Origin of the sequence: Nocardiopsis sp. LDBS1602 (assembly GCF_035818715.1) — a bacterium.
In the GTDB taxonomy this organism is placed as follows: Bacteria; Actinomycetota; Actinomycetes; order Streptosporangiales; family Streptosporangiaceae; genus Nocardiopsis; species Nocardiopsis alba.
Map to the genome: position 1 here is coordinate 57,672 of NZ_JAYLVW010000007.1, position 180,552 is coordinate 238,223.

Here is a 180,552-nt window from a genome sequence, read left to right on the forward strand (position 1 = left end):
GCGCGGGTCTCCTGCCGGAGGGGATCGAGAGGGCCAAGCTGCTCTACGGGACCTCCCGTTACGACACGGCCTCCCACGCTCGTCTGGTCACCGACCCGGAGGAGTGGACCCCGGAGGGGCCTTGTAAGTACTGAGGGTCCCAGGACGCCTCCGAACGGAGAACACGAACGCGGGGCCCGGCCGTGGAAGGCCGGGCCCCGCGTGTGTCGACGCGCGAGGGCGTGGACTAGTGGTCCAGGACGGCGATGCCGGAGTGGATGTCGTTGGAGATGACGTTGCAGCCCTCGGAGCTGAAGCCGGTGAAGGCGATCACGTCGGCGCAGATCGGCACGGTGATGTTCTGGATGTTGGCGTTGTTGTCGGCGGCGGCGGTGCCGGACATGGCGCCCAGGGCGAGACCGGTGGCGAGGATGAGGCCGGAGACGGAGGCGATGCGCTTCATGGTGATGTTCCTTTTCGGTTCGCTGTGTGCGGTCGGTGGTGGCGGCTGCGTCGGGACGACCCGTTCTTCCTAGTCGTGAACGGCGATGCCCGAGGTCGCGTCCCAGTCGACGACGTTGCAGCCGCTGGCGCTGACGCCGGAGGCCTTCAGAACGTCGATGCAGACCGGGATGGTGATGTTCTGGACCTTGGCGTTGTTGTCCGCGGCGGCGGTGCCGGTGAAGGCGCCGAGGGCGAGGCCGGTGGCCAGAACGAAGCCGGAAACCTTGGCGATACGGGACATGTAGGTCACCTTTCGGAAGTGCAGAAACGGGTTGGCTGCAGCCGCCGGAATTAACTTAGCGTAGCCGGAAGGGTGCTCGAAGTAGTTTCACGCAAGAATCCAGAGTTTCCCCAAAGTTTTCTCGGCTTACCGAGTGGCATGACGGACATATCGCGGCTTCTTGCCCTCGGGCGTTACACAACCGAAAGCGTGACTGAAACAGGTTTCTGGCGAATGCATCGGAACCCTCGAGTGTCCGACATGAGGGATCTGTGAAAGGCGGGGGCCGAACAAGAGAAAGGGCCCGCACGGCGATGCCGTGCGGGCCCCGAGAGGCGAGGGGTCACCAGCCTTGCTGGCCGTACCCCGGGTACTGCTGCCCGTAGCCGGGCTGTTGCTGCTGGCCGTAACCGGGCTGCTGTCCGTAGCCGGGGTACTGCTGCTGGTCGTAACCCGGGTACGGCTGCTGAGGCTGACCGTAACCCTGGCCGTAACCCGCGTACGGGTCCTGCTGCTGGGCGCCGGTGGGATGCTGCGGGTAGGCCTGCTGTTGCCCGGAGTGGTCATGAGGCTGCGGCTGCTGGGGCTTTCGGGCCTCGGCCTGTTCCGCCTTCGCGTCCTTCGCGTCCTCGTCCGGGCGGAAGATGAACAGACGCGCCGCCTTGGACTCGCCGTCCTCGCTCGGAGTGATCAGGTCCAGGCGCCAGCCGGCCTCCTCGATCCCCTCGAGGATGCGGGTCAGTCCGGGACGCAGTTTGCTGGAGGCGTCGTCGTACGCGTTGACCTCCAACTGGATGATGAACATCCGGCGCTTCTGCTGCGCGGCGACCTTCGCGTGTTCGACGACCGTGCTGTCCCTCACGACCTGTGTGACGCTCATGAATAACCGTACCCATCTGCTCTTCGGAGCTGGTCCACCCGTCGGGTTCGTTCCCGGTCGTCCGCGTCCACCATGACGGGGGTCCGCCGGGCTCCGCCTCCATCATGCCCCCTATAGGTGCATCTGGCCACAGAGACCGACAGAACCCCTCCGCTCGGGAAGCCCCCGGAAGCGACTCACTCGGCGATGGCGCGCACGGCCTCGACGACGGGTGTTCCACCGTTCACCAGATTGAGAACCCGGCCGACGGTACCTGGTTCGTCCAGAAGGGCGACGATCACGGCGGCCACGTCCGCACGGGAGACCGAGGAACGCTCCACCTCCTCGCCCAGATCGACCAGACCGGTGCCGGCCTCATCGGTCAACCTCCCTGGACGCAGGATCGTCCAGTCCAGGTCGAGGTCGCGTCCGCGCAGGTCGTCGTCGGCCGCCTTCTTCGCCGCGACGTAGGCCCTCCAGACCTCGTCGGCGTCCTCGGCCACCGGACGGTCCACGTCGATGGCCGAGATCTGGATCAGGCGGCGCACACCGGCCAGCGCTGCCGCGTCGGCGGTCAGGACCGCCGCCTTGTGGTCGACGGTCTCCTTACGGGCCGCGCCACTGCCCGGGCCGGCGCCGGCCGCGAACACCACGGCGTCGGCGCCCATGATCCGCTCGGTCAGCTCGGTGACGGTGGCCCGCTCCAGGTCGATCACGACCGGCTCGGCCCCGGCGTCGACGACGTCCTGGGAATGGTCGGGGTTACGGATGAGGGCGACGGGGGTGTCTCCGCGGTCGGCCAGGGCCCTGGCCAGACTCAGAGCGATCTTTCCGTGCCCTCCGGCGATGACGATACGCATGGGGGAAGCGTATTGCCTCACCCCGGGTGGAGCCCGGACGGCGACCCGGGCGGGCCTGTGAACTTCTCGACGCCGCCCGGGGGAATACCGCCTACTCCACGGTCCAGGTGTCCCCGCCCGCCAACAGGGCCTCCAGGTCACCGTCGCCGTGCTCGGCCCGCGCCTCCTCGATCTGCTCGTTCAGCAGCTCGTCGTAGACCGGTCGACGCACGTCCCGGAACACCCCGATCGGCACGTGTTCGAACGCCGGCCGGTCCAGTCGGGACAGCGCGAACGCGTACCCGGGGTCCTCACGGCGCGCGTCGTGTCTGATCAGCCGGTCCTCGCCGACCTCGGCCACGTCCGCCACCTCCAGGCCGCCGAAGTCCCCGGCCACCACGCCCCGGTCCGGGCCCAGCCGCAGCGGCTCCCCGTGCTCCATCCGCAGCAGTCGCAGATCACGGGAGGAGGGGTCCTTCAAGGGTTCGAACGCGTCGTCGTTGAAGATCGGGCAGTTCTGGTAGATCTCCACGAAGGACGCTCCGGGGTGATCGGCCGCCGCGCGCAGCACCGACGTCAGGTGCGCGCGATCGGAGTCCACGGTCCGCGCCACGAAACCGGCCTCGGCCCCCAGCGCCAGGGACACCGGGTTGAAGGGGTGGTCGAGCGACCCCGCCGGCGAGGACTTGGTGACCTTGCCCGTCTCGGAGGTGGGGGAGTACTGGCCCTTGGTCAACCCGTAGATCCGGTTGTTGAACAGCAGGATGTTGATGTTGACGTTGCGGCGCAGCGCGTGGATGAGGTGGTTGCCGCCGATGGACAGACCGTCGCCGTCACCGGTGATCACCCATACCGACAGGTCGGGCCGGCTCGCCGCCAACCCCGTCGCGATCGCCGGGGCGCGCCCGTGGATCGAGTGCATCCCGTAGGTGCTCAGGTAGTACGGGAACCGGGAGGAGCAGCCGATCCCGGACACCATCACGATGTTCTCGCGTGGAATCCCGAGACGAGGAAGGAAGGACTGGAAGGCGGCCAGGATCGCGTAGTCGCCACAGCCCGGACACCAGCGCACCTCCTGATCCGACTTGAAGTCCTTCATCTTGTAGACGGTGTCCGTCGTGGGCACCAGACGCAGTCCGGCCGACGCCGCCACGTGTCCCGAGTGCCCGTTCCGGGCCCCGTTCGGATTCTCAGTCACGGTCGATGACCTCCTGCACGACGGACGCGAGCTCTTCGGCCTTGAAGGGCAGGCCGCGGACCTTGTTGTAACCGATGACGTCGACCATGAAGCGGCCGCGCAACAGCAGCGCCAGCTGGCCCAGGTTGATCTCGGGGACCACGACCCGGTCGTAGCGGCGCAGGACCTCGCCGAGGTCGGCCGGGAACGGGTTGAGGTGACGCAGATGGGCCTGGGCCACCCGGCCGCCCGACCGGCGTACGCGCCGTACGGCCGCGGTGATCGACCCGTAGGTCCCGCCCCAGCCGAGGACGAGGACACGGGCGTCGCCGGTGGGGTCGGACACCTCCAGCGGTGGAAGGCTCCGGGCGATCGCGTCGATCTTGGCCTGCCGCGTGCGGACCATCAGGTCGTGGTTGGACGGGGTGTAGGAGATGTCCCCGGTCTCGGCGTGCTTCTCGATCCCGCCGATCCGGTGCTCCAGACCCGGCGTGCCCGGCACCGCCCAAGGGCGGGCCAGGGTCTCCTCGTCCCGCAGGTAGGGCAGGAAGGTCCCGTCCGGGCCGTTGGCCTCGGTGGCGAACCCCGGATCGATCGTCGGCAGTTCCGACACCCTCGGCAGCCGCCAGGGCTCGGAGCCGTTGGCCAGGTAGCCGTCGGAGAGCATGATCACCGGGGTCCGGTACTCGACGGCCAACCGGACCGCCTCCACCGCCGTGTCGAAACAGTCGGCGGGGGAGGAGGGCGCCACCACGGGTACCGGGGACTCGCCGTTGCGCCCGTACAGGGCCATCAACAGATCCGTCTGCTCGGTCTTGGTGGGCATCCCCGTGCTCGGTCCGGCCCGCTGCACGTCGACGACGACCAGCGGAAGCTCGGTCATCACCGCCAACCCGACGGCCTCCTGCTTGAGCACCATGCCCGGACCCGAGGTGGTCGTGACACCGAGCGAACCGCCGAACGAGGCGCCCAAGGCCGCGCCGACCCCGGCGATCTCGTCCTCGGCCTGGAAGGTCCGGACCCCGAACCGCTTGTGCCGGGACAGTTCGTGCAGGATGTCCGAGGCCGGAGTGATCGGGTACGAGCCCAGGAACAGGGGCAGCCCCGAACGCCGAGAGCCCGCGATCAGCCCATAGGCGGTGGCCAGGTTCCCGGTGATGTTGCGGTAGGTGCCCGAGGGGAGACGGGCCGGCTTGATCTCATAGGAGACCGCGAAGTCCTCGGTGGTCTCGCCGAAGTTCCATCCGGCCTTGAACGCGGCGAGGTTGGCCGCGAGGATCTCCGGTCTGCGCGCGAACTTCGACCTCAGGAACGAGACCGTCCCCTCCGTCGGCCGGTTGTACATCCAGGACAGCAGCCCCAACGCGAACATGTTCTTCGCGCGTTGGGCGTCCTTCTTCGAGATGTCGATGTCGGTCAGGGCGGCCACCGTCATCGACGTCAGCCCGGCGGCGCTGACCTTGAAACCGTCGAGGGTCCCATCGGTGAGCGGGTCGCTCTCGTAGCCGACCTTGGCCAGACTCCGGGTGGTGAACTCGTCGGTGTTGACGATGATCGTGGCGCCCTTGGGAAGGTCGCCGAGATTGGCCTTGAGGGCGGCGGGGTTCATCGCCACCAGGACGTCGGGGGCGTCCCCCGGGGTCACGATGTCGTGGTCGGCGAAGTGCAACTGGAAACTGGAGACCCCCGGAAGGGTGCCCGCCGGGGCGCGGATCTCCGCGGGGAAGTTCGGCAGGGTCGACAGGTCGTTGCCGAACGAAGCGGTCTCCTGGGTGAACCGGTCACCGGTCAACTGCATGCCGTCGCCGGAGTCGCCGGCGAAGCGGATGATGACGCGGTCGAGTTGTTCGATCTGTTTGGCCACTGAGATCGACGACCTCCTCGGTGAGCCGCCGGTCGTGAAGGCGGCGGCGCTCGGTGTGCGTCCCGACCCGGCCACACCGGCCGCGGGCCGATCGTCGTGGTCGGGGACGGAAGGGACATGCTGCCGTGACCCCGCGCACGCCGGATGCGCCAACCCGACATGGCGTCGTGCGGTACGGGACCGCGGCCGGGTCGTGGGAGGGCGACGGCCCATGACGACACGGCCCACGACACACCGGGGGGAGGGAGGGTCCCACCTCCGCGGTGCGTTCGGTGACGAGGGCCACGTTCGCACTATAGGTCGTCGAGTGCTCACGGGGTCGAGGCGGGTGGCGATTGTCACATCGACCCGTTCCCCCGTGCCGCCGGGCCGGCCGAGAGCGATGGACACCGGTCGGTCACATGGGGAACGTCAGACGTCGACCCGCACGTTTGTCACCATGTACGCAACAAAAGTCGGACAGCGGTGGACAGCGGAAGGAGGGCGCGTGCACGTCAACGCGGTTCGCGCGATCGGCCTGTTCGCCGGAGTATCGGCGCTCGTCATCGTGGCCGGATGGCTGTGCGGGGCCCAGAAGGGCGCCCAGCTCTCGATCGCGCTGGTGCTCTGCGCCGGGATCCTCGTCTACCTCTTCGGAGAGTCCCTGGCCCTGCGGGCGATGCGCGCGCGGCCGGTCAGCGAGATCGAACGACCCGAGCTCTACCGGATCGTCCGTGAACTCGCCACGGCGGCTCGGCAGCCCATGCCCAAGTTGTACCTGGCCCCGGTGCGTTCGCCCAACGCCTTCGCCACCGGAGGCAGCCCGAGGCGCGCCGCGCTGTGCTGCACCACGGGGCTGCTGCGCACCCTGGAGGAACGGGAACTGCGCGGGGTCATCGCGCACGAACTGGCCCACATCCGCGCGCACGACACACTGATCAGCTCGGTGGCCGCGACGCTCACCGCCCTGATCACCGCCCTGACGGCCGTCACCTTCCTCCTGCCGTTGGGGGAATCCGAGGAGACGGACATGCCCGACCTCCTGGGCGGACTGCTGCTGGCCCTGCTGGCGCCGCTCGCGGCGGCGGTCGTCTACTTCGGTGTCGGGCGGGCCCGCGAGTTCCGCGCGGACGAGAAGGCCGCCGAACTCACCGGGGACCCGCTGGGGCTGGCCTCGGCCCTGCGCAGGATGGAATCGGGCAACCGGGCCTACCCGCTGCCCCGTGAACGGGTGCTGTTGGCCTCGGCCCACCTGATGACCACCAACCCGTTCCCCGGCACGCTCGGACGGTTGTTCGCGGCGCACCCGCCGGTCTCCGAGCGGATCCGACGCCTTCAGGAACTGCACCGGGAATGGGACCTGGGCTGAGAGAGGCCCCCGCGTACGGCGACGGCCGCCGATCCCCGAAGGGACGGCGGCCGTCGTGTGTCCGAACCCCGAGGGGCGACCTCAGCGGTAGTTCACGAACTGGAGCGCCAGGTCGAAGTCCTTCTCCTTGATGAGCGTCATGACGCTCTGGAGGTCGTCCTTCTTCTTCGAGCTGACGCGCAGCTCCTCACCCTGGATCTGGGCCTTGACGCCCTTGGGGCCCTCGTCGCGGATCAGCTTGGAGATCTTCTTGGCGTCCTCGGTGGAGATGCCCTCCTTGAGGCTGATCGGGAGCCGGTACTCCTTGCCCGAGGGCTTGGGCTCCTCGGCGGCGTCCAGGACCTTCAGGGAGATCTTGCGCTTGATCAGCTTCTCCTTGAAGACCTCCAGAGCGGCGGTGGCGCGCTCCTCGGATCCGCTCTTGATCTCGACGCCGTTCTCACCCTGCCAGGCGATGGTGGTCCCGGTGCCCTTGAAGTCGAACCGCTGGGACAGCTCCTTGCCCGCCTGGTTCAGGGCGTTGTCGACCTCCTGCCGGTCGAGCTTGGACACCACGTCGAAACTGGATTCGGCGGCCACGTACTCTCACACCCCGCTACTTCTGATGGGTCACGGAGGCCCCGCGGGCACCCGTGCGTGTCTCGTCCGGCCCGGTACGGGCCGGGTTCAGAGCTTAGCCCCGCCCCGTCGAAGCGGCCGAAGCCACCGGACGAAGGCACGCCCGGCCCATCGATTTCAGGTTGAGGCCGATCATCCGCTATTGTCATTCATGCGCAGCGACGAGCCACTCGTCGCCGCATCCCAGGCGGGTTGCCCGAGCGGCCAATGGGAGCGGACTGTAAATCCGTCGGCTTTGCCTTCGAAGGTTCGAATCCTTCACCCGCCACCCTGGGGAGAGGCCCCGGTGACCATCGGTCACCGGGGCCTCTCGCGTTCCCGGACCTGGAACCCCCTCTCCCACCACCCGAGCGCCGGGTTCCGAGTGGCGTCCCGTCCGGTCCCCGTCGGCGATGTCGGGGTGGCTCTCGTCGGAGTGGTCCGGGTCACGTCGGAGGGGATTCGGGTCATTGCGGAAGCATCACGCTCAAGCCACGGAAATATTACCCTCGGTGTTCGCTTGAACTCGCTTGGTCATGGCTTCGTGCGGGGGTCTTCGGGGTGATTCGCCCCGTTCGTCACCGGGTCCTCTGGGGTGGAGCGGGTGGTTCCAGGGTGGTGTGTCCGTTTGGGTCGAAGGGCGGCTTTCCATGGGATCGGTCGCCTTATATGCGTGTCGTTTAAAAAGATCTCCAATGAGACCATTTCGTTTTCGGGGCATGCGGAATGCTGTCGACAATCCGGACAAAGTGTTTTCGGGGTTTCGGCGTTGACAAAAAACGGGGGCCGTGATGATGATTGCCTCAGTCCACCGCGACACAGGTGCAAGAAGCGCCTGCGTCTTTTTCTGTCGAAACCTCGCATGATTTCCCGGGGGAAACATGATCAAGAAGCTGACCGCTGCTGGCCTGGTCGCTGGTGCCGCGATGGGCGCGCTCCTCATGGGGGCTCCCGCTTACGCCTCGCACGGCGGTGACCAGCAGTTCAACCAGAACCTTCAGCTGGTTCCGATCCAGTCCTGCAACCTGACCGGCAGCGTCGGTCTGGTCGCGGTCACCGTGCCGATCCTGTCGCCGCAGACGACCGGTGACTGCGTGAACGGCCCCGTCGGCACCAACATCAGCTAGTTCCGGCAATCGTTTCTACCGAGACGATATCTCGAATTTCTTCGAAGGGTGATTTGAATGCTGCGTAAGCTCGGTGTTGCCGGCCTCGTCGCTGGTGCCGCTATCTCCGCCGTTCTGGCCGCCAGCCCGGCCTCCGCCGGTTCCCACGGTTCGCACGGTGGGGACCAGCAGTACAACCAGAACCTGCAGGCCATTCCGGTTCAGCTCTGCAACACCAGTGCCGCCGTCGGCCTGGTCGCCGTGAACGTTCCGGTCCTGTCGCCGCAGACCACGGGCGACTGCACCAACGGTCCCGTCAGCACCAACATCGACTAGGAGAACCCCGACATGCGTAAGTTCACCGCCGCCACCGCCATCGCCGGCATCGCCCTGGGCGCCATGCTCGCCGCGGCCCCCGCCTCCGCCGGTTCCCACGGTGGGGACCAGCAGTACAACCAGAACCTCCAGGCCGTGCCGGTTCAGCTGTGCAACACCGAGCTGGCCGTCGGGCTCATCGCCGGTGTCAACATCCCGGTCCTGTCGCCGCAGACCGCCGGTGACTGCACCAACGGTCCCGTCAGCACCAACATCGACTAGGAGCCCTGTAGATGCGCAAGTTCACCGCCGCCACCGCCATCGCGGGCATCGCCCTGGGCGCCATGCTCGCGGCCTCCCCGGCCTCCGCCGGTTCGCACGGTGGGGACCAGCAGTTCAACCAGAACCTGCAGCTGGTTCCGGTTCAGCTGTGCAACACCGAGCTGGCCGTCGGCCTCGTCGGTGCCAACGTGCCGATCCTGTCGCCGCAGACCACGGGCGACTGCGTCAACGGCCCGGTCAGCACCAACATCGACTAGGAGTCGTAGATGCTGCGTAAGTTCACCGCCGCCACCGCGATCGCCGGTGTCGCGCTCGGTGCGATGCTCGCGGCCGCTCCGGCGTCCGCCTCGCACGGTGGGGACCAGCAGTTCAACCAGAACCTCCAGTTGGTTCCGGTTCAGCTGTGCAACACCGAGCTGGCCGTCGGCCTCGTCGGTGCCAACGTGCCGATCCTGTCGCCGCAGACCACGGGCGACTGCGTCAACGGCCCGGTCGGCACCAACGTGGACCACGACCGTGGTGAGCACGGGCACGACCACGACAAGGGCAACGGCTACCACTAGTCGCCCCTTGCGAACGGGGTCCTTCGGATCCCGGTGACGGAACAGAGCGTTACCAAGGCCCCCCGGCGTGTCGCCGGGGGGCCTTGTCGTGTTCGCCGGAACATGATGAGTTCGATCGAGGAGGCGATATATGAGGCGTGCACTGTTGATGGGGGCGGCGTTGGCCCTGGCCCTCTCCGCCTGTGGACAGCAGAACACGGGGGGCGAGGAGAACGCTCCGGGGGAGGGCGACGGAGAGGACGACCGCTACGAGCGGGACGACGACGACAGGACGGCCGAGGGCGACGTCCAGGTCCTCAACTTCCACGGCGACGAGAACGGTTTCCCCGACCAGCGGCCCGAGGACTACGTGGCCACCGAGTTCACGACCTTCTCCGACATGGAGTGGGACGAGTGGCACGAGGACGGCGCCCGCGGTGAGGGGGAGGTGCTGGGCACCTGGTGCATGGACCAGGGGTGCCAGGACGACCCCTACGACGTCGATGTCGAACTCGCCGACCCGGTGGACGTCGACGGCACCCCGTACTTCTCCACCTACACGATCACCGATTACGGGGACATGCCCGAGGAACAGCGTCAGGCGTTGGACGACGCGGACGGCGGTCGGCTGGCCGTCCCCTCCCAGACGGACTGAGCGAATACGTGACGGGTGGAGTGAACTTCGACTCCACCCGTCCTTCGCCGAATCCTTACAAAGGTCGCAGGAATCACGAAACGCCTGTTCACATCGGGTGGGGGCGGATGCCTTCGGCGCATGGAGAAGAGCGATTCGGGCGTGGCGGGCCCCGGAGGTCTCTAGTCTGCTGAGTTGTGGGACTCAACCAGTGGGCGAACGATCGCGCGGACGAACGACAGGACACCGGCGACCGGCCGGTGCCACGGCACGGCCGCGCCGCTCTGCTGCGCCTGGCCGCGTGGTTCGAGGAGGCCGAGCCGGACCGGGCGGACGCCCTGGCGACGGCGGCCTTCGCGCTCCACCCCTCGCGCGACCTTCAAGGCCGGGTCGCCGACGGAGTGGCGGCCACCACCTCCTGGTGGCAGGCGGAACCCGATCGCAGCACCGTCACCGAACATCCCGGGGCGCGCTCGCCCGAGCCCGTCCGCGACCACCGCGCCCAACAGGCCCGGTTGCGCGACGCCGCCGAGTCCTCCGCCCACTGGAGGCGGGCCGGCGCCGAACAGGTGCGTTCCCTGCTCACCGAGCCCACGGCCGACCGGGCCCGGCTGGACCTGTCCGGTGCGGGGATGGAGGTCCTCATGGAACTCCTCACCACGGCCCTGGGGTCCGGTGACGCCTCCCGCGGTCCCGCATCCGCCGGCGACCTGGAGTTCGGGCTGCGTCTGCACGTCCACACCGCGCCCGGGGCGGAGGTCGTCGTCCGGGGAGAGGGCGGAGACCTCACTCTGGAGGGGCTGCGCCTGCACGTGACCTCCTACGACCAACACCACGGACAGACCGTTCCCCCCACGCCGGTCGAGCCCCTCGCCGAGCCGGAAGGGGAGATCGACGGGCCGGATGTCCCCGACCGGACCGAGACCCTCGACGTCCCCGAAGAGCCCGGATCCCCGGAGACGGACGAGACGCCCGAGCCCGAGGAGACCACCGAGAGCCCCGAGGCCCCGGAGACGACGGAGGGCTCCGAGGAGACCGAAACGGCCCTCGAACCCGAGACGGCCCTCGAGGACGACGAGGCCTCCTCACCGGAGGCCGGGGGCGAGGGACCCGAGCGGACCGATAGCCTCCCGGGACCGGACCCCGACGCCGAGACCACCGGTCCGATCGAGATCATCACGCACACGCCCCGGACCCGGAGGTGAGGGTGACGGTGCCGAACGTCCACATCGAAGACGCCGCCCTGCTCGGAGAGCGTCAGGCCGCCGCCCGCGCCCTCATGGCCAGGCCGCTGCTCACCCGCCGGGCCCACCCGACCGAGTTCTCGCTGGTGCGATCGCACACCGAGTGGCTCGTCCAGCGTTTCCAACGCGTGCTCGGCTACCGCCTCACCGTCGCCGACGACCATGCCCGCCTGGTCAAACGCGGTCTCGTCGACGAGGTGGTCCGCCCCCTGACCCGCGCCGACGGAACCCGTTTCACCCCCCGCGCCCTCGCCCACCTGGCCCTGAGCCTGGCCGTCCTCGTCGAGACCACCGAACCGGTGGGGATCCGGGCGCTGGCGCGCGGGGTGCGCGACGCCGCCGGAGAGGCCGGGGTGGACGCCGATCCGACCCGAGGGCTGGCGGAGCGTCGCGCCTTCTGCGCGGCCCTGCTCTACCTGACCGGCCTCGGAGCGCTCACCGAGACCTCCGGTACGATCCGCGCCCATCGCGACGACGCCGCCGTCGACGCCGTGCTGACCCCCGACGTCGACGCCCTGCGCGCGGTCGCCGCCCACCTGCCCAAGGCCGGGGACACCGCCGACACCTTCCTCGCCGGAGCCGTCGACCCCGACCCCGAGAGCGACCAGGCCGGAGAGACCACCTTGCGGCGGCTGCTCGCCGAGACCGCCGTGGTCCACCGTGAGGAGCTCCCCGCCCGTCAGCGGGACCGTCTCGCCGCCCACCAGTGGCGCGCCGCCGCGGCTCTGGGCAACCTCCTCGGAGGGGAGATCGAGATCCGGGCGGAGGGTGTGGCGCTCATCATGTCCGACGAGGCGGCCACCTCGCCCCGGCTCCCCTCCGACGACCCTGTCGGCCACACCGCGCTCGCGCTCGTCCGTCATCTCGCCGGTCGTCTGAACCCCGGCCGTCCCGCCACCTCGGTCCCCGTACCCGACCGAGAACTCCAGGTGGCGCTGGAGGCCCTCGGTGGAGCCGACGCCCCGGCACGTGCCGACTGGGCGCGCACCGCCGGGCCCGAGGTCCCCGACCCCGACCGGCTCCGCACCCTCGTCCTGGAACTCCTCGCCGACTCGGGGCTGCTCCTCGGAGGCCCCGGCGAGTGGCGCTTGACCGCCGCCGCGGCCCGATTCGGCGCGGAAGTGGACGATCGCGTCCCCCGGATCCAGGACAATGACGAAGACGACCGGACGGACCCCGCGCGACCGCGTGGAGCCGGTCACGACGCGTCCGAGCACGACGAGTCGAGGCTTCGAACCGACCCCCGTGAAGACCTCGACCGAGTGGCGTCCGTGCTGCGAACGGTGGCGAACGAGAAGGTGAGCGCGACCAGTGGTGACACAGGAGACGAGCGAGGCCCGGGAGACGGCTCCGGCTGACCCCACCCCCCGTTATCGCCTCGAACGCGCGGGCATCCGGAACGTCTGGCAGTACGACGACCACGTCCTGGACTTCGCCGAGGGGCGGCTGCTGCTGCGCGGGCGTAACGGCGCCGGAAAGTCCAAGGCCCTGGAGATGCTCCTCCCCTTCCTCCTGGACGGGGACGTCCGTCGTCTGGACACCACCGGGACCAACCGGACCAGCCTGCGCTGGCTCATGGCCGAGGAGCCCCGCGCCGGACGGGCCCCGGTGGAGGAGGCCGGCCCCGACCTGCTCGGCGAGCCCGAGGACGAGCCGGCAGAGGTGGACGACGCGACCGACGGGTCCGGAACGACCGCCGGCCCCGCCACCCGCCTGGGCTACCTGTGGGTGGAGTTCACGACCGCCCGCGGCGATCGGGGCCTGGACGCGGCGGCCCGGAACGACACCGGCCCCCGGTCCGCCGCCGCCCTGCTCGGTGAAGGCTCCGAGACCGACGGCGAAGGAGAAGGAGCCGGAGAGGGACCCGAGCCCCGCTACCTCACCTTGGGCGCCGCCGTCATGGCCGTGGGCGACTCCGACCCGCGCTGCGTCTACTTCGTCACCGAACGCAGGGTCGGCCACGACCTCGACCTGGTCACGGACGGCCGGCCCAAACCCGTCGACCGGCTGCGCTCGGAGATCGGCGCCGAGAACTGCTTCACCAGCGCCGTTCCCTACCGGGCGCGCGTCATGCGCAGCCTGTTCGGCATCGACGACTCCGTCCGCTACCGCAACCTCATCCACCTGCTCTACCGGCTGCGCCGCCCCACCATCGGCGACCGGCTGGAGGCGGGGGAGCTCGTCGGCGTGCTCTCCGAGGCACTGCCGCCCATGGACGAGTCCGTCCTGGACGAGGTCGCCCGCAACATCGCCGACCTGGAACAGGCCCGCGCGGAGAAGAACGCCCTCACCGACGCGGGGGCGGGGGTCGCCTCCTTCCTCACCGACTACCACGGCTACCTCGTGCACGCCCTGCGCTCCCGCGCCGCCGCCGTCCGCGAACAACTCGACGCCTTCACCCGACGCACCGAGGAGGCCGACCGACTCCGCGCCGAACTCGACGAGCTGATCGCCGCCGAGAGCCGGATCTCGGAGGAACGCGACCAGGCACGCCGCACCCGCGACACCGCCGAGGCCGACGACGGGACCCTGGCGGCCGCCCGCAACGGCGCCGCCACCGCCACCACCAACGAACGTCGCGCCTACGACGCCGCCGTGGGCGCCTACATCCGCGCGGCCGAGGCGGCCTGGGTCGCGGCCGAACACGCCGCCACCACCGAGGACCACGCGATCGAGCGGCTCGGCGAGGACTCCTCCTCCATCGAACGCGCCCTCGACGTCCTGCGCCAGAACCACGTGGAGGGCACCCGGGCGGCCACCGCCGCCGGTATGGACCCCCGGGACCTGGGCCGGGTCCCCGAGACCCGCGTCGCCGTCCACGCTCCTCGAGAGAGCACCACCCGGGTGGACCTCAAGGGGCTCGAACAGGCCGTGGAACGCGCCCCCGTCGAAGGCATCGACCTCGACGACCTGCGGACGAACCTCGGCGGGCTGCACGACACGCTCACCTCCGTGGCCGACACGGCGGTCGCCCGAGCCGACCTGGTCACCCGACTCACCGGCCTCACCACCGCCGAGGCCTCCGCCGACCGGCGTCTGATCGCCCTAGACAGCGAGGCCGAGAGCGCCCAGGCCACCCTCGAACACGCGCACGAGCGTGAGCGGGAGGCCATCGAGACGCTGAGGGAACGGAGCGCGACCTACGCGGAGGGCGTGCGCTCCTGGGCCGCCCGCCTGCGCGACTCCAGTCACGCCCACGCCCTCGGCGACTCCATCCACGAGCTGGAGGGCAGTGTCGAACTGCCCATCTCCGACTCCCTGCGCGTCCTGGACGCCGAGGTCCCGGCCACCGTCTCCCGACTGGCCCACACCGCCGTCGATCCGCTCCTGGAAGAGCTGCGCGCCCGTAGGGACGTCGCCGTCAACGAGGAGGGACAGCTCTCCGACGAGCTCGCCGAACTCGCCGAACGCAAGCTCAAGAGCGCCGACAGCGGCCCGGAACGTCCTTCCTGGGCCACCTACCCCCGTCCCGACTCCGAAGGCGTCCCCTTCCACCTCGCCATCGACTTCGTCGACGGGCTGAGCACCCGGGAACAGGCCGGTCTGGAGGCGGCGCTGGAGGCCAGTGGCCTGCTCGCCGGCTGGGTCAACGCGGACGGGACCCTCTACGACCCGACCACCCGCGACCTCATCATCACCCCGGCCCGCCCGGCCAAGGGCCGCACCCTCCTCGACGTCCTCGTTCCCGTCGCCGTCCCCGACCGCGGCGTCCACGACGAGGGTCTGCGCGCCCTGCTCGCCTCGATCGCCCTGCGCTCGGAGGCCCCCGGCACCGCCGAGGACACCGAGGCCAAGCACCGCCGGGACCACTCCCTGGCCACCGTCAGCTCCATGTCGCTCTCCGGCGGCTGGCGCCTGGGCGTGGCCTCCGGAGCCCACGACAAGAGCGAACCCGAGTACATCGGCGAGGCCGCGCGCAAACGCGCCCGCGACCGCCAGACCGCCAACACCGACCGCCGCATCGCCATGGCCGAGGCCCTCCTGGCCGAGGCGGGGGAGCGCCGCTGGGCGGTCGAACGCTCCTACACCGAACTCCTCGACGTCTCCCGGGACCTGCCGGACCCGGCCCCGCTCGTACGGGCCTGGGCCACCCTCGACGTCGCCAGGAACGACGTCGCCACCGCGCGCCGCGCCCACGACACCGCCGGGGCCGCCGCCGACGAGGCACGCGCCGAGCTCCTCGAGCTGCGCGCCCGCCTGGCCGACGCCGCCCGACCCGACGGCCTGCCCACCACCCGGGTCGAACTCGACAGCGCGCTTCGGGCCCTGGACCACCTGCGGGTCCTCATCGCCTCCTCCCTGCGCGACCTCGACGTACTGGCCTGGGAACTCGCCGACCACGAACACCACGTGGCCGCCTGGTCCCGAGCCCGCGCGGCCCGCCTGCTCGCGGAGGACGCCCGCGCGGCCGCGATCGACGACATGATCACGGTGCGCCGCCAGTTCGAACTCGGCGACCGGGCCCGCGGGGTCGGGGACGAGCGGATCGAGGCCGCCCGCGAGCAGGTCCGGGCCCGCGCCCGAGAGGCGACCGAACGCCTCCCCGAACTCGAACGCTCCGCCCAGCGGGCCAGGGACGAACGCGTCGGAGCCGAGGCCCGCCTCGACGCGGCCACCGACGAACGGGCCGAACAGGTCCGTCGGGCCCTCACGGTGGGGGAGGGGCTGATCGACTCGGTCACCATGACCGTCGAACCCACGGGGACCGATGAGGAGGCCTCGGAGAGCTTCCTCGCCGACGTCGTCCTGTTGCGCGCCGCCGGGCTCGAGGAACGCGCCTCCGAGGGGTCCCCCCTGCGTCGCTACCTGGCCTGCCTGGAGACCGAACCCGGCGCCGAGCCCACCGGGCCCGAGGAGCGCCTCGGCCTCCTGGCGGCCTTCGTCGCCGACCTGGAGAAGGGCCTGGCCGCCCAGGAGGACGCCGTCGAGATCGACGACAGCGCCGTCCTCGCCAGCCGGGAGGAGCTCCAGAGGCTCCTGACCTCCGTCGGCTGGTCCCAGACCCGCACCGAACTCACCGAACCCCGGGGGATCAAGCGGCTCACCGTCCACGACGAGGACGGCTCCCACGACGTCACGGTCTACGCCGAACGCGTCGCCGAGTCCGTCACCAGGGCCGAGGAGAGCGTCGCCATCGCCGAGGAGGAGGCCTTCGAACGCCACCTGCTCGGTGAACTCGCCGGCCACCTCTCCCACCAGATCGACGAGGCCCGTGCCCTCATCGCCACCATGAACGACGTCCTCAAGGACGTCACCACCTCGGCCGGGCTCGGAGTGCGCCTGGACTGGGACCTGGCCCCCGACGCCGGGGCCGACATCGAGGCGGTCGTGCCGCTCCTGGCCACCCCGGCCGAGAAACGCACCCGCGTCCAGACCACGAGGCTGCGCGACGCCCTGCGCCGCTGCATCGAGGCCATCCGACGCCTGGACCCGACCGCCACCGGTGGGGCCCAACTGCGCGCCGCCCTCGACTATCGATCCTGGTTCACGTTCACCGTCTACGTCACCGACGCCGCCGGAGACGAACGTCGCCTGGGCCACCGCACCGCCCTCAGCCAGGGCGAGCAGCGCGTGGTCGCCTATCTGGTGCTGTTCGCCGCGGCCGCCGCCCAGTTCGACGCCCTGGCGGCACGTGCCCCCTGGGCGCCCCGCCTGATCCTGCTCGACGACGCCTTCGCCAAGGTCGACGAACCCACACACGGACGTCTGCTCGGTCTCCTGGTCGAACTCGACCTCGACTTCGTCCTGACCTCCGAGCGGGTCTGGGGGTGCTTCGCCAGCGTGCCCAGCCTCAACATCTACGAGTGCCTGCGCGATCCCAACGTCCCGGGCATCGCGACGTTGCACTTCACCTGGGACGGTAGTCGTAGGAGGCTGGTCGGGGTATAGGTGCGGTCGCGGGGCCGGACGTTACGCGTATCACCAGGGCGCTTCCTCCCGTCCTGTCCTAGTCTTCTGGTGCAGGTTCGATAACGGAGCGGGGTGGCGAAGGTGACTCGGATGCCCGAGGCCGACACGAACGGAGGACGGAGCGGCAGGGAGACCTCCGGAGGAGGGGACGATCCCACCACGACGGCTCTCCTGGAGGCCCTCGCGCGCTCCGGGACCCCCTCGAGGGTCCGGGCCTGGATCAACGCGGCCCTCTGGGGAGAGGACGCCTTGGAGGCGCTCCTCCAAGGAGAGCGGATCCCCGAACCCGTCCTCGACGAACCGTCCCCACGTCCCGGACGCATGCGCCGCTCCTACCTCACCGGGATCCGGGTCGAGGGCTTCCGCGGCATCGGTCGTCCCGCCGAACTCACCTTCTCCCCGGGGCCGGGCCTCACCGTCATCGTGGGCCGCAACGGTTCCGGCAAGTCCAGCTTCGCCGAGGCCGCCGAGGCGGCGCTGACCGGCCGCAACCCCCGCTGGGACTCCATGCCCACCGGCTGGCGCGACGGTTGGCGCAACCTGCACTACGACGAGCGCACCGAGGCGACCGTCGATATCCACATCGCCGGAGACGACGGACCCACCCGGATCAGCCGCCGCTGGACCGGGGAGAGCGTCCGTTCCGCGCGAGGAGAGGTCGTCCACCCCGACGGTCGGGTCTCCCCGCTGCGTACCCTCGACTGGGGCGAGAACCTCGTCCGCTACCGGCCCTTCCTGTCCTACGACGAACTCGGCCGGACCGTCACCGGACGCGCCGCCGAGCTCTACGACACCCTCACAGCGCTGCTGGGGCTCACCGGACTCGCCGAGGCCGAACGTCGCCTCGCGAAGGTCTGCGACGGCCTCGTCCGGCGCCGTGAACGCCCCTCTCGTGCCCTGAAACAGCTCATGGAGGCCCTCTCGGCCTCCTCCGACCCCCGGGCCGCCCAGGCCGCGCAGATCCTCTCCTCGCCCTCGATGGACCTCGACGCCCTGCGTCGGATCGCCGCCGACGACGGCCCCAGCGACCCGGCCCTGCACGTGGTGCTGCGCCGCCTGCGTCGCCTCGCGGTCCCCGAGCGGGCCCTCATCGCCGACGTCGTCAACGAACTGCGCGGCGCCGCCATGGAACTGGCCATGGCCGCCGGCAGCAAAGGCGACCACGCGCACGGTGTGGTCCGCCTCCTCGAACAGGCCATCGAGCACCACAAGCGCCACCCCACCGAGACCACCTGCCCCACCTGTGACTCGGCCGGAGCCCTCGGCCCGGACTGGGTGCGCCGGGCCAACGCCCAACTCCGCGCCCTTCGTCCCCAGGCCGCCACCGCCTCGGCCGCCTACGAACGCGCCGACAACGCCCGCGACCAGGCCCGCTTCCTGCTCTCGCCCATGCCCGGCTGGCTGCCGCCCGAGAGCGAACTCGGGCAGGTCTGGGCCCTCTGGGAATCGGGCGACGACATAGAGGACCTCGCCGAACTCGCCGACCACATCGAAGTCGTGGGACGCAAACTCCGCGCCGCCGCCGTCAGCGCACGCCGTGACGCCACCGAGCGTCTGGAGGACCCCACCGACGGATGGGGCGAACTCGCCGAACGGCTCACCGAATGGCTCAACGACGCCCAAGAGGCGATCAAGGCGGGTGAGACCCTCGCCGACACCGAGGCCGCCCTCGAATGGCTCGCCGAATACGCCCACTCGGTCCGCTCCGAACGACTGGGACCGGTGGCGCATCAGGCCGAACAGGTGTGGTTCCGCCTCCGCCAGGAACGCCACATCGACCTCCAGGGCATGCGTCTGATCGGCCGGGGCGCCCGCCGCCGGGTCGAAGTGGACGTCGCCGTGGACGGGGTGGACGATCAGACCAGCGCCCCCGGGCTCCTCAGCCAGGGCGAGTTCCAGGCCCTGGCCCTGTCCATCTGCCTGCCCCGCACCCTGGTGGACGACAACCCCTTCGGCTTCCTCCTCCTGGACGATCCGGTCCAGGCCATGGACACCGAGACCGTCGAAGGGCTCGCCTCCGTCCTGGCCGACGTGGGGCGCCACCGCCAGCTGGTCGTGTTCACCCACGACACCCGCCTCTCGGACGCCCTACGCCGCCTGGGGCTCCCCGCGGACATCCGTACGATCAACCGGGACGCGATGTCCAACGTCTGGCTCGCCGACCCCGCCTGAGGGGTGTGGTTCGGGCGCCGGGAGTGTTCTGCAAGACGAGTCGAGCCGCCCGCGAGGAACGAGCGTAGGCGTGGACGAGGATGAAGAACGCTCCCTCCCTTGGCGCCCGAACACGCGCCGAAGCGAAGCGGAGGCGCAAAGCAAGCACTTTCGGGCCTCAGCCCCGGCAGGGTTTGACGGTCACGCGATCTCCCACCTCTACTCCAGCGGTCGGGGGGAGAGGGCGTGTGGCTCGTGCGCCGGGTCACATCGGGGTTCTTGTGGCGGGTGCTTCGAGGGGCCTTGAGGTCCTGAAACCCCTGCCCCGTAAGGGATCTCGCTCCCAGGGGAGGGGTGGCTCCGGGGGTGGCGGGCGTTCGATTTGGCAGACCACCCCTCAACCCCTGTATAGTCATCATCAACGCAAGGGGGCAACGCCCCCGGGGCGGACGAGAGAAAGCCCCACAGCGTGCCCCTTTAGCTCAGTCGGCAGAGCGTCTCCATGGTAAGGAGAAGGTCTACGGTTCGATTCCGTAAAGGGGCTCCACCACTTGATGAGGTTCCGGTCCACTCAGGTGGGTGGCCGGTGGATCCGCACCGGCCTAGACCGGGGCGGATCCCTTCGTGGTTCCGGTCCGTTCCAACCGGGGCGGGGTAGCTCAGTCGGTAGAGCAAGCGGCTCATAATCGCTGTGTCGTCGGTTCAAGTCCGGCCCCCGCTACCAACCCACTGACCCCTGAGGCCGAGTACTCAGGGGTTGTTGTGGGTCTCGAGCAGTGTTCGTACTGCGCCCAGGTAATGTCTCCAGCGAGAAAGGCACTCCGAAGTGGCTGCCACAGACGTGAGGCCGAAGATCACCCTGGCCTGCCAGGAGTGCAATCACCGGAACTACATCACGCGCAAGAACCGTCGGAACACCCCCGACCGTCTGACGATCAAGAAGTTCTGCCCGAACTGCCGCAAGCACAACGAGCACCGCGAGACGCGCTAGTCCCTCGGCGCCCGTAGCCCAGGCAGGGAGCGGTCAGCTTCTCGTAGACTCCAGCCCGGTGAGCCAACCGCTCACCGGGCTGTTCGCTGTGTACGGCCCCCGCCGTCACCGCGGACCCGACACCGTCGTTTCCACATCCGAGAGGCAGAGCGTGGCGATCAACCCTGACTACCTCGGCCGGGAGTATCCCGCCCCCGAGGTGTACGAGGTGACCCGCGGCAAGATCCGCGAGTTCGCCGAGGCCATCGACGATCTCAACCCGGTCTACCTGGACCGGGCCTCGGCCAAGGCCATGGGGCACCCCGACGTCATCGCCCCGCCGACCTTCCCGGTCATCCTCGGTATGGCCGGCTCCGCGCTGGCCATCGCCGACCCCGACCTGGGCGTCGACTTCTCCCGGGTCGTCCACGGCGACCAGGGCTTCCACTACAGCCGGCCGCTGTACGCGGGCGACGTCCTCAGCACGGTCACCCGCATCACCGGGATCAAGGCCCTGGGCGGCAACGAGCTGCTCACCCTGGAGACGGTCGCCGAGGCGGCCGACGGTGAGCACGTGGTGACGGCGAGCATGATGCTCGTCGTCCGGGGTTCCTAGGAGACGGGGAGAGACGATGAGCAGGCTCAAGTACGACGACGTCGAGACCGGCGCCACGATCCCCGAGCGGACCTTCCCGGTCCGCCGTCTGGACCTGGTCCGCTACGCGGGCGCCTCCGGCGACTTCAACCCCATCCACTGGAACGAGCGCTTCGCCAAGTCCGTCGGCCTGCCCGACGTGATCGCGCACGGCATGTTCACGATGGCCGAGGCCGGACGGCTCATCACCGACTGGACCGGGGACCCCGGCAGTGTCGTCGACTACTCGGTGCGCTTCTCGGCGCCCGTGGTGGTCCCCGACGACGATCAGGGAGCCGAGATCACCGTCGGCGGCAAGGTCAAGTCCAAGAACGACGACGGGACCGTCACCGTCATGCTGACCGCCCGTTCCGCGGGCGCCAAGGTCCTGGCCAAGGCCTCCGCCGTCGTGCGGCTGGCCTGACCCGCCCCCCACGCCCGTGTCCGCTTCTTTCGCAAGTCGAGGTAAGACCGTGTCCACGATGCTCGCCGACCACACCACGCTCGGACTGGGAGGCCCCGCCAAGGCCTTCCACACCGCCTCCTCCACGGACGAACTGATCCGACTGGTCACCGAGGCCGACCGCGCCGGAGAGCGTGTGCTCGTGCTCGGTGGCGGCAGCAACCTGGTGGTCGCCGACGACGGCTTCCCCGGGACCGTGATCCTGGTCGCGTCCCAGGGTGTGACCCTCACCGAGGACGGGACCGACCCGGAGACCGGTGAGGACGTCGTCCTGCTGCGGGCGGACGCGGGTGTGGAATGGGATCCGCTGGTGGAGCGGACCGTCGCCGAGGGGCTCAACGGCGTCGAGTTCCTCTCCGGTATCCCCGGTCGGGTCGGCTCCACGCCGATCCAGAACGTCGGGGCCTACGGCCAGGACGTCTCCCAGACCATCCGTGAGGTGCTGGTCCTGGACCGTGTCACGGGCGAGCGGATCACCATGTCCAACGCCGACTGTGGTTTCACCTACCGGGACAGCGTCTTCAAGGGGAGCGACCGTCACGTGGTGTGCGAGGTGGTCTTCGAGCTGCGTCGTGGACCGTCGAGCCGTCCGGTCCGTTACGCCGAGGTCGCCCGCACCATGGGTGTGGACGCGGGGGACCGGGTGCCCCTGGAGAAGGCGCGCGAGGTCGTCCTGGGGCTGCGTCGGGGCAAGGGCATGGTCCTGGACCCGGCCGACCCCGACACCCGGAGCGCCGGTTCGTTCTTCACCAACCCGGTGCTGTCGCCGGAGGAGTACTCGGCCTTCCGTGAGCGCGCCGCCGAGCGTCTGGGCGCCGAGACCGAGATCCCGGGACACCCGGACGAGGCGGGGAACGTGAAGCTCTCCGCCGCCTGGCTGATCGACCGGGCCGGCTTCACCAAGGGCTATGGGGACGGCCCGGCGAGGATCTCGGGCAAGCACACGCTCGCCCTGACGAACCCGGGCGGGGCGACCACGGCCGATCTGCTCGACCTGGCGCGCGAGGTACGCGCGGGGGTGGAGAAGGCCTTCGGGGTGCGCCTGGTCAACGAGCCGGTGATGGTCGGCGTCTCCCTCTGACCGTCACCCGGGCCGTGCGCCCAAGAAATGTGTTGGGCGCACCGAACTCGCTTTTTCGCCCTTCCTGATAAATTAATTCGCCGATGCGACGAATTGCCAGTGCAAAAAGTCCACTGGTAATGTTCTTTCCGTCGAAGGGGAGTAGTCCCCAATGCGTGCGGTCGACATGCTGGATGTACATCCCGGCCGCATGAGCCCGACTCCGACGGGCGGACGAGACCTTTGACCCGGTAGGAAACGACCGGGTTGAAGGGGCGTTATCCGCTTCCTTCCGCCCAATAAGGACAGCGGGAGCACGATGTCGGCCTTTATCCTCGGCCTCGGTCTGAGCGCCATCGCCATCTTCATCGCCGAAATGGGAGACAAGACCCAACTCGTCGCGATGTCCCTGGCGACCCGTTATCGGGTGCGCACCGTTCTTCTCGGCATCACCGCCGCCACCGCGCTGGTCCACCTCGGCAGCGTCTTCATCGCCGAGGTGCTCGGCGCGACCCTGCCCACCGATTGGCTCACCCTCGCGGCCGGGCTCGCCTTCCTCTTCTTCGGGGCGTGGACCCTGAGGGGCGACGAGATGACCGACAAGGACGAGGAGCGGGCCGCCTCCCGCCGTATCCGCTCCGGCTTCATGACCGTGTTCGTGGTCTTCCTCGTGGCCGAACTCGGAGACAAGACCATGCTGGCGACCATCACCGTCGGCACACAGCACCACTGGCTGCCGGTGTGGATCGGCTCCACCGTCGGGATGGTCGCCGCGGACGCCATCGCCATCGCCATCGGCGCGGTCCTGGGCAAGAAGCTCCCCGAACGCGCCATCCGGATCGGCGCGGCGGTGCTGTTCTTCGTGGCGGGCGTCGCGATGCTCGGCCAGGGCGCCTGGATGCTCCTGGCCTGAGCCGGCCGGGACCGCGGCCCCGGCCGATCACCCCTCGAGAGGCTCCGGAGGCGCGGCCAGCCAGGCGTCCACACCGGCCGAGAGTTCCTTCTTGAGGGCGTCGGGGGCCCCGGAGGCCCGAATGGACATACGGGCCAGCTCGGCCAGTTCGGGGTCGGTGAACCCGAAGACCTCGCGTGCGATCCGGTACTGCTCCACCAGGCGGGGGCCGAACAGCAGCGGGTCGTCGGTGCCCAGGGCGATGGGCACGCCCGAGTCGAAGAGCCGGCGCAACGGCAGGTGTTCCACCTGCTCCACCACGCCCAGACCCACGTTCGAGGTCGGGCAGACCTCCAAGGTGACCCCCTGGGTGGCGATCCGCTCCACCAGGTACGGATCCTCGATGGCCCGCACCCCGTGGCCGATCCGGTCGGCGTCCAGTTCGTCCAGGCACTCGCGCACGCTGCGCGGCCCGTTCAGCTCACCGCCGTGCGGCGCCGACAACAGTCCGGCGCGCTTGGCGATGCGAAAGGCCGACTCGAACTCGCGCGCACGGCCTCGGCGCTCGTCGTTGTTGAGGCCGAACGAGACCACGCCCCGTCCCACGTACTGGCGGGCGAGCCGGGCCAGGGCGCGAGCGTCCAGAGGGTGCCGGGTCCGGTTGGCGGCCACCATGATCCCCACACCGACGCCGGTCTCGCGTTCGGCGACCCGGGCGGCGTCCAGGATCAACTCCAACGTGGCGGTCAGTCCGTCGAACCTGGAGGCGTATCCGCTCGGGTCGACCTGGATCTCCAGCCAGCCCGAGCCCGCGGCCTTTTCGTCCTCGGCGGCCTCGAGCAGCAGGCGGTACATGTCCTCGGGCTCCTTGAGCACCGAGCGGGCGATGTCGTACAGGCGCTGGAAGCGGAACCAGCCGCGTTCGTCCGTGGCGCGCAATCGGGGCGGCCATTCCTCGACGAGGGCCTGGGGGAGGTGGACCCCCCGCAGCTCGGCCATCTCCACGAGGGTGTCGTGGCGCATCGAGCCGGTGAAGTGCAGGTGCAGATGGGCTTTGGGCAGCCGGTCCAACCGGCGGGCGCTGGTCGGTGTCTCCATGAAGTAAGACTGCCGCATGAACACCCCCGCTCGCACCGAGATCGACGACACCGTGGCCGGCGCCGCACACGAAGGGCCCCGGGCGGAACGTCGCCCGGGGCCCGGTGGAGCGTGGAGACTACTCGGCCTCGGCCAGCAGGTTCTGGACCCGGGTCACGCCCTCGACCAGGTCCTCGTCGCCGAGCGCGTACGACAGACGCAGGTAGCCGGGGGTGCCGAAGGCCTCGCCCGGGACCACCGCCACCTCGGCCTCCTCCAGGATGAGCTCGGCCAGCTCGGCCGAGGTCGCCGGGGTACGGCCGCGGATCTTCCGGCCGAGCACGCCCTTGACGGACGGGTAGACGTAGAACGCGCCCTCGGGCTCGGGGCAGACCACACCGTCGATCTCGTTGAGCATGCCCACGATGGTCCGACGCCGGCGGTCGAAGGCCTTCCGCATCTCGTCGACCGCGGTCAGGTCGCCCGAGACGGCGGCCAGGGCGGCGGCCTGAGACACGTTCGCGACGTTGGACGTGGCGTGCGACTGGAGGTTGGAGGCGGCCTTCACCACGTCCTTGGGGCCGATGATCCACCCCACGCGCCAGCCCGTCATCGCGTACGTCTTGGCGACGCCGTTGACGATGACCGTGCGGTCCGCGATCTCGGGGACCTCGACCGGCAGCGAGCTGAACTCGGCGTCGCCGTAGACGAGGTGCTCGTAGATCTCGTCGGTCAGCACCCACAGGCCGTGCTCGTCGGCCCAGCGGCCGATGGCGCGGACCTGCTCGCGCGGGTAGACGGCGCCGGTGGGGTTGGACGGCGAGACGAACACCAGGACCTTGGTGCGCTCGGTGCGCGCGGCCTCCAGCTGCTCGACGTCGGCGAGGTAGCCGGTGCTCTCGTCGGTGACGACGAAGACGGGAACACCGCCCGCGAGCTTGATCGACTCGGGGTAGGTGGTCCAGTAGGGGGCGATGACGATGACCTCGTCGCCCGGGTCGAGCATGGCGGCGAAGGCCTCGTAGATGGCCTGCTTGCCGCCGTTGGTCACCAGGACCTGGGAGGGGTCGACCTCGAGGCCGGAGTCGCGCAGCGTCTTCTCCGCGATGGCCTTCTTCAGCTCGGGAAGCCCGCCGGCCGGGGTGTAGCGGTGGAAGCGGGGGTTCCGGGCCGCGTCGACCGCGGCCTCCACGATGTAGTCGGGCGTCGGGAAGTCCGGCTCGCCGGCGCCGAAGCCGATGACGGGACGGCCCTCCGCCTTCATGGCCTTGGCCTTGGCGTCCACCGCGAGGGTGGCGGACTCGGAGATGGCGCTGATGCGCGCGGACACACGAGGTCGGTCAGTCATGTGCTCCATGGTGTCACGTGCCCTTCCTTCGCGTCGGGTGGAAGGTCACACACCGGATGGGGCGATCGACCGGTTTGGCCGAGAACAGGGGAGGGCGTACACTTGCTCGCGTCGGTCGGTTTCGTTACACAGCCGTCACATCACTCAAGGTTGTGCGACGGCTCTCGATACCGGCTATGGTGGGGAACGAAGTTTCCGCAAAGGGCAGTGGCTCAATTGGCAGAGCACCGGTCTCCAAAACCGGCGGTTGGGGGTTCGAGTCCCTCCTGCCCTGCAAGTCCGCGCGGTACGGGGTGGCGATCCGTCGCCACCCCGCCGTGAGGGGCGACGGAACTTACGGGGAATGAAGCAACCCGCGACCCTAAGGACCCCAGGTGACTCAGACTGACGCCGACGCCAAGCCCGACAAGGAGCCCAAGCGTCGTACCGGTCCGGTGACGTTCACCAAGCAGGTCGTCGGCGAACTCCGCAAGGTCCGCTGGCCCACGCGCAAGGAACTGGTCACCTACACGATCGTCGTCCTGGTCTTCGTCGTGATCGTCCTCGCCTACGTCTCTCTGCTCGACTTCGCCTTCGGTGAGGCCGTCACCTGGCTCTACAGCACCTTCGGCCGTCCCGCCGGGGTCTGATCGCACCTCTCGGGGGAGACCCCGTCCACGGGGTGGAGGCGTGTCGATTCCGCCTCTCCCCTTCCTTCCTCGTCCGCGCGTTGGTCCCGCGTCGCCCGGAGAGACCGTAAGCTGGCAGAACTGGGTTCGACGCACGGCCTGTTCGGCGTGCGTCGCACGCCCTAGCGAATCCGACGAGAGAAAGAGCAGCCGTGTCCGAGTCCCCACTGACCTCTGACGACTTCCCCGAAGAGGAGCCGGTTCAGTCGTCGGCGGAAGAGACCGGCCTGGCGGGCGAGCCGTCCGAGGACGCGGCGGTCGACGCCGAGAACCCGGAGCTCGCCGGGGAGGCCGGAGAGGCCGACGGGAGTGACGACGAGGCCGAGGCCGCGCCCGAGACGCCCCGTCTGGACCCCGTCGAGGAGTTCAAGAACGAGCTCATCCTTCTGCCCGGCGACTGGTACGTCGTGCACACCTACGCGGGTTACGAGAAGCGGGTCAAGGCCAACGTCGAGAGCCGGACCCAGTCCCTCAACATGGAGGAGTACATCTTCCAGGTCGAGGTGCCCGAACACGAGGTCACCGAGGTCAAGAGCGGCAAGCGCCAGCAGGTCACCGAGAAGGTGCTGCCGGGCTACGTGCTCGTCCGCATGGACCTGACCGACGAGTCCTGGGCCGCGATCCGCAACACCCCGGGCGTCACCGGATTCGTGGGCCTGTCCAACAAGCCCGCGCCGCTCAGCCTCATGGAGGTCGCCAAGCTGCTGGCCCCCGAGCCCGAGGAGGAGCCGGAGCAGACCCCGCAGGCCAAGGCCGCGGCCGGTGGCGAGGCGCGTTCCGACGTGGCCTACGAGATCGGCGAGTCCGTCACGGTGATGGAGGGTCCGTTCGCGACCCTGCCCGCCACGGTCAGCGAGATCAACGGCGACACCCAGAAGCTCAAGGTGCTCGTCTCGATCTTCGGTCGTGAGACCCCGGTCGAGCTCTCCTTCAACCAGGTCGCCAAGATCTGACGAGGTGGGGTTCTCCCCACACTCCGCCCGGACCACTGTCCGGGCGACGTAGACTTGGTGGGTCCACCCTCATCGGGGGTGGGCCCACCGTCGCGTGCGGCACCCGACTCTCGTCAGGGTGGGGCACGCGCCCGGCCCGTCCGGTCCCGACGGGCCGTCGCCCGCGCATGGACGTGGGAAAGCCTCCTTCGGCAGCGGCCCGACCGCGGTCCTCGTGACCCGGACGTGCCGTCAGGGAGGCAGGGGCCGGCACACAATGCAGATCAGGCAAAGGACCCGATATGCCTCCGAAGAAGAAACTCGCCGCACTCGTCAAGGTGCAGCTGCCCGCCGGTCAGGCGACCCCGGCGCCGCCCGTCGGTACCGCTCTCGGTCCGCACGGCGTCAACATCATGGACTTCTGCAAGCAGTACAACGCTGCTACAGAGGGCCAGCGCGGCAACGTCATCCCCGTAGAGATCTCCATCTACGAGGACCGTTCCTTCAGCTTCGTCACGAAGACGCCGCCGGCGCCCAAGCTGATCCTGAAGGCCGCCGGTCTGGACAAGGCCAGTGGCGAGCCCGGCCGCAGCAACAGCGGTTCGATCAGCGCCGACCAGGTCCGTGAGATCGCGCAGACCAAGCTGCCCGACCTCAACACCGACGACATCGAGGCCGCCACCAAGATCGTCGCCGGTACCGCCCGTTCCATGGGCATCGAGGTCAAGTAGCCCCCGCGAGGGATCGCTCGACGGCAAGAACCACCGTGGCAGGGCCAGGCGCTGGCCCAAAGACCACACGTTCCCGTAGGAGAACAGCGTGAAGCGCAGCAAGAACCACCGCAAAGCCAACAACCTGGTGGACCGGGACCGGCTCTACAGCCCCGCCGAGGCTCTGAAGCTGGCCAAGGAGACCACCAGTGTCAAGTTCGACGCGACCGTCGAGGTCGCCCTGCGTCTGGGCGTCGACCCGCGCAAGGCCGACCAGATGGTCCGCGGCACCGTGAACCTGCCGAACGGCACCGGTAAGACCGCTCGGGTCCTGGTCTTCGCGACCGGTGAGCGTGCCGAGCAGGCTCGCGCGGCCGGCGCCGACATCGTGGGCGACGACGACCTGGTCACCCAGGTCCAGAACGGCTTCCTCGACTTCGACGCCGTCGTGGCCACCCCGGACCTGATGGGCAAGGTCGGTCGTCTGGGCCGCGTGCTCGGTCCGCGTGGCCTCATGCCCAACCCCAAGACGGGCACCGTCACCCCGGACGTGGCCAAGGCCGTGACCGACATCAAGGGCGGCAAGATCGAGTTCCGCGTGGACCGCCACGGGAACCTGCACTTCATCGTCGGCAAGGTCTCCTTCGACGAGAGCAAGCTGCTGGAGAACTACCAGGCCGCGATCGACGAGGTGAACCGCCTCAAGCCGTCCGCCGCCAAGGGTCGTTACATCAAGAAGGCCGTGGTCACCACCACGATGGGCCCGAGCATCCCGCTCGAGGCCTAAGTCCTCTTCCGGCCCTCGGGTCGTGTACGACGCCTGAGACGGCCCCCGTCCCTCCCCGGGACGGGGGCCGTCCGCGTTCCGGGGAGGGGCACGCTCCTCCCCGGTGAGTCCCGGATCACCCGGCGTTCTCCATCGTCGTGGACGAGCACCCCGGAACGTCCGTTAGTATTGGGTTCTGCCGAAGACCGCTGGTCGTCACCCGCTCGGGTGACCTAAGGACCCGTTCCAGGATGGGCGCCCGCGCAGGTGTCACCAGAGCTTTCCCGTTCCGACCCACGCTCACGCGCGGGTTCAGAGAACGTGGTCGTGCCCCGTGCGCCTCGCGCTCGGGGCTTTTTCTCGTGCTGACGCCGATCGTGGAAGTCCTTGGGAATCACCAGCGTTCACTGTTGGAAGGAGTCCCATGGCGAGGCCGGACAAGGCAGCCGCGGTCGCCGAACTCGCGGACGAGCTCCGTGAGTCGAACGGCGCCGTGCTGACCGAATACCGGGGGCTCACTGTCGCGCAGGTCACTGAACTGCGCCGCAGCCTCGGTCAGAACGCGCGTTTTCGCATCGTCAAGAACACGCTGACCAAGATCGCGGTCAAGGAGGCCGGCGTCGACGAGCAGATCACCGATCTGCTCGAGGGCCCGTCCGCCATCGCCTTCGTCCACGGGGACGTCGTCGAGGCCGCCAAGGGTCTGCGTGACTTCGCGAAGGCGAACTCGCCTCTGGTGATCAAGGGCGGGATCATCGACGGCAAGTCGATGTCCGCCGAGCAGGTCACCAAGCTGGCCGATCTGGAGTCCCGAGAGGTTCTCCTCTCGAAGCTGGCCGGTGCGCTCAAGGCCAAGCAGGGCCAGGCCGCCGCCGTCTTCCAGGCGCTGCCCTCCAAGACTGTGCGTCTCGCGCAGGCTCTGGCGGACAAGCGTTCCGAGGAAGCCGCTTAAACCTTTTGAACCACGGCGGGTGCCGACGGCGCCCGGCCACCGGCTCGCACGCTGTGCCGTTGGCGCGCGTGTCATCAGAGAAAGAGAGATCGCATCATGGCGAAGCTCAGCAACGAGGAACTGCTCGAGGCGTTCGAGGGCATGACCCTCCTTGAGCTGTCCGACTTCGTGAAGCTGTTCGAGGAGAAGTTCGACGTCACCGCCGCCGCCCCGGCCGCCGTGGCCGTCGCCGCTCCGGGTGCCGCCGGCGGCGACGCCGGTGCCGCCGAGGAGAAGGACGAGTTCGACGTCGTCCTCGAGTCCGCCGGTGACAAGAAGATCCAGGTCATCAAGGAGGTCCGCGGCCTCACGAGCCTGGGCCTGAAGGAAGCCAAGGACCTGGTCGACAACGCTCCGAAGGCTCTCCTCGAGGGCGTCAACAAGGAGGCCGCTGACAAGGCCAAGGCCGCCCTCGAGGGCGCCGGCGCCACCGTCACCCTCAAGTAGTCCTCCGCGGGCCTCAGAAGCCCGCTGGTCTGCCTGAAGCGGCCGTTCCTCCCAGGGAGGGGCGGCCGCTTTCGTGTGCGCGGACATCGGGTCGCATATCGGTCGGACCGCTTTCCGGGGCGGGGGAGTGGCCGGAACACGCCTTTCCAAGTCGTTCGCGACGCCGTGTCCGTTCCGGTTCGAGGCGTGTGATGTGCGAAGCTGGGTCGGTCCCGGAGCCTTGGGCCCGTGGTCGTGGGGCTCGCGTGTGCGAACTGTCCCCGGGACGCGATAATCTCCCGTCCCGGGAATCCTGACGGGCCCCGGTGGAGAGTGTTTACCCGCTTTGGGCGGGGGAACCCTTTCCGGTGTCCGTTGGCTCACACCCCCATGGGGCCAGGGGCGGGCGCGCTGTTTCACCCTGACGGTCCAGGGTCCTCCCCCGGGGTGTGCGTGACGACGTTCCACGTTGTCGGGCTTGACGGATCGCCCTCGACGGGTGATCCTTCGGGTGTCGTGAGAGACGTTGTGGACCGTGAGTGGACAGCGGTGTAGTGTTCGGCTACACTGCTCTTTTGCGCTGCCCTTTGGTGATCCCTGTGCCGGTGTACGGCTTCCGTCATTCCGTTCAATACTCCGGATCCGGAAGGCCCGTTCCCGCTCGATGTGACCGTCTCAACCGTGTTGCGGCGGTCCTTCTCGTGACGGATCGTCTGGCGTGCGCGCTTCAACCGCCACAAGCCTTCGGAAGGACCCCTGTTGGCAGCCTCGCGCAACGCCTCCGCTGACGCCCTTGGTCCGCACCGCGTTTCCTTCGCCCGTATCCAGGAACCCCTCGCGGTTCCCAACCTTCTGGCTTTGCAGACCGAGTCGTTCGACTGGCTGCTGGGCAACGACACGTGGAAGACGCGGGTGGAGACGGCCCGCAACGCCGGCCGCAAGGACGTTCCGGAGCAGTCCGGTCTCGAAGAGATCTTCGAGGAGATCAGTCCGATCGAGGACTTCTCGGGCACGATGTCGCTGTCTTTCCGCGACCATCGGTTCGAGCCGCCCAAGTACTCCGAAGAGGAGTGCAAGGACAAGGACATGACCTTCTCCGCCCCGATGTTCGTCACGGCGGAGTTCATCAACAACGACACCGGTGAGATCAAGAGCCAGACGGTGTTCATGGGCGACTTCCCGCTCATGACCGCCAAGGGCACCTTCATCATCAACGGCACCGAGCGTGTCGTCGTTTCCCAGCTGGTCCGCTCTCCGGGCGTGTACTTCGACAAGTCCGTGGACAAGACCTCGGACAAGGACCTGTTCGGCTGCAAGGTCATCCCGTCCCGCGGCGCCTGGCTGGAGTTCGAGGTCGACAAGCGCGACTTCGTCGGCGTCCGCATCGACCGCAAGCGCAAGCAGGGCGTCACCGTCCTGCTCAAGGCGCTGGGGTGGACCACCGACCAGATCCTGGAGCGTTTCGGCCAGTACGAGTCGATCCGCAACACCCTGGAGAAGGACCCCACCGCGGGTACCGACGACGCGCTGCTGGACATCTACCGCAAGCTGCGCCCGGGGGAGCCGCCCACGAAGGAGTCGGCCCAGGCGCTGCTGGAGAACCTGTACTTCAACCCCAAGCGCTACGACCTGGCCAAGGTCGGTCGGTACAAGATCAACAAGAAGTTGGGTCTGGACACCGACTACACCCAGGGCACCCTCACCGAAGAGGACATCGTCGCCACGATCGACTACCTCGTCCGCCTGCACGCGGGTGAGGTCGAGAAGGAGACCGTCTTCGGCCTCCGTCCGATCGAGACCGACGACATCGACCACTTCGGCAACCGCCGTCTGCGCACCGTCGGCGAGCTCATCCAGAACCAGGTCCGTCTGGGTCTGGCCCGCATGGAGCGCGTCGTCCGGGAGCGGATGACCACTCAGGACGTCGAGGCGATCACGCCGCAGACCCTGATCAACATCCGTCCCGTCGTCGCCTCCATCAAGGAGTTCTTCGGCACCTCGCAGCTGTCCCAGTTCATGGACCAGACCAACCCGCTCGCGGGTCTGACCCACAAGCGTCGCCTCTCGGCGCTGGGTCCGGGCGGTCTGTCCCGTGAGCGCGCGGGCTTCGAGGTCCGAGACGTCCACCCGTCCCACTACGGCCGCATGTGCCCGATCGAGACCCCTGAAGGTCCGAACATCGGTCTGATCGGTTCGCTCGCCGCCTACGGCCGGGTGAACTCCTTCGGTTTCGTGGAGACCCCCTACCGCAAGGTCATCGACGGTCGCATCAGCGAGCAGATCGACTACCTGACCGCGGACGAGGAGGACCTCTACGTCATCGCGCAGGCGAACACGCCGCTGAACGCCGACGGGAGCTTCGCCGAGTCGGGTGTGCTCGTGCGCCGTAAGGGCGGGGAGTTCGAGCAGGTCGACACCTCCGAGGTCGACTACATGGACGTGTCGCCGCGCCAGATGGTGTCGGTCGCCACCGCCATGATCCCCTTCCTGGAGCACGACGACGCCAACCGCGCGCTCATGGGTTCCAACATGCAGCGCCAGGCCGTGCCGCTGCTGCGCGCCGAGGCGCCCTTCGTCGGCACCGGCATGGAGTACCGCGCCGCCACCGACGCCGGTGAGGTCATCCTCGCCGAGAAGGCCGGTGTGGTCGAGGACGTCACCGCCGACTACGTCACCGTGATGGCCGACGACGGCACGCGCAAGACGTACCGGATGGGCAAGTTCCAGCGCTCCAACCAGGGCACCTGCTTCAACCAGCGCCCCATCGTCCACGAGGGCCAGCGGGTCGAGGTCAAGCAGGTCCTGGCCGACGGTCCGTCCACGGACCAGGGCGAGATGTCGCTGGGCAAGAACCTCCTCGTGGCGTACATGTCCTGGGAGGGTCACAACTACGAGGACGCGATCATCCTCTCCCAGCGTCTGGTGCAGGACGACGTCCTCTCCTCGATCCACATCGAGGAGCACGAGGTCGACGCCCGTGACACCAAGCTGGGCCCGGAGGAGATCACCCGCGAGATCCCCAACGTCAGCGAGGAGGTCCTGGCCGACCTCGACGACCGGGGCATCATCCGCATCGGCGCCGAGGTCGTCGACGGCGACATCCTCGTCGGCAAGGTCACGCCCAAGGGTGAGACCGAGCTGACCCCGGAGGAGCGTCTTCTGCGCGCCATCTTCGGTGAGAAGGCCCGCGAGGTCCGCGACACCTCTCTGAAGGTCCCGCACGGCGAGACCGGCAAGGTCATCGGCGTCCGCGTCTTCAGCCGCGAGGAGGGCGACGAGCTCGCCCCCGGCGTCAACGAGATGGTCCGGGTCTACGTCGCCCAGAAGCGCAAGATCACCGACGGTGACAAGCTCGCCGGTCGTCACGGCAACAAGGGCGTCATCGCCAAGATCCTGCCCCAGGAGGACATGCCCTTCCTGGAGGACGGCACCCCGGTCGACATCATCCTCAACCCGCTCGGTGTTCCCGGTCGTATGAACGTCGGCCAGGTACTCGAGGTCCACCTGGGCTGGCTGGCCAAGAACGGCTGGGTGGTCGAGGGGGCCGAGGAGGAGTGGCAGAAGTCGCTGCACGCGATCGGCGCGTCCGACGTCGAGCCGAACTCCCGTGTGGCCACGCCGGTCTTCGACGGCCTGCACGGCGACGAGCTGAGCGGCCTCATCAAGTCGGTCCGCCCGAACAAGGACGGCAACCGTCTCATCAACGACGACGGCAAGGCCCGCCTGTTCGACGGTCGTACCGGTGAGCCCTTCGCCGAGCCGATCTCCGTCGGTTACAAGTACATCCTGAAGCTCCACCACCTCGTGGACGACAAGATCCACGCCCGCTCCACCGGTCCGTACTCCATGATCACGCAGCAGCCGCTGGGTGGTAAGGCGCAGTTCGGTGGTCAGCGCTTCGGTGAGATGGAGGTCTGGGCGCTGGAGGCCTACGGTGCCGCCTACGCGCTCCAGGAGCTGCTCACCATCAAGTCCGACGACGTGGTGGGTCGCGTCAAGGTCTACGAGGCCATCGTCAAGGGCGAGAACATCCCCGAGCCGGGCATCCCTGAGTCCTTCAAGGTGCTCATCAAGGAGATGCAGTCGCTCTGTCTGAACGTGGAGGTGCTGTCCAGTGACGGTATGTCCATCGAGATGCGGGACAGCGACGAGGACGTCTTCCGCGCCGCGGAAGAACTGGGAATCGACCTGGGTCGGCGTGAGCCGAGCAGTGTCGAAGAGGTCTAACTTCCGCATTCTTCGAGAGCAGGGGACGAATTAAGTGCTCGACGTCAACTTCTTCGACGAGCTGCGTATCGGTCTCGCCACGGCCGACGACATCCGCCAGTGGTCGCACGGCGAGGTCAAGAAGCCCGAGACCATCAACTACCGAACCCTCAAGCCCGAGAAGGACGGACTCTTCTGCGAGAAGATCTTCGGCCCGACCCGGGACTGGGAGTGCTACTGCGGTAAGTACAAGCGTGTCCGCTTCAAGGGCATCATCTGTGAGCGCTGCGGCGTCGAGGTGACCCGTGCCAAGGTGCGCCGTGAGCGGATGGGCCACATCGAGCTGGCCGCTCCCGTCACGCACATCTGGTACTTCAAGGGTGTGCCCTCCCGCCTGGGCTACCTGCTGGACCTGGCGCCCAAGGACCTCGAGAAGATCATCTACTTCGCGGCCTACATGGTCACGTGGGTGGACACCGAGGCCCGCGAGCGCGACCTCCAGTCGCTCGAGGCCCGGATCTCGGTCGAGAAGCAGCACCTGGAGCAGCGCCGCGACTCCACCATCGAGGAGCGCCACCGCAAGCTCGAGGCCGACCTGGCCGAGCTCGAGGAGCAGGGCGCCAAGGGCGACGCGCGCCGTAAGGTGCGCGAGGGCGCGGAGCGCGAGATGCGTCAGCTCCGCGACCGTGCCCAGCGCGAGATCGACCGTCTCGACGAGGTCTGGAGCCGTTTCAAGAACCTCAAGGTCCAGGACCTCGAGGGCGACGAGATGCTCTACCGCGAGATGCGGGACCGCTTCGGGAAGTACTTCCGCGGTGGCATGGGCGCTCAGGCGATCCAGGACCGCCTCTCCAACTTCGAGCTGGAGGAGGAGGCCGAGAAGCTCCGCGAGACCATTCGCACCGGCAAGGGCCAGAAGAAGGCCCGCGCCCTGAAGCGTCTCAAGGTCGTCTCGGCGTTCCTCAACACCACCAACAGCCCCATGGGCATGGTGCTGGACTGCATCCCGGTCATCCCGCCGGACCTGCGTCCGATGGTGCAGCTGGACGGTGGCCGCTTCGCGACCTCCGACCTCAACGACCTGTACCGTCGCGTCATCAACCGGAACAACCGCCTCAAGCGGCTTCTGGACCTGGGCGCGCCCGAGATCATCGTCAACAACGAGAAGCGGATGCTCCAGGAGGCCGTCGACGCGCTGTTCGACAACGGCCGCCGCGGTCGCCCGGTCACCGGTCCCGGTAACCGTCCGCTCAAGTCGCTGTCCGACATGCTCAAGGGCAAGCAGGGACGTTTCCGTCAGAACCTGCTCGGTAAGCGAGTCGACTACTCCGGCCGTTCGGTCATCGTCGTCGGCCCGCAGCTGAAGCTGCACCAGTGCGGTCTGCCCAAGCAGATGGCCCTGGAGCTGTTCAAGCCGTTCGTGATGAAGCGTCTGGTCGACCTGAACCACGCGCAGAACATCAAGAGCGCCAAGCGCATGGTCGAGCGGTCCCGCCCGGTCGTGTGGGACGTCCTCGAAGAGGTCATCACCGAGCACCCGGTTCTGCTCAACCGCGCCCCGACGCTGCACCGCCTGGGCATCCAGGCCTTCGAGCCGCAGCTGGTCGAGGGCAAGGCCATCCAGATCCACCCGCTCGTGTGCACCGCGTTCAACGCGGACTTCGACGGTGACCAGATGGCCGTGCACCTGCCGCTGTCCGCCGAGGCCCAGGCCGAGGCGCGGCTGCTGATGCTGGCCACCAACAACATCCTCAAGCCGTCCGACGGTAAGCCCGTGACCATGCCCACCCAGGACATGATCATCGGTCTGTACTACCTGACGACGGAGCGGGCCGGCGCCGCGGGCGAGGGTCGCGCGTTCCGCTCCCCGGCCGAGGCCATCATGGCCTACGACCTGGGAGACCTGGACCTGCAGGCGAAGATCCGTCTGCGGATCTCCGACGGCGCTCCGGCCCCCAAGGACTGGACCCCGCCGGAGGGTTGGCAGCAGGGCGACACCTACGTCCTGGAGACGACCCTGGGTCGGTACCTCTTCAACGAGGCCACCCCGGTCGACTACCCGTACGTCAACTTCCAGGTGGGCAAGAAGCAGGTCTCGGTCCTGGTCAACGACCTGGCCGAGAACTACCCGAAGGTCCAGGTCGCCACGACCCTGGACGCCCTCAAGGACGCCGGTTACCGCTGGGCCACCAGGTCCGGTCTGACCATCGGCATAGAGGACGTCGTCGCGCCTCCGCAGAAGGAGGAGATCCTCGGCAACTACGAGCGCAAGGCCGACAAGATCCAGCGCGAGTACGACCGTGGTCTGATCACCGACGACGAGCGCCGTCAGGAGCTCACCGAGGTGTGGACCCAGGCCACCGCCGAGGTCGCCAAGAACATGGAGGAGAACTTCCCCTCCGACAACCCGGTGTGGATGATGGTCCAGTCCGGTGCCCGTGGTAACCCGATGCAGGTGCGTCAGATCGCCGGTATCCGCGGTCTGGTCTCCAACACCAAGGGTGAGACGATCCCGCGCCCGATCAAGTCCTCCTACCGTGAGGGCCTGTCCGTGCTGGAGTACTTCATCTCCACGCACGGTCAGCGCAAGGGTCTGGCCGACACCGCCCTGCGTACCGCCGACTCGGGTTACCTGACCCGTCGTCTGGTGGACGTCGCGCAGGACGTCATCGTCCGCGAGATCGACTGTGGCACCGACCGTTCCCTCTGGCACGAGATCGGTGAGAAGAACGCCGCCGGTGTCGTGGTGCGCAAGCACAACGTCGAGAACACCGGTTTCGGCCGGACGATCTCCGAGGACGCGGTGGACGCCGACGGCAACGTCGTCCTGCCCGCCCTGTCCGACACCTCCGAGCAGAACATCGACAAGCTGGTCGCCGCCGGGATCACCCGCGTGCGCATCCGTTCGTCGCTGACCTGTGAGGCGAAGATCGGTGTCTGCACCACCTGCTACGGTCGCTCCATGGCGACCGGTAAGCCGGTGGACGTCGGTGAGGCGATCGGTATCATCGCGGCCCAGTCCATCGGTGAGCCCGGTACCCAGCTGACCATGCGTACCTTCCACATGGGTGGTTCGGCCGGTCAGGACATCACCCACGGTCTGCCCCGTGTCCAGGAGCTCTTCGAGGCCCGCATCCCCAAGGGTGTGGCCCCGATCTCCGAGATGGAGGGCCGGATCCGGATCGACGACACCGAGAAGAGCCGCAAGATCGTCGTCATCCCGGACGACGGCACCGACGAGATCGCCTACCCGGTCCCGATGCGTGCCCAGCTCCTGGTGAGCGACGGCGACCACGTCAAGGTCGGTCAGCAGCTCATCCAGGGCGCGATCAACCCGCACGAGGTTCTTCGCATCCAGGGCCCGCGCGCGGTGCAGCAGCACCTCGTGTCGGAGGTCCAGGAGGTGTACAAGTCGCAGGGTGTGTCCATCCACGACAAGCACATCGAGATCATCGTTCGCCAGATGCTCAAGCGAGTGAACATCCTGGAGTCCGGTGACACCGAGCTGCTGCCCGGTGAGATGGTCGAGCGGCCCAAGTTCGAGCGGATCAACCGACGCGTGGTGTCCGAGGGCGGCCAGCCCGCCGCCGGACGTCCGGTCCTGCTGGGTATCACCAAGGCCTCGCTGGCCACGGAGTCCTGGCTGTCGGCGGCCTCCTTCCAGGAGACCACCAGGGTCCTCACCGAGAACGCGATCCACGGCAAGAGCGATCCTCTGCTCGGCCTCAAGGAGAACGTCATCATCGGTAAGCTCATCCCGGCCGGTACGGGTATTCCTCAGTACCGCAACGTTCGGGTCGAGCCGACCGAGGAGGCCAAGGCCTCGATGTACTCGGTCTCCGGGTACGAGGAGCCGAGTGAGTACACCTTCGGTCAGGGTTCGGGCGAGGCCGTGCCGCTGGAGGAGTACGACTTCGGGCCGTACAACCGGTAAGCACCAGCCTGAACGTTGGCTGAGCTGACGGCGGCGGTCGGTCACCCCCATGACCAGGGGGTGGCTCCGCCGCCGTTTTCTGTTGTCGGTCGACACACCGCTGTGTTGACGGGGAGATGGCGCCAAGGCGCCGGCGGGAGAGCAGGAAAGTGACTGATAACGGGGGCGGAGAGCCGGGGAACCGGTCGCCCGGAGGGGACGCGGACTCGTGGTTCAAGCCCAGTGAGAACCGTTTCCGCAAGCAGTCCGAATACCAGGATCCGATGGACGAGCAGGGCGCGCCCGAGGGCGACGCCCCGGCCGATGGTGCCGCGGTCTTTCCGGACAGCGGTGGTTACGCGGGGCTGAGCGCCTCACGTCCCGCTCTGGCCGACCCGTATCCGGACGCTCTGGGCGTTCCGCCGTCGTCGCACCGCGTCGACCCCTCGCCCGCGCCCTCGGAACCGACGGCGGCGCCGGGCGCCCTCTCCTACCCGGGGGCGGGCACGAGCGCCTACCAGCCCCTGACCCGGGTGCCGGGCGAACCCCGGCCGGCCTGGGAGGCACCCGGTGCGCCGGAGCGGCCGTCCGAACCGAGGACGCCCTCCTTCGGTGCCGGGGGAGGGGAGGAGCCCTGGGGTTCCACGGAGCCCGCGTGGTCGAACGACCCCGGAACCGGGGGCACCGCCCTCTCCGGCCCCGAGACCGCGCCGATCCCGACGGAGGCCCCCGCGTGGGGGGCTCCCGAGCCCTCGCACGACCTTCCGGGCTCCGACGCCCATGAGCCCTCCGCGTGGGGTTCGGTCCCCTCGTCGTTCGGTTCGGTCGAACCGGGGACCGAACGTCCCTTCGAACCGGAGCCCTCCGGCGCTCCGGAGGCATGGGAGCCGAGGGCGGAACAGCCCAGGGAGGCACCGTCGTGGGGTTCCTCGGACACCTCTCACGGCTCTCTCGCGGCCGATCCGGTGGAGCCCTCCGCCTGGGACGCTCCCTCCGGTGGGGCGGCCGAGCCGTCCGCCTGGGACGCCCCCGAGACCTCACAGGACCGTGTCGAGCCCTCGGCCTGGGGAGCGTCCGAGCCCGAACGGCTCACGGAACGCGACCCCTCCGAGGCCCCGTTCGAGACCTTCGGGGGCCAGACCCCGGACCGACCCGGGCCGCCCGAGGCCTCGTGGACACCGGGCACCGGTTCCGAGGCCCCCGCGTGGGGCGGCCCGGAGTCCTCGCGCGACCTTCCCGGTTCCGAGCCCGAGGAGCCCTCCGCCTGGGGGGCCACGGCCGCGTCGTTCGGTTCGGTCGAACCGTCGTACGAGCACGCACCCGAAGCGGAGTCCTCCGAGAACCCGTTCAGGGACCCGCCGGCGGCGACCCGTGATCCCCTCGCGGCCGATCCGGTGGAGCCCTCCGCCTGGGACGCGCCCTCCGGTGGGGCGGCCGAGCCGTCCGCCTGGGACGCCCCCGAAACCTCCAGGGACCTCGGTGAGGACCAGTGGGATCGTCGCCCCGAGGCGGGGACGTTCGACGAGCCCGCGTCGGAATGGGACACGGATCCGGCCGAACCTTCCTGGGAGCCGCGGACCCCCGCTTCCGAGGGGACCCCCGAACCCTTCCCGACCGGTGGTTACCCGGGCATCGCGGCCAGTGCCGAGGTCCCGCTGCCCCCGGAGGGGGTGGAGGACGTCGAACGCGTGCCCGCGCCGGACTCCTGGGCCTCCACGAGCACCGACGCGTGGTCCGACGCCCCCTCGGGGCACGAGGATCCGCTCGGCGACGTTCGGGAGGACCGGTCCCCGGCGACGGAGCACTCCTCGCCCATGAACACCGACGCCTGGAACGATCCCCGGGCCTGGGGGGACGACGCGGATCCGCTGTCGGACCCCCCGCGCGAGTGGCGGGACACCGATGAGCGTTCGGAGGAGGGACGTCCCTTCGCTTCGGACGACGAGGACCGTCCGGCGTGGGGAGAGGGCGACCCGCTCTCCGATCCCGGCGCCTCCCGCTGGGACGACCCGACCCCCTCCTACGGAGGGGACGGGTACGACGACGAGCTCTCTCCGAGGTCGTCGCGGCCCTCCCACGACCGCTACGAGGAGCGTGCGGACGACCCCCTCGGCGGGGGATCGTCCTACGACGATCGTTACGAGGACGAGCTCTCCGCGAAACCCGCGGCCCCGGGGACCTTCCCCGACGACGGGGGCCTGGGCGCGGGCAGCGGCAACACCTGGGCCTTCGACCGCGACGACCTGCGCCTGCCCGACGTGGTGCGGGACGCGGAACGACGCCGTCGGGAGGCGGCCCCGGAGGGGCCGACCTACCGTGAGTGGGGCGAGGACCCCCTGTCGGACGAGCGGAGCGCGGCCCCCGACACCGGGGAGCTCTCCGCGGCCGTCCCGACCTCGGACGATCCGCTGGCGGCCATCGCCGATATGCAGTCGCGGGCCAGGGAGAAGGAGCCCTGGGGCGAGGACGAGGACGGTTACGCGGACGAGTACCGCGGTCCCGCCGAGCCGGAGGCCTCCTGGAACCGAGGGGCGGCGGGCGCCACTCAGATGTTCACCGCGCCCTCCTTCGAGGACGGGCCGTCGGATCGAGCCCCCTACGGGCCGGGCGACGACTCTCCGTTCGCCGACGACCGCGGCTACCCGGACCGGTCCCATGCCGACCGCGGGTACGGGGATCTGGACGATTTCGGTCCGGACGAGGACGATCGGTTCTATGACGAGCGGGGCGGTTTCGACGACCGCGGCGGCCCCGCTCCGGTGTCCGCCGGCATCCCCTCGGATCTGGGCGGCGAGCCCTCCTACGATCAGGGCGGATCGGCCGAGGCCTGGAACGGACCGACGGATCGACCGGCCTCGGCCGAGGACGACCCGAACGTTCCGGTCGATGACGAGGGTCGGGACGATCCGGAGTACGACGACGGGTTCACCCCCGCCGACTACGGGATGTCCGAGAGGCCTCGGCCGGCCAAGCGCCGCCGGGACCGGATCGCCGAGGACTTCCCGGGCTTCGAGGACCGGCCCCTCGGCGGGGAACCGGGCGACGCCTACCCCGGCTACGACAGTGTCGACTTCCTCGCCGACACCGAGCCCGGGGCGAATCTGACCCTCTGGTTGGGTGTGGCCTCGCTCATCCCGGGCCTGGGCGTCATCACCGCGATCATCGCGTTGTTCGTCACCGGCCCCAAGGCCAAGAGGGCGATCCGCGAGTCGAGGGGAGAACTCGACGGTCTCGGTCTGATCACCACTGGAACCGTGTTCGCGGTGATCGGGATCCTGGTCACGGTGATCTCCGTCGCGATCTGGCTGATCCTGTAGTCATACGGCCGCTTCCATGGGCACAATGGGTGCTCTGGGAGCGGCCGTTCGCCTGCGACGGCCCTTCATTCACCTTCTGGGGAAAACCTGGGGCGAAACGAGTCGGGGAGCACGTAGACTGAGGGAGACCCACGGCTACGTGAGGACCGGTTCCGTTTGTTCTCGCCATGTCGCACACCGTTTTGACCGCCTGGTCTGGTAGCGGTAGCCTGTGTGATTGTGCCCGTGAGTCGACGGGTCACGCGTGTGTGTGCAGCGCCCCAGTCCTCTACAGGACGGACACAAGGCGCGCGACGCATGTGAACCCCCTCCTGTGAATCGGCCTGACGGCCGGGTGAGTGTTCTCCGTTCTTTCCGTGCGTGAGAACGAGGGCGACACGCCCGACCCCGGGGGTCGGGGAGGTTCGGGAAATTCAGCAGGTCAATAGCGATATCGGCTACGAGAACCGGCGTAGGTCACGAGGAAGACGGAGACGCGGTGCCCACCATCCAGCAGCTGGTCCGTAAGGGCCGACAGGACAAGGTCGCAAAGAACAAGACCCCGGCGCTGAAGGGGAGTCCGCAGCGTCGTGGTGTGTGCACTCGTGTCTACACCACCACGCCCAAGAAGCCGAACTCCGCTCTGCGTAAGGTCGCTCGCGTCAAGCTGAGCAGCGGCATCGAGGTCACGGCCTACATCCCCGGCATCGGCCACAACCTCCAGGAGCACAGCATCGTGCTGGTTCGTGGCGGTCGTGTGAAGGACCTGCCGGGTGTCCGCTACCGAATTGTCCGCGGTTCGCTCGACACCCAGGGCGTCCGGGGCCGCAAGCAGGCCCGTAGCCACTACGGCGCCAAGAAGGAGAAGTAAGCATGCCGCGCAAGGGCCCGGCGCCGAAGCGCCAGCTCATCACCGACCCGGTCTACGGCTCGCCGCTCGTCACCGCACTGATCAACAAGGTGCTGCTCGACGGTAAGCGTTCCATCGCTCAGAACGTCGTGTACGGCGCTCTCGAGGGTGCTCGCGAGAAGACCGGACAGGACCCGCTCGTCGTTCTCAAGCGAGCCCTGGACAACGTCAAGCCCGCGCTCGAGGTCCGCAGCCGCCGTGTCGGTGGCGCGACCTACCAGGTGCCGGTCGAGGTTCGCGCCTCCCGGTCCACCACGCTGGCCCTGCGCTGGCTCGTCTCCTACTCGCGTCAGCGTCGTGAGAAGACGATGACCGAGCGTCTGATGAACGAGCTGGTCGACGCCAGCAACGGTCTGGGCGCGGCCGTCAAGAAGCGTGAGGACACGCACAAGATGGCCGAGTCGAACAAGGCCTTCGCCCACTACCGCTGGTAACCCCGCGGCGAATCGATTCCTTGAGACGACCTAGGGAAGACGAGCCTCATGGCTAAGACTTTGCTTGACCTGGCCAAAGTCCGCAATATCGGCATCATGGCCCACATCGACGCGGGCAAGACCACGACGACCGAGCGGATCCTCTACTACACCGGTGTGAACCACAAGCTCGGCGAGACGCACGACGGCGCCTCGACGATGGACTGGATGAAGGAGGAGCAGGAGCGGGGTATCACCATTACCTCGGCTGCTACCACCACGCACTGGGACGATCACACGATCAACATCATCGACACGCCCGGCCACGTCGACTTCACCATCGAGGTCGAGCGTTCGCTGCGTGTTCTCGATGGCGCGGTCGCCGTCTTCGACGCCAAGGAAGGCGTCGAGCCGCAGTCGGAGCAGGTCTGGCGTCAGGCCGACCGCTACAACGTTCCCCGTATCTGCTTCGTCAACAAGATGGACAAGATCGGGGCCGATTTCCAGCGTTGTGTCGACATGTTCCGTGAGCGCCTCGGCGCGAACGCCATGCCGATCCAGCTGAACATCGGTGCGGAGAGCGACTTCAAGGGCGTCATCGACCTCGTGAAGATGAAGGCCTACGTCTGGAACGACGAGGCCGCCCTCGGCGAGATGTACGACACCGTCGAGATCCCCGAGAGCCACGCCGACGTCGCCCGCGAGGCCCGCGACTCGTTCATCGAGACGCTGGCCGACGGTGACGACGAGATCATGGAGCTCTACCTCGAGGGCACGGAGCCCACCGAGGACCAGCTCGTGGCCGCGATCCGTCGCGCCACGATCGCCGGCACCGCGATCCCCGTGGTCTGCGGCACCGCCTTCAAGAACAAGGGCGTCCAGCCCTTGCTCGACGCGGTCACCGCCTACCTCCCCTCGCCCCTGGACGTCGAGGCCGTCGAAGGCCACGACCCCAAGGACGAGACCGAGGAGACCAAGCTCGAGCGCAAGCCGAGCGTCGACGAGCCGATGTCCGCCCTGGTCTTCAAGATCATGAGCGACCCGCACCTGGGCAAGCTGACCTACGTGCGCATCTACTCCGGCGTCATCAGCAGCGGTACCCAGGTTCTCAACAGCCTGAAGGGCCGCAAGGAGCGCATCGGCAAGATCTACCGCATGCACTCCAACAAGCGTGAGGAGATCGCCGAGGCCGGCGCCGGTGACATCGTCGCCGTCATGGGTCTGAAGGACACCACGACCGGTGAGACGCTGTGCGACCAGTCGTCCCCGATCGTCCTGGAGTCCATGACCTTCCCGGCTCCGGTCATCGAGGTGGCCATCGAGCCCAAGACCAAGAGCGACCAGGAGAAGCTGGGCATCGCGATCCAGCGTCTGGCCGACGAGGACCCCTCCTTCCAGGTGGCCTCGGACGAGCAGACCGGTCAGACCGTGATCTCGGGCATGGGCGAGCTGCACCTCGAGGTGCTGGTCAACCGCATGCGCGACGAGTTCAAGGTCGAGGCGAACATCGGTAAGCCCCAGGTGGCCTACCGCGAGACCATTCGCAAGAAGGTCGAAGGCCACGTCTACACCCACAAGAAGCAGACGGGTGGTTCGGGTCAGTTCGCCAAGGTCAAGATCGACCTTGAGCCGCTGGAGACCGAAGAGGGCGTCGCCTCGGGTTACGAGTTCGTCAACGCCGTCACCGGTGGCCGCATCCCGCGTGAGTACATCCCGTCGGTCGATGCCGGTTGCCAGGACGCCGCCGAGCTGGGTGTGCTCGCGCACTACCCGCTGGTCGGCATCAAGGTGACGCTCCAGGACGGCCAGTACCACGAGGTCGACTCCTCGGAGATGGCGTTCAAGACCGCCGGTTCGATGGCCTTCAAGGAGGCCGTCCGGCTGGCGAAGCCGACTCTTCTCGAGCCGGTCATGGCCGTCGAGGTCACCACGCCCGAGGAGTACATGGGCGACGTCGTGGGCGACCTGAACTCCCGCCGTGGACAGATCCAGTCCATGGACGAGCGTTCCGGCGTCCGGATCGTCAGGGCCCTGGTGCCCCTCTCGGAAATGTTCGGCTACGTGGGTGACCTGCGCAGCCGTACGCAGGGTCGAGCCAACTACTCGATGGTGTTCGACTCCTACGCGGAGGTTCCGTCCGCTGTCGCCCAAGAAATTGTGGCGAAGGTTCGCGGCGAGTAGTCGCGAATTCGTAACCCGGCTGTTCCCCGTACCCGCGGGGTTGGACCACAGTCAGATAGATCTGTACGTCTAGGAGACTTCCAGTGGCGAAGGAAAAGTTCGAGCGGACCAAGCCGCACGTCAACATCGGCACCATCGGTCACATTGACCACGGCAAGACCACGCTGACCGCCGCGATCAGCAAGGTGCTGCACGACGCGTTCCCCGACCTGAACCCGTTCACCCCGTTCGAGGACATCGACAACGCTCCCGAGGAGCGCGAGCGCGGCGTCACGATCTCGGTCTCGCACATCGAGTACCAGACCGAGGCGCGTCACTACGCCCACGTCGACTGCCCCGGTCACGCCGACTACGTGAAGAACATGATCACGGGTGCGGCGCAGATGGACGGCGCCATCCTGGTCGTGGCCGCCACCGACGGCCCGATGCCGCAGACCAAGGAGCACGTGCTCCTGGCCCGCCAGGTCGGCGTGCCCTACATCGTGGTGGCCCTGAACAAGGCCGACATGGTGGACGACGAGGAGATCTTCGAGCTCGTCGAGCTCGAGGTGCGTGAGCTCCTCAGCGAGTACGAGTTCCCCGGTGACGACATCCCCGTCACCAAGGTCTCCGCGCTCAAGGCCCTCGAGGGCGACGCCGAGTGGGGCAAGACCGTCCTGGAGCTCATGGGCACCGTGGACCAGTACATCCCCGAGCCCGAGCGTGACACCGACAAGCCGTTCCTGATGCCGATCGAGGACGTCTTCTCGATCACCGGTCGCGGCACCGTCGTCACCGGTCGTATCGAGCGCGGTATCGTCAACGTGAACGAGACCGTCGACATCGTCGGCATCAAGGAAGAGAAGCAGTCCACCACCGTCACCGGTGTTGAGATGTTCCGCAAGCTTCTCGACCAGGGCCAGGCCGGTGACAACGTCGGTCTGCTCCTGCGCGGCATCAAGCGCGAGGACGTCGAGCGCGGCCAGGTCGTCATCAAGCCCGGCACCACCACGCCGCACACCGAGTTCGAGGGCCAGGTCGTCATCCTGTCCAAGGACGAGGGTGGCCGCCACACGCCGTTCTTCAACAACTACCGCCCGCAGTTCTACTTCCGCACCACCGACGTCACCGGCGTCGTGACGCTGCCGGAGGGCACCGAGATGGTCATGCCCGGTGACAACACCGCGATGACCGTCCAGCTCATCCAGCCGGTCGCCATGGAAGAGGGCCTCAAGTTCGCCATCCGTGAGGGTGGCCGGACCGTGGGCGCGGGTCGCGTCACCAAGATCCTCAAGTAGTACGAACGTCGGGGCGGCCCCTGTCGGAGCCGCCCCGACGTGGTGGGTGGGCCGCCCTCTGCGGCCCACCCGCCCCACTGACAAGACGTCATCGGGCTCTGTGACGGTGACGCACCGCAGGGGCAAGCCCTGTTGCGGTTTCTCAAGGGAATAGAGGCTCAAGGCCGAAGCGGCGGACTCCGCCGGGCCTGGGTTTCTGTGACCGGGACTGCTCACCGTTACGGACACTGAAGCGAAGGACGAACAGGCCACATGGCGGGACAAAAGATCCGCATTCGGCTAAAGGCCTATGACCACGAGGTCATCGACAGCTCGGCGAAGAAGATCGTCGAGACCGTGACGCGAACTGGCGCACAGGTCGCGGGCCCGGTGCCGCTGCCGACGGAGAAGAACGTTTACTGCGTCATCCGATCGCCGCACAAGTACAAGGACTCGCGCGAGCACTTCGAGATGCGCACCCACAAGCGGCTGATCGACATCATCGACCCCACGCCGAAGACGGTCGACTCGCTCATGCGACTCGACCTCCCGGCCGGCGTTGACATCGAGATCAAGCTTTAAGGACGCACAGACATGGCCACCAAGCAGATCAAGGGAGTTCTGGGCGAAAAGCTCGGCATGACCCAGGTCTTCGACGACACGGGCAAGATCGTGCCCGTGACCGTCCTGAAGGCCGGTCCGTGCGTCGTGAGCCGCATCCGGACCCCTGACACCGATGGCTACTCCGCCATCCAGCTCGGCTACGGGCAGATCAACCCGCGCAAGGTGAACAAGCCCCTGGGCGACTACCTGCGCGCCAACGACCTGACCCCGCGCCGTCACTACGTCGAGGTCCGCACCTCCGACGCCTCCGAGTACACGCTCGGCCAGGAGGTCGACGCCGCCTCGTTCGAGATCGGCCAGAAGGTCGACGTCACGGGCAAGAGCAAGGGCAAGGGCTTCGCGGGTGTGATGAAGCGTCACGGTTTCCGTGGCCTCTCCGCCTCGCACGGTGCCCACCGTGTCCACCGCTCGCCCGGTTCCATCGGCGGCTGCGCCACGCCCGGCCGCGTTTTCAAGGGCATGAGGATGGCCGGTCGCATGGGCAACGTGCGCAAGACCATCCAGAACCTGACCGTTCACTCCGTGGACGCGGAGAAGGGCCTCATCCTGGTCAAGGGTGCTGTGCCCGGTCCCAACGGCGGTCTGGTGCTCGTCCGCACCGCTGTGAAGGGGGACAAGTAGTCATGGCCCAGATCGAGGTCAAGAACCCCGAGGGCGGCTCCAAGGGCAGCGTCGAGCTCCCCGAGAGCGTCTTCGCCCAGCAGGTCAGCATCCCGCTGATCCACCAGGTCGTGAACGGCCAGCTGGCCGCCGCCCGGCAGGGTACCCACGCCACCAAGACCCGCGGCGAGGTCCGCGGTGGTGGTAAGAAGCCCTACCGCCAGAAGGGCACCGGCCGCGCCCGTCAGGGTTCGATCCGCGCCCCGCAGTACACCGGCGGTGGCACGGTCCACGGGCCCCAGCCCCGCGACTACTCCCAGCGGACCCCGAAGAAGATGAAGGCCGCCGCCCTGCGTGGCGCCCTCTCCGACCGGGCCGCCCACGGTCGCATCCACGTCATCAGCCACTTCGTGGCCGAGGACGCGGACAGCAAGCTCACGCAGACCGCTCTGAAGTCGCTGCGTCAGGTCACCGAGTCCGACAAGGTCCTCGTCGTCCTGGCCCGCGAGGACGAGCACAACCGGCGCGCCCTGCGCAACCTCGAAGAGGTGCACATCCTCGACGCGGACCAGGTGAACACCTACGACGTCCTCTACTCGGACGACGTGGTCTTCACCGAGGCGGGTTACGCCGAGTTCCTGGCCCACGCGGCCGGTGCCTCGAAGGCCGCCGAGTCCGAGGAGGACGACCAGTGAGGATCGCCGACCACCGGGACATCATCGTCGAGCCGGTGATCTCCGAGAAGAGCTACGGGCTCATGGACGAGAACAAGTACACGTTCATCGTTCGCCCGGACGCCAACAAGACCCAGATCAAGATCGCGATCGAGAAGATCTTCGACGTGAAGGTCACGAGCGTGAACACGATCAACCGGAAGGGCAAGCGCAAGCGGACCCGTTTCGGTTTCGGGAAGCGTCCCGACACGAAGCGCGCGATCGTCGGCCTCGCCGAGGGCGACCGCATCGACATCTTCGGTCGGTGACCTTTCTCGGGTCTGACCGCTACACACCAAGCAACACGTAAAGGAATGCGCGAAGAAGATGGGCATTCGTAAGTACAAGCCGACGACGCCGGGTCGTCGCGGCTCCAGCGTGAGCGACTTCGTCGAGATCACGCGCTCGGAGCCGGAGAAGTCCCTCGTTCGTCCGCTCCACTCCAAGGGCGGTCGTAACGGCCACGGCCGGATCACCGCCCGTCACCAGGGCGGCGGTCACAAGCGGGCCTACCGCGTGATCGACTTCCGTCGTCACGACAAGGACGGCGTGCCGGCCAAGGTCGCTCACATCGAGTACGACCCGAACCGCACCGCTCGTATCGCTCTGCTCCACTACGTGGACGGTGAGAAGCGCTACATCCTGGCGCCCGCCGGCCTCAAGCAGGGCGACACGGTCGAGAACGGCCCCCAGTCGGACATCAAGCCGGGCAACTGCCTCCCGCTGCGCAACATCCCCACGGGTACGTTCGTGCACGCGGTCGAGCTGAAGCCGGGCGGCGGTGCCAAGCTGGGCCGTTCCGCGGGATCCCAGATCCAGCTTCTGGCCAAGGAAGGCCGCTACGCCACGCTGCGTATGCCCTCCGGCGAGATGCGCATGGTCGAGATCTCCTGCCGCGCCACGGTCGGACAGGTCGGCAACGCCGAGCAGTCCAACATCAACTGGGGCAAGGCCGGCCGCTCCCGCTGGAAGGGCAAGCGTCCGACCGTCCGCGGTGTGGTCATGAACCCGGTCGACCACCCGCACGGTGGTGGTGAGGGCAAGACCTCCGGTGGTCGTCACCCGGTCAGCCCCTGGGGCAAGAAGGAAGGCCGGACCCGGGCCAAGAACAAGGCCAGCGACAAGCTGATCGTGCGGCGTCGGCGTAGCGGTAAGAAGAAGCGGTAAGGAGCACGTCTGATGCCACGTAGCCTTAAGAAGGGTCCCTTCGTCGACGACCACCTCATCAAGAAGGTGGAGTCGCAGAACGAGAAGGGGACCAAGAACGTCATCAAGACGTGGTCCCGGCGGTCCATGATCGTCCCGGAGATGATCGGTCACACGATCGCCGTCCACGACGGCCGCAAGCACGTTCCGGTGTTCGTGTCGGAGTCGATGGTCGGCCACAAGCTCGGTGAGTTCGCTCCCACGCGTACTTTCCGTAGCCACGTCAAGGAAGACCGCCGTAGCCGCCGTTAGCGGTTGCAGCAGTTGTAAGAACAATTTTCTCCACGGTGAGTGGGGAAGAAATTTTCCGTGAGCGAGGGAAAAGCGATGGGAACGAGGGCACAGGCGCGGTTCGTCCGCGTTACGCCCCGCAAGGCTCGCCGGGTGGCGGACCTTATTCGCGGGTTGCCCGCTGACGAGGCACAGGCGGTGCTCCGGTTCGCTCCCCAGTCGGCGAGTGAGCCTGTTGGCAAGGTGCTGGCTAGCGCCATCGCCAACGCTGAGCACAACGACAAGCTGGACCGCGAGACCCTGGTGGTCGAGCGCGTGTGGGTGGACGAGGGTCCGACCCTGAAGCGCATTCGCCCCCGAGGCTTCGGCCGGGCTTTCCGGGTCACCAAGCGCACGAGCCACATCACCGTGGTCGTCGCGGACTCGGTCGCCTCGTCCAAGACGAAGGAAAGGACCCGATAGTGGGGCAGAAGGTTAACCCGCACGGGTTCCGCCTCGGCATCACCACCGACTTCAAGAGCCGTTGGTACGCCGACAAGTCCTACAAGGACTACGTCAAGGAAGACGTCGCGATCCGTCGGATGCTGACCCGTGGCATGGAGCGCGCGGGCATCTCCAAGGTCGAGATCGAGCGCACCCGTGACCGTGTCCGCGTGGACGTCTACACCGCCCGGCCGGGCATCGTCATCGGCCGCCGCGGCGTGGAGGCCGACCGGATCCGTACGGACCTGGAGAAGCTGACCGGCAAGCAGGTGCAGCTGAACGTCTTCGAGGTCAAGAACCCCGAGGTCGACGCTCAGCTCGTCGCCCAGGGCGTCGCCGAGCAGCTGAGCAGCCGCGTGGCCTTCCGCCGCGCGATGCGCAAGGCCATGCAGAGCGCGATGAAGAGCGGTGCCAAGGGCATCCGTATCCAGTGCGGTGGTCGTCTGGGTGGGGCCGAGATGTCCCGCTCGGAGTTCTACCGCGAGGGTCGCGTCCCGCTGCACACGCTGCGCGCCGACATCGACTACGGCTTCTTCGAGGCCCGTACGACGTTCGGTCGCATCGGCGTCAAGGTGTGGATCTACAAGGGCGACGCCCCCGCGACCCGCGCCGAGCGTGAGGCCGCCCAGGCCGCGCAGCGCACCGCCGGTGGCGGTCAGCGCCGCGAGCGCCCGCAGCGTCGTCGTCGTGGCGGCGCCGGTGGCGGTCAGCAGAACACCGAGGCCAAGGCCGGAGCTCCGGCCGAGGCCGCGAAGACCGAGGGGAGCTGACCCGTGCTTATTCCTCGTAAGGTCAAGTACCGCAAGCAGCACCACCCGGACCTGCGCGGCAAGGCCAAGGGCGGCACGTCGGTGACGTTCGGTGAGTTCGGCATCCAGGCTCTGGAGTCGGCTTACGTCACGAACCGGCAGATCGAGTCCGCTCGTATCGCCATGACGCGTCACATCAAGCGTGGCGGCAAGGTGTGGATCAACATCTTCCCGGACCGTCCGCTGACGAAGAAGCCCGCCGAGGTCCGTATGGGTTCCGGTAAGGGTTCGCCCGAGTGGTGGGTCGCGCCGGTCAAGCCCGGTCGCGTGATGTTCGAGCTGTCGGGCGTGCCCGAGGCCGTGGCCAAGGAGGCCATGCGCCGTGCGATGCACAAGCTCCCGATGAAGTGCAAGTTTGTTAAGCGGGAGGGGGAGTGATGGCCAAGTCCGTGACTGCCCACGAGCTGCGCGACCAGTCCGTCGAGGACCTGGTCACGAAGCTCAAGGAAGCCAAGGAAGAGCTTTTCAACCTCCGCTTCCAGGCCGCCACCGGCCAGCTCGACAACCACAGCCGTCTTCGGACGGTCAAGCGCGAGATCGCGCGGATCTACACGGTCATGCGCGAGCACGAGCTGGGCATCGTCCCGCTGTCTGGTGAGTCGGCTGAGAAGACGAAGGAAGCAGCCGAATGAGTGAGAACCAGACCGCGACCCGCAACTACCGCAAGGTGCGCGAGGGCTACGTCGTCAGCGACAAGATGGACAAGACCGTCGTTGTCGAGGTCGAGGACCGAGTCAAGCACGCCCTGTACGGCAAGGTCATCCGTCGGACGACCAAGTACAAGGCGCACGACGAGGCGAACTCCTGTGGCGTCGGTGACCGGGTCCGCATGATGGAGACCCGGCCGCTCTCCGCGACGAAGCGTTGGCGCGTCGTGGAGATCCTGGAGAAGGCTAAGTAACCCCGGCCTGTCGGCGGCCGACCCCCCGGGTCGGCCGCCGACGCGAGGGGTGAGACCACCTAGCCGTGCGGCAGTGGACCGCACGCATCACATCAGGAGCAGACGTGATTCAGCAGGAGTCGCGACTCAAGGTCGCCGACAACACGGGTGCCAAGGAGATCCTTACCATCCGTGTTCTCGGTGGCTCGGGTCGGCGCTACGCCGGGATCGGTGACACCATCGTCGCCACGGTGAAGGACGCCCTGCCTGGCGCTGGAGTCAAGAAGGGCGACGTCGTCAAGGCCGTTATCGTGCGCACTGTCAAGGAGCGCCGCCGGCCCGACGGCTCCTACATCCGCTTCGATGAGAACGCTGCCGTGCTCATCAAGGACGGTGGGGACCCGCGAGGCACTCGCATCTTCGGCCCGGTCGGCCGTGAGCTGCGTGACAAGAAGTACATGCGCATCATTTCGCTGGCGCCGGAGGTGCTCTAAGCGATGAAGATCAAATCTGGCGACGAGGTCATCGTTCTCGCCGGCAAGGACAAGGGTGCCACCGGCAAGGTCGTCAAGGCCCTGCCGAAGGAAGACCGTGTCATCGTCGAGGGCGTCAACCTGGTCAAGAAGCACAGGAAGGCCAATCCGGCCGGCGGCCAGCAGGGTGAGGTCGTCACGAAGGAGGCCCCGATCCACGTGAGCAACGTTGCGCTCGCGGAGGACGGCAAGCCCACCCGGGTCGGCTATCGCTTCGAGGAGGACGGAACCAAGGTTCGCGTCTCCCGCCGCACCGGTAAGGACATCTGATGACGGTTACCAACGACATCACCGCCCCTCCGATGCCGCGGCTCAAGGAGAAGTACCGCAACGAGATCGCTGCGGGCCTCAAGGACGAGTTCGGCATCGGCAACGTCATGCAGATCCCCGGTCTGACGAAGATCGTGGTCAACATGGGCGTTGGTGAGGCCGCGCGTGACGCGAAGCTGATCCAGGGCGCGATCGCCGACCTCTCGGCGATCACCGGCCAGAAGCCGAAGATCAACCGGGCCAAGAACTCCATCGCGCAGTTCAAGCTGCGCGAGGGTCAGCCGATCGGCGCCAGCGTCACGCTGCGCGGCGACCGGATGTGGGAGTTCCTCGACCGGCTGCTCTCGCTGGCCCTGCCCCGGATCCGGGACTTCCGAGGCCTTTCCCCGAAGCAGTTCGACGGGAACGGGAACTACACCTTCGGTCTGACCGAGCAGGTCATGTTCCACGAGGTGGACCCGGACAAGGTCGACCGCCAGCGTGGGATGGACATCACCGTCGTCACCACCGCTACGACCGACGACCAGGGCCGCAGCCTGCTCAAGCGGCTCGGTTTCCCGTTCAAGGAAGCCTGAGGGGTTAACGATGGCTAAGAAGTCCCTGATCGCGAAGGCGAACCGGAAGCCGAAGTTCGGCGTCCGGGCGTATACTCGATGCTCGCGGTGCGGACGCCCGCGCGCGGTCTTCCGGAAGTTCGGCCTGTGCCGTATCTGCTTCCGCGAGATGGCGCACCGGGGCGAGCTGCCCGGCATCACCAAGTCGAGCTGGTAGTTTCCGGCGGGGCCGATCGAACGCTTCAGCGTGGTCGGCCCCCCGCCGGACCACCCTCCCGGTGGCTCGACGTTCGACCCGCCACCGTCTCTCGTAGGCGGTGACGGGGAGGCAACATCCATTCACCAGGGCACGGCAGTCCCGAAGAGGGACCGCGGTGCCCACGACCACGCCGAAGGTCCGTTTGTGCACTCCGTGGGGGAGACCCCGCGAGAGGCAGGCTCTGGGAAGGCCCGCACTCGGAAACCGCGGTGAGGAAGGGCCAGTCGGCCATGACGATGACCGACCCGATCGCAGACATGTTGACACGTCTGCGCAACGCGAATTCGGCTTACCACGACACCGTGACGATGCCGTATTCCAAGATCAAGGCGCACATCGCCGAGGTTCTCCAGCAGGAGGGCTTCATTCAGGGGTGGCGGACCGAGGAGGCCCAGGTGGGCCAGAGCCTCGTCCTGGAGCTGAAGTACGGCCCCACCCGTGAGCGCTCCATCGCCGGCATTCGCCGGGTTTCCAAGCCCGGTCTGCGGGTGTACGCGAAGAAGGAGAACCTGCCTCGCGTGCTGGGTGGCCTTGGCGTGGCCATCATTTCGACGTCCGGCGGCCTGATGACTGACAAGCAGGCCAAGAAGCGTGGCGTGGGCGGCGAAGTCCTCGCTTACGTCTGGTAATAGGGAGAGACGAAAAGCATGTCGCGCATCGGTCGACTGCCGCTCTCGGTCCCCAAGGGCGTCGAGGTCACGATTAACGGGCAAGACGTCACTGTCAAGGGGCCGAAGGGCGAACTGAAGCACACGATCGCCGAGCCGATCACCGCCTCCATGGAGGACGGTGTCGTCACGGTCGCTCGTCCCGACGACAAGCCGGAGAACCGGTCTCTGCACGGTCTCACCCGTGCGCTGATCTCCAACCTCGTCGAGGGTGTCTCCAAGGGCTACTCCAAGACGCTGGAGATCCACGGTGTGGGTTACCGCGTCCAGGCCCGCGGCTCCAACCTGGAGTTCTCGCTGGGCTACAGCCACCCGGTCGTGATCGAGCCCCCGCAGGGCATCACCTTCCGGGTCGAGAAGCCGACGATCCTCCACGTCGAGGGCATCGACAAGCAGCTGGTGGGACAGGTCGCCGCGAACATTCGCAGCCTGCGCAAGCCTGACCCGTACAAGGCCAAGGGCGTGCGGTACAAGGGTGAGCACATCCGCCGCAAGGCCGGAAAGGCTGGTAAGTAGGCATGGGCATCTCTGTGAGCCGCAAGCGCGCCGCGAAGGCGACCATCGCTCGCAAGCGCCGTCAGTTCCGCGTGCGCAAGAAGGTCGTGGGCACCGCCGAGCGTCCCCGCCTGGCCGTCTTCCGCTCCTCCAAGCACATCGTCGCTCAGGTGATCGACGACACCAAGGGTCACACCCTGGTGGCGGCCTCCAGTGTCGAGGCCGACGTGCGTGGCGCCGAGGGCACCAAGACGGACAAGTCCCTCAAGGTCGGCGAGCTCGTCGCGCAGCGCGCGAAGGACGCCGGTATCACCCAGGTCGTCTTCGACCGCGGTGGTAACCGCTACGCCGGTCGTATCGCCAAGCTCGCCGACGCGGCGCGCGAAGGCGGGCTGGAGTTCTAATGACCGCTGTACTGGCCGAGAACAATCACGAGAAGAGGAACCACTGATGGCTGCAGCACCGCGGCGCGGCGCCGGTGGCGAGCGGCGTGATCGCCGTGACGATCGCCGCGGCGGCGCCGCAGACAAGGGTGTCTCCTACATCGAGAAGGTCGTGACCATCAACCGGGTCGCGAAGGTCGTCAAGGGCGGCCGTCGCTTCTCCTTCACCGCCCTGGTCGTCGTCGGCGACGGCAACGGCATGGTCGGTGTCGGTTACGGCAAGGCCAAGGAGGTCCCGGCCGCGATCGCCAAGGGTGTCGAGGAGGCGAAGAAGAACTTCTTCCGCGTCCCCCGCATCCAGGGCACGATCACGCACCAGGTCCAGGGCGAGGAGGCCGCGGGTGTCGTCCTGCTGCGTCCGGCCGCCCCGGGTACCGGTGTGATCGCCGGCGGTCCGGTCCGCGCCGTCCTGGAGTGCGCCGGTATCCACGACGTCCTGAGCAAGTCGCTCGGTTCGTCCAACCCGCTGAACATCGTGCACGCCACGGTGGCCGCTCTGAAGGGCCTCAACCAGCCCGAGGAGATCGCCGCCCGCCGTGGACTGCCGATCGAGGACGTCGCCCCGGCCGCCATGCTGCGCGCTCGCGCTGAGGCGAAGGCAGGAGCCTGATCATGGCCAAGATCAAGATCACGCAGACCCGCTCCAAGATCGGCGGCAAGGAGAAGCAGCACGCTGCCCTCCAGTCGCTGGGTCTTGGCCGCATCGGCAAGTCCACCGTCCGTGAGGACCGTCCCGAGGTTCGTGGGCAGATCACGATCGTCTCGCACCTCGTCACCGTCGAGGAGGTCGCAGAATGAGCGACTACAGCCCCGACGAGCCGCTCAAGCTCCACCACCTGCGTCCCGCCCCGGGTGCCAACAAGGCCAAGATCCGCAAGGGTCGTGGCGAGGCGTCCAAGGGTAAGACCGCCGGTCGCGGTACCAAGGGCACCAAGGCTCGTAACACCGTTCGTCCCGGTTTCGAGGGTGGGCAGATGCCCCTCATCCGCCGGGTTCCGAAGCTGAAGGGCTTCAGCAACGCCCGGTTCAAGACGACCTACCAGGTCGTCAACCTGGACCGGCTGAGCGAGCTCTACCCCGAGGGTGGCGAGGTCACCGTCGAGGACCTGGTCGCCAAGGGCGCGGTTCGCAAGAACCAGCTCGTCAAGGTGCTGGGCACCGGTGAGATCACCGTCGCCGTGCAGGTGAGCGCCAACGCGTTCTCCGCCTCGGCGAAGGAGAAGATCGCCGCCGCCGGTGGCTCCGTCACCGAGCTGTAGGGTCACTCCCTACGATGCGTTCTGGGGCGCTCGACGGCCATGATCCGACAGGATCGGCCGTCGGGCGCCCTTCTCACGTTGCGAATGTCGATCGTTATGCCTCACGGCACCTGCTGTTGGGTGATGGCTGTTACAGTGCCATCTGTTTAAGCTCCCCGCTTGACGTAATGTGATTACTTCCGAGCACCGGGCGACATGCCCGTTGCTGACGTTCTACGACGATTCAGGATCGGCCGCGATGTCTGGAACCCGTTCCGCCGCCGAAGCCGCGCAGGAGGAGACGTGCTAGGTGCGTTCGTTCGTGCATTCCGCACGCCCGACCTGCGCAATAAGCTGCTGTTCACACTGTTCATCCTGACGATCTTCCGTCTGGGGTCGGTGATCCCGGCACCGGGCATCGACTCGGCGGCGATCAGGGAACAGATGGAGACGATCACCGCCGCGGACCAGTCCGGGGTCTACGCCCTGGTCAACCTGTTCAGTGGTGGCGCGCTTCTGCAACTGGCGGTCTTCGCGCTCGGGGTCATGCCGTACATCACCGCGAGCATCATCATCAACCTGCTGACGGTGGTCATTCCCCGGCTGGAGTCCCTCAAGAAGGAGGGCCAGGCCGGGCAGAGCAAGATCACCCAGTACACCCGCTATCTCACCCTGATGCTGGCGGTGCTCCAGGCGACGAGCATCGTGGCCATGGCCCGCACCGGCGCGCTGTTCCAGAACGCCATCCCGGTCTCGTCCTACATGCCCAACCAGGACATCCTCACCCTGGTGACCATCGTCTTCACGATGACGGCCGGTACCGCGATCATCATGTGGATGGGCGAGCTCATCACCGAGCGCGGCGTGGGCAACGGTATGTCGCTGCTCATCTTCACGCAGGTCATCGCGGTCTTCCCGTCCGCGATCATGGGCCTGTACGAGGAGCGTTCGGTCTGGATCTTCACCATCATCTGCATGGCCGGTCTGGCCCTGATCACGGCCGTGGTCTTCATGGAGCAGGCCCAGCGCCGTATCCCGGTGCAGTACGCCAAGCGGATGGTCGGTCGTCGGATGTACGGCGGCAGCTCGACCTACATCCCGCTGAAGGTCAACCAGGCGGGCATCATCCCCGTGATCTTCGCCTCCTCCCTGCTGTACCTTCCGCAGCTCATCGTCGGTCTCCTGGGACAGGACTCCACCCACCCGGTGGCGCAGTTCTTCCAGACCTACTTCCTCACGGGCACTCACCCCGTCTACATGGCGGCCTTCTTCGTCATGATCGTCGGGTTCGCGTTCTTCTATGTGGCGATTACCTTCAACCCCACTGAGGTCGCCGACAACATGAAGAAGTACGGTGGATTCATCCCGGGTATCCGACCAGGGCGTCCGACCGCCGAGTACCTCGACTACGTGTTGACTCGGTTGACGACACCCGGCTCTCTGTACCTGGGTGTGATCGCTCTCCTGCCGATGGTCGCCCTCGGCGCCACCGGTGCCGACATGAACTTCCCCTTCGGTGGGACGAGCATCCTGATCATGGTCGGTGTCGGGCTGGACACGGTGAAGCAGATCGAGAGTCACCTCCAGCAGAGGAACTACGAAGGTTTTCTTCGATAAATGCGCGCAGTATTGGTGGGGCCGCCTGGGGCCGGCAAAGGCACCCAGGCCCAGATCCTCGCGGAAGAGCTGACGATCCCGAAGGTGTCCACGGGGGACATCTTCCGGGCCAACGTCAGCGGTGGTACCGAACTCGGCAAGAAGGCCAAGGAGTTCATGGACCGCGGTGACCTCGTGCCCGACGAGGTCACGAACGCCATGGTCAAGGACCGCTTGGCCCAGGAGGACACGGCGGGGGGCTTCCTGCTCGACGGGTTCCCCCGCAACGTCCCCCAGGCGGAGACGCTCAAAGGGATGCTCGCCGACCTCGGCACGTCCCTGGACGTGGTCCTGGAACTGAAGGTCGACGAGGAAGAGGTCGTCAAGCGCCTCTCGGGTCGTCGTTCCTGCCCCGAGTGCGGTCGGGTGTACCACGTCGAGTACGACGCCCCGAAGGTCGAGGGCGAGTGCGACAACGAGGGCGCCGAGCTGTACCAGCGTGAGGACGACCGTGAGGAGACCATTCGGCACCGCCTGAAGGTCTACCGCGAGCAGACCGCGCCGCTGGTCGAGTTCTATGAGGCCGAGGGTCTGCTGGCCACCATCTCCGCCACGGGCCCCGTGGCCGAGGTGACGGCCCGCGCCAAGGCCGCCATCGACGAGAAGCGGTCGGCCGTCTGATGTTCGGTAAGGCGGATCCGGACGTGCAGATCAAGACGCCGGAACAGATCGCCGAGATGAGGGCGGCGGGTCGTGTGGTGGCCCGCGCCCTGGACACCCTGCGGGCCGCCGTGCGGCCCGGAGTGTCCACCCTGGAACTGGACTCGATCGCCGAGAAGGTGATCCGGGACGCCGGAGCCGTGCCGTCCTTCAAGGGCTACCACGGCTTTCCCGGCTCGATCTGCGCCTCGGTCAACGAAGAGGTCGTGCACGGGATCCCCGCCGCCGACCGTGTCCTGGCCGACGGCGACATCATCTCCATCGATTGCGGTGCCGTCCTGAACGGTTGGCACGGCGACTCCGCGGTCACCATCGCGGTGGGCGAGGCCCGTTCCGAGGACCTCGCGATGATGGAGGTGTGCGAGGAGTCCATGTGGCGGGGGATCGCGCAGATGCGACCCGGGGGACGCCTGGGCGACATCGGTCACGCGATCGACGGCCACATCACCTCCAACGGCGGTTACGGCAACGTACGCGAGTACGGTGGCCACGGCATCGGTACCCAGATGCACATGGATCCGCACGTGCTCAACCACGGCAAGCGGGGCAAGGGCCTGAAGCTGGTCGAGGGCATGTGCCTGGCGATCGAGCCGATGACCACGCTCGGCCGGCACGACGTGGTGGAGCTCGACGACGGCTGGACCGTGGTGACCCGTGACGGTCGCCGCGCCGCCCACTTCGAGCACACCGTCGCGATCACCGCGGACGGGCCGATGGTACTGACCGCTCGCGAATCCGACCGCGATAAAATCGCGCGGATGGGCTTCGTCCAGCCGACCTGGTGACGGCGGGCCCACCCCCCGCACCGCCGGTGTCCGACCGGCGGCGGTGGGGGTGGCGACCACTCACGGGTGTAAGGCGAGGTGCGCGCAGTGTCCGACCCGGTGCCGTCCATAGGAACGTCCGATTCCGAGCGTGACCGAGTGGCGGGGCTGCTCCAGGAGTACTTCGCCCAGGGGCGTCTGGACCATGAGGAGTTCACCGAACGCCTCGGTCGTGCCTACAAGTCCAAGACCGCGGAGGAGCTGGCGAGGGTCACCTCGGACCTGCCCGAACGCGATCCGGTCGACGTGGGCAGGGCGCCCCGGGCCGAACCGGGCGTGGTGGTCCATCCGCTGCGTCTGCGCGACCCCGCCCTGATGGTGCCGTGGTGGCTTTACGGCGGGGTCAACATCCTCTGCTTCTCCATCTGGCTCATCCTCTACTTCACCACCGATTTCACCTATCCGTGGTTCCTGTGGGTGCTGGGTCCGTGGGGCGTGTTGATGGTCGCGGTGACCTTCGGGGTCCTGGCGGCCCAGCGCGATCCCCACGCCGAGGAACAGGGGGAGGGACGCTGACGCTCCCTCTCCGCCGGGGTTTCCGTCGGCGGGAGTCGACGGTGTAGGGTTCTCTGCCACCTGTGGTCGGGAGCACTTGCCGGAAGGGGATAGACTGACACTGCCCATACGCGGGCTGTTGGGTCAGTCTGCCTTCTTTGTGCCACGTCTTCCCATCGACGTAAGGCCTGCAGATGGCCTGAACTTCCAGTGTGTCCTGGCGTCGGTGACACGCCTGTCGTGGTCGCCGGGGCCGTCGCGTCATGCGAGGGGCCACTCAGGTCGCGTCGGGTTGTCCTGATCAACCAATCGATGAGCGAGGCGTGGAGGACATGGCAAAGAAAGACGGCGCCATCGAGATCGAGGGCTCCGTTGTCGAGTCCCTACCCAACGCTATGTTCAAGGTAGAGCTCGACAACGGGCACCAGGTTCTTGCCCACATCAGCGGCAAGATGCGGATGAACTACATCCGTATTCTTCCCGACGACCGTGTCGTCGTGGAGCTGAGCCCGTACGACCTCACGCGCGGGCGCATCGTTTACCGCTACAAGTAGCCTGTCGGGGCCATCAGGCCCGAGACTGGTGATGTGATGAGTTCGGAGTCACCATGAAGGTCAAGCCGAGCGTGAAGAAGATCTGCGCGAAGTGCCGCGTGATCCGCCGTAACGGTCGGATCATGGTCATTTGCTCGGACCCGCGGCACAAGCAGCGCCAGGGCTGACAGCCCCGGCCGGCAGGCCGCGACTTCCGCGTCGCGATAGACCCGGAGCGGGGAGATGTTCCCCGACCGGGCGTATGAAACAACGAAAACCTGTTCCGATCTCCCGCCCGTAGGTGGTGGGGGAGAACCCCCGGTCGGAGGCCGGGGCCTCGTCGATTGGGCGGCGAGAGGATGGAACGGGTCAGACCTCCGCGAATGCATGGATGGAGTCTCGCCCACATGGCACGTATTGCCGGCGTAGACCTCCCTCGCGACAAGCGAGTGGAGATCGCTCTCACGTACGTCTTCGGGGTCGGCCGCACCCGCGCCGTCGAAACCCTGAAGAACACCGGTGTCGACGGGAACACCCGCGTCCACCAGCTGTCCGAAGAGGACCTGGTCAAGCTGCGCGAGTGGATCGACGCCAACTACCAGGTCGAGGGTGACCTGCGACGCGAGGTCCAGGCCGACATCCGTCGCAAGATGGAGATCGGCAGCTACCAGGGCATCCGGCACCGCCGTGGTCTCCCGGTGCGTGGCCAGCGCACGCAGACCAACGCCCGTACCCGCAAGGGCAAGAAGAAGACCGTGGCCGGCAAGAAGAAGGCCGGCAAGAAGTAGTCCGCCTCGGACCTGTCAACCGCGTCCGAGATGACACATACGGACCGATGATCTCTGGGAGTTTCACTCATGCCGCCTAAGGGCCGTCAGGGTGCCGCGCGCAAGGTGCGCCGCAAGGAAAAGAAGAACATTGTCCACGGGCACGCTCACATCAAGAGCACGTTCAACAACACGATCGTGAGCATCACCGACCCGACCGGTGCGGTGATCTCGTGGGCCAGCTCGGGTCAGGTCGGCTTCAAGGGGTCGCGTAAGTCCACCCCCTACGCCGCTCAGATGGCCGCCGAGGCCGCTGCCCGTCGTGCCCAGGAGCACGGTGTCCGCAAGGTCGACGTCTTCGTGAAGGGCCCGGGCTCGGGCCGCGAGACCGCCATCCGTTCGCTTCAGGCGACCGGCCTCGAGGTGGGCTCCATTCAGGACGTCACCCCGGTTCCGCACAACGGCTGCCGCCCGCCGAAGCGCCGCCGCGTCTGATTCGGCACCGGCGCCCGCGACTCCTACCGCACGGGCGCCTCGTGGTGCGGCTCGTCCTTGAACCCGAGGGTTCTCGGACGAGCCGGGTAGGAATCCGAGTAGGGGACGCCGCCGTTCGGGCGGCGTCCATCCGGTGGCCGTCAAATAGCGGGCGGCCATGTGGAAGGGAAGACACGGACCATGTTGATCGCACAGCGTCCCACGTTGACCGAGGAGACGATCTCCGAGTGGCGCTCGAAGTTCGTCATCGAGCCGCTGGAGCCGGGTTTCGGCTACACGATCGGTAACTCGCTTCGTCGTACCCTGCTGTCCTCCATCCCCGGCGCGGCTGTCACGAGCATCCGCATCGAGGGCGTCGAGCACGAGTTCACCACCGTGCCCGGTGTCAAGGAGGACGTCACGGAGATGATCCTCAACCTCAAGGGCCTGGTCGTCAGCTCCGAGCACGACGAGCCGGTTCTGATGTACCTGCGCAAGCAGGGCCCCGGTGTGGTGACCGCCGCGGACATCGCTCCGCCGGCCGGTGTCGAGGTGCACAACCCCGACCTGCACATCGCCACGCTCAACGGCAAGGGCAAGCTGGAGATGGAGCTGACGGTCGAGCGCGGCCGCGGTTACGTCTCCGCGACGCAGAACAAGCAGCAGGGCCAGGAGATCGGTCGTATCCCGATCGACTCCATCTACTCGCCCGTGCTGCGTGTGACCTACAAGGTCGAGGCGACCCGTGTCGAGCAGCGCACCGACTTCGACCGCCTGATCGTCGACATCGAGACCAAGCCGGCCATCCGTCCCCGTGACGCCGTGGCCAGCGCGGGCAAGACCCTGGTCGAGCTGTTCGGTCTGGCGCGCGAGCTCAACGTCGACGCCGAGGGCATCGACATGGGTCCGTCGCCGACGGACGCCGCCCTGGCGGCCGACCTGGCGCTGCCGATCGAGGACCTCAACCTCACGGTCCGTTCGTACAACTGCCTCAAGCGTGAGGGCATCCACAGCGTTGGTGAGCTGGTCGCACGCTCCGAGCAGGACCTTCTGGACATCCGGAACTTCGGTGCCAAGTCCATCGATGAGGTCAAGCAGAAGCTCATCGACATGGGCCTGTCCCTGAAGGACTCCCCTCCCGGGTTCGACCCCGGCACCGCCGCCGACTCCTTCGGCTCCGAGGACGACGAGGGCGAGTCCTTCGTCGAGACGGAGCAGTACTAGACCTTCGTCGCCCAATGGTCCCCGGCCGAGTGCGGCCGCGGATCGCATCACTAGGAGAACGACACCATGCCCACGCCTACCAAGGGCGCCCGTCTGGGTTCCGGGCCCGCGCACGAGCGGCACATCCTGGCGAACCTCGCCACCTCGCTGTTCCAGCACGGCCGTATCCGCACCACGGAGGCCAAGGCCAAGCGCCTGCGTCCGTACGCCGAGAAGCTCATCACCCTCGGCAAGCGCGGTGACCTGCACGCCCGTCGTCAGGTGCTGACCAAGATCACGGACAAGTCCGTCGTGCACGAGCTCTTCACCGAGATCGGCCCGCGCTACGAGAACCGTCCCGGTGGTTACACCCGTATCACCAAGATCGGTCCGCGTAAGGGCGACAACGCCCCGATGGCCGTCATCGAGCTGGTCGAGGCCCTGCGCGCCCCGGCCGCCCCGGCCGAGAAGCCCGCCGAGGAGGCCACCGAGGCTCCGGCCGAGGAGGCCGCCGCCACGGAGACCGCCGAGTCCGCCGAGGCCACCGAGAGCAAGTAGGTCGTAGGGTCCCGACGGATCCGCACGACGCTCTGGAGTGCCCGACCCTTGCGGGGGTCGGGCACTTTCGCATGTCACGATCCTGCCGGGACACGAACGGGGTGGGGATGGAAGAGAACGAGACGACCGCGGCGGGGACGACCGCCGACGGGCCGGGGACGGGCGAGGAGACCGTCCGGCTGCGGCTGGACATCTCCTACGACGGGACCGACTTCTCCGGGTGGGCGACCCAGCCGACCCGGCGCACCGTCCAGGGGGAACTGGAGTCGGCGCTGGCGAAGGTGCTGCGCCTGCCCGAGGCCTCGGTCACCTGCGCCGGGCGTACGGACGCGGGCGTGCACGCCCGAGGGCAGGTCGCCCAGCTCGACGTACCGGCGCGGACCTGGGCCGAGGAGGGGGAGCGGGTACTGCGGCGTCTGGCCGGGGTGCTCCCCAAGGACGTGAGGGTGAGCGGCGTACGTCTCGCCCCGCCGGGTTTCGACGCCCGCTTCTCGCCGCTGTTCCGCCGCTACGTCTACCGGGTGAGCGACGCCCCTTACGGGGTGGAGCCCCTGAGGCGTCGGGACGTGCTCTGGCACCGTCGCCCCTTGGACGTCGACCGGATGAACGAGGCCGCCGCCCGACTGGTGGGGGAACACGACTTCGCGGCCTTCTGTAAGAAGCGGGAGGGGGCGACCACCATCCGCGAACTGCTCCGGTTGGAGTGGAGGCGCGAGGAGGAACACCTCCTGGCCGGGACGATCCAGGCGGACGCCTTCTGCCACAACATGGTCCGCGCGCTCGTGGGAGCCCTTCTGGCGGTCGGGGACGGCCGGCACGGGGTGGAGTGGCCGGCGACCGTCCTGGGGGCCGGTGTGCGCGATTCGTCGGTGCACGTGGTCGGGCCCCAGGGGCTGAGCCTGGAAGAGGTCCGCTACCCCGACGACGCCGAGTTGGCGGCGCGCGCCACGCTCACGCGTCGGGTGCGGGAGCTGCCCTGCCCCGGCGACCGTCCCTGAGGGCGGGGCCGCCGACAGGCGACCCTCCCGGGGCACCGGGCGGAGAGGAACGGCTCCGTCGCCGCCCACGAGTACGTGGGGCGGCGACGGAGCCGTTTCGTGTTCTTTCGATCAGGCGCGGTCGTCGGCCAGGCTCTCGTAGGCCGTCTCGACGAAGCCCTCGCCGATGTCGCGGAGCTCGGTGGCCTCGCTCTCCTCCTCGCCGCTGCCGTCGCTGTTGGCGGCCAGGGAGAAGACCAGGTAGCGGCCCCACTGGCCGCTGCTCCCGTGGCCTCCGGAGTAGCCCAGCCGCTCGGCCGGGCTGCCCTCCTCGCCGGGCAGGCCCGCGAACCACTCGGCGGCGATGAGGTCCTGGGCGTTCATGGCCTCCTCCGCCTCGTCGGCGCGGGGCATGGCCGCGATCCCCACGGTGACCGCGTGGTTCTGGTCCTCGCTCAGGTAGGAGGCCCGGATCAGCTGACGGCAGTCGTTCTCGGTGAGCGCCTGTCCGTAGTCGCCGTGGGTACCGGTCGCGCAGTCGTCGGTGTCCTCGACGGCGACACGGGAGAACGTGCCCTGACCGTCGACCTCCACCTCTTCGGGGAAGAGCGCCTCGACGTCCAGGGCACCCGGGTCGTCGGCCTCGTCCGAGACGTTCACCGCGTCGCCGGAGCCTCCGGAGCCCAGACCACCGCTGGCGATCAGGAAGACGCCACCGCCGACGAGGAGCAGCAGCACGGCGAAGCCCGAGCCCAGGAGGATGTTGCGCTTGCGCTTGTCCCGGGGCGCGCCGCGGTCGTCGTCGTAGTAATCGTCATAGTCGTCGTAGTCCCGCATGCTCTGGACGTCGAACTGCGCGGTGTCGGCGCCGTCGTCCTCGGGGACCTCGTCGCGGTACAGGGGACGGGCCGAGGCCTTCGGGCCCGTCGGCGCGGCGGGGACGGCGTTGAGGTTCTGGGTCGCCCCCATCGCGTCGGGAGGGAAGACCGGCTGCTCGGCCGCGGGCTCGGGCGGCCCCTGGGGCGGACGCGGCACACCGGCGGGAGCGCCCGGAGGGGGAGTGGGGGCCCCGGGGGGCGGCCCCTGCGGGTGGGCGCCCGGCTGCCCTGGGCCCATGGCGGGGTGGCCGCCGGTGGGCATGTTCGGGGGCCCCTGAGGGGGCCGGGGCGGTCCGCCGTTCGGCGGCGTCGGGGCGCCCGGGGGGAAGGGGTGGCCGGCGCCGGGGCCCTGAGGGGCGTGCGGCGGAACGTTCGGCCCGCTCGGAGTGACATGTCCCATGCCGGGGTGGCCGCCGGTGGGTGCGTTCGGCGGCCCCTGAGGAGGACCCTGGCGAGGGCCTGCGGGCGGCGGGCCCTGGGGTGCCGGCGGGCGAGGCGCCTGCGGGGCCTGGGGGCCGCTCTGCGCGCCCTGGGGAGCCCCGGGCGCATGCGGAGGCATCGATGGCGGCCGGGGGGCGTTCTGGGGCGGTCTGGGGGCTCCGGGCGGCGGCCCGCCGCCCGGCCCGTGCGGCGTCTGGGGTCCGGACGGGATCCCCGGACCGCTCTGCGGAGGCCGAGGAACGTTCGGCGGGACGGGCGGGGCCTGGGGGCCGCTGGGCGCCCCGGGCGGGAGCTGTGGACCGCCGCTCTGTGGGGCCTGGGGGCCGCTCGGGCCGGCGGGGGCCGGATAGCCCTGCGGGGGGCGGGGCGGGGTCGGCGCGTCGTGCGGTCCACGCGGTGCGGATGTGGAAGGCTGGCCCTCAGAAGGGGAGCCCGGCCCTCCGAGCAGATCCCGGCCATCTCCCTCCGGGGGAAGGGGATATCCGTCGGGACCGTACTGAGGCGGGTTCGGATGAGTACTGATGGGAGTCTCCGAAGGCTCTGAGGGTGGGACTGGACCACGGCGCCGTGACCCGCGCGGGCGCGTTCGTGTCGATTCGGTGGGGTTGGGCGACCGTGACGGGCGTCTCCATGGGTCACGTCATCGCCCGTCGTACCGGGCGGAGACCGGACTTTCGGAGCAAGGGTAGCCAACCCGCGGTCGAGAGCAGGACGAAGCACTCCCGACGACAGGCATAATAAAAGGCGGAGAGGTCACGGATGTGAACCCGTCCCGGCGCTTTCCCGCCCTGACGATGATCCCGCCTTCCGGCCAGACGCTCGCTTTGACCTGCGCTATGGTTGGTCGGTAGGATATTTCGTCGTTGTGCGTTGAGTTGCCGTGGGCCCCAAACTCCCGAAGTTGGGTGCCGATCCACGCACCATCGTCTGCGCACTCACGACCGGGTCGTCCTGATTGGACATGGGACATCCGGCCAATGTAACGGATCCGCAACCGTCGAATCCGTTTCCGGCCCCGCACCCATTGGGGTGTTCCGTAATACGAGTCCACCATCCCGTTCGGGATGGGGCAGCCGACTGAAGAGCGAAGGCGAACGATCGTGCGCACATACAGCCCCAAACCAAGCGATGTCCAGCGTCAGTGGCACGTTGTCGACGCTACCGATCTCGTGCTCGGGCGTATGGCGAGCCAGGTCGCCACGCTGCTTCGGGGCAAGCACAAGCCCTACTACGCGCCCCACGTCGACACCGGCGACTTCGTCATCATCGTGAACGCCGAGAAGGTCGCGCTGACCGGCAACAAGCTCGAGCAGAAGCGCGCCTACCGCCACTCCGGCTACCCGGGTGGTCTGCGCTCCGTCGCCTACGCCGACCTGCTGGAGAAGAACCCCGAGCGGGCCATCGAGAAGGCCATCAAGGGCATGCTGCCCAAGGGCACCCTGGGCCGCCAGATGGCCAAGAAGCTCAAGGTCTACGCCGGCCCGGAGCACCCGCACCAGGCCCAGCAGCCGGTCCCGTTCGAAATCACCAAGATCGCGCAGCCCGCGTAGGCGTTCGCAGACTTTCACAGGAAGCACGAGGTTAACCGTGGTCGAGCCCACCGGCATCGAAGACGTCGCCCAGGACTACGCCGAGAACCCGGAGGAGTTCCCCTCCGAGTACACCAGCGAGTCGGACGAGCAGACCGCCGCTTACGTCCCCACCGCCTCCGGCCCCAGCGCCGGCACCGGTCGTCGTAAGCAGGCCGTCGCCCGCGTCCGCATCGCTCCCGGCACCGGCGAGTGGAAGGTCAACGGCAAGCCGCTGGAGACCTACTTCCCGGACAAGGTCCACCAGCAGACCATCAAGGACCCCTTCGTCTCCCTCGGGTTCGACGGCGCCTACGACGTCTTCGCCCGTCTGGACGGCGGCGGCACCAGCGGCCAGGCCGGCGCCCTGCGTCACGGCATCGCCCGTGCCCTGGCCTCGCTGGACCCCGAGAACAACCGCCCGACCCTGAAGAAGGCCGGTTTCCTCACCCGTGACGACCGTGAGGTCGAGCGGAAGAAGGCCGGTCTCAAGAAGGCGCGCAAGGCTCCTCAGTTCTCCAAGCGTTGATGCTCATGCGCCGGCACCCGCTCGGCTGAGCTCTCACCCGTACGTCGTCCCGCACAGGGACGGCGTACGGGTGTTTTCGTTTGTCCGGTGGCGTTCTCCGCCACGCTGAACCTCATCGGCGCCGAACGGGCGTCGCTTTCGAAAGGGGCTGTCGCCTGTGGCTCGGCTGTTCGGAACAGATGGTGTACGCGGTCTCGCGGGTCGCGACCTGACCGCCACCCTCACCCTGGAACTGTCCATCGCGGCGGCGCGTGTGCTCACCCGCTCCGACGGCGACCGACGTCCGCTGGCCGTCGTGGGCCGTGACCCCCGCGCCTCCGGAGAGTTCCTGGAGGCCGCCGTGGTGGCGGGTCTGGCCAGTACGGGCGTCGACGTCGTCAAGGTGGGCGTGCTGCCCACCCCCGCCGTCGCCCATCTGACCGGTGTCCTGGACGCCGACTTCGGCGTGATGCTCTCCGCCAGCCACAATCCGGCTCCGGACAACGGCATCAAGTTCTTCGCCCGGGGCGGCCAGAAGCTCGAGGACGCCCTGGAGGAGGAGATCGAGGGCATGCTCGGCGTTCCCTCGACCCCCGCCGTGGGCGAGGCCGTCGGTCGGGTCTCCGAGTCCGGTGACGGCGCCGAACTCTACACCCGGCACATCCTCGACTCCCTGCCGCACGACCTCAAGGGGCTCAAGGTCGTCATCGACTGCGCCCACGGGGCCTCCAGCTCCGTCGCGCCCGACGCCCTGCGGCGCGCGGGCGCCGAGGTCATCTCCATCGGTGACGCCCCCGACGGCCACAACATCAACCAGGGCTACGGTTCCACCAGTCTGGACGCCCTCAAGGAGGCGGTCCGGCTTCACGGTGCCGACGCCGGTATCGCCAACGACGGCGACGCCGACCGCTGCCTGGCCGTGGACGCCGAGGGCAATACGGTCGACGGCGACCAGATCCTCGCCATCCTGGCCACCGAGGCCAAGAACGCGGGCCGGCTGGCCGAGGACACCCTCGTGGTGACGGTCATGTCCAACCTGGGGCTCAAACTCGCCATGGAGCGAGAGGGCATCAACGTCGTCGAGACCGCGGTGGGCGACCGTTACGTGCTGGAGGAGATGAAGCGCGGCGGCTTCGCCCTGGGCGGTGAGCAGTCCGGCCACGTGATCCTGCTGGACCACGCCACCACCGGCGACGGTCTGCTCACCGGTCTGCACCTGCTGGCGGCCATGGCCGACCACGGGCAGGGGCTGGCCGAACTGGCCAAGGTGATGACCCGTCTGCCGCAGGTCCTCATCAACGTTCCCGACGTCGACAAGTCCCGGGCCGCGGAGTCCGAGGAGCTGGCCGCCGCCGTCCGTGAGGCCGAGGCCGAACTCGGTGACACCGGCCGGGTCCTCATCCGCCCCAGCGGTACCGAGCCCAAGGTCCGCGTGATGGTGGAGGCCCCCGACCAGGACCAGGCCACCGCCGTCGCCGAGCGTCTCGCCGGAGTGGTCAAGACGGCACTGTCCTGAGGGACCATGACGGCCTCGGCCCTCCGGTGGGGTCGAGGCCGGGTCGTTCTCGCGCGTTCGGGCACAGAGTGGCCCGGGCGCGCGTTCTCGTTCATGTGATCGACGTGACGGGGTCGATAGGGGGCGAGGCCCTCCAGGGACGATGGGTGGTGCGGTCATGGTGATGAACGCGGGTTACGGACGTTCCCTGACGATCGGTGTGGACGTCGGAGGGACGAAGGTCGCCGCCGGCGTGGTGACGCCGGGCGGGAGAGTCCTGGCGCGGGTGCGCACCCAGACGCCCGAACGCAGCAAGAGCCCGGAGGTCGTGGAGGACACGATCGTCTCGGTGGTGTCCGAACTCCGTCGGCGGTATCCGGTACGGGCGGTGGGCGTGGGAGCGGCCGGGTTCGTCGACGAGCGACGTTCCAGGGTCCTGTTCGCCCCGCACCTGTCCTGGCGCGAGGAGCCGCTGAGGGACGCCCTGGCGGTACGTCTGGGGCTGCCCGTGGTGGTGGAGAACGACGCCAACGCCTCGGCCTGGGCCGAGGTGCGCGCGGGGGCCGGACGCGGGGTGGACGACGTGGTGGTCGTCAACCTCGGTACCGGGATCGGTGGCGCGATCGTCTCCGACGGGGTTCTGCGGCGTGGACGGTACGGTCTCGCCGGAGAGTTCGGGCACATGACGGTGGTGCCCGGAGGCCATCGGTGCGAATGCGGCAACCGGGGGTGCTGGGAGCAGTACGCGAGCGGCAACGCCCTCACCCGTGAGGCCCGTGAACTGGTGGCCGCGGAATCCCCCGTGGCGGAGGCGCTCCGGCAGGAGGTGGGGGGAGACCCGACCCTGATCACCGGACCGTTGGTCAGTGACCTGGCCCGCAAGGGCGACCGGGCCTGTCGGGAACTGATGGAGGAGGCGGGCACCTGGCTGGGCGTGGGTCTGGCCAACCTGGCGGCGGCCTTCGACCCCGAACTGTTCGTGATCGGCGGTGGCGTCTCCGAAGCGGGAGGGTTGCTGCTCGATCCGGCCCGACGGGCCTTCGAGAAGGGGCTGACCGGGCGCGGCTACCGGCCCGAGGCCCGGGTGGAGGCGGCGGCGTTGGGCAACGAGGCCGGACTCATCGGAGCCGCCGACCTCGCGCGTGAGGCACTGCCCCGGGGACGGCGCCGGCGTCACCGGCGCCGTCTGGGACGCGTCGGCCGGTGAGGGTCAGCGTCGGGTGGTCAGCGCCCTCACGTCGATGTCGATCGGGAAGGGTACGTCCAGCTTCAGACGTTCCCGGGCGATGGTGATCGGGACGTAGCGCGGGGCCGTGGTGCCGTCGAGCTCGTACACGTGGATCGCGGGCCCCTCGTCCTCCGGTTCGATCCGCCAGAAGTGCGGGATCCCGGCCGCGGCGTACTTCATCGGCTTGGTGGTGCGGTCCCGTTCCCGGGACTCGGGGGAGACGATCTCGATGACGATGAGCACGTCTTCGGGCGGGACGTGGGCGGCCCGATACCAGTCGAGGTGCTGATCCGCGCCCTCTTCGAATGCGTAGACCAGGAGATCGGGCTCCGGCCGCTGGTGCTTTCCCAGCTTCATGGTCATCTCGGCGAGGACGTCGACGTTCTTCGGCGCCGCGTCCTCCAAGGCGTTCGCCAGGTAACGCATGACGCGTGAGTGGAATCGGGTCTGAGGGGAAAGCAAGACGAGTGCTCCGTCGATGAGTTCCATCCGGGGAGCACCCGGAGGAAGGTCGTCCATGTCGTCGGCGGTCCAGCCCCCGGGAGGGGTGAGGAACCAGTCGGGGAGCGGCTCGGTCATCGAATCCTCCTGGGTCGATTCCTGAGGCCACTCTAGTGTCGTCGTTCTTCGCATGACAGGACCGTAGCGCTGAGTGACGACAGAACCACGTTTCCGTTCTCGGTCGCCGAGAGGGTCCCGACGTCGCAGGTCGGCAGGGTGTCGACGATTAACCGAACCCGGTTCTAGTGCGTGGGTCACATTCTCTGTAGAGTGCGGGTCATGGATCTCAACGGAATCTCCGCCCTCGTCTCGGGCGGCGCGAGTGGCCTCGGTGAGGCCACCGCCAAGGAACTCGCCTCCGCCGGTGCCACCGTCGTCATCGCCGACATGAACGCCGAGCGCGGCGAAGCCGTCGCCAAGGAGATCGGCGGCGTCTTCGTCGCCACCGACGTCTCCAAGGAGGACCAGGTCCAGGCCGCGGTCCAGGCCGCCGTCGACACCGGTAAGCCCTTCCGTGTCGCGGTCTCCTGCGCCGGCATCGGCTGGGCCACCCGTACCGTCGACCGGCACGGCACCCCCCACGACCTGGACAGCTACCAGAAGGTCATCCAGGTCAACCTGATCGGCACGTTCAACGTGCTGCGCCTGTCCGCGGCGGCCATCGCCCGGACCGAGCCGATCAACGAGGACGGCGAGCGCGGCTCGATCCTCAACACCGCCTCCCTCGCCGGCATCGAGGGTCAGATCGGCCAGATCGCCTACTCCTCCTCCAAGGGCGGCGTGATCGGCATGACCCTCCCGGCCGCGCGCGACCTCGCCGCGATCGGTGTCACCGTGAACACCATCGCCCCCGGCATCCTCGAGACCCCCATCTACGGTGAGGGCGAGCACGCCGAGGAGTTCAAGCGGAAGTTGGCCGCCCCGGTCCCCTTCCCCAAGCGTCTGGGCACCGCCTCCGAGTTCGCCAAGCTCGCGCGGACCCTGGTCGAGGTCAGCTACATCAACGGTGAGGTCGTCCGGATCGACGGCGCCCTCCGCATGCCCCCGAAGTAGGAGGACACCGTGTCCGACGAGGTTCTCTACACGGCCGAGGACGGCGTCGCCGTCATCACCATCAACCGGCCCAAGGCCAAGAACGCGGTGAACGCGGCGGTCGCGGCGCGGATCGCCGAGGCGCTCGACGACATCGACTCCCGCTCCGACGTCTCCGTCGGGATCATCACCGGCGCCGGCGGCACCTTCTGCGCCGGCATGGACCTCAAGGCCTTCATGAAGGGCGAGGTCCCGGTGGTGGAGGGGCGCGGGTTCGGCGGCTTCGCCGAGCGGGGCCCGAAGAAGCCGCTCATCGCGGCGGTCGAGGGTTACGCTCTGGCCGGCGGGTTCGAGGCGGTGCTCGCCTGCGACCTGGTGGTGGCGGCCGAGGACGCCCGCTTCGGCATCCCCGAGGTCAAGCGGGGACTGGTCGCCGGAGCCGGAGGCCTGCTGCGTCTCCAACACCGCATTCCGCGCAACATCGCGATGGAGTTCGCCCTCACCGGCGACTTCGTCGAGGCCGGGCGCCTGGCGGAACTGGGATTGGTCAACCAGGTCACCGAGAGCGGTGGAGCGTTGGAGGGCGCCAAGGCCCTGGCCGCCCGCATCACCCCCAACGGGCCCCTCGCGGTGAAGGTCTCCAAGGAGATCATCCGCGCCTCGGACGACTGGTCCGGTGACGAGATGTGGGACCGCCAGAACGAGCTGGCCGGCCCGGTGTTCGTCAGCCAGGACGCGATGGAGGGGGCGATCGCCTTCGCCGAGAAGCGCGCTCCCGTGTGGAAGGGCGAATGACCTCGGGCACACCCTGTCGACGGCCGTCCTGCGGGGCGGCCGTCGGCCAGTCCGGAACGCCCTGACATGGTGGATATGTGATGCTTTGTCCCTCTGTTGACCAGGGGGAATCCATCGCCTGAGGCGGACGGTCCGGTGATAGCGCCTGTGTAGCCTGAAGGGGTTCAGCGTGTCCCTTCCAGGAAACGACACCAGTGTCTCTTGTACCCACCTGGAGCCGGGCCTCCGTGCCGGGACGTTCACTCGTGGTCCTGGCGATCGCCGACTCCGCACCCCGTGCCCGCCTCGCGGCCACCATGCTCGACGCCCTGCCCGGCCCCGGCCACGCCCATGGTCTGGCCGTTCTGCGGTCGGCCGCCACACCCTCGCCCGCCCGGATCCGGGCCGAACTCGAGGACACCCGGCAGGCGGGGCGACGCATCCCGCTCCTGACCACCGGCCAGATACGGCGGCTCATCCGACGCCGACGCCCCGACGCGGTGCTCCTCGACTGCTCCGGCCCCCACACCGAGACCCTCTCCGGGCTCGGCCGCTCCTTCCTCCGCCGTTACCGTCCGGTCGTGGTGTCCTCCCTGCCGGTCCCGGCGCCCGAGGCCACCGAGGGGGAATGGCTCCATCGGTCCAGGTCCGACCTGTTGGTGGCCCACAGCCACCGAGAGGTGGACGAGTACACCGTCCTCGCCGAGAAACTCGGGATCAGGACCCAGGTGGGCCTGGCGGGCGTCTTCCCCAGGACGGGACAGGGCCCCGTCTCCGGCCGCCGTGACCGGGTGGTGTTCGCCGCCGAGGGCGGGCTGCCCGACGGGAAGCTGGGACGCGAGACCCTCCTTTCGGCCCTGGCCGATCTGGCGAGGAACCGCCCCGACCTGGAGGTGGTCCTGCACCTGGGGCACGAGGATCACCCCGAACCGATGGAGACCTGGCACGCCCTCGCCCGAGCGGGGCGGGTCGACGCGTCCGCGCTGACCGTCACCTCCGGTGACCTACGGCGACAACTCGACCACGCGCGAGGCCTGGTCGCGCTCGGATCCGAACCGGTCCTGGTCGCCCTCTCCGCCCGCGTACCCTGCCTGGTGCTCACCGACTTCGGTCGGGAACGGGGCGACCTCTTCGAGGACAGCGGCCTGCTCGGCGACCTCGGCGACCTGCGCCTGGCCCGCTTCCACAAACCCAAGCGCGCCTGGGGCGAGTACAACCACTTCCACCCGGCCTCGGAGGACGACTGGGTGGCGCGGCTGCACGAACTCTGCCTCAACGTCACCCGGGGCCGGATCTCCTGATCGGGCCCGCCCCGACCTAGGAGTGCTCTCCCTCCTGGAGGGCGAGCGCGGCCTCGAACAACGTCGGCTCGCCCGTGGGCACCGCGCGTCCTACAGCGTCCAGCAGCGGGGGTTCCAGGACCACCGCGAGGGAGCGAGAGAACGCGTACGAGAAGTGGTTGCTGTCGTAGAAGACCAGTTGGTTGCCGATGACCCCTTGGCAGACCCCGTCCTGGCAGAGGTAGTCGGTCATGTCCAGGAAACGTGTGTTGTGCGGGACGTTGGTCAGGTCCTTGAAGGGGGGCGTCTCGGCCATCGACTCGGACTGCGGAGCGGTGCAGTCCGAGGAATCGCCGCGGTCGACGCATTCGGGGACCCGGAAACCGAAACGGGGTGTGTCCCGGACCGCGATGACGTCGATGCCCATCCGGTCGAGCTCCCTCCACCGTTCCACGAACCCCTCGGGCACGCGCTCCCCGGCGGAACGGCCGGTGAGGGAGGCCAGGGTGAACACGGCGTCGGGGGAGAGGGCCGTGAGCTCCCTCATGGCCTCTTCGTTCCACTCCGAACACTGCGTGTAGGGATCGCCCCGGTAGGTCTGCTCCCCGGAAGCGAACTGGCAGGCGTTCTTGGTCATGGTGACCAGCCGCCAGTCGTGTCGTTCGGTGATGGCCCGCAGCGCCTGGAACCAATGGCGTGCGTGCGAGCTGCCGGCCAGAACGATGGTGTAGTCCGAGTCGGGGTCACCGAACTCGCATGTGATGACCTCGGTGTCGGCGACCAGCGCGTTGCAGTCACGGGTCTGGGCGATCGTGTCCTTCACAACGGTCGTCGTGTCCGGATGGATCGGCAGGTCCGGCAACCCCTCGGCCATGCCGGGGGTGAGGTGGACGGCCGCGCCGGGATAGGCGAGCGGGTTGGAGCTGAGCTCCAGGCGCAGGAGACGATCCCGTTCGATCGAGTGGTTCCAGAGAGCCCCCGCCACCAGGACCGGGACGATGAAGATCACCCCGGCCGCCAGTGACCAGCCCGGACCGCGAAGCCGTCGCGTCGCCCGGGTGACGCCCCCGTCGATCAGCCAGGAGGTGGCCAGGGCCGCGACGAACGAGAGCCCCAGGACGAGGAGGCCGCCGGCCAGGGTGGGCCGGTCCGTCTCGTTGAGTTCCAGGTGGACGATCAGGATCGGCCAGTGCCATAGGAACAGGGTGTAGGCGTGGCCGCCCATCCAGGTCAACGGACGTGTACCCAGGAGGCGACCTACGGAGAAGCGGTCGTTCTCCTCCTCTCCGGCCCCGGCGACGATGACGAGCAGCGCGGCCAGGGTCGGCCAGAGCGAGGCGTAGCCCGGATAGGGCAGAGAGTCTCCGATGACGAACCCGCACAGGATCAGGGCGATCAACCCGAGCCAGCCCGCCGGCCGGCGTACGAAGGAAGGCAGGTTCACCCGATGGATCACCAGGGCGAGAACACCCCCCAGAGCCAATTCCCACAGGCGGGCACCGGTGTCGAAGTAGGCCCAGACGGGTTCGGTGGAGGTGATCCAGAGCGAGTAACCGAACGAGGCGGCGAACACCGTTCCCAGGGCCACCAGGACGGCGCTCCGCGTCCGTAGCCCGGCCCACGCGGCGACCAGGCCGGCGGCGGTGATCAGCAGCGGCCACAGGAGGTAGAACTGCCCTTGGACCGCCAGCGACCAGAAGTGCTGGACCGGGCCGGCCGCGGAGTTCTCGGCCATGTAGTCGACCGAGTCCAGGGCCAGATGCCAGTTCCCGTAGTAGAGGGCGGCGGCGCGCACGCTCTCGATGACGGACATCCACTGGGAACGGGGGAAGAACAGATAGGTCATCGCCAGCACGGCGCCGAGGACCACGGCTCCGGCGGGGAACAGGCGCTTGATCAGTTTGGCCCAGAAGGCGCCGAACGCGATGCGCCCGTCGCGTTCCAGCGCGCGGACCAGCGAACCGGTGATGAGGAAGCCGGTGAGCAGTAGGAAGACGTCGACGCCACCGGAGACCGTGCCGAACCAGATGTGGTAGACGGCGATCAGGAGGGCGGCGACCGCGCGCAGCCCCTCGATGTCGGGACGATGGCGGTGGCGCACGGGCGGGGTCACGGGGGAGATGACGGGCCCGGAGACGCCGCCTCGGACGGAAGCGGACACTGGACAGCCTCGAGTTCGACGAAGGTGAAGCAGGGGCCGGCCATGGGGGTGTGTTCGGCGGGAAGGGTGCGGCCGAAGAGAGGCGCCCCGCCGAACCAGTATCAGTAACCGGTGAGGGGGGTCGGCGGGCAAAGGCCGCCCCGTTGTCGAGTCGAGATGGAATCTGTGTGAACGCGTAGCCCTGAACAGGGGGAATGTGCGCTAGGTCATAGCTCCGCCTCGTCTCCGCGGACGAAGGCCCCGAGCGACGCGACGGGGCCGGTCCGAACGGGAGGCGCGGACCGGCCCCGGGCAGGGCGCTCTATGGGTGAGGCGAAGAGACCCTTCCGTCAGCGGCGTAGCCCGATCTTGCGCAGGACGCGTCCGGCCAGGCGGCGGGCTCGACGGTAGGGGGTCCGCTCGGCGGACGCCTCCAACCTCTTGAGACGTTTCTCCAGACGATCGATCCTCTGGACCTTCTTCTCCAGACCACGGACCTTCTTGTTCAGCTCCGAGGTCTTGGTCACGAGGTCCGCGTGGTCACGTCGCAGCCAGCCGATCCTGGCCGATACACCTTCTTCCGCGCTGGTCCAGGCGTCCACACCAGGGGGGTAGACGGTGGTGCGCACCCGTTCCTCGAAAGAGGCCCCGGCGTCCTCACCGTCCATGTGAACGTGGTCGACGCCGTTCTTCTCCAAGAACGAGGTGAAACGGGAGAACCTTTCGGAGTGCCCTTCGAGCATGGCCGTGAAGTCGGCCTCCGCGTACAGTTCCGCCGCGTCCGTTTCCGCGGACAGGTCCCTGATCCGACGATGCGGGATATCGAAGTAGCGACACAGTTCCAGCGTGCGCGAGTCATGGCACAGGACCACGGCGGGGGTTCCCGCGAGCAGAGCGGCGATGTTGCCGTGGATCCGGGTGCCGAAGGAGAAATCGTGGTCGCGCAGGCTCTCGATCCAGGTGGCCGGGTCGAGGTGGACCCGGACCTTGTTCTCCTGGAACAGAGGGTGGGTGCGGTGCAACGGCATACGGTTGCGCTGGTCGTTCACCCCGGAGCGGTCGCCCCAGTAGAGCAGCTCCAGGTCCTTCGTCTCCTGGGCGAAGTAGCGCATGTTCGGGTAGCGCTCGAAGTTCGACGTGACGATACCGCCGACGTCTCCCGCGCCCAGGGCGCTTCGAGAGGCGTTGACGGCGATACGACTGTTCCCGTCGAGCCGATCCGGCCCCTTGGAGACGTCGAGTCGGTCGCCGTACATGAACATCGACGGGCAGCCGATGACCTCCACGTCGTGGAAGCCCAGGCTGTTGAGGTACCGCTCGGTGAACTCCCCGCGGACGCCGATGGTCGCCGAGCGGTCGAGGACTGCTCGTACGAATCGGGTGACGGGGGCGTCGAGCGCCGCCATCCTGCCGAGGTCGTAGTCCAGGTTCGACTGCGCGCCCACGCCGAGGACGACCACCGGGATGGTCAACTTCTCGATGAGAGAGCTCAGGGCGTCGAGATGGCCGATGAAGGAGACCCGGAACGCGTTGGCGAGGGGGATGACGAAGGCGTCGTACTCCTCGTTGATGCGCTCCGCGTCGGCGGCCTCGGCGCGAAAGCCGTTGGCGACGACCTCCGTCTCGGAGGTGCTCAGCAGTTTGTAGGAGGCCTGACTGAAGATCAGGTTGCCTGCGTTGTTGCCGAAGATGTTGCGTTCGATGGCCGACCCGGGGCCGACGATCTCGAAGGGGTCCTTCTTGGCGCGGAGGAGTACACGTTTCATGGCGGGGCTTTCGGTCTGGGGAGGATGGGCGACGCGGGGCCCGGCACGGGGGTGAGCCCGTGAGGGAGGGTCAGGACGGTTCGGGGGCCAGAGAGTCGATGTTCGTCATCGCCTCGGGGGACGACGGCAACGGGCGCAGAAGCGAACCCCGCTCGTACAGGTCGTCGACGGCGGCGTTGAAACGTGTCTGTGAGTCGGGACCGCCCAACAGGTAGGTTCTGAGCTCGCCGCGTTCCAAGGCCAGGCGATCCTTCTCGGGGAGGTGGATCGCCTCCAGCGCCTCTTCGAGTCCCGCTCCGTCGGGAGAGAGCATGTACGCGGCGGAGGACGTGGGGTGCTTGTCCTGGAACTCGCCGTGGGTGAGGCCTTCGCAGTTGGTGATCGCGTAGGGCTTCTCCGTGGCGACGAAGTCGGCGACCACACTGGAGATGTCGCTGATCAACAGGTCGGCCTGGTTGAAGCACGAGTACAGACTCGGCCGAGGACCCTGGACGACGAGGTGTTCCTCATCGGCGTGGCCGTCCCAGTAGACGCGGTGCCACTCGGTGGTCAGCGCCTTCAACTCCGAGACCGCCTCCGGCGGCGCTCCACCCTCCAGCCGTGAGTTGTGCGCCTCGTCCCGGGCCCCGGTGTCCATGTCGAAGGCGGCGAGTCGTCTCTCGAGTTCGACCAGTCGGCCTCGGCCCGCCTCGGATCCCTCTCCGCCCCGGTTCGCCCGAGCGATGAGATCGACGATGTGCTTGTGCGCCCTGCGGGCCTCCGGTGAACGGATTCCGGTGAAGGGGTGGGGCTTGTAGAGGACCCGGACCTTCGGCTCCGCGTCGAGCAGCTTCGCGATGAGCGTGGGGCCGGCTTCGATCAGGGAGGTGTTCCCGGGGTCGTCGGTCCAGCCTTCCCAGGTGGGGGCGTACAGGACGGTACGTACGGAGTTGGCCGCGGTGTCGTCGCGGATCTCGTCGAGCTGGGGACGTCCCACCTCGACGATCTCGTCTTCGCGGACCCCTACCCGGGCCCGGGAGTACCGATCTCGTCCGGCGCGTCCGGCCGTCCACACTTCGTCGTACGCCTTGCTGAAGGGGTTGATACTGGCGATCTTGTCGCTGTCGCCGTGTCCGATGAACACGTGCTTCATCGAAGGGTTGCGCAGCATGTGGATGTTCTTGCCGGTGTTGGCCGGGTAGAGGGCCACTCTGGCCGGGCCGAAGTCGAGGGCCATCAGGTTGGTGGCGGCGGGAACGCACAGGACCGGGATACGTGTGGGCGCGAGTTGAGCGGCGATGGTGCGCTCGCGCAACACGATCAGTGGACGTCGAGGCAGACGGTCCAGAGTCTCCAACCACATGTTGACCTGGTAGACGGAGTCGGAGGACCCGGAGAAGTACAGGACCACCTCGGGGCGGTAGGAGTCCAGCCATTCCTGGGCGAACGCCATGACCTCTTGTTCACCGGGGATGGTCAGGGCCCGTCGGTAGTGGCGGACGAACACGGCCAACGCGATCACGGTCACTCCGATCGTGATGACGGCGCCCGTGACCGTGAGCCAGGCCGCGCCGAGGGCGACGTAGGCGACGGTACCGAGGATGAGGAAGATATCGAGCGGCAGCAGACGGCTCATGGGTTCGCGTACGAACGGCATGGGCGGGCTGTCGGGGATACGCAGGGCGTCCAGCGGGATGTTGCGGGTGGCGATGGGCAGGCGCCGGCGGTTGCGCAGAAGTCGTCCGACGACACCGCACAGGAGTTGGAACCCGAAGAGCACGAGGAAGGCCAGGAGGACCAGCCCGATACCGGTGGAGGTGGCCTCGGGGGTGGTGATCAGCAGGCCCAGGGCCAAGAGCTGGCGTAGGAGCGTGCGGGGCGTGATGCCCAGTCGTACCTGCTGAAGGGTCTTGGCGAACCCGGTCATACGGTGCAGCAGCAGGGCGTCCATGACGTAGCTGCCCGCGGCGCCGATCAGGAAGACCCACCAGGATCCGGTGACGACGCCCACGAGCATCGTCGCGTAGGTGAGTCCGAGCAGGCCGGTTCGGAAAAGGGTGGTGCGCTTGTTACCGGTGGTCGGGCTCACTTCGCGGCCTTCGCTTCCTCGCCCTGGGCCACGACCGGACCCGCGGGAGGATCTTCCCTCCGGACGTCGATGACGTGTCCGGTCAGGTCGGAGAGTAGGACGTCCACGGAGGTGCGGGCGACCTTGTCGGCGCTGAGAAGGGAACCGGAGGGTTCCTCGCCGAAGGCCTTGGTGCGCATGGGGGTCTGGGTGCGCTCGGGGTTGATGCAGTTGATCCGTACGCCGTCCTCGGACCACTCGTCGGCGAGGGCCTGGGTGAGGTTGACGGTGGCGGCCTTGGTCGAGGAGTACAGGCTGTACTCCCCACGCCCCCGGGTGTAGGAGCTGGAGGTGTACAGCAGGAGCTGTCCGCCGGTCTGCGCCAGGTAGGGGAAGGCCGCGCGGGCGATGTTGACGGGGGCCAGGTAGTTGACCCGGACCGCCTCCTCGATCTCGGCCGGGTCGGTCTGGTCCAGACGGCTGATCCGGAGGATCCCGGCCGTGTTGACGACGTGGTCGATCCGCCCGGTGGCGGAGTGGGCCTGTTCCAGGGCGGCGGCCACGTCCTCGGGGTTGGCGACGTTGGTGCGCGTCGCGCCGCGCGAGTAACGGAAGACGCGGGCGCCGTGCTTCTCGGCGAGATCGGCGACGCCCGCGCCGATGCCGTAGCTGCCGCCGAAGACCACCATGGTCCGGCCTTCGAGTCCCTCGGCGTAGTCGTGCTCGGTGTACTCGGGGGTGGCCGCGGTGGCCAACTGGAAGAGCTTGTCGGCGATGAAGATGTCGACCGGCTGGGTGACCTTCATGTTCTGCTCTTCGCCGGCGACCACGTGGATGGGCACCCGCGGGGAGTAGCGCAGGACCACGGAACAGTCGTCGGTGGCCTCGAAGTCCGGGTCGTTCCAGGCCTTGGCGTAGGCATCGCGAATGGTGGACATCCGGAAGGCCTGGGGCGTCTGGCCGCGCCGGAGGCGGGAGCGGGTGGGGACGTCGGTGATGACGTCATCGTCCACCTCGATGATGGTGTCCGACGACGGAATGGCCACGTCCACCGCCTCGTACCTCTCCAGCGCGGTGACGCAGTCGTCGATGATCCGTTGGGAGAGCATGGGGCGGACGGCGTCGTGGAACAGCACGTTGGTGTTGGCCGCGGAGTAATGCGAGAGGGCGTCCAAGGCCAGCTGGGTGGTGGCGTTGCGAGAGGTGCCGCCGGGCAGCACACGCGAGACCTTGGCCAGTCCCGCCTTGCGCACGATGGCCTCGGCGTCGGAGACGAACCCGGGGTTCATCATGACGATGACCTCGTCCACGGAGGTCGCCTGCTCGAAGATGTGCAGGGTGTGTTCGAGGATCGTCTTCCCGGCGATCTTCAGCAGCTGCTTGGGCGTGGCCAGTCCTATGCGCTGGCCACTACCTCCTGCCAGGACCACGGCCACCGTTCGAGTGGCGGTGCGGGGGTTCGCGCTCGTCGAGGGCGTCACGGGCAAGATCGTCTCCCAGGGACTGTGGAGTGCTCCGGCCCCTGTTCGAGGGGTGCGTCGAGAAGGGGGATGAGCACCGGTGCGGTGTGCGGAAAGGGAGGTCCTCCCCAGAACGGGGCATCACTCAGGGCAAGCGAAAGAGCCTCGGGGGTCGAGACCGATCGCCAAGGTCGAGGAGTAGACGCCCACTCTTCATGGGCGGTTTACCTGGTTTTCTGTGTCTTCGTGCCTTGAGTGAATCGTGTCCTCGTGGTGATGTTCGAACGCTCATTCTCGAGCTTTCGGCTACTCGGAGTGATGGATCGTATGCCTCGAAGAGACGGTTCGTGATCTCTTCTCCGCCAACCTTCCCTAGGTCGCGAACGTCCATAAAGCGGACATAAAGCAAGGGTGGGGCAGGCGATGGAAGACGATTGGGAGACCCCCTACGAAGAGGGGGAGGAGCTCTTCTACGACGACGATGGAACCTTCGGAGTAGGGACACCGTCCGTCGAGGACCCCGGGGATCTCGGCCCGTACGATCGGGCCCACTGAACGTCGAAGGGCCCGTGCGCACGCACGGGCCCTTCGACGTTCGGACACCGGTGGACGGCCGGTGCCCGTGATCGCCTACAGCGGCGCCGGGTCCCGGAACGGGTCGGCGGGGATCGGATCGGCGGTCGTTCCGAGCGGGAAGTCCAGCAGCGCACGCTCGTACAGGTCGTTCACCGCCGCGTTGAACCTGGTCTGGGAGTCCGGATCGTCCGGCCCGAGCAGATAGCGCTTGAGCACCGCCCGTCGCTCGGCCATACGGTCGGCCTCCGGCTCGCGGGCCGCCGCCAGCACGGTCTCCAGACCGGCCAGCCCCGGACGCAGCACGTAACCGGCGCCCGCGGACGGGAACAGTCGGCGGAACTCGTCGTCGTCCTCGCCCTGCATGTCCACGATCGCGTACGGCTTGCCACTGGCGATGAAGTCGGCGACCACACTGGAGATGTCGCTGACCATCACGTCGGACTCGTTGAAGCAGGAGAACAACGAGGGCACGGAGTCGGTCACCACGTGGTGGCGCAACGGGCCGGCCGAGTTCCAGTACAGGTCGTGCCACTGGTCGAGCAGTTCCCGATAGCCGACCAGGTCCTCCGCGGTCAGGTGCCGCTCGGCGGCCTCGCGCTGGAAGGTCTCGATCCGACCGCGCAGCTCGGCGAGCCGAGCCGTGGCCTCCGGGGACACCGGCCCCAGCCGGTCGTCGGCCTCCTCGATGAGCGAGATGACGCGTCGGTGCGCGGCGGCCGCGCGAGGGGAACGCTTGCCCAACAACGGGTGCGGTTTGTAGATGACCCGGACGGGCTCGGGGCCGCCGAGGAGCCGTTCCACCAGTTCCAGCCCGGCGGTATCCGCCGAGGTGAGGTAGTTGTTGTCGTCCACGCCCTCCCAGGTGGGCGCGTAGATCACGGTGGGCACCGCGCGCTGTTCCGGGGGGCGACGACCCTTGACCGCGACCAGCTGGGGACGCCCCACCTCGACCACGTCACGGTCGTCGATGGCGTGCCGGACCCGCTCGTAGCGGTCGCGTCCTCCGCGCCCGGCCACCCAGATCTCGTCGAAGATCCGGCTCACCCGGTTGCTGCTGGGAAGCTTGTCGCTGTCGCCGTGTCCGACGAACACGTGCTTGATCTCGGCCCGCTGGATGAGGTGGATGTTCTTGCCGGTGTTGCCCGGGTAGAGGGCCACACGCACCGTGGACAGGTCCAGGGCGGCCAGGTCGTCGGCGCGCGGCACGCTCACCACCGGAAGCGAGGTCGGCTCCAGGTGCCGCAGGTTGCCGTGCTCACGGAAGATCACCAGAGCGCGTCGGTCGCAGCGTTCCAGTGCCTCCAGCCACATGTTCGCCTGGTAGACGGCGTTCTGACGGCCCACCGCGAAGGTGAAGTACAGGACCACCTCGGGGGCGATCTCCGCCAGCCGGCGGTTCACCTCGGCGATGGCTTCCTCGTCGGAAGGGCCTCGCAGGTGGGACAGCAGGACGGGCAGGGCCGCCGCCGTCGCGATGAGGGCGAGCCCCGCGGACAGGACGGAGCCCGAGATCGCGAGCGCCGCGGGGCCTCCGGCGAGGAAGCCGACGGCGCCCAGGACCAGCGGAAGGTCGGCGAGCAGCAACCGACTCATCGACAGGGAACGCAGACGTTCGGGGACCTCGGGAGCGCCCAGGCCGGCGAGGTCGATGTTGCGGACCCTGAACGGCAGCTTGGAACGGCGCAGGATCTGGTGCCTGACCAGGTCGTAGGCGAGGGTGAACACGAAGAAGGCGGTGATGCCCCCCACGGTCCACCAGTAGGCCGCGGTCCCCACCGCGTCCATCGACACGTACAGGGCCAGGACCAGGGCCTGCCGTGCCAGCATGCGCACGGTCAGACCCGCCCGGATCCGGCTGAGCACCTTGGTCAGGACCGTCACACGCTGGGAGACGAGCCATTCGGTGACGTACAGCACCAGGGTCAGGGCGCCGAAGAGCAGGACCTGTGCCTTGGCGACCTCGACGGTCTGGAGCAGGAAGGTCAGCGCCATGACGGCGAGGACCACCAGAGCGGTGCGGTCCACGCCGATACGGGCGAGGTAGCCTCTCACTGGGCCCCTTCCTTCTCCTGCTCCCGGCTCCGGACCCCCGCGGCGGGGCCGGCCGGGTCCTCACGGCGGACGTCGATGACGTGTCCGGTCAGGTCGGACAGCAGGACGTCCACGGAGGTGTGGGCGACCTTGTCCGCGCTGAGCAGGGAGCCCGCCGGCTCTTCACCGAAGGCCTTGGAGCGCATCGGTGTCTGAGTGCGCTCGGGGTTGATGCAGTTGATCCGCACCCCGTCCTCGGACCACTCGTCCGCCAAGGCCTGGGTGAGGTTGACGGTGGCGGCCTTGGTCGAGGAGTACAGGCTGTACTCGGCCCTGCCCCGGGTGTAGGAGCTGGAGGTGTACAGCAGGAGCTGTCCGCCGGTCTGCGCCAGGTAGGGGAAGGCCGCGCGGGCGATGTGCACCGGCGCCAGGTAGTTGACCCGGACCGCCTCCTCGATCTCGGCCGGGTCGGTCCGGTCCAGACGACTGATCTTCAGCACGCCGGCCGTGTTGACCACGTGGTCGATCCGCCCGGTGGCGGAGTGGGCCTGTTCCAGGGCGGCGGCCACGTCCTCGGGGTTGGCGACGTTGGTACGGGTCGCGCCGCGCGAGTAACGGAAGACGCGGGCGCCGTGCTTCTCGGCGAGGTCGGCGATTCCGGCGCCGATGCCGTAGCTGCCGCCGAAGACCACCATGGTCCGGCCTTGGAGCCCCTCGGTGTAGTCGTGCTCGGTGTACTCGGGGGTGGCCGCGGTGCCGAGCTGGAAGAGCTTGTCGGCGATGAAGATGTCGACCGGCTGGGTGACCTTCATGTTCTGTTCTTCGCCGGCGACGACGTGGATGGGCACGTCGGGGGAGTAGCGCAGGACCACGGAGCAGTCGTCCGTGGCCTCGAAGTCCGGGTCGTCCCAGGCCTTGACGTAGGCGTCCTTGATCGTGGCGAGGCGGAAGGCCTGAGGGGTCTGGCCGCGCCGGAGGCGGGAGCGGGTGGGGACGTCGGTGATGACGTCATCGTCCACCTCGATGATGGTGTCCGACGACGGAATGGCCACGTCGACGGCACGGTGGGTGCCCAGCGCGGTGACGCAGTCGTCGATGATCCGTTGGGAGAGCATGGGGCGGACGGCGTCGTGGAACAGCACGTTGGTGCTCTCGGAGGGCAGGTGGGCCAGCGCGTCCAGGGCCAGCTGGGTGGTGGCGTTGCGAGAGGTGCCGCCGGGCAGCACACGAGAGACCTTGGCCAGTCCCGCCTTGCGCACGATGGCCTCGGCGTCGGAGACGAATCCGGGGTTCATCATGACGATGACCTCGTCGACGCGCGGCGCCTGCTCGAAGATGTGCAGGGTGTGTTCGAGGATCGTCTTCCCGGCGATCTTCAGCAGTTGCTTGGGCGTGGCCAGTCCGATGCGTTGGCCGCTGCCGCCGGCCAGGACGATGGCCACGGTTCTGGTGGCGGAGGGAAGGGCGTTATCAGGCAAGGTCGTCTCCCGTGGCTCTGGTGGGAATGCGGTGCCCGACCTTGGGGGACCAGCGCGCTCGAGATCGGGGTGGAGCACGTGAGGTCGAGACACGGAGCCCTCCCTCGATGGGGGAGGCGTTCCGCAGATGGTGTCCTGACATTCTTCGGTTGTTCGCGTGATGTTCAGGGAACGCACGCTATAGGCATGACGGTGTCGGGCATCGTCCGGTTGACACGTCCGGTGTGTCCGGTCGTTTTCCCCCACGCGAGGACATCCGCGCCGTGAACCCGAGAAACCCCGTTCATCCAGGTCAGACGCGTGATATGGGACTTTGGTTCTGAAGGTACCGGCCGCTGACCACCTGAAACGCCGGGCGGGCCCGTGGTGTTCGGCACTGGTCCGTGCCCGTCGAGGTGCCGTGCCGCTCGCCGGCGAAGCGGCCTCGGGTCGGCCGCTCCCCGAGGCGGGCGGCCCGGAGAAGATCGACCGAGGGGGCTTGCCCCGCCGCCCCACCCTGTGGCACGATTCTCGCCAACGCGAAAGCTGTATCCGAAACCCGGCCCTCCGCCGGGTTTTTTTGTTGCCCGGGCCCTCTCGTGACGTCTCCGAGAGGTCGCCCCCTTTTTCCCTCCCACCTGTTCGACGCCGTGCGGCGCCCCTTCGGCGTGCCCGGCGTGAGAGGAGTGCTTCGAAGAATGTCTTCACCCGTTTCCAGATCGGCGTGGGGAGCACGGTCCCCGCGCGGCAGGACCACGGTCGCCTGGAGCAGGCGTACCGGTTTCACCGTGCACTATTCGGCCGGCCCGGCCTCCCAGACCCCGCGTCGGATCCAGGACTTCCATATGGACGGGAACGGTTGGGCCGACATCGGCTACAACTTCCTCGTCGACCGTTCCGGCACCGTTTACGAGGGACGCGGATGGACGGTGGCCGGGGCCCACGCCGCCCCGCACAACACCAGCCATATCGGGGTCTGTTTCATCGGCCGGGACGGCGACGCCACACCGGCCGCGAAGGCCTCCATCCGGAGTCTCTACGACGAGGCCTGCCGGCGTTCCGGTCGAACCCTGGCCAGGACCTGGCACGGGGGTCTGTCCGGCAACTCGACCGAGTGCCCGGGATCGGACCTTCGCGCGTGGGTCCGCGCCGGAATGCCCGTGGGCGATGGAGGGGGCGGCGGAGGCGCGCCGGCCCCGAGCCCCGGCGCGGGGACGCTCCCCGGTCCGCGGTTCGACTTTCCCCTGCCCGCGGGCCACTACTTCGGCCCCGCCTCCGGCCCGGACCAGAGCGTGTCCGGTGCCTTTCGGCGCACCTTCCGCGGACGGACCGACCGCGAGTGGCTCCGGGAGTGGGCCACCCAGCTCGGACGACGGGGGTGGTCGGTGGGCCGCGGCCGTACCCATCTGGCCCGGCACGGCAACGACGGGGTCTACGGCCCCGAGTACCGGGCCCTGGCACGGGCCTTCCAGCGTTCCCAGGGGCTGACCGTCGATGGTCTGATCGGCCGCGAGACCTGGGACGAGGCCTTCCACGCACCCGTCACCTGAGGACGGGAGAACAAGAGAGGAGAACCGACGTTGATCGTGCAACCCTTCCGCGACGTCGAGGATCTGGTCGCCGACCATCTTCGCGAGCGGCTGCCCGACTTCCCTTCGGAATGGGCGGGGACCCCCGTGGTCACCGAGTCCTTTCCGTCCAGGGAACCGGGAGAGGAACCCGAACTGACCGTGCGCTGCGAGGAATCGGGCGGGAACCATCCGATCACCCAGCAGGCCCTGGTGCGCGTCTCGGCCTGGGCCGATGACCGTGACGACGCCAAGACCCTGGCCCATCTGGCCCACGCCGCCCTGCTCGAACACGCCGGCGACGCCGCCATCGTGTCGGTGCGTCAGGTCGACGGGGTCGTCGCCGGGTTCGACCCGGAGGTCCCCGAACCCCACGCCACCTTCACGGTGCTGGTGACCCAGCGTCCCACCGGGGTGGTGTGAGCGTCCCTTCCGAAAAGGCCCTGAAGGGCCGTCCATGCGCCCGGGGTGAAAACCCCGGGTTTTCTCATAAGAGAAGAAGAACGAATTCAAAAAAGGTGGATACTCATGGGTAATGCGAGTAATGCGAGTGTGTGGGCGTACGCGGATGTGTTCATCGCTCCTGTGGACGCGGTGATTCCCGAGGGGGGTCGTCCGTTCGGTCCTGAGTGGGAGCAGGTGGGGCTTCTGGATGGTGAGGAGGGTTTCACCGAGACGGTGGAGGTGGAGTCGGAGGATCTGTACGCCTGGGGTGGTGTGCTGGTGGCTTCGACTCATAACAATTTCAAGGTGACGCGTAAGTTCCTGCCGTTCGAGGACAACAAGACGGTTTATGACCTGATGTATCCGGGTCATGGTGTTGATTTCTCTGGTGATGGTGGTTACGAGGGTGAGATTCGGGTTCCGGATCTTCAGGCGCGGTTCAAGATCGCGTTCGAGACTCGTACGGGTGATCTGGTGAAGCGGACGGTGTCCGCGAACTATGCGCAGGTGGCGGAGCGTGGTGAGTCCACGGAGAACGCCACGGAGTTGGCCAAGCGTGAGATCACGGTGGCGATCTATCCGACCGAGGGTGATGAGCCGACCCTGTTCTACACCTACAAGGGGCAGGTCCGTCCCGACGACGGCGGGGAGGAAGAGGAAGAGGAGAACGGCCCCGGGGACCCCGGGGAGGAGGACGGGGAGAACGGCCCCGGGGAGGAGGACGGGGGTGACGGTGAGTAGAAGGCCGGGCAGCCCCGAGGGGAGCGGTACGAACCCGTTCTCGGCGGTGGTGACCGCCCGTGACGTCTACGACGCCACGCGGGAGACCCAGGCCGACGTGCGTCACGCCCTCACCCGTCTCACGGTGTTGGAGCGTGAGCACGAGGAGTTCAGGTCTCGACTCGACGCCTTGGAGCGTTGGCGGTACGCGCTGCCGTTGACCGGATTCAGTGCCGCTCTCGCGGGACTCGGCGCGGTGCTCTCCGCGTTGCTCGGTTGAGGAACGCCGAAGAGGGTGCCCGGATCGGCCGTCAAGGCTGGTCCGGGCACCCTTTCGTGTGTCGGCGAATTATGTTCAAGAGGTCACATCATGTCAAGTGTCAACATGGTTTGCACGAGATCGTGTCCGCATGTGGCCAGTAAAGTAAGAGGAGAATAAAATGGCAGGTCATTATGGCTGAATCGAACATGTCCACCCACGAATGTGTTGATTATGGGCCTGATTCTCATGTTCGGCTCTTGCGCGCGATCGGCGATCAGTGATCATCTTTGGACGGCTCGTTGACGGCATGGATCGGGGGACTCACACCAATGGCAGTGGGTAGTGGCGTGTTCGAAGAGACGCGGGTGGTCTTTCGCGCCTGTACCTCTGCACAACTGCGCAGCTCTCTGGCCGCGGTGACCGGACCCGGAGGGGCCATGGTGCTGGTCAGGCGCGACGTCCCCGACGCGGTGATCCTCGCGGACGCGGAGCTGCTCCTCGGGGAGAGGACCCTGACACGTCTTCGCGTGTGGCTGGCGATGGAGCGAGGGGCCGTCACGCCGTTCCCCCGGTGACGGTCGAGTGGGGCCTCGGCGAGAAGGGGTGGTCTCTCGTGAGGTCTCCGTTCAGGCGGCGTCCTCCGAGTCGAGGCACGCCTCCAGGACGTCCCCCAGGGTGTACAGGGGTCGGCCGGCGGATCCGGTCCCACCGGGATGGAGTCGCCCGCGTCGGGCCAGGCCCCGGATCGCCGCCGCGGTGACCTCGTGTCCGAGGAGGCCGAGGGCGCGTGCGGCCTCGGCGGCGGTGAGCAGGTGCCCCTCCGCGGTGCGGAAGAGGCGCTCACGTCCCTCCCGCACGGACAGTTCGGTCTCGCAGGAGCCGCAGCGGGCCCGTGAGGCGTCGTGTCGGGCGTAGCAGGGGAGGCCGCATCCCGGGCACAGGCCGGCGAGGACGCGTTTCTCGGGCAGGTCGATCGCCCGCTCCGCCTGCTCGACGGCGGCGATGATCTCGTCGACGCATTCGGCGCCGAAGTCGGAGCGGCGGAGCCAATCGGTGAATCGGGACAGCCAGGCGGCCATGGCGCTCGGTGTGTCCTCGGGCAGGCGCCCGCCGATCTCCTCGTGGAGCAGGCGACACCAGGTCGTCAAGGTGTTGCGCAGTACGGCGAGGGCCTCGGCCGAACGCGCGTCATAGGGGAGGGGCGCCTCAGTGGATCTCCTCCCCATGTTCCCCGGTCCCGTTCGATGACGGCGTGAGAGCGACACCTCCAGGTCGGAGGCCAGGCCCGGCCCCTCGGGTCCGTCGTGGACCGAGCGCAGGGCCGAGGTCAGGCGGCTCGCGCATCCGGCGCAGACCTGGGCGTCGTCCACGATCGTGTTGACGCAGGTGGGTACGAGGCAGGGGATGTTCACGGTTCTCCGATCGGCTGGGGGCAAGCAAGAGCAACTTATGCAAACTTTGGCAAAGTTTCAAGGGGGGAAGTTGCTTGATCGGGATCGGAGAACGACCAGTATCCAAGGGTTGTGTGTGCTGAAGTCTGGAGTTGCGGGTGTCCGCTAAGGGGCAAGTTTGGGCAGGTAAGCCTTAATTTGGCATGGTCTCGCTTATGGTTGTGAGCATGTCGAAGGAACTCTCGTCACCCTCTCTTCGTTATGACCTCCTCGATCGCGCCATGGACGAGCGGCGTCTGTCCCTGGGCATGCGATGGCGCGACGTGGCCGATCGCACGGGCCTCTCGGGTCAGGCCCTCCGGGACATCCGACGGGGACGCAGTGTCCCTCGGGACCTCACCGCCCGGAATCTCGAGGAGGCCCTCGGCTGGGGCCATGGGTCCATCCAGAGCGTCCTTCGAGGGGAGGAACCGGAGGAGGCGGAACGCGATTCGCGGGGTGGGGGTACCGACGAAGGTCTGACCTGGTGGATCGAGGGCGACGCGACCTGCTACGAGCTCACCCGCACCATCGGGGGGAACCCCTTCTCCGCCCGATTGGTGGTCAGGGACGGACGCTCCCGGGCCCAGGTGGAGAAGGAGCTCCACAAGGTCGTGGAGATGGCCCGCGTCCAACTCGAAGGATGAACATCGTCCCGATGAGCCGTTCTGACCTGGGATGGAACAGGAAATCGATATTTTTTCCAGAGAGGGCTTGCGCGGATCCCGGATCGCGTGGCACGATTTAGCGCAGCGACATACCCATGTCCGAACCCGGCCCGAGTGCCGGGTTTTCTGCTTTCCGGAACTCTTCGCGGCACGGCGCCCCCTATCGGGGTGATGAGGCCGAGCCGCCGAACCTCTTCGGGGTTTCGTGAGAAACCCCTGAACTCCGAGCACGATCCCTTCAGGGGGTCGTGCTTCTCTCTTTTCCGATCGATCTCCCTACGAACGATCGAAACGACCTCTCGTCAAGGGGTGCGCCAAAAGCGGCGACCCCTGAAAGGTCATGCCCTCGAATCGAGGGGACGACATCGGAATCACCGAGAGAGGGTGTTCGACGAACCCTCGCCTCCCCCCGCGGTATAGCGGGAAAGGGGTGTCCTTCCCTGCATCATCGCAGGTGAAGCCGGTCTATCCCGATGAGGCGGGGATCGAGAGCGCGTTCCGGAATCCATGGTCTGTCGCCATCCCTCCCGGAACACCCGTACTTCGGGTGCCGGGACTCCAAAAGGAAACCTGAGAAAGGTAGTTTCCCATGGGTAATGCGAGTAATGCGAGTGTGTGGGCGTACGCGGATGTGTTCATCGCTCCTGTGGACGCGGTGATTCCCGAGGGGGGTCGTCCGTTCGGTCCTGAGTGGGAGCAGGTGGGGCTTCTGGATGGTGAGGAGGGTTTCACCGAGACGGTGGAGGTGGAGTCGGAGGATCTGTACGCCTGGGGTGGTGTGCTGGTGGCTTCGACTCATAACAATTTCAAGGTGACGCGTAAGTTCCTGCCGTTCGAGGACAACAAGACGGTTTATGACCTGATGTATCCGGGTCATGGTGTTGATTTCTCTGGTGATGGTGGTTACGAGGGTGAGATTCGGGTTCCGGATCTTCAGGCGCGGTTCAAGATCGCGTTCGAGACTCGTACGGGTGATCTGGTGAAGCGGACGGTGTCCGCGAACTATGCGCAGGTGGCGGAGCGTGGTGAGTCCACGGAGAACGCCACGGAGTTGGCCAAGCGTGAGATCACGGTGGCGATCTATCCGACCGAGGGTGATGAGCCGACCCTGTTCTACACCTACAAGGGACGCGCCCGTTCCGGCGACGGTGAGTGACCGAACGTCGACGCCCCCTCGGCGTCGACGTTCCCGATGACAGGTCGGGCCGGGGTTCGCGCGGTTCCTCCGGCCCGACCTCCCACCCCGAGGAACGGACCGCGCACGAAGAACGACCGACATACGAAGCGAGGAACCGCGACATGACCGAGAACAACGCCATGACCGCCGTACGGGACGAGGCCACGGACACCGGGGAGGCCAAGACCCTCTCCCTACGGGGGGCCGACTACTCCGTCCCCGCCTCCTCCGACGCCTGGCCCCTCGGTGCCCTGGAGGGTTTCGAGGAGGGGCGCATCGTCGCCGCCCTGCGCAGCCTGCTGGGCCCTGAGCAGTGGGCCCGTCTGAAGGAGGAGGGCGCCACCCTGGGTGATCTGAACACCCTGGCCGAGCAGATCGCCGGCGTCTACGGGTTCGAGTCCCCGGGGGAATAGGTCGCCTCCTCCGCCTTCTCCGGGAACATTCCGGTGCGGTGGAGGCCGATCTCGCCCGTTACTACCGGCTGGAGTTGGCCGATCTGTGGCGGGGCCGGCTCAGCCTGCGGCGTCTGGCGGTCCTGATCCGCCACCTGCCCGCCGACTCGGCGGTCGCGGTGGCTCTGGGAGGGGAGGGCTGGACGCTCTCCCACTATCTGATGGCCGACATGGTGCACGCGACCACGGGACAGCCGCATCCGGCCGACCCCCGTGTACGACGGGCCGAGGAGGAGAAGAGGACCAGGCTCGCCGAGGCCGTACGCAGGGCCGAACTCAGACGTGCGGAGTTGGCCGACTGACGTCACGTGAAGGGGGTGCGGAGCGCCGTGGAGCGCCCCGCACCCCCTTCGTCCGTCCCCCGGGACGATTCCCCCGGACGAGGTGTACGAGGAGGTCCGAAGAGGAAGGGTCCTGCGGCGGTACCGCGTCCGATGACGTGGTCATCGACACCGCCACAGGTGTGTTCGACCCGGCCGAGAGCCGGGTCTTCGTGTTTCCGGGGCCCTGTTCCCCCGGTTCGACGCCATCGTGTCCGCTCATGGACGCCTCAGGGCCCGGTGACCGCCCCGGCCCTCGGGCCGGCGTGTCGAGGACCCGCGTCGTTTCCGTCTTCTTCCCGGTCACAGGGCCCCACCCGTGTCTACAGAGAAGAAGAGGTGAACCATGTCCGGTGCCATCACCGTGCGTGTCGACCTGGGTTCCGAGCTACAGAGCATCGGGGACCAGATCAGGAAGGAAGTGGAGAAGGACCTGGCGACCCTGCCGGCCGTCGGCCGTCAGGCGGGGAACGAGGTGAGCACCCAATTCGCGGACGCCGTCTCGGGGAAGATCTCCTCGGCCCTGTCCGGAGCGCCACCGGCCGTACAGCGGTTCGGCGACCAGGTCGGATCGAGTCTGAGTTCCTCGATCGTGGGGGCCGGTGAGGCCATCGGCCAGGAGCTCGGATCGACCCTCGTCAACGGGGTCTCCCCACGGATGCGGAGCGTCTTCGACGAACTGCCCGACCTCGCGAACAGCGCCGCCGATCAGGCGGGGGCGTTCCTTACGTCCACGCTTCCGAACGCGGCCTCGGCCGCGGCGGATCGGGCGGGCGGGTTCCTGACCTCCACGCTTCCGAACGCGGCCGCGGCCGCGGCGGACCAGGCGGGGAACCTCCTCACCACCACGCTTCCGAACGCGGCCGCGGCCGCGGGGCGTGACGTGGGTGAGCGTTTGACCGGTGCGGCGTCGGACCTGATCGATACCGGTCTGGAGCATCTGCCCGGTGTGGTCGGGGCTTTGGGTGATCGTGCCGGGGAGCAGATCAAGGAGAGGCTGCCGCGGGCGGGTGCCGACGCGGGACGTGAGTTGGGTACCCGGTTGGCCGATGGCGCCAACCAACTGATCGAGGAGGGGCTGTCGGGGATGCCCCCGGCGGTCCAACAGCTCGGGCAGCGGGCGGGGTCGTTCTTGAGCGAGACCCTGCCCGGTTACGGAGAGGAGGCCGGGCGCAGACTCGGTTCGAAGGTGGCCGATGGGGCGGTCTCTTTGATCGAGGACGGTGTGGGGCGTGTTCCCGACATCGTCGACGGACTGGCCTCGGCCGCCGGTGATCTGTTCCAGGGCAAGATGCCCTCGATCGGGCTGAGCAGCGGCCGTGAGCTGGGCGGAAAGCTCGGTGACACGGCCATGAGCCTGATCGGTGACGGACTGGACGCCCTGCCCGACATCGTCGACGACCTCGGCGCGCGGGCCGGGAGGATGTTGACCGACAAGATCACCGAAGGGGCCGCCGACGCCGGTCGACAGGGCGGTGAACTCCTGGCCTCACGCGCCGGGGAGATGATCGACTCCGGCCTGTCGAACATGCCGCCCGCGGTGCAGCGGTTCGGTTCCCAGGTCGCCGACACTCTCTCGGCCACACTCCCCGACGCGGGTGAGCAGATCGGTCGGGCCCTCGCGGGGAAACTGGTGGACTCGGCCGGTCCGGTGGTGTCCAAGGGTTTCTCGGCGGGGACGGACGCTCTGCGCGATCTGGCGTCCGGCTTCCGGTCCGCGGGAACCAGTGCTTCGGGTTTCTCCCGCAACCTCACCCTGGCCGGTGCGGCGAGCAAGGTCGCAGAGGTGGGCAAGAAGGGCCTGGCCGCCGCTCAACGGGTGTTGAACACGGTGATGCGCGCCAACCCGCTGGGGCTGATCGTCACGGCGTTGGCGGCCCTGGCGGCCGGGTTGATCTACGCCTACAACAACTCCGAGACGTTCCGGGAGATCGTGGACGCGGTGTTCTCCTTCGTCAAGGAGATCGCCGAGGACGTCATGTCGTTCTTCACCGAGACCCTCCCCGGGATGTGGGAGGCGTTGAAGGAGAAGGCCCAGGAGTTCTGGGACGGTCTCGTGGGTCTGATCGAGACCGCCTGGGAATGGATCAAGGCGATCATCGCCCACCATCCGTTCGTCATCCTCTTCACCTACTGGGACGAGATCAAGGCGTTCATCGGCGAGGCCTGGGACTGGCTGGTGCAGAAGACCGGCGAGGTCTGGGACGGCATCGTCGAGAAGATCACCTCGGTGGCGCAGACGATCGCCGAGTTCCTGTCCGGGATCTGGACCTCGATCACCGAGGCGGTGTCCGCCGCCTGGACCTGGATCACCGACCTGATCTCCGCGGCGTGGGACACCATCCTCGCCCTGGTGGGCACGGCGGTCCAGTGGGTCGTGGAACGGGTGACGGGGTTCCGGGACCGGGTGGTGGAGATCTTCACCGCGGTCCGTGACCGGGCCCAGGAGATCTTCACGGCGATCCGGGAACGGATCGTGGAGATCGTCACCGGCCTGCGCGATCGGGCGGTCGAGATCTTCACCGCGATCCGCGAGCGGGTGGCCGAGGTCGTCACCGGCCTGCGCGACCGTCTCGTGCAGATCGTGGAGGCGATCCGCGAGCGTGTCGTGAGCACCTTCACCGGGGCCCGGGACCGGGCCGTCGAGGCCTTCTCCACCATGCGCGACCGGGTGCGGGAACGGATCGACGGGCTGATGACCACCATCAGGGGCATCCCGACCAAGGTCAGGGAGGCGTTCTCCAACGCCAAGACCATCCTGTTGCAGGCCGGCCGGAACATCATCACCGGTCTGATCGACGGCGTGAAGAACATGATCGGCTCGCTCAAGAACCAGTTCTCCAGCGTCACGAACATGATCCCGGACTGGAAGGGCCCGCGCCGGGTCGACCGCAGGCTGCTCACCCCGGCCGGCCGCATGATCATGGACGGCCTCATGGGCGGTATCGACGACAGGCTCCCCGACCTGCGAGGGCAACTGGGGGACGTGACCGGCGAGATCTCCACCCGACTCGTCCCTCCCTCCCTGGAGGTCAGGCGCCACGCCTCCCAGGTCGCCTCCCGAGAGGGCGGCCCCCGGATCCAGGTGGTCAACCACTATCCCCAGGCCGAACCGACCAGCGCGACGGTCAACCGCTCCCTCCAGTACGCGGCGGCCGTCGGGCTGGTCTGACCCGCCGTCCTCGGCCACGCGACGCCGGCCGCCCGGGACCACCGGGCGGCCGGCCCCACGAGCATCCCGGAACACCCACACGAACGGAGCTGATCAACGATGCCGTACCCCACCTACACGGTGGACGGCGTGCCCCTCGACGCCCCCGGATGGCGTCTGGCACCCGGAACCGCCCTACGCCCCCTGCCCGCGGTCCGCAGCGCCGAGGTCCAGGTCCCCGGGAGGGCCGGCGACCTGCCGGTGACCGGCCTGGACCTGGAGGCCACCACCCTCGGCATGACCCTGTGGGTGGGGCCCCGGACCCCGGACGGATCCCCCGGCGGCTTCGCCGGCCTGGAGGAGAACCTGGCCGCGCTCACCTCGCTGTTCGGTGCCCGTCACCGGATGCTGGACCTGCGCTTCCACGTCGACGCCGACACCGTGCGTCAGGCCGACGCCGAAGTGGTCACCGCGGCGGAACCCGAGGTGAACGTCGCCTCGGCCACCGCGCTGCTCACCGTTCTGTTCCGTGTCCCCGGCGTCTATTGGCGTGACCCGGACGCCTCCTCCTGGGAGGCCCTCATGGGAACCGAGTCCCCTCCGGAGGGGGTGGCGGTCGACGCCCTGAGCGGATCCACCGCCCCGATCGTCGACGCCCGTCTGGTCCTGTCCGGGCCGCTGGCCCGCCCGGAGGTCACGGACGTGGCCACCGGCGGCGGGTTCCGCTGGGACGGCACCTTGACCGCGAACCAGTCGCTGGAGGTGGACTGCGAACGGATGACCGCGCGCGTGCTCCCCGAAGGGCGGGACGTCACCGGCTCGGTCACCGCCTTCGGCCCCGGTTCCGCCTCCCGCTGGTTGCACCTGACCCCGGAGAGGGTCGCCGACGACCCGTACCGACGTGTACCCCGCGTGCGTCTGGAAGCGGCCGACTCCGGTGACGGCTCCCGTATCGACATCCACGCGAGGAGGGCCTTCCTGTGAGCGAGTTCGACATCAGGCTCGTCGCCTACGAACCCAACGGGCCCCGGCTGGGCCCGCTGCCCCACCCGCTCGGCATCGAGCTCGGCCAGCCGTACAACGACCTGCCCTCGTTGCGGATCGACTACACGGCCTATGCCCCGGGTGCGGAGTTCCTCGAATCCCCCTGCGAGATCGCCGTCCAGATGTACGACCCGGCCACGGGGGAGTGGCAGGAGGGACCCGACTCCCGCTTCCTGCGGATCAAACGCTCCGGGAACCTCACCGACCGGACCGCGAAACGCTCCTACGACCTGCCCGGCTACGGCTGGCAGTTGCGCAAGCTCCGGCTCTATCCGACCGCCGGGGGCTCGGCCACCGACGGCAAGCGCACCTTCGCCGCCGCGACGGTGGGAACGATCGTGCGCACCTGGACCAACGAGGGTGCCGGTCGCGGGGCCCTGCCCGGTCTGGAGGTCGACTTCGACACGGCGAGGGACTCGGCGGGCCGCCCTTGGGGGACCCTGCTCACCCTGGAGTACGACCTGGGCACCGACCTGCTGACCGTCCTCAACGGTCTGGCCGAACAAGGGGTGTGCGACTGGAGGTTCGAGGGGCGCACCCTGCGCCTGTTCGGTCCGGAGACGGTCATGGCGACCGACCGGGCCTCCGGCGAGGCCCCCGTCGATCTGAGGCTGGGGCGGGACATCACCGACGCTCCCGAGGACGGGAGCCTGGAGGACGTCGTCTCCCACCTCCTCTTGGAGGGGGACGAGGGGTTCCGGCTGGAGCTGGCCAACCCCGACGCCGAGACCCCGTGGGGCCGGTGGGAGGAGTACCTCACCCAGGGCGGCGTGACCGACGAGGGCACCGCGCGGCTCCTGGCCGGCGCCGCCCTGGAACGAGGAGCGAGGGAGAGGGTCCAGGTCACCCGGGGTCTGGTGTTCCTCGGGGCACGATGGCTGCCCTGGCGGGACTACGCCCCCGGCGACCTGGTCCTCGCCCCCGGTGGGGACGGGACGATGGAGCCGCTGCGGCTGCGTCAGATCACCCTGTCCCGGGACCAGGAGGGCACACTCGGCGGCAACGTCGTCCTCAACGACCGCTTCCTCGAAGCGGAGATCCGCCGCGCCCGCCGCACCGCCGCCCTGACCGGTGGCAGTGTCGCCAACGGCGGTTCGGGTTCCGTCCCCGCCCCCGAGGGCAACGATCGTCGCCGTCCGGCGGCCCCGCAGGGGCTCGTCGCCCAGACCAACGCCTATCTCGACTCCGACGGCGCGGCACGCGGCCAGGTGAGCCTCCAATGGGCCCCGGTGGATTCGGCGAGCAACGGTACCGCGATGGACGTGGGCTTCTACCAGGTCTACAGCCGGCCGAACACGGTCGGCGCGGTGTGGAGCCGGGTCGTCTCGATCGACCATCCCGACACGACGGTGCACCTGTCCGGGTTGGAGGTCGGTGCCGATCTCGCCTTCAAGGTGCGCGCCGTCGGCGAGCACAACAACCTCGCCGGCGCCTTCGGCGGTGTCGTGTCGCTGACCGTCGCCTCCGACGCCGAACCGCCGCCCGTGCCCCCGGCTCCGGAACTGTCCACACGACTGGGCGTGATCAACGTCGGCTGGGACGGACGAGGGGCGGACGGGGAGGCGATGCCGCCCGACTTCCTGCACACCGAGGTCGAGATGCGCGACGGGCGCACCTGGAGCGAGGAATGGGAGGTGGACGGCCCCCCGACCGACCCATGGGAGATCGTCCACGGCGAGATGTGGGTACGGGACGGGACGCTGGGCTCCCCCTCCGACGCCTACGCTCTGATCCTCCGGGACCTGGGCGTTCTGGACCAGGAGTACACGGTGGAGGTCATCGCCCCGGAGGAGGGGCCGGAGAGATCGGTCCGTCTATGGGTGCGGTTCAACAGGGAACTGAACCGCGGTTACAGCAGTGAATACATTCCCGAGGTCGGCTCCGGCGCTCATATCCTCCGGATCCGGGTCGAGGGCTGGCGGCGCCGAATCTGGGTGGACGGGGTGCTCGCCGCGGACGGGAACCTCAATCCGTCGGGCCCTCATATCGCCACCCATATGGGGATCAGTGTCGACGGGGACGGTGTCCGTATCGGTCGGGTCCACGGCCCCGAAGGGGGCGACTGGCGCCCGGTCGGGTCACTGGAGTCCGGTCCGGCCGAGCTCGTGGTCCCAGGGCAGCCCTACCACGAACCCCGCTACTTCCGGCTGGCCACGGTCGACCGTTCGGGCAACCGCTCGGAGCCGGGCGAGGAGGCCCGGATCGCCACCACGCCCCTGGTCGACACCGACCTGTACCCCGAGACCATCAAGGCGGGGCACATCGCGGCCAACTCCATCACCGCCGACAAGATCGACGTGGGCGCGGTGGAGGCGGGTCACATCGCCGCCGGAGCGGTGACGGCGGGCACCGTCGCGGCCGGCGCCATCGACGGCCAGGTCATCACCGGGGCGACGGTCCGCAGCGCCGCCTCGGGCCGCCGCTGGGTGGCCGACCGGAACGGGATCAGGCTGCTGGCGACCGACGGGACCACGGTGGTCGACATGTCGTCGGCTTCGGGCAACGCCTACTTCAACGGTCGGGTCCAGGCCGGTGGGAGCGACGAGAACCACGTTCTGATGGAGCGAGGGGTGCACAACGGTCGTCCAGGGCTCCGTTTCCACACCGGGAACTCCGCCTTCGGTCTCCAACCGACGATTCAGGCGCTGGGGGTGGCGTCCCAGGGTTACGAACCAGGCGCGTTCATCATCACCGGTAGGGAGGTGACCACCAACCAGACCGGTCGTACCGACCTGGTTCTTCGCTCCGCCAATGAGGGGGGAGCGCTGCGTTACGTGCACGGGTCCTACAGCGGTATCGGAGTGAGCTTCGAGCAGTGGAGTCTGATGCTCCGTGGGCGTCTGAGCCGGGGGCACCACGCCCACGACATGTTCCTCTATCAACGTAGTGGCACGACCGACTTCCTATCGGCCAACTGGACCTTCACCTACGCCCAGGCCGCACCCAACGGTGGCCGGTTGATGATGGTCAGCGGCCACGCGGTCAACAACTGGGGGCGTGACGTCAACGCGACCGTGGTCTCTCAGGGGAGAGGTACCTCCTATGTGAGGACCCGGGTCCTGGGAGAGACGGCGCAGACACATCGGGTGCAGTACCTGTCGGTGTGGGTCGAGGACGTTGTGAGCGGAGCGTGAGGAGCGTGGACATGGAACCGACCGAGTACACCGAGATGGAGTTCACGAACCTGGCGGGGGTGGGTCCCTGCTTCTCACTCCGGAGCGAACCCGGGCCGGACGGCGAGGGGTGGATCCACGAACTCCCGCTCCAGGCGTTGGCGGACCGGATGGAGCTGTTCGGACTGACGGAACCGGAGGAGACGCTGGACGTCCTCACCGAGCTCGCGCGCGAACCCGAGGCCGCCGACGAGATCTACGAGAGTCTGCACGAGGCGTACGGAGAGGTGGTGCGCATGGAGGCGTACGCCCTGTACGCCGGAGGCGGCCTGAACCGACAGACGACCGGGGCGCAGACGGTCCTGGCCGTCGGCCTGGTCTCCGAGGACCGACGGCGACGGTTGGAGGACGTGCGCAGAGAGGCCTTGGACCGCCTCGGACTGGGAGCCGGTGCCGTCCGGGCCGCGATGTCGGAGGAGCCCGAGGAGGAGCCGTTCGCCCTCCGTCCCTCACCCGAGGTGAGGGAGCGGATCTGTGAGATCGTGCGCCGGCACTCGAAGGAGATCGAGGACTACCGCATGATGACGGCGATGTCCTTCGTGGGCCCGTCCCCGGAGAGCGGGGGACCGGAATCGGAGTGAGCGTACGTCGGCCGACCTGCGGTAAGTGAAGGGGGTGTGGGGCGCCGTTCGGGCGTCCCACACCCCCTCGTTCTCGTGTCCGGTCAGGCCGCGGTCGGTGAGTCCTCCTCGGCCGCGCGTTGACGGGGGTCGGGGAGGAAGCGGCCCAGGGCCCAGTGCAGGAGGAGGGCGCTGAACAGGCCCACCAGCCAGCCGTAGTCGGCCAGGGGCGCCAGGAACGGGATGAGGCCGTCGGTGGGGAAGGGGCCCTGGCCCTCGGGGGAGTTCGACCCTCCCACGGCCAGGACGGTGCCGACCACGAACGCGACCAGCGCCCGCCAGTTCCAGCCGCCGGTGTACCAGTAGCGGCCGTCACGGCTGTAGAGCGAGGGCAGGTCCATGCGGGCGCGGCGCAGCAGCCAGTAGTCCGCGATCAGGATGCCTCCCACGGTGCCGAGCAGGCCGCCGACGGTGCCCAGCCAGGTGAAGATGTACATGTTCGGGTCGGCGATCAGCCGCCAGGGGAAGATCCCGACGCTGATCACGCAGGTGATCACCGCGCCGGTCCGGAAGCCGATCAGCTTCGGTCGCAGGTTGGCCAGGTCGTAGGCCGGCCCCACCAGGTTGGCGGCGATGTTGGTCGACACCGTGGCCAGCAGCAGGATGAAGATGGCGAACAGCAGGGCGAGACCGCTGGACATCTGGGCGACGATCTCCACCGGATCCCACAGCGGGGCCCCGTAGACGGCCTGGGTCCCCGCGGTGACCATGACCGCGAGCAGGGCGAAGGCCGCCATGGTCGTCGGCAGACCCAACGACTGGCCCACCACCTGGGCCCTCTGGGAGGAGGAGAAGCGGGTGAAGTCGCTGATGTTGAGGCTCAGCGTCGACCAGAAGCCGATGATCGCCATCAGCGAGGGGAAGAAGAGCTTCCAGAAGTCCGCGCCCCAGCCGAGGTCGGAGTTGACCGCCAGCAGCGGGCCGAGGCCACCCGCCTCACGGACCATCCACACCAGGAGCGCGACGCCGCCCACCAGCATCAGGGGCGCGGCCCACACCTGGACCCGGCGCACGCCCTCCATGCCCCACAGGATGATCGCCAACTGGATCACCCAGAAGAGACCGAAGGAGAGCCACATCGTCCACGGCTGTCCGCCGACCACCGTCGCGTCGCTCCACCGCTCGCCGAGCATGCGTCCGGCGAGGATGTGGACGCCCTGTCCGCCGACCCAGGTCTGGATGCCGTACCAGCCGCAGGCGACGGCCCCGCGGATGAGGGCGGGCAGGTTGGCCCCGCGCAGACCGAAGGAGGCGCGCGCGAACACGGGGAAGGGGATCCCGTACCTGGCTCCGGCGTGGCCGGTCAGGACCATGGGCACCAGCACGATCAGGTTGCCCAGGGCGATGGTCAGGATCGCCTGGCGCCAGTCCATGCCGACCGCGATGAGGCCGCTGGCCAGGGTCCAGGCGGGGATCTGGACGGACATGCTCACCCACAGGGCGGTGAAGCTGCCCACGCCCCAGGTGCGCTTGGATATCGGGACCGGCTGGAGGTCGTCGTTGACATAGGGACCCGCGGGCAGCGGAGCGCCCTCGGGGAGCGAGACCCGACCGTCGGGGTGGATGATCTGCCGGGCCGCCGTCGGCGTGGGCGCGGGTGGTGCTTCGGACACGGGTTACCTGTGTTTCGGTGGTGACGTCGGAGAGGGCACGGGTGCGCTATCGGGCCCGTGCCGGAACGGCCTGTTCACAAGCTCGACATATCCGTCGAAAGGTGCAGGCCATCGGATATCTTCGCACGTCACCGGGGTGCGGACGACGGTGGGAGGCGGCACGCCGAGGGCCGGCCCCCGATCCGGGCGGAGGCCGGCCCTCGACGCGGCACGTCGACCGCGGTGTTCGAGCAGGTGGGCGGCGGGACGCGCGCCCCGCTCGATGGGATCGCGACCCTCAGGACAGGGTCGGAACGATCTCCCGACCGTAGGCGTCGATCACCCCGTCGATGTCGTCGTGCATCGCGTAGATCGCGAACTGGTCCACGCCCGCCTCGCGCAGCCGCGCCAGTTTCTCCCGATGCTCCTCCACGGTCCCGATCAGGCAGAACCGGTCCACGATGGCGTCGGGGACGAAGGCCGTGTCGGGGTTGTCGACCCGGCCGTGGTGGCTGTAGTCGTAGCCCTCTCGGGCCTTGATGTAATCGGTCAGCTCCGGAGGCACGGCGCCCGAGTGGTCCCCATAGCGGGAGACCAGGTCGGCGACGTGGTTGCCGACCATGCCGCCGAACCAGCGGCACTGGTCCCGGGCATGGGCGCGCTGTTCGGCGGAACCGTCCGTGACGTAGGCGGGCGCCGCCACGCATATCCGCACCTCGTTCGGATCGCGCCCGGCCTCGACCGCGGCCGACCGTACGGCCGCGACCATCCACTCGGTCAGATACGGGTCGGCGAGCTGGAGGATGAACCCGTCCGCCCGACGCCCGGTCAACGCCAGGGCCTTGGGCCCGTAGGCCCCCGTCCACACCGGCAGGGAGCCGTCGCGCACCCAGGGGATGCGCATCGGCGAACCGTCGACGACGGCCTCCCGCCCCTCGGCGAGATCCTTGATCGCCGTCATCGCCTCGGACAGTCGGGCCAGGGTGGCGGGCGAACGTCCGGCCACCCGCATCGCCGAGTCGCCCCGGCCGATCCCGCAGATCGTCCGGTTCCCGTACATGTCGTTGAGAGTGGCGAACAGCGACGCCGTCACCTCCCAGGCCCGGGTCGACGGGTTGGTCACCATGGGACCCACGACCAGGTTCCGGGTCCGCTCCAGGATCCGGCCGTAGACGACGAAGGGCTCCTGCCACAGCACCACGGAGTCGAAGGTCCAGCCGTGCGTGAACCCGTGGCCCTCGGCGCGCACCATCCTCTCCACCAACAGGTCCGCGGGCGGGTCGGTCTGGAGGACCAGTCCGATGTCCATGTGTCCTCCTCTAGATCAGATGGCCGCAGGTGTCCCTGCGCACGTAGGAACCGTGGCCCGGGCGGCCCAGGTAGGTACCCCGGTCCACGATCACGCGGCCCCGGGAGAGCACGGTCCGGGCCCGGCCGGTGACGTCGCGGCCCTCGTAGGCGGAGTAGTCCACGTTCATGTGGTGGGTCCGGGCGGAGATGGTCTGTTCGGCCCGCGGATCGTAGACGACCAGGTCGGCGTCGGCCCCCGGAGCCACGGTCCCCTTCCGCGGATACATCCCGAACATGCGGGCGGGCGTGGCGCAGGCCAGTTCGATCCACCTGCGCCGGCCGATCCGCCCTTCGACCACCGCCTGGTGCAGTAGGTCCATCCGGTGCTCCACCCCCGGCATGCCGTTCGGGATCCTGGAGAAGTCGCCCAGCCCCAGATCCTTCTGCCCGGTGAAACAGAACGGGCAGTGGTCGGTGGAGACCACGGAGAGGTCGTCGGTGCGCAGCGCCCTCCACAGGTGCTCCTGATGCTCCCGGGGACGCAACGGGGTCGAGCACACGTACTTGGCACCCTCGAACCCCGGCCCGGCCAGGTCGTCCGTGGACAGGAACAGGTACTGCGGGCAGGTCTCCCCGAACACGTTGAGGCCCTTGTCCCTGGCCCTGGCGATCTCCTCCACCGCCTCGCCCGCCGACACGTGCACCACGTACAGCGGCGCGCCCGCCACCCGGGCGAGCTGGATGGCGCGGTGGGTGGCCTCCGACTCCAACAGGGCCTTGCGGACCTCGCCGTGGTGACGCGGATCCGTCCTCCCCTCGGCCAGGGCCTGCTCGACCAGGACGTCGATCGCGATGCCGTTCTCGGCGTGCACCATGGTCAGGGCGCCGTTGGCGGCGCCGCGCTGCATCGCGCGCAGGATCCGACCGTCGTCGCTGTAGAACACACCCGGATAGGCCATGAACAGCTTGAACGAGGTGATGCCCTCCTCTACGAGGGTGTCCATCTCCTTGAGGGAGGAATCGTCGACGTCGGACAGGATCGCGTGGAAGGCGTAGTCGATCGCGCACTTCCCCTCGGCCTTGGCCGCCCACGCCTCCACCCCGGCCCGTACGGATTCGCCCTGGCGCTGGATGGCGAAGTCGACGATCGTGGTGGTCCCGCCCCAGGCGGCGGCGCGGGTCCCGGTCTCGAAGGTGTCGGAGGAGTGGGTGCCGCCGAAGGGCATCTCCATGTGGGTGTGGCCGTCGACCCCGCCCGGGACGACGTAGTGGTCGGCGGCGTCGATGATCTCGGCGTCGCTCTCGGCCCAGGTGCGCGCGGTGTCGCTGCCGCGGAGGGCCAGGGCGGCGACCTTCTCGCCCTCGATGAGGACGTCGGCCTCCAGTTCCTCGGCCGCGGTGACGACCAGCCCGCCGGTGATGAGGGTGCGTGCCATGTTCCTACCCCTCCACCAGCGGCCCGTAGGCGTCGGGTCGACGGTCGCGGTAGAACGCCCACTGCCGTCGGACCTCGTCGATCATGGTCAGGTCGAGGTCACGCACGACCAGTTCGGCCTCGGTGTCGGAGGCGACGTCCCCGACGAAGCGTCCGCGCGGGTCCACGAAGTAGCTGGTGCCGTAGAAGTCGTTGTCGCCGTACTCCTCACGACCGACCCGGTTGATGGCCGCGACGTAGTAGGCGTTGGCGACCGCGGCCGCGGGCTGTTCGAGCCTCCACAGGTAGGAGGACAGACCCCGGTGGGTGGCCGACGGGTTGTAGACCAGTTGCGCTCCGGCCAGACCGAGCGCCCGCCAGCCCTCGGGGAAGTGGCGGTCGTAGCAGATGTAGACGCCGATCCGGCCGACCGCCGTGTCGAACACCGGCCAGCCGAGGTTGCCGGGGCGGAAGTAGTACTTCTCCCAGAACCCCTCGACCTGGGGGATGTGGTGCTTGCGGTACTTGCCGAGATAGCGGCCGTCGGCGTCGATGACGGCGGCGGTGTTGTAGTGGAGGCCCGGCTGTTCGATCTCGAAGACGGGGAGCACCATCACCATGTTCAGCTCCCGGGCCAGGGCCTGGAAGCGGGTGACGGTGGGGCCGTCGGGCACCGCCTCGGCCCAACGATGGTGTTCGGGGTCCTGGACCTGGCAGAAGTAGGGGGCGTTGAAGACCTCTTGGAAGCCGATGATCCCGGCCCCTCGCGCGGCGGCCTCCCGCGCGTATCTCTCGTGGACGTCCAGCATGGATTCGGTGTCCCCGGTCCACTCGGTCTGGACGAGTGCGGCCCGGACGGTGTGCGGCATGGTTCCCTCGCTCCTCGTTGAGCGCCGCCACGTCGCGGGGCCGCGAGGGACGCTCGCGCACCCGCGTACGGCCTGATCGCGTCGGTGTGCGATCGGGACGGCACGGTAGGGACCGCACACTAAACAAGCCCGTGGGGCGGGTCAACGTTCGACATTCCCCGCCCGGGGGAGTGAACGGGCCGCTCGATGGGGCCTGCGTTCACGAGGGTGCCTCGTGTGCCTGAGGGGGTGCCGGGCTTCGGGGGAAGGGACAGGTTTCGAGGGATCGGGGGCCGAGGATTTCGTGCGACCGCACAGTGCGGGATCCCGCTCGGGAAGAGACAGAGGGACGCCCCTCACCCGGATACGACGGCGGCGGGCGTCCGGATCACCGGGCGCCCGCCGCTTCGACCGTGCCGTGCCCATCGGACCCGACGACGGGACCGGATCAGCCGGTCATGTCGACCTCGACCTCGTTGCCGCCGTAGGTCTCGCCGCTCAGGCCCATGGTGGAGATCTCCGAGGGGTCGTCCACGTCGAACACGATGGAGACCTCGACGGGCTCGCCCACCTCCAGGTCGACGCTCATGGGCTCACCGTCGTAGGAGCCGGTGGCCTCGTAGTGCTCCTCGATGGCCTCACCGGAGTAGGTGTACAGGTGCTGCTCGTCACGCCAGAAGAAGAAGGCGAGGGAGTCCAGCGACTCCACCTCGAGGGTCACGACGACGAACTGGCCGGACGGGGTGATACCGGCGACGTCGGTGACACCCGTCTCGATGTCGGTGACGGTGTAACGGATGTCCTCGTGCTCGACGGGCTCTTTGAAACCGGGGAGGTCGGGGTTGGACCGCTCCGCGTTGCCCAGGCCGGTGCTGGTGTCGCCCGCGGCCGAGCTGCCGCCGCCCCCGCTGTTCCCACCGCCGTCACTGGTGCCGCCGGTACCGCCGCCACCGTCGCCCTCGTTCCTGTCGGTGTTGCCGAAGACGAAGACGAGGAGGACGACCAGCACCACACCGATCACGAAGAGGCCGCCACAGCCCAGGCCGACCCACAGCCACGGCGAGGTCTTCTTCTTGCCGGGAGGAGGAGGGCCGTAGGGGCCTCCGGGCGGAGGGCCACCGTAGGGGTCGCCGGGCGGCATACCTCCATAGGGGTCTCCGGGAGGTCCACCGGGCGGCATCCCTCCGGGCGGAGGCCCACCGGGCGGCATTCCCCCGGGCGGAGGACCGCCGGGCGGCATGCCTCCGTAAGGCCCACCGGGCGGAGGACCCATGGGGGGCTGACCGCCGTGCGGGGTCATGCCGCCGGGAGGCGGTCCCTGGTGGGGTCCGTTGTAGGGAGGCTGACTCATGGAGGTGCCTGGCTTTCTTCCAAGGTTGCTGTCGAACGGAGGGGGACTCGTGTCGGAGGACCTCCAGAACGTGAGGTCGTACGCCACTGTTGAGACGCGACCCGAGCCGGATCGGTTCCGAGAGGAACGACTGCCTACTGTGGGTGCATGGCACGACTTCTCATCGTTCACCACACCGTCTCGCCCGCGACCGCCGAACTTCTGGACGCGGTCCTGGACGGTGCCCGAAACGACGATATCGAAGGGGTGCGAACGCAGGTGAAGGCCGCTCTGGCCGCCACCCCCACCGACCTGTTGGAGGCGGACGCGGTGGTGCTCGGAACGCCCGCGAACATCGGCTACATGTCCGGAGCCCTCAAACACTTCTTCGACACGGTGTACTACACGGTCCAGGTCGACCATCGAGGGATGCCCTACACACTCTACGTCCACGGTGACAACGACACCTCGGGCGCGGTGCGTTCGGTGGAGACCATCGCCGAGGGGATGGGCTGGGAACGGCATCGGCCCCCGGTGACCATCGTCGGTCGCCCCGGGGCGGAGGCACGGGAGGCCTGTTGGGAACTGGGCGCGGTCACCGCCCTGGCCGCGGTGGAGCACGCCGAACGTCGAGAGAGGTGAGGTCGTACGGGACGGCGGGTGCTCGAACGCGTGGAACAGGACGACCGTGCGCGAGGGGTTCGAAAGCCTCCCTTTCCAGTGCGGATCGGCAAGACTGTGTCAAGGGTTGCCAAGCGGGACGAGGAGGGCGGCGTGGCGCCGGGCCGTCCTCGGCGGGGGACCGCAGGATGGTCCTGGAGCGAGAGGGAGCCCTCCCGAGACGGCCCGGCCCCCTTCCGCGGCCGTCACCCCTCCCCGGAACACCGCGTGGCCGCCCACCGGCCCGAGATCGTCAGGTCGCGCGGTGCCTCATCACGATCGGCGCCCGTACCTCCTCGGTACGGGCGCCGATCCGTCGTTCGGGAGATCGAGGTCAGTAGCCCCGCCAGGCCTGCCGGTCCTGGTGGTAGCCGATGACCCGGGGATGCATCAGAGTGGACTCCTCCACGTCGCCCTCACGGCGGTCGGCCGGGAACACCTGAGAGGCCGCCAGTAGCGGCTCGTCCAGGAAACGCAGGTCGGGGACGTCCTCTGCCAGACGAAGTTCGGGGGCCTGCCCGAGGGTGCTCAGATAGAAGCCCCAGTTGCCGAAGGTGGGGACGTCCACGTTGTAGGGGGTGCTCCCGAACCCGGCCTCCTCCAGGGAGCGCCCCACGCTCCAGTAGGCGTCGGGGGCGAAGAACGGCGATCCGGCCTGGACGACCAAGCGGCTGTCGCCCTCCATCGCCTGCGCGATGAGGGAGTAGAACTCCACCGTGTACAGCTTCGAGGTGCCCACGTCGGTGCCGTCGGGCAGGTCGGCGATGACCACGTCGTAACGGTCGGTGTTGTCGCGCAGCCATTGGAAGGCGTCGGTGTTGATCACCTCCACGCGCGGATCCTCGAAGGAGTCGTCGTTCAGCTCGCGGATCACCGGATCGGTGCTCGCCAGTTCGATCACGGCCGGGTCCAGGTCGACCAGGGTCGCCTTCTCGACGTCCTCGTAACGCAGGATCTCGCGCAGGGCCAGTCCGTCACCGCCGCCCAACACGAGCACGTTCTCGTGCGCGCCCGCCATCGCCGGGTGGATGAGCGACTCGTGGTACCGGTACTCGTCCAGCGTGGAGAACTGTAGGTCGCCGTTGAGGAACATGCGCGTGTCCACACCGTCCAACGACTGGGTGACCACGATCTCCTGGTACTCGCTCCGATCCGCGTAGACGATCGGGTCCCGGTACATGGCCTGTCGGGCGTCCACCTCGAAGCGTTCGGCGTAGTAGTACGCCAGGCTCAAGACCGTCACGATGGCGACGAGCCCTAGGGCCAGCCCCACGTAGGCGACCCGGGTGAGCTCGGAACGGAAGAGCCACAACACGATCGCCACACCGACCACCGCGTTCAGCACACCCACCATGAGGGCGCCCTTGGGCAGCCCCAACAGCGGGAGCAACAGGAACGGGAAGGCCAGACCACCGATGAGTCCGCCCACGTAGTCGGCGGCGAACAGGTCCGCCACCGCCTCGGAGGCCTCCTGTTTGCGGATGCGCTGGATCAGGGTCATCAGCAGCGGGATCTCGATACCGATCAGCGTGCCGATGATGAACGCCAACAACACCAGCGTGGGCTGGTAGGCCGACGCGGACAACCAGGCGAAGGACCCGTACAACAGGAGGATCGACAGGCCGCCGACCAGCGAGAGCAGCCCCTCGACCACCGCGAACGACAATGCCGGGCGACTCTGGTAGCGCTTGGACAACAGCGAACCCACACCCATGGCGAACACCATCACCGACAGCACCACGGAGGCCTGGGTGATGGTGTCGCCGAGCAGGTAACTGCCGATGGCGACGAGCGCCAACTCGTACACCAGTCCGCAGGCGGCACAGATGAACACCGCGAGCAGTACGAAGAACCGGGCCGCGCGCGGCGGCACCGGAAGTCTCGTTCTCGCTGGGGCCGGGGTCTCGGTCACGGTACTGCTTTCTCGAGAAGGGACACGGGTACGGGGGCCGAGGTTCCTGTCATGACCTCGACCCCCGAGCGTCGATCAGGGCCCTGCCGTGGACGTTCTTCGAGGGGCACCGGTGGTGGGCGTCGGGAGGGCGCGGTGCCGTGGGCGCCCGTCGTGAACGGGTGACGGGTGTGCGGAGCGCGGGATCGGAGCGAACACGGATCAGGAGATGGCGGCGGCCACCACCAGGGCGATGGAGACGTGCGCGGTCGCGTTGACCCACGTCGCCGGGTGCCACTCGGCGGAGGAGATGATGTGGCTCACCTTGGCCGGCGTGAGCAGGTCGATCAGCAGGAAGGACAGCGCCATCACGACCAGGCCGATGAGCCCGAAGACGGCCGCCGAGATCAGCCCCGGCACCAGTCCGAGCTCGGAGTAGCTGGACAGGATCGCCGAGACGACCACGATCGCCGATCCGAAGGTGTTGGCGGAGACCAGCAGGATGGCGTTCCTGTTCCGGTCCTCCCAGATCAACGTGTGGAGTTTGCCGGGTGTCAGCAGGTCGGTGATCAGGTAGCCGAGCAGCATGATGATCGTGCCGACCACGCCGTAACCCAGGGCGTAGAGGGAACTGGTGAGAATCTCGTCCATGGCCTTGTCCGTGTCGGGGGTGCAGGCGTCGGGGGGACGCGCAGGTCCCCCCGACACGGAAGACTACTGGCCTGATCTCGGGTTATTTACCGAAGCCGGAGCCGCCACCGCGGGTGTCGCTGCCGCTTCCTCCGCTGTTGGAGTTGTTGCCGCCCCCGCCTCCGCCGCCGAAGAAGAAGAAACCTCCTCCTCCGCCGCCACTGCTTCCACTACCGCTGCGCCCGTTGCAGTCATCGGTCGGCGAGGCGCTCGGGCTCGGACTGTTGCGCAGGTCGGACGTGGTGTTCTGGCCGCTCGCTCCGGTGGTGCCGGTCGCGCTGGTCGTGGCCCTGTCACTGGGCCGTTCGCTCGGCTGACAGTCGGCGCTGTCGCCGCCCCCGCCGGAACAGGCGGAGAGCATGATCAGCAGGGCCGCGGCCCCGCCGACCGCGGCGAACTTCTGTCTCGGGGTGCGGGCCCCGTGGATCCGGGTCTTGGCCATGTCGGCCTCCTTCAGGGGGTCAGGGTCGTGGTCGTCGTCACCAGTTCGCCGCTCTGCGGATAGGCGTGCCAGGTACGCCAGCGCAGGGACGCCCCGCTGCCGGTGGTCAGGTGCAGCGCGGTGATCGCGAGGGGATCACCGGGGAAGGCGACGAGGAGCCCACCGGGGGAGTCGGCGGTCCCGGCATGGACCTCCTCCACCCGATGGGCCAGTTCCGCGCGAGACAGAGACTCGACGACCGAGGCGAAGCGATAGTCGCCCACCCCAGGCAGGGGGTGCTCGGCGTTGTCGGGCAGCCGGCCGGGGAACCCCGGCAGACAGGCGACGGTCTCCACCAGAGTCCCCTCGTCCGACCCGAGGAGGACCTGGTGCGAGGCCCCGAGCACCCGGAGTTCGACCCTGGACCCCGCCACCTCGACGACGCGGGTGGCCAGGGGGTCGATCAACGGATGCTCCAGGGACCAGATCAGGTCATCGGCCTTGGTGTCGATGAAGGGGGCGCTGATGCTCGCGCGCATGGGGGATCAGCTCCCGGGGAAGATCGTGAAGGTTCCGGCCGCGATCTTGGTCCCGGTGCTGACCTCCCAGTTGCCGTGGTCGAAGCGCTCGAAGGAGAGCAGCTTCCCGTCGTCGGACTCGTAGTCCGCGTAGTCCATGCCGCCCTGGGCCTTGAGACCGGTGGTGCCCTCGGAGCGGTAGGAGCCGGAACCCTTCTCCTCCAGCTTGTAGGTGACACCTTCGAGCTCGATGCTCTTGCCCTGGGGGACCATGGTCAGGTCGGGGCGTCCCGTCCACAGGGCCAGCTCGATGTCGGGGTCCTCCTCGACCGAGATCCAGCGCTTGCCGCCCTCGACCTCCAGGAAGTGCTCGGACCAGACATAGCCGCCCTCGGACAGACGCAGGGTGCCCCGGACCCAGGTGCGTTCGGTACCCCAGTCGATCATGTCGCCCGCCTTGAGAGCCCTCGGGTCACCGGCGGTGTCGGTGGTGGAGGAGGCGGCGAAGGGGTCCTGCGGCGGCGGGGGAGGGGTGTCCTGCTTCTGCGAGCGCGAGCGCTGCGTGTAGATCAGGACTCCGATCACGATTCCGACGATGAGAATCAGTAGGAGTAGGAGTTCGATCACCAGAGTTCCTCGTTTCGCGGAGAAGCACGTCTTTTGTTCCCGGGGCGGGTGACCCTACTGCCCGCTTTGACGCGAAGACAGGGGTTCTGGTTCCAGAAGAGGCCGGAACAGGCCAGGAGATGAACCCGAGGGGGAACTTTTCGTGTGGCCCATCGGTTGTTTATCGGTTCATTCTGTCAATATCGACGGTTTCGTCGGACCTCCGACCCCCCGTTCCCCCCTGAAAGGAGGGAGGTGGGAACGCGGACGGGGCCCGCGCGGCGAGCGCGGACCCCGAGACGAAGGGCCGTCGTGAGCGGATAAGCCCAGGTCAGGCCTGAGGATCGCCGGTCTCCAGGGGAAGCTCCTCGTCCCCGCCCCAACGACTCCACGATCCCGGATAGAGACGGACGTCGGTGAACCCGGCGTGTTCCAAGGCCAGAAGGTCGTGACAGGCCGTGACGCCGGAGCCGCAGTAGGCGACCACGGTGCGCGCGGAGTCGGCGCCCAGGGAGACGAAACGTTCACGCAGGGTCTCGGGGGAGGCCAACAGGCCCTCGGCGTCGAGATTGGCGGGCCACTCGGCGCTACGGGCCCCGGGGATGTGTCCGGCCCGGGCGTCCACGGGGGCCGGTTCCGCGCCGGTGAAACGACCGTACACCCGGGCGTCCAACAACAGACGTTCCGAGGAGCCGAGGTCCTCGCGCAGGGTCTCGGTGTCGACGAGACGGTCGGCGGGCCAGGGGACGGTGGAACGGTGGACGGGATCCACGGAGACGTCCCCCTCCTCCCATTCCCCGGTCCAGGTCTGGAGGCCGCCGTCGAGGAAGGCGGCGGGCGTGCCCAGGGTGCGCAGCATCCACACCAGACGGGCGGCCACGGAGCCACCGGCGTCGTCGTAGACCACTACGGAGGAGTCGTCGCCGATCCCCAGGCGCCCCAGGGTTCGGGCGAAGTCGGCCGGATCGGGCAGGGGGTGCCGTCCCTCCTCAGGAGAGGCGGGCGCGGCGAGATCGGTGTCCACGTCGATGTGCACGGCTCCGGGGATGTGCCCCGCGAGATAGGCCTCCCGGCCCGAACGGCCGTCGAGGTACCAGCGGGAATCGACGAGGACGACCTCGTCACGGTGCTCGCGGAGCCGGTCGGCCGAAACGGCCACGGGCAGGGTCAGCGTCTGATCGGACATGGCCGACAGCTTAGTGAGGAGGGCGCGCTACGTGGTCGAGAACGAACCCTGGTCCCGGTCGGCCCGATGCACCTTGAGGATCCACCACAGCCCCAGGATCGGCAGCACCAACGGGATGAACATGTAGCCGCTTCCGAAGTGCGACCAGACCGTGTCCTCGGGGAAGACGCCGCTGGTGAGCTCGCTCAGGGCGCCCACCACGAGGACGCCCGCCATCTCCACGGAGACCGACACCAGCGCCACCCGACGCGAGGTGCGGCCCGCGCGCGCCAGGCCGATCGCGGCGATCAGGTACACGATCCCGGCGAACACGGACAGCCCGTACGCCAGCGGGGCCTCCTCGAAACGGGTGGCCAGCTGGTAGCTCCCACGCGCCGTCGCGGCCAGGGCGAACACCGCGTAGACGGCGACCAACAGCCGCCCCGGGCCGGTGCGCAGGGTGCGGTCGGGGCGTTCGGTGACGTCTGCGTCAGACAACGGGACTCCACAGCTGCTCGATCCGGACCAGGAGGACGGGAAGGATGAAGCAGGTGAAGGCGATGACCGCGGGCCCCCACTTGCTGCGCTCCATGAACCCCCACACGGCACAGGCCGGAGGCAGGAGGGCGATGGTCGCCAGATAGGACACGACCATGACCATCTCGTCGGGTCGGTCCCCGCCGATCATGGCCGCGATCAGCACGCCGACCTGGGCCAGGACCAGGAGCCACAGGACCCCCATGCCGACCAGATGGGGGACCAGCATCGGCTGGTCGCGGAAGGTCGAGACGAGGCACCACACGGCCATCGCCAACGACACCATCTGAATGGTCATGGTCAGCCAGTCGACCACGCCGCCTCCGCTCGGGTCCTTCGTGGCGTCCGCCCATGTCGGCGGAGCCCGCACAAACTACGACAGACTGTAGTACAGCTCGACCAGTGCTCTGGAACGACTCGGAAGGCCGATCTGACCTGCTGTTACGTAGAGAACACGGGCGGAGACCCGGAGGGGGTATCGAGCGCGAAGCGCTCCCGGTCGGAGGCTCCGGCGGCACGTTCGCGCCGCCGGAGCCCTCGACCCGGGGTCCGGCCTACACGTCGCCGACGAAGTAGACGGTCGGACGCATCCAGTCGGTCTCCGTCTCGTCGCCGACGCTCACCTCGACCTGGAGGTAGCTTTCCTCGGACGGAAGCTCACATCCGAAGTCGGCGGTCGCGCTCCGGTCCGCCATGACCGTGCCGGTGAACCCGTCGCCCAGCCCCTGATCGGTGTCGTGGATCGTCTCGCCGGTCCGGCCCTCCTCGCCGTACTGGCACTGGAGGTAGAACATCGTCAGATCGACGGCGCCGCCGGTGCCGTTCTGGATCTGGATGGTGAACCTCGCGTGCTCCATGTTCTCGGGGTAGGCCCATTCGCCACTGACACCTCGCTCGACGCCGGAGAGCTCGATGACCAGACCGTCGTCGAATTCGTAGGTCCCGCCGAGGTCCACCTCCACCTCGGAGGGCGAGTCCTCCGCCTCGTCGGCGGGCTCCGCCTCCGTGTCGGCCTCGGCGATGTTCGCGGTACGGTCCTCGGCCGGAGTCCCACCGGTACCGCACGCGGACGCGGCGAGGAGAGCCAGGAGGGCGGCGCTGGGAAGGGCGAGTCTCTGCATGGTGTTGCTCCGTCTCTCGTTCTCAGGGGGCGGCGGAGCGGGTGCCGCGGGGGGATGCCGACTGATGAGCGGGTCGAGCGGCTGTGCGCAGAGCGTAGCCCGTGGCGGAGGGCCGGAAGGGCGGTTTACCGGCCTCATGGCCACTCCTGGACACGAAAGGGCCCCGGCGGCACGCGCTCGCCGGGGCCCGGGAGAAGGATCAATCGACCTCGACCCTGACGGGCTCACGGGTCCCGAAGAACCCGCCCAACTCCACCTCGACGATGTCGACGTCGGCGCCGCTCACCGAGATCTGCCCCTCGACGCTCCCACCCGGAGGCAGGGAACCGACACTGAAGTGGTCGATGTCGGCGAAGAGGGCCTCGCCCCAATCGTTCGCGGAGGTGCCGTCGGCGAGGATCGCCTGGAAGTAGATCGGGTTGATGTCGATGCTCTCGTCGCCGTTGTTCTCCACGGTGACGTCGACGACGGTGAACACCGCGTCGTCGATGGAGTTCTCGACGTTGCCCGCGAGCGAGGCGGTCATGACGATGTCGTCCTCCTCGGAGGCAGCCTCCGTCTCCTCGGTCACGGGGTCGGTCTCCTCGGGCTCTTCGGGCTCCGGGGCGGCCGAGGACGTCTCGGGCCGTGGCGAGGAAGAGTCCTCGGTCACCAGAGTGGCCACGAGGCCTCCGATCAGCAAGAGGACCAGCAGAACGACCGCGGCGGCGCAACCGATGCCGACCTTCGCCCCGGTGGACATGCCGGCCTTCGGGGGAGGCGGCTGCTGCCCGTAGGGCGGAGGGGTGCCGTACGGCGGCCCCTGACCATAGGGGTCGGGCCCCTGGCCATAGGGCGACTGGGGGCCGTAGGGCGGCTGAGAACCGTGGGGCGGCTGTCCACCGTAGGGGGGTTCGTGGCCGTGTGGGCCCTGGGGGTCGCCGGGGTGGGCCATGGTGCTGTCCGTCTCTCGGTAGCGGGGGGAGGGGGAGGCCGAGGAACCGACTCACACGGCCGATGACAGAGCGTATCCGGTGATGTGGGAGGTTCGTGTGCTTCATGCCCGCTATGGCCGGTCCCGGACATGGGGAAGGCCCCGGGCGAAGGGGTGGATCGTCCGAGGCCTCGACGTTCGGTTCAACGGGGCCAGTAGAAGACGTCGGTGGTGGCCGAGGTGACCTGGGCGTCCGATTCGCCGAACTGGGCGATCCGGAAGCGCACGCGCCGCCCCTTGGCCAGGTTCCCCTTCCAGGAGTAGGTGAAGTGGGCCATGCCGCCCTGGTGGACGGGGCTGTTCTGCGGACGGTTGCGGGCGATCTTCCAGCCGCCGTCACCGTCGGGCTCGTACTCGGTCGCGCGGATCTGCACCTCGGCCCCGGGGGTGACCCCTTCGAGGACCACCCCGACGGACACGTCGTAGTAGGCGCCCTCCTTCTCCTCGACACCCACCACGGCGTAGAACTCGCCGGTCTCGCCGTCGTGCCGGCTGTCGAAGGCCAGGCTCGCCCACTTGCCCGGCTCCAGGGTCTGGGACCCGCTCTTCTCGAAGCGGCGGTGCTGCGGCATGTCGTCGTCTCCTTCGGAGTCGTCGGGGGCTTTGGCGAAGGTGCCGTCCTGGACCATCCGGTAGGCCTTGTCACCGGGGCAGGAGGTGGAGATGAAGTCGCGGTGCCCCAGCACGGTGCCCGCGATGGAGGTGTCGGGCTCCATCAGCCACTCGCGCAGCACACGGACCGCGTTGATCTGCTCGGGGGTGATGGGGTCGCTCGGTCCGGTGGCCAGCGTGCAGGAGTAGTGACTGGAGTTCCCGCCGGGCTGGGCGGCCTGAGTGCGGTACAGCCCGCGCCCCTCGATCACGTATCCGTGCGGACACGCCATGAACGAGTTCCCGGTGAAGTAGACCGTCCCCTCGCGCCGGGCCAGCCAGGTCCCGTCCGGGGTGGTCGGACACCAGATCCGCCCCTCATAGGTCTCCCTGCCGATGGTGAGGGCGTCGGGTGCGAGGGCCGTGTGGTCGGGATCGGTCAGGGTCAGACGGTAGCCGGAAGAGGTCCGGCGCACCACGCTCGCACGGCCGATCAGTACCGCTGACAGCCGGAAGGCCTCCGCGGACGCCAGGGAGGGCAGGGTCGCCGTGCCGGGGCCGTCGGGGGAGACGTCACACGCGGTCCGCAGGAACAGGGCGTGTTGTGATGCGGTGAGGGAGGAGACGAAGGCGAAGGTGGGGACCCCTCCTGGGGCCTGTTCGGAGAACTCCCACCGCTCCTCCGGTCGGTGTTCCGGGGCCTCGGGAAGCCCGGAGCAGGAACGAGCGACCGATTCGACGAGGTCGTCGTCCCACTTGGGCTCGGTGGGCAGTGAGGAACAGGGAGAGGCGAGGAGGAGACGATCCCTCCCGTTCAAGGTGCCACTGGTGGCCCAGGCCCGCTCGGCCCCGGCCCCCTCTGCGTGGCGTTCGACGGGCCAGCGGTGTTGGGCGGTGGTCAGGGAGGAGTGATCCCTGCCCTCCATCCGGATCAGTTCCCGTGGCATGGCGGGGAAGACGTTCACCGCCTGGAGCGGCTGCCATCGGGACATGCCCGTCTCATGGTCGAGGGTGAGGACGAGGTCGCCCTCGCGGATGTCGTGGAAGGTCTTCCACCCGTCCTCGGTGAGGATCTCGGTGCTCTCATCGACGCAGTAGCCGATGTCGGCCCAGCCGCGGGAGGGGCCGGTATGGAAGTTGCGGGTGTTGCGCCAGTAGGTCAGGCAGGCGGAGTGGTCCTTACCGGCCAGTCCCTGGTCGGTGCTGTCGTAGTGGATGACGAGACCGGAGCGGGGGTCGGCTCGGGACGCAGGGGAGGAACCCCACCCCAGATCGGACCTGGACACGTATTTCTTCGGTCGAGGCATACCTCCATTGTTCCCAACCGCGCCTTCTCTACGTAGTGATTCCATAACAATGGGCGATATGTCTTTAAGGTCGTTTCTTGGTTATGGGTCGAAGGTCCTATTCGGATGAACGGTGCGACCGGACTCCCGGCTCCGGCGGCACCATCGGTGTGGCGATGCGGGCGCGTCGCGAATCGGATGGGCGACGATGGAACGTCAGACCCCGCCCCTCGGAGGAGACCGTGCTCTCAGCCCATCACGTCGACGTCGTCCGGGAAGCCGAACGGACCCTCATGGCCCGTCTGCCCGAGGGCGCGCTCATGCGCCGCGCCGCCACGGGACTCGCGCTCCACTGCTCTCGCGCGCTGCCCCGGGTGTACGGCTCTCGGATCACTCTGCTGGTGGGGAGCGGGGACAACGGCGGGGACGCCCTGTACGCGGGGGCGGACCTGGCGGCCAGGGGCGCCTGTGTGCGGGTGGTGTCCGCGGGTTCTCGGATCCACGGGGGTGGTCGTGACGCCCTGCTGTCCGCGGGCGGCCGGATTCTGAAGGAGAACGCGGCCTCGTCGGAGGAGGTGCGTTCGGCCCTGTCGGGCGCCGACCTGATCGTCGACGGGCTGGTCGGTATCGGAGGCCACGGTGGCCTGCGTGAACCCCATGCCTCTCTCGCGGCCCTGGCGGAGGCCTCGCCGGCGTTCGTGATCGCGGTCGACCTGCCCAGCGGGGTGGACGCCGATACGGGAGAGGTGGAGGGCGCCGCCGTCCGGGCGGACGCCACCGTCACCTTCGGCACGTACAAGCCCGGCCTGTTCGTCGACCCGGGGGCCGAGCGGGCGGGACGCGTCCACTTCGTCGACATCGGGCTCGCTCCGGAGCTTCCCGAGGCGGCCCTGCTCCGTCCACAGGCTGTGGACATCGCCCGAATGCTGCCGTCCCCATCGGTCGAGGACGACAAGTACCGCCGAGGCGTGCTCGCCGTCCGCGCCGGCTCCGACCGCTATCCGGGCGCGGCGGTCCTGTGCGTGGGCGGCGCCCTGCGCACCGGGGTGGGGATGGTCCGCTTCGGGGCGGGGGAGAACGCGCTGGCCCGGGTGGTCGCCCGTTGGCCCGAGACGGTCGGCCTGCCCCTGGACCCGCTGGACCACACGGATCTGGGGCCGGGGCGGGTGGCGGCGGTCGTGGTCGGGCCGGGGAGGGGGACGCGTCCCTCCGACGCCGACGAGCTCCGGGCCCTTTTGGAGAGCGACCGTCCGGTACTGCTCGACGCGGACGCGCTCAACCTGTTGGCGAACGACGGGCGTCTCACCGCACTGGTGCGGGAGCGCGAGGCGGATACGCTGCTCACCCCGCACGCGGGAGAGCTGTCCCGACTGTTGTCGGACGTCGATCGTTCCGCGATCGAGGCGCGCCGTCTGGAGCACGCGGTCGAGGCGGCGTCCCTGTACCGGGCGACCGTGCTGCTGAAGGGGTCGACGACGGTGATCGCCCACCCGGGCGCCCCGTCGTTCGTCTCCCCGACGGGGACGCCGTTGTTGGCGACGGCCGGTTCGGGCGACGTGCTCTCGGGTGCGGCGGGGGCGCTCCTGGCCTCCGGACTGTCGGCCCGCGAGGCGGCCCTGTGCGCGGCCTACGTGCACGGACGCGCGGCGACGCTGGCGCACGACGGTGGGCCGATCAGTGCTTCGGATCTGTTGGAGGGGATCCCCCTCGCGCTTCGGGAGGTGCGTGCCGCCGGACGGCGTTCGCGACGGGGGTGAACGCCGTCGTCCGGATCGCTCCCTAGAGCCCGAGCCTCGCGGCGGCGTCCAGACCGCGTTGGACGATGTCGGTGATGAAGTAGTCGTCGGGCTCGCGGGCCTCGCGCAGGAGGGGGACACGGGAGTCGTCGACCCACATGAACTCGGTGTGCTTGCCCGCCTCCAGGGTCGGTCGTTCCAGGTCCCCCTCGACCCGGACCAGGTAGTCGACCTCGCGTCGGGTGACGCCGTCGCCCGGGTCCCAGTCGATCCGGTACAGCTCCTGGAGCACCTCGGTCAGGTGCCAGCCGGTCTCCTCGGTGATCTCCCGGGTGAGGGCTTCGAGCATGCTCTCCCCCTCTTCGACGTGGCCGCCGACGATGTCCCAGCAGTGGGGGAAGATCTTGCGGGTCCCCGAGCGGCGTTGGGCGAAGGCCCGCCCTCGCCCGTCGATGATCACGGCGGCGACCACCCGGCGTTCGCCGTCGTCGGTGGAGGGGAACTCGATCCCCTCGGCGACGTGCACGTTCATTCGGTCTCCTTCTCCTTGGTCCTGCCGCCGCGTCGGGGCAGGCGCATCGTCAGCAGGCGGGCTCGGGGCGCCAGTCTTCCGGCCAGGTCGAAGACGGCCTCGGTCCGGGAGGCGTCCTCGTCGAGGACGGAGAACAGGTTGACCCCCAGGTAGAAGGTGAGCGCGCCGTAGGCGACCTCTCGGGCCGGCAGGAGGCCGCCGAGGGGGGATCCGCCCACCACACGCTCCCACTCGTCGGCGATGAAGTCGATCCAGGGTTCCGATCGCCGTCGGATCTCCTCGCGGAGTTCGGGCTTGGTGACGGCGGCGGCCACGAGCTCGGAGAACTCGGTGATGTATCCGCGTTCCAGGTCGGTCCGGTAGATGCGGGTGGCGACCTCCACGAGTTCTTCGAGGGTGCGCGCTCGGGAGGCCTCCTCCCGGTACATCGTCATCCGTTCGGCGCTGGAGCGGTCCAGGGCGGCCAGGAGCAGCTGGTCGACCCCGCCGAAGTGATAGAAGACCAGCGCCGAGTTGGCCTCCGCCCGGGTGGCGATGGCCCGTGCCGAGGCTCCGGCGTACCCCTCTTCTCTCAGGACCTCGCCCGCCGCCGTGAGCAGGCGTTCCCTGGTCTCCTCGCTGTTCTTGCGTCCGCCACCGCCGCCTCTGGCCATGACCCTCCCCTTCACTCGACCTTCATCATACGGTTTAATCAAGTGATTAAATCGTTTGATTCAATCAGTCGGTCAAGTGTGAGGAGTCCTCATGGCGCACGTTCCCGACCCCCTTCCCGAGCACCCCGCCCCCGATCCCGGGACGGGCCGTGGAGCCTCGAAGGCCCGTTGGACCCTGTGCGGACTGTTGGTCCTGGTCGCCTTCCCCGCCCTGCTGTTCCTGCGGATCGCCGGATACGGAGGGCTGGACCAGACCGCGCTGTTCTACGTCGGGCTGCCCGTCGTCATCGCGCTGTCCGTGGTGCTGCTCGCCCGCCCCAAGAGCGCCGTCGGGGTGGCGGTGGCCGTCACCACCGTCCTCCTCCTGCTCTCCGGTCCGCTCCTCGGCGAAGGCCTGGTCTGCCTGGTCATCTCGGCGCCGCTGATCTACGGGGTGGTCGCGCTGGTGACCTGGATGTGCGTCTCCCTGTCCGGTCGGGACCCGTACGGCCCGCACTCCTTCATCGCCGTGCCGGTCCTGTTCGCGCTCACCCTGGAAGGGGTCGGAGGTCTCTCCCTGCTGCCCCGGGAGAACGTCGGGGCGGGGGAGGTCCTGGTCGAGGCGGCGCCGGAGCGGGTCGCCGCCGCGTTGGCCGCTCCGCCCGAGTACGAGCGGCCCGAGGCCGCGTTCCTGCGGGTCGTCCCCTTCCCGGAGCCGGTCGAGGCGGTCGGAGAGGGACTGGCCGTGGGGGACACCCGCCTCGTCCACTTCACCCCGCGCCGCTCCCTGGCCATCGGCGCCGAACCGACCCCGCGCTCCCTGGAACTGGAGATCGTGGAGAGCGAGGTGGCGACCGACGGTGGTCGTGTGGTCTTCGACGTCGTCGACGACACCGTCCTCGCCCGATGGATGGACCTGCGCCGGGCCACCGCGACCTGGACGCGCGAGGGCGACCGGACCCGGCTCGCCTGGGAGTTCGACTACGTCCGCACCTACGACCCGTCCTGGTACTTCGGCCCGGTGCAGGGGTACACGACCGACCTGGCCGCCGCCTACCTCGCCGAGACCTTCGCCACCGAGGCGGAACGATCCACCGGCGCCGAGGGGGTGGGTCGGCCGTGATCGCCGTCCCGTCACCCGAGGTCCCCGCCCTGATCGTCCGGGGTCTGGGGCTGTTCCTGCCGGTGGCCGCGGTGGCGGCGCTGTGCCTGTGGCGGGCTCCGGGGCGGCGTGAGATCGCGTCGATGATCGTGGCCTCCGGATGGGCACTGTGCACACTCGTCCCGTTGAACCTGTACGCGGTGCGCGTGGGCTGGTGGTCCTTCCACGTCGAGGGCGCCTCCTGGCAGGGGATCCCCGTGGACCTGCTGGGGGCCTGGGCGCTGTTGTGGGGCGCGCTGCCCGCTCTGGCGCTACGGCTGCTGCCGATCCCCCTCGTCACCGTGCTCCTGGTCTGGGTGGACATGGTCCTGATGCCGCTCGCCGAACCCGTGGTGGTCCTGGGCGCGTGGTGGGTGCTCGGTGAGGTCGTGGGCGTGGCGGTGTGCCTGATCCCCGCGCTGACGCTGGCGTTCTGGACCCGTCGAGGGCTCCTGCCCGGGGTCAGGGGCGGTGTCCAGGCCCTGCTGTTCCTCGTCCTCATGGTGGTTCTGCCGGTGTATCTCCTGGCCACGGCGCCGCCGGGGATCATGGCGCTTCTTCCCGGGCCCGACGGCCTCTCCCCGCCGGAGTACCCCGGCGCCCTTTCGGTCCTCGTCCAACTCCTCGCCCTGGCCTGTCTTCCCGGGGTGGTCGCGGCCCGTGAGTTCGCGGTGGTGGGCGGCGGTACCCCGTTGCCCTACGATCCGCCCGCGCGGCTGGTCACCAGTGGCCCCTACGCCTACGTGCGCAACCCGATGCAGCTCTCCATGGCCCTGCTCTACCTGGTGGCGGGCGTGTTCCTGCATCCGGTCCTGTTCGTGGGGACGGCCGCCTCCCTGATCTATGGGGCGGGGTTCGCCTCCTGGGACGAGGGCGGACGTATGCGCGAGCGCTTCGGCTCCGACTGGGAGGTCTATCGGTCCGGGGTGCGTTCCTGGATCCCGCGCCTACGGCCGTGGGAGGGGCGGGCCGAGGGCGTTCTGTACGTCGCGATGGACTGCGGTATGTGCCGGGGAGTGGGGAGCATGGTGGCCTCGCGCCGTCCCACGGCGTTGCGGTTGCGCCCGGCCGCCGAACATCCCGAGGTGCTGTACCGGCTCACGTACGAGAACGCCGCCGGCGACCGTTGGAGCGGTCTGGCGGCCTTGGCCAGGGCGATGGAGCATCTGCACCTGGGGTGGGCGATGGTCGGCTGGACCATCTCGCTTCCGGGTGTGCGCTGGACGCTCCAACTGTGCGCGGACGCCTTCGGGGCGGGTCCACGTCCTTCGAGACGGGAGTCGCCGACCCTGGCCGAAGCGGAGCGGGAACGGGAGGATGTCGATACCTGACATTCATCCACGAACGGTGAAAAAGCCCCTGAGGCGCATGTTCCGGCGGAGGCCTTCGCCGTTATGCTCGTTCGGGGCCGCACCGGCCCGGCGGGATCGCCGGACGGGGACGGCCCCGACGTGATCCCGCCCCCCCGGCACGAGGAAGTCCATGGAAGAACAGGCGATGCTCGCGCGCGACCTCGTGCTGCGCGTCTGTGCCGGCCCCACCGAGTTCGACCCCTCCTGGGTGCGGGCCGGGGGCAAGGTCACGACCCCCTTCTCGGTGCCCCGGGACCGGGGGCTGGTCCAGGGGATCGTCGACGCCGGCCGGGCGATGGGCGTCGAACGGCTCCTGGTCTGTCGGACCCGGGCGGAGTTCTCCTACGACCCCGTCACCGAGGTCCCCCTCGACACCGACACCCTCATCGACCTCATCCGGGGCTGGGGGACCGGCCCCACCGATTTCCTGGTCTGCGTCGAGGACTTCTCCGCCGCCGTCCTGATCGCCGCGAACGAACTCACCGTGGCCGCAGGTCCGGCCGACTTCGTCCGTGAGATCGTCGGTTCGGACATCCCCGGGGTACGCGTCGAGTTCGCGGCCAAGGCCCGACGGACCAAACGCCCCGAACTCCTCGCCGCCGCCCAGCAGTACCACTGCGTCGAACCCGGGGCACGGCACTCGCGCAACCGGGGTCCGGGGCCGGACCTGCACGAACGTCTGACCCGCCGGGCCCAACGGGCCAGGGAGCGCTCCCCGGGGGCCGTCCGCTCCCTGAGGGCACTGCGCGGCACCTGGGGCTGGCTCATGGTCGTGGTGCTGTTGGTGGCGCCGCTGACCGTCCCCGAACTGGGGCCCGCCCTGCCCGCGCTGGCCCTCACCTTCGTGCTGCTGTTCCAGCTGGCCTTCCTGGCGCGGTCTCGGACCGTCTCCTTCGCGACCCTGCTCAGAGTGGTCGCGCTGGGCGCGCTCCTGGTCTGGCCGGTCGCCCTGGCCGAGGCCTCGATCACCGCCCTCATGGGGCTGGACCGCTACCACGTGCTCGGCTACACCTACGTGGCCGTCACCCTGGAGGAACTGGCCAAACTGGCGCCGCTGTCGATCCTCCTCCTGGTGGCCCGCCACCGGGTGCGTCGGCTGGCCGCCGTGGACTTCCTCCTGCTGGCCGCGGCGTCCGGTGCCGGCTTCCAGCTCGCCGAACGGCTGTTCACCGAGATCCAGGCACCCACCCTGGGCTCCGAGAGCCTGTTCCTGCCCGGAGGCAGCACGATCCACGACACCGAGGGCGCCGTCCTCGCCGTCTTCTCCGGGCACGCCGTGGTCACCGGGTTGATCGGTGCCGCCCTCGGACTGGCCATCGTCGGACGCAGGTACGGCGGAGGGCTGTGGGCCCTGCCGGTGGTGGCCTCGGCCCTGGTCTACCTGGAACATCTCCACTTCAACGCGCTGCTGGCCGCCGGCGCCCTGGACCCGGTCTCCACCTTCCTGCACCGGATGATGGGCGGCGGGGCCCTCACACCGTGGCTGTTGCTGCTGGCCCTGATCTGCGCGGTCGTCATGGACCATCGTCTGATCGCCTCGGCCGCGGAGAGCACACCGCCGCTGCCGGGCAGGGCCCCGCTCGCCCGGATGCGGCGTCGCGCGCACGGGCGTTCGGTGTCCACACGGGTGCGGGTGCCCGCCGACATCGCCCCGCTGTTCCGGCGTCTGGCGTTGTTCTGGGGGGACCTGCCGGTCACCCTGGCCACCACGCTGACCGCCATCGCGCACGAGGGCGCCACCGTGCTCCGGGCCGCCCGACGAGGCCCCACCGCGCTCTGCGACACGCTGCGTTTCCTGCGACAGCGTCGTGCCGACGCCATGGGCGAGGCGCGTTCACAGGGGCGGAGCCGACGCCGTCACCCCACGGGGGAGGAGCTCGATACCCGGGCTCGCGACCTCTCCCTGAGGCTGGGGTTGGCCGGCACCGCCACCGGGGCGGTCATCGTGGCGGCGACGCTCCTGCTCGCCCTGCCCGGCGCCGTCCTGTTCTGGTCGGGGACGACGGTCGAACCCGCCGGTCCCGCCTACGCGGTGGTGGCGGCGGACCACTTCCAGAACTGGCTGGCCCGCGCCGGTACCGCCGGAACGGTCTGGACGGTCCTGGTCGGGGTCGCGCTGCTCGGCCTGCTCACCGTGGGCAACGGCGTGCCGCACGCCCATCCCCGGATGGGCGAGTTCCTCCGCGCGCCCACGGCCAACACGGGGGCGATCCTCGGCATGCTCGCCCCCGGACAGGTCGGTTACGCGTTGCTGGGTCTGGTCGGGGTGCTGCTGCCCCGCGGGGTGGATCGACTGCTCACCCGTTGAGCCCCTCCCGCTCCGGGGCGGGAGCCTCGGCGATCCCCAGCGGGGGACGGAAGACCCGCACCTCGGGAGGGGTGCCCTCGTACGGCTCCACCCGCACCCGCACCAGCTGGCCCGTGCACCCCTGACCGAGCGAGGAGGTGCCCTCGTCCACGGTCAAGACGTTGGGGTTGCCGTGCGCACAGGTCACGTCGGTCCCGGACGGGTCGTACCAGGAACCCGTGGAGAGCTGGACGATCCCCGGTCGCAGGGCGTCGTCGACCACCACACCGGCCAGACAGGAACCGCTCGGCCCGCACACCCGCGCGACATCCCCGTCGGACACACCCGCCTCCTCGGCGTCCTCGGGGCACATGCGCAACGGCGCGCGCCCCGCGACCTTGTGGGCGACGCTGTGGGCGCCCATGTCCTGCTGGCCGTGGAAGCGTTCCTTCGGTTGGTTGGCGATCAGTACCAGGGGGAGTTCCTCCGCCGCGGCCTCGTCACCCTCATCGTGGCCGGTCACCGCGGGCCCGGGGAGCCACACCGGGTGTCCCGGGCAGTCCTCGTAGCCGAACGAGGCGATCGTCTCCGAATAGAGCTCGATCCGGCCGCTGGGAGTGCGCAGCGGCCGCCCTTCCGGGTCGGCGCGGAAATCGCCCAGAAGGGCCTCGTCCTCGACCCGGCCGGGGATCTCGATCCGCCCGCGCGCCCAGAACCCATCGAAGTCGGGGACGTGGAGGTCACGGCGGGCCAACATCGAACGCCACCGTTCATAGGCCAGACGCAGCCACTCGCCGGAGGTCCGCCCCTCGGTGAACCGGCCCCGGACCCCGAGCCGTTCGGCCAGGTCGGCGTAGGTGTCGTACTCGTCACGGGCCCGCCCGTGCGGCGATACCGCGCGGGGCATCGCCCGCAGGGTCAGGTCTCCCTGGCTCGCGGCCATGTCATCGCGTTCCAGCGCCGTGGTCGCGGGGATCACGATGTCGGCGTGCCTGGCCGTGGCGGTCCAATGCGTCTCGTGCACCACCACCGTCTCCGGACGGCCGAACGCCCTGGTCAACCGGGCCAGGTCCTGGTGGTGATGGAAGGGGTTTCCGCCCGCCCAGTACACCAGACGGATGTCGGGGAAACGGCGGCGCTCCCCGTCGTAGTCGTAGGACAGGCCCGGGCCCAGCAACATGTCGGAGATCTTGGCGACCGGAATGAACGAGTCGACCGGGTTGTCCCCCTGAGGCATGCGCGGCAGCCCCACCGGGGTGGCGCCACCGCCGTAGTTGCCCATGGAACCGTAGCCGGAGGCGAACCCGCCTCCGGGCAGGCCCACCTGTCCCAGACAGCAGGCCAGGGCCAACCCCGCCCACAGAGGCTGCTCGCCGTAGCGGGCCCGCTGAAGCGACCAGCCCACGTTCACGAGGGTGCGCCGCTCCGCCATCCGCCGGGCCAGGGAGCGCAGCTCGGCCGCGGGGACCCCGCTCACCGACTCCGCCCATTCGGGAGAACGTTCCACCCCGCCAGGGGCGCCTCGCTCGTCCCGTTCCCCCATCACGTAGGCGCGCAACCGGTCGGCGCCCACCGTGTACCGGTCGAGGAACCCGATGTCGGCCAGCCCCTCGTCGAACAACACGTGGATCAGCGCCAACAGCACGGCGGTGTCGGTCCCGGGACGTGTCCGGATCCAGGAGCACTTCAGGTCCTCGGGGGTGTCGTCGCTCAGCGGAGAGACGGACACGAACTCCACACCGGCCTCGGCGGCGGCGCGCATGGCCGGGCCCGCCGTCTGGAGGGCCCGCCCCCCGGAGGCGATCCACGTGTTGGACAGGCGCAGACCGCCGAAGCTCACCAGCAGTTCGGTGTGCTCCCCGATCCGTTCCCAGGAAGGGGCCCGGTGCAGCAGGTGATTGGCGCCCCGGGTGCCGATCAGTCTCGGGAACAGCACCTCCAGCGCGCCATGGCTGTAGGTGGTGCGCGAACGCGTGTACCCGCCGATGCTGTTGAGGAACCGGTGGAGCTGGCTCTGGGCGTGATGGATCCGACCCGCGCTGCCCCAGCCGTAGGAGCCACCGTAGATCGCCTCGTTGCCGTGGGAGGTGCGCACACGGTCCAGCTCGGCGGCGAGCAGGTCCAGGGCTGTGGACCACTCCACCTCCACGTACACGTCGTCGGGGTCGCCGCGACGCGGATCCGGCCCGGGGCCGTGCTCCAACCAGCGACGACGCACGGCCGGCCGGGCCACACGGGTGCGGTGGTGCTGGGCCGCGGGGGTGTTGGCCATCACCGGGGACGGCGCCGTGTCCTCCGGGTTCGGACGGACCCCCACCACACGGTCGCCCTCGACCTCCACCTGGAAGGCGCCCCAATGGGTGCTGGTCGGGTGGAACGTCGCGGACATGTGCACTCCCCGTATGGTCCTCGGTCCCGCGTGCCCCGGGCCCGGGGCACACTCTACGCACCGCACGGTGCGATGATGATCGGCGCGGGCCCGATCCGGGACCGGAGATCGCGCACAGTGGACGGAGCGGGGACACACCATGACGGAACCGAGGTCGAGGCGGTCGGTGCTCGCCGTACCGGGATCCAACCCCCGGTTCGTCGAGAAGGCCCGGGGACTGGACGTCGACGCCTTCTTCCTGGACCTGGAGGACGCGGTCGCCCCATCGGAGAAGGAGGCCGCCCGCGCCGGCGTCGTCAGAGCGCTCGAGGACGGGGGATGGGACGGCAAGGTCCGTTCCGTGCGGGTCAACGACATCACCACCGAGTGGGCCTACCGCGATGTCATCACCGTGGTCGAGAACGCCGGAGCCCACCTGGACACCCTGATCCTGCCCAAGGTGACCGCCGCCCGCGACGTGCACTGGCTCGACACCCTGCTCACCCAGATCGAGCGCGCCGTCGACCTGCCCGTCGGCCGGATCGGCATCGAGGCGCAGATCGAGGACGCCCGAGGCCTCACCGCGGTCGAGGAGATCGCCGCCGCCTCCCCGCGTATGGAGACCCTCGTCTACGGGCCCGCCGACTTCATGGCCTCGATCAACATGAAGAGCCTGGTCGTGGGCGAACAGCCGCCCGGCTACGACACCGGCGACGCCTACCACCACGTCCTCATGCGCATCCTCGTGGCCGCCCGAGCCCACGGACTCCAGGCCATCGACGGCCCCTACCTCCAGATCCGCGACGTCGACGCCTTCCGGAGGGCCGCCGGTCGCACCGCCGCGCTCGGCTTCGACGGCAAGTGGGTCCTGCACCCGCTCCAGGTCGAGGCGGCCGGTGAGATCTTCGCGCCCTCCCAGGAGGACTACGACCACGCCGAACTCATCCTCGACGCCTACGCGCACGCCACCACCGTGGACCGTCGGGGCGCCGTCATGCTGGGGGAGGAGATGCTCGACGAGGCCTCTCGGAAGATGGCCCTGGTGATCGCCGGCAAGGGGCGGGCCGCCGGGCTCCGCCGCACCCGTACCTTCGACCCCGGTACGTGAGCCGGACCTCACGGGGCACACGCCGTTCCCAAGCCGCTCTTACCGCTCTCTCACCAAGGTGGGAGAGCATGGGGGCCATGGAAAGCACCGCCACCGTTCTGATCGCCGACGACGATCGGGCCATCAGGGAGTCCCTGGAACGCGCTCTCCAACTGGAGGGGTACACGGTGCGCACGGTCGCGGACGGTGTCCAGGCCCTGGCCGCCGTCCACGCCGAACCCGTGGACCTCCTCGTCCTGGACGTCATGATGCCCGGGGTCGACGGCCTCGGCGTGGCCAGGGTCCTGCGCGCCGAGCACGATCGCACCCCCATCCTGATGTTGACGGCCAGGGTGGAGACCCCCGACCGGGTGGCGGGGCTGGACGCCGGTGCCGACGACTACCTGGCCAAACCCTTCGAACTCGACGAGCTCCTCGCCCGCCTGAGGGCCCTGCTGCGTCGGGCCGCCCCCATCACCGAGGACCTCGACGGAGAGGCGCCGCTGCGGGTGGGCGAACTGCGGCTGGACGCTCGGGCGCGCCGCGTCTGGCGCGGCGAACGCGAGGTGGAGCTGTCCAAGACCGAGTTCGACCTGCTCGAACTGCTCATGCGCAACGCCGGGATCGTCCTGGACCACGCCACCATCTACGACCGGATCTGGGGCTACGACTTCGGCCCCGAGTCCAAGAACCTGGCGGTCTACATCAGCTACCTGAGGCGCAAGCTGGAGGACGGTGGTCCCCCCCTGATCCAGACGGTGCGGGGCGTCGGGTACACGCTCCGCCAGGGGTGAGCCGGGTGGCCGCCCCGCGCGAGACCTCCGGAGACCACGGCCGACGTGTCCTGTTCGCCCCGGGCGACTGGCGGTTGGGCACCCGCTTCGCCGTCCTGTTCGCGGCGGTCGCGGTCGTCACCATCGCCCTGGTCGGGACGCTCGCCTACAGCACGGCCGCCGCGCTCATCCGGGCCGACGCCGAGAACGAGTTCGACTCCGCCGTGCGGAACCTGTCGCGCCAGCTCGTCATCTCGGCCCAGGACAGCCAGGACGTGCAGGAGAACCGGTTCGCCTTCCTGGCCCCCGGCAGCCTGGACGCCCAGGTGCTCGGCCCGGACGGCAGCTGGGCGCGTCTGCTCGCCAACCGGCACGAACTGTCCTCCTTCCACCCCACCACGGAGGACCTGGAGGTCGCCCGCACCGACGAGCCCGGGGTGGTGCGGACCCGGGAACAGCAGGTCCACGACCAGGAGTACCGGGTGGGCACCGTCTCCCTGGGGGACGGCCGGGGCGCCATCCAACTCCTGCAACGCCTCTCGCCGGTCGAGCAGATGATCGGCAGACTGGCCACCCAGATCCTGTGGGTGGGGCTGTTCGTCGCCCTGTGCGCCGCCTCCGTCGGTTGGCTGGTCGGCCACCGCATCACCGGCCGCCTGGTGCGTCTCACCGACGCCGCCGAGTACGTGAGCTCCACCGGCCGTCTGGACCCGGTCACCACCGAACGGAACGGGGGGAACGGAGGGAACGGCACCCCCGAGGAACCCGGCCACGACGAGGTCGGCAGGCTCACCAGCGCCTTCAACGCCATGCTCGCCCGACTGGCCCGGTCCAAGGACGAACAGCGTCGCCTCGTCCAGGACGCGGCCCACGAACTGCGCACACCGCTCACCAGCCTGCGGACCAACGTCCAGGTCCTGGGCCGGGTGGACCGACTCTCGCCCGACGGTCGCCAGAGACTCATCGACGACCTCCAGGGAGAGACCCGGGAACTCACCGACCTGGTCAACGAACTGGTCGGGCTGGCCACCGGCAACCATGAGGACGAGGCGCGCAGCCCCGTCGCGCTCGCCGACGTCGCCACTCGGGTCGCCACCCGTACCCGACGACGCACCGGCCGCGAGATCCTGGTCGACGCCGACGACAGCGTCGTGTGGGGACGCCCCGGGGCGTTGGAACGGGCCATCGCCAACCCGCTGGAGAACTCGGCCAAGTTCGACGAGGCCGGGGCCGCGCCGATCGAGATCCGGGTACGTCAGGGCGTGGTCGAGGTGCTCGACAGGGGGCCCGGAGTGGACCCCGCCGAGATCGACCACCTCTTCGAACGCTTCTTCCGGGCGACCGTCGCCCGAGGCCTGCCCGGTTCGGGTCTGGGGCTCTCCATGGTCCGGGAGATCGCCCACGATCACGGAGGGCGGGTCTTCGCGCGCAACCGCGAGGGCGGCGGTACCGTGATCGGCTTCCAACTGCCCCTGTACCGGCCGCCCCAGGACGAGGGGCCGACCGAACAGGGCTAGGAGGCCACCGGGCGGCGGGCGGCTACGTCGTACCCCTCTGCGCGGGGACGATGGCGCCCGCCCGCCGATAGATGGCCTCGAAACGCTCCAGGGAGTCCTCCAGGCGGTGCCGCTCGGCCATCGATCGGCTGTGCTCCCCCAACCGGGCGCGCACGGCCTCGTCCGAGACCACCGCGTCCACCCGTGCGGCGAGCTCGATCGGCGAACCCGGCGGGTACAGGTACCCGTTCCGGCCCTCCTCCACCAGATGGGGCAGGGCCATGGCGTCCACGGCCACGATCGGAAGGCCACTGGCCATGGCCTCCAAAGTGGCGATGCTCTGTAGCTCGGCGGTGCCCGCGATGGTGAACACGTCGGCGCAGCGATACACGTCCGGCAGATCCTCGTGCGCCACGAACCCGAGGAACACGACCCGGTCCGCCACGCGTTCGGCCTCGGCGAGCTCCTCCAACCTGCCCCGATGAGACCCCTGCCCGGCCAACGCCAACTGGACGTCGGGCGCGTGGACCAGGGAACGGATCAGCTCGTCGGCGTTCTTCTCCTCGTCGAGCCGGCCCACGAACAGCATCGTCGTACGGTCGGCCAGCCCGAAGCGGCCCCGCAGCCGACGGCGCTCGGAGACCGTCGATCGTGCGGGAAGCGGATGGAAACGGTCCAGATCGATCCCGCAGGAGACCGGTTCGACCGGCCGCGCGAACCCCTGATCCAACAGGAGACGGGCCGCGGCCGGGGTCGGCGTGGTCACGTGCTCGACCCTCGACAGCACCCGACCCAGATCCCACCAGGCCAGCCGCGCCGTATACGGGCGCAACGGACGAGGGACCCGCAGATGGTCGAAGAGGTTCTCCGGCATGAAGTGGTTGGTGGCGATCACCGGAACGTCGTGGTCGTGCGCGGCCCGCGCGAGCATCCGACCGATCAGGAAGTGGTTCTGGATGTGCACCGCGTCCGGACGCAACCGCTCCAACAGCCGATCCAGATGGCCCCTCACCCCCGGCGGCAACGCCAGCCGCACACTCTCATGGGCCAGGGAGGGCATGGACCTGAGACGGTGCTCGATCACGCCGTCCCGCACCACCACGTGCGGAACACCGGACGGCGACGGGCACAACAGGTGCACCTCGGCCCCGCGCTCGACCAGCCCCCGGGCGAGCCTGGCGGTGAAATACGCGGCGCCGTTCACATCAGGCGGATAGGTGTCGGTCCCGATGAGGACTTTCGTGCCGTGCCTTCCCCGCTCCGCCCGGATCCGTGCCGGGCCGGTGGGGGACTGCTGCGCGAAGGACGTCGACATACCGGTTTCTCCTGGGGCGTCGAGCGGCTGGCCCGTGCTCCGGTCCGATGAGGATGAGCCCCCAGTGTGGGACACCCGTATGGACCGTCGCCGACCTTCCGGTGACACCTGGGCGACCGGAGAGGTAGCACACGGCGCAGGGAACAATACTCTCCGTATCGTCTTATGTCTTCCCTGTGGCGCCGTGTCTCCCCACACGCATACGCGCAGGGGCGGCCCGCCGTACGGCGGGCCGCCCCCTCGCCGGACCCCGGCGGAGCGACGCCCCCGTCACCCGCCCCCGGAGTCCGGGTCTGTGTTTGCTTTGGCCCTCCGCTTCGCTTCGGGCACCCCCCCCGGGGGGAGAGACCGAGTGCCGGTCACCCCAGGGGGTTGAGGTGGGAGGTCGCGTACCGGTTACACCCTGCCGGGGTCGGGGCCCGAAAGTGTTTGCTTTGCGCCTCCGCTGGCGCTTCGGCGCGTGTTCGGGCGCCAAGGGAGGCGGGAACCTTCGGCACCTACGGTGTGGCCACTCGTACCTCGCGACCCCACCTACGGCACCTCCAGAACCCCGCCGGCGCCCGAACGGGCAACCCCCCGTGGTTGATGCAGGAGACCGCGGACCGGTCACACACCCCCCTGCCGGGGGAGGTCAGTCCTCCTCGGGCTCCTCCTGAGCGGCGGCCCCGGCGCTCTGCTCGCCCAGGGTCACCTGGACGTCCTTCGGAGAGCCTCCGTCCTCGGAGACCACACCGAGGGTCACCTCGTCACCGGGCTGGTGGGCACGGATCTGGGCGATCAGCTGGTCGGGGGAGTTCACCGCCTCGCCTTCGAGGGAGACCACGACGTCGCCCTCCTTCAGGCCGGCCTCGGCGGCGGCACCGCCGTCGGTGACCTCCATGATCTGCGCGCCCCCGCTCCGGGCCGGGGCGATGGTCGCCTGGATGGCCGGGTAGCTCGCGCTGCCCTCGGCGACCAACTGCTCGGCGATCGGCCGGACCTGGTTGATCGGGATGGCGAAGCCCAGCCCCACGGAGCCGCTCTCCTGGGACAGACCGGCGATCGCGGTGTTGATCCCGATCACCTCACCGGCCATGTTCACCAGAGGACCGCCCGAGTTGCCCGGGTTGATCGCGGCGTCGGTCTGGATCGCGTTGATCACGGTGGAGGTCTGCGCGCCCCCGCTCTCGGTGGCGCCGGTGTTCACCGGGCGGTTGAGCGCGCTGACCACACCGGTGGTCACCGTGCCGGACAGGCCCAGCGGCGAACCGATCGCCACCACGTCGCCGCCGACCCCGACCTGGTCGGAGTCGCCCAGCGTGGCCGGGGTGAGATCGTCGCGTCCTTGGGCCTGGATCACCGCGATGTCGGACACCGGGTCCGAACCGAGGATCTCGGCGTCGGCCGCGCTGCCGTCGTTGAAGCGCACCTGGAGACGGCCGTCGGTGGCCGAGTCGACCACGTGCGCGTTGGTGAGGATCTGACCGTCCGAGGACAGGATCACGCCGCTGCCGCCGCCCTGACTGGTCTGGATGGAGACCACGCTGGGCAGGACCTGGTCGGCGACCTCGCCGACGGCCCCCTCGGTGGCGGTGCTGCCCTGCTCACCGGTGAGCGAGCTGATCGGCTCGGCGCCCGGCAGCAGGTAGGCGGTGCCGAGGGCGGCGGCGGGCCCCACGATGAGACTGGTGACCAGGGCGGTCGCCGCGGCGATCCCGACGATCCGGCCACCGCCGCGCTTCTTGGGCGCCTCCTGAGGAGGGCCGAAGGGCGGCTGCCCGAACGGGCCGCCGTAGGGGCCGGGACCGCCGGGCCGCCCGACGGCGAAGGCCGCGGTGTGCTGAGGGCCGGAGGGGCCGGGACCGAAGGGGCCGGTCGCGGGGCCCTGACCCGGGGTGCTCCCCGGGGGGAGGCCCGGACCGGAGGTGTTCTGTCCGGGAACGCCCGTGCCGGGGGCGTTCGGCCCGGGGGCGGCCTGGTGGCCCGCCCCGGGGAAGACGTAGGAGGGGTGGCCGGTGCTCTCGGGGCCGGTGGCCCAGCCGGGGCCGGTCCCCTCGGGAGGGGAGAAGCGGGGGGTGCCCTGGGGGCCGCTCGGAGGGGCCTGGGCGGTGTTCTGGAAGGGGCGGGGGTCGCCGTTCGGAGCGGGCTCCGGGTTCGCGGGCTCCTCCGGGGCGACGTCGTTCACGGGGACGTCCTGTCCCTGACCACCGGTGAGAGCGGAGTCCTGGGCAGGGTGCTCCTCGGGGCCCGCGGGGCTCTGGGCCTCCGCGTCGGTCTCCCGGCCGTTACTCGGTTCGTTCGGCTGCAACTCATCCTCCGGCTGATGGGACGATGTACGGACATGCTTCATCATGTGGCCCGTGGGTTAGAACAGGGTGAGAGCCCGATACAGAGCGGTTTCGAGTTCGGCTCACGGCCGGGAGAACGCGTGGGACCGGGAAGGGATTCCCGCCGTGATGCCGGACGATGTCCGGAACGATACCGTTTCTCCCCCAACACCAGGCCGATACGACAGGGAAGGCCCCACCTGTGATCAAGCTCGTGCTCGCGGACGACGAACATCTCGTCAGGGGCGCCATAGCCGCTCTGCTCGGCCTGGAGGACGACATCGAGGTCGTCGCCGAGGTGGGGCGGGGCGACCAGGTGGTCGACACCGTTCTCGAACACGCCGCCGACGTCGCCGTGCTCGACATCGAGATGCCGGGCGCCACCGGCCTGGAGGCCGCGGCCGAGCTGGGGCGGCGCGCCCCCGGCTGCGGGGTCGTCATCCTGACGAGCTTCGGTCGGCCCGGCTACCTGCGTCGGGCCCTGGAGGCGGGGGCCCGGGGGTTCCTGGCCAAGGACGCGCCGGTCGAGCAGCTCGCCGGTGCCGTCCGCAAGGTCCACGGCGGCGGTCGGTACATCGACACCGACCTGGCCGCCGCCGCGATGGTCGGAGGTGAGAGCCCTCTCACCGATCGCGAGACCGAGGTGCTGCGCGCCGCCTCCGACGGGGCGACCGTGGCCGGGATCGCCAAGGCCCTGCATCTGACCGAGGGCACCGTGCGCAACTACCTGTCCAACGCCATCGGCAAGACCGGCGCGGAGAACCGCATGGCCGCGATCCGCACCGCCCAGGACATGGGCTGGCTCTGAGGCCGCGGGGTCAGAGGAAGCGCAGGACGAGCATCGCGGTGTCGTCGGAGTTGCCGCCCGGAGCGTACTCCTCCAGCTCGCGCTCGATCCGGCTGATCACCGCCTGGGCGGTCAGCCCGGCGGCGTGGGAGAAGATCTCGGTCAGCCCCTCGTCGCCGAGCATGTCGCTTCCGCTGCGGCGCTCGGTGACGCCGTCGGTCACCGCCAGGACCACCTCGCCCGGGCGGATGTCCACGCTCTCGGTGCTGAAGCCCACGTCCTCGAAGGCGCCCAGCAGGGGCTGGGAGGTGCCGAAGGGCTCCACCCGACCCTTCTGGTTCAGCCGGAGCGGGAGCGGATGCCCGGCCGAGACCATGCGTACGCGCATGCCTCCGGCGGCGTCGGTGGCGGGGGTCATCTCCCCGTACAGCATCGTCAGGAATCGGGTCGAGGTGTTCTCGTCCAGGATGGCCATGTTCAACCGCTGCATGATGTGCGCCGGGGTGAACCCCTCTCGGGCCAGCGCGCGCAGGGTGTGTCGCGCCAGACCGGTGACGGCGGCCGCCTCCGGTCCGGTACCGCACACGTCGCCGATGGCGAAGCACCATCGTCCGCTGGCGGAGAAGACGTCGTAGAAGTCCCCGCCGACCTCGCTGCGCTCGTCCGAGGGACGGTAGTAGACCGCGTGGTCCACACCGGGGATCACCGGCTCCTTGTCCTTGGGAGGCAGCAGACTGCGCTGGAGCGCCGTGCTCATCGCGGTGTGCCGTTCGTGCAGACGGGCGTTCTCCATCGCCGAGGCGACCCGACGGCTCAGGTCGTCGGCGACGTCGGCCTCTTCGCGGGTGAAGTCGTCGGTCTCGTTCTTGCCGATGGTCATCCGGCCCAGGGCCCGGCCGTGCGCGATCAGCGGGATGCTGATCGCGGGGCCGCGCGCCAGGACGCCCGTCATCTGCTCGTCCAGCCCCTCGGCGGCCAGCTCCTTCTGGGTCCACAGGGGCTGCGGCTCGCGTTGTTCGCGCGGAGGCAGCGCCGTGAGCAGGGAACGCAGGATGTCGTTGAGGTTCTCGTCGCTGTGCACCACGTGGGTGAGCCTGGAGATGCCCAGCTCGTTGATGGTGTGGATGGCGCACCAGCGGCCCAGTCGCGACGTGATGAGCTGGGCGGCCAGCGCCCCGGTCATCCGTTCGTCCAACGTGCCGGCGAGCAGGTCGCTGGCCTCGGCCAGGAAGCTCAGCGAGGCGCGGCGGCTCAGTTCCACCTCGGCGAGACGGGACCGCTCCACCGGGAGAGCGATCAGGTCGGCGCCCTCCTGGAGCCGTTTGGCCGCGGCCGGTCCGAAGTGGCGGGCCCGGGTGGAGGCCACCGCCAGCAGCCCGGTCACCCGGCCGTCCACGATCAGCGGGGCCGTCACCAGGGACCGCATCCCCGCGCGGGACAGTACGCCCCGGTTGGCGCGGGCGATCATCAGATCGTCGTTGATCACCGGCCCGGTCTCGGGAGCGGCCGACGGGAAGGTCTCCTCGGTGCGCACCCGCACCGAACGCCAAGGGGCGCCGCCGGTCAGCCCGATCGCCGCCCGGATCTCCCACATGGTCTCGTCCGAGGTCGCCAGCGCTATGTAGGCGGCGTCACCGCCCAGGGCCGTGGTCGCGTACTCCACGGTGCGTTCCAGCAATTGGGGAAGGCTGAGTCGGGAGCCCAACGCCGCGTCCAGCGCCGACCACGCGGGCGGACGCGCGGGACGGGAGGGGCCCCTGCGCACCGGCGGCGACTCCAGAGAGGAGTGCTCGGTGCCCTTGTCCTCGATCCGGAACCACACCGCCTTGTCGTTACGCCCATAGCTGACACCCCAGCTGGAGGCGATCGCCGAGGCCAGGGCCAGCCCCAGGCCCCCGCTGCGTTCGTCGCCGGTCGAGGGGGAGGTGTCCACCGCGAGCGGTCCGGCCTGGGGGACGGCGCGTTCGGGCGCGGAGTCGGTGACCATCACCTCGGTCGAACCGTCGGTGCGCCGGACGGTGACCTCCAGCGCGGAGTCCGCGTGGATGACGGCGTTGGTGACCAGTTCGCTGACCAACAGGATGATGTCGTCGAACGGGTCGGGGACACCCCAGTTCAGCAGGGTGTCGTGCACGAACTCTCGGGCGGCCGCCGCGGTCTCTGGAGCAGGGGGGAACTCTCGTCGAGCGACCTTCAACGCGTCTTGTGCTGCCAAGCCGTCGGTGTCCTTCGTCACTGGGCGCGGGTGGTGGAGGGGTGGTTCCTGCCACGATACGCGGGATCGGTTCCCACGCGTGCGGACCTCTGTTCGCGGAACGCCGAGAAGACGAGATCCTCAACCCGCCTGTGCGCGATGGCACGGCCGGTTAGTGTAAGACGACACATCCGCTTCTTTCGGGTGGTACTTCGCGACGGTAGCGTGACGGGGTGTCACCGGTGGACATGTGATCGCACGCGTGTCCTCCGTGTCCCGTGCCCGCACCCGGCACGGGACCGGCCCACTGCGCTGAGGGTCGAGTCGGGACGACCCCGGCATGGTGATCGGTGGCCGACGTGGTGTGCGGATTGAGGAGGGGTTCATGCCCGAGGCGGTCATGGAACTGGCCGACGATCAACTCGACGAGATACTGAACGCTCTGTACCGGATGCGTGACGGCGACTTCAGTGTCCGGCTCCGATCGCGTGGTAGCGGAAGGCTCCGCGAGATCGCCTCGGTCTTCAACGAGGTGGTCGACCACAGCGAACAGCTCAGCAGCGAGTTGCAGCGCGTCGGCGACGTGGTCCGTGAGGAGGGTCGACTCAACGAACGGGTCACCGTCCACCCGGCCCGAGGCGCCTGGGGCAACAGCGCCCGCGCGCTCAACCTCCTCATGGACGAGGTGGCCCGGCCGGTCACCGACGTCGCCCAGGTGCTGGACTCGGTCGCCGAGGGCGAGCTCAACCGTCGAGCCTCCACCGAGGGACGCAGCGGGGAGCTCAAGGGCGACCTGTTGCGGTTGGCCAACACGGTCAACCGGATGGCCGAGCAGATGAGCGGCTTCACCGAGGAGGTCACCCGGGTCGCCCGCGAGGTGGGGACCGAGGGCAAGCTGGGCGGCAGCGCCCGCGTCGAGGACGTCTCCGGCGCCTGGCGCGAGGTCACCGAGTCGGTGAACCAGATGGCCTCCCGCCTCACCCTCCAGGTGCGGGACATCTCCACCGTCACCACCGCCGTCGCCCGCGGTGATCTCGGCAAGAAGATCACCATCGACGTCCAGGGCGAGATGTTGGAGCTCAAGGACACCTTCAACACGATGGTGGACCAGCTCTCCACGTTCGCGGACGAGGTCACTCGAGTGGCCCGTGAGGTGGGCACCGAGGGCAAGCTCGGTGGTCGCGCCAACGTGCGCGGGGTCCAGGGCATCTGGAAGGACCTCACCGACAACGTCAACTCCATGGCGGACAACCTGACCAATCAGGTCCGCGACATCTCCAAGGTGACCACGGCGGTCGCCCGAGGCGACCTGACCCGCAAGGTCGAGGTCGACGTCCAGGGCGAGATGCTCGCCCTGAAGAACACCGTGAACACCATGGTCGACCAGCTCGACTCGTTGGCGGACGAGGTCACCCGGGTCGCCCGTGAGGTGGGTACCGAGGGCAAGCTGGGCGGTCGCGCCAGCGTCAAGGGCGTGTCGGGTATCTGGAAGGACCTGACCGACAACGTCAACTCGATGGCCAACAGCCTCACCTACCAGGTCCGCAACATCTCGCAGGTCACGACGGCGGTCGCCAAGGGCGACCTGGGCAAGAAGATCACCGTCGACGCCCAGGGCGAGATGCTCGAGATGAAGGACACCATCAACACGATGGTGGACCAGCTGTCGACCTTCGCCGACGAGGTCACCCGCGTCGCGCGTGAGGTCGGCACCGAGGGCAAACTGGCCGGACAGGCCCACGTACGGGACGTCTCCGGGGTCTGGAAGGACCTGACGGACAACGTCAACTCGATGGCCAACAACCTGACCTACCAGGTGCGACAGATCTCCATGGTGACGCGGGCGGTGGCCGCCGGCGACCTGACCAAGAAGGTCACGGTCAACGCCAAGGGCGAGATGTTGGAGCTCAAGGACACCATCAACGTGATGGTGGATCAGCTCTCCGCCTTCGCGGACGAGGTGACCCGTGTGGCCCGTGAGGTGGGTACCGAGGGCAAGCTGGGCGGTCGCGCCAGCGTCAAGGGCGTCTCCGGCATCTGGAACGACCTCACCGAGAACGTCAACTCGATGTCGCACAACCTCACCACGCAGGTGCGCAACATCTCCGAGGTGACGACCGCGGTCGCCGCCGGTGACCTCACCAAGAAGATCGACGTCAACGCCCAGGGAGAGATCCTCGAGGTGAAGACGACGGTGAACACCATGGTCGACCAGCTGTCGGCCTTCGCCACCGAGGTCACACGAGTGGCCTACGAGGTGGGCAGCCAGGGACAGCTGGGCGGCCAGGCCAAGGTCGAGGGCGTCACCGGAACCTGGAAGCAGCTCACCGACAGCGTGAACGGGCTGGCGGGCAACCTCACCACACAGGTGCGGGCCATCGCCGAGGTCGCCAACGCCGTCGCCAAGGGCGACCTGACCCGCAACATCCAGGTCGACACCCTCGGGGAGATGCAGCAGCTCAAGGACAACATCAACCTGATGGTGTCCAATCTGCGCGAGACCACCGCCGACCAGCGCGACGCCGACTGGCTCAAGTCCAACCTGGCCCGCATCTCCGGGCGCATCCAGGGGCACCGCGACCTCAACGAGCTGGCCCGCCTCATCATGACCGAGGTCACGCCGCTGATCGGTGCCCAGCACGGGGCCTGCTACCTGCCCGAGGACCAGGACCACGAGGACATCTTCCGGCTCTACGCCGGGTTCGGATTCGAACCCGATGAAGGCCGACTGCGCATCCACAAGGGTGTCGGGCTGGCCGGCGAGGCCCTGTCCCAGCAGGTGGAACAGCAGGTGGGCAACCTGCCGGCCGGCTACGTCACGGTCGGCTCCGGCCTGGGCGAGGCCGCACCGAACCACCTGTACATCCTCCCGATCGTCACCGAGGGACGTTCCCTGGGTGTGGTGGAGTTCGCCTCCTACGAGGAGTTCCGGGAGATCCACAAGAACTTCCTCCGCCAGTTGGTCTCCCTGCTCGGTACCACGATCAACACCATCCTGGCCAACAACCGCACCGAGTACCTGCTCGAACAGTCCCAGCAGCTCACCAGCCAGTTGCGCGAACGCTCCAACGAGCTCCAACGCCAGCAGGAGGAGCTGCGCGGCATGAACGCGGAGCTGCGGCAGAAGGCGACCCAGCTCGCCAACCAGAACCGGGCGATCGAACTCCAGAACCAGCAGATCCAGCGTTCCCGCAACGCTCTGGAGGAGCGCGCCCACCAGCTCCAGGTCTCGTCCAAGTACAAGTCCGAGTTCCTGGCGAACATGTCGCACGAGCTGCGCACGCCGCTCAACAGCCTGCTGATCCTGGCGCGTCTGCTCGCCGACAACGCCGAACAGAACCTCACGCCCAAGCAGGTCGAGTTCGCCCAGACCATCCACAAGGCGGGAAGCGACCTGCTCCTGCTCATCGACGAGATCCTCGACCTGTCCAAGGTGGAGGCGGGCCGCGCCGAGGTGCAGCCCAGCGAGGTGTCCATCGCCCAGCTCGTCGACTACGTGGAGGCCACGTTCCGGCCGGTCACCGGGGAACAGGGGCTGGCGTTCGCGGTGGACGTCTCACCGGACATCCCCGAGACCCTGTGGACCGACGAACAGCGGCTCCAGCAGATCCTGCGCAACCTGCTCTCCAACGCGGTCAAGTTCACCTCGCAGGGCGAGGTACGGCTGCTCATCGAGCCGGCCTGGGCACTGGAGGACACCGATCTCGACATGTTCGTGGAGAACGAGGAGGTCATCGCCTTCACCGTCGCGGACACCGGGATCGGCATAGCCGAGGACAAGCTCCAGGTGATCTTCGAGGCCTTCCACCAAGGCGACGGCGGCACCTCGCGCCGCTTCGGAGGAACCGGGCTCGGGCTCTCCATCAGCCGTAACTTCGCCCGTCTGCTCGGCGGTGAGATCCGGGTGCAGAGCGTGGCCGGCCAAGGGTCGACGTTCACCCTGCTGCTCCCGGTCCGGCTGCCCGAGGACGCCGGAGAGGCCGTCGACGAGACCGGCGGCACCCTGGAGCCCCTCGCCGTCCTGGAACAGGGCGGCGGAGAGCACGACGCCCTCGGAGCCGCCGTCGGCGACAGCGACCTCGACCTGCCCGACGAGGACTTCGACGCGGTCGTGGCCGCTCTGACGGACTCCGGACAGCCGGACGAGCCGCTGCCGATGGTGCAGGTGCTCAAGGCGCCCGAGCCCGAGGAGCCCGGCGCCGAGGAGCACAGCGAGGCACGGCCCGACCCCGAACGGAGGGCGGTCCTGGCCGGACAACGGGTGCTCATCGTCGACGACGACGTGCGCAACGTGTTCGCCCTGACCAGCGCTCTGGAGGCCCAGGGCCTGGAGGTCCTCTACGCGGACAACGGGCACACCGGGATCGAGAAGCTGGAGGCCAACGAGGACATCTCCCTGGTCCTGATGGACGTCATGATGCCCGAGTTGGACGGTAACCAGACCACCCAGCGGATCCGGGAGATGCCCCAGTTCGAGGATCTGCCGATCATCTCGCTCACGGCCAAGGCCATGCAGGGAGACCGGGAACGCAGCCTGGCGGCGGGAGCCACCGACTACGTCACCAAGCCGGTCGACCTGGACCATCTGTTGGACGTGATGCGCCGTTGGCTGACCGCCGGACCGGAGGAGACCCGGGCCGGAGCCGCCGCCGACGAGCGGAGCGGTGACACGGAAGGGTCCGAGGACGGGCACAATGGCGGAACGGACCACAGTGGTCACGGTGAGACCAGGGACGACAACGACTCGAACGGGGACCCCGGTGACGCCGGAGACACCCCGCCGCACGACTCGGAGTAACCAGCAGTGACTCAGAAGGCCAACATCCTTCTCGTCGACGACCGCGACGAGAACCTCATCGCTCTGGAAGCGGCCCTCACCTCCCTGGACCAGAACCTGGTGCGGGCCAACTCCGGCGAGGAGGCGCTGAAACACCTTCTGGGCACCGATTTCGCCGTCATCCTGCTCGACGTGATCATGCCCGGAATGGACGGGTACGAGACCGCCGCGCACATCAAGCAGCGGGAGAAGACCAAGGATGTGCCGATCATCTTCCTCACCGCGCAGGAGGTCGACCGGCACCAGGTGTTCCGCGGTTACTCCTCGCGGGCCGTGGACTTCCTGATCAAGCCGTTCGACCCATGGGTCCTGCGCTCCAAGGTCGAGGTCTTCGTGGAGTTGCACCAGCTCAAGGCCCAGATGCGTGAACAGGCCCGCTCCCTCCAACGGGTCCTCAACCAGGAGACCGGGGAACCGGGCAAGGTCCTCGCCGAACAGCTCGCCCAACGCTCCCGCCAGGTCCAGGCCGACCTCGCGGACCTGCGCGAGCACATCGTCACCAACTACCAGGAGGTCGACCAGCCCTTGGTGGACGCCGTGCGCAGGGTCGACCGCTCGGCCTCACGCCTGTCCACCCTCGTGGACACCCTGCACGGGCCCGACGACTAGTTTCGGTGCTCCGCTTCGCTTCGGGGTCTCCGGGGGTTGAGGTAGGGGACCATGTACCGGTTACACCCTGCTGTGCTTAAGGTCCGAAAGTGTTTGCTTTGGCCCTCCGCTGGCGCTTCGGGCCGTGTTCGGGCGCCAAGGGAGGGAGCGTTCTTCATCCTCGTCCACGCCTACGCTCGTTCCTCGCGGGCGGCTCGACTCGTCTTGCAGAACACTCCCGGCGCCCGAACGGGCAACCCCCCGTGGCGAGGTAGGAGATCGTGTGCACCGACCCCCTGGGAGATGTGAGAGGGCGGAGGTGCCCGAACCGGTCAGGGGCGGGGTGGGAGGGCGAGGCCGATGTGCTCGCCGATCTCCTCGATCAGGCCGAGGTCGGCGAGGCGGAAGCTGCCCCGGTTGCTGCGGCGGATCAGGGTGAGCGCGCCCCGGACGCCGCGGCTGCCGCGCAAAGGCACCGACAGTAGTGAACCGGCGCCGAGGGCGGCCAGGACCGGGGCGCCCGAGGCCAGGTGGCCGAGCACCGACTCGTCCTCGATCAAGGGGAACAACAGCGACTGGCCGCGACCCAGCACCTCGCCGGGGATGTCGGAGTCGCCCGGGGGCAGCGCCGCCACCTCCTCGGCCTGGCCGTCGGGCACGTCGGCCGGGCCGACCACGGTGGCGCGGCGCGCGGCCTGAGGGTCCTTCGGCAGATCACAGACGTCGATGATCACCCAGTCGGCGTAGGAGTCGGCGAGCAGGTCGGCGGCCTCGGTCAGCGCGAGCCCCCTGGTCGGAGTGGTGCCGCGCAGCAGCAGCCGGGTCATTCGGGTGAGCACGTCCAACCGTCGGGCGGCCAGGACCACCACCTGGTCCTCGACCTCCGACTCCAACGGAGCCGGCCCCTCCTCCTCGTCGCCGTGCATCGGCGGCGACATCGCCACCAGGACCAGCGGCTGGGCCTCCGTGGGCAGCTCCAACCGGGTCAGGGTCAGATGCACGTCCTCGGCCCACCCCCGCTGGGCCAGCCGGGACTCCAACGAGGCGGGCCCGTCACCGCGCAGCACCGCCGCCAGCCACGACTGCATGGCCGCGCGCTTGCGCAGGTCGACGAAGTGGGCGAAGGGCTTGCCGGTGAGATAACCGGGCGCTCCGCCCAACTGTTCGGCCCCGGAGTTGTTGATCCTCCGGATGTAGCCGTCGTGGTCCAACAGCACCACGGGCACGCTGAGCTCGTTGAACACGGCCCGCAGCAGGACCCGGTCGTTGTCCTCGCCGGAGCGGCGGGGCGCGGCGGGGTTGCTGTGGGCACGGGCCAGCTCCGCTCCGGCGTCGCCGAGCAGACGCTCCGCGTACTCCAACTCCGCGAGGGCGGCCTCGGCGGTGCCCTGGGCATCGTCCGGGTAGGTGGCGTGGGTGTTGCCCAGGGCGGCGACACGTTCGCTCAACGCGTTGATCTCGCGTTGCAGATCGGCGAGGTTGTCCGACACGCTCACGGTCTCCCGGTCGTCTTCGAGGGCGGTGCGGCGGTGCTCGGCGGGCCCGGGGCGGGTGCCGAGAAGGTGCTTTGTCCCCGTGCTGAGGACGGCCCGTGTCCGGTCGAGGCCTTTCCGAAGGTTACCGTTGGTGGGGGAGAACGGGACGAGCGGAGGAGGTTCGCACGATGTGGATCGAACGCCTCGCCCGTGACATCGGCGCTCTGGGACAAGAGGAGAGCACCACCCCCGAGCGGGCTCTGGACCAGATGAGCCGCGCCGCCGCGTGGGGCGTTCCCGGATGTTCGGCCTCCCTGGTCGTGCTCTGGCGCGAGGTGGTCGCCCCGGACGGGACCGGCCGTCACGTGGTCAGCGACTACGGCGCCTCCCATTCCGACCTCTCCGAGGCCTTCGAATACCAGTACACGACCGACCAGGGCCCCACGGTCGAGGCGGTCCGTGAGATGCGCAGGGTCCGCGTCTCCGACGTGCTCCGCGACCAGCGCTGGCCCGGATACACGAGCATGGCCGTCCAGTGCGGTGACCGTTCCTCGATCACCCAGCCCAGCAAGCTTCCCGGCGAGGGGGAGGACCGTGTCCTCACCTTCGGCGTGCACTCGGGACGGTCGGACGCCTTCGACGAAGAGGTCGTCACCCATCTCACCGCGCTGTTGGCCGAACACGCGGCGATGGCCCTGCACACGGCGGGGCGTCAGGCCGACGCGGCGCGCGAGTCCGCCCACATGCGAAGGGCGATGTCGGCGCGTACGGTGATCGACCAGGCCAAGGGGATCATCATGCACGCCCGGGGCTGTGACGCCGACACCGCCTTCGCGGCCCTGCGCGAGGTGGCCCAGCGCAATCGGAAGCGGGTCGTGGAGGTGGCCCGGGACCTGGTGGCGGAGAACACCGGCCCCCAGCCGCGTATGCGAGGGCGCGGGCGTCGAGGGTGAGCCTCCCGGCGTGAACGTCCCGGTGAACACATCGATACGAGTCCCGAGTGTGATCGGGAGGCGTCATGATGAGAGGTCGGGGCCGTCGCGGAACGCGGTGGCGGCCGGTCCGCCCCAGGGCGGGCGCGAGTCCCACCCGGTGCACGCGAACGACAAGGAGAAGCGACCGTGACGTCAGACATCTCGATCCGCCGAGAGAACGGTGTCGCCGTGGTGACGCCCGTCGGCGAGATGGACGCGGTCACCTCTCCGGCCCTGGCCGAGGCTTTGGACGAGGTGCTGTCCGAAGGGCCCGAGGGCGTGGTGGTGGCCTTCGACAAGGTGGGGTTCTGCGACTCCCGATGCATCGGGGTGCTGGTGGCCGCCTTCCGGCAGGCCCGCGACCTCGGTGTGGGTCTGGTGATCGCCGAGCCTCAGCAGCAGGTCAACCGATTGTTCGTGATCGCGGGCATCGACCAGGTGATCCCGATCATGGAGAGCGTGGGGAAGGCGGTCGCCTCCTTCGCCGAGGCCGGCTGACGCGGGGCGCGCGCCGATGTCGCGGCCCGCGCCCCGAAGCACGGGTCAGTTCCCGTGGCGCTTCTCGTAGCCGACCAGGCGCACGCACGTGGTCAGGCCGAGCATCGCCTTCTCCAGCTCCTCCAGGGAGGGGAAGCTGGGCGCGATACGGATCGTCGCGTCACGCGGGTCGTCGCCGTAGGGGTGGGTCGCCCCGGCCGGGGTCAGGACGATACCCGCCTCGGCGGCGCGGCGCACGACCTCCTTGGCGCAGCCCTCGCCGACCTCCAGGGTGACGAAGTAGCCGCCGGTGGGGGTGGTCCACTCGGCCAGCCCGGTACCGCCGAGCTCGGCTTCCAGGATCCGCTGGACGGTGTCGAACTTGGGCTGGAGCAGGCTCCGCTGGCGCTCCATGTGGATCCGCAGCCCTTCCGCGTCCCTCAGGAAGAGGAGGTGCCGGAGCTGGTTCACCTTGTCCGGGCCGATCGAACGCTTGGAGCTGTTGGCGGTCAGCCAGTCCACGTTGGCGGTCGAGGAACCGAAGAAGCCGACGCCGGCCCCGGCGAAGGTGATCTTCGAGGTGGAGCCGAAGACGAACGGCCGATCGGGGTTCCCGCTCTCCGCGCAGGCGGCGGAGAGGTCGGCGATCTCTACGGGCTCATCGGTGAGGTGGTGGGCGGCGTAGGCGTTGTCCCAGAAGATCCGGAAGTCCGGGGCGGCGGTGGTCATCCGGGCCAGACGCGCGATGGTCTCGTCGCCGTAGACGACCCCGTTCGGGTTGCTGTACTTGGGCACGCACCAGATGCCCTTGACGGCCGGGTCCTCGGCGACGAGCCGCTCCACGACGTCCATGTCCGGACCGGAGCCGTCCATCGGTACGGGGATCATCTCGATGCCGAACCGCTCGGTGAGGGCGAAGTGCCGGTCGTAGCCGGGCACGGGGCACAGGAAGGCGATCCGCTCCTGGTCGGCCCAGCGCGTCTCGGCGCCGGGCAGGACGCTCAGGAAGGCGTGGACCAGGCAGTCGTGCATCAGTTCCAGGCTGGAGTTCCCGGCCGCGAGGAGGCGGTCCGCGGGGACCTGGAGCACGTCGGAGAAGATCTCCCGGAGTTCCGGCAGGCCGCGCAGGCCGCCGTAGTTGCGCACGTCGGTGCCGTCCGGGGCGTGGTGCCGGTCGCCGGGGAGGGAGAGCAGCCCCTCGGAGAGATCGAGCTGCTCCGGGGCGGGCTTGCCGCGGGTGAGGTCGAGCTTCAGGCCTCGCGCGGTCAGTTCCTTGTAGTCCCGCCGGGCCCGGTCGAGGAGTTCGGCCGGGGCGTCGGCGTTCGACTCGGTGGTCATGATGGTTCCTCTCGAAGGGGGCGCCCGCCTCGGGGGACGGACGCGTGCCGCAGAATACAGGGGGTGAGCTCGGAGAACGGCCGGTCAGACGCGGTCGACGAAGTGCAATCGCACCAGGGAGCCGTCCCTGCTCCCGCAGATCTCCATGTAGTCGCAGATCTGGCGGGTGATCCACAGCCCGTATCCGCGTGGTCGGAGACTGTCGGCCGGTCGGTAGCCGGCCAACGGGTCGGTGAGGCCGCCTCGCTCGTCGAAGACGTCGCACACCCATCGGTCCGGTCCACGCCATACCTGGACCGTGCCCTTGCCCGCCCCGTGTTCCAGGACGTTCGCGGCGAGTTCGTTCACCGCGACGACCAGGCCGTCCACGAGGCCGTCGGCCAGACCCAGGAGCCGTCCCAGGTCGCCGAGGTCCTCCCGTAACCGGGGGAGCGACGGACAGATCTCCAGCCGGTGGGAGGGGCCGGTCACGGCCATCGGCTCGGGCGCGCGGACCCGCCGCCCGAAGGCCTCGGTGCCCCGGTAGTCGGGGTTGGGTCGGGCGGTGCGCGTGCCCAGGAGCATCGGATGGGTGGCCAGGACCGCGGACCTGTTCCCCGGACGGAGCCACTGTTCGTCGTGGACGCACAACAGGCTCATGTCCATGGGGGCCAGGGCCGTGCTCAGCACCGATTCCATCCGGTGCCACTCGCGTCCCTCCAACCCGTCGGAGGGCAGGAGGGGAGGCTCGGCCACGACGCTGACGGAGCCGTGGAGCAGGGCCATCCGGTGCAGGGCGGCCAGGGCGCGCCCCGGGGCGTCGTAGAGGGTGTCCCGCTCGATGACCTCGATCCGGTCGCGTTCGGCGGGTGCGAGCCCGTCGAGGAGGGCGGCCGGATCGGTCACGGCGAGCACGGTCCGGACGCCGGCCCGGACGGTGGAGCGGAGCCGCTCCCCGACCGCCGTGGAAGAGCGTCTTCCACGGCGCAGGAGCAGTCCCTGGTGTTCGAACGTCATCGAGGGTGGAGGACCGCTCAGTGGGCGGACCCGGACAGGAGCAGCTCCGCCTCGTCCTCGTCGGAACGGTCCCGGTGGTCGGTCTGCTGTGGGCGGGAACGCTCGTAGGCGAGCTCGGTCTCCACGGCGATGCGCTGCCAGGTGAAGCGGGAGCGGGCGCGGTCGACCGCGGCGATGCCGTAGGCACTGCTCATGGTCGGGGTGTTGAGGACGGCGCGTACCGAGCGCGCGACCTCGTCGGGACGGCCGAACCGCATGAGCACGCCGCTGGTGCGGTGCAGGACCGCGCCGGGGACGGCCCCGGTGGCCGTGGCGACGACCGGGAGACCACAGGCCATGGCCTCCAGGACGGCGCCGCCGTAGGGGTCGTGGGAGGCGGCGGAGACGTACACGTCGGCGGAGCGCAGCAGACGCGGGAGCTCCTTGCGCTCCACCGGTCCGGTCAGGTGCACGCGGTCGTTCACCCCGGCCTCCTTGGCCAGCAGTTCGACGCGGCGGGCGTTCTCGTCGAGGGCGACCGTGCGGTCGTCGGCGGTGGAGACCAGCAGCAGTTCGGCCTCGGGCAGGCGGGTCATCGCCTCGACCAGACGTTCGGCGCCACCGGGCGCGGTCAGGGAGGTCACCGAGATGAGACGGGGACGCTCCTCGCGGCGGGAGTGCCAGGGTTCGGTGGAGGCGCTGCCCTCCACGCTGAAGTGGTCGGTGTCCACGCCGAAGGGGACGACGCTCACGTGGTGTCGGGGCACACCGAGTCGGGCCAGCTCGCCCTGCTGGTCGGTGGAGTTGACCAGGACGTGGTCGGCCCGGGAGGCCAGGATCGTCTCCATGCGGGCTCGGTCGGGGCGGTGGGCCATGCCGGACCGCTGTTCGCTGGCGTTGAGGGAGTGGAAGGTCTGGACGATGGGGGTCCCGCTCTGGTCCTTCTCGCTGTGCGCCTGAGCGTGGAGGGCGGCCAGGCCGCTGGTCCAGCCGATGGCGTGCAGCACGTCGGGGGTGTCCTCGTCGAGGACGGCGGCGAGCGCGGTGCCGAAGGCCCCGGTGTGCTCGGCGTGCTCGTCCTCGGCGAGGGGGCGGGCGGGGCCGGCGTCGAGGTAGGCGACGGAGACGCCGCGGGCCATACGGGTGCGGCCCTCGGGCTGCTCGGGGTCGCTGCGGCGGACGTAGACGGTCACCCGGTGACCGCGTTTGGCGAGCTGACGGGAGAGGGCACAGGCGTGCAGGCTCGCGGGGCAGGCCGGCTCGCCCCGGTGAGCGGGAAGGGGATTGGCGTGTTCGGCGACCATGGCGATCTTCACTGGGCTGAACTCCTTGGACACCGCCGTGGTGTCCTTAGTGGTTGGTCCCGGCGGGACTCCGGAGCGGGGAGTCGGAGTCCACCCGGGATGACTGTGGTCGGTGGCCGGAGCGGGGAGCGGGGCCGACCGAGGGGCGTCGTCTCGTTACGAGGCGCCCACGGAGGATGACGGGGGATACGGGGACGGCGCGATCGCGGCCGGTGGGGAACGCCGTGCGGCGTCGAGGAAGACGCGCGTGCGGAGGGCACGGCGCGGCGGAAGAGGAGAGAGAGGAGGGGAGAGACGCATGACAGACCACACCAAACGACCGTCGTAGGAGACTGAGCGCCACCGGGCGTACCTGTGGCCAGGTCCGCGCGCGGGGCGGGGTCGTGTGTGTCTGCGTCTTAGACACCCAACTCCGACCATTCTGCCAGACCCCGGACCGGCCGACAACGTGCGTTCTATCCCACAGGCTGTCCGAAACCCTCCCGGAGTACCCGGGCCCTTCGTCGCCGCGAAGCCCTGGTCTGCGGTTTCGTCGAACATTCCGATAGGCCCTGTTGGTCGGGTTCCGGCAACGCTACTGTCGGACCGGAACCGAGGGGGACGGCGCTGGAAGTCCCTCAGGTCACCCGCGCAACACTTTTGGCGGCGAAAAGCGGTGCGGGAACTGCATATCCGGGTGTTTTCCGCCATGATGTACGCGGATTTTGACCGACTCCGGCGGTGGCTCGGTACGGTTACAGAATCCAGACGTTGAACGGGACTCGACCAAGGCCCGGCGCTGGGCGCCGGGCAACCGGCCACGGCCGACGAAACGGGAGGAAGGGCGTATGGGTGTCGCTGGTGGGGAAGTCATAGTCACGGCCCTCACGCACCGGGGCGCTATCCGCCCTGCCAACGAGGACTCCGTGGTCATGGGTGCGCTCACCGTCGCCAGCGCGAACATGACCTCCCCGGTCCGCTGCGTGCTGCCGGTGAGCGAACCGGTGATCCTCGCGGTCGCGGACGGTATCGGCGGCCAGGCCGCCGGGGAGATCGCCTCCGAGCACGCGGTGCACCGCATGGCCGAGATGGGGCCGCGGCTCAACAACACCGAGGAGGTCGCCCAGCTCCTCACCCACATCGACGAGGAGATCAAGGACCACGCCTCCCAGCACCCGGAGTTCTCGGGGATGGGGACCACGGTCGCGGGCGTCCTGCTCAACAGCGACGGCAACTTCTGGTTCAACGTCGGAGACTCGCGTACCTACCGTCTGGAGGGGCGCCACCTGCGTCAGCTCTCGGAGGACGACTCTCCGGCCCTACCGCCCTCCGAGGACGGACGTCCCGTCACGACCAACTTCATCACCCAGTCCCTGGGCGGAAGCTCGGGCGGATCGATGGTCCCGCATGTGGGCAGGGACGAGGCCGCCGACCCCAGCGCCTGGCTCATGTGCAGCGACGGCCTGTCCGACCTGGTGCTGCCGGAGGAGATGGAGCGGATCATCGCCGAGGCCGGTAGCGACGAGGCCGCCGTCCACGCCCTCTGGCAGGCCGCGATGGGGGCCGGGGGCAAGGACAACATCAGCATCCTGTTGGCGCGGCGACGCTGACGGTCGTGCCCGGGACCGCTCACGGTCTCGGGGCACCACGACGGGAAGGGGCCCGCACGCTTCGGCGTACGGGCCCCTTCGTGTGTCCGGTGTCCGTGGACCGGATCCTTACGGATCAGGAGTCGGAACCGGGGCGGTTGCGCATGCGCGTCACGAGCATCGCGATCAGACCGATGATCGCGAGGACGACGACACCACCGATGATCAGCATGGTCGAGGAGGAGCCGCCCGCCTCCTCGGCGGGGGCCTCCTCCGCAGGGGCCTCCTCGGCCTGCTCGTCCGCGGCCTCGTTCTCGGCGGGGGCCTCTTCCTCGGCGGGCTCCTCGGGAGCGGCCTCGGCGACGGCCTCGTCGGTCACGGTGAAGGTGAGCGTCTCCTGGATGGGGTGGCCGTCGGAGGAGACGACGCGGAAGGCGATGGTGTAGTCGCCGGCCTGGTCCAGCGGGGCCAGGCCCACGGAGACGTCGGTGCCGTCGAAGACCAGCTCTCCGTCCTCGTACTGGGTCTCCTCGTCGGGGCCGGTCACGACGATGGCGCTGCCGCTTCCCCCTTCCATCGGGGCGTTGTTGAAGGTGAGCACGACCTCCTCGGGGAGGGTCTCCAGAGTCGCCTCGTCCTCGGGGTTGGAGCCGGTGAGGACGTCGTGCGCGAGGGCGGGGGAGGGGGCCAGCAGCAGGGCGGCCGCCACGGGGACGACGAGGGCGGCTGCGGTGCGGATTCTTCTCATGTTCTTCTCTCAGGCCGTCGGGGTGAGGGTTCACGTCCGGCCGGCACGGGTGCGACCGTGCTCGCCCGGCTCTTTTCGCCGGTCCCCGGAGCACACCGAGGGAACGCGGGGAGCGTTCACGACGGGATGGGCGGGGACGTGGGCGAACCGGGGGGCCCACGGGGGCCGTGCGACGCGCGGACGGCGAGGGAGAACAGGCCCTTCGAAGGGGACGCGGGCGTTCGTCCGGGAGGGTCGAACGCGAGATCGGGAACGCGGAGCAGCCGCGGCAGGGCCCTGGAGACGGCGGAGGTCAGGGACCATAGCGCCGATTCACCGTGGGCCAGGAGCGCGGCGGCGAGCAGGGCGGCCCACAGGTGTGCGAACAGCATGCCCGGGGCGAAGCCGAGTGTGTGGGTGAGCAGCCCGTGTCCGCTGTGGTCGATCCCCGTGTCGAGGGCGATCGGAAGCGGGCCCGCCGAACCCTGGAGGGTCAGGTGGAGGGCGATCTGCGCGAGGGCCAGCACGGCGAAGATGTCGCCGAACCCCCGCATGACGCGGGTGAAGCGCCACAGAAGGCAGAAGAGGAGGAGCGTGGCCAGGGCGAAGCCCTCGACCCCGGCCGGGGTGGCGGCCCAGAGGTTGTGACCTCCCCAGGCAAGCCCGGTGCACGCGCCGGCGAGGAAGGCCGTGCGCGTGAGACGGAGCGTGCCGTGAGCGGGTCGCACGTTAGAGAACCTAGGCCGTGCCCTCCGGCGCCGCAAGACGGTGACCGGGGACATGGGAAGACCGCCGGGCGCGTGGCGCACCCGACGGCCTCACCCGGGGCTATCCCGCCGGTACCAGCTCGCGGCGCATGTAGCGACGCTGCTCGGGGGTGGTGCCACCCCAGACTCCATGAGCCTCACCGGCGCGAAGGGCCCACCGCAGACATTCCGGGCGAACAGTACAGCTGCGGCAGACGTCGAGTGCTTTCTCCGTGTCGATGCGACCGATCCCGGTGCTGCTCACCGGGAAGAAGATCTCAGGGTCGTATGAGCGGCAGTTCCCCTGCTCGACCCAGTCCTCGCTCTCGTGGTACAGGCGGTTCACGAGTGCCTCCGATCCCTGGTCAGTGGTCCGCACCGTGGATCCCACGGTGGGTCAGCGAAGTTGGTGTCCACGCTGCCGTCCCAGGTTTGCGACCCTTCTGGGCTGCGGCGAAGCGGTGCGACTAATTGTAGTACTACATGAGGTCGTACTACAGGAAGTCTGCTCCAAAATCCGAGAATCATCAAGGACGTCCGTCGGGGAGGAGGGGGCTTCGGGCCCCGTTCGCGAGGTGGGCGAGGGGCGAAAGGGGCGAAGGGGGCGGCCTCTCGACCCGTTCCGAGGCCGAGGGATTTTCCTGCGTACAGCCGCTTTCGGAGCTCGGAGCGCGTACCGTGTGACGTGGGCCGCAGTCCTTCGAGGGCGTTATGTCGCTAGGTTCCCACCGAATTCATGTGACTTAACGCACGCTTAATATCGCGCTCCGAGGCTCTATGTTTGACCCTGACGCCTAGAGGCGATCGGCCGGACGGTGGGCGCCTCCCCCGGGTGAACCGGGTCCGGAAAGGATCGCGAACCCCCTGATGGACAGGGGGTGCGCGGGCCGCTCCACCGCTACCGCGCGTCATCTGCGAGTGTCGGCCGAGGTCGCCGAACACTGCTAAATAGACGAGCCATACCCGCGCCCTATCTGTTCAAACATCTGCGCGGAATCTCGCTGAAACTCTTTTGGTCTTCGTTCGCTAAGTTCGGTCGACGTGCCACATCTACGAACGAACCTCGAAGCACACGACCGAAACGACGACGGAGCCCCGGGCTCCGAAACCGCCGAGGCCGTGGGCCGTGGGGACGTGCGCTTGACCCACCCCTCCCCGGAGGACGGGCCGCACATGTGGCGGTTGGCCGGCGAGACGGGGATGGACGTGAACTCTCCGTACGCCTACACGCTCTGGTGCCGGGACTTCGCCGCGACCAGCGTCGTGGCGAGGGACGCCGACGGGCGGGTGGCGGCCTACGTCACCGGTTACGTCCGTCCCGACAGCCCGGACACGTACTTCCTCTGGCAGGTGGCCGTCGACTCCGCTCACCGTGGTCGGCGACTGGCCCGCCGGATGCTCGACTTCATCGGCGAGACCTTCGCCGAGCAGGGACTTCGGTACCTCGAAGCGACCGTCACCCCGGACAACAAGGCCTCTCGTGCCCTCTTCGCCTCGTTCGCGAGGGACCTGGGGACCGAGGCCGAGTGGAGCCCGCTCTTCACCGAGGAGCACTTCCCGGCCGGCGGGGGCGAGAACCACGACCCCGAGGACCTCGTGCGCATCGGCCCCATCGGCCCCGAGCCCACCGCCTCCGACGACTGACCGTCCGTACCGGATCGAACGCGATCCTGACCCACCCCTCGTCTAAGCCCTGAGCCCACGAAGTTGGGGAAAGGAATCAAGGAACATCACGATGGAGACCTTCCAGCGCCTCGAGTCCGAAGTCCGCGGATACTGCCGTAGCTGGCCGGTCGTCTTCGACAAGGCGGTCGGTTCGCACGTCTATGACGAGAACGGCAAGCCCTACCTGGACTTCTTCGCCGGGGCCGGTTCGCTCAACTACGGGCACAACAACCCGGAGCTGAAGAAGTCGCTCATCGATTACCTGACGGACGATCGCATCGTCCACAGCCTCGACGCCTACAGCGTGGCCAAACGCGAGTTCCTGAAAACCTTCGAGGAGATCATCCTCGAACCGCGCGGACTCGACTACAAGATCCAGTTCCCCGGCCCGGCCGGGAACAACGCCGTCGAGGCGGCGCTCAAGCTGGCCCGGAAGTACACCGGACGCCAGACCATCATCAACTTCACCAACGGCTTCCACGGGATGACCCTGGGCGCCCTGGCCGTCACCGGCAACTCCATGAAGCGCGGTGGCGCCGGTGTGCCGCTCGACCACGTGGCGACCATGCCGTTCGACAACTACCTCGACGGCAAGACCCCGGACTTCCTGTGGCTGCGCAGCCTGCTGGAGGACAGCGGCAGCGGACTGGACGCCCCGGCCGCCGTGATCGTGGAGTCCGTCCAGGGCGAGGGCGGCATCAACGTCGCCAGCGCCGAATGGCTCCGCGGGCTCTCCGAGCTCTGCAAGGAGTACGGCATCCTGCTCATCCTGGACGACATCCAGATGGGCTGCGGTCGTACCGGCCGGTTCTTCAGCTTCGAAGAGGCCGGGATCACCCCCGACATCGTCACCCTGTCCAAGTCCATCAGCGGCTACGGTCTGCCGATGGCGCTCACGCTGTTCAAGCGGGAGCTGGACGTGTGGGAGCCGGGTGAGCACAACGGCACCTTCCGCGGCTTCAACCCGGCCATGGTCACCGGCACGGAGACGCTGCGTCGCTACTGGACCGACGACTCCTTCGCCGAGGCCACCCTGGCCAAGGGCGCCATGGTCGAGGCCCGTCTCTCGGAGATCGCCTCCGAGTACGGCGACTTCGGCGCCCACGTGCGCGGCCGCGGCCTGGCCCGCGGTCTGGCGTTCGAGACCGAGGGCATCGCCAAGAAGGTCGCCGCCGAGTCCTTCCAGCGGGGCCTGCTCCTGGAGACCTCCGGTCCCCAGGACGAGGTCGCCAAGCTCCTGCCGCCGCTCACCTCGACCGAGGAGGAGCTCAACGCCGGTCTGGACATCATGGCCGACGCCGCCCGGGCCGCCGTCAAGGTCGCCCAGCCGGCGTGACGAAGTGCCCGGGATCCGTCCCTCCACCCCGACGCGCGTCCGTGCGTCGGGGCGGGGTGGAGACCGGGCGTCCGAAGGACCGACCACCGAATTCTTCGGGGCCGGTCGGTGTCTCCGTGCGGGACATCGGTCGGCCCCGTACCGTGTAACCAGCGCACTCTCCGCGCACCGGCACGTTAGGAGACCCAAGTGATCGTTCGCAGTCTGGACGAGATCAACGACACCGACGCCGACATCAAGACCGAGAACTGGCGCAGCCGTCGGATCGTCCTGGCCAAGGAGAAGGTGGGCTTCTCCTTCCACGAGACCGTGCTGTACGCGGGCACCGAGTCCACGTTCTGGTACGCCAATCACGTCGAGCTCGTGCACTGCATCGAGGGTGAGGCCGAGCTGACCAACGAGGAGACCGGGGAGAAGCACATCATCACCCCGGGCACCCTCTACCTGCTCAACGGCCACGAGAAGCACACGGTCCGCCCCAAGACCGACTTCCGTGTCCTGTGCGTCTTCAACCCGCCCGTGACCGGGCGCGAGGTCCACGACGAGAACGGCGTCTACCCGCTGGTCGTCGAGGAGGAGGCCCCCGCCTGATCCAGGGCGAGGGTCGTACGACCGAAGGGCGGGGTCCGCGTACGCGGACCCCGCCCTTCGTCGTCGCGAGGGTGGACACCCCTGGGTGACGGGTGTACGGACCCTGGGTCACCCCGCACAGGTGACCGGGGTGAAGAGGGTTCTTACAAAGGACACCTGATGGCCTGAAGCTCATAACCAGTGCATAACGGACCAAAGGTGTCCCGTTACTGAGGGGCGGGCTCGGGGAGGGAGACCCCGTACCAGTGCCGTCGTCCCCTGTTCCCGGGTGACGGACGGGGCCGTGGACCACACCACGGCAGCAGCCCACACGAGGCGATCCACATCATTCGAACGTCGCGGAGCCCTCGCCCCCCTCTTCTTCGGGCGAAGGCGCCGCTCTCGCGAGTATCCGAGGAGCAGTCGTGAAGAAACAGGGACCAGCGCGTCGGCGGGGAACCTGGGGCCGCAGAGACGCTTTCCGCCTGGGTGGTGTCGGGCTCGCCGTGGCCGGTCTCTCGGCGTGCACCAGGGTCGACGGCAACGGTGGAGCGAACGAGGACGGGAAGTCGACCCTGGAGCGACTGCGTGAGCAGGGCTTCGTCGCGGTCGGTCTGGCCAACGAGATCCCGTTCGGTTTCGTCGACGACGCCGGTGACCCCGCGGGGCAGTCTCCCGCCGTCGCCCAGGCCGTCTTCGAGGAACTGGGGGTCCCCGAGATCCAGGCCTCGCCCGTCAACTGGGACGGTCTGATCCCCGGCCTGGACGCCAACCGTTTCGACGTCCTCGCCGCCGGTGTGTTCATCACCCCCGATCGCTGTGGCCAGGTCGCCTTCACCGAGCCGACCGCCACCTCTCCCGAGGCGTTCATGGTGGCCTCGGGCAACCCGCACAACATCCAGCACTTCGAGGACTTCGCGGACAACCCCGACCTCAAGCTCGCCGTCCTCAACGGTTCCGTGGAGCAGACGTACGCCGAGTACTTCGGGGTCCCCGACGGCCAGATGGAGCTCATCGGCAATCAGACCGCCGGTTACGAGCTGCTGGAGTCCGGCCGTGTGGACGCGGTCTCCATGCTGAGCGTGTCCCACCACTACCTGATCCAGGAGCGCGGCGGCGACTTCGAGGTCTCCGAGCCCTTCTTCCCCGTCATGGACGGCAAGGAGGAGAAGGGCTGGGGCGGTCTGTGCGTCCGTCAGGACGACACCGAACTCCTGGAGGAGATGAACCGGGTCATCGCGGAGTTCACCGAGAGCGGTCGTCTGCTCGAGCTGGGCGAGGAGTGGGGCTTCACCGAGGACGACCTCCCCGACGGCACGAGCACCGCTGAGCTCTGCGAGGGCTGAGCCCCGTGGAACAGATCGAATTCCTCATAGAACGGTTGCCCAGGTTCCTCGACGGCGCCTGGGTGACCGTTCAGCTCACCCTCGGGGGGAGCGCGCTGGCCTTCGTCCTCGCCATGGTCTTCGGGATCATGGGGACGGCCGGCCACTGGTTGCCCAGAGCCGTCTCCACGGTCTACGTGGAGGTCTTCCGGGGCATCGCCGCCCTGGTCCTGATGTTCTGGATGGCCTACGCACTGCCCGTCGCCACCGGTTTCCAGCTGGACGACATGTTCGCGGCGATCCTGGCGTTGGGGCTCAACGTGGGAGCGTACGGCGCCGAGGTCGTGCGCTCGGCGATCAACGCGGTGCCGAGGGCCCAGGTCGAGGCGACCGTCGCTCTGAACCTCTCCTGGTTCCAGCGGATGCGCCTGGTCGTGGTCCCTCAGGCCTGGGCACAGATGCTGCCGACCTTCGGCAACCTGGTCATCGAGTTGATGAAGGCCACGGCCGTGGCCTACCTGATCGGTGTCGCCGATCTGGCCGCCGTCGCGCAGCAGTTGCGTGAGGCCACGGGCGAGACGGTGGTCGCCTACTCCGGTGCCCTCGTCCTCTACTACCTGATCGCGCAGGTGCTCATCCTCGGTATGCGACTGCTCGAACGCCGCGCCAACCGGAAGCTGGGCCGGGTGACGCCCGGGGGCGGCGGTCCGCTGTCCCTGCTGAGACCGCCCTCGGTCGGAACACGAGTGGGGGTGGCCAAGTGATGTTCTGGGATTTCGAGTGGACGTTCCAGATCATGCCGGACCTGCTCTCCGGCCTCTGGGTGACCGTCCAGATCACGGTGATCGCCTATCTGATGGCCCTGGCCCTGGGCCTGGCCATCGCGATCGTCCGGCGAGTGCCGATCATCGGCTCCCTCCTGCACTTCGTCATGGAGTTCATCCGGACGACACCGCTGATCATCCAGTTGGTGTTCGTCTTCCTCCTGGCGCCGTCGACGGTCTCGGGCATGACCGTGGGCATCCTGGTCCTGGGAGTGCACTACTCCTCGTACACCGCCGAGGTGTACCGCTCGGGTATCGAGGGCGTGTCCAAGGGCCAGTGGGAGGCGGCACGCGCCCTGAGCCTCCCCACCACCCGTACCTGGGGGGCGATCGTGCTGCCCCAGGCGATCCGCAAGGTCATCCCCGCGCTGGGCAACTACCTGATCGCGATGTTCAAGGACACCCCGCTGCTCTTCGCGATCGGTGTGGCCGAGCTGCTCACCGAGGCCCAGCGTGTGGGCAGCGCCGACTTCCGCATCGTGGAGGCCTTCACCGTGGTCGGGTTCCTCTTCCTCCTGGTGAGCATCCCGTCCGCGATCGTGATTCGACGACTGGAGAAGCGATATGCCGCCGTCTGATACCCCCGAGAACACGACGACACCGGGTGTCGAGGGCGACGCCGACGGCCCGTTGATCGTCTTCGATCAGGTCGTCAAGCGTTTCGGCGATCTCACGGTCCTGGACCATCTGGACTTCTCGGTCGCCCCCGGTGAGCGGGTCACGCTCATCGGACCGAGCGGTTCGGGCAAGACCACCATCCTGCGTCTGCTCATGACCCTGGAGAAGGTCACCGAGGGCCACATCTGGATCCAGGGCGAGCCCTTCAGCCACATGAGGAGGGGCTCCGCGCTGGTGCCCGCCAACGAGGGCCACCTGCGTCGGCGGCGCAAGCGCATCGGCATGGTCTTCCAGCAGTTCAACCTGTTCCCGAACATGACCGTTCGCAAGAACATCATGGAGGCCCCGGTCCACGTGTTGGGCGTGGGCAAGGACGAGGCCGCCCAGCGGGCCGAGGAACTCCTGGAGCTGGTGGGACTGGGCGACAAGATCGACGCGCACCCCACGCAGTTGTCCGGTGGACAGCAGCAGCGGGTGGCGATCGCGAGGGCGCTGGCCATGCGACCGGAGATCCTCCTCTTGGACGAGGTGACCTCGGCGCTGGACCCGGAGTTGGTGGCCGGTGTGCTGGACGTGCTGCGGGAGGTGGCCGAGACCACCGACATCACGATGCTGTGCGTGACCCACGAGATGGGCTTCGCCCGCGATGTCTCCCACCGCGTCCTGATGTTCGATCAGGGGCGGATCGCCGAAGAGGGGCCGCCGGAGCAGATCTTCGGGGATCCCCGGGAGGAGCGGACCAAGTCGTTCCTCAAGTCGGTCCTGGACAACGGGTACTGAGCCCGTTCCCGTGGGGCGCCCGCCCGGTCGTGTCGACGATCGGGCGGGCGCCCTCGTCATGTGGGGCATCACCGGTGTGGCGCCCTCGTCGGGACCCGGCAACGACATACCGTAGTCATTAAGTCGCTTTTAGTTTTCCCTGGTGCAGAATGTGTGTTCTGAGACAGGGGGGACTCTTGTGACCATAGTGCGAAGATGGGGGCTCGCGTGGACGCTCGGTGTCGCGGCGGTCCTCATCATCGGGCCACTGATCCTCAGCCCCGTCCTTCGCTCCGAGGTCTTCGGGGACTCGGCCGTCCTGCTGCTGATCTCCTGGATACCGATGCTGGTGGCGTGCGTCGTGGCCTGGGGGTTGTCGCGGGGGCTGGGGCGACGGGACGAGCTGGACCGACGCGTGGTGGGGGCCATGGACGGCCACCCCCTCAACCGGGAGCTGCTCTGGCAGGGGCTCATGCTCATCGGCTTCATCCTGTCGATGATGCTGATCTCGGGGGTCCTGCGGGTCTACGGCGAGGAGACCGGGACCACCCCGGACCTGGCCATGTCGGCCTCGCTGGTGTCCCGACTCCTGTTCCTCTTCGCGATCCCGCTGCTGATCCTGGACCGTTCCGGCATCACCGTCGAGGGCAAGGGCACCGCCATGCCCGCGATCGCGCTCGGGGTGAGCGAACCCTGGCGCTGGCTGGGCCTGGCCCCCGTCGCCCTGGCGGTCGGGATGATGGGCTACCTGATCCTGCCGCACATCGGGCTGCCCCCGCCGTCCTTGACCCTGTACGCGATGCTGTTCGCCTTCGCCCTGATCGCGGTCTGCGAGGAGATCTTCTTCCGATGCATGATGCAGACCCGGTTGGAGATCCTCCTGGGCCGTTGGGGCGGCATCGTGATCACCTCGGCGGTCTTCGCGCTGACCTACGCGCTCATCCAGCCCTATGACGCGGTGGCCCAGCTGCCGCCGGAGCACGACCTGACGCACGACATCGGCATGGCCATGCTCACCTACGGTGCGGCGAGCGTGCTCTACGGATACCTGTGGGCCTGCTTCCGCAACACCTGGATCAACGTCCTCATGCGTCTGGCGGTCTTCGTGCTGATCCTGCCGCCGGATCTCCAGATCGGTATCTGAACCGGCGCCACCTGCGAAGTCTTCGCGCCATGGCGGAGATTTCACCCGGTACGACCCGAGGGTCATCGGGCATATGGGTAGAGAAGACCCACAGGGGTCGCACCGCGGTCATCTTCCCCTTGCGGGAGTGTCACCGTGTGGTCATGGAAAAGGGGGAGTCTGCCCACTGTGAGCACGGAATCAGCGCCGACAGAGGCGGAACTCGGCACCGCGGAACTACCGTCCGACAGGTTCATGGACCGGGAGGAGGGGTGGCTCCGTTTCAACCAGCGGGTCCTCGAACTGGCCGAGGACGAGGACATACCGCTGCTCGAACGGACGCGATTCCTCGCGATCTTCTCCAGCAACCTCGACGAGTTCTTCATGGTCCGGGTCGCCGGCCTCAAACGGCGCCTGGCCACCGGCCTCTTCGTCGCCTCCTCGAGCGGCCACCACCCCCGGGATCTGCTGGAACGCGTCTCCAAGGTCACCCACGAACTCGTGGTCCGTCAGATCGCCTGCTTCGAGGAGAGCGTCGCCCCCGCCTTGGCGGAGGAGGGCATCGGCATCGTCCGCTGGAACGAGCTCGACACCGCCGAGCGCGAGTACCTCCACGGGTACTTCCGCCGCTCCGTCTACCCCCTGGTGACACCGTTCACCGTCGACTCGGCCCACCCCTTCCCCTACATCTCGGGCCGCTCCCTCAACCTCGCCGTCACCGTTCGGGATCCGGACGACGACCGTCAGATGTTCGCCAGGGTCAAGGTGCCCGCCTCCCTTCCGAGGTTCATCGAACCGGCCACGAGCAGCGGTGGCCGATACGTCCCGGTCGAGGACATCATCGCCGCCCACCTGCCCCAGCTCTTCGAGGGCATGCACGTGGTCGAGCACCACGCCTTCCGGGTCACCCGCAACGCGGACCTGGAGGTCGACGAGGACGAGACCGACGACCTCGTGCAGTCGCTGGAGAACGAACTCCTGCGCCGTAGGTTCGGTCCCCTCGTGCGATTGGAGGTGGAGCGGACCATCAGCGACGAGGTCCTGGCCATCCTCACCGAGGAGCTCGGCGCCGAGGAGGAGGAGATCTATCGGGTCCCCGGGCCGCTCAACCTGGCCGGGCTCGCCCAGATCGCCGACGCGGACCGCCCCGACCTGCGCTATCCGCCGATGGTCCCGGGCGAACCCCGCTCGCTCACCTCGGGAGACCTGTTCGCCACCATCAGGGAACGCGAGGTCCTGGTCCACCACCCCTACGAGTCGTTCGCCACCACCACGGAACGGTTCCTCTCCCTGGCCGCCACCGATCCCAAGGTCGTGGCGATCAAACAGACCCTGTACCGGACCAGCGGTGATTCCCCCATCGTCGAATCGCTCATCGAGGCGGCCCGGGCCGGCAAGGAGGTCGTGGTCCTGGTCGAGGTCAAGGCCCGCTTCGACGAACAGAACAACATCCAGTGGGCCCGCAAACTCGAACGCGCGGGCTGCCACGTGGTCTACGGCGTGGTCGGACTCAAGACGCACTGCAAGTTGTCCATGGTGATCCGTCAGGACGACGACGGTCTGCTCCGCCGCTACTGCCACGTCGGCACCGGTAACTACAACCCGAGCACCGCGCGCGTCTACGAGGACCTCGGTCTGTTCAGCGCCGCAGACGAGGTGGGCGAGGATGTCAGCGACCTGTTCAACAGCCTCACCGGGTTCTCCCGTAAGAAGCACTACCGACGACTCCTGGTGGCGCCCGCCGCCCTGCGACAAGGGCTGCTGCGACAGATCGACGAGGAGATCGCGGCCGCCCGCGAGGGTGGTGCGGCACGTGTGCGGATCAAGGTGAACTCCCTGGTGGACGAGGAGATCATCGACGCCCTCTATCGGGCCTCCCTCGCCGGGGTCCGGGTCGACCTGTGGGTCCGGGGGAGCTGTGTCCTGCGCGCGGGGGTCCCCGGGCTCTCCGAGAACATCCACGTCCGCAGTATCCTCGGCCGTTTCCTGGAGCACTCCCGCGTGTTCGTCTTCGAGAACGGAGGCCGCCCCAAGGTGTGGATCGGCAGCGCCGACCTGATGCCCCGCAACCTGGACCGACGTGTCGAGGCGCTGGTCAGGATCGCCGACCCCGAGCAGTGCCGGAGGCTGGTGGGTCTGATGGACCTGGCGATGGCCGACGGAACCTCCTCCTGGCGTCTCGAACCCGACGGTTCGTGGACCCGGGTCACCCACGACGAGAACGGACAGCCCTTGATCGACCTCCAGGAGGCCCTGCGCGGCGACCGTCACCTGCGGGTGGTGGACGGAGGATGAGCGGTCACGGGACCGGCTCCGGGAACGGTACGACCGACATCAGGGTGACCAGCGCCTTCCCTCCCCGGGACACCGCGGTGGGCGGATACCTGGAACCCATCCGCGCCGGTGGGGCGGTGCTGTGGCGTGACGGGGACCGGGGGCGCGAGATCGTCCTCATCCGCCGTCCCGGTCGCGGCGACTGGTCCCTGCCCAAGGGCAAGCTCAAGAACGGTGAACACCCCATCACGGGCGCGGTACGCGAAGTGGAGGAGGAGACGGGGCTGAGGCCGTTGCTCGGCCGTCGGCTGCCTCCCCAGCGCTACCTCAAGAACGGTTGGCCCAAGCAGGTGGAGTGGTGGGCGGCCGTTCCCGAAGGGGGCGGCGGGGCGATCGACTACGAGCCCAACGAGGAGATCGAGGCCGTCGAGTGGGTCCCGGTCCAGGAGGCGCGGGAACGGCTCACCTACGACCACGACGTCCAGGTCGTCGACAACTTCCGCGCGGGCCCCGCGGAGACCTTCCCGATCGTCCTTCTGCGGCATCTGTCCGCGGGGGAGAAACGCGCCTGGGCCGGTGACGACCTGCTGCGTCCGCTCGACGAGACCGGCAGGGCCGACGCGGCGGCCCTGCCGGACGTCCTGGCCGCCTACGGGCGGCCGCGCGTGGTCTCCTCGGCGGCGGCCCGTTGCGCGGAGTCGCTGCTGCCGTACACGGTCGGGTTCGACGCGCCCATGGTCACCGAACGGGCCCTCACCGTGGGCCGGGGTGGCCGAGGGTACGACGTCGACGAGGCCCGACGGGTGTTCGCGGAGATCATCACGGAGAGAAGGCCCACCGTCGTGTGCACCCACGGCGAACTGGTCCCCGCGCTGATGGCCGAGGCGCTCACCCGTGCCGGCGCCCCCTTGTCCCAACAGTTGGGGCTGCGCAAGGGGTCGTTCTGGGTACTGCACATGTCCGTCGACGGCGGGCTCGCCGGTGTGGAACGCCACGACGTGCGGGAATGAGGACCGTCCCCACCGACCCGGGTCGGAGCGCTCCCGAGCCGGTGACATGATGCGTGCATGGCTGAACACATGGTGGCCCGGAGCATCGTGATCGACGCTCCGGCCAAGAGGATCTTCGACCTGATCGCCTCGCCGGGGAAGCACCCTCTCCTGGACGGCTCCGGCACCGTCCTGAAGGCGGTCTCCGGCCCGGAACGGCTGGAACTCGGCTCGGAGTTCGGCATGGACATGCGGATGATGGGGCTGCCCTACCGGATGACCAACCGGGTGGTGGAGTTCGAGGAGAACCGGGTCATCGCGTGGAAACACGTGGGTTCGCACCGCTGGCGGTACGAGCTGGAGGAACTCGACGGCGAAGGGACGCGGGTCACCCAGACCTTCGACTACACCTGGGGCCACACGTTCTTCTACATGATGTCCGGCGCCCCGGCCCGGAACGCGCGCTCGATCGAGGGCAGTCTGCGACTGCTCAAGCGCGAGGCCGAGCGGGACTGAGCCGGAGCGTGCTCCGGACCGGCGCCCCGGTCCGTTCGCCCGGGTCGGGACCGGGCCGTCGTAGCACTCGCGCGATGCCCTAAAGTTCGGCAAGGGCCCGCGCGCCCGTGCGCCTCCCGGCCACCGCGGCGTCGGCTGAGCGGGCCCGCTGACGAGGAATCGGTCGACGCAGGGAGTCGGGAGACCAGTGGGTGGAACCAGCTTGGGTGACGTGTGGCAGGACGTGCTGTCCGTCCAACCCCATCCGGATCAGTGGATCATCATCGGGGCGGCCGCGGTGGCCTTGGCCGTCGTCCTGCTCGGTCAGCCCTGGCGGGTGGCGCGCAACGTCGTCACCATCGCCCACGAGGGCGGTCACGCCCTCGTCGCTCTGCTCAGCGGCCGTCAGCTCACCGGGATCCGGCTGCACTCCGACACCTCGGGGGTGACGGTCTCCCGGGGTAGACCCACCGGTATCGGCATGATCCTCACGGTCTTCGCCGGCTACGTCGCGCCGAGCGTCATCGGCCTCCTCGGCATCCTCATGCTGATGGCGGGGAGGATCACCGCTCTCCTGTGGCTGAGCATCGTGGTGCTCGCCGCCATGCTCCTGATGATCCGCAACCTCTACGGCGTGATCTCGATCGTGGCCACCGGCGCCGTCGTCTTCGGCGTGAGCTGGTTCACCCCGCACGAGGTCCAGGCGGCCTTCGCCTACCTGTTCATCTGGTTCCTGCTCTTCGCCGGGGTGCGTCCCGTCATCGAGCTCCAGAGCCAGCGGATGCGTCAGCCCTCCCCGCACTCCGACGCCGACCAGCTCGCCCGGTTGACGGGACTGCCCGGGACCTTCTGGGTGATGGTGTTCCTCTTGGTGAACGCCGCCGTCACCCTCTTGGGAGTGTGGATGCTGTTCTTCTGATCCGAGGGGGCCCGGAGGGCCTTCGGACACGGAAAAGGGGCCCCGCGTGCGGACGCGGGGCCTTCGTCGTCGTGGGGGTCAGGCGCTCTGCGGGGCGGCCAGGGCCTGGGCCACCGAGTCGAACACCGGGATACGGGTGTCCAGGGAGGTCACGCGCAACGTCTGGACGATGCGCGGCTGGGCGGCGGCGATCACCAGAAGGGCCTGCTGCTCCTTGGCGGCCTTGTGGGCACGGATCAGCACGCGCAGGCCGCTGGAGTCGATGAACCTCAGGTCGGTGCAGTCCAGCACCACACGGCCGAAGGGCTGTGTCGTCAGCGCCTCGGTGACCGCGTCCTGGAAGCGGGCCTCGGTGGCCATGTCGATCTCCCCGTCCAGGGTCAGGACACGTCCGGACTCGTGGAGGGTGGAGGAGATGTTCAGGTCGGGCATTGCGACTCCGGCGAACTCGGGCCTTGCCCGATAGGTCGGCGAGGCAGACCATACGTCGCCCCACCGGGGGCGCGTGGTGACCGGTGCGTTGGTTGCGTTGACGCGTGAGCCAAGCTGATGGTTCATCAAGTTCCTTGCGTGGTGCCCCGGATCGAAAGCCGGGGAGGAAACGCCTTTCTCGCCTGGATTACTCGGAAAAGCACAGCGTTCTGGGAACGTTCGGGCCGGGGCCCGAGTTCCCGGTGCCGTGGGTCATCGGCGATGACCGGGTGCTCAAGGGCAGGGAGACTCGGTGTGCGATGGGACGGGACCGCTCGTCGCCACCGTCTTCGACGGCGTTCGGCCCCTTGCACAGGAGAACCCACCGGTGCCGACGGACATTCCCTCGCGCGGGACGACACCGAAGGCGGACGGTCCGGATCCTCCCGCCGGGCCGTCTCCCCGAAAGCTCGGTGCGGTGCCGTGTCACCGGGGTCGTTCAGCCTCGGACTTTACCACAGGGCCGTAGCCTATTCGTGACGTGAGAGACGCCGGGTCGTGCCCGTGGACCTGTCGCTTTCCGTACGCGATGGTGTACACGATCACGCCTTTCGTAGGCATTCCGTTCCGTCGATATCGGTGTCCGGTTCGGGTGACCGCTCCTGTTGCTGGAGCGCCCACACGCACGCCGACAGGGTGAGCGGGACCGCCACGGTCAACGCCAAGGCCGGGATGGCCACACCGGAGTCGTTGGCGGCGAACCCGACGAGCGCGGTCACCAGGGAGCCGGTGAGGCCCGCACGCAGCGTGGGAGCGTACTCGTAGGCCCGCTGGAGCGCCCCGATCCGCCAGTTCGTCGGCCGGTTGAGGGCCGCGAAGAGGAACAGCAGGGCGCCGGCCGAGAGCAGGGTGAGCTGCCAGTTGCCGAGGGTCCCCAACATCGCTCCGAGCTTGCGGGCCAGGACGGTACCGGCCTCCCCGTTCACGACCTGGGCCGCGAACGCGCCGAAGTGGCTGCGCTCCTCGATCGGCCGCAGGTAGTCCATCCAGGACAGAAGGGCGATCACCGTGAGAGAGGTCACGCCGATCACGACCAGGCGCGGCAGGGTGATCCGTATCCCCGCGATCATCATCGTGGTCACAGCCAGCCCCGGGATGAGGGCGATCACGCCGCCGAAGTCGGTGCCCAACCCCGGCCAGCCGACGATCAGGACCGAGGACACCCCGATGATCAGCGTCGTGACCACCGCGGTCCGCCGTCGGCCACGTCCGATCAGCATGTGCGCGATCCCGGCCACCGCCATGAGCATGCCGGTGGCGAAGGTCGCGAACGCGATGTTGCCGATCCCGTAGAAACGTCCCGCCACGATCGGTGAGTATCCGGTGGGGGAGTTCATCTGGAGGTTCGCGCCGAAGCACAGGTCCAGGAACAGCACCAGGGTGGTGGCGCCCGCCACCACCGTCATCGGCCCGAGGATGGTGCGGCGCCAGGGTCCCGCCATCGCCAGCGCCACGACCAGGGCGTCCACGGCCAGTACCGAGGTCAGCAGGGCCAGAGGGGGAGTGGTCGCCGCCCACCACGGGATGAGGTTGGCCAGGTAGCTCGCCACGGGGAAGGCCGCCCCGGCCAGGGCGACGACGCGGGTGATCGACAGGACCAGGGCCCGTTTGCTCCGTTCCCCGTCCGAGTACCGGTGCAGGGCGTAGGCGGCCGCGGCGTAGATCAGCAGCTGAAGGGCGACCAGGCCGCTGAAGAAGCCCGGGATCGAGGCGCCCACGACCACCGCCGCGGTGTTGAAGTCGACCAGTCGACCGATGGCGGCCTCCGTGGTCGCCGGGCGCTGGTCGAGTTGCCAGACCCGTCCTCCCGTGGGCGCGGGGGCCCGCATGCCCAGCGCGTCGAGCACGGTCGCGGTGGTGTCGGTCAGGACCACCAGCCCGGGGCGGCGGGTGGACTCCGAGGCCAGATAGGAGTGCGGACCGGCCAGGCCCTGGGCGGTCATCTCCCCGTTCATGGCGACGGTCAGACGTGAGGGCCCGGTGTCCATGGACACCCCGACCACCATCAGGGAGGAACCGGTGGGAAGCGCTCCGATCAGGGACGACATTCGGGAGTCGAGGGTCTCCAACGCCTCTTCGCGTACCCACTCGGGGACGTCCTCGGGGTCGGGGTCGCCCTCCCCGTCGGTGGTGGTCGCGGGGTCGGGGTACAGGCGGGTGAGCTCGGGCAGCTCCACGACGGCCAGGGACACCCCTTCCAGACGTTCACGGGTGAGCTCCCGTGCCGAGGGCAGGTAGTGGTCGACACGTCCCGAGGTGTCGGCCGCGCCCAGGGCCGCCCCGGGGCCGGCCGCCAAGGTGAGCCCGCCCTCGTCGCGCACGGTCTGGCCGAGCATGCCCACGGGCGCGGAGAAGGGGGAGGCCAGGTTCTGCTCGATGTAGGAGTCGTAGCCCGGAACGGAGGCGCCCGAGCCGTCGCTCACGGGCGCGGGGGCCGGTTCGCACACGGTGAACCGTTCCCGCTCGGACAGGGCGCGCTGGCCGGCCGACACCGAGAGCCAGCCGTCGGTGGGACAGGTCCGGGAGGTGGCGGTGCGGATCGATACGTTGCCGATCGCCCCGTCCCCGGCCATCTCCCACAGGGTGGGCGTGTGCTCGGGGGTGACGTCCTCCCAGAGCAGCCCCGGGATCCCCACCAGGACGACCGGGGCCTCCCGTCCCTTCGGCGCCCTCGGCGTCGGACCCTCGGCGGCCGCGGCGGGCGCCGCGCCCGCGAGGACCGCCGCGGCCAGAAGGAGCGCGCACAGTCGTCCTCCCCAACGCGTGCCGAGCACAGGACTCGGTGACATGGCGGCCCCCCGATCGCACGAATCACCCTCTGGTCGCGCTCACCCTAGTGACCTGCGCGGCTCGTCGTGGGAAAACGATGACAACGGCGATTCCGGGCGTCCGCTCAGTCCGTGACGCCCCAATCGCGCAGAACCTCGTCGATGTCGGGGAGCGGTCCGCCCCGGGTGACCCCTCCGGGGGTCCGATCGAACCGGGGCGCGGGTCCGGCCACGATCCGCCCCTTCTCGCGCACGAGTGAGCCGCGGGAGCGCACGTGCGGATGGTCGGGGGCCTCCTCCATGGACAGGATCGGCATCACGCAGGCGTCGGTCCCCTCGAAGATCCGCCCCCACGCGTCCCGGGTGCGTGTGCGCAGGACCTTCGCGAAGCGTTCCCGGAGCGCGGGCCAGTTCTCGGTGTCCCACTGCTCGGGGAGATCCTCCTCGGCCAGCCCGACCCCTTCCAGGAAGGCCCGGTAGAACTTCGGTTCGATGCACCCGACGGAGAGGTGCCGTCCGTCCGCGCATTCGTAGACGTCGTACCAGGGGGCACCGGTGTCGAGGTAGTTGGTGCCGCGCTCGTCGCTCCACGCGCCGCGCGAACGGTCCTCGTGCACCATCGACATCAACAGGGAGACCCCGTCCACCATGGCCGCGTCGACCACTTGGCCGCGTCCGGAGGTCTGCCGTTCCACGAGGGCGGCGAGGATCCCGGTGATCGTGAACATGGTGCCTCCGCCGAAGTCGCCGAGGAGGTTGATCGGGGGGATCGGGGGGCCGTCGGCGCGTCCGATGGAGTGCAGGGCCCCGTTCACGGACACGTAGTTCATGTCGTGGCCCGCGGTGTGGGCCAGGGGGCCGTCCTGTCCCCAGCCGGTGACCCGCGCGTACACGAGGCGGGCGTTGATCTCGTGGCAGTCGTCGGGGCCCAGTCCGAGCCGTTCCATGACCCCGGGACGGAAGCCCTCCAGGAGGACGTCGGCCCGGCCGATCAGGTCGCGGGCGGTCTCCCGCCCCTCCTCCGACTTGAGGTCGATCCCGACCACGGCCCGGCCCTCGCACATGTGCGGGCCGGGGGCGCCGGAGCGCATGGCCTCGGCGGCCTGAGGGCGGTCGATCCGGACGACGTCGGCCCCCAGGTCGGCGAGGAGCATGCCCGTCATGGGTGCGGGGCCGAGGCCCGTGAACTCGACGACGCGGATTCCGTTGAGGGGTCCCATGGGTGCCTTTCGAACGCGAGCTGACTAGAACGGGGTTCGGTTCATTGTGCAGCCCGAGCGGCGCGGACGCCAGATCCGTCGCGGAGCGCGTCCTGGACACGACGGGTGGAGCCGAAAAGAAGAAAAGGGGAGATATGGCTTAACGGAGCGCCGCGTGGTTCGATTTTCGGCTAATAACAAAAGGAGAACTCGCCCCGATGTTAATGTCGTCCTACTCGCCTTCGCGCCCCTCGTCCTCCTGCGCGGAACCCCCACGTAAGAGGACGTCGAACCCTGCTCTCGAGGGATGGTCGAACGGCGATCCCGATCGCGGGGGACAAAGCCGGCATTCGCCCGGACGGCCCCCGGAACGGTGACAGAACCCCTGCCTTTCCCGTGCCGGAGAAGAGTGAGAAGGTCATGTCCGAAAACCCCGGAAGGAAAAAGGGACGAGGTGGACGTCGCGCCAAGGGACGCAGGCGTACACGCTCCTCCCCGCCCCTCCTCCTGATCGCCGCCTCCGTCGCCGGGGCCCTCGCCCTGGCCTGCGGCGGCACCGCCCTGGCCATGGACAAGAGCGTCACCCTCGACGCCAACGGGGAACGGAGCACCGTCCACACCTTCGGCGGCACGGTCCAGGACGTCCTCGACTCCGCGGGGATCACCCTCGACGACCACGACATCGTCGCCCCCTCCCCGGACACCCCGATCGGTGGCGGAGACCACGTCATCGTCCGCTCGCCGCGCGACCTCACCGTCGAACTCGACGGTCGCCGCCTGGAACATCGGGTCAACGCCGCGACCCTCGGAGAGGGGCTCCGCCAGATCGGTCTGGACCCCGAGGGCGTCGAACTCTCCCAGGCCCACGACACCGCCATCCCCTCCGATGGATTGACCGTCACCGCCGGCCGAGCGCCCCGCATGGTCGTCGTGTACGACACGATCCGCTCCGAGACGCGCACCACCGGAGAGACCGTCGCCGACGTCCTGGAGGCCGCCGGGGTGGAACCGGGCGAGCACGACGTCGTCACCCCCGACCTCGACGAACCCGCCGAGCCCGACATGGTCGTCCACGTCCTGCCCGTGATCGGTGAACCCGAGACGGAGGAGGTGGTCATCGAGGCCGAGATCGTGGAACGGGAGAACCCCGACCTGCCCGAAGGGGAACGCGAGGTCGTCACCGAACCCGAGGACGGCCTCAAGGAGGTCACCACGGCGACCGTCCTGCGTGAGGGGGAGGAGGTCGAACACGCACTCTCCGAGGAGATCGTCACCGAACCGGTGGCGGGGCTGGTGGAGATCGGCACCAAGGTCGAGGAGGCGACCGCGGACCTCCCCGAGGTCGGTGGAGAGGCGGCCGGACTCGACTGGGCCGGGCTCGCCGCCTGCGAATCCGGAGGGGACCCCGCCGCCGTCAACTCGGCGGGCGGCTACTACGGCCTCTACCAGTTCAGTCCGCGGACCTGGGCCTCGGTCGGCGGTAGCGGGCTGCCCTCCGACGCGAGCCCGGAGGAACAGACCATGCGCGCCCAACTGCTCTACGACAGCGTGGGCGGAGACTGGCGGAGCCAGTGGCCCCACTGCGGGATCCACCTCTTCGACTGACACAGGGACGAGCGGGTGGGCGGCTGCCGGCAAGATGTGTGGGTGACACAGACATCCGCACCCGACCCCGACGACCGTTCCCGCCTGCTCACCCCCGCCGACGTGCGGGCGCTGGCCGAACGGTTCGGCATCCGGCCCACCAAGACCCTGGGCCAGAACTTCGTCATCGACCACGGGACCGTCCGCCGCATCGTTCGCGTCGCGAACGTCGGCGAGGACGACGTGGTCGTCGAGGTGGGTCCGGGACTCGGCTCGCTCACCCTCGCCCTGCTCCCGCACGTGCGCAGGGTCACCGCGATCGAGATCGACCCCGCTCTGGCCGAGGCCCTGCCGGGGACCGTCGCCGCGCACGCGCCCGAACTCGCCGACCGGCTCACCGTCGTCCCCGGCGACGCCATGCGCGTCACCGAACTCCCCGGCCCCGAGCCGACCGCACTGGTGGCCAACCTGCCCTACAACGTGTCGGTCCCCGTCCTGCTGCACCTGCTCGAACTCCTGCCCGGGCTCGAACGGGTCCTGGTGATGGTGCAGGCCGAGGTCGCCGACCGGATCACCGCCACCCCCGGCGGCCGGATCTACGGGGTGCCCTCCGCCAAGGTCGCCTGGTACGCCTCCGCGCGCCGGGCCGGAGCCGTGGGACGCAACGTGTTCTGGCCCGCCCCCAACGTCGACTCCGGCCTGGTGGAGCTGATCCGCCGACCCGCTCCGACCACCAAGGCCTCCCGGCGGGAGGTGTTCGAGGTCATCGACGCCGCCTTCGCGCAGCGCCGCAAGACCCTGCGCGCGGCCCTCGCGGGTTGGGCCGGCTCGGCCCCGGCCGCGGAGGAGGCCCTGCGCGCCGCCGGCGTGGACCCGAAGGCGCGCGGGGAGTCCCTGGGCATCGAGGGGTTCGCCGCCATCGCCGAACAGCGTCCCGAGTAGCGGATCAGTCCTCGGGGGCGGCCCGCTCGCTCCGATCCGGGGCCCGGGTCCCCTCGGAGGATCGCGCCCTCGACCTCAGGAGGGCCCTCGCGACCCCCACCAGGATGAGACCGGTGAAGAGCACCGGGATCAGCCACAGGAGGTCGAAGTCCCAGGAGCCGCCGCCCCGGACGACGAGCACGACCGCCAGACCGAGGAACATCACCCCGGCGATCAGCGAGCCGACGTCAATCCCGCGCTTGGCCATATCGAACCTCCACTACTCCACCCGCGGTCTCCGCGTTCACATTGATCACGGGCGTCTCGTCAGTCCCGCTCGTCTCGGGTTCCTCCTCGGTTCCCGTCTCGGGCCCGTTCGGTTCGTCCTTCGCGCCGCCTTCCGGCGGGTCGAAGACCTCCTCGTAGGTCAGGTCGGCCCCGTACATCTCGTCCGCCCCCGCGCCGGTCGGGTCGATCATGCCCCAGCCGGCGCCCGCGGTCAGGTCGACCCGCGCGTCCTCGGGGAGCACCACGACCAGCACGCCGTGGTCCACCCGGGCCGCCACGTCCACGCTCTGTCCCGCCTCCAGTGAGGAACCGAGCCGGCTCAGGTCCAGGACCCCCCGGCCCAGGTTCAGACGCATCGGTTCCCCCTCGACGTGGGCGACCGTCTCCGGCTCCCAGACCGCCTCGCCCACCTTCGCCCGAGGAAGATCGAACGTTCCCACCAGGACCGCGCCCAGGACGGCGAGCGTCCCCAGGAACAACAGTCCGCGCGTGTTGCCCGCCCACGTGCCGATCAGCGAGAACACGCCGACCACCGCGACCGCCGCCGCCATGAAGTAGAGGCCGTACACCGGACCGAACAGCAGGTCCGTACTCCCCGCCCCGTGGAACACCGACCCCAGATGGGGGGCGGCCACGACCAGCGCGACCGCCATGGTCACCACGGTCCACAGCGCGTGCGAGGCCAGGGGGGAGGGACGGCTCCGTCTCTCGAAGCAGCCCTCGCCGCCCTTCCCGTCATCACGCCCTTCGGGAGCGTCCTCCTCGTCATCCGCGGGGTCGTCGAGGTCGTCGTCGGATTCGGCGTCCCGTGAGGTGCGCTCCGAGACCACGGCCAGATCCACCGGTCCGTGCGGAGCGGAGGCCCACGGCTGAGCCGGGTTGTAGTAGGCCGCGCTCGGCTGCGGTACCGGTCCGGTCGGTGGCGGATCCCGTCTGGCCAGGTCCGCGCGGAGCCCCGACAGGACCGAACGCAGCTCCATGCCCCGCGCACGCGCGGTCAGCAGGCCCAACACCAGTGGAATCGCCAACACCAACGTCGCCCAGCCGAAACCGCCCACCAGACTCAGCGCGGTCGCGCCCATCAACCCCACGGCCAACAGGCGGGGGACGGCCCTGGACGGGATGGCCCGGTCCAACATCTGCTCGAACGTGGCCGGTCCGCCCTGGGGGTCGCGCATCAACATCCACGCCGCGACGTACAACAACAGGCCCGTGCCACCGGCGAAGGCGGTCAAGGCGAAACCCGTCCGCCACAGGACCGGGTCGACCCCCGTGTAGGCGCCCAGACCGGCGCACACACCGGCGATCACCCGCCGGTCGTCGTCGCGCCGCAGACCGGGGCCGGTCTCCGGAGGATCGACGGCGTCCCCGGCCTCGGCCGGAGGACTCTGGGCCTCACCGTCGGTCATCGTCGCTCACCGCACCTTCCTCATGGAACCATCGTCGCCCCTGATACGTCCCAGAGGGAATCCGGGACGACCCTGAGCACACCCTGACCGGCGTGCGCCGCGGACCAGGGGTGCGTCCCCGATGTCGGCGCGTCGACCACAGGGCATGCTTGGAGAGGGCAGGTAACCGGAGGCGCCGCGTCACGCGGGCGCGTCCGTACGGAGCGATCGGACGAAGGCGGTGAGCGGGCGGTGGAGACGACGGCCGCGGAGACCCCGCGGCTGACCCGGGCGGTCGAGGGCCGCCTCCTCGGAGGGGTCGCCGCCGGCGTGGCCCGCCACCTGGGCATCGACCCGGTCGTGGTGCGGCTCGCCCTCATGGCGTTGACCGTCGGAGGCATAGGGCTGGCCGTGTACGCGGCCCTGTACTTCGCCCTGCCCCGAGAAGAGGTCGAGGACCGGCCCGAAGGCTCCGAGGAACAGCGGCGCAAGGGCCGGGACATCTCCCAGATCATCGCCTACGTCGGTCTCGCCGCCGCCTTCGGCGTGCTCTTCATGATCTTCGGCGGGGTCTTCGACCCACTGCTCTGGTTCATCATCTTCGGCGCCCTGGGCGCCACGATCCTGTGGCAGCAGGCCAATCCGGCCGAACGCGACGAATGGATGGCCAGCACCGTCAGCCGCGCCGGCCCCAAAGGCCTCATGCGCACCGGCACGGGCGTCCTGCTCATCGTCATCGGCGTCATCGGCTTCATGGTCTTCCAACAGCAGCTCCAGGACGCCCGTGCCGGACTCAGCTTCGCGCTCACCCTGCTCGCGGGCATCTCCCTGGTCGCCGCGCCCTGGATCATCGGCCTCGTCCGCGAACGCGACGCCGAGCGCCGAGAGCGCATCCGCAACGCCGAACGCGCCGAACTCGCCGCGCACATCCACGACTCCGTGCTGCACACCCTCACCCTCATCCAACGGCGGGCGGAGGACCCCCGAGAGGTCCAACGCCTGGCCCGCGTCCAGGAACGCGCCCTGCGCAGCTGGCTCTACCAACGTCCCGCCGACGCGGAGACCACCGTCTCTCCCGCCCTCGAACGCGTCGCCGCCGAGGTCGAGGAGGAGCACGGCGTCCCCATCGAGGTGGTCTGCGTGGGCGACTGCCCCATGGACGACGGTCTCGGCGCCCTGCTCAGGGCCGCCCGAGAGGCGATGGTCAACGCGTCCAAGTACGCGGGAGGCTCCGGTATCTCCGTCTTCGGAGAGGTGGAGGAACGCGAGGTCCTCGTCTTCGTCCGCGACCGGGGGGAAGGGTTCGACCTCGAGGCCATCCCGGAGGACCGCATGGGGGTGCGCGGCTCCATCATCGGTCGAATGGAACGCCACGGAGGCTCCGCGCGCATCCGCACCGCTCCGGGGGAGGGCACCGAGGTTCAGCTCACCATGCCCCGCATCCCGGAACTGTGATGGGACCGGCACGGGGGTAAGGTCGTTCGTGTGGGAGAAGAGAGCACGACCTTCAGTGACGGAGACGCGATTCCCCGCGTCGTGATCGTGGACGACCACCGTCTGTTCCGCAGCGGTGTACGCGGCGAGCTCGGTGACGCCGTCGAGGTCATCGGTGAGGCCGGCGACGTCGACAGCGCCGTGCACGTGATCAACGAGACCCGCCCCGACCTCGTTCTCCTCGACGTCCACCTGCCCGGTGGCGGAGGGGTGGAGGTGCTCCGGCGCGTCCTCGCCAAGAACCCCGGGATCCGCTTCCTGGCCCTGTCGGTCTCCGACGCGGCCGAGGACGTCATCGGCGTGGTGCGCGGCGGTGCCCGCGGCTACGTCACCAAGACCATCTCCGGTAGGGAACTGGCCGACGCCATCGTCCGTGTCGCCGACGGGGACGCGGTGTTCTCACCGCGGCTGGCGGGCTTCGTGCTCGACGCCTTCTCGGCGACCGACGCGCCCCCGGTCGACCCCGAGCTGGACCGCCTCACCCAGCGTGAGCGCGAGGTCCTGCGGCACATCGCCCGCGGGTACGCCTACAAGGAGGTCGCCAAGGAGCTGTTCATCTCGGTCAAGACGGTCGAGACGCACGTCTCCTCGGTACTGCGCAAACTCCAGCTCTCCAACCGGCATGAGCTGAGCCGCTGGGCCACCGCCCGCCGCCTGGTCTGAACCCGGCGGCGGACGGCCGTGAGAGGCGGGGCTCAGCGCAGCGCGTCGAGCATCCGCTTCAGGAACTCCTCCTCGGACACCGAGACGACCACCCGCGTCGCGCGGCGCTCGTCGGCGCTCGGGCGAGGACGACGGTCCGCCACGGTCATGCCCCGGGTCAGCGACCCGGCCAGCTCCACCCGGATCGGGGCGTCGAAGGCCTCGGTGACCAGGTGGGGGTCGACCAGCACCGCCGCGGCCAAGGGGTCGTGCATGGCGCACTGACGCACACCGAAGATCCCCTTGTAGAAGTCGGCGTAGAAGTCCAGGAAGGCCGAGGTGTGCCGGGCGCGATCGCCGGGCACCTCCTTGAGCCGGTCCAGCCACTCGCCGGTGGCCACCGTGCGCATCGTGATGTCCAGCGCCACCAGATCGAGGTCGAACCCGGCGGCGAACACGGCCTCGGCCGCCTCGGGGTCGTTGACGATGTTGGCCTCGGCGTGCGAGGTCACGTTCCCCGCCGTCTCGACGGCGCCGCCCATCACCACCAGGCGACGGACCAGACGCGGCAGGCGCGGCTCCAAGGACAGCGCGATCGCCAGGTTGGTGAGCGGACCGACCGCCAGCACGTCCAGCTCGCCCGGGTTCTCCCGGGCCAGACGCACGAGCAACTCCGCCGCGGACTCCGCCACCGGCTCACGCGCCGGTTCGGGCAGCTCCACATCGCCCAGGCCGTTACCGCCATGGACGTGTTCGGCCAGACGAGGGGGCTGCACCAGCGGACGCTCCGCGCCGACCGCGACCGGGACGCCCGGGCGACCGTACAGGTCCAACAGCCGCAGCGCGTTGCTCGCGGTCACCTCCACGGTGTTGTTGCCGAACACCGCGCCGACTCCGAGGATCTCCACCTCGGGACGTGCGGCCAGGTACGCGAGCGCGACGGCGTCGTCGATCCCCGGGTCGCAGTCGACGAACACGCGTATGGTCTCCCGGTCTGCCAAGACCAATCTCCCCCGATCAGGACATGCGTCAGGTGGGCGAAAGGCTCACCTGGTGGAAAACCAGACTAAGCCGCCCCGGACACCGGGCGTGGCCGGCGACGTCGTCGGTCGGTCGTAACCTGGTAGACGTGTCCTCCCAAGAGCAACTTCTCGAAGGTCTGAACGGTCCCCAGCGCGAAGCCGTGACGCACGCGGGTTCCCCCCTCCTGATCGTGGCGGGCGCCGGTTCTGGAAAGACCCGTGTCCTCACCCATCGCGTCGCCTATCTCATGGCCGAACGCGGGGTGCGTCCAGGGGAGATCCTCGCGATCACCTTCACCAACAAGGCCGCCGCCGAGATGAAGGAACGCATCCAGGCGCTCCTCGGCACCCGCGCCGCCAACACCATGTGGACGATGACCTTCCACTCGGCGTGCGTGCGCATCCTGCGCAGGGAGGCGCACCGACTCGGATACCCGAGCGGGTTCACCATCTACGACTCCGCCGACTCCGCGCGGCTCATGCAGTTGGTGTGCAAGGAGATGGACCTGGACCCCAAGAGGTTCCCGCCCAAGTCCTTCGGCTTCCAGGTGTCCAACCTCAAGAACGAGCTCATCGACTACGACACCTTCGCCGAACAGGCGCAGACCGAGCAGGAGAAGAAGCTCGCCGAGGCCTACCGGCTCTACCAGCGCCGTCTCCACGAGTCCGGCGCCATGGACTTCGACGACCTCATCATGGTCGCGGTCAACCTCTTCCAGATGTACCCGGACGTCGCCGAGTACTATCGGCGCCGTTTCCGGCACGTCATGGTCGACGAGTACCAGGACACCAACCACGCCCAGTACGTGTTCGTCCGCGAACTGGTCGGTGCCGCCGAGGGCTCCGATACCGGCGTGGTCCCGCCCGCCGAACTGTGCGTGGTGGGCGACGCGGACCAGTCGATCTACGCCTTCCGCGGCGCCACCATTCGCAACATCCTGGAGTTCGAGCGCGACTTCCCCGACGCGCGCACCATCCTGTTGGAGCAGAACTACCGCTCCACCCAGAACATCCTCTCGGCCGCGAACACGGTCATCGATCGCAACGAGGGCCGACCCGCCAAGAACCTGTGGTCGGAACAGGGCGAAGGCCCCAGGATCACCGGTTACGTCGCCGACAACGAACACGACGAGGCGGCGTTCGTGGTCGGGGAGATCGACAGGCTCAACGACGAGGGCGTCGTTCGCCCCGGGCAGGTCGCGGTGTTCTACCGGACCAACGCCCAGTCGCGTGTGTTCGAGGACGTCTTCGTCCGGACGGGACTGCCGTACAAGATCGTCGGCGGAGTGCGCTTCTACGAGCGCAAGGAGATCCGCGACATCCTCGCCTACCTGAGGGTGCTCGCCAACCCCGAGGACACGGTCAGTCTGCGCCGCATCCTCAACGTCCCCAAGCGGGGGATCGGGGCCAGGGCCGAGGAGTCCATCGAGCTGTTCGCCGCCCGGGAACGGATCACGTTCGCCCAGGCGCTGCGCCGGGTGGACGAGGCCCCGGGGATCGCGACCCGTTCGGCCAACGCCGTCCGCAACTTCACCGCGCTGCTCGACGAGCTCTCCGAGGGCGTCCCGGGGAGCACACCGGCCGAGATCGTCGAGGCGGTGCTCGGCAAGACCGGGTATCTGTCCGAGCTCGCCGAGTCCAAGGACCTCCAGGACGAGAGCCGGGTGGAGAACCTGGAGGAGTTCGTCGACGTGGCCCGGGAGTTCGAGAACACCTTCGCCGCGCTCATCGAGGACGAGGCCGCCCTCGAAGGTGCCGAGAACCAGGGGATCGACCCGGGCGAGCCCACACTCGTGGACTTCCTGGAGCGGGTCTCCCTCGTCGCCGACACCGACCAGATCCCCGACGAGGACGACGAGGGCGGCGTGGTCACGTTGATGACCCTGCACGCCGCCAAGGGGCTGGAGTTCCCGGTCGTCTTCCTCACCGGTATGGAGGACGGAGTCTTCCCGCACACCCGGACCCTGGGGGACAAGACCCAGTTGGAGGAGGAGCGGCGCCTGGCCTACGTGGGGATCACCCGTGCGCAGGAGAGGCTCTACGTCAGTCGGGCCGCCGTGCGCAGCGCCTGGGGGACCCCCTCCTACAACCCGGCCTCCCGCTTCCTGGACGAGATCCCCTCGGAACTCGTCGACTGGCGGCGCGCCGAATCGTCCCTGGCGGCCCCGCCCTCGCGCGGGATCGGTGGCGGTCGAGGCGGTGGCTTCGGCGGTGGCGGTTTCGGCGGGACCTTCGGGGGAGGCCGTAAGAAGGCGGCCAAGGAGGCCCCCACGCTCAGCGTCGGCGATCTGGTGAACCACGACTCCTTCGGTATGGGGCGGGTCCAGCTGGTCGACGGGGCCGGGGACAAGACCAAGGCGCGCATCGACTTCGGCGCCGACATCGGGGAGAAGGACTTCCTGGTCAAGTACGCCCCGATCGAGAAGCTCTGACGAGGGGACGTTCGGGGCGGGTCACGGGGCGCTCGGTGGACGTGTAAGCCACGACACCGGAGAGTTTCTCCGAACCCGTCACGAGCACTCCCACCCGGGGGTACAGTTGGTGAAGACCGAGCGAGACGAACGCGGAATCTTCCGCGGGCGGGCCGGTCTCACCTCTTCGATCAAGCCTGGTTCGAGCAGTGCTCGGAGCATGTAAACTCGCAGAGTCGCTTCTTCCGAAAAGGGACGCGGAAACGCGGAACTCGAAAGAAAAGCGAAATCGGGCTTTACCCCGATCGGGAACACCGAAAACCGCCGAGTTGCGGGACACGGAATACCTGATAAAGTAAAGACACAACACAGCGGGAAACACCGGAAACGGTGCGAACGCGAACAAAGCCTTCCACGGAAGAGCAGAACGGGGCACTGGTTCCGGAGCTTGTACGGGAAGCGTGATTGTTTC

Annotated in this window: 167 protein-coding genes and 4 tRNA genes (1 of these 171 cut by a window edge); 118 read left to right on the plus strand and 53 right to left on the minus strand. The window is 68.8% G+C overall.

From position 1 onward, the window contains the following. Positions 1-134: the 3' end of a GNAT family N-acetyltransferase gene (locus tag U9J66_RS19665; protein ID WP_017535917.1), read on the plus strand. 400 nt of this gene lie to the left of the window's left edge; the window shows 134 of its 534 coding nt (coding positions 401-534); its start codon lies beyond the left edge, outside the window; its stop codon occupies positions 132-134. Between the two features lie 92 nt (positions 135-226). On the opposite strand, the gene U9J66_RS19670 is transcribed toward U9J66_RS19665, so the two are convergent. The 6 genes from U9J66_RS19670 to U9J66_RS19695 all read right to left on the minus strand — a co-directional run bounded on the left by U9J66_RS19670 (position 227) and on the right by U9J66_RS19695 (position 5,442). Further along, the gene (locus tag U9J66_RS19670; RefSeq protein WP_014911244.1) at positions 227-442 is read right to left on the minus strand and encodes a hypothetical protein; all 216 of its coding nucleotides are present in this window, start codon (positions 440-442) and stop codon (positions 227-229) included. Positions 443-511: 69 nt separating this feature from the next. Then, on the minus strand, positions 512-724 hold the full coding sequence (locus tag U9J66_RS19675; protein ID WP_014908342.1) for a hypothetical protein: 213 nt from the start codon (positions 722-724) through the stop codon (positions 512-514). Between the two features lie 322 nt (positions 725-1,046). After that, the gene (locus U9J66_RS19680) at positions 1,047-1,583 is read right to left on the minus strand and encodes a hypothetical protein (protein ID WP_017535916.1); all 537 of its coding nucleotides are present in this window, start codon (positions 1,581-1,583) and stop codon (positions 1,047-1,049) included. A 176-nt stretch (positions 1,584-1,759) separates the two neighbouring features. Then, positions 1,760-2,422 (minus strand): NAD(P)H-binding protein, encoded by a 663-nt coding sequence (locus U9J66_RS19685; RefSeq protein WP_014910807.1) that lies wholly within the window; start codon positions 2,420-2,422, stop codon positions 1,760-1,762. A gap of 91 nt (positions 2,423-2,513) precedes the next feature. After that, a complete protein-coding gene (locus tag U9J66_RS19690; RefSeq protein WP_326338422.1) occupies positions 2,514-3,500 on the minus strand; it encodes a 2-oxoacid:ferredoxin oxidoreductase subunit beta in 987 nt (328 codons plus the stop codon). A gap of 91 nt (positions 3,501-3,591) precedes the next feature. Next, positions 3,592-5,442 (minus strand): 2-oxoacid:acceptor oxidoreductase subunit alpha, encoded by a 1,851-nt coding sequence (locus U9J66_RS19695; RefSeq protein WP_017535914.1) that lies wholly within the window; start codon positions 5,440-5,442, stop codon positions 3,592-3,594. A gap of 487 nt (positions 5,443-5,929) precedes the next feature. Here U9J66_RS19695 and U9J66_RS19700 point away from each other — a divergent pair, with 487 nt between their 5' ends. After that, positions 5,930-6,790, plus strand: coding sequence for a M48 family metalloprotease (locus U9J66_RS19700; protein ID WP_014909341.1), 861 nt, complete (start codon positions 5,930-5,932; stop codon positions 6,788-6,790). Between the two features lie 81 nt (positions 6,791-6,871). Here U9J66_RS19700 and U9J66_RS19705 read toward each other — a convergent pair whose 3' ends face one another. Continuing rightward, the gene (locus U9J66_RS19705) at positions 6,872-7,369 is read right to left on the minus strand and encodes a YajQ family cyclic di-GMP-binding protein (protein ID WP_014910676.1); all 498 of its coding nucleotides are present in this window, start codon (positions 7,367-7,369) and stop codon (positions 6,872-6,874) included. 225 nt (positions 7,370-7,594) lie between these two features. On the opposite strand from U9J66_RS19705, the gene U9J66_RS19710 reads away from it, so the two are divergent. The 18 genes from U9J66_RS19710 (at position 7,595) to U9J66_RS19795 (ending at position 23,611) form a co-directional block, all read left to right on the plus strand. Continuing rightward, positions 7,595-7,676: transfer RNA gene (locus U9J66_RS19710), tRNA-Tyr, on the plus strand. 592 nt (positions 7,677-8,268) lie between these two features. After that, a complete protein-coding gene (locus tag U9J66_RS19715; RefSeq protein ID WP_014910044.1) occupies positions 8,269-8,514 on the plus strand; it encodes a hypothetical protein in 246 nt (81 codons plus the stop codon). A 57-nt stretch (positions 8,515-8,571) separates the two neighbouring features. Then, on the plus strand, positions 8,572-8,829 hold the full coding sequence (locus tag U9J66_RS19720; RefSeq protein ID WP_014911899.1) for a hypothetical protein: 258 nt from the start codon (positions 8,572-8,574) through the stop codon (positions 8,827-8,829). A gap of 12 nt (positions 8,830-8,841) precedes the next feature. Continuing rightward, on the plus strand, positions 8,842-9,090 hold the full coding sequence (locus tag U9J66_RS19725) for a hypothetical protein (protein WP_014912622.1): 249 nt from the start codon (positions 8,842-8,844) through the stop codon (positions 9,088-9,090). A gap of 11 nt (positions 9,091-9,101) precedes the next feature. Continuing rightward, positions 9,102-9,347, plus strand: a complete 246-nt coding sequence (locus U9J66_RS19730) for a hypothetical protein (protein ID WP_017535912.1) — start codon at positions 9,102-9,104, stop codon at positions 9,345-9,347. Positions 9,348-9,356: 9 nt separating this feature from the next. After that, positions 9,357-9,653 carry a hypothetical protein gene (locus U9J66_RS19735; RefSeq protein ID WP_017535911.1) on the plus strand — a complete coding sequence of 99 codons (297 nt, stop codon included), beginning with the start codon at positions 9,357-9,359 and terminating at the stop codon, positions 9,651-9,653. A gap of 130 nt (positions 9,654-9,783) precedes the next feature. Beyond that, on the plus strand, positions 9,784-10,287 hold the full coding sequence (locus U9J66_RS19740) for a hypothetical protein (RefSeq protein ID WP_234305767.1): 504 nt from the start codon (positions 9,784-9,786) through the stop codon (positions 10,285-10,287). Positions 10,288-10,463: 176 nt separating this feature from the next. After that, complete coding sequence (locus U9J66_RS19745) at positions 10,464-11,471, plus strand: DUF2397 family protein (protein WP_326338348.1); 1,008 nt, start codon at positions 10,464-10,466, stop codon at positions 11,469-11,471. A 2-nt stretch (positions 11,472-11,473) separates the two neighbouring features. Continuing rightward, entirely contained in the window at positions 11,474-12,868 is a 1,395-nt protein-coding gene (locus U9J66_RS19750; RefSeq protein ID WP_326338349.1) for a TIGR02678 family protein, read from the plus strand. After that, positions 12,822-17,399, plus strand: a complete 4,578-nt coding sequence (locus U9J66_RS19755) for an SbcC/MukB-like Walker B domain-containing protein (RefSeq protein ID WP_326338351.1) — start codon at positions 12,822-12,824, stop codon at positions 17,397-17,399. Before U9J66_RS19750 ends, U9J66_RS19755 begins: the two co-directional genes overlap by 47 nt. A gap of 111 nt (positions 17,400-17,510) precedes the next feature. Then, the gene (locus U9J66_RS19760; RefSeq protein ID WP_014911090.1) at positions 17,511-19,592 is read left to right on the plus strand and encodes an ATP-binding protein; all 2,082 of its coding nucleotides are present in this window, start codon (positions 17,511-17,513) and stop codon (positions 19,590-19,592) included. Between the two features lie 450 nt (positions 19,593-20,042). After that, positions 20,043-20,118: transfer RNA gene (locus U9J66_RS19765), tRNA-Thr, on the plus strand. Between the two features lie 101 nt (positions 20,119-20,219). Beyond that, positions 20,220-20,295, plus strand: a tRNA-Met gene (locus U9J66_RS19770). 102 nt (positions 20,296-20,397) lie between these two features. After that, a complete protein-coding gene (rpmG, locus tag U9J66_RS19775; RefSeq protein ID WP_026125254.1) occupies positions 20,398-20,562 on the plus strand; it encodes a 50S ribosomal protein L33 in 165 nt (54 codons plus the stop codon). Between the two features lie 151 nt (positions 20,563-20,713). Next, positions 20,714-21,157, plus strand: coding sequence for a MaoC family dehydratase N-terminal domain-containing protein (locus U9J66_RS19780; protein ID WP_017535906.1), 444 nt, complete (start codon positions 20,714-20,716; stop codon positions 21,155-21,157). Between the two features lie 16 nt (positions 21,158-21,173). Continuing rightward, the gene (locus U9J66_RS19785) at positions 21,174-21,599 is read left to right on the plus strand and encodes a MaoC family dehydratase (protein WP_014912200.1); all 426 of its coding nucleotides are present in this window, start codon (positions 21,174-21,176) and stop codon (positions 21,597-21,599) included. 58 nt (positions 21,600-21,657) lie between these two features. Further along, a complete protein-coding gene (locus U9J66_RS19790) occupies positions 21,658-22,719 on the plus strand; it encodes a UDP-N-acetylmuramate dehydrogenase (RefSeq protein ID WP_199806119.1) in 1,062 nt (353 codons plus the stop codon). A 298-nt stretch (positions 22,720-23,017) separates the two neighbouring features. Beyond that, complete coding sequence (locus U9J66_RS19795) at positions 23,018-23,611, plus strand: TMEM165/GDT1 family protein (protein WP_014913226.1); 594 nt, start codon at positions 23,018-23,020, stop codon at positions 23,609-23,611. Between the two features lie 27 nt (positions 23,612-23,638). On the opposite strand, the gene U9J66_RS19800 is transcribed toward U9J66_RS19795, so the two are convergent. After that, the gene (locus U9J66_RS19800) at positions 23,639-24,688 is read right to left on the minus strand and encodes an adenosine deaminase (RefSeq protein ID WP_326338424.1); all 1,050 of its coding nucleotides are present in this window, start codon (positions 24,686-24,688) and stop codon (positions 23,639-23,641) included. A gap of 118 nt (positions 24,689-24,806) precedes the next feature. Then, complete coding sequence (locus U9J66_RS19805; RefSeq protein WP_042282604.1) at positions 24,807-26,015, minus strand: pyridoxal phosphate-dependent aminotransferase; 1,209 nt, start codon at positions 26,013-26,015, stop codon at positions 24,807-24,809. Between the two features lie 201 nt (positions 26,016-26,216). Here U9J66_RS19805 and U9J66_RS19810 point away from each other — a divergent pair. From U9J66_RS19810 to truA, 46 genes are all read left to right on the plus strand, one after another. After that, positions 26,217-26,289, plus strand: a tRNA-Trp gene (locus U9J66_RS19810). 100 nt (positions 26,290-26,389) lie between these two features. Beyond that, complete coding sequence (secE, locus tag U9J66_RS19815) at positions 26,390-26,644, plus strand: preprotein translocase subunit SecE (RefSeq protein ID WP_014912925.1); 255 nt, start codon at positions 26,390-26,392, stop codon at positions 26,642-26,644. A gap of 191 nt (positions 26,645-26,835) precedes the next feature. Continuing rightward, positions 26,836-27,636, plus strand: coding sequence for a transcription termination/antitermination protein NusG (gene nusG / locus U9J66_RS19820; RefSeq protein ID WP_014911994.1), 801 nt, complete (start codon positions 26,836-26,838; stop codon positions 27,634-27,636). A 281-nt stretch (positions 27,637-27,917) separates the two neighbouring features. Further along, on the plus strand, positions 27,918-28,346 hold the full coding sequence (gene rplK / locus U9J66_RS19825; RefSeq protein ID WP_014910186.1) for a 50S ribosomal protein L11: 429 nt from the start codon (positions 27,918-27,920) through the stop codon (positions 28,344-28,346). An 88-nt stretch (positions 28,347-28,434) separates the two neighbouring features. Then, complete coding sequence (rplA, locus tag U9J66_RS19830) at positions 28,435-29,112, plus strand: 50S ribosomal protein L1 (protein WP_014910862.1); 678 nt, start codon at positions 28,435-28,437, stop codon at positions 29,110-29,112. A 403-nt stretch (positions 29,113-29,515) separates the two neighbouring features. Beyond that, the gene (gene rplJ / locus U9J66_RS19835; RefSeq protein ID WP_014910739.1) at positions 29,516-30,043 is read left to right on the plus strand and encodes a 50S ribosomal protein L10; all 528 of its coding nucleotides are present in this window, start codon (positions 29,516-29,518) and stop codon (positions 30,041-30,043) included. A 96-nt stretch (positions 30,044-30,139) separates the two neighbouring features. Beyond that, positions 30,140-30,529, plus strand: a complete 390-nt coding sequence (gene rplL / locus U9J66_RS19840) for a 50S ribosomal protein L7/L12 (protein WP_014912576.1) — start codon at positions 30,140-30,142, stop codon at positions 30,527-30,529. 738 nt (positions 30,530-31,267) lie between these two features. Next, a complete protein-coding gene (gene rpoB / locus U9J66_RS19845; RefSeq protein ID WP_017535903.1) occupies positions 31,268-34,735 on the plus strand; it encodes a DNA-directed RNA polymerase subunit beta in 3,468 nt (1,155 codons plus the stop codon). Positions 34,736-34,769: 34 nt separating this feature from the next. Continuing rightward, the gene (locus tag U9J66_RS19850; protein WP_014908532.1) at positions 34,770-38,648 is read left to right on the plus strand and encodes a DNA-directed RNA polymerase subunit beta'; all 3,879 of its coding nucleotides are present in this window, start codon (positions 34,770-34,772) and stop codon (positions 38,646-38,648) included. 149 nt (positions 38,649-38,797) lie between these two features. After that, positions 38,798-41,944: a hypothetical protein gene (locus U9J66_RS19855; protein ID WP_326338356.1), complete on the plus strand. Its 3,147-nt coding sequence runs from the start codon at positions 38,798-38,800 to the stop codon at positions 41,942-41,944. Between the two features lie 478 nt (positions 41,945-42,422). Continuing rightward, entirely contained in the window at positions 42,423-42,794 is a 372-nt protein-coding gene (rpsL, locus tag U9J66_RS19860; RefSeq protein ID WP_014912437.1) for a 30S ribosomal protein S12, read from the plus strand. 2 nt (positions 42,795-42,796) lie between these two features. Beyond that, positions 42,797-43,267 carry a 30S ribosomal protein S7 gene (gene rpsG, locus U9J66_RS19865; protein ID WP_014911405.1) on the plus strand — a complete coding sequence of 157 codons (471 nt, stop codon included), beginning with the start codon at positions 42,797-42,799 and terminating at the stop codon, positions 43,265-43,267. A 48-nt stretch (positions 43,268-43,315) separates the two neighbouring features. Beyond that, positions 43,316-45,427 carry an elongation factor G gene (fusA, locus tag U9J66_RS19870; RefSeq protein WP_026125249.1) on the plus strand — a complete coding sequence of 704 codons (2,112 nt, stop codon included), beginning with the start codon at positions 43,316-43,318 and terminating at the stop codon, positions 45,425-45,427. An 83-nt stretch (positions 45,428-45,510) separates the two neighbouring features. Further along, entirely contained in the window at positions 45,511-46,704 is a 1,194-nt protein-coding gene (gene tuf / locus U9J66_RS19875) for an elongation factor Tu (RefSeq protein ID WP_014908151.1), read from the plus strand. 252 nt (positions 46,705-46,956) lie between these two features. Continuing rightward, positions 46,957-47,265 carry a 30S ribosomal protein S10 gene (gene rpsJ / locus U9J66_RS19880; protein WP_014908366.1) on the plus strand — a complete coding sequence of 103 codons (309 nt, stop codon included), beginning with the start codon at positions 46,957-46,959 and terminating at the stop codon, positions 47,263-47,265. A 12-nt stretch (positions 47,266-47,277) separates the two neighbouring features. Then, positions 47,278-47,928, plus strand: coding sequence for a 50S ribosomal protein L3 (gene rplC, locus U9J66_RS19885; protein ID WP_014913067.1), 651 nt, complete (start codon positions 47,278-47,280; stop codon positions 47,926-47,928). Positions 47,929-47,930: 2 nt separating this feature from the next. After that, positions 47,931-48,602, plus strand: coding sequence for a 50S ribosomal protein L4 (gene rplD, locus U9J66_RS19890; RefSeq protein ID WP_014909317.1), 672 nt, complete (start codon positions 47,931-47,933; stop codon positions 48,600-48,602). Then, positions 48,599-48,889, plus strand: coding sequence for a 50S ribosomal protein L23 (rplW, locus tag U9J66_RS19895; protein ID WP_014908213.1), 291 nt, complete (start codon positions 48,599-48,601; stop codon positions 48,887-48,889). The genes rplD and rplW overlap by 4 nt, the downstream gene beginning before the upstream one ends. 58 nt (positions 48,890-48,947) lie before the next feature. Then, positions 48,948-49,787, plus strand: a complete 840-nt coding sequence (rplB, locus tag U9J66_RS19900) for a 50S ribosomal protein L2 (RefSeq protein WP_014913424.1) — start codon at positions 48,948-48,950, stop codon at positions 49,785-49,787. 12 nt (positions 49,788-49,799) lie between these two features. Then, a complete protein-coding gene (gene rpsS, locus U9J66_RS19905) occupies positions 49,800-50,078 on the plus strand; it encodes a 30S ribosomal protein S19 (protein ID WP_013156115.1) in 279 nt (92 codons plus the stop codon). A gap of 75 nt (positions 50,079-50,153) precedes the next feature. Next, positions 50,154-50,519 carry a 50S ribosomal protein L22 gene (gene rplV, locus U9J66_RS19910; RefSeq protein ID WP_017535889.1) on the plus strand — a complete coding sequence of 122 codons (366 nt, stop codon included), beginning with the start codon at positions 50,154-50,156 and terminating at the stop codon, positions 50,517-50,519. Further along, complete coding sequence (rpsC, locus tag U9J66_RS19915; RefSeq protein WP_014911893.1) at positions 50,519-51,310, plus strand: 30S ribosomal protein S3; 792 nt, start codon at positions 50,519-50,521, stop codon at positions 51,308-51,310. The genes rplV and rpsC overlap by 1 nt, the downstream gene beginning before the upstream one ends. A gap of 3 nt (positions 51,311-51,313) precedes the next feature. Beyond that, on the plus strand, positions 51,314-51,727 hold the full coding sequence (gene rplP / locus U9J66_RS19920) for a 50S ribosomal protein L16 (protein ID WP_014912571.1): 414 nt from the start codon (positions 51,314-51,316) through the stop codon (positions 51,725-51,727). Then, positions 51,727-51,981 (plus strand): 50S ribosomal protein L29, encoded by a 255-nt coding sequence (rpmC, locus tag U9J66_RS19925; RefSeq protein WP_014911102.1) that lies wholly within the window; start codon positions 51,727-51,729, stop codon positions 51,979-51,981. The genes rplP and rpmC overlap by 1 nt, the downstream gene beginning before the upstream one ends. Continuing rightward, positions 51,978-52,250: a 30S ribosomal protein S17 gene (gene rpsQ / locus U9J66_RS19930; protein WP_014909496.1), complete on the plus strand. Its 273-nt coding sequence runs from the start codon at positions 51,978-51,980 to the stop codon at positions 52,248-52,250. Before rpmC ends, rpsQ begins: the two co-directional genes overlap by 4 nt. Positions 52,251-52,354: 104 nt before the next feature. After that, positions 52,355-52,723, plus strand: coding sequence for a 50S ribosomal protein L14 (gene rplN, locus U9J66_RS19935; RefSeq protein ID WP_014911091.1), 369 nt, complete (start codon positions 52,355-52,357; stop codon positions 52,721-52,723). A 3-nt stretch (positions 52,724-52,726) separates the two neighbouring features. After that, a complete protein-coding gene (rplX, locus tag U9J66_RS19940) occupies positions 52,727-53,032 on the plus strand; it encodes a 50S ribosomal protein L24 (RefSeq protein WP_014910645.1) in 306 nt (101 codons plus the stop codon). After that, positions 53,032-53,607, plus strand: coding sequence for a 50S ribosomal protein L5 (rplE, locus tag U9J66_RS19945; protein ID WP_041561844.1), 576 nt, complete (start codon positions 53,032-53,034; stop codon positions 53,605-53,607). The genes rplX and rplE overlap by 1 nt, the downstream gene beginning before the upstream one ends. A gap of 10 nt (positions 53,608-53,617) precedes the next feature. Further along, complete coding sequence (locus tag U9J66_RS19950) at positions 53,618-53,803, plus strand: type Z 30S ribosomal protein S14 (RefSeq protein WP_014912578.1); 186 nt, start codon at positions 53,618-53,620, stop codon at positions 53,801-53,803. 272 nt (positions 53,804-54,075) lie between these two features. Further along, positions 54,076-54,474 carry a 30S ribosomal protein S8 gene (rpsH, locus tag U9J66_RS19955; RefSeq protein ID WP_014911657.1) on the plus strand — a complete coding sequence of 133 codons (399 nt, stop codon included), beginning with the start codon at positions 54,076-54,078 and terminating at the stop codon, positions 54,472-54,474. A gap of 18 nt (positions 54,475-54,492) precedes the next feature. Then, complete coding sequence (gene rplF, locus U9J66_RS19960) at positions 54,493-55,029, plus strand: 50S ribosomal protein L6 (RefSeq protein WP_161111202.1); 537 nt, start codon at positions 54,493-54,495, stop codon at positions 55,027-55,029. 2 nt (positions 55,030-55,031) lie between these two features. After that, the gene (gene rplR / locus U9J66_RS19965) at positions 55,032-55,412 is read left to right on the plus strand and encodes a 50S ribosomal protein L18 (RefSeq protein ID WP_161111203.1); all 381 of its coding nucleotides are present in this window, start codon (positions 55,032-55,034) and stop codon (positions 55,410-55,412) included. Positions 55,413-55,458: 46 nt separating this feature from the next. Next, entirely contained in the window at positions 55,459-56,061 is a 603-nt protein-coding gene (rpsE, locus tag U9J66_RS19970) for a 30S ribosomal protein S5 (RefSeq protein WP_014911996.1), read from the plus strand. Positions 56,062-56,063: 2 nt separating this feature from the next. Next, positions 56,064-56,249 carry a 50S ribosomal protein L30 gene (gene rpmD / locus U9J66_RS19975; protein ID WP_014912857.1) on the plus strand — a complete coding sequence of 62 codons (186 nt, stop codon included), beginning with the start codon at positions 56,064-56,066 and terminating at the stop codon, positions 56,247-56,249. After that, positions 56,246-56,710, plus strand: coding sequence for a 50S ribosomal protein L15 (gene rplO / locus U9J66_RS19980; RefSeq protein WP_014908878.1), 465 nt, complete (start codon positions 56,246-56,248; stop codon positions 56,708-56,710). Before rpmD ends, rplO begins: the two co-directional genes overlap by 4 nt. A gap of 282 nt (positions 56,711-56,992) precedes the next feature. Continuing rightward, positions 56,993-58,306: a preprotein translocase subunit SecY gene (secY, locus tag U9J66_RS19985; protein ID WP_014910267.1), complete on the plus strand. Its 1,314-nt coding sequence runs from the start codon at positions 56,993-56,995 to the stop codon at positions 58,304-58,306. Then, on the plus strand, positions 58,307-58,966 hold the full coding sequence (locus U9J66_RS19990; RefSeq protein WP_014911080.1) for an adenylate kinase: 660 nt from the start codon (positions 58,307-58,309) through the stop codon (positions 58,964-58,966). Then, positions 58,966-59,790 carry a type I methionyl aminopeptidase gene (map, locus tag U9J66_RS19995; protein WP_017535883.1) on the plus strand — a complete coding sequence of 275 codons (825 nt, stop codon included), beginning with the start codon at positions 58,966-58,968 and terminating at the stop codon, positions 59,788-59,790. The genes U9J66_RS19990 and map overlap by 1 nt, the downstream gene beginning before the upstream one ends. Positions 59,791-59,877: 87 nt before the next feature. After that, positions 59,878-60,345 carry a DUF1707 SHOCT-like domain-containing protein gene (locus U9J66_RS20000; protein ID WP_014912703.1) on the plus strand — a complete coding sequence of 156 codons (468 nt, stop codon included), beginning with the start codon at positions 59,878-59,880 and terminating at the stop codon, positions 60,343-60,345. A gap of 311 nt (positions 60,346-60,656) precedes the next feature. After that, a complete protein-coding gene (gene infA, locus U9J66_RS20005) occupies positions 60,657-60,878 on the plus strand; it encodes a translation initiation factor IF-1 (protein ID WP_013156135.1) in 222 nt (73 codons plus the stop codon). A gap of 53 nt (positions 60,879-60,931) precedes the next feature. Further along, entirely contained in the window at positions 60,932-61,045 is a 114-nt protein-coding gene (gene rpmJ, locus U9J66_RS20010) for a 50S ribosomal protein L36 (protein ID WP_013156136.1), read from the plus strand. Positions 61,046-61,264: 219 nt separating this feature from the next. Further along, the gene (gene rpsM, locus U9J66_RS20015; protein WP_026125248.1) at positions 61,265-61,645 is read left to right on the plus strand and encodes a 30S ribosomal protein S13; all 381 of its coding nucleotides are present in this window, start codon (positions 61,265-61,267) and stop codon (positions 61,643-61,645) included. 69 nt (positions 61,646-61,714) lie between these two features. Further along, on the plus strand, positions 61,715-62,119 hold the full coding sequence (gene rpsK, locus U9J66_RS20020; RefSeq protein ID WP_013156138.1) for a 30S ribosomal protein S11: 405 nt from the start codon (positions 61,715-61,717) through the stop codon (positions 62,117-62,119). A gap of 180 nt (positions 62,120-62,299) precedes the next feature. Beyond that, complete coding sequence (locus U9J66_RS20025) at positions 62,300-63,322, plus strand: DNA-directed RNA polymerase subunit alpha (protein WP_014908435.1); 1,023 nt, start codon at positions 62,300-62,302, stop codon at positions 63,320-63,322. Positions 63,323-63,388: 66 nt separating this feature from the next. Next, complete coding sequence (rplQ, locus tag U9J66_RS20030) at positions 63,389-63,859, plus strand: 50S ribosomal protein L17 (protein ID WP_014909900.1); 471 nt, start codon at positions 63,389-63,391, stop codon at positions 63,857-63,859. 107 nt (positions 63,860-63,966) lie between these two features. Beyond that, positions 63,967-64,857, plus strand: a complete 891-nt coding sequence (gene truA / locus U9J66_RS20035; protein ID WP_326338362.1) for a tRNA pseudouridine(38-40) synthase TruA — start codon at positions 63,967-63,969, stop codon at positions 64,855-64,857. Between the two features lie 111 nt (positions 64,858-64,968). On the opposite strand, the gene U9J66_RS20040 is transcribed toward truA, so the two are convergent. Beyond that, positions 64,969-65,976, minus strand: a complete 1,008-nt coding sequence (locus U9J66_RS20040; RefSeq protein WP_085994760.1) for a hypothetical protein — start codon at positions 65,974-65,976, stop codon at positions 64,969-64,971. 1,279 nt (positions 65,977-67,255) lie between these two features. Between U9J66_RS20040 and rplM the strand changes: the two genes are divergently transcribed. From rplM to U9J66_RS20060, 4 genes are all read left to right on the plus strand, one after another. Beyond that, the gene (gene rplM, locus U9J66_RS20045) at positions 67,256-67,705 is read left to right on the plus strand and encodes a 50S ribosomal protein L13 (RefSeq protein ID WP_026125246.1); all 450 of its coding nucleotides are present in this window, start codon (positions 67,256-67,258) and stop codon (positions 67,703-67,705) included. A gap of 37 nt (positions 67,706-67,742) precedes the next feature. Next, on the plus strand, positions 67,743-68,252 hold the full coding sequence (gene rpsI, locus U9J66_RS20050) for a 30S ribosomal protein S9 (protein ID WP_014910127.1): 510 nt from the start codon (positions 67,743-67,745) through the stop codon (positions 68,250-68,252). A 157-nt stretch (positions 68,253-68,409) separates the two neighbouring features. Further along, positions 68,410-69,747 (plus strand): phosphoglucosamine mutase, encoded by a 1,338-nt coding sequence (gene glmM, locus U9J66_RS20055; protein WP_014910210.1) that lies wholly within the window; start codon positions 68,410-68,412, stop codon positions 69,745-69,747. A gap of 157 nt (positions 69,748-69,904) precedes the next feature. Beyond that, the gene (locus U9J66_RS20060; RefSeq protein ID WP_199806110.1) at positions 69,905-70,933 is read left to right on the plus strand and encodes an ROK family glucokinase; all 1,029 of its coding nucleotides are present in this window, start codon (positions 69,905-69,907) and stop codon (positions 70,931-70,933) included. Positions 70,934-70,936: 3 nt separating this feature from the next. Here U9J66_RS20060 and U9J66_RS20065 read toward each other — a convergent pair whose 3' ends face one another. Beyond that, positions 70,937-71,533, minus strand: a complete 597-nt coding sequence (locus U9J66_RS20065; RefSeq protein ID WP_326338364.1) for a Uma2 family endonuclease — start codon at positions 71,531-71,533, stop codon at positions 70,937-70,939. A gap of 201 nt (positions 71,534-71,734) precedes the next feature. On the opposite strand from U9J66_RS20065, the gene U9J66_RS20070 reads away from it, so the two are divergent. From U9J66_RS20070 to U9J66_RS20080, 3 genes are all read left to right on the plus strand, one after another. Next, a complete protein-coding gene (locus U9J66_RS20070; protein ID WP_014910760.1) occupies positions 71,735-72,508 on the plus strand; it encodes an SDR family NAD(P)-dependent oxidoreductase in 774 nt (257 codons plus the stop codon). A gap of 9 nt (positions 72,509-72,517) precedes the next feature. Continuing rightward, a complete protein-coding gene (locus U9J66_RS20075; protein WP_014908497.1) occupies positions 72,518-73,282 on the plus strand; it encodes a crotonase/enoyl-CoA hydratase family protein in 765 nt (254 codons plus the stop codon). A gap of 194 nt (positions 73,283-73,476) precedes the next feature. Beyond that, positions 73,477-74,562, plus strand: coding sequence for a DUF6716 putative glycosyltransferase (locus U9J66_RS20080; protein WP_326338365.1), 1,086 nt, complete (start codon positions 73,477-73,479; stop codon positions 74,560-74,562). Positions 74,563-74,578: 16 nt separating this feature from the next. On the opposite strand, the gene U9J66_RS20085 is transcribed toward U9J66_RS20080, so the two are convergent. The 4 genes from U9J66_RS20085 to U9J66_RS20100 form a co-directional block, all read right to left on the minus strand. Then, complete coding sequence (locus tag U9J66_RS20085; protein ID WP_326338366.1) at positions 74,579-76,702, minus strand: acyltransferase family protein; 2,124 nt, start codon at positions 76,700-76,702, stop codon at positions 74,579-74,581. A 329-nt stretch (positions 76,703-77,031) separates the two neighbouring features. Next, the gene (locus U9J66_RS20090) at positions 77,032-78,447 is read right to left on the minus strand and encodes a polysaccharide pyruvyl transferase family protein (protein ID WP_014910949.1); all 1,416 of its coding nucleotides are present in this window, start codon (positions 78,445-78,447) and stop codon (positions 77,032-77,034) included. 70 nt (positions 78,448-78,517) lie between these two features. After that, entirely contained in the window at positions 78,518-80,515 is a 1,998-nt protein-coding gene (locus U9J66_RS20095) for a glycerophosphotransferase (RefSeq protein WP_161111209.1), read from the minus strand. Continuing rightward, positions 80,512-81,975, minus strand: a complete 1,464-nt coding sequence (locus tag U9J66_RS20100; protein WP_326338368.1) for a bifunctional cytidylyltransferase/SDR family oxidoreductase — start codon at positions 81,973-81,975, stop codon at positions 80,512-80,514. Before U9J66_RS20100 ends, U9J66_RS20095 begins: the two co-directional genes overlap by 4 nt. Positions 81,976-82,377: 402 nt before the next feature. Between U9J66_RS20100 and U9J66_RS20105 the strand changes: the two genes are divergently transcribed. Continuing rightward, positions 82,378-82,509, plus strand: coding sequence for a hypothetical protein (locus U9J66_RS20105; RefSeq protein ID WP_326338369.1), 132 nt, complete (start codon positions 82,378-82,380; stop codon positions 82,507-82,509). 75 nt (positions 82,510-82,584) lie between these two features. Here the strand turns inward: U9J66_RS20105 and U9J66_RS20110 are convergent, their stop codons facing one another. After that, on the minus strand, positions 82,585-84,582 hold the full coding sequence (locus tag U9J66_RS20110; RefSeq protein WP_326338371.1) for a glycerophosphotransferase: 1,998 nt from the start codon (positions 84,580-84,582) through the stop codon (positions 82,585-82,587). Beyond that, complete coding sequence (locus tag U9J66_RS20115) at positions 84,579-86,039, minus strand: bifunctional cytidylyltransferase/SDR family oxidoreductase (RefSeq protein ID WP_326338373.1); 1,461 nt, start codon at positions 86,037-86,039, stop codon at positions 84,579-84,581. The genes U9J66_RS20110 and U9J66_RS20115 overlap by 4 nt, the downstream gene beginning before the upstream one ends. 677 nt (positions 86,040-86,716) lie before the next feature. Between U9J66_RS20115 and U9J66_RS20120 the strand changes: the two genes are divergently transcribed. The 5 genes from U9J66_RS20120 to U9J66_RS20140 all read left to right on the plus strand — a co-directional run bounded on the left by U9J66_RS20120 (position 86,717) and on the right by U9J66_RS20140 (position 89,587). Then, positions 86,717-87,568: a peptidoglycan recognition protein family protein gene (locus U9J66_RS20120; RefSeq protein WP_014913171.1), complete on the plus strand. Its 852-nt coding sequence runs from the start codon at positions 86,717-86,719 to the stop codon at positions 87,566-87,568. 36 nt (positions 87,569-87,604) lie between these two features. Then, positions 87,605-88,009: a hypothetical protein gene (locus tag U9J66_RS20125; protein WP_234305794.1), complete on the plus strand. Its 405-nt coding sequence runs from the start codon at positions 87,605-87,607 to the stop codon at positions 88,007-88,009. Between the two features lie 105 nt (positions 88,010-88,114). Continuing rightward, on the plus strand, positions 88,115-88,771 hold the full coding sequence (locus U9J66_RS20130) for a hypothetical protein (protein ID WP_042282105.1): 657 nt from the start codon (positions 88,115-88,117) through the stop codon (positions 88,769-88,771). Further along, complete coding sequence (locus U9J66_RS20135) at positions 88,764-89,030, plus strand: hypothetical protein (protein ID WP_036568798.1); 267 nt, start codon at positions 88,764-88,766, stop codon at positions 89,028-89,030. Before U9J66_RS20130 ends, U9J66_RS20135 begins: the two co-directional genes overlap by 8 nt. 311 nt (positions 89,031-89,341) lie before the next feature. Beyond that, the gene (locus U9J66_RS20140; protein ID WP_326338375.1) at positions 89,342-89,587 is read left to right on the plus strand and encodes a hypothetical protein; all 246 of its coding nucleotides are present in this window, start codon (positions 89,342-89,344) and stop codon (positions 89,585-89,587) included. Between the two features lie 51 nt (positions 89,588-89,638). Here U9J66_RS20140 and U9J66_RS20145 read toward each other — a convergent pair whose 3' ends face one another. Next, positions 89,639-90,424 carry a hypothetical protein gene (locus U9J66_RS20145; RefSeq protein WP_042282102.1) on the minus strand — a complete coding sequence of 262 codons (786 nt, stop codon included), beginning with the start codon at positions 90,422-90,424 and terminating at the stop codon, positions 89,639-89,641. Positions 90,425-90,630: 206 nt separating this feature from the next. Between U9J66_RS20145 and U9J66_RS20150 the strand changes: the two genes are divergently transcribed. The 8 genes from U9J66_RS20150 (at position 90,631) to U9J66_RS20185 (ending at position 101,008) form a co-directional block, all read left to right on the plus strand. After that, positions 90,631-91,089 (plus strand): helix-turn-helix domain-containing protein, encoded by a 459-nt coding sequence (locus U9J66_RS20150; protein WP_042282100.1) that lies wholly within the window; start codon positions 90,631-90,633, stop codon positions 91,087-91,089. Between the two features lie 610 nt (positions 91,090-91,699). Continuing rightward, positions 91,700-92,266: a hypothetical protein gene (locus U9J66_RS20155; protein WP_041561846.1), complete on the plus strand. Its 567-nt coding sequence runs from the start codon at positions 91,700-91,702 to the stop codon at positions 92,264-92,266. 143 nt (positions 92,267-92,409) lie between these two features. Then, positions 92,410-92,700, plus strand: coding sequence for a hypothetical protein (locus U9J66_RS20160; protein WP_017536243.1), 291 nt, complete (start codon positions 92,410-92,412; stop codon positions 92,698-92,700). A gap of 38 nt (positions 92,701-92,738) precedes the next feature. Next, positions 92,739-93,041, plus strand: coding sequence for a hypothetical protein (locus tag U9J66_RS20165; RefSeq protein WP_014911302.1), 303 nt, complete (start codon positions 92,739-92,741; stop codon positions 93,039-93,041). Positions 93,042-93,405: 364 nt separating this feature from the next. Beyond that, positions 93,406-96,231: a phage tail protein gene (locus tag U9J66_RS20170; protein ID WP_014909639.1), complete on the plus strand. Its 2,826-nt coding sequence runs from the start codon at positions 93,406-93,408 to the stop codon at positions 96,229-96,231. Between the two features lie 99 nt (positions 96,232-96,330). Further along, on the plus strand, positions 96,331-97,194 hold the full coding sequence (locus U9J66_RS20175; protein WP_326338378.1) for a hypothetical protein: 864 nt from the start codon (positions 96,331-96,333) through the stop codon (positions 97,192-97,194). After that, the gene (locus tag U9J66_RS20180) at positions 97,191-100,388 is read left to right on the plus strand and encodes a hypothetical protein (protein WP_326338380.1); all 3,198 of its coding nucleotides are present in this window, start codon (positions 97,191-97,193) and stop codon (positions 100,386-100,388) included. Before U9J66_RS20175 ends, U9J66_RS20180 begins: the two co-directional genes overlap by 4 nt. Before the next feature lie 11 nt (positions 100,389-100,399). After that, complete coding sequence (locus tag U9J66_RS20185) at positions 100,400-101,008, plus strand: hypothetical protein (RefSeq protein ID WP_326338382.1); 609 nt, start codon at positions 100,400-100,402, stop codon at positions 101,006-101,008. Positions 101,009-101,091: 83 nt separating this feature from the next. Here U9J66_RS20185 and U9J66_RS20190 read toward each other — a convergent pair whose 3' ends face one another. The 5 genes from U9J66_RS20190 to U9J66_RS20210 all read right to left on the minus strand — a co-directional run bounded on the left by U9J66_RS20190 (position 101,092) and on the right by U9J66_RS20210 (position 107,332). Next, positions 101,092-102,660 (minus strand): NCS1 family nucleobase:cation symporter-1, encoded by a 1,569-nt coding sequence (locus U9J66_RS20190; protein ID WP_014912730.1) that lies wholly within the window; start codon positions 102,658-102,660, stop codon positions 101,092-101,094. 277 nt (positions 102,661-102,937) lie between these two features. Beyond that, complete coding sequence (locus U9J66_RS20195) at positions 102,938-103,948, minus strand: TIGR03842 family LLM class F420-dependent oxidoreductase (protein WP_017536236.1); 1,011 nt, start codon at positions 103,946-103,948, stop codon at positions 102,938-102,940. Positions 103,949-103,958: 10 nt separating this feature from the next. Next, positions 103,959-105,365, minus strand: coding sequence for a dihydropyrimidinase (gene hydA, locus U9J66_RS20200; protein ID WP_042282083.1), 1,407 nt, complete (start codon positions 105,363-105,365; stop codon positions 103,959-103,961). Between the two features lie 4 nt (positions 105,366-105,369). After that, the gene (locus tag U9J66_RS20205) at positions 105,370-106,212 is read right to left on the minus strand and encodes a nitrilase-related carbon-nitrogen hydrolase (protein ID WP_017536234.1); all 843 of its coding nucleotides are present in this window, start codon (positions 106,210-106,212) and stop codon (positions 105,370-105,372) included. A gap of 427 nt (positions 106,213-106,639) precedes the next feature. Next, positions 106,640-107,332: a hypothetical protein gene (locus U9J66_RS20210; protein WP_326338386.1), complete on the minus strand. Its 693-nt coding sequence runs from the start codon at positions 107,330-107,332 to the stop codon at positions 106,640-106,642. Positions 107,333-107,689: 357 nt separating this feature from the next. Here U9J66_RS20210 and U9J66_RS20215 point away from each other — a divergent pair, with 357 nt between their 5' ends. Then, positions 107,690-108,163 (plus strand): flavodoxin family protein, encoded by a 474-nt coding sequence (locus tag U9J66_RS20215; RefSeq protein ID WP_326338388.1) that lies wholly within the window; start codon positions 107,690-107,692, stop codon positions 108,161-108,163. A gap of 352 nt (positions 108,164-108,515) precedes the next feature. Here U9J66_RS20215 and U9J66_RS20220 read toward each other — a convergent pair whose 3' ends face one another. The 11 genes from U9J66_RS20220 to U9J66_RS20270 all read right to left on the minus strand — a co-directional run bounded on the left by U9J66_RS20220 (position 108,516) and on the right by U9J66_RS20270 (position 117,980). After that, positions 108,516-110,093, minus strand: a complete 1,578-nt coding sequence (locus tag U9J66_RS20220; RefSeq protein WP_014909503.1) for a polyamine aminopropyltransferase — start codon at positions 110,091-110,093, stop codon at positions 108,516-108,518. 201 nt (positions 110,094-110,294) lie between these two features. After that, a complete protein-coding gene (locus tag U9J66_RS20225) occupies positions 110,295-110,723 on the minus strand; it encodes a DUF350 domain-containing protein (RefSeq protein ID WP_014908387.1) in 429 nt (142 codons plus the stop codon). An 82-nt stretch (positions 110,724-110,805) separates the two neighbouring features. Next, positions 110,806-111,204 (minus strand): hypothetical protein, encoded by a 399-nt coding sequence (locus tag U9J66_RS20230; protein ID WP_014912741.1) that lies wholly within the window; start codon positions 111,202-111,204, stop codon positions 110,806-110,808. Between the two features lie 11 nt (positions 111,205-111,215). Beyond that, positions 111,216-111,722: a DUF2617 family protein gene (locus tag U9J66_RS20235; protein WP_014912824.1), complete on the minus strand. Its 507-nt coding sequence runs from the start codon at positions 111,720-111,722 to the stop codon at positions 111,216-111,218. A 6-nt stretch (positions 111,723-111,728) separates the two neighbouring features. Next, positions 111,729-112,328, minus strand: a complete 600-nt coding sequence (locus tag U9J66_RS20240) for a DUF4178 domain-containing protein (RefSeq protein ID WP_014913547.1) — start codon at positions 112,326-112,328, stop codon at positions 111,729-111,731. A gap of 310 nt (positions 112,329-112,638) precedes the next feature. Beyond that, complete coding sequence (locus U9J66_RS20245) at positions 112,639-113,493, minus strand: sulfurtransferase (protein WP_042282075.1); 855 nt, start codon at positions 113,491-113,493, stop codon at positions 112,639-112,641. A 27-nt stretch (positions 113,494-113,520) separates the two neighbouring features. Continuing rightward, positions 113,521-113,970 carry a hypothetical protein gene (locus U9J66_RS20250; RefSeq protein WP_014912735.1) on the minus strand — a complete coding sequence of 150 codons (450 nt, stop codon included), beginning with the start codon at positions 113,968-113,970 and terminating at the stop codon, positions 113,521-113,523. Then, positions 113,963-114,325: a hypothetical protein gene (locus U9J66_RS20255; protein ID WP_161111221.1), complete on the minus strand. Its 363-nt coding sequence runs from the start codon at positions 114,323-114,325 to the stop codon at positions 113,963-113,965. Before U9J66_RS20255 ends, U9J66_RS20250 begins: the two co-directional genes overlap by 8 nt. Before the next feature lie 238 nt (positions 114,326-114,563). After that, entirely contained in the window at positions 114,564-115,130 is a 567-nt protein-coding gene (locus U9J66_RS20260) for a hypothetical protein (RefSeq protein ID WP_042282073.1), read from the minus strand. Between the two features lie 199 nt (positions 115,131-115,329). Then, positions 115,330-116,064: a DUF4352 domain-containing protein gene (locus tag U9J66_RS20265; RefSeq protein ID WP_326338391.1), complete on the minus strand. Its 735-nt coding sequence runs from the start codon at positions 116,062-116,064 to the stop codon at positions 115,330-115,332. 182 nt (positions 116,065-116,246) lie between these two features. Next, positions 116,247-117,980 carry an N-acetylmuramoyl-L-alanine amidase gene (locus U9J66_RS20270; RefSeq protein ID WP_326338392.1) on the minus strand — a complete coding sequence of 578 codons (1,734 nt, stop codon included), beginning with the start codon at positions 117,978-117,980 and terminating at the stop codon, positions 116,247-116,249. Between the two features lie 242 nt (positions 117,981-118,222). On the opposite strand from U9J66_RS20270, the gene U9J66_RS20275 reads away from it, so the two are divergent. Then, positions 118,223-119,737, plus strand: coding sequence for an NAD(P)H-hydrate dehydratase (locus tag U9J66_RS20275; protein ID WP_326338393.1), 1,515 nt, complete (start codon positions 118,223-118,225; stop codon positions 119,735-119,737). Positions 119,738-119,759: 22 nt separating this feature from the next. Here the strand turns inward: U9J66_RS20275 and U9J66_RS20280 are convergent, their stop codons facing one another. After that, positions 119,760-120,248: an NUDIX hydrolase gene (locus U9J66_RS20280; protein WP_014913175.1), complete on the minus strand. Its 489-nt coding sequence runs from the start codon at positions 120,246-120,248 to the stop codon at positions 119,760-119,762. Further along, positions 120,245-120,901, minus strand: coding sequence for a TetR/AcrR family transcriptional regulator (locus U9J66_RS20285; protein ID WP_041561848.1), 657 nt, complete (start codon positions 120,899-120,901; stop codon positions 120,245-120,247). The genes U9J66_RS20280 and U9J66_RS20285 overlap by 4 nt, the downstream gene beginning before the upstream one ends. Positions 120,902-120,992: 91 nt before the next feature. Between U9J66_RS20285 and U9J66_RS20290 the strand changes: the two genes are divergently transcribed. The 3 genes from U9J66_RS20290 (at position 120,993) to U9J66_RS20300 (ending at position 125,681) form a co-directional block, all read left to right on the plus strand. Then, positions 120,993-122,003 (plus strand): hypothetical protein, encoded by a 1,011-nt coding sequence (locus U9J66_RS20290; RefSeq protein ID WP_326338394.1) that lies wholly within the window; start codon positions 120,993-120,995, stop codon positions 122,001-122,003. Then, entirely contained in the window at positions 122,000-123,352 is a 1,353-nt protein-coding gene (locus U9J66_RS20295; RefSeq protein ID WP_326338395.1) for an isoprenylcysteine carboxylmethyltransferase family protein, read from the plus strand. Before U9J66_RS20290 ends, U9J66_RS20295 begins: the two co-directional genes overlap by 4 nt. A gap of 151 nt (positions 123,353-123,503) precedes the next feature. Next, positions 123,504-125,681: a PrsW family intramembrane metalloprotease gene (locus tag U9J66_RS20300; RefSeq protein ID WP_326338397.1), complete on the plus strand. Its 2,178-nt coding sequence runs from the start codon at positions 123,504-123,506 to the stop codon at positions 125,679-125,681. On the opposite strand, the gene U9J66_RS20305 is transcribed toward U9J66_RS20300, so the two are convergent. Beyond that, complete coding sequence (locus U9J66_RS20305) at positions 125,671-128,049, minus strand: molybdopterin-dependent oxidoreductase (RefSeq protein ID WP_326338398.1); 2,379 nt, start codon at positions 128,047-128,049, stop codon at positions 125,671-125,673. The genes U9J66_RS20300 and U9J66_RS20305 overlap by 11 nt on opposite strands. Positions 128,050-128,188: 139 nt before the next feature. Here U9J66_RS20305 and U9J66_RS20310 point away from each other — a divergent pair, with 139 nt between their 5' ends. From U9J66_RS20310 to U9J66_RS20320, 3 genes are all read left to right on the plus strand, one after another. After that, on the plus strand, positions 128,189-129,136 hold the full coding sequence (locus tag U9J66_RS20310) for an HpcH/HpaI aldolase/citrate lyase family protein (RefSeq protein ID WP_026125312.1): 948 nt from the start codon (positions 128,189-128,191) through the stop codon (positions 129,134-129,136). A gap of 77 nt (positions 129,137-129,213) precedes the next feature. Continuing rightward, complete coding sequence (locus tag U9J66_RS20315) at positions 129,214-129,909, plus strand: response regulator transcription factor (RefSeq protein WP_017536218.1); 696 nt, start codon at positions 129,214-129,216, stop codon at positions 129,907-129,909. A 5-nt stretch (positions 129,910-129,914) separates the two neighbouring features. Continuing rightward, entirely contained in the window at positions 129,915-131,405 is a 1,491-nt protein-coding gene (locus tag U9J66_RS20320; RefSeq protein ID WP_017536217.1) for a sensor histidine kinase, read from the plus strand. Between the two features lie 22 nt (positions 131,406-131,427). On the opposite strand, the gene U9J66_RS20325 is transcribed toward U9J66_RS20320, so the two are convergent. Both U9J66_RS20325 and U9J66_RS20330 read right to left on the minus strand, forming a co-directional pair. After that, positions 131,428-132,699, minus strand: coding sequence for a glycosyltransferase (locus tag U9J66_RS20325; protein WP_326338400.1), 1,272 nt, complete (start codon positions 132,697-132,699; stop codon positions 131,428-131,430). Between the two features lie 631 nt (positions 132,700-133,330). Continuing rightward, complete coding sequence (locus U9J66_RS20330) at positions 133,331-134,986, minus strand: S1C family serine protease (RefSeq protein ID WP_326338402.1); 1,656 nt, start codon at positions 134,984-134,986, stop codon at positions 133,331-133,333. Between the two features lie 221 nt (positions 134,987-135,207). On the opposite strand from U9J66_RS20330, the gene U9J66_RS20335 reads away from it, so the two are divergent. After that, positions 135,208-135,813 carry a response regulator transcription factor gene (locus tag U9J66_RS20335; protein ID WP_014911598.1) on the plus strand — a complete coding sequence of 202 codons (606 nt, stop codon included), beginning with the start codon at positions 135,208-135,210 and terminating at the stop codon, positions 135,811-135,813. Positions 135,814-135,823: 10 nt separating this feature from the next. Here the strand turns inward: U9J66_RS20335 and U9J66_RS20340 are convergent, their stop codons facing one another. After that, a complete protein-coding gene (locus U9J66_RS20340) occupies positions 135,824-137,989 on the minus strand; it encodes a SpoIIE family protein phosphatase (RefSeq protein ID WP_026125311.1) in 2,166 nt (721 codons plus the stop codon). Between the two features lie 382 nt (positions 137,990-138,371). Here U9J66_RS20340 and U9J66_RS20345 point away from each other — a divergent pair, with 382 nt between their 5' ends. After that, the gene (locus U9J66_RS20345; protein ID WP_014909782.1) at positions 138,372-142,784 is read left to right on the plus strand and encodes a HAMP domain-containing protein; all 4,413 of its coding nucleotides are present in this window, start codon (positions 138,372-138,374) and stop codon (positions 142,782-142,784) included. A 6-nt stretch (positions 142,785-142,790) separates the two neighbouring features. Further along, positions 142,791-143,432, plus strand: coding sequence for a response regulator (locus U9J66_RS20350; RefSeq protein ID WP_014910200.1), 642 nt, complete (start codon positions 142,791-142,793; stop codon positions 143,430-143,432). A gap of 311 nt (positions 143,433-143,743) precedes the next feature. Here U9J66_RS20350 and U9J66_RS20355 read toward each other — a convergent pair whose 3' ends face one another. Continuing rightward, entirely contained in the window at positions 143,744-144,901 is a 1,158-nt protein-coding gene (locus U9J66_RS20355; RefSeq protein WP_014913518.1) for a PAS domain-containing protein, read from the minus strand. A gap of 173 nt (positions 144,902-145,074) precedes the next feature. Here U9J66_RS20355 and U9J66_RS20360 point away from each other — a divergent pair, with 173 nt between their 5' ends. Continuing rightward, positions 145,075-145,839, plus strand: a complete 765-nt coding sequence (locus U9J66_RS20360) for a GAF and ANTAR domain-containing protein (protein ID WP_042282045.1) — start codon at positions 145,075-145,077, stop codon at positions 145,837-145,839. Positions 145,840-146,007: 168 nt separating this feature from the next. Next, the gene (locus tag U9J66_RS20365) at positions 146,008-146,358 is read left to right on the plus strand and encodes an STAS domain-containing protein (RefSeq protein ID WP_017536210.1); all 351 of its coding nucleotides are present in this window, start codon (positions 146,008-146,010) and stop codon (positions 146,356-146,358) included. A 45-nt stretch (positions 146,359-146,403) separates the two neighbouring features. On the opposite strand, the gene U9J66_RS20370 is transcribed toward U9J66_RS20365, so the two are convergent. From U9J66_RS20370 to U9J66_RS20380, 3 genes are all read right to left on the minus strand, one after another. Continuing rightward, positions 146,404-147,675: an aminotransferase gene (locus U9J66_RS20370; RefSeq protein ID WP_326338403.1), complete on the minus strand. Its 1,272-nt coding sequence runs from the start codon at positions 147,673-147,675 to the stop codon at positions 146,404-146,406. A gap of 84 nt (positions 147,676-147,759) precedes the next feature. Continuing rightward, positions 147,760-148,671 carry an anti-sigma factor RsbA family regulatory protein gene (locus U9J66_RS20375; protein WP_326338405.1) on the minus strand — a complete coding sequence of 304 codons (912 nt, stop codon included), beginning with the start codon at positions 148,669-148,671 and terminating at the stop codon, positions 147,760-147,762. Positions 148,672-148,688: 17 nt separating this feature from the next. Then, positions 148,689-149,966, minus strand: a complete 1,278-nt coding sequence (locus U9J66_RS20380) for a glycosyltransferase (protein WP_326338427.1) — start codon at positions 149,964-149,966, stop codon at positions 148,689-148,691. Positions 149,967-150,781: 815 nt separating this feature from the next. On the opposite strand from U9J66_RS20380, the gene U9J66_RS20385 reads away from it, so the two are divergent. Next, positions 150,782-151,543, plus strand: coding sequence for a PP2C family protein-serine/threonine phosphatase (locus U9J66_RS20385; protein ID WP_026125309.1), 762 nt, complete (start codon positions 150,782-150,784; stop codon positions 151,541-151,543). A gap of 115 nt (positions 151,544-151,658) precedes the next feature. On the opposite strand, the gene U9J66_RS20390 is transcribed toward U9J66_RS20385, so the two are convergent. The 3 genes from U9J66_RS20390 to U9J66_RS20400 all read right to left on the minus strand — a co-directional run bounded on the left by U9J66_RS20390 (position 151,659) and on the right by U9J66_RS20400 (position 153,341). Next, on the minus strand, positions 151,659-152,270 hold the full coding sequence (locus tag U9J66_RS20390; RefSeq protein ID WP_326338407.1) for a copper resistance CopC family protein: 612 nt from the start codon (positions 152,268-152,270) through the stop codon (positions 151,659-151,661). Between the two features lie 116 nt (positions 152,271-152,386). Further along, on the minus strand, positions 152,387-152,977 hold the full coding sequence (locus U9J66_RS20395) for a hypothetical protein (RefSeq protein ID WP_014911702.1): 591 nt from the start codon (positions 152,975-152,977) through the stop codon (positions 152,387-152,389). Between the two features lie 100 nt (positions 152,978-153,077). Next, positions 153,078-153,341 (minus strand): WhiB family transcriptional regulator, encoded by a 264-nt coding sequence (locus U9J66_RS20400; protein ID WP_014911313.1) that lies wholly within the window; start codon positions 153,339-153,341, stop codon positions 153,078-153,080. Between the two features lie 788 nt (positions 153,342-154,129). On the opposite strand from U9J66_RS20400, the gene ectA reads away from it, so the two are divergent. The 12 genes from ectA (at position 154,130) to U9J66_RS20460 (ending at position 165,892) form a co-directional block, all read left to right on the plus strand. Then, entirely contained in the window at positions 154,130-154,639 is a 510-nt protein-coding gene (gene ectA / locus U9J66_RS20405) for a diaminobutyrate acetyltransferase (protein WP_081536567.1), read from the plus strand. Positions 154,640-154,730: 91 nt separating this feature from the next. Further along, positions 154,731-155,996: a diaminobutyrate--2-oxoglutarate transaminase gene (ectB, locus tag U9J66_RS20410; RefSeq protein WP_014909366.1), complete on the plus strand. Its 1,266-nt coding sequence runs from the start codon at positions 154,731-154,733 to the stop codon at positions 155,994-155,996. A 189-nt stretch (positions 155,997-156,185) separates the two neighbouring features. After that, complete coding sequence (locus tag U9J66_RS20415; protein ID WP_014910344.1) at positions 156,186-156,587, plus strand: ectoine synthase; 402 nt, start codon at positions 156,186-156,188, stop codon at positions 156,585-156,587. A gap of 485 nt (positions 156,588-157,072) precedes the next feature. Continuing rightward, a complete protein-coding gene (ehuB, locus tag U9J66_RS20420; protein WP_014908683.1) occupies positions 157,073-157,912 on the plus strand; it encodes an ectoine/hydroxyectoine ABC transporter substrate-binding protein EhuB in 840 nt (279 codons plus the stop codon). Positions 157,913-157,926: 14 nt separating this feature from the next. Next, entirely contained in the window at positions 157,927-158,655 is a 729-nt protein-coding gene (gene ehuC, locus U9J66_RS20425; protein ID WP_026125308.1) for an ectoine/hydroxyectoine ABC transporter permease subunit EhuC, read from the plus strand. Continuing rightward, entirely contained in the window at positions 158,655-159,293 is a 639-nt protein-coding gene (gene ehuD, locus U9J66_RS20430; protein ID WP_042282037.1) for an ectoine/hydroxyectoine ABC transporter permease subunit EhuD, read from the plus strand. Before ehuC ends, ehuD begins: the two co-directional genes overlap by 1 nt. Next, positions 159,280-160,113, plus strand: a complete 834-nt coding sequence (gene ehuA / locus U9J66_RS20435) for an ectoine/hydroxyectoine ABC transporter ATP-binding protein EhuA (protein ID WP_017536203.1) — start codon at positions 159,280-159,282, stop codon at positions 160,111-160,113. The genes ehuD and ehuA overlap by 14 nt, the downstream gene beginning before the upstream one ends. 187 nt (positions 160,114-160,300) lie before the next feature. After that, the gene (locus tag U9J66_RS20440) at positions 160,301-161,236 is read left to right on the plus strand and encodes a CPBP family intramembrane glutamic endopeptidase (protein ID WP_161111231.1); all 936 of its coding nucleotides are present in this window, start codon (positions 160,301-160,303) and stop codon (positions 161,234-161,236) included. Positions 161,237-161,404: 168 nt separating this feature from the next. Further along, on the plus strand, positions 161,405-163,510 hold the full coding sequence (locus U9J66_RS20445; protein WP_326338411.1) for an RNA degradosome polyphosphate kinase: 2,106 nt from the start codon (positions 161,405-161,407) through the stop codon (positions 163,508-163,510). After that, the gene (locus U9J66_RS20450; RefSeq protein WP_326338413.1) at positions 163,507-164,499 is read left to right on the plus strand and encodes an NUDIX hydrolase; all 993 of its coding nucleotides are present in this window, start codon (positions 163,507-163,509) and stop codon (positions 164,497-164,499) included. Before U9J66_RS20445 ends, U9J66_RS20450 begins: the two co-directional genes overlap by 4 nt. A gap of 57 nt (positions 164,500-164,556) precedes the next feature. Further along, the gene (locus U9J66_RS20455; protein ID WP_014913443.1) at positions 164,557-164,994 is read left to right on the plus strand and encodes an SRPBCC family protein; all 438 of its coding nucleotides are present in this window, start codon (positions 164,557-164,559) and stop codon (positions 164,992-164,994) included. A gap of 202 nt (positions 164,995-165,196) precedes the next feature. Further along, a complete protein-coding gene (locus U9J66_RS20460; protein ID WP_014912420.1) occupies positions 165,197-165,892 on the plus strand; it encodes a M50 family metallopeptidase in 696 nt (231 codons plus the stop codon). Between the two features lie 78 nt (positions 165,893-165,970). Here the strand turns inward: U9J66_RS20460 and U9J66_RS20465 are convergent, their stop codons facing one another. From U9J66_RS20465 to U9J66_RS20475, 3 genes are all read right to left on the minus strand, one after another. After that, positions 165,971-166,324 carry an STAS domain-containing protein gene (locus U9J66_RS20465; RefSeq protein ID WP_014909058.1) on the minus strand — a complete coding sequence of 118 codons (354 nt, stop codon included), beginning with the start codon at positions 166,322-166,324 and terminating at the stop codon, positions 165,971-165,973. 581 nt (positions 166,325-166,905) lie between these two features. Beyond that, positions 166,906-169,152: a hypothetical protein gene (locus tag U9J66_RS20470; RefSeq protein WP_202421546.1), complete on the minus strand. Its 2,247-nt coding sequence runs from the start codon at positions 169,150-169,152 to the stop codon at positions 166,906-166,908. A 104-nt stretch (positions 169,153-169,256) separates the two neighbouring features. Further along, complete coding sequence (locus U9J66_RS20475) at positions 169,257-170,351, minus strand: CaiB/BaiF CoA transferase family protein (protein WP_326338415.1); 1,095 nt, start codon at positions 170,349-170,351, stop codon at positions 169,257-169,259. 399 nt (positions 170,352-170,750) lie between these two features. Between U9J66_RS20475 and U9J66_RS20480 the strand changes: the two genes are divergently transcribed. Together U9J66_RS20480 and rsmA are read left to right on the plus strand one after the other, a co-directional pair. Beyond that, complete coding sequence (locus U9J66_RS20480; RefSeq protein WP_161111235.1) at positions 170,751-171,935, plus strand: resuscitation-promoting factor; 1,185 nt, start codon at positions 170,751-170,753, stop codon at positions 171,933-171,935. Between the two features lie 36 nt (positions 171,936-171,971). Continuing rightward, on the plus strand, positions 171,972-172,856 hold the full coding sequence (gene rsmA, locus U9J66_RS20485) for a 16S rRNA (adenine(1518)-N(6)/adenine(1519)-N(6))-dimethyltransferase RsmA (protein ID WP_326338417.1): 885 nt from the start codon (positions 171,972-171,974) through the stop codon (positions 172,854-172,856). A 4-nt stretch (positions 172,857-172,860) separates the two neighbouring features. Here rsmA and U9J66_RS20490 read toward each other — a convergent pair whose 3' ends face one another. After that, the gene (locus U9J66_RS20490; RefSeq protein ID WP_014909007.1) at positions 172,861-173,103 is read right to left on the minus strand and encodes a hypothetical protein; all 243 of its coding nucleotides are present in this window, start codon (positions 173,101-173,103) and stop codon (positions 172,861-172,863) included. Then, complete coding sequence (locus U9J66_RS20495) at positions 173,084-174,532, minus strand: PspC domain-containing protein (protein ID WP_326338418.1); 1,449 nt, start codon at positions 174,530-174,532, stop codon at positions 173,084-173,086. The genes U9J66_RS20490 and U9J66_RS20495 overlap by 20 nt, the downstream gene beginning before the upstream one ends. A 231-nt stretch (positions 174,533-174,763) precedes the next feature. Between U9J66_RS20495 and U9J66_RS20500 the strand changes: the two genes are divergently transcribed. Both U9J66_RS20500 and U9J66_RS20505 read left to right on the plus strand, forming a co-directional pair. Continuing rightward, the gene (locus U9J66_RS20500) at positions 174,764-175,966 is read left to right on the plus strand and encodes an ATP-binding protein (RefSeq protein WP_161111237.1); all 1,203 of its coding nucleotides are present in this window, start codon (positions 174,764-174,766) and stop codon (positions 175,964-175,966) included. Between the two features lie 30 nt (positions 175,967-175,996). Further along, the gene (locus tag U9J66_RS20505; RefSeq protein ID WP_014912170.1) at positions 175,997-176,668 is read left to right on the plus strand and encodes a response regulator; all 672 of its coding nucleotides are present in this window, start codon (positions 175,997-175,999) and stop codon (positions 176,666-176,668) included. A 32-nt stretch (positions 176,669-176,700) separates the two neighbouring features. Here U9J66_RS20505 and U9J66_RS20510 read toward each other — a convergent pair whose 3' ends face one another. Further along, positions 176,701-177,630: a nucleoside hydrolase gene (locus U9J66_RS20510; RefSeq protein WP_026125306.1), complete on the minus strand. Its 930-nt coding sequence runs from the start codon at positions 177,628-177,630 to the stop codon at positions 176,701-176,703. 146 nt (positions 177,631-177,776) lie between these two features. On the opposite strand from U9J66_RS20510, the gene pcrA reads away from it, so the two are divergent. Beyond that, positions 177,777-180,101 carry a DNA helicase PcrA gene (pcrA, locus tag U9J66_RS20515; RefSeq protein WP_041561852.1) on the plus strand — a complete coding sequence of 775 codons (2,325 nt, stop codon included), beginning with the start codon at positions 177,777-177,779 and terminating at the stop codon, positions 180,099-180,101. Positions 180,102-180,552: the final 451 nt, after the last annotated feature.

Bases quoted from the DNA above. Each gene is read 5' to 3' on its own strand.
- U9J66_RS19670 (WP_014911244.1), bottom strand. From the start codon at position 442: ATGAAGCGCATCGCCTCCGTCTCCGGCCTCATCCTCGCCACCGGTCTC.
- U9J66_RS19675 (WP_014908342.1), bottom strand. From the start codon at position 724: ATGTCCCGTATCGCCAAGGTTTCCGGCTTCGTTCTGGCCACCGGCCTC.
- U9J66_RS19680 (WP_017535916.1), bottom strand. From the start codon at position 1,583: ATGAGCGTCACACAGGTCGTGAGGGACAGCACGGTCGTCGAACACGCG.
- U9J66_RS19685 (WP_014910807.1), bottom strand. From the start codon at position 2,422: ATGCGTATCGTCATCGCCGGAGGGCACGGAAAGATCGCTCTGAGTCTG.
- U9J66_RS19690 (WP_326338422.1), bottom strand. From the start codon at position 3,500: ATGAAGGACTTCAAGTCGGATCAGGAGGTGCGCTGGTGTCCGGGCTGT.
- U9J66_RS19715 (WP_014910044.1), top strand. From the start codon at position 8,269: ATGATCAAGAAGCTGACCGCTGCTGGCCTGGTCGCTGGTGCCGCGATG.
- U9J66_RS19720 (WP_014911899.1), top strand. From the start codon at position 8,572: ATGCTGCGTAAGCTCGGTGTTGCCGGCCTCGTCGCTGGTGCCGCTATC.
- U9J66_RS19725 (WP_014912622.1), top strand. From the start codon at position 8,842: ATGCGTAAGTTCACCGCCGCCACCGCCATCGCCGGCATCGCCCTGGGC.
- U9J66_RS19730 (WP_017535912.1), top strand. From the start codon at position 9,102: ATGCGCAAGTTCACCGCCGCCACCGCCATCGCGGGCATCGCCCTGGGC.
- U9J66_RS19735 (WP_017535911.1), top strand. From the start codon at position 9,357: ATGCTGCGTAAGTTCACCGCCGCCACCGCGATCGCCGGTGTCGCGCTC.
- U9J66_RS19740 (WP_234305767.1), top strand. From the start codon at position 9,784: ATGAGGCGTGCACTGTTGATGGGGGCGGCGTTGGCCCTGGCCCTCTCC.
- U9J66_RS19760 (WP_014911090.1), top strand. From the start codon at position 17,511: ATGCCCGAGGCCGACACGAACGGAGGACGGAGCGGCAGGGAGACCTCC.
- U9J66_RS19785 (WP_014912200.1), top strand. From the start codon at position 21,174: ATGAGCAGGCTCAAGTACGACGACGTCGAGACCGGCGCCACGATCCCC.
- U9J66_RS19790 (WP_199806119.1), top strand. From the start codon at position 21,658: ATGCTCGCCGACCACACCACGCTCGGACTGGGAGGCCCCGCCAAGGCC.
- U9J66_RS19795 (WP_014913226.1), top strand. From the start codon at position 23,018: ATGTCGGCCTTTATCCTCGGCCTCGGTCTGAGCGCCATCGCCATCTTC.
- U9J66_RS19800 (WP_326338424.1), bottom strand. From the start codon at position 24,688: ATGGAGACACCGACCAGCGCCCGCCGGTTGGACCGGCTGCCCAAAGCC.
- U9J66_RS19805 (WP_042282604.1), bottom strand. From the start codon at position 26,015: ATGACTGACCGACCTCGTGTGTCCGCGCGCATCAGCGCCATCTCCGAG.
- rplK (WP_014910186.1), top strand. From the start codon at position 27,918: ATGCCTCCGAAGAAGAAACTCGCCGCACTCGTCAAGGTGCAGCTGCCC.
- rplJ (WP_014910739.1), top strand. From the start codon at position 29,516: ATGGCGAGGCCGGACAAGGCAGCCGCGGTCGCCGAACTCGCGGACGAG.
- rplL (WP_014912576.1), top strand. From the start codon at position 30,140: ATGGCGAAGCTCAGCAACGAGGAACTGCTCGAGGCGTTCGAGGGCATG.
- rpsG (WP_014911405.1), top strand. From the start codon at position 42,797: ATGCCGCGCAAGGGCCCGGCGCCGAAGCGCCAGCTCATCACCGACCCG.
- fusA (WP_026125249.1), top strand. From the start codon at position 43,316: ATGGCTAAGACTTTGCTTGACCTGGCCAAAGTCCGCAATATCGGCATC.
- rpsJ (WP_014908366.1), top strand. From the start codon at position 46,957: ATGGCGGGACAAAAGATCCGCATTCGGCTAAAGGCCTATGACCACGAG.
- rplC (WP_014913067.1), top strand. From the start codon at position 47,278: ATGGCCACCAAGCAGATCAAGGGAGTTCTGGGCGAAAAGCTCGGCATG.
- rplD (WP_014909317.1), top strand. From the start codon at position 47,931: ATGGCCCAGATCGAGGTCAAGAACCCCGAGGGCGGCTCCAAGGGCAGC.
- rplB (WP_014913424.1), top strand. From the start codon at position 48,948: ATGGGCATTCGTAAGTACAAGCCGACGACGCCGGGTCGTCGCGGCTCC.
- rpsS (WP_013156115.1), top strand. From the start codon at position 49,800: ATGCCACGTAGCCTTAAGAAGGGTCCCTTCGTCGACGACCACCTCATC.
- rplV (WP_017535889.1), top strand. From the start codon at position 50,154: ATGGGAACGAGGGCACAGGCGCGGTTCGTCCGCGTTACGCCCCGCAAG.
- rpmC (WP_014911102.1), top strand. From the start codon at position 51,727: ATGGCCAAGTCCGTGACTGCCCACGAGCTGCGCGACCAGTCCGTCGAG.
- rpsQ (WP_014909496.1), top strand. From the start codon at position 51,978: ATGAGTGAGAACCAGACCGCGACCCGCAACTACCGCAAGGTGCGCGAG.
- rplX (WP_014910645.1), top strand. From the start codon at position 52,727: ATGAAGATCAAATCTGGCGACGAGGTCATCGTTCTCGCCGGCAAGGAC.
- rplE (WP_041561844.1), top strand. From the start codon at position 53,032: ATGACGGTTACCAACGACATCACCGCCCCTCCGATGCCGCGGCTCAAG.
- U9J66_RS19950 (WP_014912578.1), top strand. From the start codon at position 53,618: ATGGCTAAGAAGTCCCTGATCGCGAAGGCGAACCGGAAGCCGAAGTTC.
- rpsH (WP_014911657.1), top strand. From the start codon at position 54,076: ATGACGATGACCGACCCGATCGCAGACATGTTGACACGTCTGCGCAAC.
- rplF (WP_161111202.1), top strand. From the start codon at position 54,493: ATGTCGCGCATCGGTCGACTGCCGCTCTCGGTCCCCAAGGGCGTCGAG.
- rplR (WP_161111203.1), top strand. From the start codon at position 55,032: ATGGGCATCTCTGTGAGCCGCAAGCGCGCCGCGAAGGCGACCATCGCT.
- rpsE (WP_014911996.1), top strand. From the start codon at position 55,459: ATGGCTGCAGCACCGCGGCGCGGCGCCGGTGGCGAGCGGCGTGATCGC.
- rpmD (WP_014912857.1), top strand. From the start codon at position 56,064: ATGGCCAAGATCAAGATCACGCAGACCCGCTCCAAGATCGGCGGCAAG.
- rplO (WP_014908878.1), top strand. From the start codon at position 56,246: ATGAGCGACTACAGCCCCGACGAGCCGCTCAAGCTCCACCACCTGCGT.
- U9J66_RS19990 (WP_014911080.1), top strand. From the start codon at position 58,307: ATGCGCGCAGTATTGGTGGGGCCGCCTGGGGCCGGCAAAGGCACCCAG.
- map (WP_017535883.1), top strand. From the start codon at position 58,966: ATGTTCGGTAAGGCGGATCCGGACGTGCAGATCAAGACGCCGGAACAG.
- infA (WP_013156135.1), top strand. From the start codon at position 60,657: ATGGCAAAGAAAGACGGCGCCATCGAGATCGAGGGCTCCGTTGTCGAG.
- rpmJ (WP_013156136.1), top strand. From the start codon at position 60,932: ATGAAGGTCAAGCCGAGCGTGAAGAAGATCTGCGCGAAGTGCCGCGTG.
- rpsM (WP_026125248.1), top strand. From the start codon at position 61,265: ATGGCACGTATTGCCGGCGTAGACCTCCCTCGCGACAAGCGAGTGGAG.
- rpsK (WP_013156138.1), top strand. From the start codon at position 61,715: ATGCCGCCTAAGGGCCGTCAGGGTGCCGCGCGCAAGGTGCGCCGCAAG.
- U9J66_RS20025 (WP_014908435.1), top strand. From the start codon at position 62,300: ATGTTGATCGCACAGCGTCCCACGTTGACCGAGGAGACGATCTCCGAG.
- rplQ (WP_014909900.1), top strand. From the start codon at position 63,389: ATGCCCACGCCTACCAAGGGCGCCCGTCTGGGTTCCGGGCCCGCGCAC.
- truA (WP_326338362.1), top strand. From the start codon at position 63,967: ATGGAAGAGAACGAGACGACCGCGGCGGGGACGACCGCCGACGGGCCG.
- U9J66_RS20040 (WP_085994760.1), bottom strand. From the start codon at position 65,976: ATGCCCACCGGCGGCCACCCCGCCATGGGCCCAGGGCAGCCGGGCGCC.
- U9J66_RS20060 (WP_199806110.1), top strand. From the start codon at position 69,905: ATGGTGATGAACGCGGGTTACGGACGTTCCCTGACGATCGGTGTGGAC.
- U9J66_RS20065 (WP_326338364.1), bottom strand. From the start codon at position 71,533: ATGACCGAGCCGCTCCCCGACTGGTTCCTCACCCCTCCCGGGGGCTGG.
- U9J66_RS20070 (WP_014910760.1), top strand. From the start codon at position 71,735: ATGGATCTCAACGGAATCTCCGCCCTCGTCTCGGGCGGCGCGAGTGGC.
- U9J66_RS20090 (WP_014910949.1), bottom strand. From the start codon at position 78,447: ATGAAACGTGTACTCCTCCGCGCCAAGAAGGACCCCTTCGAGATCGTC.
- U9J66_RS20105 (WP_326338369.1), top strand. From the start codon at position 82,378: ATGGAAGACGATTGGGAGACCCCCTACGAAGAGGGGGAGGAGCTCTTC.
- U9J66_RS20120 (WP_014913171.1), top strand. From the start codon at position 86,717: ATGTCTTCACCCGTTTCCAGATCGGCGTGGGGAGCACGGTCCCCGCGC.
- U9J66_RS20130 (WP_042282105.1), top strand. From the start codon at position 88,115: ATGGGTAATGCGAGTAATGCGAGTGTGTGGGCGTACGCGGATGTGTTC.
- U9J66_RS20140 (WP_326338375.1), top strand. From the start codon at position 89,342: ATGGCAGTGGGTAGTGGCGTGTTCGAAGAGACGCGGGTGGTCTTTCGC.
- U9J66_RS20150 (WP_042282100.1), top strand. From the start codon at position 90,631: ATGTCGAAGGAACTCTCGTCACCCTCTCTTCGTTATGACCTCCTCGAT.
- U9J66_RS20155 (WP_041561846.1), top strand. From the start codon at position 91,700: ATGGGTAATGCGAGTAATGCGAGTGTGTGGGCGTACGCGGATGTGTTC.
- U9J66_RS20160 (WP_017536243.1), top strand. From the start codon at position 92,410: ATGACCGAGAACAACGCCATGACCGCCGTACGGGACGAGGCCACGGAC.
- U9J66_RS20170 (WP_014909639.1), top strand. From the start codon at position 93,406: ATGTCCGGTGCCATCACCGTGCGTGTCGACCTGGGTTCCGAGCTACAG.
- U9J66_RS20175 (WP_326338378.1), top strand. From the start codon at position 96,331: ATGCCGTACCCCACCTACACGGTGGACGGCGTGCCCCTCGACGCCCCC.
- U9J66_RS20185 (WP_326338382.1), top strand. From the start codon at position 100,400: ATGGAACCGACCGAGTACACCGAGATGGAGTTCACGAACCTGGCGGGG.
- U9J66_RS20195 (WP_017536236.1), bottom strand. From the start codon at position 103,948: ATGGACATCGGACTGGTCCTCCAGACCGACCCGCCCGCGGACCTGTTG.
- hydA (WP_042282083.1), bottom strand. From the start codon at position 105,365: ATGGCACGCACCCTCATCACCGGCGGGCTGGTCGTCACCGCGGCCGAG.
- U9J66_RS20205 (WP_017536234.1), bottom strand. From the start codon at position 106,212: ATGCCGCACACCGTCCGGGCCGCACTCGTCCAGACCGAGTGGACCGGG.
- U9J66_RS20210 (WP_326338386.1), bottom strand. From the start codon at position 107,332: ATGCCGCCCGGCGACCCCTACGGTGGCCCTCCGCCCGGAGGCCCCTAC.
- U9J66_RS20215 (WP_326338388.1), top strand. From the start codon at position 107,690: ATGGCACGACTTCTCATCGTTCACCACACCGTCTCGCCCGCGACCGCC.
- U9J66_RS20225 (WP_014908387.1), bottom strand. From the start codon at position 110,723: ATGGACGAGATTCTCACCAGTTCCCTCTACGCCCTGGGTTACGGCGTG.
- U9J66_RS20230 (WP_014912741.1), bottom strand. From the start codon at position 111,204: ATGGCCAAGACCCGGATCCACGGGGCCCGCACCCCGAGACAGAAGTTC.
- U9J66_RS20235 (WP_014912824.1), bottom strand. From the start codon at position 111,722: ATGCGCGCGAGCATCAGCGCCCCCTTCATCGACACCAAGGCCGATGAC.
- U9J66_RS20245 (WP_042282075.1), bottom strand. From the start codon at position 113,493: ATGTCCGATCAGACGCTGACCCTGCCCGTGGCCGTTTCGGCCGACCGG.
- U9J66_RS20260 (WP_042282073.1), bottom strand. From the start codon at position 115,130: ATGCAGAGACTCGCCCTTCCCAGCGCCGCCCTCCTGGCTCTCCTCGCC.
- U9J66_RS20265 (WP_326338391.1), bottom strand. From the start codon at position 116,064: ATGGCCCACCCCGGCGACCCCCAGGGCCCACACGGCCACGAACCCCCC.
- U9J66_RS20280 (WP_014913175.1), bottom strand. From the start codon at position 120,248: ATGAACGTGCACGTCGCCGAGGGGATCGAGTTCCCCTCCACCGACGAC.
- U9J66_RS20285 (WP_041561848.1), bottom strand. From the start codon at position 120,901: ATGGCCAGAGGCGGCGGTGGCGGACGCAAGAACAGCGAGGAGACCAGG.
- U9J66_RS20290 (WP_326338394.1), top strand. From the start codon at position 120,993: ATGGCGCACGTTCCCGACCCCCTTCCCGAGCACCCCGCCCCCGATCCC.
- U9J66_RS20300 (WP_326338397.1), top strand. From the start codon at position 123,504: ATGGAAGAACAGGCGATGCTCGCGCGCGACCTCGTGCTGCGCGTCTGT.
- U9J66_RS20305 (WP_326338398.1), bottom strand. From the start codon at position 128,049: ATGTCCGCGACGTTCCACCCGACCAGCACCCATTGGGGCGCCTTCCAG.
- U9J66_RS20310 (WP_026125312.1), top strand. From the start codon at position 128,189: ATGACGGAACCGAGGTCGAGGCGGTCGGTGCTCGCCGTACCGGGATCC.
- U9J66_RS20315 (WP_017536218.1), top strand. From the start codon at position 129,214: ATGGAAAGCACCGCCACCGTTCTGATCGCCGACGACGATCGGGCCATC.
- U9J66_RS20325 (WP_326338400.1), bottom strand. From the start codon at position 132,699: ATGTCGACGTCCTTCGCGCAGCAGTCCCCCACCGGCCCGGCACGGATC.
- U9J66_RS20345 (WP_014909782.1), top strand. From the start codon at position 138,372: ATGCCCGAGGCGGTCATGGAACTGGCCGACGATCAACTCGACGAGATA.
- U9J66_RS20360 (WP_042282045.1), top strand. From the start codon at position 145,075: ATGTGGATCGAACGCCTCGCCCGTGACATCGGCGCTCTGGGACAAGAG.
- U9J66_RS20370 (WP_326338403.1), bottom strand. From the start codon at position 147,675: ATGACCACCGAGTCGAACGCCGACGCCCCGGCCGAACTCCTCGACCGG.
- U9J66_RS20375 (WP_326338405.1), bottom strand. From the start codon at position 148,671: ATGACGTTCGAACACCAGGGACTGCTCCTGCGCCGTGGAAGACGCTCT.
- U9J66_RS20385 (WP_026125309.1), top strand. From the start codon at position 150,782: ATGGGTGTCGCTGGTGGGGAAGTCATAGTCACGGCCCTCACGCACCGG.
- U9J66_RS20390 (WP_326338407.1), bottom strand. From the start codon at position 152,270: ATGAGAAGAATCCGCACCGCAGCCGCCCTCGTCGTCCCCGTGGCGGCC.
- ectB (WP_014909366.1), top strand. From the start codon at position 154,731: ATGGAGACCTTCCAGCGCCTCGAGTCCGAAGTCCGCGGATACTGCCGT.
- ehuD (WP_042282037.1), top strand. From the start codon at position 158,655: ATGTTCTGGGATTTCGAGTGGACGTTCCAGATCATGCCGGACCTGCTC.
- ehuA (WP_017536203.1), top strand. From the start codon at position 159,280: ATGCCGCCGTCTGATACCCCCGAGAACACGACGACACCGGGTGTCGAG.
- U9J66_RS20450 (WP_326338413.1), top strand. From the start codon at position 163,507: ATGAGCGGTCACGGGACCGGCTCCGGGAACGGTACGACCGACATCAGG.
- U9J66_RS20455 (WP_014913443.1), top strand. From the start codon at position 164,557: ATGGCTGAACACATGGTGGCCCGGAGCATCGTGATCGACGCTCCGGCC.
- U9J66_RS20465 (WP_014909058.1), bottom strand. From the start codon at position 166,324: ATGCCCGACCTGAACATCTCCTCCACCCTCCACGAGTCCGGACGTGTC.
- U9J66_RS20470 (WP_202421546.1), bottom strand. From the start codon at position 169,152: ATGTCACCGAGTCCTGTGCTCGGCACGCGTTGGGGAGGACGACTGTGC.
- U9J66_RS20475 (WP_326338415.1), bottom strand. From the start codon at position 170,351: ATGGGACCCCTCAACGGAATCCGCGTCGTCGAGTTCACGGGCCTCGGC.
- U9J66_RS20480 (WP_161111235.1), top strand. From the start codon at position 170,751: ATGTCCGAAAACCCCGGAAGGAAAAAGGGACGAGGTGGACGTCGCGCC.
- U9J66_RS20490 (WP_014909007.1), bottom strand. From the start codon at position 173,103: ATGGCCAAGCGCGGGATTGACGTCGGCTCGCTGATCGCCGGGGTGATG.
- U9J66_RS20495 (WP_326338418.1), bottom strand. From the start codon at position 174,532: ATGACCGACGGTGAGGCCCAGAGTCCTCCGGCCGAGGCCGGGGACGCC.